This window comes from Cytobacillus sp. FSL K6-0265 (genome assembly GCF_038003465.1).
GTDB lineage: Bacteria > Bacillota > Bacilli > Bacillales > Cytobacillaceae > Cytobacillus > Cytobacillus stercorigallinarum.
The window spans coordinates 979,839-1,210,524 of sequence record NZ_JBBOPE010000001.1; the positions used below are offsets into that span (position 1 = coordinate 979,839).

Consider the following 230,686-nt stretch of genomic DNA (forward strand, 5'->3'; position numbering starts at 1 on the left):
AGTGATACATGCATTATCACTTGCATGGGTGGATAATTCTGCATTAAGAACATATCGTCATGCGCCAAATACGGGTTCGAGAAAATCATGGGCTGCTGGAGATGCCACAAGTAGGGGTGTTCAGTTAGCTATGATGGCTGTGAAAGGTGAAATGGGCTATAACAGTGTCTTATCTGCACCTAACTGGGGTTTTGAGGACGTTCTGTTTAAAGGGCAAAAAATTACCTTACAAAGAGAGTTAAGTGCTTATGTAATGGAAAATGTGTTATTCAAAGTTTCTTATCCGGCAGAATTTCACGCGCAAACTGCAGCAGAGTGTGCCGTCTTACTTTATCAAAATGGCGATGTAAATGATTTAGATCATATTGATCGAATTACGATTACCACACATGAATCAGCGATTAGGATTATCGATAAAACAGGTCCATTACATAATCCAGCTGACCGTGATCACTGTATACAGTACATTACAGCTATTGGTTTATTAAAAGGAAATATTCGCGCAGAGGATTACGAGGATGATGTAGCAAGCGACCCACGAGTAGATAGTTTACGAGAGAAGATGCAAGTTGTTGAAGATCATCAATACTCGAAAGATTATTTAGACCCGAACAAGCGCTCAATCGCTAATGCGGTACAAATCCATTATAAAGATGGAACTTCTTCAGAGAAAATTGAATGTGAATATCCATTAGGTCACCGATTCCGCCGTGACGAAGCGATTCCAAAAGTATTGCAGAAGTTCGAGTATAATATCAAAACTCATTTTTCAAACAAGGCACAAACAAGCATTGCTAGAGCTGTTTCCAATCAAGAATGGTTAAAAGAGATGCCAGTGAATGAATTTATGAATTTATTCATTATCTAGGAGAGGTGATGCAAGATGGCATGGATTGTTCATAAACCTGTGTTGCAACAAGATTTAGCTGAGCAATTTCGTTCAAAAATGCTAGATAAGAATATATTGCAAATACCAGGGGCACATGATGCAATGGCAGGCCTAATCGCGAAACAGTCAGGCTTTCAGGCGCTATATTTATCAGGTGCTGCATATACGGCAAGTAAAGGACTGCCAGACCTTGGTATGGTTACATCTGCTGAGATGGCACAAAGAGCGAAAGAAATTATTCGAGCAACTAATTTACCATTACTTGTTGATATTGATACGGGGTTTGGTGGGGTATTAAATGCGGCAAGAACAGCTGTGGAAATGCAAGAGGCTAGAGTGGCTGCTGTACAAATAGAGGATCAGAAGTTACCGAAAAAATGTGGCCATTTAAATGGTAAACAGCTTGTAACGACAGAAGAAATGATACAAAAAATTAAGGTGATTAAGGAAGTTGCTCCACACTTAATTATTGTAGCAAGAACAGACGCACGAGCGGTGAAAGGACTTGATGAAGCGATTGAACGAGCGAAGGCATATGCAGAAGCTGGAGCGGACGCTATTTTTCCAGAAGCATTAAAAACGGAAGAAGAGTTTAGCCTATTTTCACAAGCGATTTCTATTCCTTTATTAGCAAATATGACTGAATTTGGTCAGACGCCTTATTACTCAGCGGATGAATTCTCACAAATGGGCTTTCAAATGGTTATCTATCCTGTTACTTCATTAAGAGTGGCAGCTAAAGCATATGAAAACGTTTTTAATATCATAAAAGAAACAGGTTCACAAAAAGATGCGCTTAGTAATATGCAAACTAGAAAAGAACTATATCAAACCATCAGCTATGATGAGTTTGAAGAATTAGATGATACATTAGCAAAAACGATACTGACAGAAGAATGATTGTATAGGCGTTCGGTGATACAGCCGAGCGTCAACCTTTCATAGTTATTTTACTTCATAAAAGATTAGGAGAAATGAATAGATGAAAGCAAGGAATGAAATAATTATACAGCATCTAATTGGAGAGATGGCTAGCAATAAATACTTTATTCATGTGTTATTGCATAAGCAAAAAACCCTCAATGAGAATCTTGTTTGGCTTATGATGAAGTTGAAAAAACTTGGTGATATGAAAATCACTGATATTTCTACAGATTTCTATATGTCCCCAGCAGCTGCAACGAATATGACTGATAAGTTAAAGGCACTTGGTTATGTAACGAAAAGTAGAGCACAAAATGACCGTAGAATTGTTAGTGTTCGTTTAACACAAGAGGGAGCAGCCTATATTAATGCCTTATTTCATTCGTATTCTTATGAACAATTATGTTCTCTTCAACAGCAAATATCGACCATCAATACTTCTCTTGAAAAAATAGCGAAAATTATCTAAGCTTATTTCCCGAATGAGGATAAGGTCATTTAACAGTAAGTTCTGTTTTACTCACCTTATCCGTTTTTATATAATCTTTCGGAGGTCGTTCATATAACATTTGAAAGCCATAGTTAATTAATGAATAGACGAAGGCAGAAATAAATAATGAAAATGATGTGAATTTGTACAGTTTATAATGACCAATTTTTTGAAAGAAAGCATTGAGAGGGTATGCAAATAAAAGATCAATAATTAGATTAAGCCCAGCATACCGAATAAACTTCCCGTAGGTTAAATGGAATACCCAAATATTAACGGTAAAAAATGGCCCCAATATAAAGGCAATTGAATCATAAACCATGTATTTTTTTCCGCCCTTTACCCTCCACCATTTAAAAACAAATGATAATAGTGTTTCAATTAAAAGAATGCAAGAGCAAAATAAAGTAACAGGAAGAAACCTTTTAATGGATTTACCAGGGATAAAAAACATGCTTCCCCATAAGATGATGGCATTTAATATACGAAAGATATTAGCTACATTCATACTTTCCCTCCTCTCAAACATGATTATCATTAGAATGTGAAACATCAATAAAATTATGTGTACAAGATGTATTTTTAAGAATAGATCTAGTTGGTAAAAATGAACATATAAACAGAATGATAAGCGGAGGCATCTTTATGAAGGGAATTGGAATTCATCAATATGGCGATATTTATCAATTGCGTGAAATTGAATTTGTAACACCACCAGTAGGTGATGACGAGATATTAATTCAAATAAAAGCGAGTGGCGTGTTAGAAAGTGATTGGCAATTCAGGGCGGGAAAACGATTGAGAGACAATCTTCCCTTACCGATAATTCTAGGAAGTTCCGGAGCGGGAATCATTAAAGCAATAGGAAAAGGCGTCTCCCAGTTTAAAGAGGGTGACAAGGTATTTTTTCAAACGACTATTTCTACATATGGGACATATGCAAACGAAACGATCGTACCATCATCTGATGTTTGTCTCATGCCTCATAATTTAACATTCATTGAATCGGCTTCTCTCTTAGAAAGTAGTATAGCGGCATGGCAAGCAACAGTAGAGGGGAGAGTAAGGGAAGGAAGCTATGTTCTTATTTTAGGTAGTCAAACGAATGTAGGTTTGATGCTCATACAAATCTTAAAGGCAATGGGCACAGTTATAGGCGTACTTACCGAAGATGCAAAGCAGAAAGATGTAATCTATATTAATGGAGATCGTCTGGATCCTATTCATGAGCAACGGCGGTTTGATTTACTAATTGATACAATTGGGCATAGCTCCCCAATTTTTAGTGCGTTAAGGTGGTTGAAGCCAGAAGCAAAAGTGATAAAATTTGCCAAGTCGAGATTTCAAGGCGTTGATAAGGAATGTTTATATTCAATTAATAAGGGGTTGGAACAAATAAAGCAATTAGTAGAAAAAGGTGATCTTGCCCCAGTTTTGGCGCATGTTTATCCGCTGAACATTGAAGGTATACAAAAAGCCCACATAAAAAAACAATATGGCCGTTGTCAGGGGGAAATTGTAGTCTGCCATCGAGACTAAAAGCATGAAAATTTCGTCATGCGAAATTCTCTAACTATCAATCATCTCTAGGCATGTTATAATAATCATGAAAATTCAGAATAAGGAGGTCGCTCCCTTTGACACTTTTGCAAGATATTTATCAAAAATCACTGTACACTTTAAGCGGTCATGGAGTGCGCCAAGTGGAAGTACTTAAAGAAGCCTTCCGCCATGTGCCAGAAGATGTTACAAGTGATATTTACGGCGAAGGCCAAATAATTGCAGCATTTGAAAAGAAGATGGCGACATTATTAGGCAAAGAAAAAGCAGTCTTCTTTCCAAGTGGAACAATGGCACAACAAATTGCACTTAGAATTTGGAGTGATAAAAAACAATCAAAAAAAATTGCCTATCATCCATTATGTCACCTAGAAATTCATGAACAAGATGGACCTAGGATCCTTCATCAATTTGATGTAACATTCGTCAGTGAAGCAAATAGACCTGTAGGTTATGAAGATATTTGCCATTTAGATGATTCGTTCGCTGCTTTGTTATTAGAGTTGCCGCAAAGAGAAATAGGCGGGGTGGTACCGCCACTTTCAGAACTTCAGCAAATGGTAAATCATTGCCGCAAAAATAATATTAAATTACATCTAGATGGTGCGAGATTATTAGAAGTGCTGCCTTATTATGAAAAGAGCGCCGCAGAAGTAAGTGCATTATTTGACAGTGTCTATCTTTCTTTTTATAAAGGTGTAGGTGGGATAGCTGGTGCAATCTTAGCAGGTGACGAGTCCTTTATTGAAGAAGCGAAGATTTGGAAAAGAAGGTTCGGTGGAGATCTTATTAGTCTTTATCCTTATATCATTCCAGCAGACTATTATTATGAAAAAAGAAAAAATAAAATGAAGCGATATTATGAAATATCACGATATTTCGCTGAGAGATTTAACCAAATAAATGGGTTGTATACAAAACCAAAAGTTCCTCAATCAAATATGTTCCATCTTTATTTTGAACAAGGCATAGAGGAAATAGAACAATTGTTGAAATTGGTTTATGAGGAATGTGGTGTGGGTATCACAGCTAGCATTCAAAAGAAAGATAACGATTATTTTGCAGAAATTAGTTTTGGCGATGCAGTAACGGTTATACCAGAAACAGTAATAGAAAAAATGTTTTTAACGATCAAACAGAATAGATAATTATTATTCATAGAATGAGAGAAAAAAATAAATACAGGAAAGCAAAAAGCTGCTTATACAGGCTATTAGGAAGAAATATTGATGACTCCCTTTTAGGAAAAATATAGAAATGCAAGAGGAGATAGATATGAGAAGAAAGGCAATGCTATCAATGTACTGAAAGGCGAGTTTTCTAAAAAGTAAGCTTATCAAGATCGAAAATAAAAAGATGAGAAGGATAAGTAAAACTTTAAAAGATATCAATGGACATTCCTCCTTTTATAAATTTGTAATGGACCTCTTTCAGTACCCTTTATATTAATATATGTATACATAAAGAATCTTCTCAAAAAAAGGGTGCCGTTCATAAAAAAACGGCAAATATCACAGTTTGATTATAAGGAGATGTTAACAATTAAGGTGATCATTATCGGATCAGGTATAGTTGGAGCGAGTGCTGCTTATCATCTAAGTAGAAACGGCATCGATGTTACAGTAATTGATGCGAACCATGAAGGTAGGGCATCTGCTGCTGGAGCTGGCATTGTTTGTCCATGGATTACTCATCATAAACATCCAGATTGGTATACATTGGCTCGCAGGGGGGCTTTGTATTATGGAGAGCTCATTAAGGAATTAAAAAATGATGGTGAGTCGGATATAGGATATAAACAGGTTGGTGCGTTGGCGATAAGCAAAGAAGATGAGGGGATCAATCAGTCTCAAGCGGAGGCAATGTCCAAACGGGAAGCGGGTACGCCTGAGGTAGGTGATATTAAGCGCTTATCAGGAGAGGAAGCACGGGCTTTATTCCCGCTATTGAATAAAGAATATCAAGCACTCTATGTGAGTGGGGGAGCTAGGGTGGATGCGCATTTACTTTGTCAAGCGATGCAAAGAGCAGCTTCCTTACATGGGGCTCAATTTGTAGAAGGTAAAGCAAGTCTTACTTTAAAGAATGGGCATGTAGTAGGTGCGGAGGTAAATGGGGAATTATATGCTGGTGATCAAATCATTGTAACAACTGGCGCATGGACAAATGAGTTGCTTTCACCCCTTGATCATTCTATTACGATTAAACCGCAACGTGGACAAATTATTCATTTCGGTGTAAAGGAGTACGATACTTCAGACTGGCCAGTTGTTATTCCGGATTCTAGTTATTATATGCTAGCCTTTGATGATCAAAGAATCGTGGTAGGTGCAACGAGAGAAACTGATTCGGGGTTTGATTATCGATTGACAGCAGGAGGTGTGAAAGAAGTAATTGATGCAGGATTGGAGATGGCAGCATTAGAAAATAGTTCAGTTTCCGAGATGCGAGTAGGTTTTCGACCCATGGGACCCGATACTCTTCCGTTATTAGGTAAACTGGAAGGCTATCATAATGTAACGATAGCAACAGGCTTGGGGCCGTCGGGGATAACAATGGGCCCTTACATAGGGGTGGTAGCTAGTGAAATCGCTTTGGATCATACTTTACCATTCGATCTTACTCCTTATAATCCACTCAGATAATGGATGCTAATTTGTCTTGGTCATTGATACCAAGGCAATTATTTTTGGATAATGTGGAAGTTTGTGATTTATAACAAAAGAAAAGATCAGGTTTTACGAAAAATGGCATAAGTGTATGAATAGAATTTTCGTTTGAAATACTCTCAATGTCATCGGGCTTTCTTGTAAGTGCATATTGGTTGAGTGAGAATGTTAAACGGATTTGTGCGTCACTTAAGAAGAATTGTAGCTAAAAAAGAGGAAGGAATCCGGGTAGACAAAAATTAGCGCGTCATTCGGAAAGAAAAACGCGCAAAAAAACTGAGCGAAAGACAGATACGTAAACGATATGGAGAAGAATATCCCTCAAATGATTTATTCATTTTTAATACATTATTTACTTAATATAAATTGAAAATTATCCCCGATTTGCTTAAGCTCTCCCAGAAAATGGCCAATTCCATCTATAGAAATGCCATCTATTGTCTGTTCTGGAGGGTGGTCAATGAAAAATTGTAGCTGTGTCACATCACTTAAGCCATTTTCTGTTAGGGCTAACACAGGTTTTGAAAAGTATATCGACTGTTCTTGAAGACGTATGGTCATACCGTTTTTATGTAAGAAGTTTTTATGTAATTTTATAATATTCATAGGATCAAATTGTTGGATCTTTCCTTGGCCTATCAGCGTAAAAAGCAAGCCGTTTGTTTCTTTAAAATGGCTAATTTCACGTTCTTTACTTATTTCAGCTTCATGAATAAGATTATCTAAGGAATATGCCAGATGCATTCTCTTTGGTGCTTTAGCTAATGATTCAAATTCTTGTTTTAAGACTTCATAAAGAGTTAGTTGATGGTCGAATAATTCTTCTTTCCATTTTGGAGAGAATGTCTCGAGTAATAAACAAATAGCTAAACCCGAGGGATAGCAACTATGTCTTATTTTATTTGTCATAATAGAGTAGTCTGTTAATGACTTTAAATAACGCTCAAGTACCCGTTCATCTGGTTGATTAACGATATCTTTGTATGCGTGGTATTCGATAAAAAACGCTGGCCCTTCAATTGTTTCAATAAGGTTTTCATATTGAACAAACTCATTGTACTGCTCTTCTCTTTTTTCTCTCCAATAGATGAAGGCTTGAATCGCTTCTCTTTGTTTATTGATGTCCTTCATACGTAATGCCTGGTTAAGCCACTCTCGTTCCTGGATTCTCCATTGAATATTTTCTCTTTCAAGAGGATAAGCCATTCCTGTTAACTCATTGGGAAAACGCGTTTCTTTCTTATGATATTGGTGGCAATGAAAAAGTTCATGAATAAGCGTGGCGTATACTTCTTCTTTATTAAGGATGTTTATATCGACAATGGCTGTTGCTTCATTTTCGAAAATAATCGAGGTACAGCCCGTAAATTGATTGTTCCATGGTAAAATGACTTCTTGACCGTTAAATTGTGGATGATGATATAAATAAATAGACTCATGATTATAATAGGCATAAGGTGAAGCGATAAAATGTGGCCAATAGTTTGGGAGCATTGTATGAATGGTAGTCACTTCAGTTAATTGTTGGTTGATCATAATAATCTCCTTCATCAGAAGTATTAGTAAATGATAATATATAAACCTAGTGCAATAATAGAAAGGATAATCAGGATAATATATATAAGTGAAAGATTTCTACTGTTTTTCTTTGTAGAAGATCGGTAATTGTCATCACTGCGACTTGTTAATAACAAGGTACCAACAATAGCAGCAATGAGTAAAAAGATAATAATGCCGTATAATACAGTCATAGGACTCTCCTTTTCTCATACTTACTCAATAACCAAGGGTATCTAGTCAAATGTCTTTCTTATGATTATAATGGAAGAGGTTGTATTTTTATAGCTATAGTTTGTCACTTCTTTTTGAAGATATTGTGAAAAGGTTTCCTTAAAAAGTTATAAATACTTTTTTAGTGTTACAATATAATTGAAATTTCTTATGGAAGGGAAAGTTCCTCTTGTTATGGAGAAAGGTATTAGCATGAATAATTCAATGCAGCAACTCGAAAAGCGTCAACCAATTACTAAAATTCTAGCTGCAACCATTAAAACAGGGATTATTAAATCCAATTTGTTTCCAATGTTCGCAGGGTTAACGCTCGCCTTATATACGTATGATTATGGTATTTTAGACAAGATACCAGAAATATTATTTGCCTTATTTGGTTCTATTTTTATTATCGGTTCTGCCGGTGCTTTTAATAATGTTTATGATAGAGATATTGACTCTATTATGGAGCGGACGAAGACTAGACCAACAGTTACAGGTGATATCTCTACTAAGTCAGTGTTAATTCTAGCGACAGTAATGGGGTTAGTAGGTATTGTTTTGTTATCATTAGCAACTCCGCTAGCAGGATTGCTTGGTTTTTTAGGTTGGTTTTTTTATGTTGTTCCTTATACTATGTGGACAAAAAGAAGAACCATTTATAATACGGAAGTTGGGAGTATCTCAGGAGCGATGCCGCCTTTAATTGGATGGGCTGCCATTCATCCAGATATTTTACATCCGGCAATATTAGGCTTGTTCGTTATTCAAGTTATTTGGCAAATGCCACATTTTTATGCGATTGCAATACGTAAACATGATGACTATAAAGCGGCTAATGTTCCGATGTTACCTGTTGTAAAAGGAATTCGTCGCACCTATTTACAAACAAACGTCTATCTTGTTTTGTTAATTTTAACAAGCTTTTTATTCTGGCCATTAAGCCCAGGGTTAACACTTGTATCATTGTTGCTTGGTATTGGCTGGTTAATTCTTAGTATCTATGGTTATAAGAAGATGGATCCGAAGAAATGGGCAAACGCTTTATTCGCCTATTCACTTATCCATATGACAGTCCTTTTTTCAACAGTAATCATTTATTCTTTAGTAGGAATTATTTTTAATTTGAAGTAATTAAGTATGCGATCTTAGCATCATTTGAACTCGAACAATACAGTGTTCGAGTTTTTTTTATTTGGTGAGCAAGTTGGGCAGTTGCCAGTTCGATGTTCGTTCTTGCCAGTTCGCATTAAGTGCATGTGATGATGATCAGAATAGAGGGGTAACGCATCAAAAACTCGTGGCGAGGATAAAAATTGATAGGAAAAGGCAAGAACCGCGTCAAAAATTCGTGGTGAGGATAAAATTTGATAGGAAAAGTTAAGAACCGCGTCAAAAATTGATTAAGTCCATATAATTGTGTAAAAAGAAGAGTCATTTTATTCCTTCTTGTCAACACTGTTTTCAACGACGATAAACAATGAAAGAGGAATAAGAATGACTCAAATACAGTTTAACCTAGATTTGGATGTTTTAAAAGAAGCCGTTATAAACTCAAATATTGATACTGTGGTTAGATCTGCTATTGTCCTTGTATTAAATGAATACATGGAAAAAGAAAGAGATCAATATATACAAGCTGCTGGTTACGAACGCACGACTGACCGTTTAGATTATCGTAATGGCTACTACGAACGTGATTTTACGATGAGTATTGGGAAGCTAAAACTTAAAGTACCACGCACTAGAAATGGTGAATTTTCAACTTCCGTTTTTGAAAAATATGCACGATGTGATCAAGCCTTCGTTATCTCAATGGTCGAAATGGTGATTAATGGTATATCTACTCGTAAGGTTACACATATTGTGGAACAGCTTTGTGGGGAGAACGTTTCAAAGTCTTTTGTTTCCTCTCTTACTCAAAAGCTAGATCCTATCGTTAACGACTGGGCCAAGAGACCACTTAATGTCTCCTACTATCCTTTTATCTTTGTGGACGCTATGTATATTAAGGTGCGCGAGCACCATCGAGTTGTCTCCAAAGCGATTTATATTGCGACCGCCCTGACTGATAAAAACACTCGTGAGATTCTTGGCCTTCAAGTTGATCATGTTGAGAACTATGATAGCTGGAGTCGATTTTTTCAACAGCTTAAATCCCGTGGACTTCAGTCTCCAAAGCTCGTTATTTCAGACGCTCATCAAGGTCTTCAAAAAGCAATTCTACGGGAGTTTATCGGCACTAGCTGGCAGAGATGTAATGTACATTTTAAACGTAATATTATCGAGAAACTCCCAAAGAAAGATTCTGGTGAAATTAGGACGATGGTCAAGCGGATTTTTGAAGCGGTAACTATAGAGGATATGAGGAATTTCAAAGAGGAACTTATGAACCAATTCGGTGAAAACCCTAAATTCACAAACGCCTTAAAAATCCTTGATGAAGGCTTTGAAGATACCATTCAATATATGGGACATTCACAAGCTCTTTGGCCTCATATAAGAAGTACGAATTCATTAGAACGGTTAAATCAAGAAGTTCGTAGAAGGGAAAGAGTCATACGGATTTTTCCTAACACTCAGTCCGCTTTTCGTTTAGTGGGAGCTGTCTTACTTCATTATCAACAAACGGTTTACCAAAAGAGAAAATCCTTATGCAAATAGCCTCTACATTTGAGTGAAACTTCCATTATAGATGGTTTCATAGCCAGGGTGGACTGTCAAAGTGAGGAGCCTTTGACATCCCACCCTGGCTATGAAGGAATAGAACCATGGAAGATTCCCTCAAAAAATGTAAGGGGATAAATCATATCACTAATTAATAGTTGAAAACAGTGGTTTAGAATTTTACACAATATTAAGGACTTGACTCAAAAATTCGTCTCGGGAGAAAAAATTGATAGGAAAAGGTAAGAACCGCGTCAAAAATTCGTGGCGGGAGAAAAATTTGATAGGAAAAGGCAAGAACCGCGTCAAAAATCCGTGGCGGGAGAAAAATTTGATAGGAAAAGGTAAGAACCGCGTCAAAAATTCGTGGCGGGAGAAAAATTTGATAGGAAAAGGCAAGAACCGCGTCAAAAATTCGTGGTGAGGGTAAAATTTGATAGGAAAAGTTAAGAAACGCATCAAAAATCCGTGGCGGGAGAAAAAATTGATAGGAAAAGGTAAGAAACGCATCAGAAATTCGTGGCGGGAGAAAAAATTGATAGGAAAAGGTAAGAACCGCGTCAAAAATCCATGGCGGGAGTGAAATTTGATTGGATACCTGACGAGGAGGCGACTAAAAGCAGTGTCAAGTCGCCGAGTTGTTTTCGTTTACCATTATTTGTAGATCAGATGCTACCGGATCCTTCTGGTGAGCGAATTGAATTTTATTCATCAGTACATGGTTATTGGCATAAGTAAAATAGCGTCCTGCCTTCCGAATGTTTTTAAGGTTTTCTTGCTTCCTTCTGTTTAATATTAACGATTGGTAGCTTAGAGCTGTAGTTAAGCATTTCAATCAATTGTTCGGCCATATGAGTCGGACTATATTTAAAGCCTCCTTTTACCCAGGAAATAATGAGTCCATAGAGGCCATATACATGATAGTTTGTTATTAATTTATGGTTAATGGCGTTTGGGATGTGATCAAAGCCAATTTCTTCTTGAGAAAGCTGTGTTAAAACGGAAATAATCTTATCTTGAAATCCAGAGAGTGCGTGGGAATGAATCATTACGGAATAGAAACTTTCGTATTGATATACATGTTCAAAAATCTTTACACTTGATGTGGTTAAATCTTTAATATGTAATTCTCCAATACCGATATAAGGTTCACGATAGCTCCGAATAAGATCATCTAGTATATCATTGGTTAATTCTTCTAATAATTCTTCTTTCGTCTGAAAATGTTTATAAAAGGTGCCGCGATTTAAATCCGCTTTTTGTACAAGGTCAGTCACTGTGATTTTTTTAAACTCTTTTTCAGCCATTAAAGTAATAAGAGCATCTTTTAGCCCTTTTTTTGATTTATGAATTCTTCGGTCATTTTTCATCAACAATTCACCTTCCCTTTGTTGATTAACTTTTATTAATATACAAGTGATACCCAATGTATTTATTTTTGAACAAATGCTATCTGTTTTGCATATTGTTACTTAAATTATAGAAGATTAAACTGAAAGAGTACAAACTATTTTGATAGCGCTTTAATGAAAGTGCATAAATGAAAGGGGTAAATTTTCTATGAAACTAAAAGATCAAGTAGCCATTGTAACAGGTGCAGCATCTGGTATGGGAAAAGCAATTGCGGAGTTATACGCAAAAGAAGGTGCAAAAGTGGTTGCTGTCGACTTAAATAAAGCAGGTGTAGAAGCGGTAGTTGATGCGATTAAATCTAGTGGGGGACAAGCCCTAGCTCTTGGCGTAAATATTGCTAAATTAGATGAAGTTGAAGGAATGATTGATGCTGCTGTAGCAGAATACGGTACATTAGATATTTTAGTGAATAATGCAGGTATTATGGATGCAATGGAACCTGTAGGAGATATTACAGATGAAAAATGGGATCTGATCTTTGATATCAATACAAAAGGTGTAATGCGAGCTATGCGTAAAGCCATTCCGATTTTCCTTGAAAAAGGGAAAGGTGTGATTGTGAACACAGCTTCAACAGGTGGTTTAAACGGTGCGCATGCTGGTGCAGCCTATGGAGCATCTAAACATGCAGTTGTGGGCTTAACAAAAAACACTGGTTTTATGTATGCAAAAGAAGGAATCCGTTGTAATGCTATTGCTCCTGGTGGGGTGGCTACAAATATTGCGGCTGCATTAAAACAGCCGAATGAATTTGGTATGAGCCGTACTCAATTAGCATCAGCGGTTATGCCACGTGTCGGTACACCGGAAGAAATTGCGAAAGTGGCTTTATTCTTAGCTTCTGATGAATCGAGCTTCGTGAATGGTACGGTTATTACAGCTGACGCTGGTTGGACAGCAGCATTTTAATCTACGCTTTAAACTTGCTGTGCTATATGTAAATGAAACCCAAACTCAACTTGTTTGGGTTTTTTATTGTTCACTTTTCCCATTCTAACGTTTCTATTTCTTGTGTGATTGTTTATTGAGTGACCTTCTTTAAATGGTGCTGTGTACTCAAACAACTGCATACTTTTTCAAATCATATGTGTATATGAACAATAATCTGTATGTTTTATGGCTTTGTTTCACCGCTTTTAGGAGAAGGAGTATATAAGGTGGCTAAGTTTCTACCTGAAATGCAATAATTACAAATTTATCACAGTGTATCCCAATGCTTACATTGCTTGTGATAAACTAAAAATAATCAAATTGGAGAGAAGTGTTCGAGATGAAACAGAAAATAATCATTGAATATAACAATGTACAGATGATAAAAAAATAGAGGTACGGGGGAATGTGAATTGGTATTAAATCATAGAGGGTTCGATGAATGGGCAAAAGATTATGATCAATCCGTAAAACGATCTGAGGAAAAAGAGGCTTATCCTTTTGCTGGTTATCAGGATGTAATCAATCTTGTCTATCATATGGCAGGACATCATCCAACATCAACCATTTTAGATGTAGGCTTTGGCACGGGGACGTTAACAAAACGATTGTACGATGACGGCCATATCATCTATGGCATTGATTTTTCAAAAGAAATGATAGCCATTGCACAGGAAAAAATGCCAAACGCTTATCTTTTTCAAAGAAATATTGAAGAGGGTCTTCCACCCGAATATAAGAAGCAAAAATTTCATGCCATTATCTCTACCTATGCACTTCATCATATAACAGATAAGAAAAAAGTTGAATGGATTCAACAACTATCCTTTTCGTTGCATGAAGGAGGGGCAATTATTATTGGAGATATTGCCTTTGAAACAAGAAGTGCGCATGATCAATGTAAGAACAGAAGTGAAAAAGATTGGGATCATAGTGAATTTTATACCGTCTATGAGGAACTAAAGGAAGAATTAGTAGCATTAAAGTTTAAAGTAGATTATAAGCAAATCTCTCATTGTGGAGGCGTATTATTAATTCGACCATAACTAGATGTCCCCCTTAAGTGAGAAAGGAATGAACCATGAATAAAAAGCAGAAGAGAATTGAGCAAATCACACGTTTGCAATCACCATTACGTTGTCCTATTTGTAAGGAAGTTTTGCAGGTGGAAGACAATAGTCGACTAATTTGTAGCCATCGCCATAGTTTTGATATTACAAAGCAAGGCTATATTAATCTCCTGACTCATAAAGTAAACAGTCATTATGATAAGGAGCTATTTGAAGCAAGAAAACAAATCATTACAAAAACAAAACTATACAATCCGTTACAACAGTTAATAATTGCGCATATACAGGAGCTTAGTCAAGGAAAGACGATTGCTGATGCTGGTTGCGGTGAAGGCTCGCATTTACATATGATCGTAGAAAAGCTAAATTTAACTAAGCAAAAGTATGTAGGTGTCGGATTAGATATTGCAAAAGAAGCAGTTAAAATGGCAGCGGGCAATGATGATGAGTGGATATGGCTTGTTGGGGATTTGGCGAATCTACCAGTCACCGATCACTCCATCGATGTGCTATTAAATATTCTATCGCCTTCTAATTATCAGGAGTTTAAAAGGGTGTTACGAAAGGATGGCATCGTAATTAAGGTTGTGCCTCGTCCTTATTATTTATTTGAGTTAAGAAGTGTATTATCCAAAAATAATCACTATGATAATCAAGAGATACTACAATTGTTTAAAGAACATTTTCATGTGATAAGTCAAAACAGTTTGCATTACACTGTAGAACTTAGTAGTGAAGAGAAGAAACAACTTGTGAAAATGACACCCCTCACTTGGAGTGGACAAGAAAATACGAAGAAGTTGTTTATTGAAGGGGATCATAATGAAATTACGGTTGACCTTGAAGTAATCGTCGGTAGATTAAAATAAATGAAGCTGGGGGAAATGGCTATAAACCCCTGGATTTGTTTAATATTCTGAATAGTGTTGTAATAAATAGGGGTGGCAAATATGCAAGAAGAGATAATGGAAGCGCTAAGGTTAAGAAAACAAGGTGAATTGTTGCTATCTAATCAGCGATTTTTAAAAATGTTGGAATCTTTCCCCGATGATGCAAATCTTTTATACCAAAGTGCTTGGAGTTATGACTTGCTCGGTGAAGAAAGAAAGGCTGTGTCCCTTTATGAAAAAGCCATTCAAAAGGGACTAAAAGAGGGATTGGATGGGGCTTATATTGGTTTAGGAAGTACACTTAGAACGTTAGGGGAATATGAAAAATCTAAAGCGGTATTAGTGGAAGGAATTAATTTATTTCCCGATAACGGTGCACTAGTGGCATTTTTAGCAATGACTTTATATAACTTAGAGGAACATGAATTAGCGATGAACCATTTGTTGAGATTATTGGCTAATACTTCAAGGGATGAGTCAGTTACTGCTTATCAAGGTGCGATTCATTTTTATCGCGAGCAATTGAATAAAACATGGGAGTAGGTATGCGTCAGATGAGTAATATAGCAGAGTTACAAAAAGAGGTTGGGCAATTTAGTAAGGAAAAAGGCTTTGATAAAAACACCGTAGAGGCTCGTGCCCTCTTTCTCGTGACGGAGGTAGGTGAAGTGGCAAAGGAAGTTCTATCACTTTCATGGGAAGAGGATAAGGAAGTGGTGAAAGAACGCCTAGGTTTAGAACTATATGATGTTGTATGGAATGTGTGCGAGCTTGCGAATAAATTAGATATAGATTTAGAGAAAGCCTTTGCACAAAAGAGTGAAATGAATCGCAACAGAACTTGGGAATAAAAAAAGTGGTTGAATGATTCGATATCAACCCCTTTAAATAATTAGTAATGCTCTTGAATCGTGAAACGAATGTAAAAGGTTGTCCCAGATGAGTCTGTAGTAAATTCAATAGTAGCATTGTTTCTTTTGGCAATGGTGAACGAGATGGCTAGCCCGAGACCCGTTCCCTTTTCTTTTGTTGTAAAAAAGGGGGTAGAGATCTTATTCATTACTTCAGGGGCAATTCCTGTACCTTCGTCTGTTATAGATAATACGACTTGACCACGATCTAAGTATGTACGAATATGTATAGATGCTTTCGCTTTCATTGCATCTAAAGAATTATTTACCATATTTATGATTAACTGTCGCATTTCGTTTTGATCTAAATTTAATAGTGGTAAAGGGTGTAAATGAAGATGGATTTTTTTATTTTCTTTAAGTGCTCTCGTCTCTAGCAATGGATAGATCGATTGAATGATTTCGTTGAGGTGCTCCTTCTCTTTTCGCCTAGGCTTATTCTTAGCCATATCGAGAAATTCACTAATAATAGTATTTATGCGATCAATCTCATTAATCATTAATAGGAAAATTTCTTGATATTTTAGTAAGTCTTCATTTTTTTCTACTAACTGAAGAAAGCCTTTCACAGTGGTTAGTGGATTACGCACTTCATGGGCGACACCAGCTGCCATTTCCCCAATCAACCGTAATTTTTCATAGTAAGCTTTTCTATCATCTTCTTTCGTCGTCTCTGTTATATCCTGCATAATAACTAGAAGGCCTGTTGTATCGGGTATTGTTTTCACTTTAAAATATTTTTCATTTGTGTATGAGAGATTAAAGTTAATGCCTTTTTGCTTTTTGTATGATTGATATAACTGTTTACGAACTTTATTACATAAATCTGGGATAGCCTCACAAATATTTCGGCCTAGTATTTCATCTTTTACTATATTTAACATATTTTCTGCCGAACGATTAATAAATAATAGTTGCATATCTTGGTTTAAATAATAGCAGCCATCAGAGATGTTTAGGAGTATCTGGTGGAGGTGAAGATTATTTAATCGATTCTCTTCGGGAAAGATAGAAAAGTTCTTTGTCGTAGTCATCTGATGTAAAATCACTCCTCTTCATTATTGTGAGTTAAATGAAAGAGGCTATGAGGTGTACACAAAGCCTCTTTATTAAATCAATACTTCTCTATTATTCTAATGTGATGGTGTAAAGTCCAAATCCATTATTACTTGGTCCAATATATTGAATCGGACTATTTTCAATAAGTAAATCTTTAGCCGCTATTGCCGACTCAAATTGAATGTTTGGTGTATTTAAAACAGACGTGAATGTCCAGTTATTATCTGCAGTAGGATCGATGGTGCCTTGCTCAAGAATGTAATCAATGATTACTTGTCTGTTTTCATCTGGATACATAGTAACTGATTGTTGGTTTCTTACACCTGGGAACTGCCCACTTGCGCGATAATTATTAGTCGCAACAATAAAATTTTGCTCAAGATCAATTGGTGCACCATTATAGCTTAAATCTTTGATTCTATTCGCATTTGCATTAACTAACTTTCCTTCAGTATCATATTTGGCAGGCTCTGTTACATCAATTTCATAAGTGACTCCGTCTATCACATCAAAGTTATATGTTGGGAATTGATCATTTATTAAAGGTTGTGTTTGTTCCTCGCCAAGTAAGATTTGATTAAACTGACCAGCCGACATTTCTAACCATTCTTTTATATCAGCACCAGTTACTTTAATAGCTGCAACCGTATTTGGATACAAATATAAATCAGCGACATTCTTAATCGCTATAGTTCCTTCAGGTATATAAGTATAATAATTTGCTCCGTTACGTCCACCAGCTTTAAAAGGGGCTCCAGCAGATAAAATCGGAGTACCTTCTTCTGGTGTACCAGCTAGTTGTTTTTCTAAATACCATTTCTGTGCATTGGTAACAATTTGAATGGAAGGATCATCTTTTACTAATGCAAAGTAACTATGAATATTGGCAGTCGTATTGCCAACAGGTTGTCTCACATATTCTAAAGTTTGTTCATGAGCATCTTGGATAGCTTCTAGTATGTCTGGATCGGCAACTACATTGGTTTCGTCATCTGCATCATAAACGCTCCGCAATTCTGACTGTGCTTTGTTTACATTCCATTGCCCAAAGGAGGTGGTAAGCGATAAATCAATGACGCCTAAATGATTCCCCCAGTTTCCAGGCATCACAACGGGTACACCATTAATTGTCCCTCCCTCTTCATTTATTCCCGGTAAGTCTGAAAAATCTCCTGGAAAGAGCTTATGGTTATGACCAGAGATAATAGCATCGATTCCTTTTACTTTTGTTAGCGCATATGTAGCATCTTCATCCATCTCTGTATAATTTTCCGTCCCCATGCCAGAATGTGCGAGGACAATCACTAGATCAGCACCCGCTCTTTTCATTTTAGGAATGGTTTCTTTAACAGATTGGACAATATCTTTCGTATAAACTTTTCCTTCTAAATTCGCTCTATCCCATTCAGTTATTTGTGGTGTCACGACACCAGTTACCCCGATATTTAATAAGTGAGGAAATCCTCTCTCATCTCTAACTATTTTTCTAATGATTTTGTATGGCTGGAAATATTGCTTTTCTTTCCCTTTTCCTTTTTTTACGTGATAGACATTGCTATTAACATAAGGGAAGGGGGCATCATTTAATACCTCATTTAGAAATGATAATCCGTAATTAAATTCATGATTCCCTACAGTGGCAGCATCATAATCTAGAAGCTTCATAGCTTGGAATACTGGGTGTAATTCTCCGGGTTTGATTGGATTGATCTTTGCTTTATAATCCCCTAGTGGATTCCCTTGAATCAGATCACCATTGTCGAAAAGAAAGCTATTTCTCTCTTCCGCCCTTGCTTCTTTGATTAAAGTGGCTGTTTTGGCTAATCCGAAATCCGCCACTTCTTTGTCTTGATAATAATCATAGTTGGCAAGGTGGGTGTGGATATCAGTCGTCCCCAATAAGCGAATATTTACTTTGCTTTTAAAAGGATTTGGAAAATGATTCGTTTCTGCTGACTCTGCATAAGAAATTCCTGGTAAAGAAGAAATCACAAGGATAAAAGCAAGACATAAAAAAGTAATTTTCCTTATCAAAATCATCGCAACTCCTCTGTATTGATTTTTTAATCTTTACTTCACACCTCAATAAACAATCTATTTTTCAACATAATAGTAACTATTTTCTATTTTTTTTGATAGAGGAGAAAAGAAGGGTTTTTGTCGAAGATTTTCCTTAGAGAAACTAGGAAGAGCAAGGATGATGAATAATGGGGGACTTTTATCATGAGTATTTCCAAAAAAATAGTTCAAATGTTTTCTTCGTTTTCTTTTATCACCTCATCATGATTACTTAGATTTTTTTTTGAGGGAATGAAGTTTATTTATTATATTAACGATGTTCGATTGAAAATAGGATTCTAAGTAAAAGGAGAGGATATTTTAAAATGCCATTGCATAGGATGGTAAAGTAGCTTTTACTCAACGATATACAAGGGGGTTGGACGAGCATGTTGTATGATTGTATCATTATCGGCGGTGGGCCTGCGGGGTTAAGTGCCGCTTTAGTATTAGGTCGAGCAAATAGAACGGTACTGTTACTTGACCATCATCGTCCGAGGAATCGATTTACCACTTATTCACATGGCTTTTTGACACGTGATGGCATAGAAGCAGAACAGTTTAGACAGTTAGCTTATGAGGAAATCATCCATTACCCTTCTGTTACAATAAAAAATCATGAAGTCATCCATGCAAGAAAAAATGACCAATCTTTCGTTATTGTAACGTTAGATAAAGAAGTATACGAAGGAAGAAAAATCGTAGTTTCAACAGGGATTAGAGAAAGACTACCTCAGATTAATGGGTTGGCACCTTTGTATGGAAAAAGTGTGCATAATTGTTTTTATTGTGATGGTTGGGAGCAGAGAGGTAAAAAAATTGCAGTTTTATATGATCATCTTGGGTCATTTCATTTAATCAAACTTATTCATCAAATAACAAAACAAATATTAGTATGTACAAATGGTTTCTCAATAGACAGGAGGATAAGAGACCAGTTACTAAGTAAAGATATCCTTGTCATAGATTATCCGATTAAGGAATTAGTTGGAGAAACGGGGAGTCTTTCCACCATTATTTTCACAAATGGTAGAACAGAAAAAGTTGATTCGCTTTTTGTCAGTCCAAGATGGGAACATAATGGGACCATTTTATATGGATTAGGCTGCAAGAAAGATGTAAATGGTAGAGTGGTTCGTGATATACATAATCGGACGACTATATTTGGTGTGTATGCGACTGGTGACGCTGCATTTATTTCTCCTTCTCAAGTAGCGATTGCTGTTGGAGATGGTTCGCGTACTGCTATAACAGTTTCAGGTGATTTGGCAAATGAGGATTTTTAGTAGTGTTATATAATTTGACTAGTTCGCTAATATAAGTAAGTTCATGTTCCCCTACTTATATCTCCCCCCACAAGTGCTTCATAAAGAAACAATGATCTTTCCCCTCCGACAAATCATTTACTAATTTTTTTACTAAAGTACGAATTATTGGGACATATGTCCTTTTCAAAAAATGTTTGTTATCTTTAAATAAGAAAAGAAATGAAGAGGAAATAGGTGTTGTGCATGAGTAGAGTGAACATTCAGTTTTATATGGATAAATATAATCTGCATGAGGTGTTACCCGAAAGACTGTATCCTCATTTGAGTTTGCATACTGTAGAAAAGGGTGAGCAGCTTTGTAGACAAGGGGAACCGGCGAAGGCTTTGTACATCGTAGTGAAAGGAAAAGCAAAGGTATTTACGACATCTGTAGAAGGAAAAACACTTGTCCTTTCATTTCAAACACCGATTGAGTTGATTGGTGATATTGAATATATCCAAAACATTGATATTATCAATACAGTTGAAGCGGTATCTTCAGTAACAGTGATAAAAATCCCTTACAAATTTATCCGTAAACATTGCGAACAATATTCCCCGTTTCTCATGTTTATGCTTAAGGTTATTACGGATAAATTTAATGCAAAATCAAATTTTTTAAAATTAAATGTGCTCTATCCAGTAGAAGTCAGACTAGCTAGCTATTTATTATCGCATTCATTTGATGAGGAACACTCATTAGTGACAGGTGTGCATAGTACAAAAAATTTAAAAGATACTGCTAATCTCATTGGAACGAGCTATCGCCACTTAAATCGAGTGATTCAACAATTTAATGAACTTGGTTTAGTTGAAAGAAAAGATAAATGGATTCAGATTAAAGATTGGGAGGGCCTGAGGGAAATGGCTGGTTCGTCCCTATATGAATGACACAACAGGAGAGGCTATATATGAAAAAGTATCAATATTTATTTTTTGATGTGGACGACACATTATTAGATTTTAGGCATACGGAAAAAAGGGCATTAGAGCGTTTGTTTGCGCAAGAAAATATCATGTTAACTGATGAGTTAAGAGGGGATTATCATCGCTATAATAAAGGGTTATGGCATGCGCATGAACGGGGAGAGATTGGCAAAGAGGAACTTTTAAATACAAGATTTACCGAGTTCTTCCGACTTTATGGAAAGCAAGTAGACGGCTTAAAAATGGAGCGGAGTTACCGCAATTTTTTATCTGAAGGGCATGAACAATTAGATGGTGCGCTTTCTCTTATTCAAGAACTTTCCACGCAATATGAACTTTATATTATGACGAATGGTGTAGCACAAACGCAAAATCGCAGGTTACGTGATTCCGGTTTGTTTCCTTATTTTAAAAATATTTTTATCTCAGAAGAAACTGGTTTTCATAAGCCGATGAAGTCATACTTCGATTATTGTTTCCAGCGCATAGATCAGTTTAATTGTGGAAAAGCACTCATCATTGGTGATTCGTTAGTAGCTGATATAAAAGGCGGTCTTGCTGCGGGAATGGATGCTTGTTGGATGAATGTTGCAAAAGTAGCTAATGACACAGACATTACACCAACTTATGAAATTAATAAATTAGTTGAGCTCTTACCTATATTAGAAGGGAGGGAGTGTATTGACGCATAATCCAAAAGGTAAAGAACGAATGATACTAGCATTACTTTTAGGGATGCTAGCGACATTAGGACCGTTGAATATTGATATGTATTTACCAAGCTTTCCGAGCATTGCTTCGGACTTAGAGACATCGGCTTCTATGGTTCAATTGAGTTTAACAGCTTGTTTAATTGGATTGGCTTTTGGACAATTGGTGATTGGTCCGATTAGTGACGCAAAAGGAAGGAGGAAACCACTTTTAATTTCTATTCTTCTTTTTGCTGGTGCCTCTTTTTTATGTGCAGTTTCCCCTAATATTACAACCCTTATTATTGCAAGATTTTTGCAAGGAGCTACTGCCTCGGCGGGAGTTGTCTTATCGCGAGCGGTTGTAAGAGATACATTTAGTGGAAGAGAATTAACGAAGTTTTTTGCGCTATTGATGGTCATTAATGCGGTTGCTCCGTTAGTCGCTCCAATTGCTGGGGGAGGCATTTTGCTTTTTCCTTCTGCCAGTTGGCATTGGATATTTATAAGCTTAGGAATCATTGGATTCATTATTTTTCTAATTGTATTTTTAAAACTTAAGGAATCCTTACCGGTAGAGAAGCGTAGGCCAAGTTCCTTAAAATCCACGTTTCAGACAATGGCAGATTTGAGTACAGACCGTTCTTTTATTAGTTATGCTTTAATCGTTGGCTTCGTTCATGGAGGGAGTTTTGCTTATGTCTCAGGTACGCCGTTTGTTTATCAAGGGATATATGGAGTTTCCCCGCAAGTATTTAGTATTCTATTTGGCATAAATGGTCTTGCAATTATATCAGGAAGTTCCATCGTAGGTCGTTTAGGTGGAAAAGTGCCAGAGAAAAAGTTGTTGAAAATCGCGGTAACAGTCGCTGCATCGTCGACATTATTCTTACTTTTGATGACGATTATAAAAGGACCGCTAGCATTAATCGTCATTCCAATCTTTATTTATATGCTCTCAATGGGAATGGTTTTGACAAGCTCATTTACATTAGCAATGGAATTTCAAGGGCATCGGGCAGGCAGTGCAAGTGCCATTTTAGGAATGCTTCCACTTGTGGTAGGAGCGATGGTTTCTCCATTAGTAGGGTTGAATGAATCAACAGCGATACCGATGGGCGCCATTTTGTTCGTTACATCTTTTATTGGTTTTACTCTCTTTTACACTGTTGCCAATCGTAATGAAAAGCAACCAAATAATGTGTAGAAGCATAGGATGAATCATTCATCCGAACTATTAATCTGCATCTCTATTGTTGGAGTAGTAATCTAACAAATGGAGGTGCAGTTTCTTTATGGACAAATGAAATGAAGAACAAGGAAGGGAAGTCTTTTACTAAGAATAGATGATGTAGCAAAGTATAAAACCTAAAGCATCTATGTGAATAAAGGGAAATAGTGGGCAGGTAATGGGGAGTTAAAGACATTAGTAAATTAGGAGTTTTCCGACTAATGGAAACATCTATGGGTCTTATGATAGTTTCGTCAAACAATCAAAGGACAATATTTAAAAAGACTATGGATTCTAGTTAACTTGGTAACGACTATATTTAATCGACCACTTGATCAGTATTGATCACTTCTTGCAATAGAGAGATATGTTCATCGATAATATGATTTCTAGGATCTTGTGGGTTAGTAATATGTTTTTTCATTCTTTGTAAAAAATGTAATTCTCTTTCCATTAATCGTCTTTCAATTGAATCAAGCATATATGAAAACTCCTTTTTAATAAAAATGAATAGAGGTTGTCCCTTCTTTCTATTATTATATGCACGGCAGTCTATTATATACGTCACATTATTGTCACCTTTATTATTATACCTATATTTTTTTCCTAGATACAGTGCAAATTTCCTGATTGCTAGGGAAGAAGGAGAGTCTAATCGAATTCGTTTATTTTTTTAGTAAAGAAGGAGTAATTCAATAAGACCAGGAATGAGTATAGTTGAGGCAAAAATAGAGAGGAAGATGTAGAAGTGAATCAAGTGTTATTAGTAATTGATGCACAAGAAGCATTAATTGAGGGGGAAAACGGACAAACGCCAGTTTATCAAAAAGAGCAACTGATTACTACAATAAATTTACTCATTGTTCAAGCAGAAAAAAATGATATTGACGTTATATTTGTAAGGGATCTAGATGTTGGCGGAGGATGTGGAGATGGCTTTCAAGTACATCATTTAATTAGAGTACCCGAAAAATCTTCTAAAATCATGTTTAATAAACGTGCCACAAATGCTTTTTACGAAACCGGTTTGTTAAATTACTTAAAAGAAAGAAATGTCCAACATCTAGTTATTGCAGGATGTCAAACGGAATATTGTATCGATACAGCTGTCCGATATGCTACTGTTAATGGATTTGATGTTACTTTAATTGAAGATGGCCACTCGACAACTGATTCAACAATTTTATCTGCAGAGAAAATAATTGCTCACCATAATCAAATCCTCCATGGTCACTATAATGTTGATCATTTTTCAGTAGTAAGAAATAGTCATGAAGCGGTCTTTATCCCACCTCACAATGAATACAGGAAAGAGTGGGCAGTTGAGTTAGAGCAACCAAAGTAAGAAACTTATCCATACTGAAGTTGACAAGAGAGTCTGCCCTACTAAATATATGTAGAGCAGACTCTCCTAGTCAAACATCACCGACTAACATTGTCAAATGTTGAGGTAAGATAGAAATTGTAGAGGGTGTTTCGTCAATTAATTCTCCGTCACAATCAATTTTTTGAATGGGTTGTGCTTCTATCTTTAATGAATTTGTTCGAAAATAGACGATTTCTTCATTTTTTTTATCTGGATAATCGTCATTTACTTGTGATTGTAACCACGTCCAAAAATTTTGCATACTCGCTTGTTTAATAATTAACACATCAAGTAAGCCATCTTGGATATTCGCTTGAGGAAAGAAGGATTGCACACCGCCTAAAAAAGAACCATTCCCTATTACGACCATGACAGCATCATCATCATAGGTAGAATCATCACTTTCGATTTTTAAGTGAAAGACTTCGTTTTGAAAAATAAGTTTAGATGCTTGAATATAGTAAGACATTTTACCGAGTTTTTTACTATTCTTATCCATTTGCTCTGATACTTTTGAAATTAAGCCAATTCCCCAGAAGTTCAAAAAGTATTGATGATTAAAAGTACCGATATCTATCTGTTTTATCTTTTTTTCCTTAATCTGTTTGGCGGCTAATAATGGTTCTTGGTTTATACCAATTGTTCTTGAAAAGTCATTACATGTCCCCCCAGGTAAGATGGCAAATGCTGGTCTCTCTTGTAATGGTGCTAATGCGTTGACTAATTCAAAGATTGTTCCATCTCCGCCAGCCCCGATAATTAAATCCACTGAAGATGCAAGTTTTTCCACGTATTTAGCGCCATCACCCTCCTGTTTTGTTTGATATATTTTCACATTGGAAAAGGTTTCCTTTAATTCTGTTTCAATTTCTTCCATTTGATTCATTAATTTTTTGTTGCCTGCATTAGGATTTAAAATAATTGCTACAGTATTCATGGTTCATTTCCCCTTTCGTTATGGACATATTTCCCGTTTTATTTCAAAATGTAGCATGAATTTGAAATAAAAATACTATAAATTCGAGATATTTTACTTGAAGATAAATCACTTGAGTGGTAAAGTGATAAATATAACGAGGTGACTTTAAAATGAAAAAGCATACTTTAGGGTCTTTATTATGGATGAGGATAGCTCGATTTACCCATCAAAGTAACTTATTATCTAATGAGTTTTTAAAAAAATATCAATTAACTGCTTCCCAATTTGATGTTCTTACACAGATAGCAGCGTACGAACCTATTACGCAACAAGAGCTAGCTGATAAATTAACTGTGAGCCAAGGTGGGGTATCTAGAATGCTTTCAAAACTAGAAAAAGAGGGATTGATTATAAAAGCAGTAAAATGGAAAACAAAAAAAATTTCTCTCACAGAAAAAGGGAAGACTAAATTAGCTGCTGCATATGAGGGTCAACTACATTTTCAAACTTCTTTTTTTGATGAATCGCTATCACATGATGAGCAGAAGATTCTTTATCAGTTATTATCAAAATTACAAAAAAATAGTGATCAGAAGAAAAAATCCATTATGTAGGAGAGGGTTTAAATGACGTACATTGCAGGTCATCATCATACATCGATGATTACAAAGGATGCGAATAAAAATAATCACTTTTATAAAAATATACTAGGTTTAAGACGGGTTAAGATGACTGTAAATCAGGATGATCCCTCTATGTATCATCTGTTTTTCGGAGATGAAATCGGAAGTCCTGGTACAGAATTAACATTTTTTGAAATACCGATGGCAGGTAGAACACATAAAGGAACAAATAGTATTACCCGTATTGGATTACTTGTCCCATCCTATGAAAGTTTATTGTTTTGGTCCGAACGTTTTAAGCAATTAAAAGTAAAACATGGAGAAATTTCTGAATATACGAAACGCCCCAGCCTATCATTTGAAGATCCCGATGGCTTGCAATTAGTTCTTATAGTCTCTGAACAAAGCCTGTCATTTTGGAGAGGTTGGTCTCAATCACATATCCCTAAGGAACATCAAATTATGGGCATGGGCCCAGTTGAAATGACAGTGAGGAGACCTGAGAAGTTGCAGGATACGCTGGTGAATCTGTTTGGCTACTCTATTTCTTATCGAGAAGAAAAATTAACGGTTTATCAATCAGTAGCAGGCGAACCGTTCGGTGAAATTGTAGTGATTAAAAAAGATGGACCAGATGAAAGACCGGGACGAGGCAGTGTTCATCATTTAGCAATCCGTGTAAAAGATGAAGAGGAACTGAAATATTGGGAAAGTAGAGTAAGAGAAAAAGGGTATTTAACAAATGGTATAATCGATCGCTATTATTTTAAAAGCCTATACTTTAGAGAATCTAATGGTATCCTTTTTGAAATGGCGACAGATGGTCCAGGATTCACAATTGATACCGACCTCGTGCATTTAGGAGAAACTTTAGATCTTCCGCCATTCCTCGAAGAACGCCGAGAAGAAATAGAAAAAATGCTTAAGTCTATAGAGGAGAATGAATAATGGAAAAATACCGGATAAATAAAGAAAATGGTTTGGAATTCGGCTTGTACTCATTGGGTGATCACATTCCAGATGCTAAAACAGGCAATCGAATATCCGCGCAAAAGAGGCTAAATGAAATCATCGAGGCTAGTCAATTAGCTGAAGAAGCAGGTATTGATGTGTTTGGCCTAGGTGAGAGCCATCAAACTTATTTTACAACTCAAGCACATACCGTTGTACTTGGTGCGATTGCCCAGGCAACGAAGAAAATAAAATTAGCCAGTTCAGCAACAGTATTAAGTGTATCTGATCCTGTTAGGGTATATGAGGATTTTGCTACAATCGACTTGCTTTCAGGTGGCCGTGCTGAAATTGTCGCTGGTCGTGGTTCTAGAGTAGGAGCTTATCAATTATTGGGTATAGACTTAGCTCATTATGAAGAGATCTTTGAGGAAAAGTTGGCTTTATTAAAGCAACTGAACGAGGAAGAAAGGGTGACATGGTCGGGAAGATTCCGTGCGTCATTAGATAATGCTGAAGTGCTTCCACGGTCTCTGAATGGTTCACTTCCTATTTGGAGAGGTGTTGGCGGTCCACCAGCTAGCGCCATTAAAGCAGGGAAAATGGGCATTCCAATGGTATTAACAACATTAGGTGGTCCAGCAGATCATTTCAAAATATCAGTAGATGCTTATCGCCAGACGTTAGAGGAGAATGGATTCCAAGCCAATCAATATCCAATTGCAACTACGAGTTTGTTTTATGTTGCAGATACAACTAGAGAAGCGCTTGAAGGAATGTATCCATATCTAAATGGTGGTTTTCAAGCGATAAGAGGTGGAGGGGGTTACCCTATTCAGCAATTTACACAAGCCCCAGATGTAAGGGATGCTTTAATGGTTGGGAGTAAGCAGCAAATTATTGAGAAAATCCTCTATCAATATGAATTATTTGGGATGCAAAGGTTTTTAGCACAAATCGATTTTGGTGGTGTACCTTTCGCCGATGTAATGAAAAATATAGAGATCATTGGGAATGACATAATTCCAGCAGTTAAGAAGTATACAAGAGTAGAAAAATCGTCTGAAAATTAATAGAAGCAAAGAAGCCACCTTATTGAAAGTGGCTTCTCTTTATATCTTATCAGTATCTATTATATTCATTTCTTCTATATGATTTTTCGCCTCTTGATCACCTAATTGATAGATCATCTCATAAAGACGCATCAAAATTTGATCATATTCGGGGTTAGGCGATTTTTTATGATACTCAAGAAAAGGAACTTGAGCTCTAGCAAAGGTTTTTAACTCAGCATGATAGTTCTCATCTAAAAAGCGGTTGAGCTCAGCAATTTCAGCACCTGTTGCATATACTCTAAACTGCCAATCATGACCATCCATTGTGTCAAGTATTGTACCGTTTTCAAGGTTGATAAAGTAAGCTTCTCTATTACCATCCATATAAACCTCTCCTTATCCTTGGATAGTCATGTTATTCCCTGTTGGATAGGTAGGTAAACAAGAGATTCAACTGACTTTCGAGAAACAAACGATGAAATGCTCATTTCACTTGCCTTAATTCAAGCTAGTATGAGATTGAATCATTTGTTTTTAACTTAATTGTTCTAAGTATCGGTATAATGTCGATTTACTGATCCCTGTCTGTTCTTTGATTTCTAATAAAGTGAAATTATTTGTTTGATACATCTCAATCGCTTTTTTAACATTTTCATCAGGCTTTTTGGGTCTTCCACTCGATTTTCCTTGTTCTTTTGCTTTTATTAATCCCCTTCTCGTATTTTCACTGATTACGTCACTTTGAAAGGAAATAAGCTTATTTAACATAGGTAAGAAATGCTTACCCGATTCATTACTTGTATCGATTTCTTCATGTATGGCTTGGAAATAGATCTCTCGCTCATCTAACTCATTTAATAATTCTGCGAGATGATTAGTAGAATCAGCCAATACGTTCAGTCTTGCGACAATCACTTTATCTCCTTCTTGCAAATGGTTTAATAAATCCTTTAATTTCACTCTTCTTTTTGGTGAGGTATGTGCTTCTTGAAAGTATATATCGCAATCTTTTAAGTGGGTGTATTGCTCATCTATATCTAAATTATGTAAAGGTCGTAAATATCCCGCGAACATAATCATTGCTCCTTTTCTGCTTGAGATGAATTAAGACTAATGGTTGCAAACGTAATTAAAGATATCATATCACAACACCTGAAAATTTCTTTCTTTGACATAATCAATCCCAAAAACGTTCCTTTATGAAACCATCTGTGTTAAAATCTTTTCATTGTCTAAAAAAAGAGTTGAATGAGGTGTTTGAGATTGATCACATTGAAAGAACAATGGTTTTCAAATATTAGAGGAGATATTTTATCAGGCATTGTCGTTGCACTTGCACTTATCCCAGAGGCGATCGCCTTTTCTATTATTGCTGGTGTAGATCCAATGGTAGGGTTATATGCATCTGTTTGTATTGCTATTATCATCTCTTTTACAGGTGGAAGGCCCGGAATGATATCTGCAGCTACTGGAGCAATGGCACTCTTAATGGTTCCTTTGGTAAAAGAATATGGTTTGAATTATTTATTAGCTGCAACTATTTTAACTGGAGTGATTCAGTTTTTATTCGGTGTATTTAAAATAGCTAAAGTAATGAAATTTATCCCGCGAGCTGTCATGATGGGATTTGTTAATGCACTTGCTATTCTCATCTTTATGGCGCAGGTGCCTCATATTTTAGGAGAGTCATATATGACTTTCATCTTTTTAGCTATTACTCTTTTAATCATTTATATTGTACCAAGATATATCAAGATTATACCCGCTCCACTCATTGCGATTGTTTCCCTTTCAGCAGCCTCGATCTTTTTTCAAGTCGAAATGAAAACAGTCGGGGATTTAGGGGCGATTTCACAATCATTACCAAGCTTCCTTATACCCAATGTACCATTTAATCTAGAAACGTTGATGATTATACTTCCCTTTTCTGTTGCTTTGGCAATTGTTGGGTTGCTTGAGTCGTTATTAACGACTCAAATTGTAGACGATATGACTGATACTGTAGGAGATAAGAATAAAGAAGCAAGAGGGCAAGGAATTGCTAACTTTATCACGGGTTTCTTTGGGGGAATGGCAGGTTGTGCAATGATTGGTCAATCGGTTATCAATGTGAAGTCGGGTGGCCGAGGACGTCTATCAACACTTGTAGCTGGTCTTGTATTAATGTTTTTGATCCTTGTGTTAGGAGGAATAGTTGTCCAGATTCCAATGCCTGTGTTAGTAGGTATTATGGTTATGGTCTCTATTGGTACCTTTGATTGGTCTTCTTTTACTTATTTGAAAAAGGCACCATTATCTGATTCGTTAGTGATGTTAGTTACAGTTGGCATCGTTGTATATACACATGACTTATCTAAAGGTGTTATTGCTGGTGTCATATTAAGTGCAGTCTGCTTCGCGGCGAAAATATCAAAGGTGAAACTAACGAAGTCCATCGACCACTCAAAGTGTGTAACCAATTATCAGGTTCAAGGTCAAATATTCTTTGTCTCTGTTGATGCTTTTTTAGAGAAAATAGATTTTGACGTAAAAGAAGAGACGATTGTATTTGATTTCACTCAAGCTCATATTTGGGATGATTCAGGTGTTGGTGCGTTAGATAAAGCTATAATGAAGCTCAAAGAAAACGGAAATTCCGTTAAAGTTCAGGGTTTAAACGATGAAAGTGAACAAATAGTGAAGCGATTAGCTGTCTTTCAACATGAGATACAAAAGAGTTAGGTAAACGCTATCTTCCTATCATTTATATAAAAAAGTTGCGAGATGCCGGCCATCTCGCAACTTTTTAATTATAGAAGGTAATGAGGTTGAAGAAGGACCTGTTATCTATATTTTATAGTTTTTTTATTGTTGGTAATTTTGGCTAATATTTGGTAAAGTCCGATTGAGGTGCTCTATACAACTAGTATAATGACGAATGTAAGGGAGGAGCTACGAGGAAGAGTTGTTGCTTCAGTTATATCTTTGTTAAGAATTGCTTATATAATGGAGATTATACTTGTTGGTATATAGGAGATATGCTCGCTGTTTCAACAATCGCAGTGGGTGTTGGAATATTTATAATTTTTTAGCAGGGATTTTGAATAGGATATTATTTTTGAGACCAAAGGAAAAAGTTGTAGAAACAGTATCAATAGATTCATAAGTAAAACAAATAAGGGGGAAGAATTATAGTGAAGCTCCAAAACTTAAAATCAGATGAGATTTTAATCTTATTAAAAAGAAATTTTTCTAAGATAGAAGAGTTTGTAACACAATTTGATGACTCAATATTGTCTAGAACAAGGCAAAACGGAAAATGGACTGTAAAACAAATAATAGGTCATTTATTTGATACACAAGAGGTGTGGGGCGAAAGAATTAAACAATGTTGTCAATCTTCATTAATCATTTTTGAATCGTATGATCCAGAAAAGCTTGTAGAAGAAAGAGAGTATAATAAAGCAAATTTAAAAAGGATGTTAGAACAGTATAGAAAAAGCAGAATAGAGATGTATGAGTTATTAACAAAGGAAAATTTTAAAAAAGAAGGTATACATATAGAAGATGGAACAATGACCGTTAAAGATTTAGCCGAGACCATTATGGCTCATGAACTGCATCATATTGCACAAATTGAGGATATCAAAAAGAATATAGGGGTGTGAAAATATGAAGCACGTTGAGTATATGCTCGGTAATTTAGTGTCTGTAGATTACGAAAAATACATCAGAGAATTAAAACATAGGAAAAAAATCTCAAAGTAATACAAACCGGCACCCCAGTGTTAATATTTCACCCTCAATATTTATATCAAAAGCAGTCCTAGTAGAAAAAGTCCCTTTTGAATTTTAAATTTTTAAGGGTCTTTTTCTTTTACCTATAAATTAAAAGATAATTCATAATTATGTTTTAATGAATGATTTTCATTCATTATTTCTAAAACCTATTGTCGTCACTATTCATCGCATGATAAAATGCAGTGGTGCCTCGAATGGCGAGCGAATTTAATGATGGAGGATAGAAGCCATGAAAAAATATATTTGGGATAGTATTGTCATTGTCTTTGGTGCATTTCTTTTTGCATTAGCTATTAATCTGTTTGTCATCCCGAGTGAACTAAGTGAAGGCGGAGTTACTGGATTGACAATTATATTCTATTATCTTTTTGAATGGTCTCCAGGATTAGTGAGTTTCATATTAAATACCATTTTATTGATTGCAGGATATAAATTTTTAACGAAACAAACCGTTATATATACGATTATTGCTGTCGTTTCGCTTTCTCTTTCCTTACATTTAACTGAAGGATGGAGAATTGATTCGAATGAGATATTAGTTAATGCGATCTTTGGAGGAATATTTTCTGGTGTAGGTATTGGCTTAATTATTCGTGTTGGTGGTACTACAGCAGGAACAACGATTCTTGCGAAGATGACAAATAAGTTCTTAGGATGGAGTATTAGTTATAGCTTATTATTTTTTGATATTCTTGTTGTTTTAAGTTCTTATTTTATTATTGGCGCAGAGAAAGTAATGATTACACTCATTATGTTATATGTTGGTACAAAAGTGATGGAGCTCATTATTGAAGGGTTAAATCCTAAAAAGGCTGTCACAATTATATCAAAAGAGTCAGACACGATTGCCCAACTAATTAATCAAAAACTCGACCGTGGAGTGACAGTAATGAACGGAAGAGGATATTATACGAAGCAAGCAAAGGAAGTACTATATATTGTTATTAGTAAACAAGAAATTATGAAATTGAAAAAAATAGTCTTAGCAACAGATCACACAGCCTTCGTTGCCATACATGATGTACGCGATGTGTTTGGTGAGGGATTTGGAGATATGTCAAAAGGATGAGAAGCCAGCGATGAGCTGGTTTTTTTGTTCCTTATCATTTAAACATTCGCAAAAAAGAATGCACTTTTGTAAGATTCACTATATCTGAAAGCAATGTGATAAGAAAAAATCACCAGATTCTAAAAGGAGAAATCCATCTTTTTACAAGTGTAAGTATTAAAAAATGATCCTATTAATTAATGAGTACAATTTAGATATTTTTTTGATATCCTTGAATCGATAATATCCTACATATCTTTTCATGGTCATAAATAAAAAATACATAGGCAATTTCACCCGAGTTATTGTAGAATGAAAGGTATGGCGTTTAGCCTAGAGCATGAATAGAAGGAGAAAGAAAATGACAGAGAAGATAAATGATTTACAACAAGTCGAGATCAAGCCTTTGCCGATTACCATTGTGTTAATGATTGCTGCTTTTATTGGCTTGTTTAGTGAAACGGCACTTAATATGGCTTTTACGGATATTATGGTTGATTTTCAGATTGAACCACATGCGGTTCAGTGGCTGACAACAGGGTTTTTATTAGTGCTTGGTGTGTTAGTACCAGTTTCAGGTTTACTTATTCAATGGTTTAGTACAAGGCAATTATTCGCTGCTTCCCTTATATTCTCAATTGTTGGGACATTGATTGGAGCGTTATCAATTAGTTTTCCTATGTTATTAATATGTCGTGTGATACAAGCGATAGGGACAGCATTGTTATTACCATTAATGACGAACGTCATCTTGCTTATTTTCCCTGCGAATAAGCGTGGAAGTGTGATGGGACTTATGGGCTTAGTTATTATGTGCGCCCCTGCTATTGGTCCGACGATTTCAGGATTATTGATTGATCAATGGGGATGGCATTCTATATTTTGGTTATCACTACCTATTTTAATCCTTACTTTAGTCATTGGAATGGCGTTTATGCAAAATGTTTCTACCATTACAAAGCCTCGAATTGATTTTGTCTCATTGTTATTATCGACTATTGGTTTTGGTGGTGTTGTATATGGATTTAGTAGTGCAGGAGAAGGAAATGGCTCGTGGGTTAGTCCAATGGTACTTTTACCAATTGTGATTGGTTTAATTAGTTTATTACTATTCTCTATTCGCCAGTTACGTAGTTCAGAGCCAATGCTTGATTTACGTGTTTTCGCACATCCAATGTTTTCTTTAGGAACGATTATGGTTTTTGTATGTATGATGATTATTTTATCATCTGCTATTTTACTGCCACTGTATTTAAAAGGTGGACTATTACTAACTGCACTAGCAGCTGGTCTTGTTTTACTTCCAGGTGGATTAATCAACGGTTTGATGTCTCCAATTACAGGGCGACTATTTGATCGGTTTGGTCCAAGATATTTAATTATACCTGGTTTTGTTTTAACAACGATTATGTCATTTTTATTTACTAGAATAACGACGGAAACAAGTTCAGTTTTCATCATTTTCATTCATTCTGTGATGTTAATCGGTGTAGCGATGATTATGATGCCGGCTCAAACGAATGGATTAAATCAGCTGTCAAAAAGGCATTATCCAGATGGCTCAGCTATTATGAATACACTATCGCAAATTGCTGGGGCCATTGGTACGGCAGTTGCTATTAGCCTAATGGCAGCAGGTCAATCCAGCTATATACCAAAAGAGGGTATGGAAAATACAGCGATCGCAGCTGAAGCCTTAACAAACGGAGTCCAGACAGCGTTTTATCTTGGGTTAATTGCTTCTATCATCGGACTGATTTTATCTTTCTTTGTAAAAAGGGTCTATGTTGAGAATGAAACAAAATAACGCTTGCCATTAAGTGAGCCCAAAAGTTAGATAATTTATCTTAAGCAGCTTAGAGGACTTGAGTCCTGTCATTATACAGTACTCAGGTCCTTTAATTTTGCTTTCAATCATAGTATATATAATCTTTATTGTCTTGTAATACAAAACTCTGTATAAAGAGGAGTTCTGTTTTAAGGCTGCCTAAGAAGTTTTTAATAACAGCCCGCCCATAATTTATCCTCATTTAGACATATAAAAATACTGCACCGCCATTGTTCGTTTTGTGTCTAACAATGGCGGTGCAGTTCATTTACATGTATTATTAACTTTGATTTACTACAATTGTTCTACTACCTGTGGCTCTAAGGTCACTTCGATGTTATTGCGTACAGCTTTAGAATAAGGACAAGTTTCATGCGCTTGATGAACGAGTTTTTCTAATGTCTCCTGATCGGTTCCTTTTGCTTTAATAATTAAATTCACTTGTAAACGATATCCTTCTTCTTCATCTTTATAGAGACTGACATTGCCAATTACTTCAGTATCTATCGGTGTCCGTTCCATTTTAGATACACCTTGTAGGGCACTTTCAAAACAAGCCGCATATCCGGCTGCGAATAATTGTTCTGGATTCGTCGCTTCGGGCATTTCTTTTGCTCTAGGGGTTCCTGGCATTGCTATTGCGACATTAAAGTTACCATCCTCTGATACTGCTGTACCTTCTCGACCACCACTTACTGTAACAGTAGCTGTTAATAATTTCTTAGCCATTTGGATCGTCTCCTTTTTAGAAATAGATTGTACTATATATATAACCTTTTTTTGACGAGTTACACATTATTTTAAAATCTATTCAAAAAAACGAGGCTTTACGTTTGGCTCCTTTTAAGAAATGTTTTGACCTCAGGAGGTGTATAAGTATAAAATTGCTGAATTAATTCAGCCGGGCTCTCACTAACTAGTGCCATTTTTAGAAATTTGTCCTGTAAAAATTGTTGTTCATTCATATGTGTAATTAAAGAAATTAAGAGGTCAAAGTAGTGATCAATATTGAGGATACCAATAGGCTTCTGATGTAAACCTAACTGCCCCCAAGTAAACACTTCAAAGAATTCTTCTAATGTTCCGCAACCACCTGGAAGCATAATAAATCCATCGGCAAGTTCTTCCATTTTATGTTTTCTCTCATGCATAGAATCTACGATGACAAGGTCACTTAAGTTTGGATGGGCAATTTCTTTATCTTGAAGAAATTTAGGAATGACACCAATTACTTTCCCTCCATTGGCTAATGTACTATCTGCTACTGCGCCCATTAAACCAATGCTTGAACCACCATATATGAGTGTAATGTTTCTTTTGGCTAATTGCTCTCCTAAAACTTGTGCCCCTTTCATATAGGAGGGATGTGCCCCTTGGCTTGAACCACAAAAGACTGCGAGTGCTTGCAAATTTTTTTACCCCCTTTTTATTTAAATGAAGTATACTTATCTAAGTATAGCAAATATTCTTATAAAATTTGAAGCGGCAGGTGGACCTATGAATGGTGTCGACATCATTACAGATTGTATGGCGACAAATTTCGAAATACAAAAGATACAAACAATACATCGGTTGAAATTGGCAGAATTTTGGGGCATTAAAGAAGGGGATCGTGTCTTAGAAATAGGTAGTGGACAAGGTGACACCACAGCAGTATTAGCTTATTTAGTCGGGGAGGAAGGGTTCGTTCACGGTATTGATATTGCGTCTCCTACTTATGGAACACCTATTACACTCGGTGAATCCATCTCCTATTTGTTAAATTCTAAAATAGGCAAACAAATTCATATTGATTTCCATATGGATTTATTAGCTGACCAAATTGAGTTTTTAGAAAAATCTTTTGATCACATCGTTTTTTCGCATTGTGCATGGTATATGAAATCAATTGAGGAGTTTGCCGCATTAATGAAAAAAGTGAAAAAATGGGGAAAAAACTTATGCTTCGCCGAGTGGGATACGAGAATAAGTGTAGTGGAACAGTATCCACATTTATTATCCGTTCTTATTCAGGCCCAATATGAGTCTTTCAAAAAAGAGAGTGACGCTAATATTCGTACATTGTTTACCCCATTTGATATACAAAAAGTGGTGAGGGAGGCAGGCTGGGATATAGAGAAAGAACATATTATTTTCTCTCCAGAGTTGCAAGATGCAAAATGGGAAGTGACTAAATTAGTAAAGGACTTACATAATGAGTTAGAACAGTTAGAAGAAATACCTGAGAAGCTGAAGTCGCTTATCTTTTCACAAATGTCCATGTTAGAAGATTTCCGTGTGACGAATGAAATCACGCCATTATCTGTTTATGCGTTTACAGCTAAATAGAAATTGGACCGAATGAAATTTCTGTACTTAATATAGGTGTTTGTATTAGACAACTTATCACATTCCAACATACCTTATTAAGGAATAAAACAGAATGGAGGTCTTAGCGTGAGCTATAAACAATGGAATAACCCAAATCAGGTGGCAGGTGCGCAATCGGGTGCACAATTGCCCCACCAAGTAGCAGGTGCACAATTGCCTCACCAAGTAGCGGGTGCTCAAACTGGTCCATGGGGTGGCCAACCGCAATTCTTATCCCCATCTTATTCACCAGCACAACAAGGTCCGACTCAAGTTTCTCCGACTCAGCAATATGTTAAGCCGAATTTTTCAAATACGAATATCAATCATGTACACCCTAGTCACACTACAAATGTTAATAAACATTGTATTACACACAAACATTATTTTCCACACACTGAATCCGTTGTAAATGAGTGTAAAGAACAACATATCATGTGTGGTCAGCCTTACAACCCTTGTCAAACAGGTGGTTGGGGTCCTAAAAGACCTTGGTAATTATTTAAGAACTGTCATTAATGGCAGTTCTTTTTTTGTTTTCTTATATTTTTTGATTGATCTCAAAAGGTTTCTACAAAAAGTGTTCACATCGACTTTACAAGATACATAATATGATGTATAGTTGGTTACATGAGTAATCAACCTATCAACTAGGTAGGAAGGAGTCAAAAGTGAAATCAGTTTTTGATGATTCTAAGCCAATATTTCAACAATTGGCAGAAACGATAGCAGATGATATTGTTGATGGTCACTTAAAAGAGGGAGATCAAGTACCTTCGACGACAGAACTTTCTCAGTTTTATCAAATCAATCGAGCGACAGCACAAAAAGGGTTAGGTCTTCTTGTAGATAAAGAGCTGGTTTATAAACAGCGAGGTGTTGGCATGTTTGTAGCGAAAGGAGCGAAGGCACTGTTATTAAAAGAAAGGCAAGCAGATTTCTATAAACAATATGTGCTACCTATGTTAGATGAAGCGAGACGCATCCATTTAAATGAAGAAGATATTCTTCGACTTATAAGGGGGGAAAATCATGATTAAGATTCAAGGACTAGATTTTAAGTACGGATCCACTCTTGCATTGAAAAATGTAAACTTAGTGGAAGAAGAGCCGATTATTATGGGACTTTGGGGTAGAAATGGCGCAGGTAAAACGACGTTAATGAAGCTGTTAGCAGGGTTGGAAAAACCAAATAATGGCCTAATTGATATTCACGGAATCTCGCCATACAATCAATCAGAAGGGATGAAGTATATTGCCTACATGCAAGAAAATCATCCGTTTTCTGAGTTTTGGAATGTGAAAGATGCACTAAGGTTTGGGGCGTATTTCAACCCAAATTGGGATCAGCAATATGCTGAAGAGCTGGTCGAATTATTTGAACTGCCAAAGAAGAAACTGATAAAGAAGTTTTCTAAAGGGATGCAAACGATGATAAAAATCGTCATTGGTTTAGCAAGTAAAGCGCCAGTAACGATTATGGATGAACCGACAAATGGGTTAGATGCATTTAGAAGAAAGCAATTCTATGATGTATTGTTAGAGACATATGAAGACCACCCACGTTTGTTTATACTATCTTCTCATCATATAGAAGAAATTGAACCACTTTGTGAGAAAATAGCTGTAATTCATAACAAAACATTAGCGAGTTATACCGATACCGAAGAATTAAAGCAAAGAGGTCTTATGTTAACGGGGCCTATAGAAGAAGTGCAAAAACTAGTGCAAGGTCATCACCAAATATTACAACAGAAGAAGTTACGTAACCAAATGCAAGTAATGATTGATGATGCAATAACTGATGAATGGCAGACAATCGCGAATGAATATAAGGTTCATCTAGAAAATGTCTCACTGCAAGACTATCTGGTGCAAAAAACAATGACGCAGGAAAGGAGAGATTAACAATGTTTTCTACATTTAATGGGCCGTTTAAATTAATGTTCGAGGATTTGAAGAAACAGACAATTGTTATTCTCTCTATTACTCTGGGCGTGGTCATTCTATTTTCTATTAGTGGACATTTATTTGGTGATTTCACTGGATCGATTTTTGGTCCTATATATGGATTTTTCTTAATTTATCCGTTTTTACTCTATAATAAAACATATAAGTGTGTTCTTTCTCTAGGAGGAACGAGACGGCAGTATCTTTTAAGTACAATTATTAATACCGTTTTATTTATCTGTATCAATACAGCTTTTCTTAATGTGATTTATCAGTTAAATTTATATTTTTCAGAGAATAATCTGAATCCAGTTCATCTGCAACATGTTGGATTATTATTTCAAAGTGATAATCCAGTTCTTTATTGGTGGGTTGATGTTGTACTGTGTGTGTTTTTGTTTGGTGTCTTTTTATTAGTCAATAGCTTATGGTTTTATTTAGGTACAATTAGAATATTAATTGGTTTAACGATGATTGGTGGCTTATTTGTTGTTTGGTTTACAAATGAAGGAATGGGTAAAATAATTGATTTATTTGTTAATCATTTATTATCATTCATTAATATATTAGGGTTCATTGGTTTATGCGGCATGGCTTTATCTTACTTGATTATGCGAAACGGTCCATTGGAAAGAGGGGGCCATTTAGTAGGGATTAGGTCTAAAGAATAAATTAACTAAAAAGGTACTGCATTGTTGCAGTGCTTTTTTGTTCTAGGCGATACAGTGAACACCGAACAACAATGAGGAAGCAGGGCTAGATAAGAAAGGGGAGAGGAGACAAATCAGACAAGAAGAAGATCAAGAATAGTTATGGTAATTGGGATGCGCAGTGAAAGAATGGGGAAAGTAATAACAATGTAATATGTTCCATGCGGGCATTGTGGTACGGAAAAAAGCTAATCACCTGAAAAAATCGATTTTTGCCATTTGGAAAAATAAAAAAGCTGAAAAAACTGTATGATATGTTAAAATAAACTCAAGAATTGAAAATGTTAAGGTAAGTGAGGACAAAAAGTTGAATAAACAATTAACAAAGGATTACTCACCCTATTTAACTTTTAATCGAAGTGAATGGTCAGCATTGAGTAGGAGATCGACCATTCCTTTAGAGGATTTGGATTTGCAGTCATTACAAGGGGTAAATGACCGATTATCATTGTCAGAAGTAACAGAAGTATATCAGCCTATATCGCAGCTTTTGAATTTGTATTATTTAAATGCAAAAAACATGCATAAAGATAGCAATCATTTTTTACAGATGGAAACGAAGAAGGTTCCTTATATTATTGGTATTGCAGGAAGTGTAGCAGTAGGTAAAAGTACAACGGCTAGAATGATTCAATATTTGATTTCGGAGTGGCCTGAACGGCCTAAGGTAGATCTAGTAACGACGGACGGATTTCTCTACCCAAATGAAATATTAGAATCAAAGGGGCTTATGAAGAAAAAAGGCTTCCCAGAAAGTTATAATATTAGCAAGCTCTTCAAATTTCTTTCTGAATTAAAATCGGGTCAATCCGTTGTGCAGGCACCTGTCTATTCACATTTAACGTATAATATTGTTCGTGATCAGATGCAAACGCTTACGGAGCCTGATATTGTCATTGTAGAAGGGATCAATGTCTTACAACCACCTAAAAATGTGAGGGGTAAAGATAAGCCCTTTGTCTCAGACTTCTTTGACTTCTCTATTTATATCGACGCCGAAGAAGCGAATGTAGAGAAATGGTACAAAGAAAGATTCCAACTACTTAGGAGCACCGCTTTTAAAAATCCGAAATCTTATTTTAATAAGTTTGCCAAAATGAGTGAAGGGGAAGCTTTAGCAATTGCTGACCGTATTTGGAAGGAAACGAATCATACAAATTTAAAGAAGAATATATTACCTACGAAGAACCGCGCTGATTTAATTATCGAAAAAGGCGAAGGTCATCGTGTGACAGAAGTAAAGGTTAGAAAGCTATAAAGGAATCGCGACCAAGAGTTGTACTATTAAAAAAAACTGAGTGATCATCACTCAGTTTTTTTCTCTATTTAACAATAGCTAATACAAATCCGTCGTAACCTTTTTGACCAACTGTTTGTATAGCTGTAGATTCTATTCGGGGATGATTCTCAAGCATGTCGAAGAAGGAGCGTACACCTTGAATGCGGGTATCCGTACTATGTTCTTCAATGATTTCCCCATTTCTAACGATATTGTCAGCAATAATGACTGCTCCCTTATTGGCTAATTTCAAAGCCCAATTTAAGTATGCAGGATTATTCTCTTTATCAGCATCAATAAATATTAAATCAAATTGTACATCTCTTTTCGCAAGGATAGGTAATGTTTCTAACGCTTTGCCTTCAATGATCTCAATTTGATCTGTAAATGGCGTTTGTTCAATGTTTTTACGAGCAACATTGGCATACTCTGAATTAGCTTCTAATGTATAAATTTTAGCCCCTTTATGAAGTGCTTTTGCAAACCAAAGACTACTATAGCCTCCAAGTGTGCCAATTTCTAAAATATTTTTAGGAGAACGTAACTTTGTAATTAAGTAAAGAAGCTTTCCTTGAGTCGGTGATACATCAATGGCAGGTAAGTCTGCCTCCTCATTTGTCCGTAGTATATCTTCGAGCTCATTATCAATTGTAATCAATTTGTCGATTAAGTAATCATCCACATCAGACCATACCATTTTATCCTCCACTACTATCTCCCCTTCTAAAAAATGTATGTTTCTTTATTTTAAGTATATGTTATGATTTATAATAAAAAAAATATATTATTTTTATAGATTTATAAATAATAATTATAATTAGGGTGATTGAATGAATACACATGGGTTAAGACTATTTTATCAAGTTGCCAAAATTGGCAGTTTCACTAAAGCGGCTGAGCAATTAAATATTAGCCAACCTGCTGTTTCTAGCCAAATTAAAAAATTCGAACATGAAATTGGTGTGCCATTATTTCAACAAAATGGAAGGAAAGCCGTTCTAACTGAATTTGGTACAGCTTTAGCTGGTAAAGCAGAGCACTTGTTTTCATTGGAAAAGCAAATTGAAGCATTTATAGATGATTATCGAAATGGTGAGGAAGGCACGATAAGGATTGCTACGACCTACTTACCTGCAAATTTATTATTACCTAAATTAACAGCCAGTTTTAAGCGTGAACATGAAAAGGTCAATTTGGTTATTTCTACAAGTAATACGAAAGATGCTTTTGATCAACTTCAACATTATAAAGCTGATATTGCTATATATGGTGGAATTGGTGAGCGGCCGGATAATGTTGATTGGTACGAATTATTAGAAGATGAGCTATGGTTTGTTGTAGGAGCAAATCATCGCTTAGCCAATCAAACGATTAAACTTGAAGAAATGGTCAAAGAGCCATTCATTATGCGAGAAGAAGGGAGTTCCATGCGTGAGCATTTGTTCTCGCTTTGTTATGCTAATCAACTAAATCCGCCGAAGGTTGCTCTTCAATTCGATGGACTAAGTGAAACAATCTCTACGGTCATTTCTGGATATGGGGCAAATTTTATTTCCTCACTCGTTGTCAAAGACCATATTAAGAATGGGCAACTAGCAAGAGTTAACGTAGAAGGCGTTTCTGTAAAGCATAGAATTGCCATTTGTACACGTAAAAACGAAGAACAATCCATCCTTGTGAAACAATTTATTGAGAAGTGTAAACAAAACATTAGAAAAAATTATTGAAAAACATAATAAATATTGAATTTACTTATGGCTTGTTGTTGCTTAAGCTAAGAAAAGAAGGTTTATATATGGAAAGGTGTTTTTCTATATGACATTTTTTATTGAGATATTCATGCAAATTATTTTTCCTATTCTTCTTTTATTGGCATTAGGTGCTTTTTTACAAAGGAAGTTTTCTTTCCAATTGAAGCAACTATCTACTTTAGTAACCAATTGTTTTATGCCAGCAGCTATCTTTTTGCATATTTACCACTCATCTTTTGATGTGAGTTTATTAGGCCAACTGCTGAGCTATTTGTTAATTTTTACGGTGGCCTTAATGATTATCGGGCAAGTAATGGCGAAGTGTTTATCTTTAAATAAGGGAGAGGCAGCTACTTTAAAAAATAGTATTTCCTTAATGAATTCGAATAATTATGGATTGCCTGTGAGTCAACTTGTCTTTACTGTTAATCCATTAGGTGTATCCGTACAAATTATTATCATTGTTGTGCAAAATATTTTAACCTTTACATACGGTATGTATAACCTTCTTTCAACTAGTCGATCGATAGGTTCTCTCATATTGTCGCTCGTAAAACTGCCTGTAATCCATGCCCTTTTATTAGGATATCTCTTCTTATTATTCAACATTCCTCTTCCCACTTTTATAGAGATTCCTTTAGAACAATTGGCAGCTGGTTTTATTGGCTTAGCTTTATTATTGTTAGGTGCGCAATTATCACAAATACAATTAAAAATGTTTCATCGCGTGATTACATGGAGCTTAATTGGACGTTTATTATTAGGGCCAGCTCTTTCATTCCTTATAATTACGCTTCTTGGAATTGAAGGGGTTTTAGCACAATCTTTATTTATTGCCAGTGCTTTTCCTACTTCAAGAAATACCGCTACAATTGCTCTTGAATATAACGTGGAACCACAGTTGACTGCTCAAATTGTACTGTATTCTACATTATTAAGCAGCCTAACTGTATCTTTAGTCATTTATTTGTCATTTGTTATTTATACATAGTTCGAATTTAAAATCAGGTTACTTGTTTTAAAAACCTTCCAACAATGTTTAATTTTATCACTGTGGGTTTTTTATACAAACCTGCCTCTACTAAACACCGTAACTATAATTGTGGACTAATCGGTTCACAATCGATATACTACAAATGAAGGAGGGAGAACATTTGGCTCGTCCATTAAATTTTAATCCGCAATTAAAATTAAAAGATGTCATGATCTTATTTTGGAAAAAGGGATATCATGCAACTTCTCTCTCGGATTTACAAGAAGTCACCGGTTTAAGTAAAAGTAGTATTTATCAAGTATACGGCAATAAATATGATCTATTTATAGCCGCTTTCCGTATGTATCATGAAAATCAGCTCAAACTACTTCAAGACATATTACAAAGCGGACATAACGGTTATGAGGCGATTGAATCTTTCTTATTAAAAATAGTGGATGCTGAGGACGGTTTACCATGTGGATGCATGACAAGTAATGAAGCAATTGAAATGGGGCCGCATGATCAAGCGTTTTGTCAGCTTATTAATGAGCAATTTCAAGAGATAGAAGAAGTATTTATTCGTGCTATTGAAAGAGGAAAGGCAGATCAATCCATTACTTCGCAAACAGACAGCTTGTTGTTGGCACGTTTTTTTATGGTGATGATTCAAGGCATAAATGTAATGAGCAGTGCGAAAACAAATAGTGATCGTGTTATGGATGCATTAACAGTAACAAAACAAATCTTAAAAAGTTAATAGAAAGTAGGGAATAGAATGAAAGTAGAAATTTGGTCAGACATTGCTTGCCCTTTTTGTTATATTGGCAAAAGAAAGTTTGAACATGCACTTGTTGGCTTCGAACAAAAAGATGAGGTAGAAGTGGTATATAAAAGCTTTCAATTGGATCCAAATGCTCCACAAAATACAACAGAAACGATGAATCAAATGCTGGCAAAGAAATACGGCCAGTCTATTGAGCAAGTTGAACAAATGCAAAAACAAGTTACGGCTCAAGCAAATGAAGTAGGCTTAGATTATCATTTAAACGATGCTAAAATGACAAATACTTTAGATGCTCATCGCTTAATCCACCTAGCAAAAGAAAAAGGTAAAATGAGCGAAATGAAAGAACAATTACTTAAAAGTTATTTTGTCGAAGGAAAACATGTAGGGGAAATAGAATCATTAATTGATATTGCAGCAACTGTAGGATTAGATAAAGAAGAGGTTACATCTGTTCTAGCTTCTAATCAATATAAAAAAGAAGTAGAGCAAGATATGCAAGAGGGCGTGCATTTAGGTGTACAAGGTGTTCCATTCTTTGTTTTTAATCGTAAATATGCCGTTTCTGGTGCGCAATCTTCAAATGTTTTTTCTGAAGTATTAACAAAAGTAATCGAAGAGGAAAAGCAAAGCCAACCATTGAATGTAGTGAAACAAGGCGATGCTTGCACAGATGGCAGCTGTTAAAAATTTTAATTTAAGGAGTGTTTTACAAATGAGTGAAGCAATCAAGTATCAACTAGAATTAACAAGAAACAATCTATTAAGAGAAGTAAAAAACATCCCGCAAGATTTATTAGATGTTCAACCTGTAGGCTTCAATAATACGATCCATTGGCATATTGGACATGTCCTAACAGTGACTGAGCAATTCATATTGAATTATCCAAATAACACAGACCATCTTTCTGATAAATATATGAAGTTATTTGGTTACGGCTCAAAGCCAAGTGATTGGACAGGGGAAGTTCCGGCTGCAGATTTGTTAATTGATCAACTTCAAGATCAAATCGTTCGAATAAATAAGATTCCCAATGATGTGTTTGCGCAAGAATTACCTGAAGCAATATTAGGGCAAAAGACAGTAGGCCAACTAGCAATGTTGTCTGCTTATCATGAAGCAAATCATCTAGGACAAATTCATGCAATGAAGCGCATGGTTGAAAAATAATATACGAGTTGCAGATAGCTTTATTCGCTATCTGTACTTTTAATTTGAATTTTCCCTTTTTTCTCATAATAATATTGAATAAAAATCCGTTTTGTTGTATTTTTATTATATTACGTTTAAAAGGGGTTCAACAGCAATGGAAATTTTTAATGCAGTTAGCACGGATGTGAAACAAATTCATCAATTAATCAAAGTGTACGCTGATAAGGGCATTGTACTACCTAGGTCATATTTATCACTCTATCAACATTTACAATGTTTATATGTAATGAAAGAAGAGGGAAAGATTGTCGGTGTTGCAGGTTTACATGTATTGGGAGAAGACCTAGCTGAAATTCGCTCCCTTGTTGTAGATGATCAATATGCTGGAAATGGAATCGGGCGCTTGCTGGTCAATAAAGTGGCAGAAGAAGCTGTGAAACTAGGGATACAAAGGCTTATCTCATTAACCTATGAGCAAGAATTCTTTGCTAAATGTGATTTTACTGTAGTGTCTCGTCATTCACTACCAGAGAAAGTTTGGGTAGATTGTATGTCATGCCCTAAAAATGATGCTTGTGACGAGATTGCCATGATTCGTTTTATCGCTTAAATTTAATGTAAATGCTGCAGTCACTAGCTACTGTAGTAGTTTTTTTGGACTGCTAGTCGGGTTTACACATAATAGGATGTGCGGAATGCACAATTTTCTATTGAAACCCGTTACGGGTGCGGTATGAATTATGATCGCAATCTTAATTGCTGAGCTAAAGCCATCCCTCAATAAAAACCAATCTGCTAAAAAAATTCATAATTAATTGTACTAAGCGACTCATAAGGAACTCTTTAATTTAAACATTACATGAGCACATTGTGAAACATTGTACTTAAGTTAACGGGTGCGGGTTTGTTTTAGAAGGGGAAAAATTATTAGATTGATCTAAGGAATGTCTACAAAAGTTAGACATTCCTTAGAGTACAAAATAACTAAAACGAAGAACATCAGGTTTAAGGGCCTAATTATTGACATAGGTATACAATAATTACATTTCAATTTTCAATCATTTCTTTGAATTAGAGAGATACCTCGTTTCTTCCTCAGCCAGTTACTTCTTTTTAACTTTTGGCCATAAAGGTCTTTGAACATAATTAATCATCGTATTGAACACAATCCCCCATTGCGTATTTGTTAAAGAACCAATGGGTGTTCCATTTGAAATACCTAAGCTTTTTTTTATATGTTTTAACTGTGGGAGTGTAAATATTCCTCGCAAAGCAATATCTAAAGGGGCATTAGATTGCTTTAGAGCATATTGTGCCAGTCCAAGGAAAGCTAAATAATATTTTTTCTGGACAATGGGTTCTTTCCTTCGAGTTATTAGAACCATTGCAGAATCTACTTTGGGTGGGGGAGAGAAATTATTTCTTGAGATGTCTTTGATATAGTGTATATCAAACCACATTCTCCAAGCTAACACATAAGAATCTTTGACTGACTTTGAGGTAAAGCGTTTTGCAGCCCCTTTCTCCATTACAATGATCCCTTTTTGAAATCCACTTGATGGATTATTTAAAAGCATCTTCATGATTGGAGTTGTAATGGAGTAGGGTATATTCGAGACAACGATAAAATGCTCATCGGGTAAAAAAACCTTCATAATGTCCTTATGGATAATTTTCGTGTTAATATTCTGTGCCGTTTTTTTCTTTAGAATTTCGACAAACTTCATATCATATTCTACTGCAAGGACCTTTCCTGCACTTTTCGCTAATAATGTGGTTAAAGCTCCTTTCCCAGCTCCTAATTCTAAAACTATATCACTACTATTTATATTTGCTCGTTCAATAATTTCATTTAGTAATTTCTTATTACTCATCAGATGCTGCCCAGAAAAATTGGGGAACTTCATACTTTTTAATTTTTTTTCACAGTATTTATGGGTCTTCTTACTCTTCTTCGTCATACTATCTCTTCCCTTCGAAAATTAATAAATCAAAGGGATCTGACTGTGATTCAGAGTAGAGGGAAGAAAGCCTATCTTCATAAGATAAGGGTAAATCCTAGATAGTCGCAACCAAATAAACCTACTTTTTGCTAAAAAAAGAAAGGTAATCATACGTAAAAAAAGAAAAGCATAACTCAGCCTTTCTTCACCTTACATATTTTTTGTAGGAAATGAAGATTATTTAAAAAGGGCAGACTAATCCCGTTTACTCTGTATACACAAAACAGAGCCTTTGAACGTATTAAATTTATGAGTTCAAAGTTGAGATACGAAGTCTGACATATGAATGACCCATTTTAAATAATCCTCCTAATAACAATTTAATGATACATTCTTTATTATAACTCGTTCATCGAAATAAATCAAAATATTTAGAAATTTTTTGCCGTGCAAAGTTTTTTGGAAGTTGTATTTTTCCTTTAACTATCAATATATTTCTTAACAGAGCCATAGAGTAAAAAAAGCCAAACTGACAAAGTAAGTTTTCTGCAAAAATGATGACTTATTTTCAAATTTAACCGATAATAGAGGGAGAAGTATACCGGTTAATATCATCCTATATTGTGAATACCTATCCTATTATCATTTTCTAAAGGAAATCTTCAGTCAACGAAAGCAGTGATATCATGTTTTTACTTCCACAACCAACATCTCGAATCGAAAAAGACAGATTCATCGATATTGTGAAGGAACGTTTATTAAAAGTATATGATGAGAAAATCATGGCTATCGGTGTCTATGGCTCATTTGCCCTTGATGAGGATGGTCCTTATTCCGATATAAATTTTCAAGTGATTGTTTTTGATGGACAACGAATCGATGATTTTCAGTTTATTTATCCGCCGTTTAAGGTGACCATTGAGGCACTGCAAAAACAGCAATACATAACTTCTGCAAAAGAAATAAATGCAGATTGGTCCTTAAACGTTGCACGTTTCATACATACGATGCCTATCTATGATCCGATTATGTTTTTCTCAAAAATGAAAAGCATCCCCCTGCAAATATCTAGCTACGAGATAAAAGATGTAATGAAAGAGTGTATGATTGAAGAGTTGTACGTGAAGATGGCTAAAATAAGAAACTTAAGGCTCATTCAGGAAGAAACCTCATTGTTGTTGAATGCAGTGGAGTTTTGTGAACAAAGTGCTAAGTTAATTGGTTTAGCTAATCGTTATTATTTTCGATCAAAAACAAGGATGCTTGAAGAATCATTAGGAATTGCGACAAAACCTCATGGCTATGAACAGTTAGTGAAACTTATTCTTCAAAGAGATTGGGATAATAGTGAAAATATATATAAAGCTTGTGAGCATCTTTGGACTGGAATCAATCAGTGGTTCAATGAACTTGGAATTAATTATCGCTCACATTCTTTTCCATTTTAAAAGTCATCTTCCAAAACGAGAGAAGATGACTTTTTTTGTCATTATTAAATATCTATACAATAGCCATTGGATTAATCAGATATTATTAGTATCTAAATAAAGGGATTAGTTCTTATTTTTTTTATTCTTCCTGATGACAAAAATGATACCACTAATCCAAAGTACGAAAATAACGACGTAGATTAGATAAATCCAAATATCAGGCGTTTGGAAGGTTAATAAGATGGTCCTGGCGTTAGTAAGGACAATAAAACCACCAACGAGTACGCCTAATAGATAAGGTGGCAGTACTTTAACTAACCATGCTGCAATTGGAGCAGCAATAATGCCACCGATCATTAAAGCAATGACCCAAGTCCAATTCAGTTCTTCCCAGCCTAAAGCAATGAAGAAACCAATGCTAGCAGATAGCGCAATGGCGAATTCACTAGTATCTACTGTGCCAATGACTTTTCTAGCAGATATCCCTTTTTTAGAAAGTAAAACAGGTGTGGCAATTGGTCCCCAGCCACCACCACCTGTTGCATCTGCAAAGCCGGCAATGAGTCCGAGTGGAATGGCTTGTTTGCGCGATAAATGTAAAGTTTGATTTTGTCTTTTCACTTCGTATTGGAAAAGAAACCGAAAAAAAACAAATAAACCTAAAAGTAGGAGAAATCCAGCAATATAAGGTTTAACCACATCTCCAGGTAGTTGACTTAAGAAGCAAGCCCCTATAAATGCACCGATTGACCCTGGAATAATTAAACGAAAAACCGCTTGTTTGTCAACATTGCCAAACTTTATGTGTGATGCCCCTGAGGCAGCAGTCGTTACAACTTCAGCTAAATGGACAGACGCTGAGGCGACAGCAGGAGCAATACCAAAAGTGAGTAAAAGCGTTGATGAAGTTACGCCATATGCCATGCCAAGGGAGCCATCAATTAACTGTGCAAAAAATCCAATAAAGGCAAAAATAATTAGTTTCCTCATAGTCCTTCCCCTTTAAAAGTAATCTAATTTAACATATGAATTTTTTGTACAAGGGTGCATAGAAAGTGAGTGGTGTTTCTCAAATTAAATAGTTAAAAAAGGTATGGTTTTTCCTGAAGATGGCTCTTATTACTGGCATCATCTATGCTTGGCTCATATTGTGAGATGGGTACTATGAAGTGTGATGGTATTTATTGTTTAAAATCAGCAAGTAAACGTAGCATTTAAAAATCATTTTCGAGCTGATTCCAGGCTGATTTCTATAGTAAAAGGAGCAGGAGCGGTTGGCATAATGAATGTATTTGGAGGTTTTAGAAATGGTATAAGTTTCTTACGAGTACCTAACGAATTTTATTCATTCCTTCTCATATCATCCATTAATATTTCAATAACCTCTGGTCTACTAAACTGTTTCGGTAGAATGGCTCCTTGTTTTAACATTTCCCTAACCTTTGTTCCAGAAAGATGAAGGTGTAAAGAAGAATCATGTGGACATGTTTTATGTGAGGCCATGCCATCACATTTAATGCAATAAAAGGTGTGTTCAAAAGGTAATATAGTAATGCCTAGTTCTTCCTTAGGAAAGGTTAAAAATAACTTCTGGGCATCATATGTGCCATAATAATCACCAACACCAGCATGGTCTCTGCCAACAATAAAATGTGTACATCCATAATTTTTACGTGCAATTGCATGATGAAGTGCTTCTCTTGGGCCAGCGTATCTCATCGCCTGTGGGTAAGATGACAATAAAACTCTTTCTTGCGGATAATAATTTGCTAATAAAACTTGATAGCTTTTCATTCTTGTTTCTGCTGGAATATCATCTTTTTTTGTTTCACCAACTAGGGGATGAAGTAGTAAGCCATCAACTAATTCTAATGCTAGTTTTTGAATATATTCATGTGCGCGATGAACAGGGTTTCTTGTTTGAAATCCAACAACCGTCTCCCACCCTTGGGTAGCAATATATTTTCTTACTTCTGCTGGATCTAATTGTAACCCTTCAAGAAAAGCTGGTTTTTGGATTTCTTTTGTTAATGTGACGGGACCGCCGATATACACTTCACCACGATTAAAAAGCTTGTGGACTCCTGGGTGATTGCGGTCGTTTGTTTGATAAATCATACTAGCTTCTTTTTGTTTATCTGGCAGAAAGATATCGCTAATTTCAATATATCCATAAACACAACCATCATAGATTAAATTCGCTTTGTCATTGATTTTTAGCAAATCAGCTTCTTTTTTTGATAGAGGTAAAGTAATTGGAATGCTCCAGATAAGATTATTGGTCAGTCTCGTTTCATGAAGAACTGAATAGTAGTCAGCTGAAGTTAGAAAACCTTCTAAAGGGCTATAAGCACCATTACTAATTAGTTCAAGGTCAGATAAAGAGGTACGATCAAGTATGATCTGCTTAGTAATATGACTCGTGTCTGCATTAAGATTTTTTCTATTAATTAATTTTCCACCATGCGGAATAGAGTTTGTCATGTCCATTATTCCTCCTTCACTTCAGTCGCTCAATTAAATAGTTTACGAGTTCATTTGCACATTCTTCAGGTGATTTTGAGATAGTCGAAATAACGAGTTCTGGAGACTGGGGAGGTTCATATATTTGATCAATGCCTGTGAAATTTTTAATTTCTCCTAAACGGGCTTTCTTGTAAAGCCCTTTTGGATCTCGCAACTCACATTCTTCTAAAGAACATTCCACATATATTTCAATAAACTCATCTTCGTTAAAAAGAAAGCGGGCTAGCTTTCGATCTTCTTCGAACGGTGAAATCAGTGCTGCCAAAACAACAATGCCTGCATCTACGAATAATTTGCCTATTTCAGCTGTGCGGCGAATATTTTCTTTTCTATCTTCATTACTAAATCCTAAGTTTTTATTGATACCGTGCCGTAAGTTATCACCATCTAATAGATAAGTACTCATATTTAATTCGTATAATTTAGTTTGTACAATGTTTGCTATCGTTGATTTACCAGAACCTGATAAACCAGTTAACCACACCATACAACTTTTATGATTGTGCAATTTTTGCCGATTTTCTTTTGAGACTTGTGATTGAGACCAAGTGATGTGTTTTCTACTCTCCATTTAAAAATAACCCCCAATCTAATATTTGTCTCATTTGTTATTATGCATATGTATTTTCAGGTAAGCTTGTACAGGTCATGTGCCTGTTAATAACAAAATTCGTAACCGCTTTTTTGCTTTCTCATATTCTATATAGTAGGAGAAAGGAGTTCGAAGAACCGTGACAAAAAGAATGTCTGAAATAGTAGTGAAAAACTTGATGATGCCTTATTATATCCCGCTATTTTCTAGCAATTTTCCATACATTCTCTTATGGGTGCCGAAAAACGGGTGCACCATTGTGAATAAGTGGTTTATGTATCATATTGGCGTGGCTGGGGATGTGTCTCAGTTGAATGTTGAAATGGCGCATAACTATCGTGACTTTGTCCTTCGGAAGCGTACAGGGTACGTGGGTGAATTAAAAGAGGAATTAATAAATGGTGAAAAAACGATTGTGAAAGTCGTGAGAAACCCTTATAGAAGAGCGGTTAGTTCCTTTTATCATACATTGAGCGGGGAGTGGCTTATCACACAATTAGGAAGTACCGTTACGGAAGGTATGTCTTTTAAAGACTATCTCTTAAAATTGAAATCATTCGGCGAAAGCATATATGAATTAGATAAACATATTGCGCCTCAATATACAATTGGGGAAGAACAGGCACCTATTTGTTACGTGAAATTAGAGAATTTACAACAAGAATTAATAAAGTTAGAAAGGCTTGCAGGACTAAAAGCTTCACCAATAAATGAGATTGCAAAATCCTCTCATCATTTTTCATCAAGAATGAGGCTAGAGGGTGATTATGCAAACAGAGTGATCAATTTTGCCGATGATGAGGAGGGGGATTTGCAGGATTTACCTACAGTCAATAGTTTATATAATGAAGAAACGAAGGCGTTAGTAGAGGAAATTTTTGCTGTTGATATACACCTTTACCGATATAATCTAGGGGAATATTGATTTTTTTGCTATCAAATGAAGAAACCCTCAGTTATGGAGAAAGTGCATCTGAGGATTCCTTTGTATTTAAGAAAACATTTTACCGAATGGACCCTCATCATTAATAATATCTTGCAAGGAATAAAGGGATAATGGGAAATAAATCGTCCCATAAACATATGGAAGTAAGCTATACACATCAAAGATAATGACCAATGTGAGGTCAGCAATATAAAAGGATTGTGCATCTGTGATTCCTGAATAGGGTACAAGAAGATCGTTGGTTAAACCTCTTTCCTGCAACTGTTGTTTTATAAGGATGTTAATCCTTTCTTTGTAATTGCTATTCTTTTTAAAGAGATCTCCAAGTATATATTGCTTGCCAGTTAAACTGTTAAATGTTAACCCGCGTGTAAAAGTAAGGCCATGTGCACCTCCTGAGTAAGAATAAACGGTAAGAGTTAAACTTAATACACCTTGTTGATTGTTTTTTAAGTCAAAACCACCAGTTAATTCAGTTTGAGGATGTCCATAACCTTGATCTTTCATTAATTTATTTAAGCTATCTGAAATGGCTCGATTCATTTTTTGTTTGGCAGCTGGTGGTGTGTAGGAAGTTACTTGCGGTTGAAATATATCTACACGATCATGTTTTATATGAATCGGTTGAATACCAACTGGTAATTTAAATGTATTCATCACATACACCTCCTAGAAACTAACATATGATGGGGAACTAATCGTTATGTGGCCATGACAAGTTTTATATATAATAAAATGATGACAACTATTTAGGATGATAACTGTGTATGAAAATGAAAAAATAAAACAAAGATTAAATACATTTATCAATGTATCAAGAAATATTACATCGAATACAAGTTTAACAAAATTAGTACAAGAAATTATAGAAGCCGTTATTGAATCAATAGATAAGGCTGATGCAGGCTTCTTTCTTCTATGGAATGAAGAGAAGGAATATTTAGAGATAGAAGGAGCTTACAACTTTAAAGAGGAGATGTATTTACAAAATAAGCTTTTAGCAGGGGAAGGGATTAGTGGCTCTGTTTTTGAAGATGGTTGTAGCAAAATGATTCATACGGCAGAGAAGATTAAAGAGGCAATGGGCAATATGCGTAATCAAACATTGCATTATTATTTAGAGTCAACGGTACATGCAGCTATTCCTGTAAGTTGTATGTCTGTGCCTTTGATTCATCAAAATAAAAAAATCGGCGTTTTAACGATTGACAATTTTAAAAACAACGGTTTTTTTAGCGATGAAGACTTAGCGTTCTTAGAAGCCATCGGTCACCAAATTGCGATTTCTATAGTAAATGCTAGAGCTTTTCAAGAAAAAGAAAAACAAACAAAAGAACTAGAAACGATTTTGTCTTTACATAATGAATTGAATCATGTGGCTTTAAAAGGTGACGGTACATTTTCTTTAGTCAAAAAGCTAGCGGAAAAGTTCAGCGGATCGATTCTTTATTTTGATTCACTTTACCGCTTGAAAACATCTTACCCTCCTTCTGAAGATCATCATTTCTATATAAAAGAATGGTTAAAGAAAAATGCCAAGAAATTAAGTATTCCAAGATTGCTTGATGTCTATAAAAAAGATGAATGGGTAGGTCAAGCTATTGGGGTGATGTCTTCTTTCGGGACAATTGGTTTTTTGGTGGTAACTGAACAAAAGAAGGAGTTAAATTTAATTGGTGAATTGGCTTTTAAGCATGCAGCGTCTATTATGGCCATTGAACAAATGAAACAGCAAGAACAAATGAAGCATCAACTCATGGAAAAAGAAGAATTATTAAAAGATATATTGAAAAATAACTTTACTTTAGAAGTACAGAGAGCTTTGAAGAGATATGGCGTTAGTATCGAAGACAAATGTGTCTTTATTGGGATGGAACGGTTGAGGAATGATGAAGCATTAGAAAGCTTTAGTTCAATAGAAAATCAGGTGAAGAGCGTATTTCAAGATCGCTTTCTAACTATTTGTTTTCCTGGTAGGGATATGATTTATGTGATGCTCGCTTCTAAAGATTCTCTATTGAATAGGGAAGAAGAATTAAAAACGAGGTCAGAGAGACTTCAACAATATTATCATCCGAATTTAATATATATAGGCCGATCTGTCGGTTCATTAAGACAAGCCGATATTTCTTTTAAAGATGTACAAATCATGCCTGATTTTTTGCTTGAGCAAGCAAAAAAGACCAGTAAAGTCATAGGATTTAGAGAAATAGGGTATAGAAGATACTTAAACGATGTATCAGATGATGATGCTACTGCTTTTATCAAGATATTCTTAGAAGGGATATTACAAGCAAATAAAAATGATTTGCTTAAAACACTTACAACATACTTACAAACGGACAAAAACGCAGTGAAAACAGCAGAAGAGATGCATTTACACCCTAATACGGTTTATTACCGAATTCAGCAAATTGAAGAGAAGCTTAATATTAACCTTGATTCAATGGAGGATTGTATGAATGTGAAAATAGCACTCGATCTTTATCAACTAAAGCACTCGTAGGATAAAAATGAATGGAATGCTCTAAAAGCGAAGATTTACGTTAACAATGACAAGAAGATGAAAATTTGCTGTAGAAGAGTGATGGTGGGAATAAGATGAAAAATAAACACGAATGTCATTCTATATTAGGTATGCAATGTCATGCTACCTTTAAATAGAATCCATTCGTGTTTGATTTTAGGTGAAGAAATTATATGTCTCATTTATATCATTAATGAGGTCCTATAGCCCAAGAGGTCAAGGCCCTGATGGCCCTGCTTGGGAAATATGAGTGGCGATTTGTTTGACTATTGGTATCACCTCATTAATTCATATGAGAGAATAACCAATCGTTAAACGCCGCGTTTGTTACCCCATATATATGTGTGTAATTGGGGGAGAACTCTTATACTTTTAAATTCACTATCATGCATTGTTTTCTCTAATAACCATTCATATTTAGCTAGTAGGTTACTTCTTAGCACATCGTTATTGTCAGTAATGCTGTCATCGTTGCCAACTTGTAAACAGAAGGAAAGTTTAGGGTAGCGTAAGTGAACTTTTTTTGCATAAGCTAGATCTTCTTCATTAAAGACAACAACTTTTATATTAGGTTGCTTTTCTTCAAGTTTAGCAATAATGTCATCTAGTTTATTAAAATCGGTTTTCATTTGTGAGCTTGGTGGTTTCGGGGATAATGTCAGAAAATCGATATCTTTAAACCAATCTTGCCACTTGCTTCCTTGTGTTTCCAAAGCTGTTTGCACCTTATTGTTTTTAAGAAGCGTCACTAATTCGCCTAAGTTTTTTAGTAATGCAGGATTGCCTCCAGAAATAGTCACAAAATCAAAGTGATCTCCACCGATGTTTTTGAGCTCATGCCAAATTTCTGTCGCTGTCATTTGTTTAATTAAATGTTTACTAGAACCATCCCAAGTAAATGAAGAGTCGCACCAAGTACAAGCGTAATCACATCCTGCAGTCCGAACGAACATCGTTTTCTGACCAATAACAATGCCCTCTCCTTGAATGGTTGGTCCGAAGATTTCCATTACAGGTATTTTACTCATCTTCCATCCACTCCCTTCTTACTTCAGCAAAGCTTGTAGGAGTTTCATAGAGTTTGACATATTCCACTCTAAGTTGTTGTGGACTGTCTACTAGTGCTTCTTTCATTTTTTCATAAACCCATACTACGATGTTTTCAGCTGTTGTATTCATCGGTGGTAGGGTTTCATTAATATACTTGTGATCGAGGTATATTTCGATTTCTTCTTTCCAAAGTTGCTTGATATTTGCGAAATCAACTACGATGCCACGTTCATCAGTATAGCCACTAATACCGAATATTACTTCATAGGTATGGCCATGTAGATTTTTACATTTCCCTTCATATGCGTGAAGGTGATGGGCCGCATCAAATGTAAAGGATTTACTAACGAGTACTCTTTTGTGATGAAATTTTAATTGGTCTTTTTGAATATCCTTATTTATTTTCTGGAGTTCCTCAACAATACGAAAGCCATATAAATCCTTCATGACATTTTCTCCTGCAAATAATGATTTAAGCCTTGCATTCGAAGCTCACATGCAGGACATTCGCCACAACCATCTGCGATGACGCCATTGTAACAAGTTAGTGTTTTATTTCTAACATAATCAAGTTTGCCAAAATCATCAGCCATCGCCCATGTTTCCGCTTTGTTTAGCCACATTAGGGGTGTATGTATGACAAATGGTCTTTCCATAGACAAGTTTAATGTGACATTTAATGATTTAATAAATTGATCACGACAATCCGGATAGCCACTAAAATCTGTTTCGCATACACCTGTAATGATATGCCTTGCCCCTATTTGGTAAGCGAGAATGCCAGCGAATGAGAGAAATAATAAATTTCTACCTGGTACGAAGGTTGAAGGTAATGCCCCATCTTCACCGTTCTTGACAGCAATATTTGATCGGGTCAACGCATTAGGCGCTAATTGATTGAGCAGTGTCATATCTAAAATATGATGTTCAATTTGTAAATCATCTGTAATTGCCTTAGCACATTCAATCTCAATGGCATGCCTTTGATTATAATCAAACGTTACAGCGACTACTTCAGTGAAATGTTCCAAAGCCCAGAATAAACAAGTAGTACTGTCTTGTCCGCCACTAAATACGACAATGGCTTTTTCATTCTTCTTCATAATTAATCTCCTTTTAAACAGAAAAACAGCACCACTAAGAAAATGGCGCTGTTTTTCCTTAGTTTTTTTGAGAGGGTTTAGCTAGAACCTCTACCGCTAAGCGGAATTTGACTTAAGTTGTCGCTAGTCATTATAACATAAATAATGAGCAGTATTCGTCTTTTTAGGCTCTTTTTCGCATAGATTGTTGTTGTCCAGCAAAAATTCACTTAGTAATACTGGAAATTTCCTATTGTAAGGTATAAAAAAACAATCATTTCTTTATGGAGTGATTGTATGTGTTATTCTGTTAAAGCCCCCGTTTATACCGTTAAAAACGGCTACAAAGTAATGTGATAATGTATAACTCGTAAAGCTAAGATCCCTATTTCTATTAAAATGGGGATCTTATATAGTAATAACTTACTTGACTTTCACCTAAATGAATCATAAATAGGTTGAAACAAGGCTTTTTTCTATAACCGTATTAATATCTTTAATAAGTATTTCTTTATTATAAAAAAGGACCTGTTTCTTGATTACCTTCAATTATTTCATGTTGAACATCAATAACCTACTTTTTGTTCCATAAGAAAAAAGAGCAACCCATCATTTCCCCAAGGTCCGTCCCATATAAAACTCTATGTTTACACTTTTTTGAAAGTCGAGAATAGATTACTATATTTATAAGATGGATAATTTGGCAAAAGAGGTGAAGTCCCGATGAAGTTAAGGGAGCACAAAAGCTTTGTTCGTTTTTGGATTGCATCGACAACTTCAAGCTTTGGCACATATATTACAACGCTGGCTCTTCAGGTATTAGTGGTTGGTAATATGGAAGGCAGTGCTGTTGATGTTGGCTGGGTTTCAGCATCTAGATGGCTTCCGTATGTACTATTGGGATTAATAGCGGGGGTTATGGTTGATCGTTTTCACCGAAAGACTTTATTGGTGGTAACAGATATAGGACGCGGCATGATTCTTACCTTCATTTGCTTTACGTCTATTACAGGAGTAATCAGTATTGGCTTACTTATGTTCCTGCTGGTGCTCTTTGGTACTTTGTCTCTTTTTAATGATTCTGCCCACCAGTCCTTTGTGCCACAATTAGTCCCTCGTCCTTTATTAACACGTGCAAATGCACGGTTGGAACAAAGCTCAGCGGTTGCTGAAATGAGCGGTCCAGCCATTGGGGGCGGACTTGTCTCATTGATTGGTGCACCATTTGCCCTTCTTTTTGATGCCTTATCGTATTTGTTTTCGGGTGTATTAATGGCATCGATTAAACACCAGCCCTCAAAAAAAGTGAAGACTGGATCACTTGGTCAGCAAATCAAGGAAGGTTTGCGATGGGTCTATCAACACCAATACCTTCGTCCCCTCGCTTTAAACACGCACGCCTGGTTTCTCTTTCATAGCATGACGATGACGATCCTAGTATCCATTTTTTTAATTGAACTTGGCTTCGATGCCTTACTCCTTGGGTATGTCCTCGCCGCTGCAGGTGTTGGTGCTGTCGCAGGAACCTCACTATCTTCTCGAGCCGGGGTGCGCTTTGGTGTCGGGCGTGCAATGGCTTTTTCTCGAATTCTCTATGGCCCAGCAGTAATCTTGATGGCTCTAGCTCCAGCAGCTAACAACTCCGATTCGCAGTACATAGCTCTCATTTTTGTGATTATAGGCCAGCTCTTTTATGGCTTTGCTATGGGAATCGAAGGTCCTCTTGAAATGGGATATCGACAATATGTCACACCATCCCATTTCCAAGGCCGAATGAATGCCACACTACGATCCATCAACCGTAGTGCAGTCGTTATCGGCGCTCCACTAGGAGGTACCCTCGCTGACGGACTAGGTTTCAAAACAGCTTTATGGATTTCGATAGCTGGCTTCATTTTATGCGGATTATGGTTTAGTCTTTCATCAATGCGAAAAGCTCGAATAGAAGACGCTGAAATCTAAAAGCTGCCGCGATAGATCTATAAATAATGCAAATACTACCTTAAAGTACCGTGTTTAAAAATTTCTATAATTTAAAACCATAAGGCTTCTTTTTTTACTTGCTTATTTCATTTGTCATTTTAACAATTTCCTGTTGGTACCAAAGTATTTCTACATAAAAGCAACAATCTTTACGATTTAAAAAAGCAGAAGGGGATAAAAAGGTCAAATCTATTCTGAGGTGTTGTATGAATAAAAGGAAGGAGTTTTTAAGGAGAGAAGAGAAGTAAAGGGTAAAGTCGACTAAAAAGAGAAGGAAATGGCTTTAAGATTGTTTTTTGAAAGAAGGTGTAAGGGAATGAGGTAGAAACTTAGAATACCTTTAATCCTATTGACTATGGGGCTAACGTCTAAACTCTTTCAACTATTCATAGGTAATGGCTCCTTTTTCAATCGTTTACTCTATATCTTCTTAACAGGTGGGGTCATTTTTTTATTAGAAAGAACAGGCTTGAACAATCAGAAGGTTCATTTTTCGTTTGGTGTGCTGATTATATTTGTTGAGCTATCGGTAGATTATTTCTCAATATAAGAAATGATTGTTTAGCTCGAACTAAGATGGAGGTGTTTCTAATCAGTTTAAAGATTGATAGTAAGATAAATAATGTTTTTATTCATGTCTCAAACTTAAAGTACTCAGCCACATGGTATGCAACTCTAATGGGATTGACGATTGATGAGGAAAAAATTCAATCTCCCGTTTTTAATCTTCCTGTCACAGGCGAAACAGGATTGAGCCTTGATGATCATACAAAAGATCCTAGCTTTGTTTTTAAACCAGCTTCTCATGCTATGTTTAATTTGTATACGAATGATATTGATAAGGCTTATCAATTTGTCATCTCGAACGATATAAAAATAGTAAAAGAAATGGAATGGGTAGGTGAATTGGCTTATTTCCTCATTGCTGACCCTGATGAAAATGTATTAATGCTATGTAATATGTAAAAAATAAACCCAGTTCGCAAAAAAGAAGCGGACTGGGTTCATCTTTTTATTTTGTCAATGAATCTGCAATTGTTGCTGTTGTTGCTCCTTCAAGAAATTTCAAAGCAGCTGTTCCTAGAGTTTTAGCTGCGATAAGAAGGGAGCGCTCATCAATATTAAATCGTGGGTGATGGTGGGGGTAGGTCATTTGCCAATTAGGATCCTGTGCCCCTGTAAAGAAGAAAGCTCCTTTTACATGTTGGAGATAATAAGCGAAATCTTCTCCACCCATAAGCGGATCACATTCTACTACTTCTGTTACTTCTTCAATCTCCTTAGAGATATTTGCAATAAATGCTGCCTCTTCTGCATGGTTAACAACAGCGGGGTAGCCCCGTTTGTATTGGAAATCATAGGTGGCCCCAAATAGCTGGCATGTTGAACTTAAATAGTTATCAAGCTCTTTTTCTATTAAATCACGTGTATCATCATCAAAGGTTCTTACAGTACCGATTAGTTTAGCTGTATCAGCAATGACATTAAAAGGGTTTAATGCCTCAAAATGACCAACTGAGACGACAGCTGGATGAAGAGGGTTCGCTCGGCGAGAAACAATTTGCTGTGCACTTGCGACAAATTGGGAGCCAACCATCACTGCATCTTTTGTTAAATGAGGTTCAGACCCATGGCCACCTTGCCCTTGGATGAGAATGTCGAATTGGTCAGCTGCTGCCATAATAGGTCCTGGTTTGACTTGTATCGTGCCTAGAGGGAAAGTTGACCAAAGATGTGTGCCAAATATGGCGTCAACCCCATCTAAGCAACCATCTTCAATCATAGAAATAGCACCACCAGGGGCAATTTCTTCAGCGAATTGGTGAATAAAAACGATTGTTCCTTCAATATCTTCCTGGATTTTATTAAGTGCTTTAGCTAAAACGAGTAAAGTTGCTGTATGTCCGTCATGACCACAAGCATGCATCGCACCATCGATTTTTGATTTATATGGAAGGTCATTTTCTTCTTGAATGGCTAATGCGTCGAAATCAGCTCGAAGCGCAACTGTTTTACCGGGTTTTCCACCACGAAGAGTAGCGACAACACCCCTGCCGCCAACACCGGTACGAACGTCATGACCGAGCTTTTCATGATAATCAGCTATATAAGCAGGTGTTTTCACTTCTTGATACGAGATTTCGGGATATTCATGAAGAAATCGGCGGATAGAAATCATTTCTTCTTCGTACTCTTTTAACAAAGCAAATAATTTTTCCATTACTTGAACGCCTCTTTTCAAAAAGATTTAAATGATTGAATAGTATAATTATAGGAAAATTGAGTCTCCAGGTCCAACTGGTAATCCAAGAAGGTACCAAATAGAGAACAAAATAATCCATCCGATGGCAAAACAAATTGAGTAAGGTAGTAAGGCAGAGATTAATGTTCCGATTCCAATGGATTTATCATGCTTTCTAGCGAAAGATAATAAAATTGCAAAGTAGGCAAGCATCGGTGTAATCGGATTCGTTATCGAGTCACCAATACGGTAAGCCATTTGAGTAAAGGCTGGACTATAACCTAAATACATAAACATTGGTACAAAAATCGTTGCTAAAAGTGCCCATTTGGCTGATGCACTCGCAATAAGTAAATTAATCAGAGCACAGATGATAATAAAACCAATTAGCATTGGTAAACCTGTGAAATTCATTGCTTGTAAGAGTTCTGCGCCTTTAATAGCAAGAATAGGACCAATATTACTCCAATTAAAGAAAGCAATCATTTGCGCTGCGACAAATGCCAGTACAATAAAAGGAGCTAAATCAGCAATAGATTTGAACATTTTATCTGCGACATCTTTATCAGATTTAATGGTTTTTGCACCTATTCCAAAAGCGATAGCTGGTAGTAAGAATAGGAAAAGCATAATAGGAACAATGCCTGCCATAAATGGACTATTAATGAAAGAGCCTGTTTCTGCATCACGTAACCATCCGTTTTCAGGAATGACAGCAATAAGTAAAATAGCGATATAAGCAAAAATTGTGATGCCGGCCCATTTTAAGCCCCGTTTTTCGTCGTTTGAAATTTCGGCAATGGCTTCAACTTTACCATCGTATTTTTTGAATCGCGGTTCAACAAACTTAACGGTTACCCAAGTAGCTAGTCCAACGAGTAGAAAGGTTGATACAATCAAGAAATAATAGTTCATTGTTGGATTGCCGACATAATTAGGGTCTACCATCCTTGCAGCTTGTTCTGTAATACCAGCTAATAATACATCTAGTGAATTTAGTAGAATATTAGCTGAGAAGCCACCACCAACTGCAGCATACGTAGCTATTAAACCTACTAGCGGGCTTCTTCCGACACTCATAAAGATAAGAGCAGCAATAGGTGGGAATACAATAAATGCTGCATCTGCGGCTACTCCACCGACAATTGCTGTAAAAAGTACGACTGGAAGGATGAGCTTCTTAGGTGCACTTAAAACTGATTTTTTCATGACAAGTTGTATAAGACCAGTGGCTTCTGCAACGCCTACTCCAAGCATGGTGACAAGTACTAGTCCGAGTGGTGCGAAGGAGGTAAAATTGCTAACCATATTGGTGAGAATCTGTTCAATCCCTGCTCGGTTAAGGAGATTAATCACTTCTATCGGTTCTCCAGAACTAGGATCAGTAGCAGAAACACCAATCTTAGCAAGTAAAAAAGATAAAATAAGTATCATACCTGACATGATTACAAATAGTGTAATAGGGTCAGGTAATTTGTTTCCTGCCCGTTCAATACTATCGAGGAAACGATCGGTTAATTTCTTTTTAGCAGGTAAAGGTGCTTGCTGTTTTGGTATTGCGCTCATATAAACCCTCCTTGTTGATTCACTTTTTTGAAAATTATAAGGGTATTACGAGAAAAAAACTATGTGATGAATTCTAAAAAAAATATATTTTTTTAGATGAATGTACAAAAATATATCTTTTTGATGAATGAATGAGATGGACAAACGTACATATACCAAAGGAAATATAAAATTTCTAATACTTTAACTCACTAATGAATTTAAGTGATGAAAAATATAAGACTAGGATAAATTAATAAGGCTTTTTGTTCTAAAATACAATAAATGGTTAAAAGTTGAAACTTTTTCTTGTGTGGGTTCGTAAAGATTTATGATGGGAGAGTGTTTTATAATGGGGTTTATCAAAAAAAAGAAAAGTAAAAAGAAGAAAGAATCCATTTGGGATGTTTTAGTTGAAATCGTCTTGTGGATCCCTGAGGTTCTATTGTGGCCATTAAGAGCTCTGTTTTTTCTTACAAGGAAAACCTATCATTTCTTTATTTCTAATTAAGGAATAGGGTTCTTACTTCCCTTTCCTTCTTTTTTCTTATAATATGGTATTGATGAAAAGAATAGAAGGTTGTTAACAGCAGGATAAACAGTTTAAATAAAAGGTAGGTTTAGGATGGAACAATTGATATTAGATCTTGTAAATTGGTTTAAAGATTTATCATATATAGGTATTTTTCTTGCTCTTTGTATCGAATTTATTCCGGCTGAGGTTGTTTTGCCATTGGCTGGTTTTTGGGTGTCTGAAGGAGACATGTTGTTCTGGGGTGTCGTCATTGCCGGGTCTTTAGGTGGTGTTGTTGGCCCGCTTACTTTATATGCAGTTGGTCGTTACGGGGGTAGACCTATATTAGAAAAGTACGGCAAGTATTTTTTTATGTCTCCAGAGAATTTAGAGAAGGCGGATGCGTTTTTCGCTAAACACGGGGCATTTGTGGCCTTTTCTGCTCGTTTTCTACCAGGGGTGAGAACAGTGATTTCTGTTCCTTGTGGGATGGCAAAAATGAATCCTTGGATTTTTTCACTATACACATTATTAGCGATGACCCCGATTACATTCTTTTATGTTTACTTAGGCGTACAATTAGGCGCAAATTGGTCAGATGTAAAACCAATACTTAATCAATATCTTGTGCCAATTGGTATCGTACTCGTTATTTTATTTGTCATTTATTTACTTATTAAGAGAAGGAAAAATAAAAAAGCTGAATCACTTTCAGATTTCTTAGGGAAAAAATAAAAATGAAAAGTAATGTAATCACTGCTTGTGAAGTGAGGGCATTGCTTTTTATTTTAATAGAAAAAATTTTTGAATTAGCATGTGATCAGTAATTGGCAGAATGTTATCAATCAGATTGGTAGCCACATAAGGGTATTTATCTAGTCATACGTGCACAAGTCAGTAGGCGAGAGAAGTGTACATTCTCAAATAATCATAATGTTCATCGATTGCTTGACGTTTTTCAAGGAACTAGGTTTCACATAAGAATTATGGAAATTCAGTTAGCTTGTTTCCTTCTTGCTAAAAGAATCACATCTCTCCATCCATCTTCATGCTTGGCGATTTCCCCAATCTTCGACTACTCATGATTCGATTTTCATAGCTATTCTCTCCTCTATATCTCCTATTTTTCAAAAAATGTCTTGTTATCAAAGGAGATAATTGTAAATAGTATAATATTACTTATTAGAAAAGAGACAATCATTTCTAAGGAGGCGTATAAATGAGGAGTTATGTATCGAAAAGTAAGCATGGCATTAATCGTGAATCTCTCCCGTTTAAATTGTACGAAAAGGCAAAGAAATTTGGCGTGTGGGACCCTCGTGACATCGACTTTAGTCAAGACAAGAAGGATTGGCATACTTTATCAAAAGAACAGCAGGATTCGATCCTCAGACTAGTTGCCTTGTTCTATAGCGCTGAAGAGGCTGTAACAAAAGATATTCTGCCACTGATTTATGCGATATCAAAGCAAGGTCAATTTGAAGAAGAAATGTATTTAACGACCTTCCTTTTCGAGGAAGCGAAACATACAGATTTCTTTCATTTGTTTTTAAAAGAAGTAGGTATAGAAAGAGATCTAAATAGTTATCATTCTGAAGCATATTTAAATGTGTTTGATAATATCCTTCCGCAAACGATGGAGAAGCTATTGGTAGATCAAACACCACAGACAATAGCGGATGCGGCAGTTGTATACAATATGTTTGCTGAAGGGATATTGGCGGAAACGGGGTATTGGAATTTCTATGAGAACCTACAAGACTTAAAAAAATTACCAGGCTTACTTGAAGGGATTTCTTATATTAAAAGAGATGAGTCGAGACATATTGGCTTCGGGACTTTTTTGCTACAACGTCTTATTACGGAAGATGAAGCTATGTTTGATTATATTATGAATAAACTCCATCAACTCATGCCAATTGCCGAGGCAATTAATCAAATGCCGGAAGAAGTTAACCCATTTGGGGTAAAATTGGCAGATAGCCGAGCTTTTATGATGAAGCAGTTACATGCGAGAATAGAGGTTTTACGTAGAGCGAAAGGTAAAAGTTTAGAAGAAATTTATAAAATGGAGCCTGTTGTAGAGTAGATTGTTTGATCTTTTAAGCCGTTCATCAAGAATGGCTTTTTATTTCGAGAAAAAGTAAATACTCTTTTCCATTTCTTTTATAGCTTGCCTTCTATAAATAGAGGTTGGATATGAATGGAAATCGATGGTTGAGCAGTGTTAAAATAAAGAATGAATCAATATCGTGAGGTCATTATGGATATATCTTACTTAGGATTAGCACTAGTAGAGTCATGGTGTATTGAAACGAGCACGAAATGGACGGTGGAGAATCCTGCTGCAGGACAATGTGGTGTTACCGCATTAGTCGTTCAAGCATATTTAGGTGGAGAAATTGTGAAAACATTTATGGGCGAGGGGTGGCATTTCTATAATAAAATTCAAGACGCCTATCTAGATTTTACAGCTAGTCAATTCGATATGGTAATTGATTATAAGCCTGTTGTTTCCAACAGAGAGGAAGCATTTGAGGATACGAATCTTAATCAGTATCGTTATTTAACAAAGGAAATGAATAATCGACTAATATCGCTACTTGGAGAGGTAGGAAGGAATTATGGTAGATAGCCTTATTTTTGATTTAGATGGTACATTATGGGATTCTAGAAAAACCGTTGCTGATTCATGGAATATCGTTATTCGAAAAGATGCAGAAGTGCAAAAAGAATTAACAGTAGCAGATTTAAAAGCAACAATGGGGTTAAGAATGCATGAAATTATGGAAAAACTGTTCCCTTATTTAACTAAGGAGAAAAGAGAATCATTATTGGAAGCACTAAGCAAAGAGGAACTGGAACATATCCGGAACTATGGTGGGACATTATACCCGCAAGTAGAGGAAACATTGTCAGAGTTGGCTAAGACCTATCAATTGTTCATCGTAAGTAATTGCCAAGAAGGTTATATTGAAGCGTTCTACGAAGCACATGGATTGGGAAAATATTTTCAGGACTTTGAAAACCCAGGAAGAACTGGTTTATCTAAAGGGGAGAATATACAACTCATTATGAAGAGAAACAACCTACAGTCTTCCATTTATATTGGCGATACAGATGGAGATAGAGAAGCTGCAAAATATGCCGGGATTCCTTTTGTGTATGCGAGTTATGGTTTTGGAGAAGTGATAGACAAAGATCAAATAATTGAACAATTTCAAGACCTACTACATATGAGGCTAGAGAGGGGATAGCTTCATGAAATCATTGGTCATCTTATTCCACGCATACGCTGATTTTGAAATTAGTCATAGTTTATTTTTACTTCGAAAAGTCGCAAAAATGGAGATTGTTACTGCATCGGTTGATGGCTTGCCAGTAACAAGTATTGGTGGCTTAAAAACGACAATTGACGTTTCATTAGAAAATCTGAATATAAAAGATTACCAACTTATTTTAATCCCCGGTGGTGATGGAATTGATAACGAGCTACTGAATAATAAATGGTTAATTCAGCAAATTCAATCAGCATTCCAATCACGTATTCCAATTGCATCCATTTGTGCATCAGCCTTAATGCTAGGAAAAGCAGGTATATTGTCTGGTGAGCGTTTCACTTGTTTACCACATACTTATAATAAGTATCAATCGCTCTTCGAATCAAGCGATTATACAGGACAACCAATTGAAGTAAATAATCGCATAATTACGGCTAAAGGAACAGCATTTGCCGCTTTTGCTATTGCCGCCCTTAAACTAACTGGTGTGGATCTCACTGACCAAGAGTGGGAAAAATGGCGCCAGTTTTGTATGGTAACATAGTACATCAGAAGAATCTAGTCATCATTGTATAAAAGAAAATATTCACTTATTCACTTGTATTGAAAGAAAAACACAAGGGGTGTGTTATTTTTGGATGAACGTAATGATTTAATTGGTGATATGTTAAAAAGTAAAAAAACTACGCCGCTGCCAGGACAAGGTAAACCACTTCCTAAAGGCTATCTACAGAGAGATATTTTTCAAAACTTCCAAAAAATCGCCAAAGATGCGGGTTACTTACCTCCATGGTTAAAACTTCAAAAGGAAATTGCAGCGCTTGTACATCAAGCACAAAGTAAACAAGATATTGCCACGATTAATGAAAAAATTAAAGAATACAATTCGATTTGTCCACCACAAATGCAGCGCTACCCGATTAGTCTTGAGGGGCTAGAAAAAGCAAAAACATTATGGTGAAAAGAGTCCACTCGAACAGATTCTTATTCGTTTGATAGTCAGCCTGTTATACTTGCAAAAAGGAGGCGATCATTTTGAGTAAAATTATATTATTCGATGGCGAATGCAATTTTTGCGATCAAAGTGTGCAATTTATATTGAAAAGGGATCATCAGGGTGAGTTTTATTTTGCCTCCTTACAAGGTGAAAACGGGCAATCACTTTTAAGAAAACACGAAATTGATCCGGCAACTGATAGTTTTATATATATAGAAAACGATCGTGCCTATGATCAATCAACTGCAACTATTAAAGTATTGCAACAATTAAGGGGAATGTGGAAACTATTCGCTGTCTTTCGTATCATTCCAAAACCGATGAGAGATAAGGTGTATCAATTTATTGCTAAACGGAGATATAAGTGGTTCGGTAAAAAAGAAAGTTGCCGTTTACCCTCACCGGAAATTCGAAAAAGGTTTCTTGATTAATCTAATTAATTGGTAATCAAATCAATATTATTAACATATAATGTGGTTTAATTGTTAAAAAACACGCTCAATCGAACAAAAAAACAGAAGATGATCTTCTGTTTTTTTTAAGCAGTTGGTTTATTAAAATACTTTGTTGTAAAGGAAGTTAATATCGCAAGAATTGTGTACAATACTGTCCAAATCATAAAGGTTTCATTATAGATCGTAAAGGAGAGTATAGTAAAGATAATTGCTGTTAATAAAGGAACAAGATACATATTCCGCTTTTTCCAAGCCACAAGAATAGATGCGGCTATTACAATAGTTGGATAGATAAGTATTGTTAATACGAGTGTCATTTTAAATCGCCTCCATTATCTCTATACCCGAAAAATAAAAAAAGAACCATTTTCGGTTCTTTAAAATTCTTTTTGAGAGATAGGAAGGAATAACTTAATGCCTCTACGATTAAAAGGAAGGAGTTTGGAGTCAAGCGCAAGATGACTGATATATCCCGTCATACAAGCAATATAAGCGCCATTTATGCCTATCGCTAATTGAAAAAAATCAGCAATAAAGTGAAAGAATATTACACCTAAAATAGAATGAGTATAACTTCTATGCGGGACGAATGATGCTATAAGAATATAGCAGCCCATGAGCATAAGCCAAATTTCTTGTAATAATATTCCGCACACAATGACTCCTACACCCGTAATGATAAGCATATGTCTCTGCTTTATGTAGGAAGATAAAAGAAACATCGCCAGTCCAATGCCCATGCTTATCCATTGATCTGCGGCTGTAGCTTCATAAAAACTATAAAAAATAATTAACAATCCAATGATTTGTGCAGTTGCTTTAATAAATTTGTGAGAAAGGGTGATTCTATTTCTCAGTTTACCGTCGATATCTAAATCTGGTAAAAGTGCAGAAATTGTTCCAATACCAATAAGCGCTAATGTGGCCGATGGCGTTGCTTGAAGCGTATTTGCGGTCACAAAACCTGCAACAGCACCAATACTCGCATGAGCGGTACCATTCACTTTCATTCCACCTTTTTCTAAGTTGTCTTTTTCTATTCTACAATAAAACATCTGTTCTGTTTATCCTTTTTGCAGGAAAATTGTCAAATGAACAAGAATTTATGTTAAATACTTTGATTAATGGGAATCAATCTCTCTTTTTAAACTATATTGCCATAAAGAAGGTTAGGTACGACCCCTTTTATGGGTAAATACATTGAAATAAGGGCAATTAAAAAATAGTTTTTATGATTAAGATACAAAAAGAGAGGAGAATGACAATGAACTGGATACATCCATTTGCACTGGCAGTATTAGCTTTCTGGGCTTCTTATTTTATGAATGATTCATTAAGCATCTCCTTATTAGTGGCGTTGGGTGGATTCATCATCGGTTTGATTTTCTCATTATTAATCTTTAAGAAGGCAAAAAGGAAACATATATGACGAGGAACTATGGATTTATATTCCTACTAAGAGGGTGATGACGATACAAGCGGTTTTATTTGATTTTGACGGGACATTAGCTAATACATTGCCATTGTGCATCTATTCATTGCAAGAAGTTTTCCGTACATTTGATCAGCGAGAATTGGCTGTGAAAGAAGCGAAAGAGTGGTTAGGAAATCCAGAAAGTAAGATTATAGAGGAGCATTTATTAAGCAATCAGAAATTTGAAGCAATAGAATATTATTATAAAGTTTATAAGAACAATCATTCAAGATTAGTAGAGAATAATAGAGAGATTGACCATTTACTGTCTTATTTGAAAGAGGAAGCAATTAAGTTAGCAATTGTTACAGGGAAAGGGAGAAGAAGTTTGCAGATTTCGTTAGAATGTCTGCAAATGACATCCATTTTTGACTGTATAGTTACGGGAGATGATGTACTGCAAGCAGAACCTGATCCAGAAGGTATAAATCTTGCCTTATCAATGCTAGAAGTACCGTCATCGGAGGTTATTTTTTTGGGGGATAGCAATTGTGATATCGAAGCAGGGTTAAAGGCGAATATTTATACAGCGGGTGTTCATTGGTTACCTGATGGAAAGACAACTGAATTTGAGGTGATACCAGATTCAGCTTTTTTAACGGTGGATGAATTTTTGGATTTTTTAAAATTGGGTGCTTTACACGAGAGTTAACCAAATAAATATTCGAAGAGGGGACAAAGAAGCATGAGTATTCAATATCCAATTGGCGAATTTTCTGTATGTGAAGAGGAAATTAATGAAAACAAGATAAAAACTTGGATAATAGAAATAGAGAAATTTCCACGCCTGCTCCGAAAAGTTGTAGAAGAGTTTACTGAAGATGAACTAAACATACCCTATAGAAAAGGGGGATGGACGGTGCGTCAGCTCATTCACCATTTAGCAGATAGCCATTTAAATGCCTATTTAAGGGTGAAGTTAGCGTTAACAGAAGAAAATCCGATGATTAAAGATTATCAACAAGATCAATGGGCACGCTTGCAAGACTATCATTTACCAATTGAAGTGTCTTTAAGTATGATAGAAACTGTTCATTTGCGTTGGACTGTTGTGCTAAAAAGTTTGTCTATTCATGAGTGGCAGCGGACGTTTGTTCATCCTGAATCGGGTCAACTTTCCATTGGGAAGGCAACTGGAATGTATGCATGGCATGGCCGTCATCACCTCGCTCATATTACGGCTAAGCATAAAGGTGAGAAATGAATGAGGGATAAAAAATGGGGAGAATTTATTATTTCTATTAATCAATCATATTTAGATAGAGAGTTAATTTATCAGTTTTTACATAATGAAGCGTATTGGTCAATCAATATTCCTAGAGAAGTCGTGATGAAATCGATCGATGAAAGTAGGCTAGTTTTTGGGCTGTATAGAGGAAGGTTCGATGGTGATTTTGAGCAAGTAGGGTTTGCTAGAGTGGTCACAGATTTATCCACATTTGCTTATCTTTGTGATGTCTTTATTTTACCTCAATACAGAGGAAAAGGCCTATCGAAATGGTTGGTCGAAACAATCATTTGGCATCCAGATTTACATGATATTCGTAAATTTATGTTGGCAACAAAGGATGCACATTCATTATACGAAAGGTTCGGTTTTGAAACAGTTGAATCACCTGAACTGTTATTGCAAAGGGTAAGGAAAGTACCTTATTAATCGTTCTTTAGAAAGATGTAATGGGTCTTAAAAAGGTTACTATTTACATGTTAGGATGCTTTTCTATACATTAACTAGTTCTATTAGCATGGTAAATTTCCATTATTATTAAAACAATATTCTAAAATTATTGAATTATAAAGATGGAATCGATAAAATGTTTAATTATAGAAATAGCTAAGGGGTGTCACATGAAAATGGAACTGATTAGACATACCATTCGTGCAAGAGAAACATATGAAGTGAAGATAGAGTCATCGTTATTATGGGAGTGTGCCCTCGGAATCGCAGCCGTAACAAATACGCGTTTAATATCACATTTGGAAAAGCCGATAGAAGAATGGAATGATATTAAAAAAAAATTATCAAACGAGCTCCTAAAAGAATTAGAAATCGTTCAAAAGAACAACACATGGAAGGCATTGCTACAATTATTACATCAAAAGGAATTTGATAGTTTACATATGTTTGTTGATTATATCAATCGTTTATCAGAAAGGACATTACGTTTTATATGCTTACCGTATATTGGATCGGATTTCCAACAATTAAGATGTGATGCTTCAACCACGGATAAAACAGCGATAAAAGATATGCAGGGAGTAACGGAAAACAATTCTTTCTTTCCGAAATATGTTGAATATATTAGCTCTTCAGATGCAGAGTTTTTGAAAAAACATTTGGTTACAGTAATGACAGGCTGGTATGAAGCAATTATCAAACCTGAAGAGAAGCAGCTACAAAACATTCTCAATAAAGATAAAAAACAAAAAGAATCTATGTATAAAAAGATGACAGCTGAAGAATTAGTTGAATGGGCGACAGGAGGCATCATTTATCATCCCGAACCAAGTGTAAAGTATGTGATGCTCATTCCACAATATACATACAGGCCATGGAATATTGAAGCTGATATAGAAGAAACAAAAGTATTCTATTACTCAGTATCGGATGAGAGTATAAGAGATACGAAGCCCTATGCAGTTAATCCATCATTAGTTCTTAAATACAAGGCACTAGGCGATGAAACAAGAATGAGAATGGTGAAGTTACTTTCTGAGGGAGAATGTAGTTTACAAGAAATAACGGAGCGATTAGCACTTGGAAAAACAACAGCTCACCACCATTTAAAAATTTTAAAAACAGCAAAACTTGTCGATACTGAAACATCTAAATATAAATTAAAACAACAAGCACTCCATTGGATGAATGAGGAAATGGGCATCTATCTTTCACAATAATGTTGAAACCGGGTGAGGAAAGACAATGATAAGGTTGAAGATTAATAATGAGTTAGAGCTGAAGGGTTTTAAGGTAGAAGAGGCGGATGAACTATTTGCCCTTATTAATGAGAATCGTATATACTTACGCGAATGGCTTCCATGGGTAGATGGAACAAAATCTGTTAAAGATTCAAAAGCATTTATTGACCATACAGTTGAACAAATGGATCAAAATACTGGTCTAACTGTTGGTATAAGGGAAAAAGGAAAGTTAATTGGCATCATTGGCTATAATAAGTTGAACCATGCCAATCGGATAGGTACAATTGGTTATTGGCTTTCACAGCATGCAGAAGGTAAAGGTGTGATGACAAAAGCTGTGCAAGCGATGATTTCCTACGGTTTTACTCAGCTAAATTTAAATAAAGTAGAAATTCATGCTGCTGTTAAAAACAGTAAAAGTCGACGTATACCTGAAAAGCTTGGTTTTGTATATGAAGGAACGATTAGAGATGGAGAATGGCTTTATGATTATTATGTTGACACAGTTATTTATGGTTTGTTGAAAAGAGAATATAAGTGATTATGGATGCAAGAACAAATTCTATTTAAGAATTTGTTCTTTTCTATTTGAATAGAGTAGGAAAAAAGATTTACTTCTAGAATCTAATTAAAGATAGAAAGTGGGTGGAAGATAAGAGATGGAAATTCAAACAGAGGCAAAGAAAAAAGTAAGATGGAAGCGCTTGCTACTATGGATGGGAGGGAGTCTTTTCGGGCTTTTTCTCCTTGGCATCATTGGCGCTTATTATTTCTTGAATCGACCGTTACCTCAGGTTGATGGTGATATTCAACTGAAAGGGTTACAACAAACGGTTGAGGTGGTCCGAGATGAGATGGGTGTTCCTCATATAAAGGCAACGAATGAGTATGACCTTTATTATTCCCAAGGATATGTACAGGCGCAAGACCGTCTATTTCAAATGGATCTAAGTAGGCGGCAGGCATCTGGGAGATTAAGTGAAGTAATCGGTGAATCGACGGTAGATACAGATAAGTATTTCCGTACATTGGGCTTAAGAAGAGCAGCGGAAGAATCAGTAGCTGAATATTCAGATGAGGGGATGCGGGTATTAAATGCATTTGCAGACGGAGTAAACGCCTATATAGAGGAGTTACATTCCACTGGAAAGTGGCCAATAGAATTTACGTTACTTGGCTATAAACCTGAAGCATGGAAGCCAGTTGACTCATTAACAATTGGTAAGTATATGGCCTTTGATTTGGGTGGGCATTGGAAAGATCAAGCTTTTAGACAGTATCTGTTGCAAACATTTCCTGAAGAAAAAGCGTATGATTTATTTCCGACCTACCCAGAAGAGGCACCAACTGTTATTAGTAAAGAACAATTAGATTTTTCAACGGCTTTTGCTCAAGCTATTATCCCACATGAATTCAATGGGAGTAATAATTGGGTGGTAAGCGGGGATAAAACAGCAACTGGCAAAAGCCTTTTAGCAGATGATCCTCATTTAGGGTTGGCGACTCCTTCTGTATGGTATCAAATGCACTTACAGTCTGATGAAGTGAATGTTGGTGGAGTGATATTTGCCGGAGTACCGGGAATTATTTTAGGGCATAACGAACACATCGCATGGGGTGTAACTAATACTGGTCCTGATGTGCAAGATCTTTATATCGAAAAAAGAAATCCAGAAGATCCTTACTTATTTCTTTATAACGACAAATGGGAAGAGGCTCGTGTGATAGCTGAGCCCATAAAGGTAAAGGATAGTGAAACGATTGATTATGAAGTCATAGAAACGAGGCATGGACCGATAATTTCAGAGTTTGCCGCCGATGCTGCTACTAGCGAAACGGCACTTTCATTACAGTGGACAGCCTTAGAGCCAACGACAGAATTAGAGGCGATTTTAAATATGAATCACGCTGAAAATTGGAAAGAATTCGAAGAGGCATTAACAGCTTTTGAAGCACCAGCACAAAATTTTGTTTTTACAGATATAGAAGGAAATATTGCCTATAAAGCGAATGGAAAAATTCCTATTAGAAAAAAAGGAAATGGCCTATTACCTGTACCGGGATGGACAGATGAGTATGCTTGGGAAGGTGCGATTCCTTATGACGAGTTACCAACTATCGTCAATCCAGAAGAAGGATTTATTTCTACAGCCAATAATAAGGTGGTAGGGGATGATTACCCTTATCATATCAGTCATAATTGGGCGCAACCATATAGACAAATGCGCATTGAAGAAGTATTAAGTGAAAATAATCAATTAACTGCAGAAAATATGATGGATCTACAAATGGATGAAAAGAACCTTCAGGCAGAAGAATTTGTGCCCTTGATGGTTAAGCAATTAGCGAACGAAAAAGATGAGAACATCCAATCGGCCCTTGACATCTTATCGAAATGGGACTATCAAGATCATCAAAATCTTGCTGCTCCTTATATTTTTAATCGCTGGATGGTTGAAATAGGAGAAGCATTATTTGAAGAGCAGATTCCAAAAGAAACGTTAGAATTATTTGGTGGTAAAAGATCGGCGGTTGATCAGCTCCTACGTAATGCGTTTGCAGGTAACCCAGGGCCATGGGTGAAGAATAAAGGGGGCATTAATGAATTATTAGTTGCATCGTTAACGGAAACACTTTCACAAATACAGGAAGATGAAGGCGACGATATGGCAAATTGGAAATGGGGAGATTATCACCAAGTTTCCTTTACACACCCGCTATCTAGCGTAGCTCCTTTAAATTATTTATTTAATTATCAAGGTAGTATGTCAACAGGAGGCAGTGCTGTCACTGTTAAGGCAGCTGCATTTAAAAATGATGGGACGGTGAATCACGGAGCATCATGGCGATTTGTTATGGATATGAACAACCCAATGCAGGCTTATCATATCGTCGGACCAGGTCAATCAGGGCATGTAGCGAGCGACTGGTATCAAAATCAAATGGCGGATTGGGTAGAGGGAGATTATCATAAAACTACTTTAGGGGAGCCTGAAGGGAAGCGTTTTATCTTAACACCAGAAGAGTGATTAACTATGCATTATTAAGTTTGAGAGAAGTAGTAGATTAATAAGTATGGATTAGAGACAGGTAAATGAGAAGAAAAATAGCCAGCTAAAATAACTTTTTAGCTGGCTTAAGTATGTAATGATTACAAAAGAAAGCTCGCTATCCACGAAATCAAAGGTATGGTTAAAATAGAAATTAACGTGCTATATACCGTTACCATAATGGCTTCGTTTTCTTCTTGTGTGTAGCGGGAAAATAATACTGAAGCCAGCATGAAGGTGGGCATACTTGTTAAAATAACTAATAAGAATGTTATATCTGTTTGTATTGACGTAAAACGTAAACAAAGGATTGCGAAAAGTGGTAATATCAACAATTTCATTAATAAAGGAAACCATAAACCTTGAAAGTAAAACCGCCGTCCAACTTGAAAGAAAGTTGGCAGCAGAAAGCCTATATATAGCATGGCTAATGGCGCAGCTAAGCTAGATAGCATTGAAGCCAATTGTTTAAATATAATCGGTGCTTCCCAACCACTGATTACATATAACAACCCCAAACTAATGGCTAGTAATGGTAAGTTTAATAAAGCTTTTAATTGTTTAAATTGGAACTTTTGATTGCTTTGTAATAAGTAGATACCTAATGAAAAAAGAACGACATCTAACCCTGCATCAAATACAGCGGCTAATAATCCACCGAGCGGTCCAAATAATGTAGCACTAAGAGGGATGCCGATGAAACCTGTATTACCTAGAGCTGCGAGTAAAGCCAATTGTTTAGGCTGATTAAGGCGTAGAAGTCGGCCAAGTACTAATGTAAGGAGAATTGCTCCCGCATTAAATACGACGGAAATCCCAAAGACGAGAAAGACTTGCTGGAAAATGACGTCGGTGATCGTAGTATTGAAGACACCATTTAATATAATAAAGGGCACAGCAAGATTTAAAATAATCATCATTAATATATTTTTCATTTCTGCTGTAATTGCTATCTTTAAGGCGATTAGTACTCCGAAAACAATGATTATACCCATTGTTGAAATTGCAAGAATAACAGAGGTGACTTCCATATGACACTCCTTTCTGTATAAATTATACTGAAAATTCTTATATTTTTACAGTTCATAAAAGCAGAAAACTATAAAAATACCATTGGACCATTTATACTTAACGACAATAAGAAAGGTGTGGGTAGCAGGTGGATGCTAAAGTAGCGATAGTAACGTGTGGGTAGCAGGTGGATGCTAAAGTAGCGATAGTAACAGGAGCGAATTCAGGAATGGGCTTAGAAACGACAATTGGCCTTGTAAATAAAAATGTAAAAGTAATCATGCTCTGTAGAAGTAAAATAAGAGGAGAAGAAGCGCTACAAAAAGTGAAAGACATTACAGGAAAAGAAAATGTAGATTTAATGCTCTGTGATCTCGGTTCCCTTAAAAGCATCGATAATTTTGTGACAACCTTTTCTAGTAAATATCATCATTTGGATCTTTTAATCAATAATGCAGGCGTAGTGACAATAAAAAGGCAAGAAACAGTTGATGGATTTGAGATGATGTTAGGGGTAAATCATCTCGGTCATTTCCATTTAACCAACCAATTATTAGAAGCTTTGAAGGCTTCGGCTGCTGCAAGAATTGTCATTGTATCTTCTGGTGCCCATAAATGGGGGAAAATTGATTTTTCAGATCCGTTTTTTAAAAAGAGTTTTAATGTAGCAAAAGGTTATGGAAGATCGAAGCTAGCCAATTTATTATTTATGAAAGGTTTACATGAAAGAGTAGCGCATACAAATGTGACAGTGAATGCACTTCATCCAGGAGCTGTTGCCACAAACATAGGTGTGGATAGAGAAACAGGGTTTGGTGGCAAAGTGGTTAAATTGCTGGTGCCTTTTTTTAAAACGGCAGAGCAAGGAGCAGAAACGGCCATCTATTTAGCAACGAGTGCAGATGTAGAAGGGATATCCGGTGAGTATTTTATTGACAAGAAAAAAGCCCCTGTCTCTAAAAGGGCGAGTGATCCCCAACTAATCGAACACTTTTGGAGGTGGAGCATAGATCAGACGACGCTTTAGCTAATAATATCTAATAGCTAATTAAGATAATTCTATGGAAAGAAAAGATTAAACAAGTGAATAAAAGTTTATTCGAATTGTTTCATGCTTAAATGAAAGGAAATGAGAGTAGAAGAATGACAAGAGTTTATTAAGATAATAGACAAAGGGGATGAGACAAGTCTGAAAAAGTAGATTTCCTGATGGCACATAAACAAAAGTAGAGGAACAAATTTACGTTGATAAAGCATTTAGAAGTAGTAGAAATGAATAAAGGACAATGAAATCAATATAAGAAGATTAAAAGAAAGGATGGAGGCAGAAATGAGTTTTAAAGCATTAGTTGTAGATAAAAATGATAATGATTTTTCTATCCAATTGCGTCAACTTGAGGTAAAGGATCTACCTGCTGGAGAAGTACTCATTAAAGTAAAATACTCCGGAGTAAATTATAAGGACAGTCTAGCTAGTATACCTAATGGAAATATCGTTAGGGAATATCCTATGGTACCGGGTATTGACTTAGCAGGCATCGTTGTTTCATCTCAACATCCTGATTTTTCAGAAGGAGATGAAGTCATCGCTACGAGTTATGAAATTGGAGTATCTAGATACGGAGGTTATAGTGAATATGCGCAAGTACCTGCACAATGGGTACTCCCACTTCCTAAAGGACTTACATTAAAAAAAGCAATGACGATTGGTACAGCTGGATTAACAGCGGCTCTTTCCATATTAAAATTAGAACAGAATGACCTAACTGCAAATAATGGGAAGGTGCTAGTTACAGGGGCTACAGGTGGCGTTGGGAGTTTTGCTGTTGCCTTGTTAGCTAACCGTGGGTATGAAGTTGTCGCAAGCACTGGAAAAAAGAATGAGCGTGATTACTTAGTGAACTTAGGAGCTTCTTCAGTGATTACAAGGGAAGAAGTATATGATGGGAAGTTAAGCGCATTAAGCAAGCAAAAATGGATAGCAGCGATTGATCCTGTCGGTGGAGAGCCATTAGCATCCTTGTTAAGCCAAATACAATATGGGGGTGCTGTAGCGGTCAGTGGTTTAACAGCTGGAACGAATCTACCTACGACTGTTTTTCCATTTATTTTACGTGGTGTTAGTCTCCTTGGGGTTGATTCCGTTTTCTGTCCAATGGAAACGAGGGAAGAAGCCTGGGCACTATTAGCAGAAGAAAGTGATAAACTTCCGTTTGATCAGTTTATTTTTCAAGAAGTTTCATTGAATGAAGTGGAGCATGCCTTGCCGTTGCTTTTAAAAGGAGAAACGAGAGGCAGAGTGCTTGTACATATATAGTCTCCGCTCATAATAACTGATAAAAAGACGGCCTAATTTCCGAAAAGAATGGAGCGAAAGACATGCAGTTGAAAAGTAATCGTCTCGTCATTCGTTCATATATGTATGAAGATTATGAAGCTTGGATAGCGGGATTAAAGAACCGTCTAGTATCGCAATCACGTCATGATGAAGGCCGCCCGCATGATTTATCTGCTTATACCAAAGATAAATTCAAGAAGAAAATCGAGCAATGGAACAAGCAAGAGGATGATTGGCAATTATTTGAGCTGGGTATATTCAGAGAAAATGATGGTGCACATATAGGAAAAATAGAAATGTATCGAACACAGAGGAATGGCAAGGAGTTAGTACTACTTGGATATGCGATTCACAATCAATATTGGCGAAAAGGATATGGAAAAGAAAGTGTAATAACGATTATTCCTTTTATTTTTCAATATTTACAACCTGAAAGAATAGAATTACATATTGATAGTGATAACCTCGCTTCCATTCATTTAGCAGAATCTATTGGTTTTAATTATGAAGAAAAACAGTCTCAATTCTCATTTGATAGTGGAGAATGGAGCGAATTTTTTATCTATTATTTAGAGAAATAAGAAGAGGCTCCGCTTATTAAGGGGAGCCTTTCTAATATTAAGCGTTCAATTTTTCTTTCTCGTAAACAGGTACCCAACCTTCTGGTGTAACAAAGAGGCGAATAGCAACAACTTTTCGATCATCAGCTAAGGTGAAATAGTGACGTGTGTTTACGGGTACAGAAATTAAATCACCTGGATCTAAATGGACTTCAAAAAACGATTCATCTTTTCCTTGGATAATAAAGACCCCATGCCCACTTACGATAAAGCGGACTTCATCATCTGTATGGTGATGCTCTCTTTGAAAGTTAATTAATAATTCATCCAAATTTGGCGTACTGTCTGAAAGTGAAATTACATCTGCAGCTTTGTAGCCGCGGTTTTCAGAAATGGTTTTGATTTCAGTTGAAAATGCATCTAGTATGGCTTGCTTTTCATCATCAGACAAGTCGTATTTTTCGTGTAATGTCACTTCTAATTGTTCGATGTTCCAATTTTCATAGATGACTTCTTGTGCAGTTAAAAATGTAGCTACCTCTTGTTGATCAGTAATCACTTTTTCTTCGTTTTTAAATTTAATAATTGCCATGTAAAACGCCTCCTTTTAATTGAATAAGAGATAATTTATATTGAAATAAAAATTCGCAAGCTTCTAATAATTTTTTTGCTTCGAATCCATTGACTCCCCAAACAGTAATCCCATGGTTATGAATTAAGACTGCCCCTTTCTCTTTACTGACGTAAGCAGAAAAGTGGGCCGCTAATGTAGGAATATCCGCATCATTGCGAATGATCGGGATGGTGAGTATATCATCTTCTCCCCATAATCCAAATGCTTTAATTAACTCTTGATGCTGAAAGGTTACTGCCCCTTCCTGATAGAAAAGCTCAGAAATAACATTATTAGCGACTGTATGCACATGTAGACTTGCGCCTGCAGGTGTTTTCTTATAGATTTCACAATGTAATAAAGTTTCGGCTGAAGGTTTAGCTGACGTGCTTTCTAGAGGCCTTCCTTCTAAGTCTACTAATAAAAAATCATTGGCTGTTCGCTTTCTTTTATCAAGTCCGCTTGAAGTGACTAAAAAGCTGTTTTCATCTACGCGAATGGATAAATTACCACTAGTACCCATAAACCAATCTCTAGCTGCTAATTCATCTTTAATATCAGCTAATGTATCCCACTTTGTTTCATACGTTGTCATGATTTCGCACCAACTAGTTCATCGAGGTATTCAATACAATCATGGAAGGTTTCAAAAGGTGTATAAGAAATACCAGTGTCTTCACATTTTTGAATTAAGAAATCTCTAGCAAGGACGGCATCAGCTATTTTGGCTGCTTCAAAGTCTGTAATCGAATCACCAATAAGAATATTAAAGTGTTCAGGAGATGAGTGTTGTCTAATAATGGTTGGTTTACAACAGCCACAACCTTTGGAAGAACATAATTCGTCACACTGATGTGGATAGTGAATATCTATCGTTTCTAAAGCAAAGCTTGCATGATTGCAAAATACTTTCGTAAACGGCCCATAAGGCTCAAGTACTGGTTCTAAAAAAAAGTCAATCCCACCACTGACAATATAAAGAGGGATATCGTTTTCATGTGTATATCTAACAAAAGCGGAAAATCCTTCACGAATTTCAGCGCTATTTAATACAAAATTGATAATCTCTTCTTTTTTACTTGTTGGTAAAAGAGAAAAGAGGTTTTTTACACCTTCTTGGATAGAAATATTTTGAGCTAAAATATCTTCCTTGATCTGTTTTGCTTCAATAGGACCGAAATGCTCCATAATCTTTACAATGTTATCGTTATTAGTAATTGTTCCATCAAAATCACAAAAAATCATTGGTTTTGTCATCTTTACGACGTACCTCCCCATTTTGCTAATGCTGCTTCCAATTCTTTCGTTTTTGTTGCACGATGAGTATTTTGTTGTATAGCGTGATCAATGGCCTGCCTAAATGCTCTCACGCCCGCAGCTGCTCCTTCAGGATGACCATGAACTCCTCCGCCCGCATTAATAATGCAATCATTGCCAAAGTCTTGATAAAGCAATGGAACTAAACCTGGATGAATGCCTGCTGAAGGTACCGGGAATGCCTGATTCAAGCCATTTTCTTCGGTTAACTGTCTAGCGATGGCTAAAGTTTTTTCTTTTTCCATGGCAACAGAACCATATGGAGAAGGAAATAAAGAAAAATCTGCACCTGCTAGGCGAGTAAGTTTACCGAGTAATAAGTCAGGAGCGACACCATAGAAGTTTGAAGAAATATAGGCTCCACTATAAGCAGGATGTGCCATGATAGGTAACTGCACTTCACTGTTTTCAGCTAATGATTGGAGCATATCTAGTCCGTAAGTGTGGACATTGAATAATAATGCATCCGCCCCTAATTCGGTCGCCTTTTTTGCTTTATCTAGTAAATCAATTGTTCTCCCAGATAAATTGACTGCATATTGTGTTCTTTTTCCAGTCTTTTCATAGACTTCATCTAGTATTTCTTTACCTGCGATAATTCTATCTTCTAAAGAGATGTTGACATCAAAAAGAATTTCATCATCTTTTACAATATCAACGCCTCCCATGGCCTGGTCTCTTAACTGTTCTCTTAAAAAGTGAATATCCCTGCCGATGATGCCTTTAAATATACTCATAAGTAATGGGCGATCTTGTATATTTAGTTTCGATCTTATATTTTTTATACCGAATTTTGGTCCTGAAAAACGGGAAAGATCTTTCTTATCAAATTCCAGGTTTAATAATTTTACTTCACCATCTAGAGATAATTTACCAAAAACGGTTGTTAGGATAGCTGGAATATCAAATGTGAAATTATATGTAGGATAGGCGATACTCATTTCGCACCTTACTTCACCGAAACGATTGGGATGTTCATCGTTATAAAATTCTTGTAGTGCAGTGACTCTGCCTTTATGTTTTAGTAATTGTTTTTGCTCAAGTAATGGTAACGCTGTCCAAGATCCTATCGTTAAGCCTAAAGCGATATCCTCTGCTTTCTTCTCTAATGAACCGGGTCTTGCGTATACTTGATAAGTTGCAATGACATCTCCCATATGAGAACCCTCCCTGATGATTTCGAATGGATATTGACAATAAAAAACCCTCTTCTTAATTAATAAGAAGAGGGTTAGTTCGCAGTTGATAGAACCTTCTCCTTATCTGTCAGCATGATTGCTGCAAGAATTAGCACCGTGTTCATTTAGAATCGGTTGCCGGGCTTCATCGGGCTCGTCCCTCCGCCTGCTCTTGATAAGAAAATTTATGTTTATCGTTTTAAATTTTTGCACAATTGTATTATGTCACCAGGTGTTTTATCTGTCAACAGAGAATTTTTTACGTAATATGACAAAATTCTTTTATGCTTAAAAAGATGAAAAATTTTAAAAAAAGATTGACACTTTTTTATAATCGGTGCTAGTATGTGCTCAAGATATTTCAAAAAAATGAATCTTTTATACTCTTATCAAGAGCAGGTGGAGGGAAATATGGCCCGATGAAACCCAGCAACCGACCGTAATATCGTTGTGAAACGAGGCGCAGCTAGAGATGTCTGCGCCCAATGTAAGGCACGGTGCTAATTCCATTCAGAATTTATTCTGGAAAGATGAGAGGCAAAATCGTAATGACGAATGCCTCTTTCTGTACTGGAAAGGGGCATTTTTGTTTCTGTAGTGACAAAGCAGGTCCGACTACATCTCTTTATGTAGTCACCCCTGTTTTGTGCAGCAGAGTACTAATGAAATAAGGGGGAAGAGAGATGGCTGTTTTAGAGAATATAGGGTATCGCGCTTTAACAGAGGAATCTGCATGTGAATACGTAAAGAGTTTAAATCTGTTCTTACCGGATGAAAAAATGACGGTGGAAGAGATTGGTGATGGTAATTTGAATTATGTTTTCCGTATTGCTTCTAATCGTAAAAGTGTAATTATTAAGCAAGCACTCCCCTATGCAAAAGTAGTGGGAGAAAGCTGGCCGCTAACACTTAAACGAGCAAAACTGGAGGCAGAAGTGCTTAAGAAGCATGGTGAAGCAGTTCCTCACCTTGTCCCAGCAGTACTAGCAACAGATGAAGAACTTGCATTAACTGTAATGGAGGACCTTTCGCATTTGACAATTGTAAGAGAGGGATTGATTCAAGGGAATCATTATCCGAAGTTATCAGCTGATATTGGTGAGTACTTAGCAAAGACATTGTTTTTAACTTCAGATTTTGCTCTTCATCCGTTTGAGAAAAAGAAATTGGTTGCTAAATTTTCAAATCCTGAACTATGTAAAATCACTGAGGATTTAGTATTCACCGATCCATTTTTTGATGTGGAAACGAATGATTTTGAAGCTGGGTTGGCTGAAAGTGTTCAGCAATTATGGGCTAATGACAAGTTGAAACTCGAAGTAGCAAAAATAAAATATGCTTTTCTCACTGAAGCAGAGAGCTTACTACATGGTGACCTACATACGGGAAGTATTTTTGCGAGTAAGTACGAGACGAAAGTCATTGATCCTGAGTTCGGCTTTTATGGTCCGATTGGATTTGATGTCGGTCAATATATTGCCCATCTAATTTTCCAAGTACTTGTACGAAACGAAAACGATAGAATGGTTATTCGCCAACAGATTGAAGAGGTATGGGATGTGTTTTCTTATCATTTTTCAGAAGCTTGGCAAAATTCTGTTGTTCATCCTTTTACTAAAGTACCAGGCGCGCTAGAATCTTTTCTAGCTAAAGTATTTAAAGATGCAATCGGAGTAGTGGGATGTGAATTAATACGAAGAACAATCGGACTGTCGCATGTGAAGGATCTTGATGGGATAGAAGATAGTTCAATTAGATTAGATGTGAAGCAGGCAACAATACAATTAGGCTCATCCTTGATAATTAATCGCGAAAACATAGTAACAATCTCGCAACTTCTTAAGGAACTTGAGGTGTATACACCATGAGTATACCAACACCCATTGAATGGCAAGAAGGTAGATTGAAAATTCTAGATCAAACGTTATTACCGCATCAAACAAGTTGGATAGAACTCGAAACCATTGAAGATGTCTTTGAGGCGATTATTCAGTTGAAAGTGCGAGGAGCGCCAGCTATTGGAATCACTGCTGCTTATGGTTTAGCGATTGCTGCAAAAAAATACGAAGGTGTCGACATCGAAACTTTCCATCTTAGAATTCATGAAGATTATCTTTATCTTGCGGGTTCTAGGCCGACAGCCGTTAATTTGTTCTGGGCTTTGGATCGAATGATGAAAGGAATAGAAACTCTTTATTCAACAGAAGAGGCGATTCTCAGTTTAGAGCAAGAAGCAAAGCGAATCCATCAAGAAGACGAAGAGATTTGTCGGCAAATTGGCGAAAATGCACTCAGTCTCTTGAATGGAAAGAAAAAAGTATTAACGATTTGCAATGCGGGGACGATTGCTACAGGGAAATACGGTACAGCGCTGGCACCGTTTCATTTAGGTAATGAAAGAGGCGTTGACTTTCAAGTATACGCTTGTGAAACGAGACCGGTTCTACAGGGGGCGCGCCTAACGGCATGGGAACTTCAACAGTCCAATGTGGACGTGACGGTCATAACTGATAATATGGCTGCTCATACGATAGCAACAAAGGGGATTGAAGCGATTATAGTCGGGGCCGATCGCATTGCCAGGAATGGAGATACAGCAAATAAAATCGGGACATGGCAACTAGCTATTTTAGCAAACTATTTTCAGATTCCTTTCTATGTAGCTGCACCATTGTCAACATTTGACTTCTCTATTGCATCAGGGGCAGATATTCCGATTGAGGAGAGGTTGGCGGAAGAGGTGACTCATATCGGTCCATACCAGGTTACACCAGAAGGAACGAAAGTATTTAATCCGGCGTTTGATGTGACAACTGCTAATTTAATTACTGCAATCATTACAGAAAAAGGCATTTTTGCAGCAGATCAAAGCAAACTGGCACTATTGAATAAAACAGAAGAGGGAGTTAAGGTATGAAGAACAATCGAATAGGATTAGCGTTTTTTATTATTTTTATTTTAATTTTGGCAGGCTGTCAGCCAAAAGGAAGCAGCTCAAATAGTGAAGCAACTGCATCAACTAAAGAACATCCCTTGGCTAATAAAAAAATCGCACTGATTATGCAAATTAATTTAGGGACATTTTCCGCCCAATATATTGAAGGGGTAAAAGAGCAGGTAGAAAAGTTTGGTGGAACCGTTCAAGTATTTACTTCGGAAGGTGACTTAGCAAAAATGGCTTCTAATTTAGATGCAGCGATTAATCAAAAATTTGATGGGATATTAATCGATCATGGAACGAAGGAAGCGTTAACACAAGGGGTAGAAAAAGCGGTTGCGCAAGATATACCTGTAGTCGTCTTTGATGCTGACATTGCTGTGAAAGATGTCACTGTACTTCAACAAGGCGATGAAGAAATGGCGAAGTTGACATTAACCAAGCTTGCAGAAGATGCAGGAGGGAAAGCGAATATTGTTAAGATTTGGGTAGCTGGATTTGCACCGATGGAAAGAAGACAAATAGCGTATGAACAATTTTTAAAAGAGAATGCAGATATTAAGGAAGTAGCCGCATTTGGTGCTGCGACCGACAATACAGCATTAGATACGCAAGCACAAATGGAAGCAATTTTAAAACAATATCCAAATGAAGGTGAAATTACATCCGTTTGGGCAGCATGGGACGAGTTTGCTAAAGGAGCTGTCAGAGCGCTAGAGCAAGCAGGTAGAGAAGATATTAAAGTCTACGGAATTGATATGAGTGACGAAGATCTGCAACTGATACAAAAAGAAAACAGTTCATGGGAAGCCACAGCTGCCGTTGATCCAAAAGATATTGGTCGTATTCAAGTTCGATATTTATACCAAAAATTAAACGGTGATTCGCCAAACGAAAAAGTTATCCTTGATCCTGTTTTTGTAGAGAAGAGTCAATTACCTGATGAGGCAATTACAACAAATGAACTGCATGAATATATAGATGGTTGGGGAGAAAGTGAACAAGGTTATACGGAAGAACTAAAAGCACTTGAAGACAAGTGAATGAAATGGTTTGTAGCTAGTCAACCGACTTCTAGAGAGTCGGTTGACTAGCTATGAAGGGAGGGCTCCTTTAAATGAGTGAAGTTGTTTTGGAAATGAAAAAAATTAGTAAAAGTTTCGGACAAGTTATGGCACTAAGGGACGGGGAATTAGTGGTTCATAAAGGAGAAATACATGCTTTGCTCGGAGCAAATGGAGCTGGGAAGAGTACATTAATGAAAATTCTTTCTGGAGTATATAGACAAGACCAAGGAGAAATCCTGGTTAACAACGAAAAAGCTCTTTTTCTACACCCTCGTGACGCGAAAGAAAAAGGAATATTTTGCGTTTATCAGGAGGTTGATACAGCCATTGTTCCCCAGCTTACTGTAGCAGAAAATATTATGCTTGATCGCTTTTCACAAGAGAAAGGGTGGTTCTTCTCTCGTAAGGAATTACATCGCCAGGCACAGGAAGCATTAACATTACTAGATGTGAATGATATGGATCTAAACCAAGTAGCTTCTAATCTAAGTCTTGCGAAAAAGCAATTGGTTCTTATCGCTAGGGCGTTAGTGCAAACGACTAAAGTGATTATTTTTGACGAGCCAACTGCGCCGTTATCACATAGAGAGGCAGAAAAATTATTTCATGTCATCAGGCAACTAAGAGGAAAAGGAATTGGTTGTATTTTTATTACACATCGTTTACCTGAAGTATTTGCCATTGCTGATGTGGTGACCGTTATGAGAGATGGGCGTCGAATTTCAACCGTACCAATTGATCAGATAACGCAGGAAATGGTGATTGAACAAATGCTTGGAGAAGTGTGGCATGAGGAAAGTAAGATTATGCACAGTTATAAACGAGGGGAAGAGGTCTTAGCTCTTAAGAATATCAATCTTGGAAAGTTACAAAATATTAGTTTAAATGTATATGAAGGTGAAGTTGTAGGCATTGCGGGTTTGGTAGGTGCTGGTAAAACGGAACTAGCAAAAACGATATTTGGAAACACACCAGCCAAATCAGGAGAAATCATGGTCTCTGGTAAGAAGGTACAATTGAAGCATCCCAAAGCAGCTATTGCTTGTGGTATCACTCATATTCCTGAAGAACGCCGGAAAGAAGGGCTATTCATTAATGAAACGATATCGAAGAATGTAACATTCCCACAGCTAAAAAAGTATGTAAAAGCGGGATTTATGAACAGAAAGGCTGAGAGAAAAGCTACTGAAGAAGTGATTTCAACTTTGCAGGTAAAAACAAAAGATGCAGAGGTCGAAGTGAATCATTTAAGTGGAGGAAATCAGCAGAAGATCGTTATCGGTAAGTGGTTATCAGATGAAGCAAAGGTTTATTTATTTGATGAGCCTACTAAAGGTGTGGATATCGGTGCGAAAAGAGAGATTCTTAAACTAATTCAACAGCTTGCAAAAGAAGGCAAGGCCATTTTGTATTTTAGTAGTGAAATACAAGAATTATTAACTGTTTGTCATAGAGTATTAGTGATGTATGATGGCAAATTCGTAAAAGAGTTTACGCAAGAAAAGGCAACGCAAGAAAAGATTCTGCTATATGCAAGTGGTGGAAAGGAAGTCAATCATGAAGGACAAATTGATCGCATTTCTATTTAAATACGGGGCAATTACGTTACTTATTCTTATTATTTGCTATTTTACAAGTGTGAGCTCATTCTTTTTAACCTATGATAATTTTTCGGATATATTACGTTCCATTTCGATTGTCACTGTGCTGGCGCTCGGTGTCACATTTACATTAGTAGTTGACGGCTTTGATTTATCTGTTGGCTCGACAATGTCACTCGCAACTGTTTTTACTGCTTCACTGATGGTATGGTACGATTTACCGCTATGGTTAGTTCTCCTATTACCGATTATCGTTGGAGTGGCTGTGGGACTATTTAATTCGTTTTTAATTGTTGTAATTGGCATTCCTGATTTATTAGCCACATTGAGCAGTATGTATATCGTAGCGGGATTACATCGGACTTATACAGAAGGATACTCTATCTATAACCATATGCCACTAACATCTGGTGGGACAGCAATTGGTGCGTTTTCTAATGCCTTTCTATGGATTGGTCAAGGGCATTTATTAGGTATTCCCGTACCCGTATGGATCATGATGATTTTAGTGTTAGCTTCCTACTGCTTTTTAAACTATACAAGATGGGGAAGAATCTTCTATATGACAGGAGGGAATGCCGAAGCTGCGACCTTATCTGGTGTAAAAGTGAAGAAAATTAAATGCATGGCTTATGTGATTTCTGGAATTTTTGCTAGCATAGCAGGGATTTTATTTACTGCTAGGGTAGGATCAGGGCAAATCGATGCAGGTGCACCACTACTGATGGAAGCAGTTGCAGCTGTATTTGTTGGCTACTCGGTACTAGGGGCTGGAAAACCCAATGCGCTAGGTACATTCTTTGGTGCAGCAGTCATCGGCGTATTATTAAATGGTTTAACAATTATGAATCTACCTTATTATGCTTTTGACATTATTAAAGGGACCGTACTCGTGTTAGCATTGGCTGTGACTTATATGTATGCGAAAAATAAGTTTTCAACAAATAGCTTATAAAGAAGTAGTGGGTGAGGCAAAACAGATAGAAGCCAAACATAGAGGAGTTCGCGCCGGGGGTGTATTTGTTAGTTTTCATTTTTAACTGGCGTAATTTTTTTGGGGTTTCCTCTCTATATAGATGCAGTTGTTTACTTATCTACTATATGAATAAGCAAACTGGTTTACATAGCTCACCATGCAGATGAGGCAGCCGAAGCATGCATAGCTTTACTCTATCTTTTTTCACTGAAATGCACTCTCCAGCATGGTTCAATAACAAGCACACAGCTGATAAAAAGACCGCTGAACATTTAAGGTTCAGCGGCTATTTAGTTGATTATTTTTCTTTTATGGATGCTTCAATATAATTATTCATTTCTTTTTCAATTAGTTCAGCCAGTGATTCTGCCCCGGTTTTTCCTACATGGACGCCATCACCACCGAAGTATTCCGGATGATTTTCTCCAAGTTCGTGCCAATCGACTAGTGTGACATGGTCTTCACCTTCCGCCTTTTTCAATAAAGCGTCATTTACATCTTCTTCCCATGAACGTGGTACTTTTGTATTTACAAGATAGATATCTGCTTCACTAAATAAATCAATTAGTTGATCTAAATGCTTCTCACGGAAAAAGCCGTTTGTACCTAACATGAAAATGATCGCATTTTCTTTTTGGTTAAAGGAAATGTATTGCTGACTTACATCGACTGCTTGATGAACTTGACGCCCCACCTTCGCATCAATTGTAATAGCAGGAAAGCGTAGCTGTAAACTTGGTGCAACATCAAGCATTAATGAATCACCAATGGCCAGAATTTGGTTATAATGCTCAGCGGCAGGGAGTGGCTCTGCCTGTATTTCTACTTCATCCTCTACTTCTTCCGTACCTTCTGTCTTCTCCTTTGGCGCTTCTTTTGAGGAGTCATTTTTCTCTGGCACATTCGAGGCTTCTTCTTTCGTTTCTTCTTTCGGTTGATCTGTACTGTTTTCTTGGGAAATAACTAATTCCGTTGGTTTCTCTTCCTGCTCTTCTCCTTTGACAACACCGGTCATACCGGCAATAAAGATAATAGCTGCTAATGGAACAAAAGCTGCACCCATTCTATACTTTCCATTTAAACTTTTCCATTTAAGAGGATTTATTTTCTTGAAATTTTTAAAGAATGCTCTAAAACCATATTTTCTAATCGGTTGCTCTAAGAATCGGTAGGATACTTCTGCTATTGCAAAAATAGCGATGAGCTGTAATAGCACTCTCCATAGTTGCGGTGATGCTATTTGGTCGACAGGCGTTGTTAAAATAATAATCGGATAATGCCATAAATAAATACCATATGAGCGTGTGCCAATCCACCTAAGTGGCTTCCATGATAGCCATTTGCTTAATATACTTGATGGGTGACAGACACAAGCAATGACAACCGCTGATAGGAGTGCAATTAGAAACATGCCTCCAATATATAGAAACGGATTATATTCATTAATGGTAAACATACATAGTAACAAAATCACTAGAGCACCGATACTTGTGACATTAAGTGTTTGTTTTAGTTGTGGTGAGAGTTTCTTAGCTGATAGTCTTTTCATTGGCCAAACAAGGGCTAACCAACAGCCAATTAATAATTCAAATGAACGTGTATCAGTCCCATAATAAACTCTGCTCGGATCACCATTGGGGTCATATTGTAATGACATCCATAAACAAGATAATAAAGCGCTTAAAAAGATAATTCTTGAAACGGTTGCTCGATTCTTGAAAATATAAATTAGAACCGTTAGAACAAGTGGCCATAATAGATAGAATTGTTCTTCAATCGCCAGTGACCATAGGTTTTTTATTGGGGATGGCGCAGCGAAACTATCAAAATAGGAAACCTCGTGGAAAATAAACCACCAGTTACTTACATAGAATAGAGAAGCTAGCGCATCACCACGCATAACGGATAACAAGTTTTGATGAAAAAGAACGACCCACACAAAGGTAATAAAAATCATTGCATAAGAAGCGGGTAATAAGCGGCGAGCACGACCAACCCAAAACTTCTTCAAATCTAATTTCATGCTTTTGTTTTGATCCGGTAAAAGAGTGGAAGTAATCAGGTAGCCAGATAGAACAAAGAATAAGCTAACGCCTAAAAACCCGCCTTCTGCCCAATCAAAGCGAAAGTGATAGGCAATCACGGCTAAAACAGCAATCGCTCTCAGTCCGTCGAGCCCGGTAATATAATGTGTGTGTGTCTTTTTTTTCATATGTACGTCCTCCATTTTTGATGCAATTAAACTCTAGCTGCCGGATGGAATCATCATCCGTTTAAAAGTGAACCACTAACTGATTTATGTATTATTTTCTAATAAACTTCATTTATATAAACATATAAAATAGACGATGAATCTATCGTATTTAGTTTCAAAAAGCTTGTAAAAAAATTTGCAGAATAGCGATAAAAAAGCACTACAATTATTCATTTTACTCTTATTATGTAATGATTTGGATAGGTGGAAAGAATGATATATTATAAGGGGGAAAAGTCCTGTTAAATAGGGAAAAATAAGCAGTTAACAGGGCAAAAGAATCTTTGGGTGGTCAATAACCTTATAGAAAAGGTCATTTGAAAAAGTTATTTAAAATGCAAGGCTCCAATTATGGCTTCTTCCCAAAAAGTAAGACCCCTCTTTTAAAATTTAAGAGAGGTCTCAATTATTTTTTATTCAAATCATATTTAATGGATATAACGATCACTCACTAGTAATTCATCGATCATTTCAGTTGGAATTTCAAACTGAACAACGCTCATATAACCAGGTGCCACTTCATATTCATCAAATGAGATGATAAGGTGATTTTCTTCGTTGATAAAGAATGATTGCTCTCGGTTAATAGTTGTAAATGATTCCACATCATCTAGCCAATAAATGAGATTTTCATCATTAGCCATATTCTGCTTCATTTGCTTTTTAACTTCTTCACTTATTACCTCTACATATGCTTCTGAAGTAAATAAACTTGGTAAAGTGAGAACCGTTTGTAACTCTTTATCGATGGTGAGGTAATCTTTTTGTTCATATCCAGATGCTTCGGCTTTAAACGTATGAAGTTCGATGGACAATATCTGATTATTTTCATTTACAATGCTGTAATCACTTTGAATAGCTAGATGACCGCTACTATCCGTATATTCTTGATATAATTGCTTTCCTTTTTCAAGAAAAGCTTGATTTAAATGAGTTTCTAGTTGGTGGTTTTCTAGACCAGAAATTTCTGGTATCTCTACATCAATTGATTTACTTTCTTCATTCTCGTGTATTTGATCAATGGTAATAACCTCAATAATTTGTTTTAAAATAGGTACTTCTGACATTGCTTTTGCCGCCTGAGGGCTAAAGTTTACCGTTGCTGTAAAAATACTCGCAGCAGACACAATACTAGTTGGCCATAACCACCGCTTTTTCGAATGCTTTTGTTGGGTGTGACTAGTTAATGCGCTTTCGATGATATCATCTAATTCTGCTGGTATAGGTATATCATTATATTGTCTACGCCATTCTTTCAGTCGATTACTCATCCATTTCATCTCCTTCTGTCAGTTCAAGCTTTAATAATTTTAAGCCGCGATATAATCGTGTCTTGACTGTATTGACATTTTCATCTATAACAGTGGCAATTTCTTGAATCTTTAAGTCTTCAAAATAGCGCAGTAAAATGACCGTTTTATATTGTAAGGGCAATTGTGCTAATGCATCATGTAAGTCAAAATGCATATAAACATCCTGTTCTCCTCTTTGCAAATAGGTGATTGTGTCATGATCTGATACAGTCATGCGTTTATGCTTTTTTAAGAAGTCGAGCGATGTACGTACGATAATCTTATAAAACCAACTTCTTAATGCATCGACATTTTCTAATTTATTGATTGAGAGCAATCCTTTTTTAATGGATTCACTAACAATATCTAAAGCATCTGCTTGGTTTCTAACATAACTATAAGCAAGCCGGTAGTAATCTTGTTTATGTTCTTCAACCATTTGTACAAACATATTTTGCTTATTCATCTTTCAAGGAGCTCCTTTTAAAAAACTTTGTACAATGGATAGACGATTGATCTCATAGAAAAAGTTTGTGCGGAAATGAACTTTTTATTTATTCATTATGCTAATGTTTGTTTAAGAATAGAATTCGAAGATAAAAGAAAAGGTGGAGAAACTGGAGGAGTGTTTATGGATCAACATTTATTCTTATTTGGTGGAAGTCCGCCTTTTGGAAGAAGTCATGGAAAGCAGTTTGCCAGTCTTTGCAATCAAAGAGACGGACATGTAGCGATATTTTGTTTGAATCGTAAAGGCTGGCAATCTTATATGTCTAAATATCAGCATATTTTAGAAGAAGAAGGTGTAACAGATTTTCGCTATTATTTATTAGAAGAGACTACGTCGATCAACAAAGAAAAAATAACTGGCATGATTATATGTGGCGGTGACACACTTTCCTATCATCACTATATCGTAACTAAAAGGGTAGGGGAGGAAATAAAGCAACTCTTTCAAGAAGGAGTGCCAATCGCAGGCTTTTCTGCCGGTGCTTTAATATGTCCAGCATATTGCATGGTTTCCCCGAGCGATTATAATGGAGAACAACGGATGATTTTAAATGGCTTAGGTATCTTACAAGGTTATATTATCGCTGCTCATTATACAAAATGGAACGAAAAGCAGAACCTAATTGCTGTAATGACTGAAACGAAGACAGAAAAAGGATTGGGCTTGGATGACGAAGCAAGTGTTTATTTGAAAAATGGACAGATTGAATCGTTAGAAGGGAAGAATGTACATATTTTTGAATAATTAGATCGAGAAGGGATGGAGTTCTGAATGGTAATCAAAGAGCTTTCCGTAGATGATGGGAAACAACTTGCACAATTGATGATGGATGTAGAGGCAAGCAGTCCTTATATGTTGATGGAAGCAGGGGAAAGAACATTAACGGTTGAAGGGGCAGAGGCTTTACTTAATAGAGATCATATAACGGTTATTGGTGCCGAAGATGGAGAACAATTGATTGGGTATACACTTGTGATAAGAGAAACGGTGCGAAAGAAAAAACATTGTACGAGTATTGTTGTCGGTATTCATAAAGATTACAGAGGAATGGGAGTTGGAGGGCAATTATTACAGGCGGTACTGGCATGGGCCAATCAGGAAAAGATCATGCGGATTGAATTGACAGTAGTATCAGAAAATGAAGCAGCACTAGCGCTATATAAAAAGATTGGTTTTGAAGTAGAAGGTGTGAAACGAAGGTCGTTATTAATGGACGGAGAATATTATGATGAGTATTATATGGGAAAATTATTTTGAACAATCTGATATCTAATCAAATAAAGATAGCCTATAGAAATCAAACGAATATAAGGTAAGACACGTTAAAGTATGTCACCTATCATTATTAAAATAGAAGATATCCGCAAAAGTGGGATACAACACAAAAGAATGAGCAAGTCCACATAACTCTTGGCGATAGCTAAAAGGTATGTGGACAAGATATCATGCTATGATTCAAATGGGATGATACGAGAGCCGCCGATGCCCATCCTTATCTTTCTAGTTCAGCTTCTGTCACCCATTTATGGTTCGTGACTTTTTCAGTGCCAGTGGTTGGCGTATAGTCAATCATATAAACGGTTGTGTCTTCACTTGAGACGATTTCCACTTCTGCGCCCTTCATACCCTCCATATGATCAGCGGTAGTCACAGTGGTATCTCCCTCTTGTAATGGTGCATTACCTGGCTCTTCTAGCTCTTCATGAATAATCCATTTGTGATTTTTCACAGGCTCTCCACCTGAAGTAGGGGTATAGTTTACAGCATAAGCCGTTGTATTATAAGCACCAACAATCTTTGCCTCCGCACCTTCCATGCCTTCCATATGTCCCGTTTTTATTGTCGCTGTGGAGCCAACAGCGTATGTGGGTTCATCAGCATCTTCTAAGCCTTCCGGGATTTCACCATCACTAGAATGATCCATTCCCTCATGGTCCATTTCTTCATGATTCATTTCCTCATTTCCATTCGGCTCATCATTACCTGGTGATGCATCATTGTCGTTATTACAAGCAGCTAAAAATACCATTGCCAACAAGGCAATCATTCCAACGGTTAGTTGCTTTTTCATATAGGTCATCTCCTTTAATGGTTTGCAATTATTATAGATTGTAAATTTGCAGATTATATGAAGGAATAATTGTCATCTTCATTCTGAACAAAAGAACAAATTATGATACCCATTTATACCCAATTCCCCATACGGTTTGTAAATGCTGATCAATAGGGAAATCAACTTCACGTAGCTTTTCTCTTATATTTCGTATATGTGAATCAACTGTTCGGTCTTCGATATATACCCCGTATCCCCAAATTTTCGTAATGAGATGTTCGCGTGAAAAAACATGATTTTGATGAGTTAAAAAAAGCTCAAGTAACACAAATTCTTTTTGTGTGACAGGGATTTTTTTCTTTTGATAGTAAAAATCATAGGATTCCTTATTTAACTGTAGTTCTTTAAATATAATTTCACTGCCAGTTGCTTTTGTTCTTCTTAAGACAGCTTCGATTCTAGCGATCAGTTCTTCTTCATCAAATGGTTTAGCAATATAATCGTCGGCACCAATGGTTAGCCCCTTAACTACATCTGGTTTACTTCCTTTCGCTGTTAACATAATGATGGGCACATCACTTTGCTGTTTGATCAATTGACATAGTTCCCACCCGTCCATATCAGGCATCATTACATCAATGATGACTAGTTCAATAGCATGATCTTCCATATAGTCCAGCGCACATGCACCGGAAGTTTTTTTTATACAAGAAAACCCGTTTTGTGATAAATACAGGTCTAATAAATCAAGCATCCGCATTTCGTCATCTACTAAAAGTATCTTTCTCATTTAATACTGCTCCTTTTAACATGATCGTAAAAGTTGTCCCGGTTTTTGCGTTGCTTTTGACAGTAATGTCACCATTATGGGCGTTGACTAATTCTTTCACAATCGAAAGACCGAGACCCGAACCTACATTACTTGAATGGTTGCTATATGTCCCACGATAGAAGCGTTTAAAGATATGTGGAAGGTCTTTTTCTTGAATGCCACTTCCGTTATCAACAATGCTTATATATAAATCGTTTGTATTCGTCCATATCTTTAATGTCGTTTCCGTAGCCGTTTGACTATATTTCAATGAATTATCCAATAGGTTATAAAGAATCTGTTCTACTCGAGCTGAATCGATATTTACAATAATATTTTCTTTTGGCATTTCCACATGTAATCTCATGGATTGATGGTGGAAAGCTGGTTCGAATTTATGATGTAAATGGGCTAGAAAGTCGCTTAAATGAATGGGTTGCTTCTTCATTTTAAAGCCGTATTGATCTATTTTTGCTAATTCAAATAAGTCTTCTACTAGTGTATTTATTCTTTTCGCTTCTTCCTGAATGATGGACAAATATTTTTCACGTTCTTCAATTGGAAGCTCCTTTCTTTGAACGATGTCAGCGTATCCTTTTAGGTAAGTGAGCGGTGTTTTTAATTCATGAGAAATATTGGCTAAAAATTGACTGCGCTCTTGCTTTAAATGTTTTAACTCACTGGCAAGTAGATTGATGGTTTTGGCTAGTTTGCCGAGTTCATCATTACCAATATCAGGTAGAGATATGGAGAAATCGCCACTTTTTATTTGGATCGTGGCTTCTTTCATCTTATTAAGCGGTCGGACTAAAGCGATAGAAAGCAATATTATAATCACAATCGTTAGAAAAGCTGTGATTAATCCTGTAATAAAAAAATGATTATTTAAGCGATCAATCAGTGTTTGAATAGAATCAGTGTTTTGAAACATGAAAACGTATCCTTGATTAGGAATAGAGCTTACAGTTACAATATAGGGTTGATTTTCCCAATCATTTTCTACGACACCGTTTTGTAGCTTCATTCCTGATGAAATAATTTTTTTCATATCCAATGAAAGTGAGGAAGCAAGTACACTTCCCTTTAAGTTTGTAACAATCACATCAGTACTGGCTTCTTTTTCCATAAGAGCTACATGCTGAATCGTATCTGCTTCAAAACTAGTTCTTAACGTGTCTTTATGAGCATCTCCTCTAGATTGTAAGGAAAAAAGTTCCTCTTCCACTCTCGACTCAACTAAGGAAGAGTGAAGAAAGAAAAAAAGAAAGAGTTCTAAAGTGAAAATAATCAAGAAAAATAGAAGTCCTAGTTTAACGGATAAATTCTTCATAGCATCACCTATCGCTAATTATAGAGAATACATGTGGAGAATGTGTGCAGAGTGACTTGTCATATCATAGCTTGTTTCGTACATAAGTATAGAGCAGGTCTTAAGGATAGTCACTTTCAGTTGTGAAAGGGTGTGGAATGATGTATCGTGGTAAAAATAAATTCACATCGATTATTATCGTGCTTGCTTTGACGCTAATAATATATTTGATTATTAATGTATTTAAGCATACGGATGTCTATATCGTCTATCGAGCAGGAATGGGGACATTTGTATTCGCTGGGCTTATCATTACTACAATTGTCGTTCTATATATAAAGGGAAGCTCTTTTAGTAAAAGACGATAGGAAGAGAGTGAATTCATTAAAAATAATGGTTTGGGAATATTCTGTTGTCTAATCATTGAGTTTGTTTCCCAACTTAAAAGAGGAAAAATCCGCAAGTATTTAGCATTTAGAATACAAGTAAAGAAATGTACCCAACCAATTATTGATCGTGCGGTTTTTCATTATACGTGTTGTACACGTACATATTTAATCTATTTCAAAGCAAGATTTTGACTTGCAATACTTAGGGGCTTCCAAATTAAGTTGGCAGCCTTTTTTGTGTAGATAGAAGTAAATCGCCCACCAATAGCAAAGGGTCTTAATCTCATGTATGAAAGGTGTGATTCTGGAGACATTATGTGAATACGGTGAAGGGGCTAGGGGGATTGTACATGTTTGGATTACCGATAAAATGTTTGCCTCTTTCAACAATTTTTTATTATCCCTATTTAAATTCAATGAGCCAAAAAGGTTGCTATAGACCCACTCGACTAGTGATTGCTATGATAAATATAGCGATTGAAGGGTGTGTTTTTAGTGGATGAACAAAAATATAAGAATTTAAAAATTGGTGAAAAAGGTGCAAAGTTAAGTATTATTGTTTACATCATACTATCGGTTTTTAAGTTGACCGTTGCCTATATGACAAACTCAGCTGCTCTAAAAGCAGATGGATTAAATAATGTGACAGACATCATTGCGAGTATTGCTGTTCTGGTGGGCTTACGAATTTCACAACGACCTCCAGATAAAGACCATAAATACGGACATTGGAAAAGTGAAGCAATTGCCTCCTTGATTGCTGCTTTTATTATGTTTGCTGTCGGTGCAGAAGTAATTATTGGAGCGTTTTCCTCTTTAGTGAATCAAACTTCCGAAGTGCCTAATGCGATTGCTGGATATGTGGCTTTATTGGCTGCTGCAATTATGTTTGTTGTGTCTATTTACAACCAAAAGTTGGCTAATAGTATTGATAGTAAATCATTGTATGCAGTGGCTATGGATAACCGCTCTGATGCACTAGTTAGTATCGGTGCAGCAATTGGTATATTTGGATCACAACTTGGATTACCTTGGTTAGATACAGTAACAGCTGTAATAGTTGGCTGTTTGATTGTTAAAACAGCATGGGAGATCTTCAGAGACTCAACACATCAACTAACAGACGGCTTTGATGAAGATAAGATTGAGGAATATGAAAATGCCATTCATGCGATTGAAGGCGTGAAAGAAATAAAGGAAATCAAAGGGCGTTTGTATGGAAATAATATCGTTGTCGATGTGATTATTTGTGTAGAAGGAACGATGGATATTAACCTTGCCCATGATCTCGCTACAGTAGTTGAAAAAGAATTAATCGAGAATCATCATGTTTATGATGTTCATGTTCACGTTGAGCCTCATGAAACTTGTGAAGATAGGGCCTAATAGTAAGTAAAGAAGCTCATCTGATTAAATTCAGGTGAGCTTCTTTACTATTGGGAGAACAAAACATTTACAAAAGGGGAAAATCTATTTGACCAAATTGAGTAAGTAAGCGTTAAAATAAATAAGTTAGAAAAAGAAATAGAGGAGAGACTGGATGCGTTCATTTGGAAGACTATTAAATTACATAAAGCCATATTGGTTTTTGGCTTGTTTAGGACCATTTTTAATGTTTATCGAAGTAAGTATGGATTTACTTCAGCCCACAATTATGCAACATATGATTGATGATGCGATCGCTAATAATAACACGGAGCTGACAATTCAGCTTGGTATTTCTATGATTATTGTCGCCATCATCGGATTAATAGGTGGGGTTGGTTGTTCTATTTTTAGCACAAAAGCTGCGGTTCATTTTTCAACAGACATAAGAAAGGATGTATTTAATCGTATTGTGCAATTTTCTAGTAGGGACGTGGATCGTTATGGTTCGGGCAAGCTCATTACGATTGTAAGTAATGATATTAGTGTATTACAGCGCGCGGTATTAATGACGTTAAAAGTTTTTGTAAGGGGGCCGTTATTGTTCATTGGCAGTGTCCTAATCGTCTTTTTTACTGCAAGAGAACTTTTTCCAATTGTTATGATTGCTGTGCCGATTTTATTTATTATTATTATTTATTTCACCAAAAAATCAGCGGCTTTATTTGAAAAAGTGCAAGTAGCAATCGATGGCATCAATACCCGCTTACAAGAAAATTTAGCCGGTATTCGCGTCGTTAAAGCATTCGGAAGAGAAAACTTTGAAATGAAGCGATTTGCCGAAAAAAACAATATGTTAACGAAGGTCAATATTTCTGCAGAACAATTGATTGCTCTTATGATGCCCTTATTGCTTTTTATCGTGAATTTAGGCATTGTGGCTGCTTTATGGCTTGGTGTCATAAAGGTGGATGGAGGAACAATTGAAGTCGGAGCAATCCTTGCTTTTATTAACTATATGACGATTATTATGAATGGCTTGATGTCCAGTAGCCATGTGTTGATGTTAATAACAAGAGCTTTCCCTTCGGCTAATCGAATTCAAGAAGTATTAACGGTTGAAAAAGATATGGTAGACGGTGAACATACCATTGCTCAACAGAAAGAGGAGCATTTATTATTTAAAGATGTTGCTTTTAGTTATAGCAAAAATGGTGAATATGTGCTAAAAAATATAAACTTCACTATTCAACGAGGAAAGACGTTAGGAATTATTGGTCCAACTGGTAGTGGAAAGACAACAATAGCCAAACTCATTCCTCGATTGTATGATGTCGATCATGGTCAAATCCTTTTGAACGGTGTGGATATTAAAAGTTACACGAAGGAAACATTACGGAAACAAATCGGTTTTGTTAGCCAACGTGCGCTATTATTTTCAGGTACTATTGCAGACAATCTAAAAGATGGGAGAACCGATGCATCACTAGAAGAAATGAAGCAAGCGGCAAATGATGCCTGTGCAGTTGAATTTATTGAGAAATTGGATGAAGGTTATGAGTATGAAGTGGCGCAAGGAGGGAAGAATTTTTCCGGTGGGCAAAGGCAAAGACTTTCCATTGCTAGAGCATTTATTAGGGAGCCAGACTTGCTCATTCTTGATGACTCAACCTCAGCCGTTGATGCCCTATCTGAAAAGGAAATTCAACATGCATTAAACCAACGTCATTCGACGAAAGTGATTATTTCATCAAAAATATCCTCAATAAGAGAAGCGGATGAGATCATTGTTCTTCATGAGGGTGAGATTGTCGCTAAAGGTAATCATGAGACGTTGTTAGAAGAAAGTGAAGTATATAAGGAGATTTATCAAACACAAGGGGGAGCCGGCCATGAGTAATCAACCAAAAGAACAAAAAACACTAGATTTTGGCCGAGGTCCTAGCCGTATGAATGGTAAAGGGGCGACACCGAAAAAATTTATAGGGACATTGCTACGTATATGGCAGTATATGAAACAACAAAAGATAAGAATGATACTTGTTGTTTTTATGGTGTTATTATCAACTTTATTTACATTAGCTGGTCCTTATTTAATCGGTGTCATCATTGATGATTTTATTTTAAAAGGTGAAATTACAGGTACCATTGTCATGTCCGCCTTACTAGCATGTATATATATTCTTATATCTATTACTACATGGGCACAAACGCTCATCATGGTAAATGTGTCGTTATTAACAATAAAAAAAATCCGTCAGGAATTATTTGATCAGCTCCAAAGTTTATCGTTGAAATTTTTCGATAAGCGTTCTTATGGCGAATTAATAAGTCGAGTAACAAATGATATCGATAATTTACATGCAGCGCTTAGTCAAAGTGTGATTCAAATCGTTTCATCCGTTTTAACAATTACCGGAGTAGCGATTGCGATGATTGCATTAAATGGTGTGATGGCCATCGTGGCATTCTTGGTGATTCCACTTATGTTTTTAGCAACGAAAGCGATTGTCTCTTATAGTAGTCATTATTTTTCTGCGAGACAGCGAGATCTCGGCGAAGTGAATGGGCAGGTAGAGGAGTCAATCTCTGGATTGGAGATTATTGCATTATATGGCAAAGAGGATGACGTTCTTACTTCTTTTGAGCATAAAAATGAAATGTTAAGAACTTCTTCTATTCGTGCTGAAATATCATCAGGTTTTCTTGGCCCTGTGAATAACTTTATGAATAACTTGGGATTAGCCTTTATTATTTTTACAGGCGCATTACTCGCGATTGTAAATATGGCTTCGATAGGGATGATTGCATCATTTGTGACGTATTCCCGTAATTTTTACCGTCCAATTAATCAGTTGTCTAATTTGATTACCACTTTTCAATCGGCCATAGCTGGTGCAGAACGTGTTTTTGAAATTTTAGATGAAAAAACAGATATAGTTGAAAGTCCGTCAGCTCTAAAGGTATCGGCATTGGTAGGAAATGTTGAATTTAGGAATGTTTCTTTTGCTTATGAGCAGAGAGAGGTTTTATCATCGCTTAGTTTTAGTGTGAAAGCTGGAGAGACTATTGCCATCGTTGGTCCAACTGGTTCAGGTAAAACAACCATCATTCAATTACTCGCTCGTTTTTATGATGTTACAAAAGGGGCAATCTATATTGATGGTGAAGACATAAGAGACTATGAAATACGTCTACTTCGTAAAAATATCGGAATCGTTTTACAAGATTCTTATTTATTTTCTGGAACGGTTATGGAGAATATTCGTTATGGGAAGCTTAAAGCAAAAGATACAGATGTAATAGAGGCAGCCAAGCTTGCGTCAGCTCATGCCTTTATAAAGCATCTCCCGAAAGGATATGATACGTTTATCGAAAGTGGCGGCAGCAATTTAAGTCAAGGACAAAAACAGCTTCTTTCTATCGCAAGAGCAATGCTTGCGAATCCCAATATTCTAATATTAGATGAAGCCACATCCAGTATTGATACACAAACTGAAATTCAAATTCAAAAGGGATTGGCACAATTAACAAAAGGGAAAACGACATTTGTCATTGCCCATCGCCTCAAAACAATTGAGCAAGCCAATCATATTATGGTCATAAAGGATGGAGAAATTGTTGAACAAGGCAGTCATCAGCGGTTATATAATAAGCAAGGGGTTTATGCAGATATGTATAAACAGCAGTTTTTAAATTAACAAAAGTTAAGGCAGAAAGCAACTCGAAGTGAGTTTTGAAGGGATGAAACGGATTAGCATTCACATTGAAATTAAAATAGGAGATGATTGTGCGAGGGCTTGAGCTTGCCCTGCACAATCATCAACAGATTAGTGTTTTTTGTGTATGTTATTGTAAATGGTGTTTTTTAATCCTATATTGCAAATTCTGTCTGCTCATACCAAGTTCCTTTGCTGTCTTGGTAATATGGTGCTGATTTCTTATAAGAGCTTGTTGAATAAATTCGCGCTCGGCTTTTGTTAAATAGTCATTTAAAGTTTGCCCAATGTGCTCAAACTTATGGCTGTCGGTTGAGTGTTCGAATACTTTCTCTTTTCTCAAGAATGGTTGGGATTGTAATCGATGACGATAATGAAAAGGTAAGTGATGATAGGTAATCGTTTGTTCGTATTCGATTAAGTTCATTGCGCCTTCAATAAGATGTTCTAGCTCTCTGACATTACCTGGCCATTCATAATGAAAAAGGTTTGATAAAAGGAGAGGATCAATATCTTTTACTCCCATTGCAAACTTTTCATTATATTTATGAATGAAATGGTAGGCAAGTTCCTCTATGTCTTCTCTACGCTCTTTTAACGGAGGGATAGCTAAAGAAACGACACCTAACCGATAATATAAATCTTTTCTTAAATGTCCATGTGTAATTGCATCAATCGGATCCTCATTAATTGTAGCAATAATACGGACATTAAATGACCGGTCTCTCGTATCCCCTACTCGTCTTACTTTTTTCTCTTGTAGAACTCTCAATAATTTTGCTTGTAAGTGTATATTTAAAGAATTAATTTCATCCAGTAGAAGTGTACCACCTTCTGCTTCTTCAAATAATCCCGGTCTTTCGATTGCACCGGTGAATGCCCCTTTTTTCGTACCAAAAAGCAAACCTTCAATTAAGTTGTCCGGGATGGCAGCACAGTTTTGCGAAATAAATGGTTTATGTGCCCGCTCACTTGCGTTGTGAATGCTTTGAGCAAATAGTTCTTTTCCTGTACCTGTGTCCCCGATAATTAAAATAGAAGAATCCGTTCGCGTCGCTCTTTTACTTGCCTCGATCACATCAGTTATGGCAGGACTATGACCAATGATACTTTGAAAAGTAAAGCGGGTTTCTTCTCTTTGTTGTCTATTCTCCCTGATTAACTTTTCTAATTTTGTAATATCGCGGGCAATCTCCATTGCGCCAATACGCTCGTTTTCATAGAAAATGGGGAGAGTATGATTAACCGTAGTAATTTCTAGTCCTTGATTATTGTAATAACTTTGCTTTGCGTTCTCGATTTTAATGCCTTTTTCAACCGCTTCAAGTAACCGACTTTCTTCATTATGTTCAAATGAAAAGACATCATATAAGTTTTTATAGAGTACCTCGGATTTAGCCATCCCTTCAATTTCAGCCATTTTTCGGTTATAAATAACCGTATTTCCGCCTTCATCAACGACATGGACACCAGCGTCAATTTCATCTAAGACTTTGTCATAATAGTAATTCATTCGTTTTAGAAAATTGTTCATGAATGTCCCCCCTGTAATTCCTTATTATACACATGCGCAAAAAAAATTTGCGGGAGGGGTGAAAAAAATTTTTGCATAACGAAAATTTTTTTTGCGTTTAATAAGAGAAATATATTATTTATTCGCATTTTTAGTAATTGGCACGTTATTTGCAATAATAATGGGGAACGTTAAAAATAGAATAAGAGAATCAAAATATAGAGTAGGAGGAATTTCGAATGGTACAGCCATATAAACATGAACCATTTACTGATTTTAGCGTAGAAAGTAATCAAGCGGATTATTTAAAAGGACTTGAAACGGTTAAATCCTATTTAGGTCAAGATTATGATTTATTAATTGATGGTGAAAGAATCTCTACAAAAGAGAAAATCGTATCTATCAATCCAGCAAATAAAGAAGAAGTCATTGGTCGTGTGTCAAAAGCAGATCAAGCATTAGCAGAAAAAGCAATGCAATCGGCTGTAAACGCATTCCAATCTTGGCGTAAAGTGAAGCCAGAAACGCGTGCGGATGTTTTGTTTAAAGCCGCTGCAATTATTAGAAGACGTAAACATGAGTTTTCCGCTCTAATGACAAAAGAAGCGGGTAAGCCTTGGAATGAGGCAGATGCTGATACAGCAGAGGCTATCGATTTCTTAGAATATTATGCCCGACAAATGCTAGCGATTAAAGATGGCGTACCTGTCAATAGCCGACCGAATGAATACAATCGTTATGACTATATTCCACTTGGAGTGGGAGTTATTATTTCTCCTTGGAACTTCCCGTTTGCCATCATGGCTGGTACAACAGTTGCTGCGATTGTGGCAGGTAATACGGTGCTTTTAAAGCCAGCTTCAACGACACCAATCGTTGCGGCTAAATTTGTAGAGGTATTAGAAGAAGCTGGATTACCGAAAGGCGTACTTAACTTTGTACCAGGAAGTGGAGCAGAGGTCGGTGACTATTTAGTTGACCATAAGGATACTCGGTTTATTTCATTTACAGGCTCAAGAGATGTTGGTCTTCGAATTAACGAACGTGCATCTAAACTAAATGATGGTCAAATTTGGATTAAACGTGTGATTGCTGAAATGGGAGGGAAAGATACGATTGTTGTTGATAAAGATGCTGATTTAGAGCTTGCTGCACAATCAATCGTCGCTTCTGCTTTCGGATTTTCTGGACAAAAATGCTCAGCCTGTTCTCGTGCAGTCATTGTAGAAGAGGTTTATGATCAAGTACTAGCAAGAGCAGTAGAAATTGCTAAAGAGAAAAAGGCAGGTAATCCTGAAGATCGAAGTAACTATACAGGCCCAGTCATTGATCAATCAGCATTTAATAAGATTATGAGTTATATTGAAATTGGAAAAGAAGAAGGAAAGCTTATGCTTGGTGGTGAAGGCGATGATTCTAAAGGTTATTTCATTCAGCCAACGATATTTGCGGACCTAGACCCACAAGCGCGCATTATGCAAGAAGAGATTTTCGGACCAGTCGTTGGTTTTACAAAGGCAAAAGACTTTAATCATGCAATCGAGATCGCGAACAATACAGAATATGGCTTAACTGGAGCTGTTCTCACGAATAATCGTGAACATATCCAACAAGCAAGAGAAGATTTCCATGTCGGTAATCTCTATTTTAATCGTGGTTGTACGGGTGCCATTGTTGGTTATCAGCCATTTGGTGGTTTTAATATGTCAGGTACAGATTCAAAAGCAGGCGGACCAGATTATATTATGCTTCATATGCAAGCAAAAACTACGTCTGAAATGTATTAAATTCAATCAAGGCAGAAAGGGATGATTATCCCTTTCTAGCGACCTATTAATCAAAACAGGAAGGATGTCGATAAAGATGAAAAATACAGTACAAACAAAACACCTGATCGAACAATCTGAAAAATTTGGTGCGAATAACTATCATCCACTGCCAATTGTTATTAGTGAGGCAGAAGGTGTTTGGGTGAAGGATCCTGAGGGTAACAAATACATGGATATGTTAAGTGCGTATTCAGCAGTTAACCAAGGACATCGCCATCCAAAGATTATTCAAGCGTTGAAAGACCAGGCAGACCGCGTGACATTAACTTCAAGAGCTTTCCATAATGACCAATTGGGTCCTTGGTATGAAATGATTTGTGAGCTGACAGGTATGGAAATGGCTTTGCCAATGAACACAGGTGCAGAAGCGGTGGAAACAGCTGTAAAAGCAGCTCGTCGATGGGCTTATGATGTAAAAGGTGTAGCCGAGAATCAAGCAGAAATCATTGCTTGTATTGGAAACTTCCACGGCAGAACGATGACAGCTGTCTCCCTTTCTTCAGAAGAAGAATACCAAAAAGGTTTTGGTCCGATGCTTCCGGGGATTAAGCTAGTTCCTTATGGAGATATAGCTGCATTAAAAGCTGCTATTACAGAAAATACGGCTGCCTTTTTAATTGAACCGATTCAAGGAGAAGCTGGAATTGTTATTCCACCAGAAGGGTTCTTAAAAGAAGCGCGTGATTTATGTAAAGAGAAGAATGTCCTGTTCATTGCTGATGAGATTCAAGCTGGGCTAGCACGCTCTGGAAAAATGTTTGCTTGTGAATGGGAAGGCGTAAGTCCTGATATGTACATTCTAGGTAAAGCTTTAGGTGGAGGGGTTTTCCCAATTTCTTGTGTTGTTTCAAGCAAGGAAGTTTTAGGTGTCTTCAATCCGGGCTCACATGGTTCAACATTTGGTGGGAACCCAATGGCATGCGCGGTTTCTATGGCTTCCATTGAAGTAATTAAAGAAGAGAAGCTTGTAGAGCGATCTTTAGAGCTAGGTAACTATTTTGTTGATCAATTGAAAGAAATAAACAATCCCATGATTAAAGAAGTCCGTGGACGTGGGTTGTTTATCGGAGTGGAGCTTACTAAACCCGCACGTAAATATTGTGAAGCATTGAAAGAAGAAGGGCTTCTTTGTAAAGAAACACATGATACGGTTATTCGCTTTGCCCCGCCACTTATTATTTCTAAAGAAGACCTTGATTGGGCAATTGAAAAAATAGTAAAAGTTTTAGGATAAGACAGTTTTTAATAAATTATTAGAATAATTCTTCTATATATGATATTATCATAATAATCACTTTAATACTGTAAGAGGAGAAAGATACAATCGATCACATTTATCTTTCTCCTAATCCTTTATTTCATGGAAGTTATCAAACTTTAAAAAAACGTAAACGCTTTCTTTTTTAGATAGATCTTGTTCTCATTTGTTTCTTGGTAAAGAGTATTGCTTAATAAAACATGATAGTAATATAACTTAGTGCAAACAAATTCAGCTAGAGATTTCTCACCAAAGAAGAACTGGCCATACTGTTCATTAGTGAGAAGTCCTTGTACATTCGTACAAGGCTTTTTGTGTATCCAAAGATTAGTCAAAAATGAATTTTTGAAAAATTTTCTAAAGTCTAAAAGGAATGATTTTATGGTCTATAAAGATCAAATTCAAGAATGGTTTAATGAATTTCATAACCATCCAGAACCTAGTTTTAAAGAGTATGAGACAACCAAAAAAATTACGTCTATTTTGAGTGGTTTAAAAGTTGATTATCAAACTTTTGGGGATTTAACAGGTGTAATTGCAGAGGTGGGAAATGGAGAGGAAGTGATTGCTGTAAGAGCCGATATGGATGCACTCTGGCAGCAAGTGGATGGTACATATCGTGCAAATCACTCCTGTGGGCATGATGCGCATATGGCTATTGTTTTAGGTAGTATTCTTTATTTGGATAAGCAAGCTTTAAGTAAGCGAATCCGTTTTATTTTTCAGCCAGCTGAAGAAAAAGGGAATGGATCTCTAGAAATGATTAAGCATGGCGCGATGGAAGGTGTTACACATTTGTTTGGCATCCATCTCAGACCACATGAAGAATTATCTTTAGGACAAGTATCACCATCCATCCATCACGGTGCATGTGTCACATTAGAAGGAAAAATTAGTGGTGAAGATGCCCATGGCGCCAGGCCTCATCAAGGAATAAGCGCAATTGATGTAATTGCTGCGATTTATCAATTATTAAAAAATATCTATTTGTCCCCGTTTGCTGCGTATTCTGTCAAATTAACTAACATTCAAACAGGTGGAGAAAGCTTAAATATCATTCCGGGCCATGCCACCTTTGGTATTGATATAAGAGCGCAAAAAAATGAACAATTAGCAGAACTACAAACAAAAGTGAGTAAAGGGTTAGGCGATATTGCTGCAATGTTTGATGTCGATATTTCATTTGATTGGAAAGATTATACACCAGGTGCAGTCGTCTCTGAACAAGCAGAAGCGAAGGCAATACGGGCAATTACAGAGGTTTTAGGGTCAGAAAGTGTGGCTCCCCCGCTCATTACCCCGGGAAGTGATGACTTTCATTTTTATACAATCAAACATCCAAATGTCCATGCAACAATGATTGGTTTAGGTGCTGACTTAAAGCCTGGATTGCACCACCCGCAAATGAGCTTTAATCATACAGTATTGGACCAGGGTGCTCGAATAGTAGCAGCAACACTAATGAAAGCGTAATTAAAGTGAAAAAATGAATTGGGAGGATTTCTATGAAAAAGGATCAAAAGATGACATTTGGTATGGCGCTAATTCCTTTAGTTGTCATGATAATAACAATGATGATTGCGGTTATTTATTTAGATCAAGGACCTCATATTCCATTAATTATTGGCACAATTGTAGCGGCATTAGTTGCTTGGAAAGCAGGATATAATTGGAAACATATTGAGGAATCGATGTATAAGGGGATTAAACTGGCATTACCGGCTGTCATTATTATTATGTTAGTTGGTTTAGTCATCGGCTCTTGGCTAGGTGGCGGTATTGTCGCGACAATGATTTACTATGGATTGAAAATAATTACACCGTCTTTATTCCTTGTAACGATAACCATTATTTGTATGGTTGTCTCTTTATCAATCGGTAGTTCTTGGTCAACAATGGGTACAATTGGTGTTGCAGGTATGGGAATCGGTTTGAGTATGGGCATTCCTGCACCAATGGTTGCCGGAGCAATTATTTCAGGATCTTATTTTGGAGATAAGATGTCGCCACTTTCTGACACGACAAATTTAGCAGCCGGTTTAACAGGTACGGATTTATTTGATCATATTAAGCATATGTTGTATACAACAATTCCAGGAATTCTCATTGCTTTAGGTGTTTATTGGTTCTTAGGGAAGGATTTTGGTAAAGGTGGAGCAAATCCAGGGGAAATCGAACAAACGATTCTTGTCTTACAAGACACCTTTGTTATTTCCCCATGGTTATTACTTGTGCCACTCATTGTCATTGTGATGGTTGCAAAAAAAGTTCCCGCAGTACCAGCATTAGTCGTTGGTATTCTTTTAGGGGTGCTGTGTCAAATATTTGTACAAGGTGGATCGCTCTCTGAAGCAGTCAATGCCTTACAAGCAGGTTATGTGCTTAATACCGGAAATGAAATGGTAGACGGCCTCTTTAATGGTGGTGGGCTCGATTCGATGATGTTCACCGTCTCCATGACAATTGTAGCGATGACGTTTGGGGGGATACTGGAAAACACCGGTATGCTACAAGCGATTGTCAATCAGATCCTAAAGTTAGCTAAATCTGCGGGGAGTCTTGTGGCAACGACGATTGTATCTGCATTTGCAACAAATGCTACTGCTTCTGAACAATATATTTCAATTGTTGTCCCAGCAAGGATGTTTTCCAAAGCATATCGTGATAAAAATCTCCACTCTAAAAATCTGTCAAGGTCACTTGAAGATGGTGGAACGTTAACGTCAGTATTTATTCCTTGGAATACATGTGGAGTGTTTATTCTTGGCACATTAGGAATAGGTGCATTAGAATATGCACCATATGCGATTTTTAACTTTATTGTTCCGATTCTTTCAATTATTTACGCATTCATAGGCTTTACAATTGTTAAAATCTCAGATGAAGAGAAAAGGATGTTGGAGAAAGAAGAGGATGCATCATTAAATGCATAATGATAAAGAAAGCCGAGGAATGACTTCGGCTTTCTTTCCATTAAGAAGGAGAGACTTAAATGAAGATTTCAGCCATTACTATTTATGCCATTCGACTACCTTTAAAGCAGCCATTTGTTATCAGTTATCACACATATAAAGATATGCCATCTATTATCGTAAAAGTGGAAACAGATGAAGGGCTGATAGGCTATGGAGAAGCAGTACCTGATGAGCATGTGACAGGAGAAACATGGGAAGGCACTTATCAAGTAATTAAACATACGCTTGGACCAGCCATATTAGGAATCAATCCAATGGAAATTGAAAAGGTACATGAAATCATGGACAAGCTCATCTATCAAGCACCTGCTGCTAAAGCAGCGATCGATATTGCTTGTTACGACTTAATCGGTAAAAAACTACAAGTGCCCGTGTATCAACTCATCGGTGGACGTTACCATGAGCAATTTCCCATCACACATGTGTTAAGTATTGGTGAGCCAGAAAAGATGGCGACAGAAGCACTGGAACAAGTCTCAAAAGGTTACACATCTTTTAAAATCAAAGTAGGAAGGGATGTGGATGGGGATGTAGCAAGAATTAAGGCAGTTGCTGATAGCGTTAAAGACCAAGCAGTGATACGAGTGGATGTTAACCAAGGTTGGCAAACAGCGGCTGCTACTTTAAAAGGAATAAAGGCATTAGAAACGGTAGATATAGATTGGTTAGAGCAACCGGTAAGGGCAGATGATATTGATGGTATGGCATTTATTAGGTCTCATTCATCCGTTTCCCTTATGATTGATGAAGGATTAAAGGGAGCAAGAGAGTTGAAAGAGATTATTCAGAAAAATGCATGTGATCGGATAAACATTAAGTTGATGAAGTGTGGTGGTATTTTGCCAGCAGTTAAGCTTGCATATCAGGCAGAACTAGCGGGGATTGAGTGCCAGGTCGGATCAATGGTAGAATCATCAATTGCTTCAAGTGCAGGTTTTCATGTGTCTTTTTCTAAAAAGAATATTACTAGTGTAGAATTAACTGGACCACTGAAGTTCTCTAAGGATATCGGTGACTTACATTATGATATTCCTTATATTTCTTTAAAAGACCAACCTGGTTTAGGCGTAAATATTGATGAAGAGATGCTAAAAGAACTGACTGTATTTGAAGATGTATTAAAGGAGAGTTGAAGAGTTTGAATGTAATCATGAGAGACATAACCAAACAAGGCCCATCTTATGATGTTATAAATCTAGAAGAACAGCATATTGAACAAATTCTGCAATTGCAACAAAAGGTTATCCATGCCCTACCTGATAAAAAAGTATTACAGCCATTATCGAAAGAGGAGTTCCTCTATATTTTAAAGGGAAATGGAAAAATGGTTGGTGCTTGGGTCAAAGAGCAATTAATTGCCTTTCGCGCATTACTCATTCCGCCTGAGAATGACCCCGAGCATCTGGGCCTAGATGCTGGTGTAAAGGATTTGTCTACGGTTATCTATCAAGAAATATCTAATGTAGATCCAATGTATAGAGGGAATAAACTACAGCAAAAACTTGCTCAAATTTTAATGGAACAATTGAAAGAAGAAGCACATCATTATAGATATGTTTGTTGTACAGTCGCTCCTTTTAATTACCCTTCCCTTAAGGATAAGTTTGTCCAAGATATGCAAATCATTGGACTTAAGGAGAAATATGGGGGTAGCCTTCGCTATGTTTTTATGAAAGATTTGCAAGCTGCTAAAGTTGCCCAACAAGGAGAAGTGATTGAAATAAAGATGGATGATATCAGCAAACAACAGCAATATTTGCAGTCTGGTTGGCGTGGTGTGAAAATGATCATAGCAGAACAGGGGACAAAGGTGGTTTACGCTCGTTTTTAATATGTGAGATATAATACGAAATAGTTTGACATTTAGAGTGAAGCGATGTATCTTAAATAATAATATTTGAGAGCGTTGAGTTGGAGGAGTAGTTTGACACCCTTATCTATAAGAGAGCTACTTATTTGAGCTGAAAGAGTGGCGATAAGGAGTTAGATGAAAGACACCAATGAGTTCCATCTGAAAGGTATTACTGAGTAGGCATGGACGGTGGCCACCGTTAACGGGCGTATAAGAGATTACATTGTATGATGTAATAATTAGGGTGGTACCGCGAGAACCGAGCCTCGTCCCTTCTGGGATGAAGCTCGGTTTTTTGTGTGATTAGAAAGGGGTGATTCACATGGATAGTGATGATGACGATAACGACGATGCAAACAAAATAATAAGGAGTGTGAATGATGATGGGCAAAATCAATGAAGGAATAAGCCGTGTGAATTGCTCCGCTGTAATGGAATATGTGAAAAGAAAGGTTACACTATGTGGGTGGGTTCATCGTGTTAGACATTTAGGGAAAATTACTTTCTTACAGTTACGGGATCGTAGCGGCATTATTCAATGTGTATTAGAGAATGAATTTGCTGAAATGAAACTTTCATTAGAATCTGTCATTTCTGTACAGGGTCTTGTTGTAAAGACAATGAAAACCGATAGGGGTGTAGAGGTAATTGTAGATAAGCTTCAGTTATTAAACGCTGCTAATGCACCCTTACCAATTGAACTGAATCAAAAAGAATTAGATGTCCACATGGACACATTATTGAATCATCGTGTTTTATCACTACGGAACCATAAAGAGCATCTAATGTTTAATATGAAGTCAGCAATTGTTGACGCCTTTACCTCTTTTTTACGAAATGAGGATTTTATCCAGATATTCACGCCGAAAATTGTAGCAGCAGGGGCTGAAGGAGGGGCGAACCTCTTCTCAATAGACTATTTTAATCAACCTGCTTATTTAGGGCAATCACCACAATTTTATAAGCAAATGATGGTAGCAGCAGGATATGAACGTGTATTTGAAGTGGCTCCTGTTTACCGAGCGGAAGAACATGCGACATCTAGACATTTAAATGAATACATTTCACTTGATTTAGAGATGGGGTTTGTATCTTCGAGCAAAGAGTTGATGGAATTAGAGGAGAATCTTTTACGTTTTATTTTTAACACCATTCGGGACCGCTATCAAAAAGAGTTGCAAGAGGTCGGTGTAACCATTCCTTTAATAGAAAGAATACCCTGTATATCCCTTCATGAAGCAAAGCAAATTTTAGCTCATGAATATCATAAATCGACTAGTGAGTTGGAAGATTTGGATCCGGAGGGAGAACGCTTAATTTGTCAGTATTTTTCTGAAAAGGAAAACAGTGAATTCGTTTTTATCACACATTATCCAAAGACAGTTAGACCAATGTATGCCAAGCCATTAGAAAATCACTCATTATACACAGATTCTTTTGATCTATTGTATAAAGGGATAGAGATTACAACTGGTGGCTTAAGGATTCATGATTATCAAGAATTAATTTCTTCAATAGAAGAAAATCACTTAAAAGTTGCAGATTTTGAAAGTTATACGAATGTTTTTAAATACGGTATGCCTCCACATGGGGGTCTTGCAATAGGCTTAGAGCGATTGACAGCTAAAATAATGAATCGGCCTAATGTCCGCTTTGCATCGGCATTCCCACGAGATCGACATCGATTAACCCCATAAGTCATGCACGAACAAATGCTAATGATATAAGTATTTGTTCGTGCTTCTTTATGGAAGGCAAGCTATGATAAGGCAGAAAGGATATTAATCGCTTTCTACCGTCGTATCAGCCATCTCCACTAAATGTTGTGCGTTGCGACTAATTTCTTGAATCGTCGCTGAAAACTCCTGAATGGAGGCTGCTTGGGTATCTGTTAATTGATGAATTTGTGAGAAAGATTGATTAAGCTCAGTGAGTAACCCCGCGATACTTTTCGTAATTTGATCGATTTGCGAAACATGGTCTTTACTATTACTTGCAAGTTTACGAATTTCTTCTGCTACTACAGAGAATCCTCTTCCAGCGTCCCCAGCTCGTGCTGCCTCAATCGCTGCATTTAAACCTAAAAGGTTACTTTGATCAGAAATACTCTTTACTGCAGTGGATATTTTTCCGATTTCATCTGCACTATGGCTTACAGTCCCCATTTGTGAAGACATGTCAGTCACTTTATCTGCAAGGATCGTCACTGATTTGCTTATCTCTTCAATGGCTGCAGCTGTTTGTTCTGATACTGCTGAAAGACTTTCTGCTACATCGAACAACTGATTGGACTTTTCTAAACTAATTCCAATACCTACTCCACCGATTACTTCACCCTTCTCATTATGAAGGGGGATGGCTTTTGCAATAAGGGGAAAACCGAATAATTCTTTTGGTACCATCGATGTTTTCGTGCAATTTGTACGTATGGATTCTGTAATAATATCACCGTCTATTAGAGGGTCCCCGGGAGAGACATTTAATGAAAATGTCTTTCCTGGATAATTAATGATTAATTTCTCTGTATCATATATACCAATAGTAATATCATCTTGAATTAATGTATTTAAGTAAGGCGCTACTTTTAGAAAAGCGTCCATTATGTTTATTGATTGCTGTTCTGTTTCAATCATCTTTTTATCTCCCTAATTATTAATATGGCAACTGCCGTTGACTATAATTAACAGAAATCCACTTCATTGTAGTAAACTCATCTAAGCTCCATTCCCCATTTAAACGACCAAGGCCGGATTGCTTTTCACCACCAAAAGCAACAATAGGTTCATCGTTAATCGTGACATCATTTACATGAATCATACCTGTGTGAATTCTTTTTGCCATTTCAACACCGCGTTCTACATTGGCAGTATGAAGCGCCCCGCTTAATCCGAGTTGTGTATGATTAGCGATAGCAACAGCATCTTCTTCCGTATCAAAAGTCATAATACATACAACAGGACCAAAGAGTTCTTTTTGTGCTACTGTCATTTCAGGTGTCACATTTGTTAAAATCGTTGGTGCAACTAAATTTCCGCTAATTTCTCCTAATAGGATAGGTTCTGCCCCTTCTTGAATGCCCGTATGAATTAAATCTTCTAATGTTGCTGCTTGTCGTTTGTTAATAACAGGACCGATCACGGTTTCAGGGTCGCTAGGATCACCGACTTTAAGTGCTGCTACCTTTTCTTTAAACTTGTTCATAAACGTTGGGTAAATTGATTTTTGAACGAGAATCCGATTCGCAGACATGCAAATCTGTCCTTGGTGTGTAAAACGGCTAAATGTTGCTGCGTTCACGGCATAATCAATATCTGCATCTTCCATAACGATAAAAGCACTATTACCACCTAACTCTAGTAAAGGCTTTTTAAAGTTTTTCACTGCTACTTGGCCGATGTAGCTACCTACTGTAGTAGATCCGGTAAAAGAAATGATTCTTGGAATAGGGTGTTCTACAAAGCCATCGCCTATTTCCTTAATATCACATAATACAACATTTAGTAATCCTTTAGGTACACCGGCTTCTTCAAATATCTTTCCTATTAATGTACCACCAGTTACCATTGAATCTTCATGAGGTTTGAGGACTACTCCACATCCCGCGCCAAGTGCAGGAGCAACTGATTTCATAGAAAGGAAGAAAGGGAAGTTAAATGGACTAATGACGCCAACCACACCAGCTGGAACTCGATATAATCTATTTTCTTTATGGTCTTCTGTAGACGGCAGAATTTTACCTTCCATACGTAGTGGATAAGTGGCTGCCTCTTTAATCATATTTTTTACAAGGCCAATTTCAAATGCCGCTTTTAATCGAGTACCTCCAAGTTCAGCAATAATTAACTGGACAATCTCTTCTTCATGTAAGTCGATAATGGCTACCGCTTTTTCTAATATGTCTCGTTTTTTATAAGGGTTGACACGATCCCACTCTAGCTTAGCCTTAGCACTCGCCTGATAGGCTTCATCAATATCTTCTAATGTAGCACCATTTACTTCTGCAAGGATGTCTTCATTAAATGGATTAATATTTTGTAAGAGAGTTTGGCTTTTTCCTTGACGCCATTCTCCATTTATAAACTGCTTATTTAATACTGATAATTGAAAACTCATGGAAAAACCTCCTTAGAATATATGAATCTAAGTTGTTTATCGACCATAGGAGTCGAATATGATAGTTAGTAAATGTAAAATATATAGGTAATTATATCTAATATTGTTCATGTTTCGTTGAATTGTCACAAACGATAGTTTTGTAAATATCGCATGAAATCAATTTGTTGGTTGGTTTCTGTTCTCATCCAAGCGTATGTATGCGTTTGGGGTAATGAAATTTTTGATTGAGGGACTTCTAATAACCATCCTTCCATTAATTCTCTTCTTACAGTGGACAGCGGTAAATAGGAAACTCCCAATCCTTCAATAATGAACCGTTTAGAAATATGAATTTGCGATACTTTCATTGTTTTGATAAAGGAATACTGATAGTGGAGATCATTTTTTAGCTTTGACCAGTATATAGGGTGATTGTCGGTAATTAAAAGATTATGATTTAAAATCTCTTCCTCATCTAATGGTGGTGCACTTTCAGCATCTTTTCCATCATGCGCAATAATTAATTTAACATCTTCAGAGTATAGTATTTGAAATTGCACCTCTCTTGAAATAGGGAGATTACAGCTCAAGCCGATATCAATATCCTCTTCGAAGAGTGCTTTTTCCATTTCCTCGGGTTCTAGTACAGAAACAGCTACTTCAACAAATGGATGTTTACGCATATAATTTTTTAAGGCAAAAGGTAGAATCGTATCAGCGATAATCGGAGAAATTCCTATGCTTAGTGAGGCAGTATATCCTTGAGTATAATGACTAAGTTCTTTTTTACCCTCTTCAAAACTTGATAAAATTTGTTTAGCATACGGAAGAAATTGTTTCCCGGCTTTTGTTAAGCGCATGGATCGTCCCTCTTTCTTGAAAAGAGTGGTTTCTAATGCTTTTTCTAGATGACGTATATGGACAGTAACTGACGGTTGCGAAATATAAAGAGCTTCTGCCGTTTGTCTAAAGTTTAAATAGTTTGCTGCTGTAATAAAGGTTTTTAACCATTGGAAATCCAATTTTCTCCCCGTCCTTTCAATTAATATTTTTAAATAAATTGATAAAAAATATTTAATTTTCTTAATTATATAGCACGCGTATACTAAAAAAAAGAAGAGAGGAGAATGAACATGATCAGTAAAGGCTTAAAGGGTATCGTTGCGGTTGAAACAAAAGTGGCTCTTGTAGATGGAGAAAAAGGCAGATTAACTTATCGAGGGTATGATGTTAGAAAATTGACAAAAACATTAACATTTGAAGAAGTAGCCTACCTACTATGGTATGGTGAATTGTCGAAGGGTAGGGAAGTGGAGGAGTTCATTCAAAAGATAAAAGATCATAGAGCTATAAGCCCTTTGCAATGGGAAGTGCTGCAGGCATTACCTAGAGATATGAGTTTAATGGATGTTATCCGAACACTTATTTCATTAGAAGGTGATCAAGCTTACAGCTTTCCCCCTACTGTGGAACAAGCAATCAAGCTAACAGCGGTGGTTCCTACGATTATTGCTTACCGTACGAGACTATTAGACAACAAAGAAGTGGTCCATCCAGAACTGCAGTTGTCACATGTTGAAAACTATTTATACATGCTTACTGGAAAAAAACCGTTAATGGCTCATGTTCAAGCATTAGAGACGTATATGATTTTAACGATGGAACACGGTATGAACGCATCAACATTTGCCGCTCGTGTGACCGCTTCGACTGAATCAGATATCGTTTCTAGTATTGTCACAGCAATTGGTACAATGAAAGGTCCATTACATGGTGGTGCACCTACAGGGGTTATCGCATTATTAGAAGAATTGAAGGTTAGTAACGATAGAGAGAAAACGATTAAACATAAAATACGAAGTGGTGAAAAATTAATGGGGTTTGGTCATCGCGTATATAAAACGGTTGATCCGAGAGCCGAGGCATTAAAAGAAAAGTTACTAGCGATGCAAGTAGAGGATTCTTGGCTTCATTTTGCGATTGAAGTCGAAAAGGAAGTGGTTACAATACTTGCGGAGTTAAAACCTGATAGAAAACTATATACCAATGTTGAATTTTACGCAACGGCAATTATGAGAGCGCTCTCAATGGATCCTACTCTTTTTACGCCCACCTTCACTGCTGCTAGAATGGTAGGCTGGACTGCACATATTCTTGAACAAGCTGAAGATAATGTCATTTTCAGACCACAATCGACGTATGTCGGATCGGAAAAATAATCTCTGTATGTAAATGACAAAATGGTTGCCCAAACAAATGGGCAATTATTTTGTTTATAGTGTAATTTTACACCAAAGCAGATGTTATTACCTATATATTTATAATTTGAAATAAAATATATGAAGCGTATGTGGGAGGGCGGTTATGAAGTATATTTACTCTTTTAGTATGTTTGTCTTGTTTTTGTTGATGTGTGTTTATTTAGTTGCTACATTGGCGATGAGTTGTATATGAATCATCTTATTTTTCCACCTGCACCAGATGGAACACCTACTGTGGTGGATCAAGCGTTGTATGCCTATAAAGTTTCAGGCTATCCATATTATGCCGTTCTCTGCTTTTTAGGAATGGTTGTACTTAATATATTTTATAGAAAAAAGGGGAAAAGTAAGTAGTTTCGATTTATTCAAAATACTTCTCAATAAAAGCTGCTTCTTCTTCTGGGGATAAGATTCCAGTTGCCTTACCAATTGTGCCATTTTGCAATGACCAGAAATAATTGTGATCATTATCTACATTAGAGAAATCCCCTTTGCTCCATTTATCTAATATAGCTAAAAGCTCTTCTTCATGTTCAAATTGATTGTTTTCGATCGTCTTTCGCACTTCTTCAATTGCTTGTTCTGTCATTCGCACGGAACCCCATTTTTCACTTGCCTTGACTTTTTGGTGCGTCATTTTATGCATCACATCAATTACTTTACTTTGAGTCGATTCTGGACTTAATCCAGTATTTTCCGTATAGGCAGCCGTATCCACATCTAAACTAGCTTCTTTTGATGTTTTATTTGAAGTATCATCCCGATGATTAAATGCAGAAAGAGAATCATCACTTAAATAACTTGCTGTAAACCATCCTCCACTAATAATCACAAAGCCACTTATTATAATTATGAGCCATTTTTTCATATGAATTTGAATCACCTTTCTTAGAGTATCAATTTAATACAGATTATTGCGAATATTTTACCATAATTTAAAATCATTTGTATATTTATCGTATTATACGATATAATCTTATTATAAGATAAAAAAGAATGAGGTTGATGATTTGAAAGCAACTGAAATAAATAAATACTGGACAGACATCTATTTTTACTTGCGTTATCAAAATCAAAATGAGGATAAGATATCCCATCAAGGTGTAAGGATTTTGCAGCTTTTAGATAAATGTGAACATATTGGAATAAAAGAAGTAGCGAGAAATCTTGACGTCTCACACAATACTGCCTCTGAGCATGTGAAGAGGTTAATTAACAAGTCATGGATACATAAAGAAAGGTCAACAGTAGATGAGAGAATGGTTATATTAAGGTTAACTGAACAGGGGAGACAAGTGCTAAAAAGAAATGCAAATCTTGACGAGGGAAAATTAGAGCATATTTTAGCTAGTTTGACGACCGAGGAGCAACAATTGATTGATACAGCCTTACACTTATTAAGTGAGCGAGCGAAAAATGCAACTAATAGTTAAAATACTATTTTCAGCAATCATCATTGGCGTTGTCACAGAAATGGCTAAACGTTTCCCAACATATGGCGGTATCATTGCTGCATTGCCGCTTGTTAGTTTATTAAGCCTAATGTGGCTCTGGATAGAAAAGAATGATACAGAAGTGATGAGTGAATTTACACTTGGTGTTCTTTTAGGGTTACCAAGTACGATTGTGCTTTTGGCTATTATCTTTTTTTCGCTAAAGTCTGCTTTTTCTTTTTCTGTTTCTATTCTTTTTGGTGTGTTTGGTTGGGCTGTTTTTCTCGGAGTGCAATTTGTCTTACTTAACCTATGGAAAAACATTAATTAATCATCGAGCTTTTTTCTCTTAGCGGTTTGCGTTATAATAATCAATGGATATTTAGTGCATCTAAAAGAATGACGATTAGATAAAAGTTGAAAGAGAGTGGGACATATGGGCCGTAAATGGAATAATATTAAAGATAAGAAAGCGGCAAAGGACGCCAATAATAGCCGTATTTATACGAAATTTGCCCTTGAAATCTATGTTGTTGCAAGACAAGGGGAACCTGATCCAGAATCGAATCAGGCATTAAAACAAGTATTGGAACGTGCAAAAACATATAATGTGCCGAGAAATATTATTGACCGCGCGATTGATAAAGCGAAGGGTGGCGGGGAAGAAAAGTATGATGAACTTCGCTATGAAGGATTTGGTCCTGGAGGTAGTATGATTATTGTTGATGCCCTTACCAATAATGTCAATCGCACAGCATCAAATGTACGCGCTGCATTTGGTAAGAACGGTGGAAATATGGGCGTAAGTGGCTCGGTTTCTTATATGTTTGATGCAACAGCTGTCTTTGGATTAGAAGGGAAAACAGCGGATGAAGTATTAGAAATATTAATGGAAGCGGATATTGATGTGCGTGATCTTCTTGAAGAAGAAGAATCTGTGATTGTTTATGCAGAACCTGACCAATTCCATGCTGTGCAAGAGGCGTTAAAAGGTGCTGGCATTGAAGAGTTTACGGTTGCAGAACAAACAATGTTACCACAAACAGAAGTGAACTTAGAGGGAGAACAACTTGCACAATTTGACAAATTAATTGATGCCCTAGAAGATTTAGATGACGTACAACGTGTTTACCATAATGTAGACATGAGTGAATAATATAAATGATGGATGCGTTTTTTAAATTCGCATCCATTTTATTCTATTTAAGGAGGTGGTCACAATATGCAAATCACCTTTTTGCTAAATAATGAATCAGCTCACGCAAAGCCTATAGAGAAGGCGATACTTTGTGTGAGGTAGAATAAAAGCAATCGCCATGTATCTTCACTAGGCTTTGCGTCCTTATTTTATAGAATCAATAAGGAGCGAGCGGAAGATGAGATATCAAAAAGCAAAGAATGTGTTGCCACCTGAATTATTAAAAGAGATACAAAAATATATTCAAGGTGAATCGATTTATATCCCTAAACCTCTTCATAAAAAGGCTGGTTGGGGAATGAAATCAGGAGCGAGACACAAACTTAGTCAAAGAAATGAAGAGATTAGAGCTTCCTATAGTATGGGAAAAACAATAGATGAGCTCAGTGAAGAATATTTTTTAGCTCACGAGACAATCAGGAAAATTATTTATACAAAATGAGTGATGGATGCCGAGTTTAATTTTATTTAAAATCGGCATTTTTTTATGTGTACATATAGGTTAAATTATAAAGGAAGAAATTAAGGCAGGAGTGAAAATAATGATAGCCTTTATGACAAACGAACAGTATAATGTTGTGAAAAAACAAGTGAATAAAATAATAAACGCCAAGGCCTCTGTCAATGATCCAGCAATATTAAAAACAGTAAAAACATTGGCATGGGAAGAAGTTCAGCAATCATTGTCTGATATGACTGAGGAGCAGGCTTCCTTACTTGAACAAATGCAATCTGTTGACGATCGGTTGGCTGCAGATAAATTCTTTTATGAATTAAAGCGCTATGTAATCCCCTTCCCAGCTTTGTCAGAATCGAAATTAAAGAAGTTATTTCCAAAGGTGAAAAAGTTGAAGTTCCCATTAATTGATGCAGAAGATTATCAAACAATGACTTATCTATCTTGGGATGAAAAGGGTAGTCAGTACCGGATGATTGTGGCCCCATTCGAGCAACGCTATATTGGTTTAAGGGGAACTTTCCAACCTTCTCAACAAAAAGCGCTTTGTCATATTTGTCATCGATTTACAGATACAGGCATGTTCATGGTTGAGACAAAAGGTGAAATCGTTGGTACATTTACCAAAAGAGGCAACACAGTGTGTAAAGATATGAAAGATTGTAATCATCATGTAGAAACTTTGCTGCATTTGTCTAAATTTATTCGACATATAAAAGGAAATTAGAGAATCTTAGCGAAATACTTAAGTGGATATTGATTTGATTTTTTAACGGCACTTCAGCCAAGAAGTTGTCGTTTTTTTTTGTGGAGATGTTAAATGTGATCATTTGTCTAGTAATAAGCACACATGCGGAAGGCTTGTACAAGCTAACAGTATGTGTTTTTTTACTTAGAAGTATAAGAAGATTCAATTTTTTCTCTTTTTATCTTGTCAATTAGGAAATGTTTTATTATAGTAAATGATAACGATTATCATTTTCGCTAGGGTTTTAGGTGGCTTTTTTACATAAAAACAAAGACGGTAATATCTTAACTATTTCTATCCATTTTAATAGAAAAATAAATAAAAAGAGTTGTGGGGATTGTGAAGAATAAAACAAGATTAGCAAAAATGATTATATTGATCTCACCTTTACTTATTATAATAACAACTATTCTATCTGTTATTTATGGAACTAAAGGGATATCTTTATCAACGATTTGGGAAGCTTTTACTGCATACGATGAAGGGAATACGGATCATGCGATTATTATTACCTCAAGGTTGCCAAGAGTATTAACGGCCATGTTAGTTGGTGCATTTTTAGCTGTATCAGGTGCGATTATGCAAGGGATGACAAGAAATTATTTAGCTTCTCCATCTATTATGGGTGTAACAGATGGATCCGCATTTGTTATTACTATTTGCATGATTGTTTTGCCGAATATGGCTTCAATTGAAATGATACTGTTTTCAATGGTCGGCTCTGCCTTAGGTGCAGGGATTGTCTATGGATTCGGCTCCTTAATTCCAAAAGGTTTAACACCGGTCCGATTAGCGATTATTGGGACGGTCATAGGAACTTTCTTATCAAGTACTTCTGCTGCTTTAGCATCGTATTTTCAAATTTCACAAGATGTTAGTTTTTGGTATAACGCCAAACTTCATCAAGTAGATTTAGATACATTTTTATTGGCCATTCCATTTGGTGTCATTGGCTTGATTATCGCTCTCATTACTTCTGGCCATATTACCATTCTTTCTCTAGGAGAAGAAATTGCCGTTACTTTGGGGCAAAAGACGAAATGGGTGAAAGCACTTGCTTTATTGGCTGTCATTTGTCTGACTGGGACAGCAGTGGCCCTCGTTGGTAAGGTTGGTTTTGTAGGGTTAATTATTCCTCATATGGCGAGATTTTTAGTGGGTGTGGATTATAGGTGGCTCATCCCCTCTTCCGCAGTAATTGGTGCGATATTTTTGGCAGTATGTGATATCATTAGCCGGTTTGTCAATCATCCGTTCGAAACACCCATTGGCGTTGTGACAGCACTCATAGGTGTGCCATTCTTCCTCTACCTAATTTATAAGAGAGGGGGCGGAAAGCATGCGTAAAACCGTTCTTATTGCGATTGTTTTATCTATTCTTATTTTAGTGAGTGCTTATGTAAGTTTAGTTTATGGGGTTATAAATGTAAATTTTACTGATGTCATCAATACTTTATTCCGGATTGATCCGTCTGATCAGCTTGATTTAGTTATTTTTGATTTTCGCTTGCCTCGAATTGTCATTGGGGCACTTGTTGGATTTGGCTTAGGTATAGCAGGTACGGTCATTCAAGGTGTAACAAGAAATGGATTGGCTGATTCCGGTATACTGGGGATCAATGCTGGAGCAGGGGCTGCGATTGTTATCTTTATGTTGTTTTTCCAAGGCCAAATGGATTTAACTGGTTGGCTATCTATCATGATTATGCCGATTTTTGGATTGATTGGTGGAATTCTCGCAGCGTTTATTATCTTTTTCTTTTCTTGGCAAAAGGGGACATTTGATACAGGTCGATTAATTTTAACTGGTATTGCCATTAGTTCTGGTTTTGGTGCCCTTTCTATGTATATATCATTAAAAATGAATTCATCTGATTATGAGATGGCCGCTGTCTGGGTATCTGGGAGTATTTATAATGCGAATTGGATCTATATTATTTCAATGATTCCTTGGCTAGTCATTCTTATTCCATTAATTTTAAGGAAAAGTTATTTATTAGATCTTTTTCGACTATCTGACATAAGTTCGAAAGGTGTAGGAGTACCTGTTGAGCGTGAAAAGATTAAACTTATTATTTTAAGCATTGGGTTAATTAGTGCTTGTGTATCTGTTTCGGGAAATATTAGTTTTATTGGTTTAATGGCACCACATATTGCACGACAATTGGTAGGAATGAAGCATCAATTTATTTTACCGATTTCAGGCTTAATTGGTATGTTCCTTGTGGTCATTGCTGATTTTGTTGCCAAAAATGTGTTCACACCAGTCGAGCTACCGGTAGGGATTGTCATATCAATGATCGGTGTACCATATTTCTTATATTTATTAGTCAAACAAAAACAATAATAATGGGGGATGGGAAAGTGTTACATACAGAAATACCACAATGGACATTACAATCGAAAACAAAGCAAGACTATGTCATATCAATTCATATGCCAGAGAGCCCACCCCCATCTGCAGGCTATGGTGTTCTTTATGTACTTGATGGTGATGCCTATTTTCAATTGATAAAGGAAGTTATTCGGTTGCAGGCGAAACGGTCTGCTAAAACAGGTGTATCTGAAGTAATCATTGTAGGTATAGGGTATGGAGCAAAAGATTTTCATTCAAGGAGAGTATTTGATTTTACCCCGCCTGCAGTAAGTGACCATTTACCCCTACGGCCAGATGGTAGTGCTTGGCCAGATACTGGTGGAGCCGAACAGTTTAATGATTTTATAGAAAATGAGTTAAAACCAGCCATTTATAAGGAGTTTCCGGTTAATCGTGATAATCAAACGTTATTTGGACATTCTTTAGGTGGGTTATTCACATTAATGACGATGATGAACAATCCATCTTCTTATCAAGCGTATTTCGCTTGTAGTCCGTCAATTTGGTGGAATGGTGAAGCTTTAATGCAAGAAGTGCCTGCTTTTACGGAACGGTTTGAACAAAGGCAAAAGAATAGTGATACCCGTCTTTTTCTTGCCGCAGGTGGGGATGAAAAGGAACATTTATTGGTTGCTGTTAGAAAGTATTATGAAAAAATCAAGGAAATGAAACAACTATCAGTTATCTATAAGGAAATAGAAGGAGAAAATCATGCCTCTATCATACCAACTGTATTGAGTAATGGTTTGCGATTTTTACAATAATCATTTTAGAAAAACGACTTTGTGATGTCACAAAGTCGTTTTTCTATTTCAAAGGTTCGTAACCTCTAATTATATTTTGGAATAAAAACCAACTTCTTCCCTCATATTAAGAAAAAAGGGAGGTAAGAGATAGTGGTCAAAAGTATTACGGCTTTAAACTCGTTTCCTGTATTAGGCCTTGCCATTGGTTTGATGACTCATGTGATTGTATTACCCTCTGTATTAACCGTGGCCGGGCGAAGCGCTTGGATTAGTTTAATTATAGCAGGAAGTCTCTATATCATATGGATTCCTCTCATTTACATCATTATAAAAAAAACAGGGCAACAAAATTTGATCAATTGGCTTAAATCTAACAGTCCTCCATTTGTATATCATGCCATTCGATCATTGATTTTTTTTCTTTTAATAATCAATGTATTTGTCACTTTATATACGACTTTTTCGTGGGTGAATACCAATTATATGATACAAACACCTAAGTATGTGTTATTTACTATTTTAATCATTCTTTGTTTATTAGCTGCACTCTCAGGTATAAAAGCTATTACGATTGCTAGTGGGGTTTTATTTCCAATCGTTTGTTTCCTTGGCTTTTTTATAATGATTGCGAACTTTAAGTTTAAGGATTATTCGTTACTCTTTCCCGTTTTTGAAGAGGGATGGGCACCTATTCTTTTTGGTGTTGTTATTTTATCAGGAGGACTTTTGGAGGTTTTTCTCTTAGTTTTATTACAGCATCATATTCGAGATAATATATCTTTAAAATTTTTCATTCCGGTATGTTTGTTCTTCGTCTTTGTTAATTTTGGCCCTTTAATTGGTGCAATTACCGAATTTGGCCCGGAACAAGCATCAGAATTAACGAATCCTGCTTATGCACAATGGCGCTTGATTACTTTAGGAAAATTTTTAAATAAGTTGGATTTTTTTTCTATTTATCAATGGCTTTCTGGTGCGTTTATTCGTATTAGCTTGTCTATCTTTATTATTGGGGATTTATTTCATTTTAAGACGCAGAAAAGGAAAATGACTTTATTAATTAGTGTATGTCTTTTTTTAATCGTCGGTCTATCTTTACCCATTGATGGACCGACTTATAGACTCATGATTGATCATTACTTTTTTTCTATTACTGTAATAGGGATTCTACTTGTGATGCTCTGTATTCATCTAATCCTATTAATTAAAGGAAGAGTGGCAAAAAATGAAAACGCGATTAAACAATAAAAAAAGACAGCCGAAAACTGATAAATTGGATGAGCAGTACTTAAGGGAGCAATTCGCAATCAATGGGGACGTGCAATTTGTTAATTATTCGTTTCAGCATTATCCACAACCAGGGAAAGTTGTTGTTCTCTTTTCTGAAGTAATGATCGATAAAGGTAAATTGAGTGAGGCTTTAGGTAGGTTAGAAGAAAGTTTTATAGCAGACCGGCGCCTAGTTGAAAGGAGGGAAGAAAATGAGCAATTACTTATGTATCAAGTGAATGTTGAGGAAGAAGATAAAGAATCAATAGCAGAAGATATTTTTTCTGGGATGGTTTTTGTTCTAGTGGAAGAATTAGACGAAATTTTTAAATTTGATCTCCCTCAAATTCCTAACCGTTCACCAGAAGAGTCCAATTCGGAATTATCTTTTCGCGGACCAAGAGATGGATTTGTGGAAGACCTGAGTATTAACCTTGCCTTAATAAGAAAACGGTATAAAACCTCAACGTTAGTAAATGAAGTTATTGAGTTAGGGGTTCGAGGGAAGACAAAAATAAGTTTATTATATGTGAAAGATATAATAAAGGATCAATATGTCATTGATATAAAAAGACAGTTAGCAAAAATTGAAACAGATGTGATCATTAGTACGACAGATTTAGAAGAAGTATTGTCAGGTAAGTACTATACTCTTTTTCCTTTGTTTAATTATACCGGACGTCCTGATAACGTAGTTGCTAATTTAGATTTAGGTAGATTTGTCATTATTGTTGATGGTTGTCCTACTGTAATGGTTGGTCCATCTACATTATTTTCAGAATTAAAAACACCGGAAGATCGCTTCACAGAATATTATTATACGAATATGCAAATGTTTTTCAGGCTAACTGGTCTTGTCATATCAAGTATTTTGCCAGGATTTTATGTTGCTATGATTTCCTTTCATATGGATCAATTGCCTTTCCCATTTTTGGCGACTATTACGGTTTCGCGAATGGGGCTACCATTATCACCACCGTTAGAGGCATTTTTAGTCTTAGCTTTATTTGAGTTATTTAAGGAAGCAGGTAATACCCTTCCAAGGGCAATCGGACAAACATTAACGGTCGTAGGGGGGCTAATTATTGGTGATGCAGCAATAAGGGGTGGTTTAACAGCTCCTACCATGCTTGTTATTGCTGGTGTCACATCTGTTGCTGCGTATACCCTCGTTAACCAGTCACTTGGTGCCTCCATAAGCCTAGTGCGATTCTATATCCTGCTTTTTTCATCAATGCTCGGATTATTTGGCTTTTTTATCAGTATTTTTTCAGTGATATTGTATTTATCTAGGCTAGAGCTGTTTGGTTTGCCTTATTTAGCGCCACTTTCTCCTTTGTCATTTAAAGATACATTTGCAAGTATTTTAGAAAAACCTTATCTTTTACGAAAAAAAAGGTCAAGTACTATGCGACCTAAGGATGATACGAAGGGTAGGATAAAATGAAAAAAATCCTCATACCTATTATCGTATGTGCTCTTTTATTAAGTGGTTGTTGGGATGCAAAGGATATTGTAGAAATGCAATATATTACTGCTATTGGCATTGATTATAATAAGGAAAAAGAGGAATATATATTGTACGCGCAGGTCGTGTCTTTTGCAGGTGTAGCAAAGTCGGAACAAGCAGCAACAGTGCCATCGAAGGTATGGGTGGCTAAAGGGCAAGGAAAATCAATGGAAGCTGCTATGAATGAGATCTACGATAAATCCAATCAAATCATATACTGGGCACATATAGGAATTATTATTTTTCATGAACGATTACTGCAACATGGGATTGATCAAATAAGTGATAGTTTGGCTCGTTTTCAACAGATAAGAGAAACGAACTGGATGTATGGCACGAAAGATTCAATTGAGGATATTTTACTTGTAACAAGTCTTTTTAGCTCCGCGGTTCAAACAACACTTTTTAATCCAGAGGAAGTCTATCATGTACACTCTATCATTTCACCTATCAGAATGCACCGGTTCTATTCAGACTTTACTGAAAAAGCTACCACCACAAAACTACCGATGATATCAGTAAAAGAGGATGTTTGGACAACTAAGGGAGCAACAAATGATTCAGCTAAAAACGCTGGAGTGTTCCTATTAAAAGGAAAAAAATATTTAGGGAACCTACCTATAAGTGACTTTAGAGGCTTACGTTGGGTGACAAAGACTACAAAAAGGTCTCCATTAAGAATCAAAACGGAAGATAATGATGAAGTAAACATCATTATTACCAAATTAGACCCACATTTGAAAATAAATAAATTAGACAAAGATAAATTTGATGTCGATGTTAGTGCAAATGGTGGGATTATTGAAGTTCATAAAGAAATTTCGTTACCTATTTTGAAGGAAAAAATTACGGAAAAAATGGAGAAGGAAATTAGAGAGTCCTATGAGAATGCTTTAAAAATAAAGGCGGATTTATATAATCTTGAGGAACTTGTTTATAGAAAAGATTATGACCGTTGGAAGAATGATTATAAAGGAAGATTTACACTAACAGAAGATTCTCTTGCGAATATAAATATAGATATTACGATTACAAAAACAGGAGAGTACGATTATCAATTCTCTAATTAGATTGAGGCTAGGGGAGAGGATGAAACTTGATATGGAATATTATAAAAAGATAAGAAAGTATGTAGGTAAGGAGCCATTACTATTACCAGGGGCAGTTGTTATTATCATCAATAAGCAAAATGAGATTTTGCTACAACAAAGGCCGGAGTCTCGTTGGGGATTACCGGGAGGATTAATGGACTTAGGTGAGAGTATGGAAGAAACAGCGAAAAGGGAAGTAAGAGAGGAAACAGGGCTTGTTGTCGAGAACCTTTCGTTTGTTCAGTTGTTTTCAGGCAAGGAATTCTTTGTACGTACAAAAAACGGCGATCAGTTTTATGCCATCACTGCGGTTTATATGACAAATGATTATAGTGGGAAAATAACGACAAATAGTGAGGAAACCTTGTCTGCACAATTCTTTCCTATTGAACAGCTGCCGAGTGAATTAATCGAGAATTATCAAAAGTATATAGAACCAGTTAAACAATTATTAAAGCAGACATAAAAAAACAAGGCTCTTATTATGTACATGAAGAGCCTTGTTTTTTAATCTCTTATTTAAAATGCAACAGTGATTGTTTGTTTCTAATTTCTGTTATTAGTGACTCAGCTGCCTTTCTACTAAGTACAATTTTTCCGTCAGCAAGGATTAAGTTATCATTTTCGATTTCACCAGTAATTTGACAAGCTTTACTGGCATTATACTTTTGTAATATAATTCGATCGTTTTCAACGAATATTTCAAGTGGATCCTTCTCATAAATTTCTAAAGTATTTCTTAGTTCCTTTGGAATGACTATTCTCCCTAATTCATCAACTTTACGAACAATGCCTGTGCTTTTCAAAATGACGACCTCCTATTAATGGTTGTGGATTCCACTTCATTTTTTTTTAGATAGTTAAATATTATACAATTTTAGCGAAAATCCTTTATTAAACTGGTTACATTTATATTACTGTTTTTATCGTTTTTGTCATAAAAGTTTTTTTCTGTAAAATGGGTTTAGAGCAATAATCTGAATAAGTTGACAGAAAATCGAATACGTGATAAATTTATCTCAAGTTAAAGATATTTTAATTCGAGATATATAAATACTTCTATTTTATTATGGAAATATTAATTTGAGAAGGGAATGATTCTATGTTTGGTATAAAAGGCGTTCATCATGTAACTGCGATTACTAGTAGTGCAGAAAAGAATTATCAATTTTTCACCTATACTTTAGGTATGAGATTAGTCAAAAAGACTGTCAATCAAGATGATATTCAAACCTATCATTTATTTTTCGCAGATGATAAGGGAAGTCCTGGAACAGATATGACTTTCTTCGATTTCCCTAATATACCAAAAGGTCTTCATGGTACAAATGAAATTTATCAAACATCTTTTCGCGTACCTAGTGATGCGGCATTGGATTATTGGGTAAAAAGGTTTGATCGCTTAAATGTTGTCCATAGCGGTATTCAAGAACAATTTGGCAAAAGAGTTTTGCCGTTTGTTGACTTCGATGATCAGCAGTATCAGCTTATTTCTGATGAAAATAATAAAGGTGTCGAAGCAGGAACACCGTGGCAAAAAGGTCCCATTCCTTTAGAGTATGCGATTACTGGCCTAGGTCCAGTGTTTGTACGTGTATCTAATATTGATTATTTTAAAGAAATGCTGATGAATGTATTAGAGTTTAGAGAAATTGCACAAGAAGGTGACTTGTACTTATTTGAAGTTGGCGAAGGTGGTAATGGAGCACAAGTCATTGTTGAGTATAATACCGTTTTACCGATGGCACGACAAGGTTACGGTACCGTTCATCATGCTGCTTTTCGAGTGGAAGATAGGGAAGCGATTGATCACTGGACTGAAAGAATGGCGCAATTTGGCTATCAATCATCAGGGTTTATTGACCGTTTCTTCTTCGGCTCATTGTATACGAGAGTTGCACCGCAAATTCTATTTGAGCTTGCAACAGACGGTCCAGGTTTTATGGGAGATGAACCATATGAGACATTAGGTGAATCGTTATCACTGCCACCATTCTTTGAATCAAAAAGAGAACAAATTGAAGGACTAGTCAGACCCATCGATACGGTACGAAGCAACATTGATTTCAAAAAAGAATGAGGCACCTTATGAGTTTTATCTTGGATTCAAAACGCGATCTAATTTGATCGCGTTTTTTTATGAGAAAGGATGGGGCGTCGTTAACATTCATTTTGTTTAAAACAATTATCCACCTCTTTAGTTGATTATCCTTTTAGATGATAGGGATACTATTCATATGTATGATCTAAGTTGTAAGTATACAATTTCTATAACAGCGGGGAGTAAGAGAGTAATATGGAGAAGGATTTTCCAAAGAAATAAGAGAAATCAATTTTCATTTTGCACTTTCTAGTTTAGTATGGTTATATGTATAAAAAAGTACGGCTAGGTTAGATGAAGGGGAAGATCGTTGCATGTCAGAAGAAAATATCACAAGAATACATATGTATGATAAAGAATTTATCCTTATTGGTACAGCACATATATCAAAAAATAGTGCGGAGCAAGTAAAGGAAGTGATCGAAAGAGAGCAGCCTGACTCCGTATGTATTGAGTTAGATAAAGGTAGATATGAGTCTATTACAGAAGGAAATAAATGGAAAGATACAGATATTTTTAAAGTAATTAAAGAAAAGAAAGCAACACTTTTATTAATGAACCTTGCTATCTCCTCTTTTCAAAATCGTATGGCTAAACAATTCGGAATTAAAGCAGGTCAAGAGATGATTCAAGGTATTGAATCGGCTAAAGAAACCGGAGCGAAACTTGTGTTAGCTGATAGAAATATCCAGATTACGTTTTCTCGTATTTGGAGAGGGCTGGGTTTCAAGGGAAAAGCAATGTTACTTTCACAAGTATTTGCCGGTATTTTTAGCAATGAAACGATTACTGAAGAAGAGTTAGAAAAAATGAAAAATCAAGATTCAATTGATTCCATTTTAAATGATTTTACTGAGGTATTCCCACAATTAAAAGTACCTTTAATTGATGAACGTGATCAATATTTGGCGGAAAAAATAAAGAATGCGCCAGGTGAAAAGATTGTTGCTGTATTAGGAGCAGCTCATGTTCCAGGTATCAAACGGGAAATCGAAAAAAAGCACGATCTTAAGAAATTAACGGAAGTACCTCCAAAATCAAAAGCGCCAAAAGTGATAGGCTGGATGATACCTATTCTTATCTTAGCGGTGATTGCTGTAACCTTCTTCCTTAATCCAACTGCTGGAATGCAGCAGACAATTAGTTGGGCATTGTGGACGGGTACCTTAGCTGCAATTGGTGCTGCGCTTGCATTTGGTCATCCGCTTGCTATCGTTACAGCTTTTGTTGCTGCACCTTTTACTTCTCTTCACCCATTGCTCGCTGTTGGTTGGTTCGCTGGTTTTGTCCAAGCTTATTTTAAAAGGCCCAATGTACGTGATTTTGAAAACTTATCAGAAGATGTGTTTACACTAAAAGGCTTTTGGCATAATAAGGTGACAAGAATATTGCTGATTATAGTCCTTTCCAACTTAGGTGGGTCATTAGGAACTTTTATAGGCGGAGCAGATGTCATTCGTTTATTTATTGATCATTTATAAGTTATACTAGAGTTAGTTATGTTCATCGAAAGGAAGTATGACGTTTGAAGAAATTCCCAACAATTATTATTGTTGCAATTATAGTTGCGATAATAGCGTTTAATATGCTGGAATCAGATTCAGCAGAATTAGTATTACGTGATCGAACGTTGATTTCAGCTGGTGCAGGTGTTTTATCTGGCACCATTATGTGGTTACTTTTAATACTTGATAAAAAAGATAAAAAGTAATGGAAGAGCGCCTTTTCTTAAGAAGGCGTTTTTTTATGTGGGTTTTCACTGTGATGTTCTCTTTTTGTCATATCAGTTGAGGTTGTTCAATACAATGAAATAACCACGAATGAAAGAGGGGACAGCATGAATACGAATAGGGTGATTACCAATGAAGTACTTGTACGCTATGCGGAGCTCAGCAGATTAAAAAAACAAATTGATGAAGAGTTAGGTGCGATGAAAAAAGTATTCAATGAATACTTTGATCAATCAGTAGGGAGAAACGAAAAAGGTGAACTCATCCTCTCCCAATATAAATTACAGCGTCAAATTAGAGTGAAAGAGCAGTACGATAGAGAGAAAACGATAAACAAATTAGAATCTATTAATCAACATCAACTGATTCAAAAAATACCAGATGAAAAGAAAATTCAGTCTGCATTAGATTTGGAGATTATTGATGAAAAAGATTTATCTGGCTGTAAAACAACACAATATACGAAGGTGATTGTCGTTAAAGCAAATGAATGAAGAGAAAAATTAGATGGGACTTTAGCGAAGTTTAAAGTATGAATTTCACACGAACAAATCCAGTTTTTCGAATTTGATATGCTCCCCCATAGCTAGACAGGTTTAAAAAAAATCTGGATACTGATAGGGGAGCATTAGTTTATATCATTATTTGAAGATTGTAGAAATTTGCTCTATTTCTTCTCCGGATAGTTGCACTTCTAATGTTTTTAAATTATTCAACACTTGCTCTGCTCTTTTAGCACCCGGGATAATGGCGTCGATGCTGTCTTTTGTTAAATACCAGGCTAAAACAATATGGGCGACGTCCACATTTTTCGCTTGGGCAATACCTCTTAATTGATCAACTTTTGCTAAGTTTTCTTCAAAAACCTCTTTTTGAAAATGTGGGGAGTCCGCACGTAAGTCACTGAATGTAGTATTTTTATCGTATTTCCCTGCTAATAAGCCAGATGCTAGCGGAAAATAGGGTATGAATGAAATATTGTTTTCTTTTGTATAAGGAAGTAGGTCTGACTCAGCGTTTCTCTGCAATAAATTGTATTCCCCTTGGTATACATCTACATAACCATCTTTATTTGCTTCTTTTAATTGTTCAATAGAGAAATTAGATACGCCAATAGCTCTTATTTTTCCCGCGTCTTTCAGTTCTTTCAACGCTCCAACTGCTTCATCTTTTGGTGTTGATTCATCTGGGAAATGGATGTAATAAAGATCAATATAGTCGGTTTGTAGTCTACGTAAGCTATCGTCTACAGATTGTTTTAAGAAAGCAGGACTATTATCCATCACAATATCTTCTTTAACGAATCTATGTGCGCCCTTTGTCGCAATCACTGCTTCTTCGCGTTTGCCTCTTTCTTGTAAAACTTCCCCAATGAGTTCCTCTGACCGTTCAGGCCCGTAAATAAAGGCTGTGTCTAAAAGGTTTACACCATTATTTAAGGCTTCATGAACTAGTTCTTTTCCTTGTGCTTCATCAAGGTTGGAGTATAAATTATGCCCACCAACTGCATTTGTTCCAAGACCAATAGGATTAACAAAAAGTCCAGATTTACCTAATTCTTGTTTCGTCTTCATTTACTTCACTCCTTCTTTTAAGTTAATCTGATCATACCAAATAATGTTAAGATAACAAAGAAATTCGATTTGCATTCATTCTTTTAAGTTGACATTTACTTGACATGAAACAGAACGATAATGAATAGTAAAACATACATGAGGAGAGTAGGGTGAGTGAAATGAGAACGGTTTTAATAGTGGAAGATGAATTACCAATTAGCCAAGTGTTAAAAGTTTATTTACAAAAGGCAAACTTTCAAACTGCCCAAGCATTTAATGGAGCAGAAGCAATCCAAAAATTAAATGACTATCATCCATCACTCGTTCTATTGGATGTGATGTTGCCTGATCGTGATGGATGGTCAATTTTAAAAGAAATCAGAGCGCAATGGAGTACGCCTGTGATTATGTTAACCGCTTTAGGAGATGTCCAATATCGCTTAAATGGATTAAATGAAGGAGCAGATGATTATATTGCTAAACCATTTAATGCGGAAGAAGTGGTAGCTAGAGTGCAAGCGGTCTTAAGAAGGACGGGTAAAAGTGAAGAAAAAATCAAGAAGTACGGTGGTTTGATGATTGATATTAAGTCTCATAAAATTACATTAAATAATGTTGTCATTGAATTAACGCCTAGAGACCTTGCTCTGCTCATTTTTTTAGCAGAGCATCCGAATCAAACATTTACTAGGGCACAATTAATTGAACATGTTTGGGGTTGGGAATATGAGGGAAGTGATCGAGCGGTCGACTTAGCGATTAAACGAATTAGAAAAGCTTTGCATTCATGGTCTACTGAAGAAGGCGAAATCAAGACTTTACGTGGATTGGGGTATCAATTAAGTGTCTCATCAACAAAGTAAACCTAGAGATTCTCTACTTCGTTATTGGACGACTCGCTATTTACTGGCACTTTGTATTGGGCTTGCGATTATCGCTTTTTTTTCTGTCTTATGGATTAGGCATACGACTGTTGAAAACCGACTCAATATTATGGAGTTAATGGCGGAAGAAATTGCTGACCGATTTGTGGAAATGAGTGAAGGACAGCCAATTCCCAAAGGAGATGTCCCAGGGTATTTAAATGATAGAGGCCGTTTTATAGATTTGGAAAGTGATCCCCTTATTTCAATTGTTGATACGTATGGAAATACGTTAACAACAAATCGATCACAAGATCGAATGTTACAATTCTCCGAAGTTCTTTTGAATGAGGATAAGACAGTTCAAGAATTAAATCATGATGCAACGAACGAGGCTTTTTATGTTGTAAAAGTACCGATTACATATCAAGATACGACTGTAGGCTGGGTAGTGATGCTAGAATCAAAAGCAAATTTAGCAGAAGTAAACCAGGAATATCGATTATTAGCCATTATGATTATTGGTTTAGCATTAATTGGCTGGGCAGCGATTTACTTCTTATCGAAAAGATTGTCTAAACCTATTCAAGAAGTAGCAGATGCAGCTAGGGAAATTCAAGCGGGAAATTATCAAGTTGATTTAAAGGATTCATACCAAGAACAGGAATTATATGAGCTTGTTCATTCTTTTAAAGAAATGTCCAATCGGTTAGAGAAATTAGAAACACTACGTACTGAGCTGTTAGCAGGTGTGACTCATGAATTAAAAACGCCGGTTACGTCAATTGATGGATTGTTGCAGGCTGTTCATGAAGGAGTTGTTGAAGGTGAAGAGGCAAAAGAGTTTATCAAACTGTCCATATTAGAAACTGAAAAAATGAAGAAAATGGTGGAGGATTTATTAGCCTTTAACACATATGCGACGAATGTGATGCCAGTTCAACTACAAGAATATGAAATCAATCAATTAATTAAGGAATCAGTCTACCAATGGGAAATTACGCATGAAGGAAGCCAGGATTTTCAACTTATTGTACACCAAGCGAGCACGCCTTTATTTGTGCAAATTGATCAGATAAGATTACAACAAATTCTCATTAATTTACTTAATAATGCCTTTCAAGCAATGGATGGAAGAGGAAAAATTGAAATTAAAATAGAAGAGGAACCGAAGAATATTTATATAAAAGTAACTGATAGTGGAAAGGGTATACCGGACGAAGAAGTACCTTACATTTTCGAGCGTTTCTTTCGTGGTCAAGAAAAGAAGCTTCGTGTCAGAGGATTAGGTCTTGGCTTGCCATTTAGTAAATTGATGGCACAATCAATGAATGGTGATTTAATTTTAGTTAAGACATCCCCGCAGGGTACTGAATTTATGATTGAATTACCTTATCAAAAGGGCAGTCTAGAAAGAATGAACCAAAGTGAAAGAGCCTGATCATACAGCTGTAAGAGTGTCTTTATGGCGAGGCTTACATTTAATTGTCGATGAAAAACCTAATATATTTCATGATAATATCGGTTAAAAACTGATTTCTCCAAACAATGCTTGGCAGAAACGTCCGGATATGGATGTAGCAAACACAAGTGCTATTAGAGCATCAATTGTTGCGCGCGCTCGTTTTGTTGATGACTTAGTTGTTGAACAATTTGAAAAAGGGATAGATCAATATGTGATACTTGGTGCAGGGCTTGATACTTTCGCCCAAAGACACCAAGAAGTATTCCCGCAAATGACCATTTATGAGATGGATCAAGTTGATACACAGTTATGGAAGAAAAAAAGACTGGAGGAAACAGGGTACTTTATCCCCGATTATTTAAAATTTGTACCCGTAGATTTTGAAGAGAATCAAGGGTGGTTAGATCAATTAAAGAAGAATGGTTTTGATGATGCGAAGCCTGCTGTTGTTGTTTCAACGATAGATTTAAAAGAGATGTATTTTCGCGAGCGCAAAGATCAATTGATGCTACAAAGTGGTGAAGATTTTATTGTAGCAACGATTTAGACATGACTCCTACTATATAAGAAAGCTATTCACATTTAACCCGCAAACCGTGATTTTATCTCATAGTAGTGCGTTTTTTGTTATGAGTTGTAAATGAAGCTTTACGTCAATGGAGTGAGAAGTAGACGAAACCTGAGAAAAAATGATTTGCCCATCACTCAGAAGAAAAGCAATCTGCAATTCATCACTCCCGTCGAATTTCAATAAAGTCACACGACTTTAATCTTCAAAAAACTGTTCTTTTTCCTAACCGCTAATAAATTGGTGCACTAGTTGGAACAGTGGGGATAAAAGAAATAACAGCCTAATGGAATAAACATACAATTATGTTTCATACTAAAAAAAAGGAGTATGGGAGGTGGCGAAATGTATCAGTTAACGACGAAAGAATTGTCGGCAATTGAAGATGAAATTCGGGCGGAGGAAATAACAGCGAAGACGTTTAACTGGTGTGCTTCTCTTTGTGAGGATGAAGAAGTAAGGATGTCATTGGAAAAACTAGCAGAGGAACATCAGTTAAGGATTGCTGAGTTATCAACCTATTTCAACCGATCGAGGAGATTACATTAATTTTATAGGAGGTGGTTTCATTGCCTAATAACATCAATGGTCGTGGTTTAACGGAACGAGAAATGCTGCAATTATGTTTAGAATTAGCAAAAGGAAGAGTTCCCGCTATTAGCCACACATTAATGGAAACAACTCATGATGAATTGAGAGATATTTATGAGGGATGTTTAAAAACAAGTGCAGAAGCCCAAAAGGAAATCTATCAATTAATGGAAAAGAAGGGGTGGTATGAAACGCAACTCGCTACAGTAGAAGAAATCGAAAATGTACAAAACTTCATGCGAAATAATTTAAACCCATCTCCCTCCGAATAATATTCGGAGGTTTTTATTTCGTTTTTACATAAAAAATTCTTTTGACATATGCCTGACACATTCACTGATTAAATTATAAACAGAGGCAAGCAATTCAAATGAAAGAAGGGATTTTTAATGAATGAATTCAATCATTTTGAAGATAATCAAGCGAAGCGAAAAAATACTTGGTTTAAAAGTGTAACAATGACAGTAGCAAGTGGAGTAATGGGCTCAGTCCTAACTTTAGGAGCGATTAATTATTTTCCAAATGAAACAAAGCAGCATACGGAGGTTGTACAGGAGCAAGCAGAAACGAATGTTTCCAAAGTTAATGCTGAAACGGTTTCAACGACGAGTGATGGATCGATTGCAGATATAGTAGAAAAAGCCTCTAAAGCAATAGTAGGTGTTGTCAACATGCAAGAGCAACAAGCGAACCCTTTTAGTCGCTCCACAGGCAACACACAAAGTGGAGAAGAAGTTGAAAGTGGTACTGGCTCTGGTGTTATTTTCAAGCAAACAGACAAGGAAACGTACATTGTGACAAACAATCACGTCATTGAAGGAGCGGCTAAAATTCAAGTTTCCCTTCATAATGGGGAAAAGCTTCAAGCTGAACTTGTTGGAACAGACTCATTAACAGATATTGCTGTGTTAAAAATAAATGAAAAAGTAGACGCTGAAGTTCTTTCTTTTACTGATTCTTCCAAGCTTCGTGCCGGCGATCAAGTGTTAGCGATAGGCAATCCACTAGGATTAGATTTATCAAGAACAGTCACTCAAGGCATTGTAAGTGCAGTGGATCGGTCAATTGCAGTCTCTACTTCAGCCGGAGAATGGGATTTAAATGTCATTCAAACAGATGCAGCAATAAACCCTGGAAATAGTGGTGGAGCACTTATTGACTCAAAAGGAAATTTGGTTGGTATTAATAGTTTGAAGATAGCTAATAGTGGCGTAGAAGGGTTAGGCTTTGCCATTCCAAGTAATGATGTCGAGAGTATCATTGATCAGTTAATGGAGGATGGTAAAATCATTCGACCTTATCTAGGTGTTGGTTTGATGGACTTAAATCAAGTACCGCAGTTTTATCAAGAACAGTTACCGAAAAATGTAGAAGAAGGTGCTATTATTACCCAAGTTGAGAAAGGTTCCACAGCAGAAAAGGCGGGATTGCAGGCTGAGGATATTTTAGTTTCAATTGGTGATCAAACGATTACAAACGCTAATGACTTAAGAGCATCTCTTTATAAAGACCTTTCAATTGGCGATAAAGTTGAAATAGGTTTTTATCGTGATGGTGAAAAGAAAACAGTGGAAGTAACGTTACAAGGAAATGGGGAAAAGCAAGTTGAAACAGAATAAATTATTGATTGCCACCGGTTGTATGTTTGTTGCAGCTGTTGTCATTGCTGTTGTTTTATACAATAGCCATTCAAAAGCAGCGACAGTCAATGGAGAAAACATAAGCAAAGATGATTTGAATGAAGCGTTAATGTCTCAATATGGCAATTCTGTTCTAGATACATTAATATCTGATCAAATTGTTCTTCAGGAAATGGATAAAGAGAAGGTAACTGTAACTGAAGAAGAAGTGGCTGAAGAAATGGATGCCTATATGGAGCAATATGGGGGAGAAGAGGCATTTAAAGAAGTAATAGATGAAAACGGGGTATCCTATGACTCTATAGAACATAATATTGAAATCTATGTAGGTTCAAAGAAATTGATCACACCAAGAATTGAAATTACTGATGATGAGATGGAAACATACTTTGAAGAGAATAAAGACAGTTTGGCCCAGGCAGAAGAGATAGAAGCTAGTCATATCCTAGTGGAAGATGAGGATACTGCCAAAGAAGTAAAACAGAAACTCGATGATGGTGACGATTTCGCTGAATTAGCAGCATCTTATTCAACCGATGAGGCGAATAAAGATAATGGTGGAAAATTGGGGTATTTTGGTGAAGGTGAAATGGTAGAAGCCTTTGAAAAAGTGGCTTTTGCTATGAAAGTGGAAGAAGTGAGTGATCCAGTAAAAACAGAATATGGTTATCACATTATTAAAGTAACAGATCATAAAGAATCGAAAGCAGCCAATTACGAAGATGCGAAAGCAGAAATAAAAGAGACTTTAATAGAGTCTAAGCTTTCAACTGAATATACGGAATGGCTAAATGAGAAGTACGAAGAATATGAGATTAAAACGTATATTTAAAGGATGTGATCGATATTGAAAAGATTGAAAGAATGTAACATGAAATCTCAATAAGTTACTTTATGCATGCCGATCCTCATGCAAATGAGAGATTGCTAATGAATATATAACGAAACAACGCAAACAAGTGCCTGGATATTTCCTTATGTAGAACAAAATCCTACAACAGAAGAATATCTACAATGGATACAGGGTGATGATAGTTTACCAGCATTTGCTGAGACTAAGTCAGAATCGATACTTGCTCAAAGCTTTTTAGTGAAACTTCTGAAGCTAATCACATGTTTCCTAGGAGAGAAGGGTTCCAACTGCTAAATGGCAATGAAGGAACACAGATGTTGACATGCCTAAATGGAGATTTTGAACCACTGCAAGGGTTTGCAGATATGCTTGGTGGTGAGGGACGTAACCTAGTAAAGAGAAATTCTCAACGTCAGCCATCATCTTGTATGTGGACCTAAACATTGTTTTATTAGGAACAACTTTATTTATCTTTCTGTTTAAACGAAGAGGAAAATAAGTAAATGTATTAATAATCAAAATACTATTGACAATTAAATCAATACCCGATAAAATTTCCTTTATCAAAGCAATACAATAAATTGAATATGATTCTTATCGAGAGAGACTGAGGGACCAGGCCCGAAGATGTCCGGCAACCTCCTTTTAAAGGGAAGGTGCTAAATCCTGCAGAATGATTTCATTCTGAAAGATAAGGTTTAATAACAATCATTTGTTGAGCCTCTTTCAAAGTGAAAGAGGCTCATTTTATGTTGTAGAGGACCTGAGGGAGGGTGAGGTAAATGATTGAAGTCAATCATTTAGTGAAAATTTATAAAAGCAAAAAAAAGCAAGTAATAGGCGTTGACAATGTATCTCTTTCCATTAAAGAAGGGGAAATATACGGGATTATTGGTTATAGTGGAGCTGGGAAAAGCTCTTTATTACGTTGTCTTAATTTATTGGAGAGACCAACATCTGGTGAAGTGAAAATTGATGGCGTTGATTTAACGGCCTTAACAAGTAAAGAATTACGAAAAGCAAGGCAGAAGATAGGTATGATTTTTCAACATTTTTATTTAGCAAGTTCGAAGACGGTATATGAGAATATTGCCTTTGCTTTAAAAGCGGCAGGGAAAAGCCCGAAAGAAATAGATAAGAGGGTGAAAGAACTATTAGAATTAGTCGGTTTAGCAGATAAAATTCATCAGTATCCCGCACAATTAAGTGGTGGTCAAAAGCAAAGGGTAGGAATTGCCAGAGCACTTGCTAATGATCCAAAGGTTTTACTTTGCGATGAAGCCACTTCAGCCTTAGATCCAAAAACAACAAAGTCGATCTTAAACCTATTAAAATCGATTAATAAGAAACTAGGCTTAACCATCGTACTTATCACTCATGAGATGGAAGTAGTCAAAGAGATTTGCCATAGATTAGCTGTTATGCAAGATGGAAAGGTCATAGAAGAAGGACCGGTGTATGATATATTTGCGAACCCAGTTGAACCACTTACAAGAGACTTTATTCAAAGTGTTCTTCAATTTGACTTACCACAGCAATTGATTGAAAACAGGAAGGGGACGATCATCAAGATTCAGTTTAAAGGTGCAATAGCAGAAGAATCTGTTGTTTCTGAACTGTTCCAAACATTCAAAGTAAAAGGGAATATTCTTCACGGCAAGATTGAATATATTCAAGAAGTGCCACTAGGTATTTTTATTATGGAGTTGACTGGCGAAATACCTGAAATAGAAAGAGCTATACAATATATTCAAGATAGAACACAGAATATGGAGGTAGTTGAACATGTTGCTTGAGTCCATTCAGGCGTTACTTCCTGAACTAAATACAGCTGTATTACAAACAATTTATATGGTCGCCATCTCTTTAGTTGCGGCACTTATACTAGGTCTTCCACTAGGGATCTTATTATTCGTTACCGACGAAGGATTGTTCTTAAAAAATAGATTTGTAAATGCGGTTACTGGTTGGATTGTCAATTTGATCCGCTCGATTCCTTATATTATTTTGTTAGTAGCTCTATTGCCGTTAACAAAATTAATTGCAGGTTCAACGATTGGTCCTACAGCTGCTTCTGTCTCATTATCCGTGGCAGCGATTCCCTTTTTTGCAAGATTGGTAGAAACATCTTTAAGAGAAATAGATAAAGGGGTCATTGAATCCGCAGTAGCAGTAGGCGCTTCCCCTTGGATGATTATTAAAGAAATCCTTGTCCCAGAAGCGAAACCTGGAATTGTTCAAGGATTAACGATTACGACTATTAGTTTAATTGGTTATTCCGCAATGGCAGGTATTATTGGCGGCGGTGGTATTGGTGATTTAGCGATACGTTTCGGTTACTATCGCTATGATAATGTCATTATGATCACCACAGTAGTTGTTCTCGTTGTATTGGTGCAAATCATTCAAATTGGTGGCGATAAATTAACTAAATATGTAGATAAGAGATAATAAATTGTAACAATAAATATAGTAAAGGAGGATGGAGCCTTTACTATATTTATTTATCCTATAAATCTTATCTAAAGATAGAGAGGACTGATTCTATGAGCACAATAACAGCTTCATCTAAAGAAGCGTATTTAGCTGAACAACTCGCTCGACCATTTATTAAGACGGCTCAACAAGAAGAATTATTTCATAAAGCTGCGATATTAGCAGAAGGATTTAGTAAGAGGGCGCAAAAGATTGATGAAAATGCAGAATTCCCCTTCAATAATTTTGAAGAATTGAAACAATCAAATTATTTAAGTCTGACGATTCCGAAAGAGTATGGTGGTAAAGAGATTTCCTTATATGAATATTTATTAATACAAGAAAGGATTGCTCAAGGTGATGCGTCTACGGCATTATGTATTGGTTGGCACTTAGGTGTTATCTATGATTTAAGGGTAAAACGGAAATGGAAGGAAGAACAGTTTGCCAAGTTATGCGAAACGGTTATTAAAGATAAGAAATTGATTAACCGCTGTGCAACAGAGACAGCAACCGGCAGTCCAACCCGTGGTGGACGACCAGCGACGACTGCGGTAAAAAAAGGAACGCAATGGATTTTAAATGGAAGAAAGTCTTTTGCTTCGATGGCACCTGGATTAGATTTTTCTCTTATTACAGCAACGATTGACGATTCGGGCGAAATTGGCATATTCCTTGTACCACATGAGAATCCTGGTTTGATAGTGGAACCAACTTGGAGTATGTTAGGGATGCGAGGTACACGCAGTGATGATCTCGTATTAGAGAATGTAATTGTAGAAGAAGAGGCATTAGTAGAAATAGAAGATGCTAATTTTTATGCGATACCTAATGCGTGGTTACTACATTCAGCTGCCTGTTTTATTGGCGTTGCTATTGCTGCTCGGAACTATGCTATTATTTTCGCTTCTGAATATCAACCTAATAGTCTACCAGGTCCAATTAGTGAAGTACCAGAAGTGCAACGTAAAATTGGAGAAATGGAACTCGAGCTACTAAAAGCGCGTACAGCTCTCTATTCTATAGCCGATCGCTGGGATAATGAACCGAATAAACGAGGAGAATTAGGAGCTGAACTTGGAGCAATCAAACATCTTGTCTCTAACAGTGCCAATAAAGTGGTCGATTGGGCAATGAGAATAGTTGGTGCACAAAGCTTGCAACAAAAAAATCCTCTGCAACGTTATTTCCGTGATGTGCGAGCTGGGCTGCACAATCCTCCTATGGATGATGTAGTTATAACCAATTTAGCGAAAAAAGCATTATCATTTAAAAGATAAAAATAATCACTAAAACATGCCCCTCTTCATATATGGAGAGGGTTATTATTTGTATGAATACGTATATGTTAGAATGGCTTCAACCTATTTCGTTTTCCATAATTCTTTTTTTGAAGGCTTTTTTTCTTTTAAAATGAATTATACTAGTAGATGTGAAAATGAATAACGTAGAAAGTGGTGTACAGATTGAAAAAGTTTATTTCATCAATGACAATGGTTTCTTCCGTTCAATGGGTCTTTTTTATCTTTGCTAATACTGTTGTCATTCCGATTTCCATTGCCAATGCATTTGAGCTATCTAGTGAAACGATGGCAATGATGATTAGAGCATCACTCATACTTACAGGTATTACTTGTATACTTCAAGGATGGAAAGGCCATCGTTTCCCGATTATGGAAGGGCATTCAGGGTTGCTATGGGGAATTATCCTAAATCTTGGGCTTTCAGCACAAGCGCTTAATATTGGATTAGAACGTATTGGTGGTGGAATTGTTACTGGTATTATTTTAGCTAGTCTAGTGACCATTTTGCTGATCGCTTGTGGTGGTTTTTCATTATTGCAAGCCATCTTTAGTCCGATGGTAATGACTGTATATTTATTTTTGCTTACCTTTCAATTAATGTTTATCTTCTTTGAAGGTATGTTAAAGATGACTTCAACTGGCGTCATTGACATAGGAATAAGTCTTTATTCTGTAGTATTAGCGCTGATTGTCGCTACATTAAAAATGAAAGGTAATCAACTTATTAGCAATTTTTCTATCTTAATTGGCCTTTTAGGAGGCTGGCTCGGTTATGTCTTATTGTTTGGTAATGATGGCGCTGGGATGACAACATCGGCACCTTTTCAACTTTTTCCGTTAGGAGCTCCTAATCTTGAAATAGGAATTGTCGTTGTCACGTTTGTTGCTGTGTTATTAAATTTAAGTAATACATTTGCATCTATTAACGCTGCTGAAAAGCTTCTACAAAGAAGAGCAGCCAAAAAAGAGTTTAAAGGCTCAATGATGATTACTTCAATTTCCACCATTATTGGCTCTGGTTTTGGACTTGTTCCTTATACACCGTTTACATCAACGATTGGTTTCTTACAAAGTACGAGAATTTATGAACGAAAACCATTCTTTATTGGTGGTGCCTTGCTTACGATCATTGGCATTGTTCCCATTTTAGGGTCGTTTCTTTCAATGTTACCTGTTACTGTCGGAAACGCAGTCTTGTTTGTTGCGTATATGCAATTATTTGGTACCGCATTCAGTAGTTTAAATGGACAGACGTTTAATTCCAATACGATATTTAGATTAGCAGCACCTATCTTAATTGGTATTAGTATTATGAACATTTCACCTGCTATCTTTTCGGAATTACCTGTACTCGTTCAACCCTTTTTAGCAAATGGGCTAATTATGGGTGTGATTATTTCAATTATTTTAGAAAAAACAGTGAACTGGGGTAAATATGAAGATCATCCTATTAAAAGAGGAAAAGCAAGTTGATGTTTTTTCTTTGGTACGAGACATACTCTTGCACGTTTCTTGACTAGGCAAATGAAAATAAAACACGTAAGATAGAATAGTAGCGAATCAAAAAAGGGGATTTTTGCGATGGAAGGAATTACACTGAGTTCATTGCTAGATGTAATTGGGGAATTATTTTCAGATGAAGTGTCAATTGTAGTTTCAAATACAACAGAGTATATTTACTATCGTCCAAGTAAACGTGTGGACTTGAAAATTCGGCCAGGGGACCTTGTAAAAGAAGGAAGTATTGCTGATAAAGCGCTTAAGGCTGAACAAAAGGTATCAGAGTTTATTAATAGGGATGTATTTGGCGTACCTTATCACGGGATGGCTGTTCCATTTAAAAATAATGGGAAAATTGAAGGTTGTGTGACAGCTATTTTTCCAACATTGACAGAGGGGAAATCTGTCGTTACATTAAAGACAAGTGATGGCTGGGTACCGGTTCCATTTAATGAAGTATATTTCTTGGAAGCCAAGGATCGTAAAACACATGTTCATTCTATTTACTCTTCTGGTACGCATAAAAATACGCTACAGGAGTTTGAGTATATTTTACCAAAGGAAAACTTTATTCGCTGTCACAGGTCATTCTTGGTGAATGTTAATCAAATACAAGAGATATTTCCTGACTCACATTCTACTTTCTTATTATTAATGAGAAATGGTGCAAAAGTGCCTGTTAGTCAATCTTATTCTAGCTATTTTCGTAAGTTGCTCGGTTTTTAAACTTAAAGCATATTAGATGAATAGCCATTCAACTCAATATTTTCTGATTATCTGAAAAAATCTGCTGGCTTATCGGCAGATTTTGCTGTTTTATCAAAATTTTTCATTAATTATACTAAAAAAATAACCCCATTCTGATTTATTAGTAAAATAGTTATTAAGTATTCTTTACAGAAAGAGGGATGGGAATATGGATAATAAACTTGGGAGAATTAAAATTCAGACACTTCAGAACAATATCATGACTGCAGAAGGGGCTGCAGAAATGATTAAAGATGGAATGACATTGGGGTTAAGTGGATTTACTCGTGCGGGAGATGTGAAAGCGGTTCCTGTAGCATTAGCAGAAAGAGCAAAAACAGAAGATTTTAAAGTGAATGTGTATACAGGTGCATCTCTTGGTTCGGATGTGGATAAGTTGTTTGCCGAAGCTGGTATTTTAAATAAGAGATTACCATTTCAAGCGGACTCAACAATGAGAAAAGGCATTAATAAAGGGGACTTCTTATTTGTTGATCAACATTTATCTCACACAGCAGAACTCATCCGTTCCGGAGTATTACAAGTGGATGTAGCTATTTTGGAAGCGGTTTCGATTGAAGAAGATGGGACAATTATACCTACAACATCAGTTGGTAACTCACTTTCTTTTGCTGAACATGCCCATAGTGTAATTGTTGAAATTAATATGGCCCAATTAGCATCGTTAAAAGGGTTACATGATATTTATAGTCCGGATAAACAAGGCGAGCGTGGCCCAATTCCTATTACAAACGTAGCTGATCGTGTTGGAGAGATAGGGATTAAAGTAAATCCGGAGAAAATTAAAGCGATTGTATTTACTGAACAAGGTGATTCACCATCAACTATAGTTCAGCCAGATGAGGAAACAGTTATTATGGCGCAACATTTAACCAACTTTCTTCGCAATGAAATTGCAGAAGGTAGATTAGATGAAAAACTTGCCCCATTACAATCAGGCATTGGTTCCGTAGCAAATGCTGTTTTACATGGCATGATTGACTCAGAATTCACAGACTTAGAGGTGTATTCAGAAGTACTTCAAGATGCAGTGTTTGATTTAATTGATGCAGGGAAAGTAAAGTTTGCTTCAGGCTGTTCCATTACACTTTCAGAAGAAAAGATGCAAGAAGTGTTTGCTCATTTCGATCAATATCGCGATAAGTTATTGTTAAGGCCACAAGAGATCACGAACCATCCGGAATTAATTCGTCGATTAGGATTAATTTCTATCAATACAGCATTGGAACTAGATATCTATGGTAATGTAAATTCTACTCATGTTCAAGGAACTAAGATGATGAATGGTATTGGTGGATCAGGAGATTTTGCCAGAAATGCAAGATTAGCTATATTCGTGACAAAATCAATTGCTAAAGATGGAAAAGTTTCAAGTATTGTACCTTTTGCTTCGCATATTGATCATACAGAACATGATGTTGACGTAATTGTCACAGAACAAGGCTACGCAGATTTAAGAGGGTTGGCTCCACGTGAACGAGTTGAGCTCATCATTGAAAATTGTGCGCATCCATTATACAAAGATCAACTGAGAGATTATTATTATGAAGCATTATCAGCAGGTGGCCAAACTCCACATATCCTAGCAAAAGCTTTTTCTTGGCACATTAACTATGTGGAAAATGGCACAATGTTAACTTCAGAGAAAGTGGATGTATAAAAGAAACGGCAAAATTATTAAATACGTGTTAGTAAAAGTAACCTAAGTCAATGCTCAGGTTACTTTTTGTCGTGGTTCCCCATTGGTTTTGTCCTATATATATACTGGAAAGGAAAGAGACTGAGTCGGAAACGAGTCAAAAAAGGTGTGGCTGGGCAAAAATTTGATTGGGTTCAAGTGGAAACGAGTCAAAAAAGGTGTGGCTGGGCAAAAATTTGATTGGGTTCAAGTGGAAACGAGTCAAAAAAGGGAACCCGGGTAAAAATTTGATTGGATTCAAGCAGAAACGAGTCAAAAAAGTGAGCCCGAGTAAAAATTTGATTGGATTCAAGCAGAAACGAGTCAAAAAAGTGAGCCCGAGTAAAAATTTGGTTAGATACAAGCAGAAACGAGTCAAAAAAGGGAACCCGGGCAAAAATTTGATTGGATTCAAACGGAAACGAGTCAAAAAAGGGAGCCCTCGGAAAAATTTGGTTAGATACAAGCAGAAACGAGTCAAAAAAGGGAACCCGAGTAAGAATTTGATTGGATACAAGCAGAAACGAGTCAAAAAAGGAAACCCGGGCAAAAATTTGATTGGATTCAAGCAGAAACGAGTCAAAAAAGTGAACCCGGGTAAAAATTTGATTGGATTCAAGTGGAAACGAGTCAAAAAAAGGGAACCCGGGTAAGAATTTGATTGGATTCAAGCAGAAACGAGTCAAAAAAGTGAGCCCGAGCAAAAATTTGATTGGATTCAAGCGGAAACGAGTCAAAAAATCAAGCTCGGTCAAAAGTTTAGTTGGATTCAAGTTGCCTCACTCAGTCCCTTTCATCAGTTGTTTCGTTTTCGTATTTATCTCTGAGCTTTAATGCTTTGTCGATCAAAGTACTGCCAATTTCATTTTTAAATTGAGTGTAGACGGGGTCAAGGACTTTTTTCCAACTGATTTTCTCTTCATTGGTTAGTTCATGAATGTCGATTGAACTCACTTTTTTTATTTCTTCGAGTTGATTTTCATTCATTTGCGCAGCTTGTTTGCGATTCCATTGCGTGACTTCAGCCATAGCTTCAGTTAAGATTCGCTTTGTTTCTCTTGATTGCTTATTCCAAACATTTTCATTCATTAAGACGGCATAACCGAGATAGCCATGATTACTTATTGTCATATACTTTTGTAAGTTAAAAAACTTTTTAGAATAAATATTAGAGATGGTGTTCTCTTCGCCGTCTACTTTCCCACTGTCTAATAAGTCATATGTAGAATTAAAAGATTCTTTCACTGAATTAGCGTTCAATGTAAGAAATTGTGATGAGAGGACATCACTTTGCATGATTCTGAATGTTTGTCCAGCTATATCTTTCGGATAAATAATTGGACCATCATTTGATGTGAATTGTTTAAATCCATTACTCCAATGAGCTAAGCCGATGAGTCCATCCCCCTTAACACTAGATAATAATGTTTGCCCGATAAACCCATCTAATCCTTCGTTAATGGCTTCATAGGAAGGGAAGATAAACGGCAAATCGAGTACGCCCCATGCAGGGTTTAACATGCCAAGTTTAGACGTTGAGGGGGCAATAATATCAACATTTCCTTCTTGAACAGCACGTATTTCTTCTATATCAGAGTAGAGAGAGCCGTTAGAGAAGACGACAATTTTAATATTTCCATCCGATTTTTCCGCAACAATCTCAGCAAATTTATCAGCGGCCATTCCCTTTGGTGTATTATTGGAGACAACATGACTAAAAGTTAAAACGATTTGATCGTTGAGCCCTTCTTGTTCATCATCATAAGGAAGGTCTTCTGAAAGTATATATTGTTTGAAACTAAAAAAAAGCGTAAGCGTTATAATAATGGTTAATAGTATGATGCTATATTTACTTTTCATCACCTTCACCTCATACTAAATAGTATCTTTATTTTCAGATTAAAGGTCAAGTCTAGATGGCAATGAAAGGAAGATTTGTTTGAAGGAAATACCTATTCGTTGGAAAATAACATTGCTATCATACGGGGTTGTTATCTTTTTACTGCTTATTTGTGGACTTGTTGTTATCGCAAATATGCAACAGCAAGAAGAACTAGACTTAAGAGGCGAATCAATGAGTACAGCTAGGACTGTAGCAGAACTTGCAGATATAAAAGATGGACTTGAGGAAGATGAGGGTTGGAAGATAATTAACCCCATCGTGGAAGAAATAAGGGTCATAAATAATACGGATTATATTGTAGTCATGAATATGGATAGGGTCCGTTTTTCACACCCAGTTAAAAGTATGATAGGTAATGTGTCAACTGGTAGTGATGAAGATCCTGCATTTGCAGAACATATTTATTTTTCTAAAGCCAAGGGAGAAGATGGTACATATTTAAGAGCGTTTATTCCAGTATTAAAAGATGAACAACTAAACCAAATAGGTGTGGTGATGGTTGGTAATAAGATCCCAACCTTCAAGGAAATCGTCTCTGGCTTTTCTAAAGAGATCCTATTGATCGTTTTCCTAACTCTTATTGTGGGGTTTATTGCCTCATATATATTAGCCAATCATATTAAGAAGCAAATGTTTGATTTAGAACCGTTTGAAATTAAACGTATGTTTGAAGAGAGAACAGCGACCTTTCATTCCATCAATGAAGGGGTAATTGCAATTGATTATCATGAGAAGATTACAATTTTTAATGAAAAAGCCAAAAAGATATTTAATGTGAGCGGAGAAGTAACGGGGTTATCGATTCGTTCTGTTTTAGAAGATACCCGTTTACCAGAAATCGTTGAGAGAAATGAACCAGTTTATAATGAACAAATTATGGTGAGTGGAAAAAGCATCTTGAGTACGAGAATTCCTATTAATAAAGATGGTCAATTAATTGGCGCTGTGGCTATTTTCCAAGATAGGACAGAGGTAGCAAAATTAGCAGAGGAACTGACTGGTGTAAGGAGTTTTGTTGAGGCCCTGCGTGTGCAAAATCATGAGCATATGAATAAATTGCATACAATTGCTGGGCTTATCCAATTAGGAAAGCCAGAAAAGGCCTTTCAACTTGCATTTGCTGCTTCAGAAGAACAAGAAAGTATTTCTTTATTTCTTCATGAAGTGATCAAGGACGATGCGGTAGCTGGACTTCTAATTAGCAAAATCAGAAGAGGGAAGGAACTAGATATTATCGTGACAGTTGATACTAATAGTAATTTGGATCACTTTCCTCCTCATTTAGATCATCATGATTTTGTTTTATTATTAGGTAATTTGGTTGAGAATGCTTTCGGTGCCTTTGAACAACTAGATAGAGAAGAAAAAATAATTGATATTAGTATCGAACAAGATGATCACATTTGTTCCATTCTAGTAGAAGATAATGGGATAGGTATAGAAGAATCTAATTTAGAAAAAATTTTTACAAAAGGTTTCACAAAAGGAAAAGAAAATGGGACTGGTTACGGATTATATTTAGTCAAACAAATTGTGGATAAAGGGGAAGGGCAAATAACTGTCACTTCTAATGTAAATGAAGGTACTTCTTTTCTAATTACCTTTGGGGAGGTCTAACTAATGAATGATATTCAAGTACTATTAATTGAAGATGATCCAATGGTTCAAGAAGTTAATAAAGGGTTTATTTCTAAGGTAAAGGGATTTCATGTGAAAGCCATTGCCAATAACGGAGAAGAAGGCATTAGGCTAGCTAAAGATTTATTACCAGATTTAATATTACTTGATGTGTTTATGCCGAAAAAAGATGGATTAAAAGTTATATATGAATTAAGGAAACAAAAACTCAATGCAGAAGTGATCGTGATCTCAGCAGCAAAAGATAAGGATACGATTAAAATCATGCTACAAAATGGGGCAATCGATTATATAATGAAGCCGTTTAAATTTGATAGAATGGAGCAGGCACTTGAGAAGTTTCGGCAATATCGTGACAGTTTAAAAAATGAAGGAACAATGTCACAAGAGCAACTTGACCAATTGCTTTATACAGAACAAGTAACGAAAATAGAGGCAGATTTACCTAAGGGCCTGAATGAATTTACATTGAAAGAGGTCATTACTTATTTAAAAGTTCAACAACAACCGCAAGCAGCTGGAGAAGTGGCTAGCGGTATTGGGATTGCAAGGGTGACAGCTCGGAGATATCTTGATTATTTAGAGAAAAAAGGGGTAATTGTACTTGATATACAATATGGTGGAGTGGGGAGGCCTGTGAATCGGTATATGATTAAAGCGTAGTGTGGAGAAGAGGAATAATAATCATGAACTAAAAGAACTGTTGAGGCTATTCAACGGTTCTTTTTAGTTCATTTGCCCCTATAGTAAAACTACTACTTTCCATGCATTGACGATGAAAGGGAGAAAAATTACGATAGATTATATACTTTAATTAAAGTATATAATCTATCTCCATATGATCAAAGAGGAGGAAATGTTAAATGAAAGAGATTATCTCATTAGAAGACATAAAACATTTTGATTCAAGATCAGAACAATTCCAACCGTTAGAATGGTACAAATCGATGCTTGAAAGTGGGTCTATTCGTTATAATGAGAATTCAGACACTTGGAATGCATTCAAGTATGATGCCGTAAAGACCGTTTTAAGCGACTATGAACATTTCTCCAGTGAAGGAGACCGTACAACGATTTCAGTAAAGTTTAGTGAAGATGATAAGCAAATGAATAGTAAAGTAAACTTCTTGAAAATGGATCCTCCGAATAACAGAAAAGGAAGATCTCTATTAGCATCAGCATTTACACCAAGAAGTTTAGAAAATTGGAAACCGCGAATAAATCAAATTGCTGAAAACTTAATTACACAAATAGAAAAGGGTAAAACGGAAGATATCGTAGCGGCATTAGCTAATCCAATGCCTGCAATGGTGATGTCAGACTTATTAGGGATTCCGAAGCCCGATGTGATTAAATTTAAGAAATGGGTCGATATATTATTTCTACCATATGATAAGAGCAAAAAGGATGTAATCGACAACCAAAAAAATCAGGCAATTAAAGAGTTCTTTACTTATTTACAACCAGTCATCATTGAAAAGCGCCAGCAGTTACAAGATGATATCATTTCTGATCTCATTAGGGCTGAAGTAGATGGGGAAAGACTAACAGACTTTGAAATTATTGAAATGACAATGGCTATTTTAGGTGCAGGTGTAGAAACAACGAGTCATATGATCTCAACAAGTTTTTATGCCCTTTTATATGATGACAAAGAGTTATTTTCAGAATTAAAAGCTCACCCTGAATATATCGATCGGACAGTCGAAGAGATGTTGCGATATCGTTTCCATATGAGTCGAAGAGATCGCACGGTGAAGAAGGATAATAATCTTTTAGGGGTAGATTTGAAAAAGGGCGATGTCGTTGTTGCCTGGATGAGTGCGGCTAATATGGATGAGGAAATGTTTGAAGAGCCATTTCAATTAAATATTCATAGGAAGAATAATAAGAAACATCTTACATTCGGAAATGGGCCACATTTTTGTTTAGGTGCACCATTAGCAAGACTTGAGCTAAAGCTTATTTTGGAAAACTTAGTTAAGCATTTTACAAAAATCGAATCTGTCGAATCATTTGAATTAGAATCCAACTTAACAGATTCTGCGACCGGTCAAACGTTAACCGCATTGCCCCTTAAACTTTATTAAATTTAAATAAAATGATGCAAGCTGAAATTAAACGAATGATTGGTTAGCGTAAATAAATGAATAGTTTTCTTGGAAAATACGAACAAATTCTAATGAATATGTTCGTATTTTTATTATAAGTCTATCGATTTTACCGCTAATCAACGAGCGCACCCTTATTATTTGAAACCATAATGAAAGAATCAGATGCGTTTACTTCCCAGTATAAGTTAAGATAGCTATATACGTTTTTGGAGGTGAACGGGTGAATGATCAGAATATATATTTTAGGTATGTTAGCACATTCAGTAGACTATCCTTATAATATTCGCAAAAAACTATTGAATGCACAGCCTTTCATAAAGATTAGTGAGGGGAAGTTCTATTATGATTTTGAAGCATTGCATAAGAAGAATTGGATAGAACCTGTACAAAAGCTACAAGAAGGAAGTCGTCCAGAAAAAACACTTTATCGAATAACAAGTGAGGGGCGTCGTCATCTAGTAGAAGAGCTCTATCTTTGTTTTCAAAAGTATACGGAAGTGGCAGATTTGTATATTGCCATTCATTTCTTAAATTATATTAATAAATCAGAAGCCGCTTCTATTTTGAAACAAACCATTCTCAAAGAAAAAGAAAGATGGCATACATTAAAAACGAAAAAAGCAGAAAAGGAAAGACATGATACAGTCTCTGACTCAAGCCAATTAATTGCTGCTCACGCATTTGAAAAAGCAGAATTTAATATTAAATGGTTAGAGAGGGTACTAGAATTCTTAAAATAATAACTAGACAAAAGAGAGCTAAAATAAATTGAGGCTCTCTTTCGTCTCTTCTATTCCAAATGGGACCTTAAGTTTCCCTTAGATGCTTAAAGTTTGAGTGATTAGAAATAACCTCGAAAGTACACTCTCCTCCTATAATGAATAGTATGATGTAACTTGATATTCCAATCGTTTTTCTTTCTCAACTAATAAGACCAAAATGAACAAAATGTTCACTATGACCATAAACTTCTTTTCATTTTCTGAAAACGCTATCATTCTAATTACAAAGAATAGTCAGATAGATAGTGGGACAGGAGATGATAAACATGGGATTTTTAAGAATTTTTAAGAACTTAACCGTTCAGGTGTTAACAGCGATTGCACTTGGTGTGTTAGTTGGTTTAATTTGGCCAGATATAGGTAAAGAATTAAAGCCTTTAGGAACGACTTTTATTAATGCCGTGAAGATGGTTATTGCCCCAATTATTTTCTTAACCATTGTATTAGGTATCGCAAAAATGGGAGATATGAAAAAAGTAGGTAAAGTTGGTGGGAAAGCTTTTATCTATTTTGAAGTGGTTACGACGCTTGCTCTAGTCATTGGGTTAATAGTTGTTAATATTGTTAAACCAGGTGACGGGTTAAATTTTAATGAGCTTGAACAAGGGGATGTATCTGAATATACAACCAATGCTGAGGAAGGCATTGATTGGATGGAATTCGTTACACATATCGTGCCATCAAATATGGTGAACGCTTTTGCGGAGGGAGATATTCTTCAAGTTCTATTCTTCTCCATTCTATTTGGGGTTGCACTTGCTTCTTTAGGTAAACGGGGAGAAGTTATTACTGATTTTCTTGACCGGTTATCCCATGTGTTTTTTAAGATCATTGGTTATGTAATGAAAGCTGCGCCAATTGGTGCATTTGGTGCAATGGCATATACAATTGGACATTTCGGTTTAGGTTCTTTAGCACCGCTCGCAAAGTTGATGATGAGTGTGTATATTACAATGTTTTTATTCATCTTTATCGTTTTAAACTTAATATGTAAATATTATGGCTTTAGTCTATTTAAATATTTACGATTTATTAAAGATGAGTTACTTATCGTATTAGGAACGAGTTCTTCGGAATCCGTTCTACCAAGAATGATGGATAAAATGGAAAGATTCGGCGCGTCCAAATCAGTCGTTGGTTTGGTCATTCCAACAGGATATTCCTTTAACCTTGATGGTACTTCAATCTATCTTTCTATGGCTACCGTATTCTTAGCTCAAGTATTTGGTGTCGATTTATCTATCGGACAACAAATAACGATTATCTTAATTCTTATGCTTACTTCTAAGGGAGCTGCTGGGGTAACGGGAAGTGGATTTATCGTACTAGCTTCGACATTAGCAGCCATTCAAGTAATCCCGTTAGAAGGTTTAGCCCTCTTACTCGGTGTTGACCGCTTTATGAGTGAAGGGCGTGCCATTACGAATATGATTGGTAACGGTATTGCGACAATCGCAGTTGCGAAAAGCGAGAAAGAATTTGATGAAGAAAAATATCAACATGCGATTTCAAATATGAAAGAGATCTCACATGAAGTGAATAAAGCAAGTTAACGGTTAAGCCCTCTCAAGATAAACTTGAGAGGGCTTTGTCTGTCAGTTGCTATTTGTGGTACGATAAATAAATCATTGATTAATAAGGTGGAGCGTATATGAAGTTAACAGTAAGACCGTCATACATAAAGAAGTATAAGGAAGGTTTTCCATTAATAAATGAACAATCTGTTGAACGAATTCCTCAAATGGATGAAGGTACGATTGTTGAGTTAGTGAATGAAAAAGGACAGTTTCTCTGTAAAGGTTATTATGGAATTCAAAATAAAGGCAGAGGCTGGGTATTAACGACAAACCAGCATGAACAAATAGATCAAGCTTTTTTTATGGAAAAGCTGAAGACAGCAGTAAATCATAGACAAAAACTATTTAACGATCCAGAAACGACTGCTTTTAGAATTTTTAATGGAGAAGGCGATGGTGTTGGAGGCGTTACAATAGATTATTATGATACGTATTATTGCATTAGTTGGTATAGTGAAGGGATCTATCAATTTAAACAGGAGATTATTACAGCATTAGAACAATGTTTGCCAGTGAAGGCTATTTATGAGAAGAAAAGGTTTAATCATAAAGGGCAGTATGTAGAAGATGACGATTTTGTTTGTGGTGAAAAGCCGACATTTCCTATTATCGTTAAAGAAAACGGGATAAACTATCCAATCTATCTTAATGATGGTGCAATGGTTGGGGTTTTCCTAGATCAAAGGGAAGTAAGGAAAAAAATAAGGGATCAATATGCCAATGGTAAAACGATCTTGAATACCTTCTCATACACGGGAGCCTTCTCGGCAGCAGCTGCATTAGGCGGTGCAGTGAAAACAACAAGTGTTGATTTGGCTAATCGAAGTAAAGCGAAGACAATCGAAATGTTTAGTGTAAATGGTATTGATTATGAAGAACAGGACATCATTGTTGAAGATGTATTCAAATACTTTAAATATGCAGTGAGAAAAAAGGTAACATTCGATCTTGTCATTTTAGACCCACCTAGTTTTGCTCGCTCAAAAAAACATACTTTTAGTGTGGCAAAAGATTATGCTTCTTTATTAGTAGAAGCCATCTCAATTACCAATCAAGGAGGGGTCATTGTCGCTTCATCTAATGCGAGTAATGTTTCAATGAAAAAATTTAAGACATTTGTGGCAAAAGCTTTCTCTTCAGCAAATGAGAAGTATAAAATCATTGAAGAATTTACTTTACCACATGATTTCAAAACGAATTCTTCCTACCAAGAAAGCAATTATCTTAAGGTGTTATTTATAAGAAAAAATACTTAATAAAAAGCTAAAGGATACAGTGAAGTGTCTCCTTTAGCTTTTTTTATTATTAAAGTTTTTAGAATTATTATTGTATTTTTAATATTTCGTTGTATACTTGTAATACAAGTGAAGGTTTTCATTGATTTTTTAAATATAATGATTGTCTCCACTATTGGATGGGGCCCTCCAAATGGTGTGATCATTTTATTTATGTTCAGAGACTGATAGATTGAAAGCTTTAAAGGGATTAAATAAAGGAGATTAGTAGCAAATGAAAATTGAACGGAAGAAGATATCGGCGCAAGTATTAGAGCAATTAAATGAAAAAATTAAAAGCAAAGAGTTTCCGCCCAATCAACCATTACCTTCTGAGAATGAATTGGCGAAATTATTTGGCGTAAGCCGCGCTCCAGTTAGGGAGGCACTCAGTGTCTTATCAGCAAGTGGCATCATTGAATCAAGGCAAGGTGGCAGAAGTTATGTGAAAGAATTACATCTTGTCGATATGATGGACCGTTTAACGTTGCAATATATTTCATTAGAAGAGGTTTTTGAGTTATTGGAATTAAGGATAATTATGGAAACAGAGGCCGCTGCTCTAGCTGCTAATCGTCGTGATTCTTCCGACTTAGAGAAAATCAAGAAAGCGTTAAAAGGGCTAGAGGAGACACTTACTAACCCTGATGAAGTGGGCCTTCAAGCCGATTTGGATTTTCATAAGTATATGATTGAAGCAACAAAGAATAGCTTTATGGTCGGGGTCATGGATAATATCGGTGACCTTTACCGTAAGGCTGTCGCTTTTTCATTAAAGAAGAACTTAGGATTACAACGAAAAAGGGAAAGCGTCTATCTTGAGCATGAAGCGATATATAAAGCGATAGAAAGTCAAGATGAAGAAAATGCAAGAAAAGCAATGAAGAGTCATTTGCAAAATGTAAGGAAGAAATTAAAAGAAGAAAAGTAAAGGAAGAAGGTGCCATCATGTTAACAGATGAGATGGTCGAACAATTTAAAAAAGCCATAAAATCACCAACGAGAATGTTAAAAGAGAAAGCAGATTTAGTCTCTTATTCATATGATGGGTCGTTCGGTGCTTATTTACCAGAATTAGTCATACAGCCAATGTCCACACAAGAAGTTGTGTCTATAGTAAAGGTGGCCAATCAATATAAAGTCCCTTTGTACCCAAGAGGTCGAGGAACCAGTCTAAGTGGTGGGCCATTGCCTGTTCATGGTGGAGTGGTCCTGGACTTTTCTCAATGGAATCAAAAATTAGACATAGATAGTGATGATACAATTGCTGTTGTCTCACCAGGAGTATTGACAGCTGAAATAGACAAAGCTGCGAAAAAATATGGGCTGATGTATCCCCCTGATCCAAGTAGTGCGCATGTGTCAACAATTGGTGGTAATTTAGCGGAAAATGCTGGTGGACCAAGAGGTTTAAAGTATGGGGTAACAAAAGATTATGTGTTGGGGTTAGAAGTCGTTACACCTGAGGGAGAAGTCATTAAAACAGGTGGTCGTACAATTAAAAATGTTACTGGTTATGATTTAACTAAGCTGATAGTCGGATCTGAAGGTACATTAGGTATTATTACCGAAGCAACCCTACAACTAGTCCCACGGCCAAAAGCAACCGGTACGATGATGGTTATTTTCGATGATATTGTCGATGCAGGAAGAGCCATATCGAAAGTGCTCACTTCTGGAATATTACCATCTAAAATGGAGATTATGGATCAAGCTTCCATTGTAGCTGTTGAAGAATATGAATCAATCGGACTTCCGACCGATGTTGATGCTATTATCCTTATAGAATTAGATGGTCATCCAGTGGCAATTGCTGATGAGTGTAAACAAGTAGAACAAGTTTGCCTAATGGTAGGAGCACGGGAAGTTCAGATAGCAGCGAATGAGATAGCAGCAGAGAAACTCTGGAAAGCGAGAAAACTTGTCTCCCCAGCGATTGTAAGAAAAAAACCAACGAAAATTTCTGAAGATGCGACAATTCCAAGAAGTAAAATCCCAGAAATGTTTAAACGACTAAAACAAATTAAAGAAAAATACAATATTGATCTAGTTGTATTCGGGCATGCAGGCGATGGTAATCTCCATCCCAATATTATTACTGATAAAAGGGATAAAGAAGAAATGAAGAGAGTCGAACTTGCTGTAGCTGAGATATTCGAAACAGCTATACAACTAGGTGGGACTTTATCAGGCGAACATGGCATTGGCACAATGAAGACACCGTTTATGAAAATGGAGCTAGGGGAGGCTGGATTAAATATGATGAAAAGAATGAAGATCGCATGGGATCCCAAAAATATCATGAATCCTGGTAAGGTTTTTCCTGAAAATGAAAATCAAAGGCTCGTATTAGTCGATGAATAATCAATTAGCTTATGAAGAAACATTTGATTGTGTCCAATGTGGTTACTGTCTTCCTGCCTGTCCAACATATACGACAATGGGAAAAGAAAGACATTCGCCAAGAGGAAGAATTAACTTAGTACAGATGGCTTCTGAAGGGAAAATCTCACTAAAAGAAATTGAAGATTCTATGGAACTATGCCTTGGCTGCCGCGCTTGTGAAACAGCTTGTCCTACTAATGTACAATATGGAAAAATTTTGTCTTCATATAAAGAAGTAAGGATGCAGCAAGAAGGAAGTCCATTTTTTAATCAATTGGCTATGAAAAAAGGACTTTCTAATAAAGGAATGTTAAATACGATGAATCATTCTCTTAGGTTCTATCAACATTCTGGTATAGAAAAATTAGCTAAAGTAACGAAGGGAATACAGATCCTGCCTGAAAAATTACGTGCATTTGAAGCGATTTTACCTAACATCACAAAGCCCGATAAAGCACTTAGAAAAGGGACACTCATACCTCATAAAGAAACAAAAATGAAGGTCGCCTTTTTTACTGGCTGTATTATGGATGTGTTTTTTGCACGAATTAATGATTTAAGCATAAAGTTGCTTAAGCATGCCGGTTGTGAAGTAACAGTGATAAAAAATCAGACATGTTGTGGTGCTCTTCAGCATCATGAAGGAGATAGCGAAACGACGATACAATTAGCCAAAGAAAACATCCGTGCCTTTGAAAAAGATCACTATGATTATATTGTTAATAGTATTGGTGGTTGTGGCGCAATGTTAGTTGAATATGATCAGCTGCTACAGTTCGATCCAGATTGGTCTGAACGAGCAAAAGTATTTGCTGAAAAAAGCAAAGACATTAGTGTGATTTTAGCAGAGTTGGATATTCAGTTTACAAAAAAGGTCGAAAAAAAGATTACGTATCAACCGTCATGCCACTTAACAAATGTGCAAAAAGTGAAAAAATCACCGTTAGACCTTATTCAGCGTATTCCAGCCGCTACGTATATTCCTCTTCCAGAAATGGATATGTGTTGTGGGTCAGCGGGAACGTATAATATTTTCCATTATAAAGAGTCAATGGAAATCTTAGATGAAAAAATGGATTATGTAAAAGAAAGAGTACCAGAAGTGATTGTCACCTCTAATCCAGGTTGTCATCTACAAATGTGCATGGGTGTGAAGCGTGAAGGGTTAGAGATGAGCGTAGAAGTCGTTCATATTGTCGAAATATTAGCTGAAGCATGTGGTTTATAGAAATGATAGAAGGTGAAGAGAATGTATGATTATATAATCATTGGTGGGGGAATTGTTGGTTTATCTGTAGGGTTTGAACTACTAGAACGGAAACCATCGTTGAAAATTGCAATTGTTGAAAAAGAAAGCCATGTAGCGGCACATCAGACAGGGCATAATAGTGGTGTTATTCATTCTGGTATCTATTATAAGCCAGGTAGTGAGAAAGCGAGATTAGCTAAAATCGGCGGACAATCCATGAAGGATTTTTGTGAAAGTAATGATATCGAATATGATATTTGCGGTAAAGTAATTGTCGCTAGTGAAGAAGAAGAGTTGCCACTATTAGATAATCTATATAAAAGAGGGCGACAGAACGGACTTGATATTCATTTAATGGAAAAAGAAGAACTATTGGAAAGAGAACCACATGTAAATGGGAAAAGAGCCATTCATGTACCAATGGCAGGAATTGTTAACTATCGACAAGTGTCCGAAAAAATGGCGGATTTCATTCGTCATAAAGGTGGAGATATTCTACTTAATCATGAAGTTGTGGCCATTCAAGAAGATAATAATGAAGTAGTTGTTATCACTGATCAAGGAGATATAAAAGGTCAATTTTATATCAACTGTGGTGGTCTACACTCCGATCGGATTGCGAAAAAAGCAAAATTATTAACTGATATGAAAATTGTTCCCTTCCGTGGTGAATACTATCAACTGGTTGAGGAAAAACGTCATTTAGTAAAGCATTTAATTTATCCTGTTCCCAATCCTAAATTCCCATTCCTTGGTGTTCATTTTACGAGAATGATTGGCGGTGCGATCGATGTCGGTCCAAATGCAGTATTAGGTTTCAAACGTGAAGGTTACCGAAAGACAGATATTTATTTACCGGATTTATTTGAGGTGTTAGCATATAAGGGATTTTGGAAGCTAGCAAGTGGTTATATGAAGGAAGGGATCGAGGAAATGATTCGTTCAGCCTCTAAACAACTTTTCTTAAAGAATGTTCAAAAACTTATGCCAGAAATACAAGCAACAGATTTAAAAACAGGACCGGCAGGAGTTAGAGCACAGGCCTTGAAGGATGATGGCTCATTAGTTGATGATTTTTACATATTGCCGAGCAAACGTGCCATTCATGTATTAAATGCACCCTCCCCTGCTGCAACGGCGTCTATTGATATTGGCAAGGAGATAGTAAGAAAGCTAATATAAAAACTGAATTTTTGGTAAATAAACAAATTTTTTTAGGATTTAAGATGTTGGGACATAAGTATATTAGCTAATGAATCATCCGAATGATTAGGAGTATCTAACATCTAATCATTCGTTTTTTTTTTGTGATTTGAACCTTTATATGAAAAGAATAGTGAAATGGAGCGGAAGACACTCGACTCCTGCGGGAAATAGAGGGAAAGCTGAGACCCCACAGGCAATGCCTTTAGGTGGCTTAGCCCCTCCCCGCGGAAAGCGAGTGACTGTAGCGCAATGGAACGGACTTTTTTTGTAAATGATGTTTAAAGATCATCATTTGTTATTGTTCTTTTTTGAGGTTAGCTCATTTAGTTGAGTCCTAGCCTTTTTTCTTTTACTTAGAATTTAGTTCATATGTCAAACAGAACTAAGGGAAATATACATTAATCGCCTTTTTTCTCTTTTATTTTTAAAAATTTCCCGGAAAATAAGTAGTCAAAGGAGATTGATGTCAAACAGTAATAGGAAGAAATTACAGCCGTTACTTATAAGTATGCGGGAGATGATAAAGATAAAGGAGTGTGTTTACACATGAAGAAGATCGTGACGTTATTATTGCTTATTTTCATTCTTTTTCCAAATGGTATAGTAGCTAGTGAAGATTCTTCTGTCGTATCCGATGCACTTTTAACATCTCTAGCACCTATACTTACTGAAAAAATTCATCAATATTATGGGTATGAAAAACAATACAATCTGTATGATACGGAGATAAAGAAACTTAAATGGAATCGAAAAGGGTATCATATGATTCTCAAACTTGAAATAACTACGTATGAAGAAGGGTACTTACCTCCGTACGGGCAAGATTCTCTTGTTTTAGATTTGACACCTCTAGGTCCAGAGGTCATCACTTATAAACATAAAGGAGACGAAGAAGAGAAAAAGGTTAATCACTTTTATCGAAAGGTGGCTAATGACATGGAACATAGTTTCAAAAAAAGGTGGCGCAGATATCATCAAACCCGTTTTAATCAGTTTCAATTTCTAGCAAGCAAAAATGGTTGGACTGATCGTCTCATACCAGTAATGCAAGTAGTGAAAGATATCAATGATGAAACAACATCAAAGTATAAAAATACCATTCAACCACTCATCTACTTCAATAAAGAGGAAATCTTAATTCTCTATAAAAATAAAAGTGGAATGAACGAAATGATTACTTTAAGACATTTTGGCAATGGGTGGAAGGTAGATAAAAGAGAACAAAAACAAGGAAAGAAAATGACAGAGCAAATACTATCTCATATGTGATAAAGGATTGTGTCTTAAAAACCCTGGTGCTAAAATTTAATTACTATTTAATAGGGCTGGGGGGGTACATATGCCAACACATCATTTTCATGATCAATACATATCTGCGGATAAAATAGTGGCTGTTGTTAAAGAGCTTGTAACTGATAATGCGTATCATAATATTACTTTAGAAGAAATTGCTATGAAAATGAGATGCCAAGTGAAGGCGCTAACGGTTCATTTTAATCATATGGATGCTTTATTATATCGGATCATTGAGGAAGACTTCAATGTTCTGACACAAATGATCGTCACCATTCAATATGGTGACGATAATAAAATAGATAAGCTTAATCAACTCTTAGTTTCTTTCATGGAATTTGGTATTAACCTTCATCACCGTTACGATCTATTATTTGCTTTTTATACGAGTAACGACAAGCATTCGATTACAGAAATAGCCCAAAAAACATACTATCGGTTTGAATATGCTGTTCTACAACTAAAAGAACAACAAACTGAGGAATCACTTGTTTATTCTGCTTTCATTGCCCTACATGGTTTTATACAACACCATAAAGGTTATGTGAAAGACTTTGAAGAGATTCGATCCTATGCAGAGGCACATGCTTGGTTCGTTTTAAAGGGCTTATCATAATTACAAAAAGAAAGTATTATTGAAGTGATAAGAGCAGGGAATTTTATGATTCCCTGCTCTTATTATTTTTATAGCGTGGTTAGGAGGAATGGGGGTGGACGGACGGAAATGTAAAGATGAATACAGTTCCTTCATTAATTTTACTTTGCACTTTTATTGTTCCTTTCATTGCTCTGGCGATACTAAAAACAACCATCATTCCTAACCCAGTCCCTTTTGCCCCTTTGGTGGAATAATAAGGCTCTCCTAGACGACGAATTTGGTCTTCAGTCATACCAAGCCCTGTATCTTGAACCTCGATTCTAATATGCGTAGAAGAATAATTAGAGCTTATATACAGTTGGCCACCTCTTGGCATCGATTCAATGGCGTTTTTAATAACATTTAAGAAGCATTGCTGAAACTTTTGTCTATCGCCTTCGATGTCACCTATGATAGAGAAATTGGTTGTTATTTCGACCGAATTTTGATTAGCTATCGGCCGTAGTATACTAATGACATGGCCTAGTTCTTTCTTGACATTCATTGTTTCAATTTTATCTAATCCAGGTTTAGAAAAAGTAAGATAGTTCTGAATGACGCGTTCTGCTGATGCCAGTTCATGTTGGACGATTTCTAAGTATTCATTTCTTTTTGAAGGAGAAAGTGTTTGTTCTTTTAATAATTGTACAAATCCCGCAGCAGCTGTGAGTGGATTCCTAATTTCATGTGAAATTGCTGCCCCCATTTGCTCAACGGCTTCTAGTTTTTCCGCGATGATAAGCTTTTTCTGCATATCGATCGTTTTGAAGACAAATTCAATAATATAAACGGCCATTCCTACACCAAGAGCTGGAATGGTAAGAAAGGCAAACCATAAATCAAGTGAGTTTAATTGTGGTACATATAACTCATATAAAATGAGTGAAACGATACTAGAGATAAAAGTAATAAGAACAGCTAGCATAATTCTCTTATTAGCAGAAATCTGCTTAAATCTTGGGTATAAATATAAAAATAAGCATCCTAGCAAAAGATATTCAAACATAGTTACATAGAATCCTAAATTAATTCCATAAAAACATCTTACAGCAATAACGACAATTACGAGTAACGGACCGACACCAACATACAATCCACCTAATATTACAGGTATAATCCTTAAGTCCATCATTAATCCAGGTTCTGGTTCAAATGAAAAAATATAACAAATGCCGATCATCAGGGACAGAGTAATAGTTGCTGATGTTTTTGAAAAATGAAAACCAAGGTTCTTTTCAATCCATACGAGCAGAAAAAATAGGATGACAATTAACAGTGATAGATTAAGGAAAAAATGAGTGGTAATGACCATTTTTTCACATCCCTTTTAGTGTATAGGAAAATTTTATATGTTTTCCTTTCATCTGACAATAAAAATGCGGAAAATTAAGAAAAATATAATGGGTGATGCCTAATAATTTCAAAATACTCTAATGAATATGAATCAGATTCAAGCAATAAAATTTCCTTTCTTTTCTGCTGGCAATTCTTATTTTTCTATTATATGCTAAACAAAAAAAGAGAGCGGAGGGTTTGTGTGCATATAAATGAAGGGTTAGGACTTGTTCTCGACGTAGAGACAACGGGCTTGTCGCCAGTTAATGATGAGGTAATTGAAATCGCCTTGAAATTATTTTCGTTTGATCAACAGACAGGGGATATTCTTTCAATAAAAGATGAACGAAGCTATTTAAGAGAACCGGAATCGACTAGTGCATTAAGAAATTATAATCAAGCTTATAAAATTCACGGCATCCCTTTTGAAGATGTGGTGGGGAAAAGCTTTGATGATCGTGAAATAAAGAAGATGTTCGCGTATACGGATATTGTTCTTGCTCATAATGCATCATTTGATAGAAGTTTTCTCTATCAAATGTATCCTAATGATGTAAATGAACTGAAATGGTATTGTACGATGAGGGGAGTCCCGTGGAAAGAATATGGCTTTTATAACAGTAAATTATTGACCCTTTTAAAAGGCCACCGAATTACAAACTATCAAAATCATAGAGCAATGGATGATATTACATATTTACTAGAATTATTGAAAAACAAAAATCCAAATGGAGAATCGTATTTAAAGGATATACTCAAGAAAGGCCCGATGCGTAAGTATCAACCTAAAGTAAAAAAGTATATTTGATTCCCTCATAAATATTGGAAAATTATCGTATAAAAGGTGTTTTCACTGTAAATGAATGATAAGTGAAAGCACCTTTTTAGTAAAAGCTTATGTTTATTTGAACGTGTCATATGATAGGTTAATTATAACCTAAGTTCTATAACTGACATTTTTCTACTATTTTCTATCGTTACAAAATATAGAGTCTCTGATTGATCATCAGAGACTCATATACAGATATGAAACATTAAGCTACACTATTATTCCAATTAGATATATCTTCTTCCAATGGTATTTTGTTCGCTCTTGCTTTACGTGCAGCAATAAAGAATATTGTTATTAGAACGATCGCACCAATAGCTCCGCCTATCCAAGAAGTAGTCATAGAGAGACCAAATCCGATTTGAGCATTTAAGATATAAGTAATAACCATTACTAACATAAAGCTACCTGGTATTAATGCGATAAAGTAATTTTTCTTAGCAATATACAAATACATGGCGCCGACAAACAATGCGATTACAGCGGTTGATTGGTTCGCCCAGTTGAAATACCTCCATAACACATTGAAATCTATTTGTGTAAGTACCATGGAAATCGCAAATAATGGAGCAGCAATCCATAAACGACTAGAAAATTTAATTTGAGGGAATTTAATATAATCGGCAATAATCATTCTCGCACTTCTAAATGCTGTATCCCCTGAAGTAATAGGAAGTACAACTACTCCTAAAACAGCTAATGTACCACCAATAGCTCCAAGTAGGGTTGTAGATACTTCACTTACTACTGCGCCAGGACCACCGGCAGCAAGCATTTCATTTAAACCACCATAACCATTAAATAAGCTCATAGCAGCTGCGGCCCAAATCATGGCAATAATACCTTCTGCAATCATCATTCCATAGAAAATCTTTCTGCCTTGCGTCTCATTTTGAGTCGTTCTAGAGATAATTGGTGTTTGGGTAGCATGAAATCCAGATAGCGCCCCACATGAAATTGTAAAGAATAATAAAGGTAGCAAAGGAGCATTATCAGGGTGAAAATTCTGAAAAGAAAGTTCAGGAATAGGTGCACCTGTGACTAAAAGACCGATACCAACACCTAATGCACTAATTACTAATAACGCACCAAAATAAGGATAAAGACGACCAATGATTTTATCAACAGGTAGGAGTGTTGCTAAAATATAGTAAAGAAAAATAAATCCGACAATAAGACCTAGTGCGACTTTTCCGTCCATTAATAGATGTAATAAACTAGCAGGAGTAGAAACAAAGACTGTACCTACTAATAATAGTAATAGAATGGCAAAAGCATTTACGACATGCTTCATAACTTTCCCTAAAAATTTACTCGCTAACTCAGGTAAGTGAGCTCCCCTGTTTCTTATAGAAATCATACCTGTTAAGTAATCATGCACAGCACCTGCAAAGATACAACCAATAACAATCCAAACAAACGCGACTGGGCCATATAACGCACCTAAAATCGGGCCGAAAATTGGACCTGTACCAGCAATATTAAGTAATTGAATCAGTGAGTTTTTTTTTGTGCTCATAGGTAGGTAGTCAACATTATCTTTATGTGTGAATGCAGGTGTCGCTCTATTTCCTTTCACCCCAAAAACTTTCTCAACATACTTACCATATGTGAAATAACCAACAATTAATAAGATAATACAAGAAATAAATGTAATCATAGCATTGCCTCCTTTGTTAATGTATACGTTTTCATTTATTATAAATGACTATGATTCAAGGTTGAGTATTTTGAGCATAACATGTATAAATCCGTGAGTAAGAGGTCCTTTTATTAAATTAAGATGCATTTTTTAGTGTAAATAGTCTGATAATTAATTGAGTGTCATGACCTATATTTCTAGTTTTGTTCTTAAATCCTTTACGTAATTTCTGCTGACAGAAAGTTTTTCATTCGATCCTTTTAGCTCTAACTGAAATGCACCATTGAACCAAGGAGAAAGTTTATTAATATATCTTAAATTAACAAAATAGCTTTTATGTATTCTACAGAAAGAATACGTAGATAGTCGATTTTCTAACTCTTTTAATGATGCTTTTGTCTCATAAGCATTATCTATAGTGATAATTCGTGAAAATTTATCTTCCTTGTAAACATACATAATATCTTTAGGTTCAATGTAAATTATTTCTCCATTCTCTTCGATTGCCAGCTTTCCAGCTAATTTACCTTGTTTGGGCAGATCTATTGGCTTTAAATATTTGATTATACGGCTGACCGTCTCAGAAAGTTGTTCTTCATCATATGGTTTTAGTAAGTAATCGATCGCTTCATAGCGAAAAGCTTCTACAGCGAACTGAGGGTAAGCTGTTGCGAATATGATTTTAGGTGGATTTTTGAATTCCATTAAACTTTTAGCTGTTTGCATGCCATCCATTTTGGGCATTTCGATATCAAGAAAAACGATATCTGGCTGTAATTGAATCGATTGTATGATGGCACCTTCTCCTGAATCAGCTTCGCCAACAATTTGAATAGAATCAAATATTGATAACAAATGCTTTAATTCTTCCCGGCTGTATGGCTCGTCATCTACAACGAGCACTTTAATCTTTGTCTTCATTTTCTTCCTCCACAGGTATATTAAAGGTTATTTCCGTTCCATTGTTTTCTTCACTTTTGATGTGTAATCTGGCATTCTTGCCAAATGTCATAATTAATCTTCTATTTACATTGTATAATCCGAGACCAGTACCTGTTTTTGATGTGATTGGTTCTTCCCCAATATGCTTTAATCTATCATGCTTAATGCCCATACCATTGTCTTTAATCGAAATAGCAACTCGATTGTTCATTTGTTTAATTTGTACTTTAATCATACAATTTTTGTTCATTTGCTTAAATGCATGTATAATGGCATTTTCTACAATTGGCTGCAAGGTGAGCGGTGGAATCTTACTATCAAGAACTTCATTCTCAATATAATATTCGACTTGTATTCTGTTTTCAAATCTCGTTTGTTCTATCATTAAATAGGCTTTCATATGAAGAATATCTTGTTCCAATGTGATACGGTTTGCTGTCGTTGCATTTAAGTTTTGCCTTAGAAATTGGGACAAAGTAATAAGCAGTTTTCTTGCTTTATCGGCATCAATTCTTACAAGAGAGACAATGGTATTTAATGTGTTAAAAAGAAAATGGGGACTAATTTGTGCTTGCAAAGCCTTAATTTCTGCTTCTTTAGCCAATTGAAATGCTTTATCTGCTTCGGCTATTTCTAGCTGATTACTTAGTAACACACTTAACCCTGAGATCAACTCAATTTCTAAATTAGTCACTTCCTTCTCCGAGGTAAAATATACTTTTAAAGTACCGATGATTTGTCCACGTTGCTTAAGTGGAGCAATAACAGCGGCACCAAGTGGACAATGGTCATTTTGACATTGTATTTCTTCATTACCTACAACAATTAATTTACCATTATTAATTACTTCTTTTGTAATTTCTGTTTGGATGGGGTGGTCTACTCGGTGATGATCATCACCTGAACCAACATGGGCAAGAATCACATGTTTATTTGTAATGGCCACTGCATTAGCATGGATTTCCCTTAATAAAATGGTACAGACTGCCTTAGTGGAGACCTGTGTCATTCCCTTTCTAAGATGTGATAAAGTTTGATCAGCGATTCGTAATGACTTTTGCGCTTGTAGTGCTCCTGCCTTTTCTTCTTCATTCACTACATTTTTAATGATTAGGAGGAATAAAGCTGATCCTACACCGTTTGCAATAATCATTGGCACACCGATTACTTCAACTAAAGAGACAGCTTTTTCGAACGGTCTCGACAGAAGGAGAATGAGAAGCATTTGAACGGCTTCTGCAGTAGCTCCTATAAAAAAGGCAGAAGAAAGCTTTACATGGTCTTTCTTCTTATGAAAGTAGCCTGCAATTAGTCCGGACATGATGGTTGCTAACCCACATGAGAAGGCAGTAAAGCCACCTAGTGTAAAACGATGGATTCCTGCAATTAGTCCAGCTCCTAAACCTACTTTATAACCACCGAACAGTCCAGCTAAAACGACACCTATTACGCGTGAGTTAGCAATGGCTTCTTCACTTGTTAAATTAGATGCCCATCTGTTTATATTTAATGTTTCAGCATTTAAAGATAAACCTGTATATGTCCCGATTATTCCGAAAAAACCAAAAAATAAAATTGCTTTTAATTGAAGATCTTTTTTTACATTTTCCTTATAAATCATATCTCGAAAAAATTGGAACCGTGTTAGAATAAAGGCTATGGTAACAATAATACCAAGCCTCTCTAACATAGTAATGAACAATTCAAACATAAAAAAACTCCTTCATTATATATATTTCTATCATACATTAAAAGGCTAAAATATCTAAGTATCATAAAAATTTTCAAAAAATTCCCGCTTTTACCTTTGCAATCTTTTCCACTTTCTGCTATTATGAAAGAAATTATTTTTGTTCGGAATGTAAGAAAGATGCGAGTGTATATACGTTTGCTTCATGTATGTTCCACAAGAATAGTCATAATTTATGTGTTATACATAAGGAGGATTTATTCATGGCAGAAGGAAAAGTGAAATGGTTTAATGCAGAAAAAGGTTTTGGTTTCATTGAAACACAAGAAGGACAAGATGTATTCGTACATTATTCAGCTATCCAAACTGAAGGTTTCAAGACGCTTGATGAAGGACAAAGCGTAACATTTGAAGTAGAAGAAGGTCAACGTGGACCACAAGCTTCTAATGTAGTTAAACTATAATATAGTTGAAATACAAGCCTGATGAAGGGCTTGTATTTTTTTTGCCGAAACAAGGTACTGTTTTCTAAAAAGTAGTATAATTACAAACTTACTGGAATCCTTTTTTTCTTTATGATAAATAGACTATAATATAAATAGAGACTAAATAAAGGTAGGAATCGTTATGATTGTAAAAACTGAAGAAGATTTAGCGGGTTTAAAGGAAATCGGGAAAATTGTTGCTTTAATTAGGGATGAAATGATTGCTCAAACAAAGCCTGGCGTCACAACAAAAGAATTGGATGATATAGCTGGGAAAATGTTTGAAGAGCATGGAGCATTATCTGGTCCAAAGGGTGAGTATGACTTCCCAGGATATACTTGTATTAGTGTAAATGAGGAAGTAGCACACGGTATCCCTGGAAATAGAGTGATTCAAGATGGAGATTTAGTTAATATTGATGTATCTGGATCAAAGAATGGTTATTTCGCTGATACAGGTTTATCAATCGTTGTAGGTAATGGGAATGAGAAACTACAGACTTTATGTGAAACTGCACAAAAAGCTTTCGATGAGGGACTAAAAAAAATAAAACCAGGTGCGAAACTGAATCGAATCGGGAAATCTGTCTATCAAACAGCAAAAAATAATGGTTTTAATGTGATTATGAATTTAACTGGCCATGGAATTGGTCGTTCTTTACATGAAAAGCCAGATCATATTCTTAATTATTATGATAACTGGGATAATCAATTATTGCGAGAAGGGATGGTTATTGCTTTCGAACCCTTTATCTCCACTGGAGATGAAGAAGTTCGTGAACAAAGTGATGGCTGGACTTTCATTACACCTAATAAAAGTTTTGTTGCTCAATGTGAACATACAGTTATTGTGTCTAAAGAAGGCCCAATGATTATTACGAAGTAAATGAAATGAAGAGCGGTAGCGATATCTAATCGTGTCGTTCTTTTTTTTATGTAGGAAAGTATCTTTCATTCATGTGGTTATGCTGAACAGACAAACAGGAAAGGATGTTAATCTCCCGTGTGATGAAGATGCCTGAATGTGAAATACAATTCTCTTAAGGTTTATTACTTTTCACAACAATAGATTACCCTTATGATAGATATAAAAAAGGGAGTGTGGGAACGTATGAAGGCAGTGATACATAAAGGTGAAGCAGGAATAAATGGAACGGATTATCAGGAAGTAAATGATTTTCCTGTTGGTGATAAAGAAGTAAAAGTTCAATTAAAGGCGGCGGGATTAAACCATAGAGATTTATTTATTCTCCATCGACATCAATCAACTGACCCAGCACTTGTATTAGGTTCTGATGGTGCAGGTGTTGTGGTGGAAATTGGTGCAGAGGTGACAAATATTAAAGTCGGAGATGAGGTCGTTATTAATCCAGGATTAGGCTGGGAAAAAAACAGTGACGCCCCCCCAGAGGGATTTGAGATTGTTGGCTTTCCGTATCACGGTACTTTTGCCGATCATATTGTTATTCCTGCCATTAATGCCTTCCCTAAACCTCCACATATGTCATGGGAAGAGGCAGGGGTGTTTTCGTTAGCAGGTTTAACTGCTTATCGTGCCTTATTTACAAGAGGGCAAGTAAAGCCAGGGATGAAAGTATTTATCCCTGGTATTGGCGGGGGAGTGGCTACTTCTCTTTTACAATTTGCCGTAGCCGCTGGTGCGGAAGTATACGTGAGTTCTCGCTCGGAAGAAAAGAGAGAAAAAGCTTTATCATTAGGTGCGAAAGAAGCTCTTGATAGTGGGGCAGATTGGCAAGCACAAATTGGCGGCAAAATGGACCTAGTAATCGAATCAGTCGGAGCTGCAACATTCAACCAATCCCTAGCCGTTCTTCGTAAAGGAGGCACACTCGTGATTTTCGGTTCATCCACAGGAGATGAGGTGACTGTAAATCTTCGTCAATTCTTTTACGCACAACAAAATATTCTTGGTAGCACAATGGGAAGTGCAGAAGAATACAAACAAATGCTTACATTTATAAACGATCATCAAATCAAGCCGGTAATGGATCAAGTTTATCAGTTAGCAGATTATCAAAAAGCATTTGCAAGATTAGAACAAGCAAAACAGCTAGGAAAAATCGTCTTTCAAATAGGGAAATGAGTAATGGGAGTGAACGAAGAAATTAAAAACTTCGTTCACTCTTTCTTTTATCATCATAAGAAATCGCGGTGGAAAGAAATAAATGGCACTCAAAAACACTTTTTCCTTCAAATTCACGGGGAGGAAGGGTGTGATATTACACTTTTATACCTTTCTAGAGACCTAAATTTACTTTTAATTCCTAGTAATAAAAAGGGTTATTATCATAAATATTGATTTAATGGAAAAAAATACCTGATTTATTTTTAAAAAAAATGTCTGAAGGCCTGCTACTTGGAAAGAAATATGTCAAATTTACTGTTTTTTACAAATGAATAAATGCTGAATTTTACACATTGTTGCCGTCTGAATATTTGAAATATAATATCCCTTAAGTAAGACATTAAAATTTGGGGAGGAACTAGTAAATGACGAAGAAGAAAACAGTAGCAGCTGCACTACTTAGTCTTACATTAGGGATGTCCGTCTTTGCATCAGGTATTTCTGCACAAGTTTCAGATGAGGCAAAGGGAAGTGAAACATATCGCGTATTGATACAAGCCCCTAGCAATTCTGTTAATGCATTAGAAACAAAGTATGAAAAACGATGGGACTTTGGTAAAGAAGGTTTCACTGCAGATGTGAATGCTAAGGAGTTACAGACATTACAAGCGACAAAAAATGTCGAAGTACAAAAGGTAAATGAAATGAGCATAGCAACGGTAACAGGAGAAGTGTCGAAAGCAGAAGTAACAGCTGTGCCAAGTTCACAAACACCATGGGGAATTAAATCAATCTATAATAATCAATCTTTAACTGAAACATCAGGCGGTAATGGCATTAAAGTTGCTGTGCTTGATACAGGAGTTTATACCAATCATATTGACTTAGCAGGATCAGCAGAACAGTGTAAAGACTTTACACAATCCAGTCCACTTGTAAATGGCTCTTGTACGGATCGCCAAGGTCATGGTACACATGTGGCAGGAACTGTTTTAGCACATGGTGGTAGTGATGGGCAAGGTGTTTACGGTGTAGCTCCTGATGCGAAACTTTGGGCATACAAGGTGTTAGGTGACAACGGTTCTGGTTATTCAGATGATATTGCTGCAGCAATTAGACATGTAGCAGATCAAGCAACTAGCACAGGTTCCAAAGTAGTTATTAATATGTCTCTTGGTTCTTCTGGTAAAGATTCACTTATCTCGAGTGCAGTAGACTATGCATACAATAAAGGTGTATTAGTTGTTGCGGCGGCAGGAAATAGTGGTTCAGGTAGTAATACAATTGGTTACCCAGGAGCATTGGTTAATGCAGTTGCAGTTGCAGCTTTAGAGAATGTACAACAAAATGGGACTTATCGCGTAGCGAATTTCTCATCAAGAGGTAACCCAGCTACTGATGGTGATTATGTCATTCAAGAGCGTGATATTGAAGTATCTGCTCCAGGTGCAGCAGTAGAATCTACTTGGTATAATGGCGGTTATAACACAATTAGTGGTACATCTATGGCTACACCACATGTAGCTGGTTTAGCAGCAAAAATTTGGGCTGCGAATCCTTCATGGAGTAAATCTACTTTAAGAACAGAATTACAAAATCGTGCCAAAGTTTATGATATTAAAGGTGGAATTGGTGCCTCAACAGGTGACGACTATGCATCAGGATTTGGTTACCCTAGAGTAAGATAATTAAAAAAGAGGTTGCTATATTCAGGTAGCAACCTCTTTTGTTTATGATGACGTGCTAGAATTCTTTAAATATCTAGGGTTTTTCATAACTGAAAAGAGAAGGATAAACCCGCTTGCAATTAGTAATAGACTTGTAGTTATAAAAACGGCAGTAAATCCAAAGGCCCCAGCAACCATTCCTCCCATAACAGGTCCGATCACATTTCCTAAAAATCTTAAACTGGTATTATATCCTAACACTTCTCCTTGCATGGCTATAGGTGCAGCCTGTCTAATATAGGCAATGCGCACAGGGATAATTCCTCCAATGGTTACTCCTAGAGCAAACCGAATAATAATAAGCTGCCACATCTCAGTGACAAATCCGCCTGGAAGATAGACGATACCAGCTAAAAACAATAAGGCCATTAATATTTTTATATAACCATAGTTGTCTCCTAGCTTTCCCCATGTTTTTGACATCATCAAGTTGCCTACACCAGCTGCGGAAAAAGCGATACCTGCATAAAGAGCTAAATTTTCTGGGCCATGTATTTCGCTGACATAAAGGGACAGAATCGGTTGAATACTAAAATGAGCCACTTGAATCAACATCGATAAGATTAAAACAGTTACAAGAACAGGGTTTGTAAGTATATGTTTTAATACTTCTTTACTCGTATAATTCTGCTTCTCTGACTTCTTCACTTCATTAATTTGAAATTCTTTCGTGAAGATAACGAGAATCGCAGAGATAAAAATGGCTAATGATGTCCAATTGAAAGTAGAAGAAAAACCGACTATGTCAGCTAGAGCCCCACCGATTAAAGGTCCCATAAGTGAGCCTGTGATACTACCTGTTTGTAAGGTGCCAAGCACTTGTCCTGCCATTCTTTTTGGTGTTTGTGTAGAAATAAAAGCTTGTGAAAGGGGAATAAAACCTGTGAAGATACCCATAAATAGTCTTAAATAAAACAAATGCCATACGCTTGTCGCAAAACCTAATAGGAAAATACAAAGGGCCATTCCTGAAGCCGAAATGATTAACACCTTTTTCTTTCCATACAAATCACCAATTCTCCCCCAAATTGGAGCTACAATAAAGGCAGTAACGAATGTAATGGCAAAAATCCACCCCGACCATCTTTGAATATAGGCGTCAGAAAACTGACCAAATGATTCAATATATAATGATATAAATGGCAAGACCATCGTCATACTAGCTGAAACAAAGAAGTTGGCAAACCACATAATTTTAATATTTGTCTTTACTTGTGGATGGATCATGAACGAACACTTCTTTCTCATTTAAACATTTCGTAACACTAAATTTATCATAAACGAACTTAACTAAAATAAAAAGGAAAAGGTTTTTAACTCGACTTACCGAGGATGTTTTTACATGAGCCATTGTTATTTGGACAGGATACCTTTATATTATGTATTATAAACGTATTTCATCTGCGTGAAGTCGTTTAAACTGTTTATTGTTAAATAAAGGAGTTATATCATCTATGGAAGTTATTGGCGAACTAAAGCCGTTTATTAAAAAAGTATGGGAACAATCGCAATTTAAACAACCAACAAATATACAGCAAGAGGCGATTCCTAAAGTATTAGAGGGAAAAGATCTTATTGCTCAATCCCCAACAGGTACAGGAAAAACGTTAGCGTATTTATTACCTGTTTTAGAAAAAATTCAACCAGACAGCAAAGAGGTACAGGTAGTTATTCTCGCCTCATCACAAGAGTTAATTATGCAAATCTTAAGTGAGGCACAAAAGTGGGGAAAAGAAAGTAATATCCGAAGTGCTTCATTTATCGGTGGTGCGAATGTAAAGCGTCAGCTAGAAAAATTAAAACAACGCCCACATATCGTTTTAGGAACCCCAGGCAGAATTCTTGAATTAATTAAGCAAAAGAAATTGAAAATGCATGCGGTAAAAACAGTTGTCCTTGATGAAGGAGATCAACTTCTCATTCCCGAACATCTTGAGCATGTAAAAAATATAATAAAAGCTACTTTAAAGGAAAGGCAAGTGGTGCTGTTTTCTGCTACTTTACCTAAAACAATAGAAGTGGAAGCTAAAAGTTGGATGAAATCACCAGAGGTTATCACTATTGAAAAAGATGAGACGATCACTGCGGGTGATGTGAAGCATCTTTATTTTAAGGTGGAACAACGGGAAAAAGTTAAATTATTGGAAAAGCTTTCTCGAATAGATGATTTGAAGGCGCTTGTATTTGTTAAGGATATCCCCAATATCATGATTATGAAAGAAAAGCTAGAGTATAACCATATTAACGTAAATGTACTCCACAGTGATTTAAATAAATTTGAAAGATCTAAAAATTTAAATGGCTTTAGGAAAAAGGATGCGTGCTTACTTTTATCAACAGATGTAGCAGCGAGAGGGTTAGATATTAAGGGAATTACTCATGTCATCCACTTTGACTTACCGCGTGAGAAAACGCAGTATATCCATCGCTCAGGGAGAACAGGTCGTTTTGGTGCAGATGGAACAGTGGTATCACTTGTTACGATAAATGAAGAAAGAGATTTAAAACGTTTTGCTAAAGATTTAAATCTTCAATTAGAAGAGAAAATAATGCATGGTGGAAAAATCGTCAATCCAGAACGCCAGTCAAACGAAAAAAGACGCTAAGGTTGTCATAGTGTCAAAGGCTACAATAAGAAATGATAAGAAATCCCGCAAGTTTGTGAAGTAACATGGTTATTTCATTAGGCCACTCGGGTAAAATGAGTTCGGTATTGCACCGGACTCATTTTATATTTCGCCTTCCTGCTTTCTTGTTATAGTATTCCACATTTTGAAAGTGTGGATCATTTCCAGCTCTATTGACAGCTTCCTTGGCCATAGAAAAACTGCAACCCAATTGGGGTGCAGTTCATTTTTTTTCTATAGGGGAAGGTTCCAGTGAGCTTTAGAAAACGCCACTTTTAAGATGGAAAGGAACTCAAGAAATCAATGCCCGTTTTTGATTATTTAAGAATGGTCAAAAACACGACTTACGCGCTTCTCTACCTATTCCGCTTGAATGTTGTACATAACATAACATTTCCTATTTGCCCACACATCTTCAATATTTTATCAAACTTATATGTTGCAATATCAATCTTGGAAATCGCTTGGCGTTCATTTTATTTTTTCAATCTGATAGCCGCACAATCCAAAGATCATATGCGTTAATCCAGCTTTGTCAAAGGTTCAGTTGCTGGACCTTCAACGACCTCGCCATCATATGAAAAACGTGATCCATGACAGGGACAATCCCAAGTACGATCACCGGCATTCCACTCTGTTTCACACCCTAGATGAGTACAAGTCGTGTCAACAATATGAAGCTGACCATCGTCATCGCGGTAACAGCCTCGGCGTTTTCCATCCACTTTCACCAGGCCGCCTTCATTATTTGCTAGATCTTCAGGGTGCTTAAATTCTGGTTCAAGTTTCCCTTTAATTAATTGTCCTGCAACATCAGCATTATAAGTAATAAAATTCTTAATACTAGGGTTTGCATGGAATCTTGATGGGGTGAAAAGTTCCTGATAAGGTGTATGCTGTTCAGTGATCAAATCTTTTAATAAAATTCCAGCAGCTGTACCATTTGTCATACCCCATTTGCGATAACCGGTAGCCACGAAGATATTATTTTCATCAGACGTGATAGGACCAATATAAGGTATTTTATCTAATGTAGTTAAATCTTGTGCAGACCAGCGAAAGGTGATTGGTTTCTTCCCGAAGACCTCATTAGAGAAAGCTTGCAATGCCTCGTAATGCTGATAAGTGTTAATGCCTTTTCCTGTTTTATGACCCTCTCCGCCAATAAGAATAAGTTTCTTACCTGTCTCCTCTGAAGTTGTAGCACGGATTGATCGAACAGGGTTATTGGCACAATAGTACATGTTTCCTTTAAAATCGTCATCACCTTCGATAGCAATTACATATGACCGTTCAGGTAAGAGCCTGGAAAAGTATAACCCTTTCCATTTTAAAAATGGGCTATGTGATGCCATCACAACGTATTTACATAAAATACGATGCCCTTCGTTCGTTATGACAACAGGTTGTTTCCCTTCCTCGATATCAACGACCGTTGTATGTTCAAATACCGTGCCCCCTAGATCGATGAAACGTTTAAGTATGCCTTCTAAATATTTAACTGGATGAAATTGTGCTTGATTATTCATTTCAAGCACGCCGGTAGTTGGAATGGAGAATGGGATACTATCTCTTAATTGCCCAGTGATCCCCAACCTTTTATAGGCGTCATATTCAAAAGTTAATTTTTCACTGTATTGATCATTGGTTGCATAGATAAAAGAGCTTTCATTACTAAAATCGCAATTTATATTTGCTGCTTCTTTTTCAATCATTTTGGCTGCATCAGCTTGGGCTTCATAATATAGTCTTGCTTGCTCTATACCGAAATGTTCAATCAACTCGTCATATATTAAGCCATGCTGTGCCGTCACTTTTGCAGTTGTATGCCCAGTCGTTCCTGCTAAAACTTCCCCGGCGTCTAATAAAATCACTTTCAAACCTTCTTTAGCCAATAAGTAGGCAGAAGTGATCCCTGTTATACCAGCGCCAATGATAACTACATCTGTTTTTGTGTTACCTTCTAATGATTGATATTGATGTTGTTTTTCTTTCAACCAATACGATTGAGGGTATTTCGGCATGTCATTTTTTTCATTATTCATACAATCACCTCTAAAATATATATCTCCGTTTAATATAGCCTTATGGGTGCTTCTTATACTTCTTTCCTCAATTGACGTAAAAAAGTACTGTGAGCTATAATGATAGAATTAAGAAATTTATGAAAAATAAACAAGGCGATTTATACTTTTAGTGTATTAAAAGGAGAAACAGTCAAATGAAATTTGAGACGGCATTATTGCATGGAGACAAAAAAGAAAAGCGTACCATTCAAAGTAAAACAACACCGATTTACCAAACTTCTGCATTTACTTTTAAAAGCTTAGAAGAACTAGAGGGTTTTTATAGTGGAAACGGCAACTACTTGTATACGAGATCAGGCAATCCAAACACCGATGAACTAGGAGAAGTGGTTGCAAGATTAGAAGGCGCGGAAGCAGGAGTTGCAGCTGCATCAGGTTTAGGTGCCATTATGGTAGGAATATTAGCAGTAGCTAAGAATGGCGATCATATTATTGCTACTGATGATGTATACGGCGGAAGTTTTCACCTTATTGTAGAAGAGCTCACACAATTCGGTATTGACGTAACGATTGTTCCTTTTAGCGATATGACGCAAGTCGAGGCGGCAATTAAAGAGAATACGAAGCTTTTATATACAGAATCAATTACTAATCCATTATTAAGAGTAGAAGACCTTAAAGCTGTTGTATCATTGGCGAAAAAATACAATTTGAAGACATTGATTGATAATACCTTTGCTTCTCCGTTTCATTGTCAGCCGATTGAACTAGGAGTAGATATGGTTGTTCATAGTGCGACGAAATATATTGGTGGGCATAGTGATGTCACTGCTGGTGTAATCGTTGGAAGTAAAGAGTTAATCGAAATTGCCTCCGCAAAAGTCGTAAATCTTGGCGTGAACTTAAGTCCTTTTGAGGCGTGGTTAACAGCAAGGGGAGCAAAGACATTAGCATTAAGGATGAGGGAACAATCTTATAATGCGAAAAAAGTAGCAGAAGCTCTACTTAAACATAAGGGGATAGAAAAAGTTTATTATCCTTTCGAACAAAATGGCGCACATGGATATGGGGCAATGGTTACGATCGAACTAAAACAACTAGCTGATGTATCAACATTTTTCCGTTCACTAGGGTGGATAAAAATTGTTCCTACTTTAGCTGGTGTTGAATCCTCTGTTTCACATCCAATGACAACTTCTCATCGAGCGGTACCGGAAGAAACATGTAAGGCGTTAGGCATTAATGAGCATTTGATTAGAATCTCTATTGGTATTGAACATTACGAAGATATTATTGCACAGATTTCTCTGGCAATTAAACAAGCAATGAATAAGTAAAAAGAGAGGCTGTGACCGAGTGGTCACAGCCTAAAACATTTAATTTAAAAGGTTATCTATGTCTTCTTTTTTTTCATCTATCTGGGTAGAATCTTTTGAATGGAGCGCGTACCTTAACGTGTAAACAAAAACACCTGCACCCAAACCAACGATGAGTAAATAAGCGCATGTTACTATCCATAAATAAGCGATAATGATCCACCCCTTTCATTACACTTATATGCAAGTCATCACTTTTACTTTCCATTAGAAAAAGGAAACTTTTCATCGGATGACGAAGTTAATGAGTAGAGTGAGGAGGGATATCATGTCTTTTAAAACAGCAGATTTATGTGATGGTCATCATGAATTGGTAAAGGTAAATCAAGAAGTCTTCTATTCATATGGTAAGAAAAAGAAATTTCATGGTAAAGTTTCAACAGTTAAGGTTTTTGAAGATAATGTACTTGTACTTGAAGCACTAGAAAGTATCCCAGAAGGTCATGTGCTTGTTGTTGATGGTGGCGGGTCGAGGAGATGTGCACTTATGGGCGATCGGTTAGCAAAAATTGCAGAAACGCGCGGGCTAGCGGGTGTCATTATCTATGGTTGTGTGCGAGATACAGCCGATATAGCAGCAATGGATATTGGTGTATTAGCAATAGGTAGCAGTCCTTTAAAAAGTAGAAAAGCGGGCAAAGGAGATAGGAATACGATCGTGACATTTGGCGGGCTCGATTGGTTGCCAGACGAATATGTATACGCTGATGAAGATGGGGTCATTGTTTCAGAAAAGCCATTGTTATAAAAATGGGGGCTTGTCCTCGAATAGTTTACCATAAAAAGCTAAGCAGTAAGCGCGTGTCGATATTGAATTTTCGGGGCGCGTTTCTTTCGTTCTTTTTGTCTAGAAGAGCTATGACCATGCCGTTCGCTCTTCTTTCGGCTGACATTAACAACCGTCCCATTTTACAGGATTACTTTGCCATAGAAAAAAATAAACCCCCTCAAAGTAGAATTCATTTCTTCATTCTTACTTGAAGGGGACATGAACATTCTTTATTTTAGAGTTAGGCGTCACTTTTAATTTCAAAACAGGTGATAAAAATAAGGTCGGATAACGATTCTTCTTTTTAAGTATCCCCATTTGCACTTATTTCTTTTGGTAATATCTTTGATGCGTTGGGAACATGGCGTGGTGAAGTCTCAATTTCGTCTGAAGATTTGATTACAACAATCATTTGACCACCATAAATGTGTGCGCTTATAAGTAATGGAAATTCATATGGGTTTGTAAAGGTAAAGTCTGGACCATACCAACTTACCGTTGCGTCTCTTCCTTTTGGTACATAAGGGACTCTTTTGCTATGTGAGAATCTCTCACCAATTTCTACGCCGGCACGATCGACGGCATTAAATAGTGTGGAAGACACCTGACAGATCCCACCACCAATATCTTCTGATAGTTCCCCTCTAACAATTACCGGCGCACGTAAGTAGCCTTTACCCTTCGTTCTTTTCCCAACAACATCATTAAAAGAAAATGTCTCTCCAGGAAAAATGACATAGTTATTAATAGCCTCAGTAGCCAATGAAATATTATGCGAGCGATTTTTATTATTGCTATTAAAGTAAGTGACGTACTGTCCAATTGTTTTTACATTGATTTGACTGATTAAATCCCTATCCACTCTGGCTGGTACAGATATAAGGGGAAGCTGGATAGTTGAGACTCCTTTGGAGAAATAATAGCGAAAAAATTGATTTTTAAATTCTTTCCGGTATAAACGCTTTCCTTCAATTTCCGGGATAATCGTATTTCCTTTTATATAAGCGTCTTTAGGGGCAATAAATGTTTTTTTATCGAGATCTTCCATAAATGACTCGAATTTTTTCATTTCGATAAATGGTAAATTGGACTGTGGAATAGCAAAGTCTTCTCTCTGTATTTGTGTGATCACTTGCTCTTCTTTTTTAATCGTGAATATCGAATCATCATTGATAGGTGAAATCATTAACAAAAATGAAAGCAACCAGTATTGAGACATTGTCACACCTCCCAATTGTAGTATGAACTTAAATTCGTTTTACATGTATAGAATTAAATGGGGGCTCAGTTCTCGTTCAGACTTAAGTCTTAGAGCAAAATCAAGCTGTGGCACGTTATGTACAATTTTAAAAATAGGTAAGATAAATAGTGAAAGGAGGCAGAGAAATGAAAAATTTTCTTTTAATCATAGCAGGTGGAATTGCAGCAATTGTGGTACTGGCAAATTTAGGTTCACTTATCGGATTAGCGATTACAGCTGCATTACTTTATTTAGTATTTAAACAATTTATCAAATCAGATGGTTGGGAAAAAGTAGCGTGGGGTACTGTAGGTGTCGTATTACTATTGTTCTCTATTAGTAATATCCCGGCAATTTTAGCTGTCCTAGCTCTTTACGTCATTTACCTGATTTATAAAAATTGGAATAAAGAACAGCCAAAAACAAGACAAAGTGATGATCCATTTGTGAACTTTGAGAAGCAATGGTCCGATCTTCATAAATAATCATGGAAACAATAGGAGGAGACAATATGGTAAATCTATTAACAAGAATCAAAAACACGATTGTAACAGATATCAATGAGGTGCTCGACAAAAAGGAAAGTAAAAATCCTATTGCGCTATTAAACCAGTATTTGAGGCAAAGTGAACAAGAAACAGAAAAAGTGAAAAAGTATATCGAAAGACAATATAAACTGAGAGAAGAATTCCGTAAAGAACTTGCCCATGCCATGGATATGGCAACTAAAAGAAAAGGACAAGCGGAAGTTGCAGAACGTGCAGGTGAAGAGGAGCTAGCGACATTTGCGAAGACGGAATCACAGTACTTTTCTGAAAGGGCAGAAAAATTACAAACGATGGTGGCAGAAGCTTCAGAGGAGCTTGGAAAGTTAGAAAGACAGTATGAAGAAATGAAGCATAAACTAAAGGATATGCAAATTCGCCGCATGCAATTAATGGGCAGAGAAAATGTAACCCGTGCACAAGTAAAAATGAATAAAGTATTGGGCGAGGAACAATCTTACCAAACAGCTTATGATAAGTTTAATGATATGGAGAAATATATTTCAGAGTTAGAACAAAAAGTACAAAACCAATACTTCCATAATCATATTGATAAAAAAATTGCTGATTTAGAATTGAAAATGAAAAAGGATGATTCCTTGCAGTCATAAAAACATGGTATGCTAGAGATAATTGACCGAGAAACAAGCATTGAAAGGCGTAAGGCCGACTTGCGCCTTTTTAAACAACATGATTAGGAGGGATGTCACATGTTTGAAAAATGGAATGAGGACTATAAAATGTGGATATTCATTGCCTTAGCAATGATTATTTTAGAAATTTTCTTTTTTAATCATGGGCTGATCTTCTCAATTATCATTGAAATTGGTATGATCTATATTGGTCGTAAATGGATGCCGAAGACAAGGGGAAAGGTCCTTTTTTGGCTAGGAATTTTACTTTTTGCGATTACAATATTTAATATGATGGCATTCAGGTTGTTAATTCTTGCACTTATTGTTCATTTTGGTTATCAATTTTACTTAACGAAAAAAAAACCAAAGAAAGTTCAGCCGAGAGCAGAACAGCGGAAAACAGATGAGCGAAAAGAGGCTGTAGTTCAGAAGAAGAATTTATTAACGAATAAAATCAATGGGCACCAAAATACTTCTGAAGAAGTATATGAATGGGGAGATATAAATATCCAATGTGGCTTAGGGGATACTGAAATTGATTTGAGCTATACGGTATTACCTAATCAAGAGAATATTATCTTTATCAAAAACCTTATTGGAAATGTACGCATATATATTCCTTATGATGTTGAGGTGTCAATCAATCATTCTGTTATTGTTGGCTCTAGTCAGATTTTCGATTTGGTAGAAAAAAGAGCTTTTAACCGCAATTATATTTTTGAGACGGAAAATTATAACCAAACTGAACAAAAGGTGAAAATCGTCACCTCTTTAATTGTGGGTGATTTAGAGGTGAAGCGCTCATGAATATGGCTCAACGTCAGATCTTATATGGGGTGCTTCTTTCACTACTATTACTTATTAGCATGATGCTGTCGTTTTATTTTGTTTTCCCTATTCGCCTGATTGATTTCTGGCATTTTAAAGTAGTAGATATTCCCTTTGCATTGTTTGCCCCAATGATAAGCATCTTATTAGGTGTTTTTTATGGGCTATTATCTGGTTATAGATGGCAGAAGCAACTGAAAGAAATGGAAGGCTGGCTTCATGAGGTAGAAGAAGGCAGAGTACTCACGGTTAATCATGAAGAAGTAAGTGCCGATGTGCAAAACATATATCAAAGAATAATTAAAATACAGAAGCAAATATCAGAACAGGCAAAGTATACGCAACGGCTTGCAAATGAAAAAGCGATAGATATTGATAATCGCATGCAAGAAATTATTTATGAAGAAAGAAATCGTTTGGCAAGAGAATTACATGATTCAGTAAGTCAACAGTTATTTGCTGCCTCTATGTTAATGTCAGCGATTATGGAACAAACGGAGGAAAAATCGGCCAATGATCTCAAGCAATTGCAGTTAGTAGAAGGGATGATCCATCAATCCCAGCTAGAAATGCGTGCTTTATTGCTTCATCTTCGCCCTGTTGCCTTAAAAGGAAAAAAGTTAACGGAAGGAATCGAGGAACTGCTGCTTGAGTTAAAACAAAAAGTCACAATGAATATCAAATGGAGAGCAGAGGACTTTTATTTAGATAAAGGTATTGAGGATCATCTTTTTCGCATTTTACAAGAATCGGTTTCCAATACTTTGCGTCATGCGAAAGCAGATACATTAGATGTATTACTTATTCAACGTGATGGGTTTGCCATTCTACGTATTATTGATGATGGTATCGGTTTTAATGTAGACAAGGCAAAAGCGGGTTCATACGGTATTCAAAATATGTATGAAAGAGCGCTAGAGATTGGTGGCACATTAAAAATGATCAGTCTTCCTAATAAGGGAACAAGGTTAGAAGTAAAAGTACCAATTATTGAAGGTGGAGGGGGCGAAGAAAAATGATACGCGTATTATTTGTAGATGACCATGAAATGGTGCGGATTGGTGTGACCGCTTATTTATCCGCTCAACCTGATATTGAAGTAATCGGTGAGGCGGATAACGGCAAACAAGCGATAGAGCTGGCGATGGAATTACGACCAGATATTATTCTAATGGATCTAGTGATGAAAGAAATGGACGGGATTGAAGCGACAAAGCATATTATCGAGAAATGGCCAGAAGCAAAAATAATAATTGTAACGAGCTTCTTAGATGATGAAAAAGTGTATCCAGCACTTGAAGCGGGAGCTACGAGCTATATGTTAAAAACATCAAAAGCAAGTGAAATTGCACACGCGATTCGCAGAACACATCAAGGAGAATCTGTTTTAGAACCTGAGGTCACTGGAAAAATGATGTTAAAGATGAGAGGGAATAAAGAACAACCTCTCCACGAAGAATTAACCAGTCGAGAAATGGAAATTCTACTTCATATGACGCAAGGAAAAACTAACCAAGAAATCGCTGATGAATTATACATTGCTTTAAAAACCGTCAAAACACATGTAAGTAATATTTTAAGTAAATTGGATGTCCAAGATCGTACCCAAGCCGTCATCTATGCATTTAAGAATCATATAGTAAAAGAATAGTTTGAGGAGAGCTTTGTGATGAAGCTCTCTTTTTTTTGTCCTTAACCTGATATATTTACCAGTGAACTGATTTTCTAAATGAGTAAATGTAGATCATGCCTTCATATTAACTTCAAATAAATCCCCCAGACGGGTTATTATCAGCTAATGTGTTTTCCCACAGCACAGAAATGATACCCATAAGAAAATCTAATAATAGTTTTAAAAATGATTGTTATTTTAGAATATTTCATTTAAACTAATAGTAATTGATTGGAAAAGGAGGTGTAGAAGAGATGAGTGGAACTGTTGTAACGCGTGGAAAATGGCTTGAACATTTAACTGTTTTCTGTGCAATTTTTGGCGCAATGACTTTTAACGGGATACGTCTGTCCTTTTTTAACAATTGCATAGCCAAAATAAGCAGTCAAACATCTCTTCACACCCAACAAAGAGCATAATAATGAATATTTTCTTGTATGGATACAGGTGAGTATTTACATTTAAATGAGAAAGGGTCACAGGAGAAGTTTATTCTCTGTGGCCCTTTTTATCATCTAATCAAATTTCTGTCTAGCTCATGTTGCTAGCGGTGGTCGGTAAAAAATTGCTTTGATCTGCTGACAAGTGACGAATGGAGCTATTCTTATATGGAGGAAAATGAAATGATAACGAGCGGACAAAATATAACGAAATTGTACGGTGGTGATACAGTTTTCACTAATATTAGTTTTGACATACGTAACCACTCGCGAGTAGGTATTGTAGGAAGAAATGGTAGTGGAAAGTCTACATTATTAAAAATCATGGCTGGGGTAGAACAACCTGACCAAGGTCAAATACATTGGCGTAAACATATTGTGATTGGCTATTTACATCAAATACCAGAATATAATGAATCGGTTATTGCTTTGGATGTAGTGGAGGAAGCTTTTTCTCATTTACTTGATATGAAAAGAAAACTAACAGATATGGAACAAAAATTAGCTCAATCACAAACATCGAATGGGGTAGAACAACTACTTAATGAATATGGAAAATTACAAGATTATTTTATGAATAACGATGGTTATGAAATAGAAGGGAAAATAAAAACAGTCATTAATGGACTTGGTATAGAAACATTAATGGAGAAAAAGTTCCAAATGCTGAGTGGTGGAGAGAAAACAAAAGTTTGCTTAGCAAAAGAGCTACTTAAGAAACCAGATCTATTATTATTGGATGAACCGACAAATCATCTTGATCTTCAAGCTGTTGATTGGTTAACAAGCTTTATTAAAGACTATGAAGGAACGATTGTTATGGTCTCACATGATCGGTACTTTCTCGATCAAACCGTTTCGATGATTATGGATTTAGAAGATGAAGAGTTAACGAACTATCATACCAATTATACTGATTATGTAAAAGAAAAAGAAAGGCGGCTATTACAGGAATTTCAAAAGTATGAAGATCAACAGAAGAAAATAAAAAAGATGAAAGAATCGATAAAAAGGTTAAGAGAGTGGGCGAATCAAGCCAACCCACCTAATGCCGGCCTTCATAAAAAAGCAAGTAGTATGGAAAAGGCACTAAATCGGATGGAAAAGGTAAAAAAACCAGTTTTTCATCGCAAAATACATTTGAATTTGGCAGCAGAAGAAAGAAGTGGGAAAGACACGTTAGTTATTGAAAATATGACTAAATCTTTTAGTGGGAAGATGGTATTAGAAAGTATTGACATGCATTTACGATTTCAGGATCGTGCAGTGCTTGTTGGAGAAAACGGAAGTGGTAAAACTACTTTGATAAAATTAATTTTACAACGTTTGCTTCCAGATGAAGGAAAATTGCAAGTGGGCAGTAATTGTCATATCGGTTACTTAGCTCAACAAGTATTTACAGAGAGCGAAAACCAAGAAAAAACCGTACTACAAATGTTCAGGGACATACATGCCGTAGCGGAGGGAGAAGCGAGAGGGATTCTAGCAAATTTTCTTTTCTATGGTTATGCCGTTCATAAAAAAGTGAAACAGTTAAGCGGTGGTGAGCGCATGCGACTACGTTTAGCACAACTTATGTATCAAAATGTGAATTTTCTTATTCTTGATGAACCGACAAACCATTTAGATATTGAATCGAGAGAAGTGCTTGAACAGACACTACAGGAATTTCAAGGAACCATCTTAGCTGTTTCTCATGATCGATATTTTATCGAACAATTATTTAACCAAACGTATATATTGAATCAAAGAAAGCTCTCCTATTTTAATGGATCATTCGCATATGCATGGGAAAAGTGGAGCAACCAAATGCAACAGGTGGCACTTCCAAGTAAGAAAGCGATAAAAAAGGATGAAAGGGAAAGTACAATAAAGCAAAATAATCATCAACCAAAAGGTATAGAAGAGGAAATGGAAAAGTTAGAAGAAAGATTACAAATCATAGAAAGAAAGATGATGGACGGGGAAGCCTTAAGCATCCTCCAAGATTTGCAATACGAGAAGGAACAATGTCAAATGGAACTAGATCACTTATATAAGGAGTGGTCAGTCTCTTTATTGGAAGAATAGATAAAAAGCAGATTGCAAAAATACATGGTTAGCAATTAGGCTATATTAGCAAACAGAATATTACATCTAAAAGGGTTGTTCAAAAAGTCACTTCTTCGACTTTTGGGCAACCCTTCTACATGTTACAAAACCTTGGTATATGAAAGGCTCCGCAAAAATAAAAATTCCGCGATTTCCTACTAATCCCGTGATCCTCTGTAGTGTACCGACTTTATCTATATTATTTGTCCCCTACATAGGCCCTTTTACGTTAGGCAATATACAAATAGGTGAAGTGATCAATAAACAAATATTCAACTAGGTTAATAATTGTTAGGGTTGTCTCATAGGATAGTAAGAGATTATTTATTTGTGGGGACAAAAAGGAGAGGCGAAATGAACAAGTTCTTCAAGGGATTGCTCTTATTAATTCTTGCGGCTTTTGCGGGTGAATGTATTGAATTTCTGATTAATATGGTGCTTGCAAGGCAATTGGGTGAACATGGTTTAGGGCTATATATGTCTATTCTACCAACCATTTTTTTGATTGTGTTATTAGCGAGCTTTGAAATGCCTGTTTCTATCTCTAAATTTATTGCGGAAAAGGATAGAAAATATCATTATAGTATGCTCAATCACGTGATTAGAATGACGGTTATCTTTTCACTTATATTAATCCCGTTAGCATCAGCGATTCTTCCATTTATCACTGTTTTTGATGATTATCATCCACTTTTAAGATGGATGGCTATTATTCTCATACCGATCATTTCATTTTCTTCTATTGCTAGAGGTTATTTTATGGGCAACGAACAAATGGGGAAGATTGCTTCTGCTAATTTTTTGAGAAAATTCATCCAGCTTTCATTGCTTGTTCTACTTTTTCATTTATTTCGCTTTGAAACGGAAACGGCAGTTTTTATAGCAATTTGTACATTTGTTGGCAGTGAAATTGCGATTTTTGCTTACTTCATTCATTTATTTGTCATCCAATATCAAAGGATGAAGAAATTGCCGTTTGAGCCGATGTCTGGAATGAGTGTTTGGAAAAACTTGATGGGGGTGTCTATCCCTACAACAGGTTTACGAATATTTCATGCTTTAACCCATGCTATACAGCCATTTTTAATAAAAGCGGCACTGCTAAAGTCAGGAATAAGTACGGATATTGCCACAGAACATTTTGGGATGGTTGCTGGTGTAGCGATGACGATAGGAATGTTTCCTGCTTTTATTGCCCATTCCTTTATGGTTATGCTCATTCCGACTGTTTCAAGAGCATATGCTGAAGAGAAGCTTAATTACTTACGGCGGTTGCTTCAACAAGTATTTTTTATCACCTTCTTGTATGGTGTTCCATCTGTTACCATTTTTTATTTCTTTGCCGAACCTTTAACAAGTACATTTTTCCATTCAACAGCAGCAAGTATTTACGTGCAATTACTATGGCCATTCTTTTTGTTACACTTTTTTATTTTCCCTATGCAAGCATTTCTTATCGGTTTGGGGCTTATGAAAGATGCCTTTTATCATGCTGTGTGGTCCACACTTATATCTTTTGTTGGGATGTATGTATTTGGATCAATGGAAAGTCTGCAAATGCATGGCGTAATTTTAGGGATAAATATGGGAGCCATTTTATTAATGTTCATGCATTATATGACGATATGTAAGAAGATTGGTGTCACTTGGTTTCTTACAAAACAAACAAGTTTTTCTTAAAAAAAATAAAAAAAGCTGTAGGGGAAGCAGGCCGATTCTTCGTCTATTAGGGTGAGAAAAGAAATAAAGGAGGAAAGGGTAATAGACCCAGATGAAGTATGGAAGCAACAATTAATTATACATTCGAAAATTATGTGAGCGAGTATGCTCAATCATTATACAGATACATTTATTCTTTAATTAAACATCCCCAAAGAGCAGAGGATTTACTACAGGAAGCCTTAATTTCAGCTTATTTAGCTTTTCCTTCTTTAAAAGAGGAAACGAATATTAAAAATTGGTTATATAAAATTGCATTAAACAAATGTAGGGATCAATGGAGAAAACAACAAAGTGAACGACAATTTTTAGAAGAGAAGCTGCCAGCTTTATATGAAGAAGCCAAGTCCCCAGGGGCAGATGAATTGTTTGTTAAAAAAAGTAATCGAGAAGAAGTAGAAAAGATTATCTTTTGTCTACCTGAAAAATATAAACAGCCACTATATCTTTATTATTTCGAACAGATGTCATTAAAAGAAATAAGTGAAGAAACAAAGCTACCCCTCTCTACGATAAAGACAAGGTTGAGGAGAGGGAAAGCTAAGCTTCTTCCAATGATGGTAGAAGAAAAATAACCTAAGGAGAAATCCCTAGGTTATTTTTCTTCTTGTTGATTATTATAATAATTAACCGAAGTCATGGCACCTTCACTGACCATTTCATTATCGCGAGTATCTTGTGGGTCAGGATGGCCTGCTTTTAAATCATATTGATTCTCTTCATTAGTAGGTAGATAACTTTTCATTTTATGCGTAAATGTCTGTAGCTTTTCACGATTTTCTTTCTTAGCAAGTAATAGTAAACTTGTTACGCCGACTCCTGCTAGAATAAAGTTCTTTGGACGAGATTTCATATTAACTCCTCCTTCGTGTTTATTTTGAAAATTTATTTCTTGCATGTATGATAAATACCCGTTTCTTTTAAAAGTAAACATATGGTTTTGTTATATTCATTTTCAGGGAATGTTAAAGTAGGAGGGTGAGAAGGAATGAAGATAAAAGAGCTTAATAATTGGCAATGGTTTAATGATTTTAAGCCGGAAGCAAACAACTATCAGGAATTTCCCTTATATTATAAAGAAGAGATTGAATTATGGGTTAAGAATATTTCTTCTCAAGAATCTAATCATCTCCATTTACAGTCAACGGAAGGGAAAGCCTTCATTTGTGGATCGCTCATCTACGAACAGAAGCTTAATCAACAAAGTGAATATAAGCTTCTCCATTATTTCCTAACAGAGCATTTATTAATAACGAGTGAATTTGAACAAGAAAGCCATATAAATGATATGAAAGAAGCGGAAAATGCAGTAGCTGTTTTTTCTATTCTGTTAGCGGAAATCTTAAAAAATAGCATTAAAAGAATTGATGATTTCGAGTTGAAGTTAAACAAAGTGCTTTGGGAAATTAAACAAAAAAACAGCATCGCTCGTTTGGAAGAGATTTTTCAGTTAAGACATGAAGTATTAGTTTGGAAAAATTTTATGATTCCAATAACAGAATTATCGTTAGGATTAGAAGAGACGTTTTCAAGCGATATAGTTGAGACAAAACATTTTAAAAATATGAGAAAAAGATTAGAGAGAGGAAGTATGTTAACAAGAGAGTATATTGAAGAAATTGATCACCTTGTCCATTTTGAAGAAATGGTATCCTCTCATCGTGGAAATGAAGTCATAAAAACTTTAACCGTTATTACGACTTTATTTACACCAATTAGTGCATGGGGAGCACTCTGGGGTATGAATTTTAAATTTATGCCGGAATTAGATGAGAAATGGGGATACACAGGTGCATTAATCATTATTATTCTATCTACTGTAGCTGTCTATTTATTATTGGTTAAAAGGGGCTGGACAGGTGATACACTTAGATCAAGAAAGAAGAATTCATTCTTTAAGTAACGGAAATATAAGGTATGATGTATATAGAGGTATCTATTGATACTTTTATGAAGGGAGAAAATAGTGTGAGTGAATCAAAATTTTGTAAAGAATCATATGTTGTTAAAACAAGTATTGTTCAACCACCAGATACAAATGGACATGGAACGTTGTTTGGTGGGAAGTTAATGGCTTATATAGATGATATTGCCGGGATTGCTGCTATGAGGCATTCAAGAAAAGCGGTTGTAACAGCGTCAACTGATTCCGTTGATTTCTTACATCCCATTTACGCGGGTAATGCGGTTTGTTTAGAAGCATTTGTTACATATACAGGCAGGTCTTCTATGGAGATATTTGTAAAGGTTATCTCGGAGGACCTTTTAACAGGCGATAGAAATATATGTGCCCTATCTTTTCTTACAATGGTAGCGCTTGGTGAAGATGGGAAACCAGCGCCGATTCCTAAAATTGTACCAGTGACTGATGAAGAAATGAGCTTATATGAAAGTGGAAAAGAGAGGGCAGAACATAGGAAGCGCAGAAGGAAGGATAGCGAAAAAAGGGCACAGAGCTTTGGCACAGAACTCCCTTGGAGAGAATAGGTTACTTCTTACATGTAAACATGGGTTATAAAAATAGCTTGCCAATTGGCGAGTTATTTTTATTTAAAAAGAACCTTCTCGTATAGAGGGGAAATGAATAATTATTCATTTAGGCAGGAAGATGTATTTACCGCATAGAATATAAATAAAGTTACTGCGATGAATGAAATAATACGAGGCCATTTTATGGCTATACTTTATTGCTACTCTGTGATTACATTGTTGAAAGTCTTTGGAAATTGAGTTTTTTAAAGTAACGAAATTATTCATATTTATTATGTTTACATTTCAATGTCCTTGCAACATCTTAAAGTGTGTTATTAATAAGAGGAGGCTTAACATGACATGTCGGTATTACTTGAACTTGAAGAAATGACGGATAAAATGAATAATCAACCAGAGTATATTGCAAATGAAAAAGATAGAGTATTTCAACTGGATTTAAAAGAAAGTGGCTCTATACAAATTGTGTTATGCGATGGAAAGGTAAGTGTAATTGAAGGGGAAGCTGACGATCCTGCGGTTAAATTAAGAATGAGTGATAGCCACTTTTCTAGTTTATTAAAAGGTGATTTAAACACAACCGTAGCGTTTATGACAGGTGGTTTAAAGGTTGAAGGTAATGTTGGGTTAGCATTGAAGCTTCAGGAAATATTAAAAAAATATCAATCTTTATAATTGGTATTGTGCTGAGGCAGGGCGTTTTATGTAAACTCCTGCCTCAAACTCATTTTAATGGTAAGACCATATGAATCTCATCATAATAATGTCCTGCCACTTTTAAAGCACGTGGTTCATGAGCATATGAGCGGAACCCTAGTTTTTTGTATAGTTTTAGTGCAGGTTGATTATCAGCCATGACAGTTAAATGTAATTGCTCAACAGTCTCAACTACCCGTGCATTATCAATGACTGTGTTCATTAACTGCTTCGCCATTCCGAGTCCTCTAAATTCCTCTTGTACAAATAAACCAACGATATATGCTTTATGGTGCATTTTTAATTTACTTTCAAATAACAAAGTGATGATGCCGCCCAACCTTCCTTCATGAAAAGCACCGTAAGTGATTGCTTGGCTAGAGAGCAATTTCTTTTCGATATCTTGTATCGACTGCTCTGCTTCTTCTTCAAAACTAGATGCAAAACTTTCTGGATGTTGTTTAAGTCCAATTAGGCGTATTTGTTTGAAACTTTCGGCATGTTCTTTATGTAAAGGGATGATTTTCATTTTTTTCTCCTTAACGTTTATAAAAAAATAATGAAATGAGCTCGTTTCTTTCAATGAAAATTAGGGTACTAATAATAACAGCAACTTACGGGATGGGGCATGGTAATGAAAGGGAGAAGAAGAGTAGAATTTTTATTCGTATTTATTCTGATGGTTACATTATATATCGGTCTTTTTCTGGCAACAAGTATATTAACTACGATCATATGCCTTGTATTTTATAGCTTGGCAATATTACTCATATGTTATTCCATTATGCTGGAAGATCGAACCCCACAGCATACATTATTATGGATGTATGTAATCGTATTCTTTCCGGTGTTTGGTTATTTGTTTTATTTATTTTCAGGGCAATTATATATGAAAGGGTATTTATTCAAAAGTAAGCGTAGCAGAGATAGAGATGAATGGAAACGCTTAATGCATAGGGAAGAGGAACAAGATATATCATTCCTTCAAGATGGCCAGCTTCGGTTTGCGGAATTTGCAAATCATACATCATTAACTCCGATTAGTACGAAATCTAAAGCAACCATATTAAAAAATGGTGATGCAACCTTTTTTGAAATTAAGAGAAGGTTGTTACAGGCAAAAAAATTCATTCATATGGAATATTACATCTTTCGTTCTGATCGCTTAGGAAAAGAAATAATGAAGATATTAATGGATAAAGCCAAGCAAGGGGTAGAAGTGTTATTTATTTACGATGCAGCAGGGAGCTTAACGCTTCATACGGAAGATATCAATCAGATGTTGGATGCGGGCATCCGAGTCAAACCATTCTCACCTTTGAAGTATGGTTTTTTTAACCAGAAATTTAATTTTAGAAATCACCGTAAGATTATCATCATTGATGGAGAGATCGGCTTTACAGGCGGATTGAATGTTGGAAATGAATATTTGGGAGAAGATAAGCAAATTGGGTTTTGGCGAGATACTCATCTTTTATTAAAAGGTGAAGCTGTCTATATACTGCACACGATATTTTTATTAGATTGGGAATACGTTGCTGACGAAGAAGTGTTGGACAAATATCGTAATGATAGGAAACCTGTACATAAGAAAGATGATGTGGTGGACGGGGCGCTTCAAGTCGTTGCTAGTGGACCAGATACACAACAGGGAATTATGGGGGATTTTTATTATTCGATGATTTCGTCTGCTGATTATTCTGTATGGATTGCTACCCCTTACTTTGTACCAGATGAATCCATTCGGACGGCTTTAAGAGTGGCTGCGGCAAAAGGGATTGAAGTAAGAATTCTCGTTCCGGAAACGAATGATAGTTTTTTCACGCAATATGCTAGCCGTTCTTATTTTTCTGAACTTCTTCGCTATGGAGTAGAGATCTATTCATATAAAAAAGGCTTCCTTCATCAAAAAATAATTATTATTGATGGGAATTTAGCCAGTATTGGGACTGCTAATATGGATATGAGAAGTTTTCATTTGAACTTCGAGGTGAATGTTTTTCTATATGGGACAAGTTCTATAAGAGATTTAGTTGCTCATTATGAAGATGATATGAAAGATAGTTTTAAAATAAGTCCGGTACAGTTTTATAAAAGAGGCTTAATTGAAAGAACAAAAGAGTCATTTGCGAGGTTATTCTCTGGTGTACTTTAAAGAATTCGCAATATGGTTTTGAACTGTTCGTAACCGTATGAAAGAATCGGAAGCTGGTTCTTAAAGGCAAAAAGCATCCATTCTTTCTTCGTTTTTTTCTGAACTGTTAGTAATATTTAAGATGTTAAATAGGGGAATAGAAATTTGTCTAACCGCATCAATAATGCTAAAGTTTTCTCAAATGGTTTCTTTACTTTTAAGCAAATGATTGTCGTTTTCGCTAACAATCCAATAGAATGAAGATATTAAATATTGGGGGTTCGCCATTGGAACTTATTGCTAGTCTTACTTATATAAAAGTTGTGCGCAAAATTGATTGGAATGTCCAGAAGTATGAGGAAATAGAAAGTGAAATCAAACTTTTCGATAAGAAAATTAAATGGAGTGAAGACGAAATTGACATTCATGCCGTTTTTGATATTTCATTTAGAGAATCGAAAAAAAAGCTAGGTACATTGTATTTACATACGAATCGTGGTGTATATCCTTTTTATATGAGAGATGTACCTAAGCATTTTATCGAGCAATATCGCAATTTAATTAAAAAATGACTAAAACTAAATACCTCATTATCCTTTTCCTTGTCACTATAAGAGATTGTATTGCTTCTTACACCTATTTTAAAGTTGCCCATAAGAAATGCCATCGTTTATAACGATCAATAAATTACCCTTTATTCAACTCTGCTTCCATGACCAATCGTTTTCTATAGCTGATTTTTGACAGAAATAGTCCGAGTTCGTATAGTCCAATTAAAGGAAAGAGTACGAGTATTTGTGAGAAAAAGTCTGGTGGCGTAATGAGTGCAGAAACGATAGCGAGCACCACATAGGCATATTTTCTAACAGACTTTAGCATTTCAGGGGATACGACTCCGATATTCGTGAGAAAGACTAATAATAAAGGAACTTCAAACAGAAACCCGAACGGAATAGTAGAAATCAATAAAAATGAGAAATATTCCCGAGCAGTAATCATCATAGAAAAATTACTTTCGCCAAGATGCATGAGAAAGCCATAAATGGTTGGGAATACAACGAATAAGCCAAATGATAAGCCAATGGCAAAGCTACAAATAATTCCTGGAATGAACATTATTGAGATTTTTGCTTCTTTATCATTTAAAGCAGGTCTAATAAATAGCCATGCTTGAAAAGCAATGAAGGGAAGGGAAATACCGAGGCTAATGCTACCGGCAATCCCTGTGTAAAGTCTAATTACATCTAATGGCCCTAGCATGACGAGATCATAATCATTAGCTAGAATGGGAATAAGGTGGTTAATAAACACTAAGCAAAGGATAAAACAAAAGGCAAAGAAGACAATCGATCGAATGAGCACTTTTCTTAAATCAGTTAAATGCTCTACTAGTGTTTGGTCATTATTCTCCATTTTTCAAGCCTCCATCTCAGATGTTATTTAGATTCCTCTTCATTTTTTGCAGCTACTGTTAATGTTTCCTTCTCACTATCGTCCATAATTTCTTTTGTCGATTTTTTAAATTCAGCTAATGTCTTTCCGAAAGCTGAGCCAATTTCAGGTAGTTTTTTAGGTCCAAAGATAATTAAGGTGATGACAAGGATAATGATTAAACCTGGTATACCGATATTTGTTAACCCCATTGCAATTCAACCCCTTTCCTACTAGTTAGGCGAGCATGCCACCTTCTTTGCTATATTTGAGGATGCCTTCTGCCGCTCTGAATGCGAGTGCACCAACTGTTGCTGTTGGATTATAGCCCCCATTATGTGCAAAGGCAGATGCACCTACTACAAATACATTCTCAGCATCCCACATTTGCAGATAATTATTAACAGCAGATGTTTCTGGTTCAGCCCCCATAATGACACCACCAGTATTATGAGTTGTTTGATATGGCACAATATCATAACTTTCAAGATTCGAACGTTCGTTTACTTTATCTGCGCCCATCTCAAGCATAATTTGATCTGCAATTTTGCCGATATAGTTATAAAGCTCTCGATCTTGTTTGGTAAAGTCGTAAGTTAGGCGAAGCAATGGTAGACCATAAGCATCTTTATACGTCGGATCAAGATCCATAAAATTATGCTGTACAGGCATAGAAGCACCTTGAGTTCCAATATTGAGTGATCTTGTAAAATATTTAATTGATTGTGCCTTAAATTCAGCTCCCCAATTTGGTGTACCAGATGGAACGGTATTTGAGCCAATCGGTCGGTTACCTGATTGATTAATGGAGATAGAGCCGCCATGGATAAAGTTTAAATCCGAGTGATCAAAGTTATCCCCATTATAATCATCAATTGTTGCACCTAGTGCTCCTGCCCCCATAAAAGTGTTAAAGCGTTCTTCTTCAAAAAAGCCTGTAGAACCAGGGAGAATTTGATAACAATAGTTTTTGCCAATCACACCAGACCCGTTTTCAGGGTTATAGGCTTTGCCTATTTTTGAATGTAGAAGTAGTTTCGTATTATTCATGACATAGCTCGTAAGCACAACTGTATCAGCCGGTTGAATGAATTCTTCTTTCGTTAATACATCTACGAATTTCACACCGGTTGCTTTTCCACCTTCATGGATGATTTCAGTTACATTAGCAAAATTACGTATATCTACATTGCCTGTTTCCTTAGCAAAAGGAATGACAGCAACAGTTGGATCTGCCTTTGCACCGTATTCACAACCAAAGCGTTCACAAAATGCACAATATTGACAGTTAGCAATTTTCGCACCGTACATGTTCTCATATGGTTCACTTAAATTAGCTGAAGGCATATGATACGGATGCATACCTAATGAAGTTGTTGCATCTTTAAAGCGTTTGGTTAATGGTGTCTCTTTCATCGGTGGTGTCGGATATGGATTGGAACGTTCCGGTCCAAAGTGAGCTTCTTCACCACTAATCCCAGCGACTTTCTCATATTTATCAAAGTATGGTTCTAATTCGTCGTATGTAATGCCCCAATCCTGAATTTGTAATCCTTTGATTTTACTTTCACCGTATTTTTCAATTGTTTTTGATCGTATTTCAAAATCATAGGGCAAAAAGCGGAAGGATTGGCCGTTCCAGTGAACACCAGAACCACCAGAGCCTTCACCTAATAGGAAAGAACCAAGTTGACGCATCGGAAGGGCTCTTTCCTTTTGATTATTACGGAAAGTCAAACTTTCTTTTGATAAATCTTGCATTAATTCATAACGAATAGCATAACGAAGCTCATCGTGTACGACATAATAATCTTTCAAGCCTCTTTCTTTACCTCGTTCTAATCCAACAACCTTTAATCCTTCCTTACCAAGCTCGGCAGCAATAATGCTACCAGCCCAGCCCATACCGACGATGACGACATCGGTTTTAGGTAATTTTTCAGCCATTGTATATCCTCCTGTTTCATCCACTTATTTTGTATAAGAATGTAGGGCTTGTGGTTTAATTTCCATAAATTCTTCTGATTCAATTTTGTCGTAATAACTCATTTGATGGCCTGGATAGTTTTTCATTTTCCAGCCTTCCATATTGATATTTCCACCATAAGCAGGGTCAGCATATACGCCTTCAATCGTTGCTGCTCGAAGAATATTAAAGAAAGTTTTGGATGTTACTCCTTTGAGCTCAACTTCATCATTTTGGAAGGAAGTTAAGATAGCATCTTGTTCTTCTCCTTCTAAGTCAGGGAAATTCTTCTCGTGTTTTTCATTGGCTACTTTTTGCAGTGCCTTTATCCCGGTATCGAACACTTCATGCCTCTTAAGAGGGGATTGATAACCTTGGAAATTAGATCCTGGAAAGAAAGGTCCCTGCATATATTCACGAGCGTTGTTCCCCCAAGAACCAGCGAGCGAGTGATCAATATAATAGGCAACGCCCAATTCATCAGCACCTGGACCGTTATCATCGCTTGGGAAAATTCTTTCAGAAGCAGCCACTAGAACGGCAAACATTTCAGGGTTTGTAAAATAAAGAGGTGCTTGTAGATAGCTGGTTCCTTGATGTTCCCCTTGGGTATTTGTACTTTCTTGCTCATCATTCATATTGGCCCCAATGAGCCCACCGATAATTCCTCCACCGACAAGTCCACCTGCTACGTATCCAGAATTTCTAATAAAGCGCCTTCTTGACATTTTCTTTTCAGAGTGTTGTTCAGCCATTCGTAAAAAACCTCCTTTTTTTCGTATTATGTTTATAAAGTGTTCCAATTATCCAGATTTATTCATTTTTGGATATAAAAAAATGACAGAAAGTAATCTGTCATTGTGGTTTGTTATTTTCTATCTTTCAGTAAACCAATTAATCTAAGTAAGTTAAGGAAGAGATTAATAAAATCTAAATACAAATTTAAAGTATAAGTAGGGATTTGGCTTTTTTTGATACCATATTTTTTTAAACGATTAAAATCATATAGAATATAGCCACTGAATATAAGGACACCTATAAAAGAATAAATGAGTAATGAAGTGTCATCTAATGGCCAAAAGATTCGTAGGATGGCTATGATAATAAAGGCAAGTAATGCCACTGATAATATACCGCCTAAAAAACTAAAATCCTTCTTTGTAATAGTGGCATAACTGGCAATGAAAATAAAAATGATGGTTGTTGCTATGAGCGTCATTAGTATGGTTTGCATACCAATTGAAGACACATATTGATGTATAATTGGATAAATAGACAAACCAGATATGAAAGTAAATAAGAATAAGAAAAAGTAAGAAATGCCCTTTTTTCGTCTGAGAAAAAAAGCAATGATTAACATAATTACTTCAATAATTTTGATTGGGAGAAAATACTGGCTTGGAACAACTGTACCAAGGAAGACCCCAATAGTAGCAATAGCAAGAGAGACCATAAAAATAAAAATAACACGACGGAAATATTGTTTTTGAATAGATGATAGCATAGGATCACTTCTTTCTATATGGGCTGACTGTGTCTGATTGGTTATCTTTTTAAACTTGTTTCAGTTTTTGCTCTAATCTTATCATATTGTTTGCCTTAGGTAATTTTATTGACCCGTTTCAGCTTGAAACGAATCAAATATTTGTCTCTGGCGGTATTAATGCCTCGTTTCAGTTTGAAACGAATCAAATATTTGTCTATGGGGGTATTAATGCCTCGTTTCTACTTGAATCGAATCAAATATTTGTCTATGGGGGTATTAATGCCTCGTTTCAGCTTGAATCGAATCAAATATTTGTCCATGAGGGTATTAATGCCTCGTTTCAGCTTGAATTGAATCAAACTTTTGTCCATGGCGGTATTAATGCCTCGTTTCAGTTTGAAACGAATCAAATATTTGTCTATGGGGGTATTAATGCCTCGTTTCTACTTGAATCGAATCAAATATTTGTCTATGGGGGTATTAATGCCTCGTTTCAGCTTGAATCGAATCAAATATTTGTCCATGAGGGTATTAATGCCTCGTTTCAGCTTGAATTGAATCAAACTTTTGTCCATGGCGGTATTAATGCCTCGTTTCAGTTTGAAACGAATCAAACTTTTGTCCATGGCGGTATTAATGACTCATTTCAGCTTAAAACAAATCAAATTTTTGTCTCATGGCAGTATTAATGCCTCGTTTCGGTTTCACCCATGATTCAAACTCAACTAAAAACACAAAAAACACAGCAGCAAAAGCTCACTGTGTTTTAGATTTACCTATTATTCACCTGAAACGAATGGAAGTAAAGCGATATCGATTTGACCGTTATTACAAGTTTTGCCGTGGTTGCTACGGTTATGATCATATGTTGTTTAATCTGATTATTGTTGCCACCATATTGAATCGATTTACCTTGTGGGTCTCGGGCATGTCTTTATGCCCACTCATATAAATACATTCTAGTTTTTATTTAGGACTCATGATTTCTTTTGGTTATATCAAGTGAATTCTGCTGTTGTTTTTGCAACAAGTCACGAATTTCGATTAGTAATTCTTCTTTTGCATCTTTTTCTGGCGGTTCAGGTGTAGTTTCCTCTTCTTCTTTCTTCCGAATTCTTTTATTCATAAATTGGACAAAAAGGAAAATGGAAAAAGCGACAATTAAAAAGTCGAAAACGGTTTGAATAAATTGTCCATATAGGATAACGGATTCCCCAAATGGAGGGGAATAGGAGAGATTTGTGAAATCAACTCCACCGATAAAGATTCCAAGGATTGGCATAATTAGATCGTTCACTAGAGAAGTAACGATTTTTCCAAAAGCAGTCCCTATGATGACCCCGATTGCTAGATCTAACACATTTCCTTTCATAGCAAATTTCTTAAATTCTTGTAACATAGCAAAAATCCCTCCAAATCTTATGTTGAATTCGTTAAGAAACATTGTATATAAATATTTAAACATAGTAAACGGGAGAAATCAGGACATTAAGTTTACTTTACGATTATTTATTCTGTTTGTAGTATTGTTTCAGATTTGTTACAATTTAGAATGTCAATAATGAACTTTATGATAGCTTAAATAAAATTGACGACTAGTCTTTTATAAAAAATGACTTTACTTAGAATATAAGCACTTGGCAAGAGCCAAGTGATTTTTGTTGATAGGGAGATTTAAATGAAGAAATATTTATATATATTAATGTTAACTACCCTCATGTCTGGTTGCATGAATGAGTCAAAGGTGAATAAACAAGAAATGGAGCCAAGTTCAACTGTTGCTCATGAAGTGGATGAAGTAGAAAAACAACAGGTGGCAGTGCTTAAAGAAAATGCAATTTACGAAACAACAATGATGGATGGGGAAAAAAGCTATGAAGTATATATTTCCTCAAATCAAAATGATAGTAGTCAATATTCATTTTTTGTTGCGGAAGAGAATGGTAAAATGGCATATAGCCAAGAGCTTTCCTATGAAAAATTCAATAAAAATAATATCTATTCACTGAATACAAATAAACAATCTCTTATTATATTATCACTTGAAAAAAGTGAGGAAGTTTCGTCACTTCGTGTTATTTCAATCGACCAAGGAATATTGAAAGAGGTACCGATTGAAGGGGGAGAATTGCTTAACTTAACAGATAGAAAACTTAAATCCTTAAGTCAAAATATCCTCCAATCAGCCTATCCGGTTAATCAAAATGAGTCAATTTTTCTCAGCTGGGAATTACAAACAGATCCATTAGTCCTTTCACTTCATGATGAAGCAACAGTAACTGAAGATTCTGGTGCTTATCAAACATTATTAGATTTGTCTTGGATAGATATTTGGAGCGAGACAGAAGAAGTGTTTTATCCTTATGAAAATATTGAGTTGACTAAAGAAGTGATTGAAAGAGCGAAAATGGGCATACCTATGGGTGGCCCTTATCCGATTGGTACGAACATCGAAGACATTAAAAAATCTAATCCTTATTTTATTCAAGAGGGAATCCTTCATGGACAACAGTATTTAATGTATCCAGAAACAATCTATTTCTATAACCGAGAAGATGGAGCTGTATCTACTGTTGGCATCCCTGGGGAAAGATTACAATCTTCATTAGAAGATCTCAAGAAGTTATTAGGAAATCCAGTTAGACAAGAAGAGGAGAACGGGGTAATCTATTCTGAGTTTCTTGCAGATAAATATGTCATTAAAACTTATTCGAATGAATCAGGGGATATTAAGCAACTCTCTTTAAGCAAGCAGTAAAAACGCTATATTTCGATCAATAGGTAGGCTGTGAAAATTTTAAAAATAAGATAGTAGCAGCCTATTTGTGCTGCCTAAATCCAAAAGGTCAAAGAGTGATGAGCGCTTCACCATAGTCTGAATCACAAACAGCAGTGTCCCATCAGAAGGAAAGAAAAGCCATAAAGTATGATTCGCAAAAACCCAGAATGCAAAGCGTGTAATCAAAATCTAAAAGATAATGCCCCAAAAAAATTCACGAAAGTAGACCCAAACGATATCGTTCGGGTCCGATTGTTAATTCATTATTAAAATGCCCAGTCGCCTTTACGGAATACAGGCTCAGTTACACCATTTTCAAGGATACCGTCAATATCCATTTCAGCGGATCCGACCATAAAGTCAACATGGGTGATACTCTCGTTTAATCCGTTTGTTTCTAGCTCTTCACTATTCATTTTTTTGCCACCTTCTACACAGAAGGCATAGGCGCTGCCGATAGCGAGGTGATTCGATGCATTTTCATCAAATAATGTATTATAGAAAAGCAGGTTTGACTGAGAAATCGGTGATTGAAATGGTACAAGCGCAACTTCACCAAGATAATGAGAACCTTCATCTGTCTCAACTAGTTGTTTTAGTATAGCTTCGCCTTCCTCCGCTTTACAATCAACTATTCTTCCATCTTTAAAGGTAATCGAGAAGCGGTCAATAATGTTACCACCATAACTAAGTGGCTTGGTGCTTCGGACAGTGCCATTTACACCATATTTATGTGGCACTGTGAACACTTCCTCTGTTGGCATGTTTGCCATGAATTCATGACCGTTTTCATTCACGCTTCCAGCACCAACCCATAAATGTTTTTCAGGTAATTCAATGGTCAAATCTGTTCCTGGTGCGGTGTAATGTAATTTTTTATAACGTTTTGCGTTTAAGTATTCTACTTTTTCATGCAATGTTTGATCATGATCTTTCCATGCTTGGATCGGATCATCTAAATCAGTTCGTGTTGCTTTAAAAATAGCATCCCATAGTAAGTTGACGCGTTCCTCTTCTTTTGCGTCAGGGAACACCATATTGGCCCAAGCTTGAGAAGGTGCGGAAATTACTGTCCAGCTTACTTTATCTGTTTGCACAGCTTTACGATATTTTGCTAAAGCTTGACCTGATGCTTTTTGGAATGTGCTGATTTTCTCAGGATCAATTCCTTTCAGCAAGTCAGGGCTAGAAGAGACAATCGCGATAAAAGCTGCCCCATTTTCTGCTAATTCCTCCGTTTCACGCGCACGCCATTTCGGATACTCTTTAAAGGAATCAATCGGTGCTAATTCATACTTAGTACGAGAAACAATATCATCATTCCAGTTCACAATAACTTGATCGGCACCCGCTTCATAAGCATTTTTTACAATTTTTCGAACCAGTTGGGCAGAATCAATAGAAGTATTGATGACTAATGATTGGCCTTTTTGAATATTGACCCCCACTTTAACGGCTAATTCTGCATATTTCTCGAGCTTTTCTTCAAAAGTACTCATACTATGTACACTCCCTTTGTCAAAAACTTCTTACTTATTGTAACTTTTCTATAGGAAAAAAGAAACTTTTTATCTTCATGACAAAATAGAGGGAAGAACTGCACGATTTAAGCGTTTAAAACATAAGCAAGAGGTTGTTCAATATAAACAAAAAAACTGCCAAAACAGCAAGATGCTTACTGAATTGACAGTGTGGTGGTTATTCTTTATCTTCCATTGCTTGTTTTAATAAATCACCAAGGCTCGTACCGAATTGATCATTGTTGGCAGAGTATTTCTGAACAAGCTTTCTTTCTTCCCGTTTATTGACTTTTTGTTTCTTATCAGTCGCTTTTTCAACCACATTACATTTACGACATTGGAAGTAGGTGCCGGCTTTTCCGTTGTGAATTTCCATCTTCTTATGGCATTGAGGACAACGACGATTAGATAGCTTCGGATCTTTTCTTTTCCTGAAATTACAATCAAGACTCGAACAAACGAGGACTTTCCCCTCTTTCGTATTCCGTTCTTTCAAGAAGGAGCCACATTCAGGACATTTCGATCCGGTTAAGTTATGGGCGCGGTAAGATTTATCACTTTTCTTTACTTCGGATACAATTTGCTTCGTTTGTTGTCTAATTTTCTTTAAAAAGTCATCGCGCTTTGCTTTACCATGTGCGATTGCTTCAAGCTCTTTTTCCCATTTAGCTGTTAATGCTGGAGATGTTAATTCGTCATTTACAAGCTCCATTAACTGCTTTCCTTTTTGAGTGGAATGGAAGCGCCCGTTTTGTCTTTCCACTACTTCTGAGGAGATAAGTCTTTCGATAATTTCGGCACGTGTTGCAGGTGTGCCTAAACCGAATTTCTCCATCCCTTGTAATAAATCGGCTTCACTTAAGCGAGCGGGGGGTTCAGTTAATTTTTTATCCATTTCAACTGCATGAACTTGCAGTTGTTTACCTTGTTGTAATTGATTCAACGCTGTCTTTGAACTTTGTTCATTCGTAGATGAATGAAGCGTTTTAAACCCTAAGTCAATGATATGGGTTTCTTTAGCTACGAACGTCTCACCAGCTATATCTAATTTAAATTGTACACTCTCATATTGATATGGCGGATAAAATAAAGCAAGGAATCGCTTCGTAATGAGATCAAATAATTTTTTCTCATCTGTTGATAAATCACTAAGATGTACTCTTTGTTCTGTTGGTATGATGGCGTGATGATCCGTCACTTTACTATTATTAAATACCTTTTTGGCTAGTACCTTACCCTTTTTCGCTAGCAAAGGTTTTACTTCTGTACTATAAGCACCTGCAATTGCCTCTAATCTTTCTACCATTGTACTTTCCATATCGCTTGTTAAATAACGAGAGTCTGTCCGTGGGTACGTTACGATTTTATGTTGCTCGTATAATTTTTGCAGCACAGATGATGTTTTTTTAGCTGAGAAGCCAAATTTTTTATTGGCATCACGTTGTAGCTCAGTTAAATCATATGGAAGTGGTTGTGATTCACTTCTTTCTTTACGCGTAATCGATTGTACTGTTGCTTTGACTTTTGCTGTTTGTTTCTTAATCGATTCTGCTTTATCACTATTAAAGATTCGCTTCTCACCATTGTTTTCCCATTCTGTTTGTAATCCACCCACTTTTGCATGAATCAACCAATATTCTTGTGGGATGAATTTCTGGATTTGTTTCTCGCGATCCATTATAAGAGAAAGCGTGGGGGTTTGGACTCTACCAGCAGAAAGTGGTTCTTGATATTTCGTTGTTAATGCACGTGAAATATTTAATCCAATGAGCCAATCGGCTTCAGCTCTGCAAACAGCAGAATCATATAAATTTAAAAAGTCTTTCCCCGGTTTAAGGTTCTTAAATCCTTGTTGTATTGCTCGATCAGTGACAGATGAGATCCAGAGGCGGTGGATTGGCTTTTTCCATTTAATCTTCTCTAAAATCCATCTAGCAACTAACTCGCCTTCGCGTCCAGCATCGGTGGCGATAATAAAGTCTCCTACATCATTTCGCTTGGAAAGATGCTCGACCGTTTTAAATTGATGACTTGTTTGCTTCATTACCTTAATGCCCATTTTTTCAGGAATAATAGGCAGGTCTTCTAGTTTCCATTGTTTGTATTTGCTATCGTAATGTTCGGGCATCTTGAGTTCTATTAAATGGCCAAGCGCCCAAGTAACAATATAATGCTTACCTTCAATATAGTTTTTATGTGACTGATTACACCCTAATACTCTGGCTATTTCTCTGCCGACACTTGGTTTTTCGGCTAATACTAATGATTTCATAATTGCTCCCTTCCTAAAAAAACAATCTCCTAAACTAAAGGGTCGTAATTATTATAGCGGAAAATGAAATGAATTTATATGGGGGTCTAGTGCTTTATCTTGATAACATGGTAACTAGGTAAAATATGGTAAAAAATCAATTGACATGATAAGTACTGCTTTATAATATAGATGTAAGACAGATTAAATAGGTGAAGTATCATGCGCGTAAATAATAATGAAATCATTTCAATAAAGACCCGAGTATCATTTCAGTGATACTCGGGTCTTTTCTTTATTTTGCTACAGTGATAAGGAGGTAATAAGATGATTGAATTAACAGGGGAACAACTTACGATAGAGCAAGTGAGGGCGGTAGTCTTTCAAGGTGAAGAAGTTAAGATAGCCCGTATTAGTATAGATAATATAGAAAGAAGTCATATGGCTGTAAAGAGAATGGTTGCGGAAGGAAAAACGGTATATGGCATTACGACCGGTTTCGGGAAGTTTAGTGATGTCCATATTGATCGCAAACATGTAGAGGAGTTGCAGATCCATTTAATACGCTCTCATGCCTGTGGCGTGGGTGAGGAATTCCCAGAGGAAGTTTCTCGGGCAATGTTATTGTTAAGGGCAAATGCGCTCATAAAAGGCTATTCAGGTGTTCGTCTATCATTAATCAATCGATTGGTGACTTATCTAAACCGTGGTATTCATCCCGTGGTTCCTCAGCAAGGGTCCTTAGGGGCAAGTGGTGATTTAGCTCCGCTATCCCATTTAGCATTAACACTAGTTGGAGAAGGTGAAGTATTTTTCAAAGGACAAAAACGAAAGAGTGCAGAAGTGCTACAGACATGTGATATCACTCCGCTGACTTTAGAAGCAAAAGAAGGTCTAGCGCTAATTAACGGGACACAAGCTATGACCGCCCAAGGAGTAATCGCCTATATTGAAGCGGAAAACTTAGCTTATGAAAGTGAAAAGGTCGCGGCAATCTCGGTAGAAGCTTTAAATGGAATTATCGATGCATTTGATCATAAAGTGCATGAAGCCCGTGGCTATCCTGAGCAAATCGCAACAGCAAAAAGGATGAGGTCATACTTAAATGGTAGTAAGTTAACTACTGTTCAAGGAGAGATAAGAGTCCAGGATGCCTACTCTATAAGATGTATACCGCAAGTTCACGGCGCTACTTGGCAAGCCCTTAACTATGTGAAAGAAAAGCTCGAAATTGAAATAAATGCTGCAACAGATAATCCTTTAATCTTTAATGATGGAGAAAAGGTAATTTCAGGCGGGAACTTTCATGGTCAACCAATTGCGTTAGCTATGGATTTTTTGAAAATTGCCGTGGCAGAGTTAGCGAATATATCTGAAAGAAGAATAGAAAGGTTAGTTAATCCACAACTCAATCAATTGCCCGCTTTTCTTAGCCCAGAACCAGGGTTGCAATCAGGTGCTATGATTATGCAATATTGTGCAGCTTCACTCGTGTCCGAAAACAAGACACTGGCTCATCCTGCTAGTGTTGATTCAATTCCTTCTTCAGCTAATCAAGAGGATCATGTAAGTATGGGAACGATTGCTGCAAGGCATGCTTATCAAATCATAAAAAATGTAAATAAAGTGATTGCAATTGAATTGATTTGTGCGATGCAAGCGGTAGAATTTAAAGGAATAGATAAGATGGCTAATCATACCCGCTCACTATATGAACAAGGTCGAACAATTGTACCAACGATAAAACAGGATCGTATTTTTTCTACCGATATCGAAAAGTGCACGGAGTGGCTTAAAAATAAAGCTTATGCTTAACGTTGTTCAATAAAAAAGGCTGTAAGCCAGTTTGAAGGTTACAGCCTCATGCCTATATTAACGGTTTTCTCTTTGTTCAATGCGATTTTTAAAAGCTTCTTGAACGACTAAAAACTCCTCGTCTTCTTGCGCTTCAGTTGATTTTTCTTTTTGATATTGTTCAGTAAAAGCCCCTGGATGCTGTTTGTTCTTATGGTTAAAATGTTTACCTCTTGACATTTAGTGAATCGCTCCTTTCCATTTTATATTTCCCTTCATTCGCTAGGGATATGTAAAAGCATGCAGTATAATAAGTTAAGATGAGGTGTTCATAATGGATTTATTTTCAATTTTAGCGGAAGAGAAAATTAAACAAGCACAAAGACAGGGAGAATTTGCTCATTTAAAAGGTCGTGGTAAGCCGTTACCGAAAGACGAACTAAATGGAGTACCAGAATCTCTAAGAATGTCTTATAAAATAATGAAAAATGCAGGGTACACAACAAAGGAAATCGATCTTAAGAAAGAGATGCTAACAATCGAACAATTAATTGCTAGTTGTGAGAATGAAGAAAAAGAAGGAGAGTTAAAAAAAGAGCTAAATGAAAAGAGATTAAAGTTTCAAGCGTTATTGTCAGAAAGAAAAGTGGAAACAAACGCGCAAATCTTCAAAAATTATGAGCAGAAAATCGAGAACAAGCTTTTTAGATAACCATACAGAAATGATGTTTTTCAATCATTTTTGTGTGGTTTTTTTGTGTATATATTTACAAAAAAACAAAAAGGAAAAAATACCTTGTTAAGATACTTCATTTACGTAGAAATATGTCGAAATAAAACAAAGAAACCAGTATTTGATAAAAAAGTAATGAGTAAAAAGTTTTAAGTAAGTATTTTTTGAAGTAGGTGTGATAAGGATGGATAAAACAACTTGGATAGGTGTCATATTAGGAATTATTGCTGTTGTGCTAGGTATGATTTTAAAAGGAGTAGGAATAGGGGTATTAGTTAACCCAGCTGCCGTTATGATCATTATCGTTGGGACAGTAGCGTCTGTTTTAATCGCTTTCCCAGTCTCTGAAGTAAAAAGAATACCTAAAATATTAAGCGTAATATTCAAAGAAAGAGAGACGTTACAGATGTCTCAAATCATTAATCAATTTGCTGATTGGGCTCAGCTAGCGCGTAAAGAGGGGTTGTTATCATTAGAAGTAAGAATAAATGAAATCAATGATCCCTTTTTGAAGAATGGTTTATCACTTGCGGTGGATGGACAGAGCGCTGATTATATTAGAGATGTATTAAATGAAGAAATTGATGCAATGGAAGAGCGCCATCAATCAGCAGCGCAAATATTTTCACAAGCTGGCACATATGCCCCCTCTCTAGGTGTATTAGGGGCCGTCATTGGATTAATTGCCGCATTAGGAAATATGAGCGATATTAACGCATTAGGTGAAGCAATAAGCGCCGCATTTGTGGCAACGATGTTAGGGATCTTTACAGGATATGTATTATGGCATCCTTTCGCAAATAAGCTAAAGAGGAAGTCTAAAATAGAGGCAAAACATAAGAGGATGATGATAGAGGGAATTTTATCTATTTTGGAGGGAGAATCCCCACGTGTAATTGAGCAAAAATTATCTTCCTACTTACCAGGAAAAGAAAGAAAAGAATTTTTAGAAGAAGGAAGCATGGAATCATGACTAGAAGGAAGAAGAAGAGTCACGAAGATGAGCATGTGGATGAATCCTGGTTACTGCCTTATGCGGATTTACTTACATTATTAGTTGCTTTATTTATCGTCTTATTTGCTTCTAGTGCAATCGATGTTCAAAAGTTTCAAAAAATGTCCACTGCGTTTAATGAGGTTTTTTCAGGGGGGAATGGTGTTATTGATTTTCCAAGTCCAATGCCAGAAGGAAGCACGGCCCCTATAAAAAAAGAAAGTGTGTCAGCTAGTCAACTGTCTGGTCTTTCTGATGAGGAACAAGACACAGAAGAACTTAAAAAGTTAAAGGCCAAAGTTGATCACTTTATTATTAGTAATGATATTACTGATAAATTTGAAACAGAGCTTACGACTGAAGGACTTCTTGTAACGATTCGAGATAATGTATTATTCTCTTCAGGTAGTGCAGAAGTTAGAGAAAGAGATATAAACACAGCAGAAGAAATCTCTGATCTACTTATTATGAATCCTCCAAGGAATATTATTATTAGTGGGCATACGGATAATATACCGATACGGAACGCTCATTTTGAATCAAACTGGGAACTTAGTGTAATGAGAGCTGTCAATTTTATGAAAGTCCTTTTACGTAATCCGGAACTTAATCCTGAATGGTTTAGTGCCAAAGGATTTGGTGAATATAAACCTAAAGAATCGAATGACACGGCAAAGGGAAGAGAAAGAAATCGTAGAGTAGAAATTTTAATACTTCCTAGGGAATTGACACAAAACAGATAAACTTCAAAAAAGTTTATCTGTTTTTTTTATGAAAAATACATGAGACTTATTATAATTTGCAGAAATATCAAACTATTGTTTATAATATAGACAAATGTTTGAGGAGGGGAGTCAGTGAATGAAAAAGAGCAACAGATTTTAGATTTTATAAAAGAAAATCCGTATATTTCACAGTCTGAGTTAGCAGAGAGCTTAAATATTTCTCGTTCTACCGTAGCAGGTTATATTTCCTCTCTCTCAAAAAATGGTTATATCTCAGGTAGGGCTTATATTTTGCCAAAGCAAGATCCTATTTTATGTGTAGGAGCTGCCAATATTGATAGAAAATTGCATGCAGACGATCGATTGGATGAAGGAACATCCAATCCTGTAAAGACTGAACAAACAGGAGGTGGAGTGGCAAGGAATATTGCGGAGAATTTGGCTAGACTTGAAATGTCCGTTTCATTACTGGCTGCTATTGGTGAAGATCATGAAGGCATGTGGTTGTTAGATCGTCTTAAGCCATTAGTAGATACAACACCGTCGATTATTATACCTACTTGCCGAACAGGAACGTATACAGCAGTTTTAGATAAAGAGGGGGAAATGAAAATAGCATTATCCGATATGGGAATTAACGATATCCTCGATGTGGAAATAATTGAATCACGATGGAGGTATTTCACTTCGGCTAGTATGGTTGTTCTAGATACGAATTTCCCAAATGTTATTTTGACAAGAGTAATTGAAAAATGTAAACAATTCAATACACCGTTAAGTATAACAACAGTATCTACATCGAAAATTAAAAGACTTCCTGATCAACTACTAGGCGTCAGCTTCCTTATTGCGAATAAAGATGAGGCAAGTTTGCTCTCGGGAGTGAAACTTACAAGTGAAGGAGATTACTTTAAAGCATGTGAAATGATTTTAGCAAAAGGTGTACAAAGAGTGGTGATAACGAGAGGAGAAAATGGGCTTGTTTTTGCAACACAAGATGGAGAGGCAGGAGCTATTATGCCCCCTTATGTTCATGTCGTTGATGTTACAGGTGCTGGAGATGCATTAGCAGCAGGAATTATTTATGCACATCAAAAAGGGATGCATATAGAAGATGCATGTAAAATAGGAATGATCTGTGCGAGTGTAACGCTTACAAGTAAAGAAACAGTTCATCCACAATTAAATCCAAAGAGACTACAACAAGCCTTTAAAGAATATTTTTAAAAGGAGTTGTTACAAATGAGAAAAGATTGGTTAGATTACTCTGATGAGGTGATAGAAGCAAAGAAACAGTTAAAGCCAATTGTCGCACTCGAATCAACGATTATCTCACACGGTATGCCGTACCCTCAAAATGTACATACTGCCAAAGAAGTTGAAATGATCATCAGACAGAATGGGGCAATACCAGCAACTATTGCTATTATAAACGGAAGAATTAAGATTGGCTTATCAGACGAAGAACTTGAACTGCTTGCAACGAACGAATCAATAATGAAAGTTAGTAGAAGAGATCTCCCCTATGTTATTGCATCGAAAAAGCATGGAGCGACGACTGTTGCTGCCACGATGATTTGTGCAGAATTAGCAGGTATTGAAGTATTTGTAACAGGAGGGATCGGGGGTGTGCACAGAGGGGCGTGTGAAACAATGGATATTTCGGCCGATTTGCAAGAATTAGCAAAGACAAATGTTGCTGTCGTTTGTGCCGGTGCTAAATCGATTCTAGATATTAAATTAACAGCCGAATATTTAGAAACACATGGTGTCCCAATCATCGGTTACCGTACAGAAAAGATACCTGCTTTTTATACGAGAAAGAGCCCATATGATGTCAATATTCGTGTTGATGAGATAAAAGAGATTGCTGAAATAATGAAAGTAAAATGGGGTTTAGGTCTAAATGGGGGGCTAGTTATTGCCAATCCCATACCAGAAGCGCATGCTATGAAAGAACAGGAAATGAATGAGCTGATTGATCAAGCTCTTGTTCATGCAGAAGAACAAGGTATCACAGGAAAAGAAATCACACCATTTCTCCTATGTATGATTAAAGAATTAACAGGTGGTAAAAGTTTGGCTGCCAATATTGCATTAGTTAAGCATAATGCAGAGATTGGGGCAAAGCTTGCAATGCAATTATAATTTATATACTAACCGAACATCAATAAGCTTCTATTTTAACGAAGACTTGAATGTTGCCTCAGGTAATCAATAGTTTGAACTAAAATCCCAATTTATCCCTATATCTTACAATTTTCGTAATACGCTTGTCGTTTTTTGGTTGAAAATGAAGAAAAAAATTAGCAGATTTTAGAATGAACAAGTAGTAAAATGTAAATATCTACAATAATCTGAAAATAATTTAAAATTATTTTCACAAAATAGATATAAATGAAACGATGCTTCAAGTCTAAAGGGGGATTAATTTGGAAAGGTCTTTAGTGATAGAAATATTAGATGAAGAATGGCTTGCCCTTATTAAAGAAGCAAAACAATTAGGTTTAAATAAAGATGAGGTGAGAGTTTTTCTTCAAGCTAAAGAAGAGGACTAACATTATTTCTGACCAAATTTCTACCATTGTTCATTAAACGACTAAAGGTAAGATATTTATGAAGAATAAAAAAACCTTCGATAATCACCAAGATTATCGAAGGATGATTAATAACTCGTATTTTTCTTTACACATTAATGCGTATGCTTGTCCTATTTATTCCTAGTTTTCCACTTATTAAAGTCGAGAAACTCCCGAAATTCTTCTTTTGAAACCCCAGATTCCATCGCTTCTTTAACTATATTTATCCAATCAGTATCTAATTCTTCTTTATTAATTTGATCATGGATAAGGTGATCAACAGGTACATTGAGTACAGCTGCGATTTTTTCGAGGAATTGAATGGAAGGGTTCGTTTGTAAATTTCTCTCCAATGAGCTTAAGTAGGATTTTGCTACTCCTGCTTGATCCGCAAGCTCTGATAAAGACATTTTTTTCTCTTGTCTTAATGCTTTGACTCGATTTCCAATCATTTACGTTCACCCTATCTATCTTTGTTGTTAACAGTATCATAACAAAAAAAGAGAATTCAACCGCTTATGTCCGTAAATTGTAATCGCTTAGTCTTTTAATTGTAATAAAAAATTTTAAATCATTACATAACGAAGCTTTTGATAAGGAGACTGTATAAACTGAATAGATTGAATTCTTAACTTTCTAAAAGAATTTTAACAGAAAATAATTATCAAGTATAGTTGTAGAAATTGTTTTCCTTGTAGATTTATTAACATACATAGATGTTTTAAGGGAAGACTTTCAGGGAACGGACATAATATAACCAACAATATAAATCATAAAGGAGAGATAGTAAATGAGTAAAAAAATTGCTTGTCTAATTACCGATATGTTTGAGGACTCTGAATATACAGAGCCAGCAAAAAGTTATAAAGAAGCAGGACACGAAATGATAACAATTGAATCAGAAGCAGGGAAAGTGGTTAAAGGAAAACAAGGAAATGATCAAGTGACAATTGATAAAAGTATTGATGAGGTAAATCCGAATGAGTTTGATGCTCTCTTTATTCCTGGTGGATTTTCTCCAGATATATTAAGAGCAGATGATCGTTTTGTTGAATTCACGAAAAAAATGATGGATGCGAAAAAGCCTGTTTTTGCAATTTGTCATGGACCACAATTATTAATTTCTGCTAAAACATTAGAAGGTAGAGGCGCAACAGGCTATAAATCGATTCATGTAGATATGGAATATGCAGGAGCTAAACTTCAGGATAAAGAAGTAGTTGTCTGTCAGGATCAACTTGTGACGAGTCGCACACCAGATGATATTCCTGCCTTTACAAGAGAGTCTTTAAAATTACTCGGATAACTTCTGAGAAGCAAACGTTGCATGATTTTTGTAAAACTTTTCATTCAGCGCTAATATTAATAAGTAGAGTATAATAACTTTTAATATAACAGTGACTGAAAGAAGGTTTTGCTATTGATCGTGTTGAAATCACCTAGAGAGATTGAAAAGATGCATGAAGCAGGTAAGGTACTTGCTGAATGTCATAAAGAGATTGCCATGAGAATTAAACCGGGTATAACCACATGGGAAATTGAAGAATTTGTCGATGCCTATCTGAAGAAAAGAGGAGCTACACCTGAGCAAAAGGGCTATCGAGGATATGAATATGCTACCTGTGCTAGCATTAATGATGAAATTTGTCATGGTTTCCCTAGAAAAGAACCGTTAAAATCAGGTGACATTGTTACGATTGATATGGTAGTCAATTATAATGGTGCCCTTGCAGATTCAGCTTGGACGTATGGTGTTGGAGAAGTGGATGAAAAGGTGTCTACCTTATTAGATGTCACGAAGGAATCATTATATAAAGGAATAGAGCAAGTGAAGATAGGCAATCGCATTGGTGATATTGGTTATGCGATTCAACAATTTGTTGAAGAGAAAGGATTCTCAGTAGTAAGAGAATTTATTGGCCATGGTATAGGGGCGAGCATTCATGAAAAGCCAGATGTCCCTCATTTTGGCCTTCCACATAAAGGGCCAAGAATAAAGGAAGGTATGGTTTTTACTATTGAACCAATGGTCAATACTGGGATGCATCATATGAAGATGGATCAAAATGGCTGGACTGCGCGGACTGTTGATGGTGGTCTATCAGCTCAATATGAACATACAATTGCTGTCGGTAAAGATGGTATTAAGATTTTAACTGAACAATAAAACTAAAAGCAGCTGCATGATTTGCAGCTGCTTATAATAAGCAATTATTTATTCTTGCGCAAGTTTCCTAATTCTTCAGCGATTGCTTGCATTTCATTTGGACTGAAATGATTCTTTTTCATAACTAAATCGTAAATATCTTTTAGTTCTTCGTACATTTCTTCGTCAAAATGAGAAGATTTAATGGCGCCGATGTTTAATACTTTTAGTTTTTCTTTAATTTTTTCGATCATAAAATCGACATTCTCAGTTGATTTCTGTGATAAATTCACTTAAGTTCCTCCCCCATATACATCAGTAGTATAATCTTTCCATGGTTAAAGTGAAAAGTCAACCATGGATAGATGTAAAACTTGCATGTTTTTATAGAAAAAAAGAAAATAAAGTGTAGGTAGATTAAAAATAAGTAAAGGAGCGAAATAAATGGGAAAATCATTGTTTTGGAAAGGTGTTGTCCTTGGAGCGCTAGCGGGCGGTGCGCTTACGATGCTAGACCGTGATACAAGAGAAAACGCAAAATCAAAATGCAGAGAAACGACAGAAAGTGCAAAATATTACATAAAAAATCCAGATGAAGCCGTTCAACAAGTGAAGGGTGTTTCTTTAAAAGTTAGAACAGCAGCCCAGCAGATCGGTGAAGATGTGGCTTTCTTAACGGCCACAATAGAGGATATTAAAACTAAAGCAATAGAAACAAGAGAAGCCATAAATGATCCTAAAAGCGAAGTAGAGGTTTCAGAAGCGACGTTAGAAGGGAATGTAAAGAGTAATTAACAAGGTTTGGGGGATCGCTGATGAAACAAGTCACTACTTTTGGAAAGGAGTTATGGGAGCAAATAGATAAGGATGATGTTTTTGGCGTAGCTGCACAATTGGCCTACTTCTTTCTTCTATCACTTTTTCCATTATTAATTGTTTTAATATCATTGCTGCCATATTTTCCAATTACTCAAGAGGATATTTTTGCTATCGTTAGGGATTTCGCACCTAAAGAAATTATGTCATTATTAGAAGACAATTTGAGTGCTGTCTCAACGAAAAATGGCACCCTGTTATCAATTGGTATTATCGGTACATTGTGGTCCGCTTCCGCCGCGATTAATGGCATTATGAGGGCTTTTAATAAGGCATATGATGTTGTTGAAAGTCGATCATTTATTGTTGCAAGAGGTGTTGCAATACTTTTGACTATTTCTATGATTTTCGTATTCTTAGTTGCCTTATTATTGCCTGTGTTTGGTAAACAAATTGGGCTATTTATCTTTGATGTATTTGGATTGACTGAACAATTTTTGAGCATTTGGAATGCGCTTAGGTGGCTGGTGAGCCCGCTTGTAATCTTTATTATCTTTAGTGGATTGTACTGGTTTGCCCCTAATAAGAGGTTAACCAATGTGACAGTTATACCAGGATCACTTTTTGCTACAATTGGCTGGATTCTTTCTTCCTATGCGTTTTCATATTATGTTAGTAATTTTGGAAATTACTCAGCAACATATGGCAGTATTGGCGGCATCATTATTTTAATGATTTGGTTTTATTTAACTGGCATTATTATTATGATTGGTGGAGAAATCAACGCATTGTTAAATAAATACAGTAAAGCTAAGAACACTTAGTAAAAGTTACCTGATTGTATGGTGCATGAAAATGGACAACCTAAGGTTAAGGAGGGTGAGTACATTGACTGCAAATAAAGATGGTAACACAAAACAAAAAGGTAAAAATAAACCTAAACAAAAAACATCTGGTTCTGCTAATAAGCAAAACGGCTATCATTAAAGTAAAGAAGCAGCTATCCATTCAAACATTGAATAGCTGCTTCTTTTAGTCCTTCAACAGTCTTAAGCTATTTAATATCACTAAAATGGTTGATCCTTCATGACCGATTACACCATAAGGAAGATCTAATATCTGTAGAAAATTGGAGCAAATTAACAGCATAATAACGGATATTGAGAAAACAATATTTTGTTTAATAATCGTGTTCATACGTTTGGAAAGGGAAATTGCATGAGCGATTTTAGGAAGGTCGTTTTTCATTAAAACAATATCAGCTGTTTCTAATGCAACATCTGTTCCTTCTCCCATAGCAATTCCGACATTTGCAGTTGCAAGTGCAGGCGCATCGTTAATTCCATCCCCAACCATTGCTACTTGTTGATACTGATTTCTTAATTCCTTTACATGATCGACTTTCTTTTCTGGCAAACATTCTGCAATAAAGTCTTCTACATTTGCTTCAGTAGAAATGGCTTGTGCGGTTGATTGGCTATCTCCTGTTAACATAATAGTATAAATCCCTTGATCATTTAATTGTTTAACCGCAGTCTTTGTTTCTTGCCGAACTTGATCCTTTAATGCAATTAATCCACAAACCTCATGATCGCGTTCAAATAATACAATCGTTTTACCATTAGATGCTAATGTTTCTTGTTGTTCTTTTAATTCTGGCGCAAGTTCGTTATTGTTCAAAATAAATGATGGTTTACCAATTTTCCAAGTGACACCGTTCATCACAGCTTTAATGCCCCATCCTGGTACATCTTCGATTGATTCGGGCTCTAGAAGGGGAGAGCTTTGTTCTTCTTTTGTATACGTGACGATGGCAGTTGCAAGTGGATGGTTGGCATGGTTTTCAATTGATCCAACGATGCGCAAATAGTCATCACGATGCTGAGTGTGTAGTGTAATAAAATCTGTTACTTCTGGACGTCCTTTAGTTAAAGTACCTGTTTTATCAAAGGCAATGGCTTTAATATGGCCTAAATTCTCTAAGTGCACCCCACCTTTAAATAAAATTCCTTGTCTTGCGCCATTTGAAATCGCAGACAATGTAGCCGGCATAATAGAGGCGACCAGGGCACAAGGTGAGGCCACTACTAGGAGAATCATGGCACGATAAAATGTTTCGTTCCAACTCCATCCCAGTAAGAAGTGTGGGAGAAATAGCATAAGTGCCACGGTCAGTAGTACAATTTTTACATATTTCCCTTCGAAATTCTCTATAAATAACTGACTAGGGGATTTTTCACTTTGCGCTGATTGGACAAGCTGAATGATCTTTTGAAAAAGAGTTTCATCAGCTTTCTTAGTAATTTCTACCTTAATGGCTCCATTCATATTGACTGTGCCGGCATACACTTCTGCAGATAACCCTTTTGTTACAGGAATCGATTCGCCAGTAATTGTTGCTTCATCTATCGTTGTTTGTCCGTAAACGATGATTCCATCAGATGGAACGCGTTCTCCTGGTTTAACTAGAATCTTATCACCAATTTCTAATGTAGAAACGTGAACAACTTCTTCTCTATCCTCATGAATTAATAAAGCTTCTTCAGGTTGCAATTCCATTAGGCTAGATATTTCTTTTTTACTTTTATTCATCGTATATGTTTCTAGTGCGCCACTCATAGCAAAGATAAAAATAAGTATGGCACCTTCAATCCAATAACCAATAATTGCAGAGCCGATTGCGGCAAAAATCATTAGCATCTCTACATTTAATTCTTTATTAGCAATTGTTTCTTCAATACCTTCTTTCGCCTTAGCAAATCCTCCGATAATAAAAGATAAGATAAAGATGGTAATAGAAGTAGTTTCATACCCGCCTTTACTCAGTAACCAACCGATAAGAATAAAAACACCTGACGTTATCGCGGCTATAAGCTCGATATGTGGCAGTAATTTTTCGAATAATTGACTAGATGATTGCGGGTGTTTTTGCACAAGGACATTTTCTTCCATATTTCATTTCCTCCATTCTATTGAGAAGAATAATCAACATCATTACCCTTAAAAACGACGAAAGCTGCCACCATATAGGTGACAGCAGAAAAATTGCCTTAATTGAAATATTTAATTGTTTTAATTTTACATTATATTGTCATTTTTGAAAAGGGATATCGTCTATATTATAGTGTTTTTTTTAGCAAAAATTAACTGTGAATGGAAGGCTTACTCATCTTATGGCGACCAAAATAAGCAATAATTGTAAAATTGATGAGCATCATCACACTAATAACAGCAAAAAAGCTAAGTGATTGAGTATATTGAATAAATAAACCACCTATGTATGGTCCAATAAGACTTCCTAAGCTAAAGGCAACACCACAAAGAAGATTCCCAGTAGGTAAAAGCTGAGTGGGGGTGAGATCTGTCATATAACTAATCCCCAATGAAAAAGTACTTCCAACTGCCATACCTGCTAAAAACAGTAGCAACATAAGTATGTTTACATTCTGTTCGAATATCGCAGCAGAAGAGAAAAGAATAAAACCACTCAATAAAATAATCATTAAAATATTTCTTCTCCCAAAGCGATCACTTAACATCCCTAAAGGCAACTGAAAAATAATTGCTCCCACTGCAAATGAAGTAAGCAATAACGAAACCGATGAGACTTCAATTCCCATGCGCACGGCATAAACGGGAAAGCTACCATTTATTGACGATTCTAAGAACCCGTAACTAAATGGTGGAATAAAGGCAATCCAAGCATAAGTAGATACATCGTAAAAGCGATGGAAAGTACTTTTTAGTGATTGAACAGCAATGGTTTGCTGTGGTTGCTCATTATCGAGAAAGAACACAAACCCCCAAGCAATAAAACACAAGAGAGAAGAAATTATAAATGGAAGAGATTCGCTTATATGAACGAATGGTGTCATAAGTGGTCCGACAGCAAACCCTATACCAAAGAATAATCCATAGATTGAAATATTTCTCCCCCTATTGCGTTCAGGAGAAAATGAAGTAATCCAAGTTTGCGTTGAAAAATGGAGGGCGTGGTCGCCAATTCCAATCAATAATCTTAAAATAAACCAAAACCAAAAACTTTTCCATAATGGAAATAATAAGAGGGAAGTAGCTACAAGAAGTCCCCCGATAATAATGACTGGTTTATAACCATATTTTCTTAGCGGATACTCCATGAAAGGAGAAATAAGTAAAATACCAATATATAAACCTGCTGCATTTAAGCCATTTAAACTTGAAGATACACCATCACCTTCAAAAATAATAGCGATTAGCGGTAATAGCATCCCTTGACTAAACCCTGATATCGCAACAATGAATACTAATATCCAAAACCTTACTCTTAGTTTTTTGTCCATAAAATAGCTCCAATAATTGAAAATAATAAATCTTCTACCACAATAGATATTATATGTGGAAGAAGAAATTGACAAGAGAATAATCATAATCTTTTCATAACAATCCATAAAAATGTTTATCTTAAGAAAAGTAAAGCGATTTTTTTGGAGGAGGATGGGATGAATAAGGTTTTTGCTATACTCGTATTTATTGGTGTACCGTTATCCATTATAGGAAGCCTCCTACATTGGTCCAGTACATTGATGTTTATTATTTATTGTGTTTCTATTATTGCCTTGGCTAGTTTTATGGGGCGATCGACGGAAAGTTTAAGTATTATTGCTGGTCCTAGAATAGGTGGGTTATTAAATGCGACCTTCGGCAATGCGGTTGAATTAATTATTGCGATTTTTGCATTAAAAGAGGGATTAATTGGTGTTGTTTTGGCATCGTTAACAGGAAGTGTACTAGGTAACTTATTATTAGTAGCGGGTCTTTCCTTTTTTATCGGTGGTATAAAGTTTAAGAGGCAAAGCTTCAATATCCATGATGCCCGGCATAATGCAGGCTTGCTTATTTTTGCAGTCATTGTTGCTTTCGTTATTCCAGAGATATTTTCAATGTCAATGAATGAAGAAAAAACGATGATCTTTAGTATTGGAATTAGCATCATCCTGATGGCTTTATATTTAGCTGCATTATTCTTTAAATTAGTTACACATAGAGGGGTGTATAATAACGGGGATGAAGATAGAAAAGAGAGAGTGGAGGAGGTACCAGAATGGAGCAAAGGAAAATCAATGCTAGTATTAGCCCTTGCTACATTAGCTGTAGCCTATATTTCTGAAAATCTAGTCCACACATTTGAAGAAGTAGGGGAGACTTTTGGGTGGTCGGAATTGTTTATCGGCGTCATTATCGTTGCAATTGTAGGGAATGCCGCAGAGCATGCTTCCGCCATTATTATGGCAGCGAAAAATAAAATGGATATTGCCGTAGAGATTGCCGTTGGTTCTACTTTACAAGTAGCTATGTTTGTCGCGCCCATACTTGTCCTTATCTCACTATTTTTCCCTGTATCTATGCCGCTCGTATTTACAGTACCAGAATTAATCACTATGGTATCAGCTGTTTTTCTTATGGTTGTGATCTCCAACGATGGTGAGTCCAATTGGTTTGAGGGTGGCACCCTTCTAGCAGCTTATTTCATTATCGGCATAGGATTTTATTTACTCTAATAATAAAAAAACGACTCCGAGGTTAGCAGGAGTCGTTTTGAAATATTTTGAACAAAAAAGGAAACGCTTGCATTTTGTTTAAACTCATTAAGTATTTAATCGAGGACTGCTAGTATTTATTCGCTTGAATTCATTAACCACTCCTTTATGGTGTTTGTTCATAAATAAAGCGAATCGTAATGAAGCTGCCCCCCTTTCGAGTGAGTGTATACATAGTATAAAATATATAATAACTTTTGTAAATATTCTAAATATTACAAAAGTGTTACTTTTTTATTTTCCTTTATGGATAATATTCACATCATACGAAAAAACTAATGCATATGAAGTTTGAAAGGAGTAAGAAAAATGAAGAAATGGCTATATGCTTTAGTAGTGATGACCATTGGGGTAACATCCTTTCAATCAGCGACATCTGCTGAAGGAAAAATAGAGACAAAAGAGGCAACGATAGAAATACCAAGTTCTGTATTAAATGTTGAAAAGGATAATACGTATCCAAATCCAGCTCAAGATTTACCAACATTACAGCCGAGTGAATTAACGCAAGAATTAATGGAGACATCAAGAGTAAAGATAGACAACCCTGAATTAATACGTATGTTAAATGAAACAACAGTAAATAGTACACCTTTTGCCATCGGTTACCGTGCGATAGTTTATTTAGGTCAATGGCCTCTCAATTATCAATCACAAGAAACATCTCCTAATTGGGAGTTTCAAAAGATAAATACGAACTATTTTGATAATCGCGGGGGAGATGCGGTTTTTCAAATGAATTATGTTCAAGAAATGCAAAAGATTGTGAAAGGTGGACTTACTTCCAAGGTTCCACATTCGCAAGATGTAAAAAAGATGATGTTGTTGAAGGCGACAGAAAAAAGTGGATTACCTTTATCCTTTGAAACGATTGTAGGAGCAGGAACGAAAAAAGATCATAAATATCATGTTGCGATCAATCGCCTTGGCTACCTATATGCATACGCACCTGCTATAAATGAAAAAGGAAAAGTCACTTATGGTGAAGTGTATATAATGTTGAAAGGAAACAAAAAAACCTTAGTCGTGAAAAATATAACTTCTCAAGGCATTGGCGCATGGATCCCAATACAGGATCATGTCTCATTTGGATTTATTGTTTCGGAACGACCTCGATAAATAGAAAAGTGCGCCATTCCTATTGGCGCACTTTTCTATTTCTTAACTGATATATTTGCTTTTTTAGTTTGAAAATCGATTTCAGGGTAATAACTGTCTTTTACTAACACATTTGGCCCTAAGCATCTTGCTTCACTACAATGGCAATTTAAAGACTTAGCAAGCTTCGTATCCATCCACTTATCGAAAACAGATGGAAGGGAGTCAGTTTGTATATTCCCTAATGCAGGCGTATCACCAAAGTCCGTTACAATCACATCACCAGTAAAAATGTTGACATTTAGTCTCGAACGTCCATCAGGGTCATTTCTGACAGTGACATTCTGCTCATTATGAAGACGTTGCAATAAAGCTAAATCTTCTTCATTATTACTGCATGGATAAAACGGCAATGTGCCAAAAAGCATCCAAGTATCGTGGTCACGAATATCCAATAGATGATGGATTGCTTGGCGCATTTCTTTTAATGATAACGTTTCAAGAGTAGATGCAAAATCTGAAGGGTACATTGGGTGAACTTCATGACGTTGACAATGCATTTCTTCCGTTATTTGCTTATGGATTTTCTCTAAATACGGTAATGTTCTTTTATTTAACATTGTCTCAGCAGAGACCATTACACCAGCTTGTACGAGTTCTTTACTATTCTCTATCATACGATCAAAGAGTGCCTGTCGTTGCTGTATAGATGGTTTTCTTTCCATCATAGCAAAACCGCCCTCAATAAATTCTTCTTCTGTACCCCAGTTATGAGAAATATGTAAAACATCTAAATAAGGGATAATGCTATCATACTTACCTCTATCTAATGTGAGGTTAGAATTAATTTGTGTTCGAATACCGCGTTCATGAGCATACTTAAAAAGAGGGATCACATAGTTATTCACTGACTTCTTCGAAAGCATCGGTTCGCCTCCCGTTATGGAGAGTGAACGCAAGTGGGGGATTTCCTCTAAACGTTTGATTAATAAATCAACTGGAAGTCCATCAGGATCTTTTGGTTGCAGCGTATAACCAACAGCACAATGCTCACAACGCATATTGCAAAGGACTGTAGTTGTAAATTCAATATTGGATAAGGTTAATTTTCCATAATCATCGATATCCATATAAGCTTCCCAAGGGTCATAACTTGGTGAAATTGGTAATGTTTGAGATATCATTCAAAAAAACTCCTTTAAGTAAATCTGTAGTCATTATTCATCTAACGTAAGCTTCTGTCAACCTTTAAAGAAAAATAAAGCTTTATTGCAGCTCTATTGCATTTCATGTAGGATTAAAGTTGTGTAGAGAAAGGAGCGAATACAGTGGGCAAGTCAATTACTGATAAAGAGAATCAAGTTGCTTTCTTAAAGCAACGTCTTCATATGTTTATGGACGTATTAGATGCGATAGAACCTGAAAACACTGAGTTAGAGGATGTTGATCGCCTCATCGAAATGATTGACGACCTTGAATCCAAGGTGAGGGAATTTAATCATAGAGATTAAAAAGAAGTGGTGAAGCCCAGGAAAGAAAATTGGGTTTCACCATTTTTTTGTTTCTACTGTTGGTCTTTTCTTGACTAAAGAATGAGTATATAATGGTATACGAAAATGATTTCTAATTTTTCGCAAAAGAAATGGATCGTTCGCAAAGGGAAAGGGGAACTTTGAGAAATGAATATGGAGCAATTCCAAAAAAGTATGTACGACTTAATTGTAGAAACATCGACAAATTTACCGAAGGATGTTCGTCGGGCAATTAAGGCAGCAAAAGAAAGAGAAAGTGCTGGTACGAGATCAGCGATGAGTTTGGCAACCATTACAAATAATATCTCTATGGCAGATGATAACGTATCGCCAATCTGTCAAGATACAGGTTTACCGACATTTAAGATTAAAACACCAGTTGGCGTCAATCAACTTAAATTGAAAGAAGCCATTAAAAATGCGATTGCAGAGGCTACAAAAGATAGTAAATTGAGACCGAACTCTGTTGATTCCTTAACAGGTACGAATAGTGGAGATAATTTAGGTGGCGGGACCCCAGTTATTAAATTTGATCAGTGGGAAGAAGATTATATAGACGTTCGCTTAATTCTTAAAGGCGGCGGTTGTGAAAATAAAAATATTCAATATAGCTTGCCTGCAGAACTTGATGGTTTAGGTAGAGCTGGACGTGATTTAGATGGTATACGTAAATGTATTATGCATTCGGTTTATCAAGCACAAGGACAAGGGTGCAGTGCGGGATTCATAGGCGTAGGTATCGGAGGAGATCGTTCATCTGGCTATGACCTAGCAAAGGAACAACTATTCCGTTCTGTAGATGATGTAAACCCCAATGAAGATTTAAGAAAACTTGAAGAATATATTCTTGAAAATGCGAACGAGCTTGGCATTGGGACAATGGGATTCGGCGGAGAAACAACTTTATTAGGATGTAAAGTTGGTGTGATGAATCGTATTCCTGCTAGCTTTTTCGTATCTGTAGCCTATAACTGTTGGGCGTATCGTAGACTTGGGGTAAAAGTAAATCCTGACACAGGTGAAATTAACGAATGGCATTACCAAGATGGTGAAAAAATTAATTTTGCTGACGAAGCGGCACAAGAAACAGCTGCAACAACAGAAGCTGAACAGGAAACAAAAGTGGTAACGCTTCAAGCACCAATTACAGAAGAACAAATCCGTGAACTTAAAGTTGGCGATGTTGTCCAAATCAATGGTCGAATGTATACAGGTCGTGACGCGATCCACCATCATTTAATGGAAAACGATGCCCCTGTTGATTTAAATGGACAAGTTATTTATCATTGTGGACCAGTAATGATGAAAGATGACCAAGAGAAATGGCATGTAAAAGCAGCAGGCCCAACGACAAGTATTCGTGAAGAACCTTACCAAGGGGATATCATGAAAAAATTCGGTATTCGCGCCGTGATTGGAAAAGGCGGTATGGGACCGAAAACATTAAAGGCGCTAGAAGAGCACGGTGGCGTATACTTAAACGCAATTGGTGGAGCAGCGCAATATTATGCTGATTGTATTAAAGAAGTAGAAGGTGTAGATTTAATGAACTTCGGTATTCCAGAAGCAATGTGGCACCTGCGCGTAGAAGGCTTCACAGCAGTGGTTACAATGGATTCTCATGGAAATAGTCTTCATAGAGATGTAGACAAATCCTCATTAGAGAAGCTAGCGAAATTTAAAGAACGTGTATTTTAACTTCTTTCCTCAGACACCCGCATTGCGTGGTGTCTCTTTTTTTAGTAAATGAAAACCCTGGGCTCGGCCTAGGGTTCCAAAAAGCTTATAGCGTTGTATTAAAAAAACTCTTCCGAGATGCTAAGATAATCATGGTTCGCCAACCAAAATCAAAGCAACGGAGGAGTTTTTAATGTCAAAAGACACTAATAGTTTAGCACATACAACGTGGAATTGTAAGTATCATATAGTGTTTGCCCCAAAGTATAGAAGGCAAGTGATATACGGAAAAATAAAGAAAGATATTGGAGAAATTTTAAGGCTGTTATGTGAAAGGAAAGGAGTTGAAATAATCGAAGCAACGGCATGTAAAGATCATGTACATATGTTAGTGAGTATCCCACCAAAAATAAGTGTATCGTCATTTGTAGGGTATCTAAAAGGTAAAAGTAGTTTAATGATCTTTGATCGTCATGCAAATCTAAAATATAAGTATGGGAATAGAAAATTCTGGTGTACAGGCTATTATGTAGATACAGTTGGGAGAAACAAGAAGGTAATAGAAGAATACATTCGTAATCAAATACAAGATGATGTAGTGGCGGAGCAATTAAGTATGATGGAGTATCTAGATCCATTTACAGGAGAAGAAGTAAATCGAAAAAAGAAGAAAAGATAAAAAGAAGGAGACCTTTGAGGTCTGGCCAGAAGAAGTAGTACAATTGGCGAACCCTTCAGTAGCCCTTTAGGGTCTGGTCAGTAACAAAGGCTTTCAGCCGCAGAACAAACCACCCGTTATCACGGGTGGTTTTGACTTTATGTGACTTGGAAACTTTTAGCGCTCGTAATTTATTGTTGTTAGCAAACAATAAGAAAAAAGGAGAAGCGCGATGAAAAAATTGATGATATTAGTAAGTACTTTTCTGTTTATCTGCTCAATACCTGTCTCAGCAAGCGAATTCAGCCAAGCTCCTATCAATTGGGGAATTAAAAAAGCACAGAATGAATCACCGGCAGAAGCGGGAAAAATGCTTGATAATCTTCTTTTAAAGCATCAATCTGTCTATAAGGGAGATCCGACTAAAAAAGAGATTTATCTTACTTTTGATAATGGGTATGAAAATGGTTATACGGATCAAATTCTTGATGTGCTTAAAGAAGAACGAGTTCCGGCGACATTCTTCATTACGGGTCATTATATACGCACGGCTCCAGATTTAGTAAAAAGGATGGCAAAAGAAGGGCATATTATTGGAAACCATTCTTGGACACATCCAGATATGACAAGGATCAGTCGCGATAAATATAAAAAAGAATTAGAAAAAGTAAGAGCGGAGACTGAAAAGTTAACAGGTGTGAAAAATATGTCCTATTTAAGGCCACCTCGTGGCATCTTTAACGAACAAGGATTGGCTTACGCAAACGAATTAGGCTATACGCATATCTTTTGGTCTCTAGCGTTTGTTGATTGGAAAACAGATCAACAAAAAGGATGGAAATACTCCTATGACAACATTATGAAGCAGATTCATCCAGGAAGTATATTATTATTACACACAGTATCCAAAGATAATGCAGACGCATTGCAACAAGCAATTGTGGACTTGAAAAAACGAGGATATGAATTCAAATCATTAGATGATCTCATGTGGAGCCAAACATTGGATAGCCCTTACTTATATTAACAGTCAACACCTACAATGAAGTCTAATTGTAGGTGTTTTCGATTTGTAATAGCAAATATAGCGTGCCTTGGAGTATAAGCCATGAAAAAGGGAGAAACGAAGCAAACAGGGAACGCCTTGGTTTTATTAGCCATGCAAGAGAGAGGAACGAAGCAAACAGAGAGTGCTTTGATTTTATTAGCCATGCAAAAGGGAGAAACGAAGCAAACAGAGAATGCCTTGGTTTTATTAGCCATGCAAAAGGTAGAAACAAAGCAAACAGAGAGCGCCC

230 protein-coding genes, 4 riboswitches and 1 other annotated feature (2 of these 235 only partly in view) are annotated in these 230,686 nt (G+C 36.2%); of the genes, 163 read left to right on the forward strand and 67 right to left on the reverse strand.

Going from position 1 to position 230,686, the window contains the following annotated elements; genetic code table 11:
• The 3 genes from prpD to MHH73_RS05065 form a co-directional block, all read left to right on the forward strand.
• Positions 1-868, forward strand: partial view of a 2-methylcitrate dehydratase gene (gene prpD, locus MHH73_RS05055; RefSeq protein ID WP_191815199.1) — the 3' portion only. Its footprint begins 572 nt before the window's first position; the window shows 868 of its 1,440 coding nt (coding positions 573-1,440); its start codon lies beyond the left edge, outside the window; its stop codon occupies positions 866-868.
• 15 nt (positions 869-883) lie between these two features.
• Positions 884-1,789 (forward strand): methylisocitrate lyase, encoded by a 906-nt coding sequence (gene prpB, locus MHH73_RS05060; protein ID WP_341065212.1) that lies wholly within the window; start codon positions 884-886, stop codon positions 1,787-1,789.
• Between the two features lie 82 nt (positions 1,790-1,871).
• A complete protein-coding gene (locus tag MHH73_RS05065) occupies positions 1,872-2,282 on the forward strand; it encodes a MarR family transcriptional regulator (protein ID WP_191815195.1) in 411 nt (136 codons plus the stop codon).
• 25 nt (positions 2,283-2,307) lie between these two features.
• Here the strand turns inward: MHH73_RS05065 and MHH73_RS05070 are convergent, their stop codons facing one another.
• A complete protein-coding gene (locus tag MHH73_RS05070; protein ID WP_191815193.1) occupies positions 2,308-2,811 on the reverse strand; it encodes a hypothetical protein in 504 nt (167 codons plus the stop codon).
• A 137-nt stretch (positions 2,812-2,948) separates the two neighbouring features.
• Here MHH73_RS05070 and MHH73_RS05075 point away from each other — a divergent pair, with 137 nt between their 5' ends.
• The 3 genes from MHH73_RS05075 (at position 2,949) to MHH73_RS05085 (ending at position 6,508) form a co-directional block, all read left to right on the forward strand.
• Positions 2,949-3,842, forward strand: a complete 894-nt coding sequence (locus MHH73_RS05075) for an NADP-dependent oxidoreductase (RefSeq protein WP_341065220.1) — start codon at positions 2,949-2,951, stop codon at positions 3,840-3,842.
• A 98-nt stretch (positions 3,843-3,940) separates the two neighbouring features.
• A complete protein-coding gene (locus MHH73_RS05080; RefSeq protein WP_191815189.1) occupies positions 3,941-5,011 on the forward strand; it encodes a threonine aldolase family protein in 1,071 nt (356 codons plus the stop codon).
• Between the two features lie 384 nt (positions 5,012-5,395).
• Entirely contained in the window at positions 5,396-6,508 is a 1,113-nt protein-coding gene (locus tag MHH73_RS05085) for an NAD(P)/FAD-dependent oxidoreductase (RefSeq protein WP_341065226.1), read from the forward strand.
• 372 nt (positions 6,509-6,880) lie between these two features.
• Here MHH73_RS05085 and MHH73_RS05090 read toward each other — a convergent pair whose 3' ends face one another.
• Together MHH73_RS05090 and MHH73_RS05095 are read right to left on the reverse strand one after the other, a co-directional pair.
• Positions 6,881-8,068, reverse strand: a complete 1,188-nt coding sequence (locus tag MHH73_RS05090) for a hypothetical protein (RefSeq protein ID WP_341065228.1) — start codon at positions 8,066-8,068, stop codon at positions 6,881-6,883.
• A 23-nt stretch (positions 8,069-8,091) separates the two neighbouring features.
• On the reverse strand, positions 8,092-8,283 hold the full coding sequence (locus MHH73_RS05095) for a hypothetical protein (protein WP_191815185.1): 192 nt from the start codon (positions 8,281-8,283) through the stop codon (positions 8,092-8,094).
• A gap of 232 nt (positions 8,284-8,515) precedes the next feature.
• On the opposite strand from MHH73_RS05095, the gene cyoE reads away from it, so the two are divergent.
• The 3 genes from cyoE (at position 8,516) to MHH73_RS05110 (ending at position 11,393) form a co-directional block, all read left to right on the forward strand.
• Positions 8,516-9,436, forward strand: coding sequence for a heme o synthase (cyoE, locus tag MHH73_RS05100; RefSeq protein WP_225230653.1), 921 nt, complete (start codon positions 8,516-8,518; stop codon positions 9,434-9,436).
• Positions 9,437-9,799: 363 nt separating this feature from the next.
• Positions 9,800-10,966, forward strand: coding sequence for an IS256 family transposase (locus MHH73_RS05105; protein ID WP_341065002.1), 1,167 nt, complete (start codon positions 9,800-9,802; stop codon positions 10,964-10,966).
• A 232-nt stretch (positions 10,967-11,198) separates the two neighbouring features.
• The gene (locus MHH73_RS05110; RefSeq protein ID WP_341065233.1) at positions 11,199-11,393 is read left to right on the forward strand and encodes a hypothetical protein; all 195 of its coding nucleotides are present in this window, start codon (positions 11,199-11,201) and stop codon (positions 11,391-11,393) included.
• 340 nt (positions 11,394-11,733) lie between these two features.
• On the opposite strand, the gene MHH73_RS05115 is transcribed toward MHH73_RS05110, so the two are convergent.
• A complete protein-coding gene (locus MHH73_RS05115) occupies positions 11,734-12,339 on the reverse strand; it encodes a TetR/AcrR family transcriptional regulator (protein ID WP_225230651.1) in 606 nt (201 codons plus the stop codon).
• Positions 12,340-12,529: 190 nt separating this feature from the next.
• On the opposite strand from MHH73_RS05115, the gene MHH73_RS05120 reads away from it, so the two are divergent.
• The 5 genes from MHH73_RS05120 to MHH73_RS05140 all read left to right on the forward strand — a co-directional run bounded on the left by MHH73_RS05120 (position 12,530) and on the right by MHH73_RS05140 (position 16,123).
• Positions 12,530-13,291 carry an SDR family oxidoreductase gene (locus tag MHH73_RS05120; protein ID WP_191815182.1) on the forward strand — a complete coding sequence of 254 codons (762 nt, stop codon included), beginning with the start codon at positions 12,530-12,532 and terminating at the stop codon, positions 13,289-13,291.
• Between the two features lie 434 nt (positions 13,292-13,725).
• Positions 13,726-14,358, forward strand: a complete 633-nt coding sequence (locus MHH73_RS05125) for a class I SAM-dependent methyltransferase (RefSeq protein WP_191815181.1) — start codon at positions 13,726-13,728, stop codon at positions 14,356-14,358.
• A gap of 35 nt (positions 14,359-14,393) precedes the next feature.
• The gene (locus MHH73_RS05130; protein ID WP_341065240.1) at positions 14,394-15,251 is read left to right on the forward strand and encodes a putative RNA methyltransferase; all 858 of its coding nucleotides are present in this window, start codon (positions 14,394-14,396) and stop codon (positions 15,249-15,251) included.
• A gap of 81 nt (positions 15,252-15,332) precedes the next feature.
• Positions 15,333-15,815 carry a tetratricopeptide repeat protein gene (locus tag MHH73_RS05135; protein WP_191815179.1) on the forward strand — a complete coding sequence of 161 codons (483 nt, stop codon included), beginning with the start codon at positions 15,333-15,335 and terminating at the stop codon, positions 15,813-15,815.
• A gap of 2 nt (positions 15,816-15,817) precedes the next feature.
• The gene (locus tag MHH73_RS05140) at positions 15,818-16,123 is read left to right on the forward strand and encodes a MazG-like family protein (protein ID WP_341065243.1); all 306 of its coding nucleotides are present in this window, start codon (positions 15,818-15,820) and stop codon (positions 16,121-16,123) included.
• Between the two features lie 41 nt (positions 16,124-16,164).
• Here the strand turns inward: MHH73_RS05140 and MHH73_RS05145 are convergent, their stop codons facing one another.
• Together MHH73_RS05145 and MHH73_RS05150 are read right to left on the reverse strand one after the other, a co-directional pair.
• The gene (locus tag MHH73_RS05145) at positions 16,165-17,217 is read right to left on the reverse strand and encodes an ATP-binding protein (RefSeq protein WP_191815177.1); all 1,053 of its coding nucleotides are present in this window, start codon (positions 17,215-17,217) and stop codon (positions 16,165-16,167) included.
• A gap of 94 nt (positions 17,218-17,311) precedes the next feature.
• Positions 17,312-19,276 (reverse strand): bifunctional 2',3'-cyclic-nucleotide 2'-phosphodiesterase/3'-nucleotidase, encoded by a 1,965-nt coding sequence (locus tag MHH73_RS05150; RefSeq protein ID WP_341065246.1) that lies wholly within the window; start codon positions 19,274-19,276, stop codon positions 17,312-17,314.
• 413 nt (positions 19,277-19,689) lie between these two features.
• Here MHH73_RS05150 and MHH73_RS05155 point away from each other — a divergent pair, with 413 nt between their 5' ends.
• The 4 genes from MHH73_RS05155 to MHH73_RS05170 all read left to right on the forward strand — a co-directional run bounded on the left by MHH73_RS05155 (position 19,690) and on the right by MHH73_RS05170 (position 23,430).
• On the forward strand, positions 19,690-20,586 hold the full coding sequence (locus MHH73_RS05155; protein WP_341065248.1) for an NAD(P)/FAD-dependent oxidoreductase: 897 nt from the start codon (positions 19,690-19,692) through the stop codon (positions 20,584-20,586).
• Between the two features lie 225 nt (positions 20,587-20,811).
• A complete protein-coding gene (locus MHH73_RS05160) occupies positions 20,812-21,498 on the forward strand; it encodes a Crp/Fnr family transcriptional regulator (RefSeq protein ID WP_341065250.1) in 687 nt (228 codons plus the stop codon).
• A gap of 20 nt (positions 21,499-21,518) precedes the next feature.
• Complete coding sequence (locus MHH73_RS05165) at positions 21,519-22,226, forward strand: YjjG family noncanonical pyrimidine nucleotidase (RefSeq protein ID WP_341065252.1); 708 nt, start codon at positions 21,519-21,521, stop codon at positions 22,224-22,226.
• The gene (locus MHH73_RS05170) at positions 22,216-23,430 is read left to right on the forward strand and encodes a Bcr/CflA family efflux MFS transporter (RefSeq protein ID WP_191815172.1); all 1,215 of its coding nucleotides are present in this window, start codon (positions 22,216-22,218) and stop codon (positions 23,428-23,430) included. The genes MHH73_RS05165 and MHH73_RS05170 overlap by 11 nt, the downstream gene beginning before the upstream one ends.
• Before the next feature lie 343 nt (positions 23,431-23,773).
• Here the strand turns inward: MHH73_RS05170 and MHH73_RS05175 are convergent, their stop codons facing one another.
• Entirely contained in the window at positions 23,774-23,935 is a 162-nt protein-coding gene (locus MHH73_RS05175) for a hypothetical protein (protein WP_341065255.1), read from the reverse strand.
• A gap of 267 nt (positions 23,936-24,202) precedes the next feature.
• On the opposite strand from MHH73_RS05175, the gene MHH73_RS05180 reads away from it, so the two are divergent.
• Complete coding sequence (locus MHH73_RS05180; RefSeq protein ID WP_341065258.1) at positions 24,203-24,799, forward strand: isochorismatase family protein; 597 nt, start codon at positions 24,203-24,205, stop codon at positions 24,797-24,799.
• A 70-nt stretch (positions 24,800-24,869) separates the two neighbouring features.
• Here MHH73_RS05180 and MHH73_RS05185 read toward each other — a convergent pair whose 3' ends face one another.
• Entirely contained in the window at positions 24,870-25,757 is an 888-nt protein-coding gene (locus tag MHH73_RS05185; RefSeq protein WP_191815167.1) for a diacylglycerol/lipid kinase family protein, read from the reverse strand.
• 152 nt (positions 25,758-25,909) lie between these two features.
• On the opposite strand from MHH73_RS05185, the gene MHH73_RS05190 reads away from it, so the two are divergent.
• The 3 genes from MHH73_RS05190 to MHH73_RS05200 are packed head-to-tail and all read left to right on the forward strand — an operon-like array spanning position 25,910 to position 28,386.
• Entirely contained in the window at positions 25,910-26,353 is a 444-nt protein-coding gene (locus MHH73_RS05190; protein WP_341065260.1) for a MarR family winged helix-turn-helix transcriptional regulator, read from the forward strand.
• A gap of 12 nt (positions 26,354-26,365) precedes the next feature.
• Positions 26,366-27,310: a ring-cleaving dioxygenase gene (locus MHH73_RS05195; protein ID WP_341065264.1), complete on the forward strand. Its 945-nt coding sequence runs from the start codon at positions 26,366-26,368 to the stop codon at positions 27,308-27,310.
• A complete protein-coding gene (locus MHH73_RS05200) occupies positions 27,310-28,386 on the forward strand; it encodes an LLM class flavin-dependent oxidoreductase (RefSeq protein WP_341065265.1) in 1,077 nt (358 codons plus the stop codon). Before MHH73_RS05195 ends, MHH73_RS05200 begins: the two co-directional genes overlap by 1 nt.
• Positions 28,387-28,425: 39 nt before the next feature.
• On the opposite strand, the gene MHH73_RS05205 is transcribed toward MHH73_RS05200, so the two are convergent.
• Both MHH73_RS05205 and MHH73_RS05210 read right to left on the reverse strand, forming a co-directional pair.
• Positions 28,426-28,752, reverse strand: coding sequence for a hydrolase (locus MHH73_RS05205; RefSeq protein WP_191815159.1), 327 nt, complete (start codon positions 28,750-28,752; stop codon positions 28,426-28,428).
• A 150-nt stretch (positions 28,753-28,902) separates the two neighbouring features.
• Positions 28,903-29,442, reverse strand: a complete 540-nt coding sequence (locus tag MHH73_RS05210) for a recombinase family protein (protein ID WP_191815157.1) — start codon at positions 29,440-29,442, stop codon at positions 28,903-28,905.
• Between the two features lie 189 nt (positions 29,443-29,631).
• Here MHH73_RS05210 and MHH73_RS05215 point away from each other — a divergent pair, with 189 nt between their 5' ends.
• The 4 genes from MHH73_RS05215 (at position 29,632) to MHH73_RS05230 (ending at position 35,003) form a co-directional block, all read left to right on the forward strand.
• Positions 29,632-31,089, forward strand: a complete 1,458-nt coding sequence (locus MHH73_RS05215) for a SulP family inorganic anion transporter (protein ID WP_341065269.1) — start codon at positions 29,632-29,634, stop codon at positions 31,087-31,089.
• A 452-nt stretch (positions 31,090-31,541) separates the two neighbouring features.
• Positions 31,542-32,015, forward strand: a complete 474-nt coding sequence (locus tag MHH73_RS05220) for a DinB family protein (protein WP_341065270.1) — start codon at positions 31,542-31,544, stop codon at positions 32,013-32,015.
• Positions 32,016-32,377: 362 nt separating this feature from the next.
• The gene (locus MHH73_RS05225; protein ID WP_191815151.1) at positions 32,378-33,217 is read left to right on the forward strand and encodes a YitT family protein; all 840 of its coding nucleotides are present in this window, start codon (positions 32,378-32,380) and stop codon (positions 33,215-33,217) included.
• 340 nt (positions 33,218-33,557) lie between these two features.
• Complete coding sequence (locus MHH73_RS05230; RefSeq protein WP_191815149.1) at positions 33,558-35,003, forward strand: MDR family MFS transporter; 1,446 nt, start codon at positions 33,558-33,560, stop codon at positions 35,001-35,003.
• Between the two features lie 315 nt (positions 35,004-35,318).
• Here MHH73_RS05230 and MHH73_RS05235 read toward each other — a convergent pair whose 3' ends face one another.
• Positions 35,319-35,753 (reverse strand): organic hydroperoxide resistance protein, encoded by a 435-nt coding sequence (locus tag MHH73_RS05235; RefSeq protein ID WP_341065273.1) that lies wholly within the window; start codon positions 35,751-35,753, stop codon positions 35,319-35,321.
• Positions 35,754-35,851: 98 nt separating this feature from the next.
• Positions 35,852-36,433 carry an LOG family protein gene (locus MHH73_RS05240; protein ID WP_191815144.1) on the reverse strand — a complete coding sequence of 194 codons (582 nt, stop codon included), beginning with the start codon at positions 36,431-36,433 and terminating at the stop codon, positions 35,852-35,854.
• Positions 36,434-36,521: 88 nt separating this feature from the next.
• On the opposite strand from MHH73_RS05240, the gene MHH73_RS05245 reads away from it, so the two are divergent.
• From MHH73_RS05245 to coaA, 6 genes are all read left to right on the forward strand, one after another.
• Positions 36,522-37,352 (forward strand): class I SAM-dependent methyltransferase, encoded by an 831-nt coding sequence (locus tag MHH73_RS05245; RefSeq protein ID WP_341065276.1) that lies wholly within the window; start codon positions 36,522-36,524, stop codon positions 37,350-37,352.
• A gap of 108 nt (positions 37,353-37,460) precedes the next feature.
• Positions 37,461-37,871: a CotD family spore coat protein gene (locus tag MHH73_RS22455; RefSeq protein WP_445662512.1), complete on the forward strand. Its 411-nt coding sequence runs from the start codon at positions 37,461-37,463 to the stop codon at positions 37,869-37,871.
• Between the two features lie 173 nt (positions 37,872-38,044).
• The gene (locus tag MHH73_RS05255) at positions 38,045-38,413 is read left to right on the forward strand and encodes a GntR family transcriptional regulator (protein WP_191815139.1); all 369 of its coding nucleotides are present in this window, start codon (positions 38,045-38,047) and stop codon (positions 38,411-38,413) included.
• Positions 38,406-39,281, forward strand: a complete 876-nt coding sequence (locus MHH73_RS05260) for an ABC transporter ATP-binding protein (protein WP_341065277.1) — start codon at positions 38,406-38,408, stop codon at positions 39,279-39,281. The genes MHH73_RS05255 and MHH73_RS05260 overlap by 8 nt, the downstream gene beginning before the upstream one ends.
• Positions 39,282-39,283: 2 nt before the next feature.
• Positions 39,284-39,994, forward strand: a complete 711-nt coding sequence (locus MHH73_RS05265; protein ID WP_341065280.1) for a hypothetical protein — start codon at positions 39,284-39,286, stop codon at positions 39,992-39,994.
• A gap of 346 nt (positions 39,995-40,340) precedes the next feature.
• Positions 40,341-41,291, forward strand: a complete 951-nt coding sequence (coaA, locus tag MHH73_RS05270) for a type I pantothenate kinase (RefSeq protein WP_191815132.1) — start codon at positions 40,341-40,343, stop codon at positions 41,289-41,291.
• 64 nt (positions 41,292-41,355) lie between these two features.
• Here coaA and MHH73_RS05275 read toward each other — a convergent pair whose 3' ends face one another.
• Positions 41,356-42,009: an O-methyltransferase gene (locus MHH73_RS05275; protein ID WP_191815539.1), complete on the reverse strand. Its 654-nt coding sequence runs from the start codon at positions 42,007-42,009 to the stop codon at positions 41,356-41,358.
• A gap of 133 nt (positions 42,010-42,142) precedes the next feature.
• Here MHH73_RS05275 and MHH73_RS05280 point away from each other — a divergent pair, with 133 nt between their 5' ends.
• The 6 genes from MHH73_RS05280 to MHH73_RS05305 all read left to right on the forward strand — a co-directional run bounded on the left by MHH73_RS05280 (position 42,143) and on the right by MHH73_RS05305 (position 46,586).
• On the forward strand, positions 42,143-43,039 hold the full coding sequence (locus MHH73_RS05280) for a LysR family transcriptional regulator (protein ID WP_341065282.1): 897 nt from the start codon (positions 42,143-42,145) through the stop codon (positions 43,037-43,039).
• Between the two features lie 88 nt (positions 43,040-43,127).
• Complete coding sequence (locus MHH73_RS05285; RefSeq protein ID WP_191815128.1) at positions 43,128-44,054, forward strand: AEC family transporter; 927 nt, start codon at positions 43,128-43,130, stop codon at positions 44,052-44,054.
• A gap of 163 nt (positions 44,055-44,217) precedes the next feature.
• Positions 44,218-44,796 (forward strand): TetR/AcrR family transcriptional regulator, encoded by a 579-nt coding sequence (locus MHH73_RS05290; RefSeq protein WP_341065283.1) that lies wholly within the window; start codon positions 44,218-44,220, stop codon positions 44,794-44,796.
• Between the two features lie 18 nt (positions 44,797-44,814).
• Complete coding sequence (locus MHH73_RS05295) at positions 44,815-45,510, forward strand: DsbA family oxidoreductase (protein WP_341065285.1); 696 nt, start codon at positions 44,815-44,817, stop codon at positions 45,508-45,510.
• A 28-nt stretch (positions 45,511-45,538) separates the two neighbouring features.
• Positions 45,539-45,994 carry a DinB family protein gene (locus tag MHH73_RS05300; RefSeq protein ID WP_341065292.1) on the forward strand — a complete coding sequence of 152 codons (456 nt, stop codon included), beginning with the start codon at positions 45,539-45,541 and terminating at the stop codon, positions 45,992-45,994.
• A 136-nt stretch (positions 45,995-46,130) separates the two neighbouring features.
• Positions 46,131-46,586 (forward strand): N-acetyltransferase, encoded by a 456-nt coding sequence (locus MHH73_RS05305; protein WP_191815120.1) that lies wholly within the window; start codon positions 46,131-46,133, stop codon positions 46,584-46,586.
• Between the two features lie 493 nt (positions 46,587-47,079).
• On the opposite strand, the gene erm is transcribed toward MHH73_RS05305, so the two are convergent.
• Positions 47,080-47,937, reverse strand: coding sequence for a 23S ribosomal RNA methyltransferase Erm (gene erm, locus MHH73_RS05310; RefSeq protein ID WP_191815118.1), 858 nt, complete (start codon positions 47,935-47,937; stop codon positions 47,080-47,082).
• Positions 47,938-48,605: 668 nt separating this feature from the next.
• On the opposite strand from erm, the gene MHH73_RS05315 reads away from it, so the two are divergent.
• The gene (locus MHH73_RS05315) at positions 48,606-49,367 is read left to right on the forward strand and encodes a kanamycin nucleotidyltransferase C-terminal domain-containing protein (protein ID WP_191815116.1); all 762 of its coding nucleotides are present in this window, start codon (positions 48,606-48,608) and stop codon (positions 49,365-49,367) included.
• A gap of 105 nt (positions 49,368-49,472) precedes the next feature.
• Here MHH73_RS05315 and MHH73_RS05320 read toward each other — a convergent pair whose 3' ends face one another.
• The 3 genes from MHH73_RS05320 to cysC all read right to left on the reverse strand — a co-directional run bounded on the left by MHH73_RS05320 (position 49,473) and on the right by cysC (position 52,446).
• Positions 49,473-50,339, reverse strand: a complete 867-nt coding sequence (locus tag MHH73_RS05320) for a sulfite exporter TauE/SafE family protein (protein ID WP_191815114.1) — start codon at positions 50,337-50,339, stop codon at positions 49,473-49,475.
• 351 nt (positions 50,340-50,690) lie between these two features.
• Positions 50,691-51,833: a sulfate adenylyltransferase gene (sat, locus tag MHH73_RS05325; RefSeq protein ID WP_191815112.1), complete on the reverse strand. Its 1,143-nt coding sequence runs from the start codon at positions 51,831-51,833 to the stop codon at positions 50,691-50,693.
• Positions 51,834-51,849: 16 nt separating this feature from the next.
• On the reverse strand, positions 51,850-52,446 hold the full coding sequence (gene cysC, locus MHH73_RS05330) for an adenylyl-sulfate kinase (protein ID WP_191815110.1): 597 nt from the start codon (positions 52,444-52,446) through the stop codon (positions 51,850-51,852).
• Positions 52,447-52,606: 160 nt separating this feature from the next.
• Here cysC and MHH73_RS05335 point away from each other — a divergent pair, with 160 nt between their 5' ends.
• Complete coding sequence (locus MHH73_RS05335) at positions 52,607-53,392, forward strand: sulfotransferase family 2 domain-containing protein (protein ID WP_191815108.1); 786 nt, start codon at positions 52,607-52,609, stop codon at positions 53,390-53,392.
• A 66-nt stretch (positions 53,393-53,458) separates the two neighbouring features.
• Here MHH73_RS05335 and MHH73_RS05340 read toward each other — a convergent pair whose 3' ends face one another.
• A complete protein-coding gene (locus MHH73_RS05340) occupies positions 53,459-54,070 on the reverse strand; it encodes a DUF3298 and DUF4163 domain-containing protein (protein ID WP_191815106.1) in 612 nt (203 codons plus the stop codon).
• Between the two features lie 106 nt (positions 54,071-54,176).
• On the opposite strand from MHH73_RS05340, the gene MHH73_RS05345 reads away from it, so the two are divergent.
• Positions 54,177-55,919 (forward strand): helix-turn-helix domain-containing protein, encoded by a 1,743-nt coding sequence (locus MHH73_RS05345; RefSeq protein ID WP_191815104.1) that lies wholly within the window; start codon positions 54,177-54,179, stop codon positions 55,917-55,919.
• Between the two features lie 332 nt (positions 55,920-56,251).
• On the opposite strand, the gene queE is transcribed toward MHH73_RS05345, so the two are convergent.
• From queE to queC, 3 genes are read right to left on the reverse strand one after another with little or no spacing between them, the layout of a single operon-like run.
• Positions 56,252-56,968: a 7-carboxy-7-deazaguanine synthase QueE gene (gene queE, locus MHH73_RS05350; RefSeq protein ID WP_191815102.1), complete on the reverse strand. Its 717-nt coding sequence runs from the start codon at positions 56,966-56,968 to the stop codon at positions 56,252-56,254.
• Positions 56,961-57,437, reverse strand: coding sequence for a 6-carboxytetrahydropterin synthase QueD (gene queD, locus MHH73_RS05355; protein WP_191815100.1), 477 nt, complete (start codon positions 57,435-57,437; stop codon positions 56,961-56,963). The genes queE and queD overlap by 8 nt, the downstream gene beginning before the upstream one ends.
• Complete coding sequence (queC, locus tag MHH73_RS05360; protein ID WP_341065309.1) at positions 57,434-58,093, reverse strand: 7-cyano-7-deazaguanine synthase QueC; 660 nt, start codon at positions 58,091-58,093, stop codon at positions 57,434-57,436. Before queC ends, queD begins: the two co-directional genes overlap by 4 nt.
• A gap of 52 nt (positions 58,094-58,145) precedes the next feature.
• Positions 58,146-58,190: riboswitch (PreQ1 riboswitch) on the reverse strand.
• Positions 58,191-58,795: 605 nt separating this feature from the next.
• On the opposite strand from queC, the gene MHH73_RS05365 reads away from it, so the two are divergent.
• Both MHH73_RS05365 and MHH73_RS05370 read left to right on the forward strand, forming a co-directional pair.
• Entirely contained in the window at positions 58,796-60,034 is a 1,239-nt protein-coding gene (locus MHH73_RS05365; RefSeq protein ID WP_341065312.1) for an MFS transporter, read from the forward strand.
• Positions 60,035-60,631: 597 nt separating this feature from the next.
• Entirely contained in the window at positions 60,632-61,021 is a 390-nt protein-coding gene (locus tag MHH73_RS05370; protein WP_191815093.1) for a VOC family protein, read from the forward strand.
• A 46-nt stretch (positions 61,022-61,067) separates the two neighbouring features.
• Here the strand turns inward: MHH73_RS05370 and MHH73_RS05375 are convergent, their stop codons facing one another.
• The gene (locus MHH73_RS05375; RefSeq protein WP_191815091.1) at positions 61,068-62,276 is read right to left on the reverse strand and encodes a M20 family metallopeptidase; all 1,209 of its coding nucleotides are present in this window, start codon (positions 62,274-62,276) and stop codon (positions 61,068-61,070) included.
• A 48-nt stretch (positions 62,277-62,324) separates the two neighbouring features.
• A complete protein-coding gene (locus MHH73_RS05380; RefSeq protein WP_341065319.1) occupies positions 62,325-63,863 on the reverse strand; it encodes an AbgT family transporter in 1,539 nt (512 codons plus the stop codon).
• A gap of 604 nt (positions 63,864-64,467) precedes the next feature.
• Between MHH73_RS05380 and MHH73_RS05385 the strand changes: the two genes are divergently transcribed.
• The 7 genes from MHH73_RS05385 (at position 64,468) to MHH73_RS05415 (ending at position 69,065) form a co-directional block, all read left to right on the forward strand.
• Positions 64,468-65,091 (forward strand): DedA family protein, encoded by a 624-nt coding sequence (locus MHH73_RS05385; RefSeq protein ID WP_191815087.1) that lies wholly within the window; start codon positions 64,468-64,470, stop codon positions 65,089-65,091.
• A 484-nt stretch (positions 65,092-65,575) separates the two neighbouring features.
• The gene (locus tag MHH73_RS05390) at positions 65,576-66,445 is read left to right on the forward strand and encodes a R2-like ligand-binding oxidase (RefSeq protein WP_341065324.1); all 870 of its coding nucleotides are present in this window, start codon (positions 65,576-65,578) and stop codon (positions 66,443-66,445) included.
• Positions 66,446-66,619: 174 nt separating this feature from the next.
• Positions 66,620-66,991, forward strand: a complete 372-nt coding sequence (locus tag MHH73_RS05395) for a YunG family protein (protein ID WP_191815536.1) — start codon at positions 66,620-66,622, stop codon at positions 66,989-66,991.
• Positions 66,981-67,613 (forward strand): HAD family hydrolase, encoded by a 633-nt coding sequence (locus MHH73_RS05400; RefSeq protein ID WP_191815083.1) that lies wholly within the window; start codon positions 66,981-66,983, stop codon positions 67,611-67,613. The genes MHH73_RS05395 and MHH73_RS05400 overlap by 11 nt, the downstream gene beginning before the upstream one ends.
• A 4-nt stretch (positions 67,614-67,617) precedes the next feature.
• Positions 67,618-68,181: a DJ-1/PfpI family protein gene (locus MHH73_RS05405; protein ID WP_341065329.1), complete on the forward strand. Its 564-nt coding sequence runs from the start codon at positions 67,618-67,620 to the stop codon at positions 68,179-68,181.
• A gap of 90 nt (positions 68,182-68,271) precedes the next feature.
• Positions 68,272-68,598: a DnaJ family domain-containing protein gene (locus tag MHH73_RS05410; RefSeq protein ID WP_445662513.1), complete on the forward strand. Its 327-nt coding sequence runs from the start codon at positions 68,272-68,274 to the stop codon at positions 68,596-68,598.
• A gap of 74 nt (positions 68,599-68,672) precedes the next feature.
• A complete protein-coding gene (locus MHH73_RS05415) occupies positions 68,673-69,065 on the forward strand; it encodes a thiol-disulfide oxidoreductase DCC family protein (protein ID WP_341065332.1) in 393 nt (130 codons plus the stop codon).
• A gap of 107 nt (positions 69,066-69,172) precedes the next feature.
• Here MHH73_RS05415 and MHH73_RS05420 read toward each other — a convergent pair whose 3' ends face one another.
• The gene (locus tag MHH73_RS05420; protein ID WP_191815074.1) at positions 69,173-69,406 is read right to left on the reverse strand and encodes a DUF2651 family protein; all 234 of its coding nucleotides are present in this window, start codon (positions 69,404-69,406) and stop codon (positions 69,173-69,175) included.
• A gap of 60 nt (positions 69,407-69,466) precedes the next feature.
• Positions 69,467-70,093, reverse strand: a complete 627-nt coding sequence (locus tag MHH73_RS05425) for a metal-dependent hydrolase (protein WP_341065338.1) — start codon at positions 70,091-70,093, stop codon at positions 69,467-69,469.
• Positions 70,094-70,353: 260 nt separating this feature from the next.
• Here MHH73_RS05425 and MHH73_RS05430 point away from each other — a divergent pair, with 260 nt between their 5' ends.
• The 7 genes from MHH73_RS05430 (at position 70,354) to MHH73_RS05460 (ending at position 76,514) form a co-directional block, all read left to right on the forward strand.
• Positions 70,354-70,518, forward strand: a complete 165-nt coding sequence (locus tag MHH73_RS05430; protein ID WP_191815070.1) for a hypothetical protein — start codon at positions 70,354-70,356, stop codon at positions 70,516-70,518.
• A gap of 37 nt (positions 70,519-70,555) precedes the next feature.
• Positions 70,556-71,215: an HAD family hydrolase gene (locus tag MHH73_RS05435; RefSeq protein WP_191815068.1), complete on the forward strand. Its 660-nt coding sequence runs from the start codon at positions 70,556-70,558 to the stop codon at positions 71,213-71,215.
• A 33-nt stretch (positions 71,216-71,248) separates the two neighbouring features.
• On the forward strand, positions 71,249-71,767 hold the full coding sequence (locus tag MHH73_RS05440; protein ID WP_191815066.1) for a YfiT family bacillithiol transferase: 519 nt from the start codon (positions 71,249-71,251) through the stop codon (positions 71,765-71,767).
• Positions 71,768-72,220, forward strand: coding sequence for a GNAT family N-acetyltransferase (locus MHH73_RS05445; protein WP_191815064.1), 453 nt, complete (start codon positions 71,768-71,770; stop codon positions 72,218-72,220).
• A 197-nt stretch (positions 72,221-72,417) separates the two neighbouring features.
• Positions 72,418-73,461 (forward strand): ArsR/SmtB family transcription factor, encoded by a 1,044-nt coding sequence (locus MHH73_RS05450; RefSeq protein WP_341069680.1) that lies wholly within the window; start codon positions 72,418-72,420, stop codon positions 73,459-73,461.
• A gap of 25 nt (positions 73,462-73,486) precedes the next feature.
• Complete coding sequence (locus tag MHH73_RS05455; RefSeq protein WP_341065345.1) at positions 73,487-74,026, forward strand: GNAT family N-acetyltransferase; 540 nt, start codon at positions 73,487-73,489, stop codon at positions 74,024-74,026.
• A gap of 118 nt (positions 74,027-74,144) precedes the next feature.
• Positions 74,145-76,514, forward strand: coding sequence for a penicillin acylase family protein (locus tag MHH73_RS05460; protein ID WP_341065348.1), 2,370 nt, complete (start codon positions 74,145-74,147; stop codon positions 76,512-76,514).
• A 122-nt stretch (positions 76,515-76,636) separates the two neighbouring features.
• Here MHH73_RS05460 and MHH73_RS05465 read toward each other — a convergent pair whose 3' ends face one another.
• Complete coding sequence (locus MHH73_RS05465) at positions 76,637-77,566, reverse strand: AEC family transporter (protein ID WP_341065351.1); 930 nt, start codon at positions 77,564-77,566, stop codon at positions 76,637-76,639.
• Positions 77,567-77,733: 167 nt separating this feature from the next.
• On the opposite strand from MHH73_RS05465, the gene MHH73_RS05470 reads away from it, so the two are divergent.
• From MHH73_RS05470 to MHH73_RS05480, 3 genes are all read left to right on the forward strand, one after another.
• The gene (locus MHH73_RS05470; protein WP_341065354.1) at positions 77,734-78,573 is read left to right on the forward strand and encodes an SDR family oxidoreductase; all 840 of its coding nucleotides are present in this window, start codon (positions 77,734-77,736) and stop codon (positions 78,571-78,573) included.
• Positions 78,574-78,876: 303 nt separating this feature from the next.
• Positions 78,877-79,863: an acrylyl-CoA reductase family protein gene (locus MHH73_RS05475; RefSeq protein ID WP_445662514.1), complete on the forward strand. Its 987-nt coding sequence runs from the start codon at positions 78,877-78,879 to the stop codon at positions 79,861-79,863.
• Positions 79,864-79,925: 62 nt separating this feature from the next.
• Positions 79,926-80,465, forward strand: a complete 540-nt coding sequence (locus MHH73_RS05480; RefSeq protein WP_341065360.1) for a GNAT family N-acetyltransferase — start codon at positions 79,926-79,928, stop codon at positions 80,463-80,465.
• A 37-nt stretch (positions 80,466-80,502) separates the two neighbouring features.
• Here MHH73_RS05480 and MHH73_RS05485 read toward each other — a convergent pair whose 3' ends face one another.
• The 4 genes from MHH73_RS05485 to MHH73_RS05500 are packed head-to-tail and all read right to left on the reverse strand — an operon-like array spanning position 80,503 to position 83,531.
• Positions 80,503-81,036: a 1,2-dihydroxy-3-keto-5-methylthiopentene dioxygenase gene (locus tag MHH73_RS05485; protein ID WP_341065363.1), complete on the reverse strand. Its 534-nt coding sequence runs from the start codon at positions 81,034-81,036 to the stop codon at positions 80,503-80,505.
• A complete protein-coding gene (locus MHH73_RS05490) occupies positions 81,023-81,652 on the reverse strand; it encodes a methylthioribulose 1-phosphate dehydratase (protein ID WP_191815600.1) in 630 nt (209 codons plus the stop codon). Before MHH73_RS05490 ends, MHH73_RS05485 begins: the two co-directional genes overlap by 14 nt.
• The gene (locus tag MHH73_RS05495; protein WP_191815601.1) at positions 81,649-82,314 is read right to left on the reverse strand and encodes a 2-hydroxy-3-keto-5-methylthiopentenyl-1-phosphate phosphatase; all 666 of its coding nucleotides are present in this window, start codon (positions 82,312-82,314) and stop codon (positions 81,649-81,651) included. The genes MHH73_RS05490 and MHH73_RS05495 overlap by 4 nt, the downstream gene beginning before the upstream one ends.
• 2 nt (positions 82,315-82,316) lie before the next feature.
• Positions 82,317-83,531, reverse strand: coding sequence for a 2,3-diketo-5-methylthiopentyl-1-phosphate enolase (locus MHH73_RS05500; protein WP_341065368.1), 1,215 nt, complete (start codon positions 83,529-83,531; stop codon positions 82,317-82,319).
• 99 nt (positions 83,532-83,630) lie between these two features.
• Positions 83,631-83,734, reverse strand: a riboswitch (SAM riboswitch).
• 201 nt (positions 83,735-83,935) lie between these two features.
• Positions 83,936-84,089: riboswitch (SAM riboswitch) on the forward strand.
• Positions 84,090-84,235: 146 nt separating this feature from the next.
• Here MHH73_RS05500 and mtnK point away from each other — a divergent pair.
• The 5 genes from mtnK to MHH73_RS05525 all read left to right on the forward strand — a co-directional run bounded on the left by mtnK (position 84,236) and on the right by MHH73_RS05525 (position 90,113).
• Positions 84,236-85,420, forward strand: a complete 1,185-nt coding sequence (gene mtnK, locus MHH73_RS05505) for an S-methyl-5-thioribose kinase (protein ID WP_341065371.1) — start codon at positions 84,236-84,238, stop codon at positions 85,418-85,420.
• Complete coding sequence (gene mtnA, locus MHH73_RS05510) at positions 85,417-86,469, forward strand: S-methyl-5-thioribose-1-phosphate isomerase (RefSeq protein WP_341065373.1); 1,053 nt, start codon at positions 85,417-85,419, stop codon at positions 86,467-86,469. The genes mtnK and mtnA overlap by 4 nt, the downstream gene beginning before the upstream one ends.
• Positions 86,466-87,533 carry a sugar ABC transporter substrate-binding protein gene (locus MHH73_RS05515; protein WP_341065375.1) on the forward strand — a complete coding sequence of 356 codons (1,068 nt, stop codon included), beginning with the start codon at positions 86,466-86,468 and terminating at the stop codon, positions 87,531-87,533. Before mtnA ends, MHH73_RS05515 begins: the two co-directional genes overlap by 4 nt.
• Positions 87,534-87,607: 74 nt before the next feature.
• A complete protein-coding gene (locus tag MHH73_RS05520) occupies positions 87,608-89,146 on the forward strand; it encodes a sugar ABC transporter ATP-binding protein (RefSeq protein ID WP_341065378.1) in 1,539 nt (512 codons plus the stop codon).
• A complete protein-coding gene (locus tag MHH73_RS05525) occupies positions 89,115-90,113 on the forward strand; it encodes an ABC transporter permease (protein ID WP_341065380.1) in 999 nt (332 codons plus the stop codon). The genes MHH73_RS05520 and MHH73_RS05525 overlap by 32 nt, the downstream gene beginning before the upstream one ends.
• Before the next feature lie 319 nt (positions 90,114-90,432).
• Here MHH73_RS05525 and MHH73_RS05530 read toward each other — a convergent pair whose 3' ends face one another.
• The 3 genes from MHH73_RS05530 to MHH73_RS05540 all read right to left on the reverse strand — a co-directional run bounded on the left by MHH73_RS05530 (position 90,433) and on the right by MHH73_RS05540 (position 94,146).
• The gene (locus tag MHH73_RS05530) at positions 90,433-92,346 is read right to left on the reverse strand and encodes an acyltransferase family protein (protein ID WP_341065382.1); all 1,914 of its coding nucleotides are present in this window, start codon (positions 92,344-92,346) and stop codon (positions 90,433-90,435) included.
• A 470-nt stretch (positions 92,347-92,816) separates the two neighbouring features.
• Complete coding sequence (locus MHH73_RS05535; protein WP_341065384.1) at positions 92,817-93,659, reverse strand: DUF3298 and DUF4163 domain-containing protein; 843 nt, start codon at positions 93,657-93,659, stop codon at positions 92,817-92,819.
• Positions 93,652-94,146 (reverse strand): sigma-70 family RNA polymerase sigma factor, encoded by a 495-nt coding sequence (locus MHH73_RS05540; protein WP_191815619.1) that lies wholly within the window; start codon positions 94,144-94,146, stop codon positions 93,652-93,654. The genes MHH73_RS05535 and MHH73_RS05540 overlap by 8 nt, the downstream gene beginning before the upstream one ends.
• A 165-nt stretch (positions 94,147-94,311) precedes the next feature.
• Between MHH73_RS05540 and MHH73_RS05545 the strand changes: the two genes are divergently transcribed.
• Positions 94,312-94,935 (forward strand): Type 1 glutamine amidotransferase-like domain-containing protein, encoded by a 624-nt coding sequence (locus tag MHH73_RS05545; protein ID WP_341065387.1) that lies wholly within the window; start codon positions 94,312-94,314, stop codon positions 94,933-94,935.
• A gap of 27 nt (positions 94,936-94,962) precedes the next feature.
• Positions 94,963-95,448, forward strand: coding sequence for a GNAT family N-acetyltransferase (locus MHH73_RS05550; RefSeq protein ID WP_341065390.1), 486 nt, complete (start codon positions 94,963-94,965; stop codon positions 95,446-95,448).
• Positions 95,449-95,683: 235 nt separating this feature from the next.
• On the opposite strand, the gene MHH73_RS05555 is transcribed toward MHH73_RS05550, so the two are convergent.
• The 3 genes from MHH73_RS05555 to MHH73_RS05565 all read right to left on the reverse strand — a co-directional run bounded on the left by MHH73_RS05555 (position 95,684) and on the right by MHH73_RS05565 (position 98,385).
• Entirely contained in the window at positions 95,684-96,262 is a 579-nt protein-coding gene (locus tag MHH73_RS05555) for a YdhK family protein (RefSeq protein WP_341065393.1), read from the reverse strand.
• Between the two features lie 100 nt (positions 96,263-96,362).
• A complete protein-coding gene (locus MHH73_RS05560) occupies positions 96,363-97,034 on the reverse strand; it encodes a response regulator transcription factor (protein WP_341065395.1) in 672 nt (223 codons plus the stop codon).
• Complete coding sequence (locus tag MHH73_RS05565) at positions 97,009-98,385, reverse strand: sensor histidine kinase (RefSeq protein WP_341065397.1); 1,377 nt, start codon at positions 98,383-98,385, stop codon at positions 97,009-97,011. Before MHH73_RS05565 ends, MHH73_RS05560 begins: the two co-directional genes overlap by 26 nt.
• Positions 98,386-98,525: 140 nt before the next feature.
• Between MHH73_RS05565 and MHH73_RS05570 the strand changes: the two genes are divergently transcribed.
• The 4 genes from MHH73_RS05570 to MHH73_RS05585 all read left to right on the forward strand — a co-directional run bounded on the left by MHH73_RS05570 (position 98,526) and on the right by MHH73_RS05585 (position 103,819).
• Positions 98,526-98,732 carry a hypothetical protein gene (locus MHH73_RS05570; RefSeq protein WP_191815631.1) on the forward strand — a complete coding sequence of 69 codons (207 nt, stop codon included), beginning with the start codon at positions 98,526-98,528 and terminating at the stop codon, positions 98,730-98,732.
• Positions 98,733-99,248: 516 nt separating this feature from the next.
• On the forward strand, positions 99,249-100,139 hold the full coding sequence (locus MHH73_RS05575; RefSeq protein ID WP_191815633.1) for a cation diffusion facilitator family transporter: 891 nt from the start codon (positions 99,249-99,251) through the stop codon (positions 100,137-100,139).
• 154 nt (positions 100,140-100,293) lie between these two features.
• Positions 100,294-102,018 carry an ABC transporter ATP-binding protein gene (locus MHH73_RS05580; protein ID WP_341065401.1) on the forward strand — a complete coding sequence of 575 codons (1,725 nt, stop codon included), beginning with the start codon at positions 100,294-100,296 and terminating at the stop codon, positions 102,016-102,018.
• Positions 102,011-103,819, forward strand: coding sequence for an ABC transporter ATP-binding protein (locus MHH73_RS05585; RefSeq protein WP_341065404.1), 1,809 nt, complete (start codon positions 102,011-102,013; stop codon positions 103,817-103,819). Before MHH73_RS05580 ends, MHH73_RS05585 begins: the two co-directional genes overlap by 8 nt.
• Positions 103,820-103,967: 148 nt before the next feature.
• Here MHH73_RS05585 and MHH73_RS05590 read toward each other — a convergent pair whose 3' ends face one another.
• Positions 103,968-105,371 carry a sigma-54 interaction domain-containing protein gene (locus MHH73_RS05590; protein WP_191815640.1) on the reverse strand — a complete coding sequence of 468 codons (1,404 nt, stop codon included), beginning with the start codon at positions 105,369-105,371 and terminating at the stop codon, positions 103,968-103,970.
• Positions 105,372-105,589: 218 nt separating this feature from the next.
• On the opposite strand from MHH73_RS05590, the gene pruA reads away from it, so the two are divergent.
• The 7 genes from pruA (at position 105,590) to aspS (ending at position 114,961) form a co-directional block, all read left to right on the forward strand.
• Positions 105,590-107,137 carry an L-glutamate gamma-semialdehyde dehydrogenase gene (pruA, locus tag MHH73_RS05595; protein WP_341065408.1) on the forward strand — a complete coding sequence of 516 codons (1,548 nt, stop codon included), beginning with the start codon at positions 105,590-105,592 and terminating at the stop codon, positions 107,135-107,137.
• 76 nt (positions 107,138-107,213) lie between these two features.
• Positions 107,214-108,413: an ornithine--oxo-acid transaminase gene (locus tag MHH73_RS05600; RefSeq protein ID WP_341065411.1), complete on the forward strand. Its 1,200-nt coding sequence runs from the start codon at positions 107,214-107,216 to the stop codon at positions 108,411-108,413.
• A 405-nt stretch (positions 108,414-108,818) separates the two neighbouring features.
• Positions 108,819-109,910, forward strand: coding sequence for an amidohydrolase (locus MHH73_RS05605; RefSeq protein ID WP_341065414.1), 1,092 nt, complete (start codon positions 108,819-108,821; stop codon positions 109,908-109,910).
• Between the two features lie 32 nt (positions 109,911-109,942).
• Positions 109,943-111,370 (forward strand): Na+/H+ antiporter NhaC, encoded by a 1,428-nt coding sequence (nhaC, locus tag MHH73_RS05610; RefSeq protein WP_341065417.1) that lies wholly within the window; start codon positions 109,943-109,945, stop codon positions 111,368-111,370.
• Positions 111,371-111,429: 59 nt separating this feature from the next.
• Positions 111,430-112,545, forward strand: a complete 1,116-nt coding sequence (locus MHH73_RS05615; RefSeq protein WP_191815650.1) for a mandelate racemase/muconate lactonizing enzyme family protein — start codon at positions 111,430-111,432, stop codon at positions 112,543-112,545.
• 5 nt (positions 112,546-112,550) lie between these two features.
• The gene (locus MHH73_RS05620) at positions 112,551-113,243 is read left to right on the forward strand and encodes a GNAT family N-acetyltransferase (protein ID WP_445662515.1); all 693 of its coding nucleotides are present in this window, start codon (positions 112,551-112,553) and stop codon (positions 113,241-113,243) included.
• A gap of 66 nt (positions 113,244-113,309) precedes the next feature.
• Positions 113,310-113,541, forward strand: a binding site (T-box leader).
• Between the two features lie 106 nt (positions 113,542-113,647).
• Entirely contained in the window at positions 113,648-114,961 is a 1,314-nt protein-coding gene (gene aspS, locus MHH73_RS05625) for an aspartate--tRNA(Asn) ligase (protein ID WP_445662540.1), read from the forward strand.
• 84 nt (positions 114,962-115,045) lie between these two features.
• On the opposite strand, the gene MHH73_RS05630 is transcribed toward aspS, so the two are convergent.
• From MHH73_RS05630 to MHH73_RS05640, 3 genes are all read right to left on the reverse strand, one after another.
• Positions 115,046-115,897: a methyl-accepting chemotaxis protein gene (locus MHH73_RS05630; protein ID WP_341065422.1), complete on the reverse strand. Its 852-nt coding sequence runs from the start codon at positions 115,895-115,897 to the stop codon at positions 115,046-115,048.
• A 19-nt stretch (positions 115,898-115,916) separates the two neighbouring features.
• Positions 115,917-117,377, reverse strand: coding sequence for an aldehyde dehydrogenase family protein (locus MHH73_RS05635; protein ID WP_191815654.1), 1,461 nt, complete (start codon positions 117,375-117,377; stop codon positions 115,917-115,919).
• 125 nt (positions 117,378-117,502) lie between these two features.
• Entirely contained in the window at positions 117,503-118,381 is an 879-nt protein-coding gene (locus tag MHH73_RS05640; RefSeq protein WP_341065425.1) for a LysR family transcriptional regulator, read from the reverse strand.
• Between the two features lie 111 nt (positions 118,382-118,492).
• On the opposite strand from MHH73_RS05640, the gene MHH73_RS05645 reads away from it, so the two are divergent.
• On the forward strand, positions 118,493-119,578 hold the full coding sequence (locus MHH73_RS05645) for a citrate synthase/methylcitrate synthase (RefSeq protein WP_341065428.1): 1,086 nt from the start codon (positions 118,493-118,495) through the stop codon (positions 119,576-119,578).
• A 403-nt stretch (positions 119,579-119,981) separates the two neighbouring features.
• On the opposite strand, the gene MHH73_RS05650 is transcribed toward MHH73_RS05645, so the two are convergent.
• Complete coding sequence (locus MHH73_RS05650) at positions 119,982-120,488, reverse strand: DUF6241 domain-containing protein (protein ID WP_341065430.1); 507 nt, start codon at positions 120,486-120,488, stop codon at positions 119,982-119,984.
• A 142-nt stretch (positions 120,489-120,630) separates the two neighbouring features.
• Between MHH73_RS05650 and MHH73_RS05655 the strand changes: the two genes are divergently transcribed.
• From MHH73_RS05655 to MHH73_RS05710, 12 genes are all read left to right on the forward strand, one after another.
• The gene (locus MHH73_RS05655) at positions 120,631-121,053 is read left to right on the forward strand and encodes a MarR family winged helix-turn-helix transcriptional regulator (protein ID WP_341065432.1); all 423 of its coding nucleotides are present in this window, start codon (positions 120,631-120,633) and stop codon (positions 121,051-121,053) included.
• Positions 121,037-121,384 carry a DUF3147 family protein gene (locus MHH73_RS05660; protein WP_191815666.1) on the forward strand — a complete coding sequence of 116 codons (348 nt, stop codon included), beginning with the start codon at positions 121,037-121,039 and terminating at the stop codon, positions 121,382-121,384. Before MHH73_RS05655 ends, MHH73_RS05660 begins: the two co-directional genes overlap by 17 nt.
• 105 nt (positions 121,385-121,489) lie before the next feature.
• On the forward strand, positions 121,490-122,209 hold the full coding sequence (locus MHH73_RS05665; protein WP_191815668.1) for a YebC/PmpR family DNA-binding transcriptional regulator: 720 nt from the start codon (positions 121,490-121,492) through the stop codon (positions 122,207-122,209).
• A gap of 220 nt (positions 122,210-122,429) precedes the next feature.
• Entirely contained in the window at positions 122,430-122,693 is a 264-nt protein-coding gene (locus MHH73_RS05670; RefSeq protein WP_191815670.1) for a CD3324 family protein, read from the forward strand.
• 100 nt (positions 122,694-122,793) lie between these two features.
• Positions 122,794-123,435, forward strand: a complete 642-nt coding sequence (locus tag MHH73_RS05675) for a FusB/FusC family EF-G-binding protein (RefSeq protein ID WP_341065437.1) — start codon at positions 122,794-122,796, stop codon at positions 123,433-123,435.
• Positions 123,436-123,822: 387 nt separating this feature from the next.
• Positions 123,823-124,803 (forward strand): FecCD family ABC transporter permease, encoded by a 981-nt coding sequence (locus MHH73_RS05680; protein ID WP_191815958.1) that lies wholly within the window; start codon positions 123,823-123,825, stop codon positions 124,801-124,803.
• Positions 124,796-125,803 carry a FecCD family ABC transporter permease gene (locus tag MHH73_RS05685; protein ID WP_191815674.1) on the forward strand — a complete coding sequence of 336 codons (1,008 nt, stop codon included), beginning with the start codon at positions 124,796-124,798 and terminating at the stop codon, positions 125,801-125,803. Before MHH73_RS05680 ends, MHH73_RS05685 begins: the two co-directional genes overlap by 8 nt.
• A gap of 17 nt (positions 125,804-125,820) precedes the next feature.
• Positions 125,821-126,597: an alpha/beta hydrolase gene (locus MHH73_RS05690; RefSeq protein ID WP_341065440.1), complete on the forward strand. Its 777-nt coding sequence runs from the start codon at positions 125,821-125,823 to the stop codon at positions 126,595-126,597.
• A gap of 132 nt (positions 126,598-126,729) precedes the next feature.
• Entirely contained in the window at positions 126,730-127,827 is a 1,098-nt protein-coding gene (locus MHH73_RS05695) for an endospore germination permease (RefSeq protein ID WP_191815678.1), read from the forward strand.
• Positions 127,805-129,295 carry a spore germination protein gene (locus MHH73_RS05700; protein ID WP_191815680.1) on the forward strand — a complete coding sequence of 497 codons (1,491 nt, stop codon included), beginning with the start codon at positions 127,805-127,807 and terminating at the stop codon, positions 129,293-129,295. Before MHH73_RS05695 ends, MHH73_RS05700 begins: the two co-directional genes overlap by 23 nt.
• Positions 129,292-130,428, forward strand: coding sequence for a Ger(x)C family spore germination protein (locus MHH73_RS05705; protein ID WP_191815682.1), 1,137 nt, complete (start codon positions 129,292-129,294; stop codon positions 130,426-130,428). The genes MHH73_RS05700 and MHH73_RS05705 overlap by 4 nt, the downstream gene beginning before the upstream one ends.
• 31 nt (positions 130,429-130,459) lie before the next feature.
• Positions 130,460-130,915, forward strand: coding sequence for an NUDIX hydrolase (locus MHH73_RS05710; RefSeq protein ID WP_341065447.1), 456 nt, complete (start codon positions 130,460-130,462; stop codon positions 130,913-130,915).
• A 49-nt stretch (positions 130,916-130,964) separates the two neighbouring features.
• Here the strand turns inward: MHH73_RS05710 and MHH73_RS05715 are convergent, their stop codons facing one another.
• Positions 130,965-131,255 (reverse strand): AbrB/MazE/SpoVT family DNA-binding domain-containing protein, encoded by a 291-nt coding sequence (locus MHH73_RS05715; RefSeq protein WP_191815686.1) that lies wholly within the window; start codon positions 131,253-131,255, stop codon positions 130,965-130,967.
• A 296-nt stretch (positions 131,256-131,551) separates the two neighbouring features.
• Between MHH73_RS05715 and MHH73_RS05720 the strand changes: the two genes are divergently transcribed.
• The 4 genes from MHH73_RS05720 (at position 131,552) to MHH73_RS05735 (ending at position 134,774) form a co-directional block, all read left to right on the forward strand.
• A complete protein-coding gene (locus MHH73_RS05720; RefSeq protein WP_191815688.1) occupies positions 131,552-132,529 on the forward strand; it encodes a ring-cleaving dioxygenase in 978 nt (325 codons plus the stop codon).
• Between the two features lie 335 nt (positions 132,530-132,864).
• Positions 132,865-134,031, forward strand: a complete 1,167-nt coding sequence (locus MHH73_RS05725; RefSeq protein WP_191815690.1) for a TraB/GumN family protein — start codon at positions 132,865-132,867, stop codon at positions 134,029-134,031.
• A gap of 44 nt (positions 134,032-134,075) precedes the next feature.
• Complete coding sequence (locus MHH73_RS05730; protein ID WP_191815692.1) at positions 134,076-134,261, forward strand: hypothetical protein; 186 nt, start codon at positions 134,076-134,078, stop codon at positions 134,259-134,261.
• Positions 134,262-134,387: 126 nt separating this feature from the next.
• Complete coding sequence (locus MHH73_RS05735; protein WP_225230677.1) at positions 134,388-134,774, forward strand: hypothetical protein; 387 nt, start codon at positions 134,388-134,390, stop codon at positions 134,772-134,774.
• A gap of 147 nt (positions 134,775-134,921) precedes the next feature.
• Here MHH73_RS05735 and MHH73_RS05740 read toward each other — a convergent pair whose 3' ends face one another.
• Positions 134,922-135,854 (reverse strand): aldo/keto reductase, encoded by a 933-nt coding sequence (locus MHH73_RS05740; protein ID WP_191815695.1) that lies wholly within the window; start codon positions 135,852-135,854, stop codon positions 134,922-134,924.
• A 161-nt stretch (positions 135,855-136,015) separates the two neighbouring features.
• Here MHH73_RS05740 and MHH73_RS05745 point away from each other — a divergent pair, with 161 nt between their 5' ends.
• From MHH73_RS05745 to MHH73_RS05810, 14 genes are all read left to right on the forward strand, one after another.
• A complete protein-coding gene (locus tag MHH73_RS05745; protein WP_341069687.1) occupies positions 136,016-136,699 on the forward strand; it encodes a response regulator transcription factor in 684 nt (227 codons plus the stop codon).
• Positions 136,680-138,140, forward strand: a complete 1,461-nt coding sequence (locus MHH73_RS05750) for a HAMP domain-containing sensor histidine kinase (RefSeq protein WP_341065453.1) — start codon at positions 136,680-136,682, stop codon at positions 138,138-138,140. Before MHH73_RS05745 ends, MHH73_RS05750 begins: the two co-directional genes overlap by 20 nt.
• 130 nt (positions 138,141-138,270) lie before the next feature.
• Positions 138,271-138,711: a class I SAM-dependent methyltransferase gene (locus MHH73_RS05755; RefSeq protein ID WP_341065454.1), complete on the forward strand. Its 441-nt coding sequence runs from the start codon at positions 138,271-138,273 to the stop codon at positions 138,709-138,711.
• 366 nt (positions 138,712-139,077) lie between these two features.
• Positions 139,078-139,281, forward strand: a complete 204-nt coding sequence (locus tag MHH73_RS05760; RefSeq protein WP_191815701.1) for a hypothetical protein — start codon at positions 139,078-139,080, stop codon at positions 139,279-139,281.
• Between the two features lie 20 nt (positions 139,282-139,301).
• Positions 139,302-139,595 carry a spore coat protein gene (locus tag MHH73_RS05765; RefSeq protein ID WP_191815703.1) on the forward strand — a complete coding sequence of 98 codons (294 nt, stop codon included), beginning with the start codon at positions 139,302-139,304 and terminating at the stop codon, positions 139,593-139,595.
• A gap of 117 nt (positions 139,596-139,712) precedes the next feature.
• Complete coding sequence (locus tag MHH73_RS05770; protein ID WP_341065458.1) at positions 139,713-140,942, forward strand: S1C family serine protease; 1,230 nt, start codon at positions 139,713-139,715, stop codon at positions 140,940-140,942.
• Positions 140,929-141,795, forward strand: a complete 867-nt coding sequence (locus MHH73_RS05775; protein WP_341065462.1) for a peptidylprolyl isomerase — start codon at positions 140,929-140,931, stop codon at positions 141,793-141,795. The genes MHH73_RS05770 and MHH73_RS05775 overlap by 14 nt, the downstream gene beginning before the upstream one ends.
• 335 nt (positions 141,796-142,130) lie before the next feature.
• Entirely contained in the window at positions 142,131-142,256 is a 126-nt protein-coding gene (locus tag MHH73_RS05780; RefSeq protein WP_263600758.1) for a hypothetical protein, read from the forward strand.
• A 151-nt stretch (positions 142,257-142,407) separates the two neighbouring features.
• A riboswitch (SAM riboswitch) is annotated at positions 142,408-142,514 on the forward strand.
• 84 nt (positions 142,515-142,598) lie between these two features.
• Positions 142,599-143,612: a methionine ABC transporter ATP-binding protein gene (locus MHH73_RS05785; RefSeq protein WP_191815709.1), complete on the forward strand. Its 1,014-nt coding sequence runs from the start codon at positions 142,599-142,601 to the stop codon at positions 143,610-143,612.
• The gene (locus MHH73_RS05790; protein WP_191815711.1) at positions 143,602-144,267 is read left to right on the forward strand and encodes a methionine ABC transporter permease; all 666 of its coding nucleotides are present in this window, start codon (positions 143,602-143,604) and stop codon (positions 144,265-144,267) included. Before MHH73_RS05785 ends, MHH73_RS05790 begins: the two co-directional genes overlap by 11 nt.
• A 95-nt stretch (positions 144,268-144,362) precedes the next feature.
• Positions 144,363-145,571 carry an acyl-CoA dehydrogenase family protein gene (locus MHH73_RS05795; RefSeq protein WP_341065469.1) on the forward strand — a complete coding sequence of 403 codons (1,209 nt, stop codon included), beginning with the start codon at positions 144,363-144,365 and terminating at the stop codon, positions 145,569-145,571.
• Between the two features lie 186 nt (positions 145,572-145,757).
• Complete coding sequence (locus tag MHH73_RS05800; protein ID WP_341065471.1) at positions 145,758-147,068, forward strand: uracil/xanthine transporter; 1,311 nt, start codon at positions 145,758-145,760, stop codon at positions 147,066-147,068.
• Between the two features lie 108 nt (positions 147,069-147,176).
• The gene (locus MHH73_RS05805; RefSeq protein WP_341065473.1) at positions 147,177-147,821 is read left to right on the forward strand and encodes a LytTR family DNA-binding domain-containing protein; all 645 of its coding nucleotides are present in this window, start codon (positions 147,177-147,179) and stop codon (positions 147,819-147,821) included.
• A 190-nt stretch (positions 147,822-148,011) separates the two neighbouring features.
• Complete coding sequence (locus MHH73_RS05810; protein WP_191815717.1) at positions 148,012-149,523, forward strand: succinate CoA transferase; 1,512 nt, start codon at positions 148,012-148,014, stop codon at positions 149,521-149,523.
• Positions 149,524-150,324: 801 nt separating this feature from the next.
• Here MHH73_RS05810 and MHH73_RS05815 read toward each other — a convergent pair.
• Positions 150,325-151,401, reverse strand: coding sequence for a DctP family TRAP transporter solute-binding subunit (locus tag MHH73_RS05815; RefSeq protein ID WP_191815719.1), 1,077 nt, complete (start codon positions 151,399-151,401; stop codon positions 150,325-150,327).
• A 73-nt stretch (positions 151,402-151,474) separates the two neighbouring features.
• On the opposite strand from MHH73_RS05815, the gene MHH73_RS05820 reads away from it, so the two are divergent.
• The 12 genes from MHH73_RS05820 to MHH73_RS05875 all read left to right on the forward strand — a co-directional run bounded on the left by MHH73_RS05820 (position 151,475) and on the right by MHH73_RS05875 (position 165,578).
• On the forward strand, positions 151,475-153,061 hold the full coding sequence (locus MHH73_RS05820; protein WP_341069691.1) for a sensor histidine kinase: 1,587 nt from the start codon (positions 151,475-151,477) through the stop codon (positions 153,059-153,061).
• A gap of 3 nt (positions 153,062-153,064) precedes the next feature.
• A complete protein-coding gene (locus MHH73_RS05825; protein WP_191815721.1) occupies positions 153,065-153,745 on the forward strand; it encodes a response regulator in 681 nt (226 codons plus the stop codon).
• Between the two features lie 200 nt (positions 153,746-153,945).
• Positions 153,946-155,172, forward strand: a complete 1,227-nt coding sequence (locus MHH73_RS05830; RefSeq protein WP_341065479.1) for a cytochrome P450 — start codon at positions 153,946-153,948, stop codon at positions 155,170-155,172.
• Positions 155,173-155,420: 248 nt separating this feature from the next.
• Complete coding sequence (locus tag MHH73_RS05835; RefSeq protein ID WP_191815726.1) at positions 155,421-155,936, forward strand: PadR family transcriptional regulator; 516 nt, start codon at positions 155,421-155,423, stop codon at positions 155,934-155,936.
• Between the two features lie 308 nt (positions 155,937-156,244).
• On the forward strand, positions 156,245-157,531 hold the full coding sequence (dctP, locus tag MHH73_RS05840) for a C4-dicarboxylate transporter DctP (protein WP_191815728.1): 1,287 nt from the start codon (positions 156,245-156,247) through the stop codon (positions 157,529-157,531).
• Between the two features lie 98 nt (positions 157,532-157,629).
• Positions 157,630-158,811, forward strand: a complete 1,182-nt coding sequence (locus MHH73_RS05845) for a class I SAM-dependent rRNA methyltransferase (protein ID WP_341065482.1) — start codon at positions 157,630-157,632, stop codon at positions 158,809-158,811.
• Between the two features lie 253 nt (positions 158,812-159,064).
• A complete protein-coding gene (locus MHH73_RS05850) occupies positions 159,065-159,760 on the forward strand; it encodes a FadR/GntR family transcriptional regulator (protein ID WP_191815733.1) in 696 nt (231 codons plus the stop codon).
• A gap of 17 nt (positions 159,761-159,777) precedes the next feature.
• Entirely contained in the window at positions 159,778-161,193 is a 1,416-nt protein-coding gene (locus MHH73_RS05855) for an FAD-binding oxidoreductase (protein WP_341065485.1), read from the forward strand.
• Positions 161,186-162,442, forward strand: coding sequence for a (Fe-S)-binding protein (locus tag MHH73_RS05860; protein WP_341065488.1), 1,257 nt, complete (start codon positions 161,186-161,188; stop codon positions 162,440-162,442). Before MHH73_RS05855 ends, MHH73_RS05860 begins: the two co-directional genes overlap by 8 nt.
• 21 nt (positions 162,443-162,463) lie before the next feature.
• Positions 162,464-163,645 (forward strand): L-2-hydroxyglutarate oxidase, encoded by a 1,182-nt coding sequence (gene lhgO / locus MHH73_RS05865; RefSeq protein ID WP_341065492.1) that lies wholly within the window; start codon positions 162,464-162,466, stop codon positions 163,643-163,645.
• A 570-nt stretch (positions 163,646-164,215) separates the two neighbouring features.
• Positions 164,216-164,938, forward strand: a complete 723-nt coding sequence (locus MHH73_RS05870) for a DUF3888 domain-containing protein (RefSeq protein WP_341065494.1) — start codon at positions 164,216-164,218, stop codon at positions 164,936-164,938.
• A gap of 70 nt (positions 164,939-165,008) precedes the next feature.
• Positions 165,009-165,578 carry a TetR/AcrR family transcriptional regulator gene (locus tag MHH73_RS05875; RefSeq protein ID WP_191815743.1) on the forward strand — a complete coding sequence of 190 codons (570 nt, stop codon included), beginning with the start codon at positions 165,009-165,011 and terminating at the stop codon, positions 165,576-165,578.
• Positions 165,579-165,657: 79 nt separating this feature from the next.
• Here MHH73_RS05875 and MHH73_RS05880 read toward each other — a convergent pair whose 3' ends face one another.
• Positions 165,658-166,911, reverse strand: a complete 1,254-nt coding sequence (locus MHH73_RS05880) for a HAMP domain-containing sensor histidine kinase (protein ID WP_341065498.1) — start codon at positions 166,909-166,911, stop codon at positions 165,658-165,660.
• A 225-nt stretch (positions 166,912-167,136) separates the two neighbouring features.
• Between MHH73_RS05880 and MHH73_RS05885 the strand changes: the two genes are divergently transcribed.
• Positions 167,137-167,742: an exonuclease domain-containing protein gene (locus MHH73_RS05885; protein ID WP_191815748.1), complete on the forward strand. Its 606-nt coding sequence runs from the start codon at positions 167,137-167,139 to the stop codon at positions 167,740-167,742.
• A gap of 226 nt (positions 167,743-167,968) precedes the next feature.
• On the opposite strand, the gene MHH73_RS05890 is transcribed toward MHH73_RS05885, so the two are convergent.
• The 3 genes from MHH73_RS05890 to MHH73_RS05900 form a co-directional block, all read right to left on the reverse strand.
• Positions 167,969-169,423, reverse strand: a complete 1,455-nt coding sequence (locus MHH73_RS05890) for a carbon starvation CstA family protein (RefSeq protein ID WP_191815750.1) — start codon at positions 169,421-169,423, stop codon at positions 167,969-167,971.
• A 171-nt stretch (positions 169,424-169,594) separates the two neighbouring features.
• Positions 169,595-170,326 (reverse strand): LytR/AlgR family response regulator transcription factor, encoded by a 732-nt coding sequence (locus MHH73_RS05895; RefSeq protein WP_191815753.1) that lies wholly within the window; start codon positions 170,324-170,326, stop codon positions 169,595-169,597.
• Positions 170,310-172,058 carry a sensor histidine kinase gene (locus tag MHH73_RS05900; protein ID WP_191815755.1) on the reverse strand — a complete coding sequence of 583 codons (1,749 nt, stop codon included), beginning with the start codon at positions 172,056-172,058 and terminating at the stop codon, positions 170,310-170,312. Before MHH73_RS05900 ends, MHH73_RS05895 begins: the two co-directional genes overlap by 17 nt.
• A 242-nt stretch (positions 172,059-172,300) precedes the next feature.
• Here MHH73_RS05900 and MHH73_RS05905 point away from each other — a divergent pair, with 242 nt between their 5' ends.
• The 4 genes from MHH73_RS05905 (at position 172,301) to MHH73_RS05920 (ending at position 176,296) form a co-directional block, all read left to right on the forward strand.
• Positions 172,301-172,501: a cold-shock protein gene (locus MHH73_RS05905; RefSeq protein ID WP_095370123.1), complete on the forward strand. Its 201-nt coding sequence runs from the start codon at positions 172,301-172,303 to the stop codon at positions 172,499-172,501.
• Between the two features lie 163 nt (positions 172,502-172,664).
• Positions 172,665-173,408: a type I methionyl aminopeptidase gene (map, locus tag MHH73_RS05910; RefSeq protein ID WP_191815757.1), complete on the forward strand. Its 744-nt coding sequence runs from the start codon at positions 172,665-172,667 to the stop codon at positions 173,406-173,408.
• Positions 173,409-173,633: 225 nt separating this feature from the next.
• Entirely contained in the window at positions 173,634-174,626 is a 993-nt protein-coding gene (locus MHH73_RS05915) for a zinc-binding dehydrogenase (RefSeq protein WP_341065505.1), read from the forward strand.
• A gap of 407 nt (positions 174,627-175,033) precedes the next feature.
• Positions 175,034-176,296, forward strand: coding sequence for a S8 family peptidase (locus MHH73_RS05920; protein WP_191815761.1), 1,263 nt, complete (start codon positions 175,034-175,036; stop codon positions 176,294-176,296).
• Between the two features lie 42 nt (positions 176,297-176,338).
• Here MHH73_RS05920 and MHH73_RS05925 read toward each other — a convergent pair whose 3' ends face one another.
• Positions 176,339-177,562 (reverse strand): MFS transporter, encoded by a 1,224-nt coding sequence (locus tag MHH73_RS05925; RefSeq protein WP_341065509.1) that lies wholly within the window; start codon positions 177,560-177,562, stop codon positions 176,339-176,341.
• Positions 177,563-177,789: 227 nt separating this feature from the next.
• Between MHH73_RS05925 and MHH73_RS05930 the strand changes: the two genes are divergently transcribed.
• A complete protein-coding gene (locus tag MHH73_RS05930; protein ID WP_341065512.1) occupies positions 177,790-178,941 on the forward strand; it encodes a DEAD/DEAH box helicase in 1,152 nt (383 codons plus the stop codon).
• 542 nt (positions 178,942-179,483) lie between these two features.
• Here the strand turns inward: MHH73_RS05930 and MHH73_RS05935 are convergent.
• The gene (locus MHH73_RS05935) at positions 179,484-181,007 is read right to left on the reverse strand and encodes an FAD-dependent oxidoreductase (protein WP_191815767.1); all 1,524 of its coding nucleotides are present in this window, start codon (positions 181,005-181,007) and stop codon (positions 179,484-179,486) included.
• Between the two features lie 176 nt (positions 181,008-181,183).
• Between MHH73_RS05935 and MHH73_RS05940 the strand changes: the two genes are divergently transcribed.
• Both MHH73_RS05940 and rraA read left to right on the forward strand, forming a co-directional pair.
• Positions 181,184-182,326: a trans-sulfuration enzyme family protein gene (locus MHH73_RS05940; RefSeq protein WP_191815769.1), complete on the forward strand. Its 1,143-nt coding sequence runs from the start codon at positions 181,184-181,186 to the stop codon at positions 182,324-182,326.
• Between the two features lie 307 nt (positions 182,327-182,633).
• On the forward strand, positions 182,634-183,113 hold the full coding sequence (rraA, locus tag MHH73_RS05945) for a ribonuclease E activity regulator RraA (protein ID WP_191815771.1): 480 nt from the start codon (positions 182,634-182,636) through the stop codon (positions 183,111-183,113).
• 325 nt (positions 183,114-183,438) lie between these two features.
• On the opposite strand, the gene MHH73_RS05950 is transcribed toward rraA, so the two are convergent.
• A complete protein-coding gene (locus MHH73_RS05950) occupies positions 183,439-184,353 on the reverse strand; it encodes a VanW family protein (RefSeq protein WP_341065520.1) in 915 nt (304 codons plus the stop codon).
• 167 nt (positions 184,354-184,520) lie between these two features.
• Here MHH73_RS05950 and MHH73_RS05955 point away from each other — a divergent pair, with 167 nt between their 5' ends.
• From MHH73_RS05955 to MHH73_RS05995, 9 genes are all read left to right on the forward strand, one after another.
• Positions 184,521-184,859 (forward strand): lmo0954 family membrane protein, encoded by a 339-nt coding sequence (locus MHH73_RS05955; RefSeq protein ID WP_191815775.1) that lies wholly within the window; start codon positions 184,521-184,523, stop codon positions 184,857-184,859.
• 26 nt (positions 184,860-184,885) lie between these two features.
• Complete coding sequence (locus MHH73_RS05960) at positions 184,886-185,530, forward strand: PspA/IM30 family protein (protein ID WP_341065522.1); 645 nt, start codon at positions 184,886-184,888, stop codon at positions 185,528-185,530.
• Between the two features lie 99 nt (positions 185,531-185,629).
• Entirely contained in the window at positions 185,630-186,361 is a 732-nt protein-coding gene (gene liaF / locus MHH73_RS05965; protein ID WP_191815779.1) for a cell wall-active antibiotics response protein LiaF, read from the forward strand.
• Positions 186,358-187,401 carry a sensor histidine kinase gene (locus tag MHH73_RS05970; protein WP_191815781.1) on the forward strand — a complete coding sequence of 348 codons (1,044 nt, stop codon included), beginning with the start codon at positions 186,358-186,360 and terminating at the stop codon, positions 187,399-187,401. The genes liaF and MHH73_RS05970 overlap by 4 nt, the downstream gene beginning before the upstream one ends.
• Positions 187,398-188,033: a response regulator transcription factor gene (locus MHH73_RS05975; protein ID WP_191815784.1), complete on the forward strand. Its 636-nt coding sequence runs from the start codon at positions 187,398-187,400 to the stop codon at positions 188,031-188,033. The genes MHH73_RS05970 and MHH73_RS05975 overlap by 4 nt, the downstream gene beginning before the upstream one ends.
• A gap of 275 nt (positions 188,034-188,308) precedes the next feature.
• Positions 188,309-188,473: an RAxF-45 family protein gene (locus MHH73_RS05980; protein WP_341065530.1), complete on the forward strand. Its 165-nt coding sequence runs from the start codon at positions 188,309-188,311 to the stop codon at positions 188,471-188,473.
• Positions 188,474-188,677: 204 nt separating this feature from the next.
• Positions 188,678-190,564, forward strand: coding sequence for a ribosomal protection-like ABC-F family protein (abc-f, locus tag MHH73_RS05985; protein ID WP_341065532.1), 1,887 nt, complete (start codon positions 188,678-188,680; stop codon positions 190,562-190,564).
• Between the two features lie 375 nt (positions 190,565-190,939).
• Positions 190,940-192,265: an oligosaccharide flippase family protein gene (locus tag MHH73_RS05990; protein ID WP_341065535.1), complete on the forward strand. Its 1,326-nt coding sequence runs from the start codon at positions 190,940-190,942 to the stop codon at positions 192,263-192,265.
• Between the two features lie 98 nt (positions 192,266-192,363).
• Entirely contained in the window at positions 192,364-192,879 is a 516-nt protein-coding gene (locus MHH73_RS05995) for an RNA polymerase sigma factor (protein ID WP_191815793.1), read from the forward strand.
• Positions 192,880-192,899: 20 nt separating this feature from the next.
• Here MHH73_RS05995 and MHH73_RS06000 read toward each other — a convergent pair whose 3' ends face one another.
• On the reverse strand, positions 192,900-193,157 hold the full coding sequence (locus MHH73_RS06000) for a hypothetical protein (protein ID WP_191815795.1): 258 nt from the start codon (positions 193,155-193,157) through the stop codon (positions 192,900-192,902).
• Between the two features lie 135 nt (positions 193,158-193,292).
• Here MHH73_RS06000 and MHH73_RS06005 point away from each other — a divergent pair, with 135 nt between their 5' ends.
• From MHH73_RS06005 to MHH73_RS06015, 3 genes are all read left to right on the forward strand, one after another.
• Positions 193,293-194,207: a magnesium transporter CorA family protein gene (locus tag MHH73_RS06005; RefSeq protein WP_191815797.1), complete on the forward strand. Its 915-nt coding sequence runs from the start codon at positions 193,293-193,295 to the stop codon at positions 194,205-194,207.
• Positions 194,208-194,272: 65 nt separating this feature from the next.
• Entirely contained in the window at positions 194,273-194,791 is a 519-nt protein-coding gene (locus MHH73_RS06010) for an acyl-CoA thioesterase (RefSeq protein ID WP_191815799.1), read from the forward strand.
• A 345-nt stretch (positions 194,792-195,136) separates the two neighbouring features.
• Positions 195,137-195,469, forward strand: coding sequence for an SCP2 sterol-binding domain-containing protein (locus MHH73_RS06015; RefSeq protein WP_191815801.1), 333 nt, complete (start codon positions 195,137-195,139; stop codon positions 195,467-195,469).
• Between the two features lie 49 nt (positions 195,470-195,518).
• Here the strand turns inward: MHH73_RS06015 and MHH73_RS06020 are convergent, their stop codons facing one another.
• Positions 195,519-196,019, reverse strand: coding sequence for a GNAT family N-acetyltransferase (locus MHH73_RS06020; RefSeq protein WP_191815803.1), 501 nt, complete (start codon positions 196,017-196,019; stop codon positions 195,519-195,521).
• Between the two features lie 105 nt (positions 196,020-196,124).
• Here MHH73_RS06020 and cls point away from each other — a divergent pair, with 105 nt between their 5' ends.
• Both cls and MHH73_RS06030 read left to right on the forward strand, forming a co-directional pair.
• Positions 196,125-197,645 carry a cardiolipin synthase gene (cls, locus tag MHH73_RS06025; protein ID WP_341065543.1) on the forward strand — a complete coding sequence of 507 codons (1,521 nt, stop codon included), beginning with the start codon at positions 196,125-196,127 and terminating at the stop codon, positions 197,643-197,645.
• A gap of 266 nt (positions 197,646-197,911) precedes the next feature.
• Positions 197,912-198,196, forward strand: coding sequence for a hypothetical protein (locus MHH73_RS06030; protein WP_191815807.1), 285 nt, complete (start codon positions 197,912-197,914; stop codon positions 198,194-198,196).
• A gap of 115 nt (positions 198,197-198,311) precedes the next feature.
• Here MHH73_RS06030 and tatC read toward each other — a convergent pair whose 3' ends face one another.
• The 5 genes from tatC to MHH73_RS06055 form a co-directional block, all read right to left on the reverse strand.
• Positions 198,312-199,037, reverse strand: a complete 726-nt coding sequence (tatC, locus tag MHH73_RS06035; protein WP_191815810.1) for a twin-arginine translocase subunit TatC — start codon at positions 199,035-199,037, stop codon at positions 198,312-198,314.
• Positions 199,038-199,060: 23 nt separating this feature from the next.
• A complete protein-coding gene (gene tatA, locus MHH73_RS06040) occupies positions 199,061-199,267 on the reverse strand; it encodes a twin-arginine translocase TatA/TatE family subunit (protein WP_191815812.1) in 207 nt (68 codons plus the stop codon).
• Positions 199,268-199,292: 25 nt separating this feature from the next.
• On the reverse strand, positions 199,293-201,002 hold the full coding sequence (locus MHH73_RS06045; RefSeq protein ID WP_191815814.1) for a GMC family oxidoreductase: 1,710 nt from the start codon (positions 201,000-201,002) through the stop codon (positions 199,293-199,295).
• Between the two features lie 24 nt (positions 201,003-201,026).
• Positions 201,027-201,776, reverse strand: coding sequence for a gluconate 2-dehydrogenase subunit 3 family protein (locus tag MHH73_RS06050; protein WP_191815816.1), 750 nt, complete (start codon positions 201,774-201,776; stop codon positions 201,027-201,029).
• Positions 201,777-201,889: 113 nt separating this feature from the next.
• Positions 201,890-202,525: a Bax inhibitor-1/YccA family protein gene (locus MHH73_RS06055; RefSeq protein ID WP_191815818.1), complete on the reverse strand. Its 636-nt coding sequence runs from the start codon at positions 202,523-202,525 to the stop codon at positions 201,890-201,892.
• A gap of 86 nt (positions 202,526-202,611) precedes the next feature.
• Here MHH73_RS06055 and MHH73_RS06060 point away from each other — a divergent pair, with 86 nt between their 5' ends.
• Entirely contained in the window at positions 202,612-203,196 is a 585-nt protein-coding gene (locus MHH73_RS06060; RefSeq protein WP_341065553.1) for a hypothetical protein, read from the forward strand.
• 281 nt (positions 203,197-203,477) lie between these two features.
• On the opposite strand, the gene mscL is transcribed toward MHH73_RS06060, so the two are convergent.
• Positions 203,478-203,906, reverse strand: a complete 429-nt coding sequence (gene mscL / locus MHH73_RS06065) for a large conductance mechanosensitive channel protein MscL (RefSeq protein WP_191815822.1) — start codon at positions 203,904-203,906, stop codon at positions 203,478-203,480.
• A gap of 279 nt (positions 203,907-204,185) precedes the next feature.
• On the opposite strand from mscL, the gene MHH73_RS06070 reads away from it, so the two are divergent.
• A complete protein-coding gene (locus MHH73_RS06070; protein WP_341065554.1) occupies positions 204,186-205,265 on the forward strand; it encodes a hypothetical protein in 1,080 nt (359 codons plus the stop codon).
• A 287-nt stretch (positions 205,266-205,552) separates the two neighbouring features.
• Here the strand turns inward: MHH73_RS06070 and MHH73_RS06075 are convergent, their stop codons facing one another.
• The gene (locus tag MHH73_RS06075) at positions 205,553-206,785 is read right to left on the reverse strand and encodes an aminopeptidase (RefSeq protein ID WP_191815826.1); all 1,233 of its coding nucleotides are present in this window, start codon (positions 206,783-206,785) and stop codon (positions 205,553-205,555) included.
• Between the two features lie 199 nt (positions 206,786-206,984).
• Positions 206,985-209,078, reverse strand: a complete 2,094-nt coding sequence (locus MHH73_RS06080; protein WP_341065557.1) for a DNA topoisomerase III — start codon at positions 209,076-209,078, stop codon at positions 206,985-206,987.
• Positions 209,079-209,384: 306 nt separating this feature from the next.
• On the opposite strand from MHH73_RS06080, the gene hutH reads away from it, so the two are divergent.
• The gene (hutH, locus tag MHH73_RS06085) at positions 209,385-210,872 is read left to right on the forward strand and encodes a histidine ammonia-lyase (RefSeq protein ID WP_341065560.1); all 1,488 of its coding nucleotides are present in this window, start codon (positions 209,385-209,387) and stop codon (positions 210,870-210,872) included.
• 57 nt (positions 210,873-210,929) lie between these two features.
• Here hutH and MHH73_RS06090 read toward each other — a convergent pair whose 3' ends face one another.
• Positions 210,930-211,091: a hypothetical protein gene (locus tag MHH73_RS06090; RefSeq protein WP_191815850.1), complete on the reverse strand. Its 162-nt coding sequence runs from the start codon at positions 211,089-211,091 to the stop codon at positions 210,930-210,932.
• A gap of 94 nt (positions 211,092-211,185) precedes the next feature.
• Between MHH73_RS06090 and MHH73_RS06095 the strand changes: the two genes are divergently transcribed.
• The 6 genes from MHH73_RS06095 to MHH73_RS06120 all read left to right on the forward strand — a co-directional run bounded on the left by MHH73_RS06095 (position 211,186) and on the right by MHH73_RS06120 (position 215,861).
• A complete protein-coding gene (locus tag MHH73_RS06095) occupies positions 211,186-211,563 on the forward strand; it encodes a DnaJ family domain-containing protein (RefSeq protein ID WP_191815851.1) in 378 nt (125 codons plus the stop codon).
• Between the two features lie 205 nt (positions 211,564-211,768).
• Positions 211,769-212,557 carry a flagellar motor stator protein MotA gene (gene motA / locus MHH73_RS06100; protein WP_191815852.1) on the forward strand — a complete coding sequence of 263 codons (789 nt, stop codon included), beginning with the start codon at positions 211,769-211,771 and terminating at the stop codon, positions 212,555-212,557.
• Positions 212,554-213,321 carry a flagellar motor protein MotB gene (gene motB, locus MHH73_RS06105; RefSeq protein ID WP_191815853.1) on the forward strand — a complete coding sequence of 256 codons (768 nt, stop codon included), beginning with the start codon at positions 212,554-212,556 and terminating at the stop codon, positions 213,319-213,321. The genes motA and motB overlap by 4 nt, the downstream gene beginning before the upstream one ends.
• A 114-nt stretch (positions 213,322-213,435) precedes the next feature.
• Entirely contained in the window at positions 213,436-214,530 is a 1,095-nt protein-coding gene (locus tag MHH73_RS06110; protein WP_191815854.1) for a carbohydrate kinase, read from the forward strand.
• Positions 214,531-214,545: 15 nt separating this feature from the next.
• The gene (locus MHH73_RS06115) at positions 214,546-215,451 is read left to right on the forward strand and encodes a pseudouridine-5'-phosphate glycosidase (RefSeq protein ID WP_341065564.1); all 906 of its coding nucleotides are present in this window, start codon (positions 214,546-214,548) and stop codon (positions 215,449-215,451) included.
• 284 nt (positions 215,452-215,735) lie between these two features.
• A complete protein-coding gene (locus MHH73_RS06120) occupies positions 215,736-215,861 on the forward strand; it encodes an anti-repressor SinI family protein (protein ID WP_225230685.1) in 126 nt (41 codons plus the stop codon).
• Positions 215,862-216,013: 152 nt separating this feature from the next.
• On the opposite strand, the gene MHH73_RS06125 is transcribed toward MHH73_RS06120, so the two are convergent.
• A complete protein-coding gene (locus tag MHH73_RS06125) occupies positions 216,014-216,334 on the reverse strand; it encodes a helix-turn-helix domain-containing protein (protein ID WP_095370084.1) in 321 nt (106 codons plus the stop codon).
• Between the two features lie 338 nt (positions 216,335-216,672).
• On the opposite strand from MHH73_RS06125, the gene MHH73_RS06130 reads away from it, so the two are divergent.
• Positions 216,673-217,188, forward strand: a complete 516-nt coding sequence (locus tag MHH73_RS06130) for a type 1 glutamine amidotransferase domain-containing protein (protein WP_191815856.1) — start codon at positions 216,673-216,675, stop codon at positions 217,186-217,188.
• A gap of 114 nt (positions 217,189-217,302) precedes the next feature.
• A complete protein-coding gene (gene map, locus MHH73_RS06135) occupies positions 217,303-218,049 on the forward strand; it encodes a type I methionyl aminopeptidase (protein ID WP_191815857.1) in 747 nt (248 codons plus the stop codon).
• A 44-nt stretch (positions 218,050-218,093) separates the two neighbouring features.
• Here the strand turns inward: map (MHH73_RS06135) and MHH73_RS06140 are convergent, their stop codons facing one another.
• Positions 218,094-218,321, reverse strand: coding sequence for a DUF1128 domain-containing protein (locus MHH73_RS06140; RefSeq protein ID WP_191815858.1), 228 nt, complete (start codon positions 218,319-218,321; stop codon positions 218,094-218,096).
• A gap of 151 nt (positions 218,322-218,472) precedes the next feature.
• Between MHH73_RS06140 and MHH73_RS06145 the strand changes: the two genes are divergently transcribed.
• Together MHH73_RS06145 and MHH73_RS06150 are read left to right on the forward strand one after the other, a co-directional pair.
• Complete coding sequence (locus tag MHH73_RS06145; RefSeq protein WP_191815859.1) at positions 218,473-218,823, forward strand: YtxH domain-containing protein; 351 nt, start codon at positions 218,473-218,475, stop codon at positions 218,821-218,823.
• A gap of 20 nt (positions 218,824-218,843) precedes the next feature.
• Positions 218,844-219,668: a YihY/virulence factor BrkB family protein gene (locus MHH73_RS06150; RefSeq protein ID WP_341065567.1), complete on the forward strand. Its 825-nt coding sequence runs from the start codon at positions 218,844-218,846 to the stop codon at positions 219,666-219,668.
• A 208-nt stretch (positions 219,669-219,876) separates the two neighbouring features.
• On the opposite strand, the gene MHH73_RS06155 is transcribed toward MHH73_RS06150, so the two are convergent.
• Both MHH73_RS06155 and MHH73_RS06160 read right to left on the reverse strand, forming a co-directional pair.
• The gene (locus tag MHH73_RS06155; RefSeq protein WP_341065569.1) at positions 219,877-221,796 is read right to left on the reverse strand and encodes a heavy metal translocating P-type ATPase; all 1,920 of its coding nucleotides are present in this window, start codon (positions 221,794-221,796) and stop codon (positions 219,877-219,879) included.
• A gap of 191 nt (positions 221,797-221,987) precedes the next feature.
• Positions 221,988-223,166 carry an MFS transporter gene (locus MHH73_RS06160; RefSeq protein ID WP_341065571.1) on the reverse strand — a complete coding sequence of 393 codons (1,179 nt, stop codon included), beginning with the start codon at positions 223,164-223,166 and terminating at the stop codon, positions 221,988-221,990.
• 159 nt (positions 223,167-223,325) lie between these two features.
• On the opposite strand from MHH73_RS06160, the gene cax reads away from it, so the two are divergent.
• Both cax and MHH73_RS06170 read left to right on the forward strand, forming a co-directional pair.
• Positions 223,326-224,384 (forward strand): calcium/proton exchanger, encoded by a 1,059-nt coding sequence (cax, locus tag MHH73_RS06165; RefSeq protein ID WP_341065573.1) that lies wholly within the window; start codon positions 223,326-223,328, stop codon positions 224,382-224,384.
• Between the two features lie 348 nt (positions 224,385-224,732).
• On the forward strand, positions 224,733-225,542 hold the full coding sequence (locus MHH73_RS06170; RefSeq protein WP_341065575.1) for a YfkD famly protein: 810 nt from the start codon (positions 224,733-224,735) through the stop codon (positions 225,540-225,542).
• Between the two features lie 35 nt (positions 225,543-225,577).
• Here MHH73_RS06170 and yfkAB read toward each other — a convergent pair whose 3' ends face one another.
• Positions 225,578-226,705: a radical SAM/CxCxxxxC motif protein YfkAB gene (gene yfkAB / locus MHH73_RS06175; RefSeq protein ID WP_191815868.1), complete on the reverse strand. Its 1,128-nt coding sequence runs from the start codon at positions 226,703-226,705 to the stop codon at positions 225,578-225,580.
• Between the two features lie 144 nt (positions 226,706-226,849).
• Here yfkAB and MHH73_RS06180 point away from each other — a divergent pair, with 144 nt between their 5' ends.
• The 5 genes from MHH73_RS06180 to MHH73_RS06200 all read left to right on the forward strand — a co-directional run.
• The gene (locus MHH73_RS06180; RefSeq protein ID WP_191815870.1) at positions 226,850-227,032 is read left to right on the forward strand and encodes an SE1561 family protein; all 183 of its coding nucleotides are present in this window, start codon (positions 226,850-226,852) and stop codon (positions 227,030-227,032) included.
• A 168-nt stretch (positions 227,033-227,200) separates the two neighbouring features.
• Complete coding sequence (locus MHH73_RS06185) at positions 227,201-228,751, forward strand: fumarate hydratase (protein ID WP_341065579.1); 1,551 nt, start codon at positions 227,201-227,203, stop codon at positions 228,749-228,751.
• 172 nt (positions 228,752-228,923) lie between these two features.
• The gene (gene tnpA, locus MHH73_RS06190) at positions 228,924-229,409 is read left to right on the forward strand and encodes an IS200/IS605 family transposase (protein WP_191817419.1); all 486 of its coding nucleotides are present in this window, start codon (positions 228,924-228,926) and stop codon (positions 229,407-229,409) included.
• Positions 229,410-229,620: 211 nt separating this feature from the next.
• Entirely contained in the window at positions 229,621-230,415 is a 795-nt protein-coding gene (gene pdaA / locus MHH73_RS06195) for a delta-lactam-biosynthetic de-N-acetylase (protein WP_341065582.1), read from the forward strand.
• 81 nt (positions 230,416-230,496) lie between these two features.
• On the forward strand, positions 230,497-230,686 hold the start of the coding sequence (locus tag MHH73_RS06200; protein ID WP_341065585.1) for a hypothetical protein. Its footprint extends 227 nt past the window's final position; 190 of the gene's 417 nt are visible here — the first part of the coding sequence; the start codon lies at positions 230,497-230,499; its stop codon lies beyond the right edge, outside the window.

Coding starts and splice junctions, on each gene's coding strand:
- prpB (WP_341065212.1), top strand. CDS start 884: ATGGCATGGATTGTTCATAAACCTGTGTTGCAACAAGATTTAGCTGAG.
- MHH73_RS05065 (WP_191815195.1), top strand. CDS start 1,872: ATGAAAGCAAGGAATGAAATAATTATACAGCATCTAATTGGAGAGATG.
- MHH73_RS05070 (WP_191815193.1), bottom strand. CDS start 2,811: ATGAATGTAGCTAATATCTTTCGTATATTAAATGCCATCATCTTATGG.
- MHH73_RS05075 (WP_341065220.1), top strand. CDS start 2,949: ATGAAGGGAATTGGAATTCATCAATATGGCGATATTTATCAATTGCGT.
- MHH73_RS05085 (WP_341065226.1), top strand. CDS start 5,396: ATGTTAACAATTAAGGTGATCATTATCGGATCAGGTATAGTTGGAGCG.
- MHH73_RS05090 (WP_341065228.1), bottom strand. CDS start 8,068: ATGATCAACCAACAATTAACTGAAGTGACTACCATTCATACAATGCTC.
- MHH73_RS05095 (WP_191815185.1), bottom strand. CDS start 8,283: ATGACTGTATTATACGGCATTATTATCTTTTTACTCATTGCTGCTATT.
- cyoE (WP_225230653.1), top strand. CDS start 8,516: ATGAATAATTCAATGCAGCAACTCGAAAAGCGTCAACCAATTACTAAA.
- MHH73_RS05105 (WP_341065002.1), top strand. CDS start 9,800: ATGACTCAAATACAGTTTAACCTAGATTTGGATGTTTTAAAAGAAGCC.
- MHH73_RS05115 (WP_225230651.1), bottom strand. CDS start 12,339: ATGAAAAATGACCGAAGAATTCATAAATCAAAAAAAGGGCTAAAAGAT.
- MHH73_RS05120 (WP_191815182.1), top strand. CDS start 12,530: ATGAAACTAAAAGATCAAGTAGCCATTGTAACAGGTGCAGCATCTGGT.
- MHH73_RS05130 (WP_341065240.1), top strand. CDS start 14,394: ATGAATAAAAAGCAGAAGAGAATTGAGCAAATCACACGTTTGCAATCA.
- MHH73_RS05135 (WP_191815179.1), top strand. CDS start 15,333: ATGCAAGAAGAGATAATGGAAGCGCTAAGGTTAAGAAAACAAGGTGAA.
- MHH73_RS05140 (WP_341065243.1), top strand. CDS start 15,818: ATGCGTCAGATGAGTAATATAGCAGAGTTACAAAAAGAGGTTGGGCAA.
- MHH73_RS05145 (WP_191815177.1), bottom strand. CDS start 17,217: ATGACTACGACAAAGAACTTTTCTATCTTTCCCGAAGAGAATCGATTA.
- MHH73_RS05155 (WP_341065248.1), top strand. CDS start 19,690: ATGTTGTATGATTGTATCATTATCGGCGGTGGGCCTGCGGGGTTAAGT.
- MHH73_RS05160 (WP_341065250.1), top strand. CDS start 20,812: ATGAGTAGAGTGAACATTCAGTTTTATATGGATAAATATAATCTGCAT.
- MHH73_RS05165 (WP_341065252.1), top strand. CDS start 21,519: ATGAAAAAGTATCAATATTTATTTTTTGATGTGGACGACACATTATTA.
- MHH73_RS05175 (WP_341065255.1), bottom strand. CDS start 23,935: ATGCTTGATTCAATTGAAAGACGATTAATGGAAAGAGAATTACATTTT.
- MHH73_RS05185 (WP_191815167.1), bottom strand. CDS start 25,757: ATGAATACTGTAGCAATTATTTTAAATCCTAATGCAGGCAACAAAAAA.
- MHH73_RS05190 (WP_341065260.1), top strand. CDS start 25,910: ATGAAAAAGCATACTTTAGGGTCTTTATTATGGATGAGGATAGCTCGA.
- MHH73_RS05195 (WP_341065264.1), top strand. CDS start 26,366: ATGACGTACATTGCAGGTCATCATCATACATCGATGATTACAAAGGAT.
- MHH73_RS05200 (WP_341065265.1), top strand. CDS start 27,310: ATGGAAAAATACCGGATAAATAAAGAAAATGGTTTGGAATTCGGCTTG.
- MHH73_RS05205 (WP_191815159.1), bottom strand. CDS start 28,752: ATGGATGGTAATAGAGAAGCTTACTTTATCAACCTTGAAAACGGTACA.
- MHH73_RS05210 (WP_191815157.1), bottom strand. CDS start 29,442: ATGTTCGCGGGATATTTACGACCTTTACATAATTTAGATATAGATGAG.
- MHH73_RS05225 (WP_191815151.1), top strand. CDS start 32,378: ATGAAAAAATATATTTGGGATAGTATTGTCATTGTCTTTGGTGCATTT.
- MHH73_RS05230 (WP_191815149.1), top strand. CDS start 33,558: ATGACAGAGAAGATAAATGATTTACAACAAGTCGAGATCAAGCCTTTG.
- MHH73_RS05235 (WP_341065273.1), bottom strand. CDS start 35,753: ATGGCTAAGAAATTATTAACAGCTACTGTTACAGTAAGTGGTGGTCGA.
- MHH73_RS05245 (WP_341065276.1), top strand. CDS start 36,522: ATGAATGGTGTCGACATCATTACAGATTGTATGGCGACAAATTTCGAA.
- MHH73_RS05260 (WP_341065277.1), top strand. CDS start 38,406: ATGATTAAGATTCAAGGACTAGATTTTAAGTACGGATCCACTCTTGCA.
- MHH73_RS05265 (WP_341065280.1), top strand. CDS start 39,284: ATGTTTTCTACATTTAATGGGCCGTTTAAATTAATGTTCGAGGATTTG.
- MHH73_RS05275 (WP_191815539.1), bottom strand. CDS start 42,009: ATGGTATGGTCTGATGTGGATGATTACTTAATCGACAAATTGATTACA.
- MHH73_RS05280 (WP_341065282.1), top strand. CDS start 42,143: ATGAATACACATGGGTTAAGACTATTTTATCAAGTTGCCAAAATTGGC.
- MHH73_RS05285 (WP_191815128.1), top strand. CDS start 43,128: ATGACATTTTTTATTGAGATATTCATGCAAATTATTTTTCCTATTCTT.
- MHH73_RS05295 (WP_341065285.1), top strand. CDS start 44,815: ATGAAAGTAGAAATTTGGTCAGACATTGCTTGCCCTTTTTGTTATATT.
- MHH73_RS05300 (WP_341065292.1), top strand. CDS start 45,539: ATGAGTGAAGCAATCAAGTATCAACTAGAATTAACAAGAAACAATCTA.
- MHH73_RS05305 (WP_191815120.1), top strand. CDS start 46,131: ATGGAAATTTTTAATGCAGTTAGCACGGATGTGAAACAAATTCATCAA.
- erm (WP_191815118.1), bottom strand. CDS start 47,937: ATGACGAAGAAGAGTAAGAAGACCCATAAATACTGTGAAAAAAAATTA.
- MHH73_RS05315 (WP_191815116.1), top strand. CDS start 48,606: ATGTTTTTACTTCCACAACCAACATCTCGAATCGAAAAAGACAGATTC.
- MHH73_RS05320 (WP_191815114.1), bottom strand. CDS start 50,339: ATGAGGAAACTAATTATTTTTGCCTTTATTGGATTTTTTGCACAGTTA.
- sat (WP_191815112.1), bottom strand. CDS start 51,833: ATGACAAACTCTATTCCGCATGGTGGAAAATTAATTAATAGAAAAAAT.
- cysC (WP_191815110.1), bottom strand. CDS start 52,446: ATGGAGAGTAGAAAACACATCACTTGGTCTCAATCACAAGTCTCAAAA.
- MHH73_RS05340 (WP_191815106.1), bottom strand. CDS start 54,070: ATGAATACATTTAAATTACCAGTTGGTATTCAACCGATTCATATAAAA.
- queE (WP_191815102.1), bottom strand. CDS start 56,968: ATGAGTAAAATACCTGTAATGGAAATCTTCGGACCAACCATTCAAGGA.
- queD (WP_191815100.1), bottom strand. CDS start 57,437: ATGAAGGATTTATATGGCTTTCGTATTGTTGAGGAACTCCAGAAAATA.
- queC (WP_341065309.1), bottom strand. CDS start 58,093: ATGAAGAAGAATGAAAAAGCCATTGTCGTATTTAGTGGCGGACAAGAC.
- MHH73_RS05365 (WP_341065312.1), top strand. CDS start 58,796: ATGAAGTTAAGGGAGCACAAAAGCTTTGTTCGTTTTTGGATTGCATCG.
- MHH73_RS05370 (WP_191815093.1), top strand. CDS start 60,632: ATGGAGGTGTTTCTAATCAGTTTAAAGATTGATAGTAAGATAAATAAT.
- MHH73_RS05375 (WP_191815091.1), bottom strand. CDS start 62,276: ATGGAAAAATTATTTGCTTTGTTAAAAGAGTACGAAGAAGAAATGATT.
- MHH73_RS05380 (WP_341065319.1), bottom strand. CDS start 63,863: ATGAGCGCAATACCAAAACAGCAAGCACCTTTACCTGCTAAAAAGAAA.
- MHH73_RS05385 (WP_191815087.1), top strand. CDS start 64,468: ATGGAACAATTGATATTAGATCTTGTAAATTGGTTTAAAGATTTATCA.
- MHH73_RS05390 (WP_341065324.1), top strand. CDS start 65,576: ATGAGGAGTTATGTATCGAAAAGTAAGCATGGCATTAATCGTGAATCT.
- MHH73_RS05395 (WP_191815536.1), top strand. CDS start 66,620: ATGGATATATCTTACTTAGGATTAGCACTAGTAGAGTCATGGTGTATT.
- MHH73_RS05400 (WP_191815083.1), top strand. CDS start 66,981: ATGGTAGATAGCCTTATTTTTGATTTAGATGGTACATTATGGGATTCT.
- MHH73_RS05405 (WP_341065329.1), top strand. CDS start 67,618: ATGAAATCATTGGTCATCTTATTCCACGCATACGCTGATTTTGAAATT.
- MHH73_RS05420 (WP_191815074.1), bottom strand. CDS start 69,406: ATGACACTCGTATTAACAATACTTATCTATCCAACTATTGTAATAGCC.
- MHH73_RS05430 (WP_191815070.1), top strand. CDS start 70,354: ATGAACTGGATACATCCATTTGCACTGGCAGTATTAGCTTTCTGGGCT.
- MHH73_RS05435 (WP_191815068.1), top strand. CDS start 70,556: ATGACGATACAAGCGGTTTTATTTGATTTTGACGGGACATTAGCTAAT.
- MHH73_RS05440 (WP_191815066.1), top strand. CDS start 71,249: ATGAGTATTCAATATCCAATTGGCGAATTTTCTGTATGTGAAGAGGAA.
- MHH73_RS05445 (WP_191815064.1), top strand. CDS start 71,768: ATGAGGGATAAAAAATGGGGAGAATTTATTATTTCTATTAATCAATCA.
- MHH73_RS05450 (WP_341069680.1), top strand. CDS start 72,418: ATGGAACTGATTAGACATACCATTCGTGCAAGAGAAACATATGAAGTG.
- MHH73_RS05455 (WP_341065345.1), top strand. CDS start 73,487: ATGATAAGGTTGAAGATTAATAATGAGTTAGAGCTGAAGGGTTTTAAG.
- MHH73_RS05460 (WP_341065348.1), top strand. CDS start 74,145: ATGGAAATTCAAACAGAGGCAAAGAAAAAAGTAAGATGGAAGCGCTTG.
- MHH73_RS05465 (WP_341065351.1), bottom strand. CDS start 77,566: ATGGAAGTCACCTCTGTTATTCTTGCAATTTCAACAATGGGTATAATC.
- MHH73_RS05475 (WP_445662514.1), top strand. CDS start 78,877: ATGAGTTTTAAAGCATTAGTTGTAGATAAAAATGATAATGATTTTTCT.
- MHH73_RS05480 (WP_341065360.1), top strand. CDS start 79,926: ATGCAGTTGAAAAGTAATCGTCTCGTCATTCGTTCATATATGTATGAA.
- MHH73_RS05485 (WP_341065363.1), bottom strand. CDS start 81,036: ATGGCAATTATTAAATTTAAAAACGAAGAAAAAGTGATTACTGATCAA.
- MHH73_RS05490 (WP_191815600.1), bottom strand. CDS start 81,652: ATGACAACGTATGAAACAAAGTGGGATACATTAGCTGATATTAAAGAT.
- MHH73_RS05495 (WP_191815601.1), bottom strand. CDS start 82,314: ATGACAAAACCAATGATTTTTTGTGATTTTGATGGAACAATTACTAAT.
- MHH73_RS05500 (WP_341065368.1), bottom strand. CDS start 83,531: ATGGGAGATGTCATTGCAACTTATCAAGTATACGCAAGACCCGGTTCA.
- mtnK (WP_341065371.1), top strand. CDS start 84,236: ATGGCTGTTTTAGAGAATATAGGGTATCGCGCTTTAACAGAGGAATCT.
- mtnA (WP_341065373.1), top strand. CDS start 85,417: ATGAGTATACCAACACCCATTGAATGGCAAGAAGGTAGATTGAAAATT.
- MHH73_RS05515 (WP_341065375.1), top strand. CDS start 86,466: ATGAAGAACAATCGAATAGGATTAGCGTTTTTTATTATTTTTATTTTA.
- MHH73_RS05520 (WP_341065378.1), top strand. CDS start 87,608: ATGAGTGAAGTTGTTTTGGAAATGAAAAAAATTAGTAAAAGTTTCGGA.
- MHH73_RS05525 (WP_341065380.1), top strand. CDS start 89,115: ATGAAGGACAAATTGATCGCATTTCTATTTAAATACGGGGCAATTACG.
- MHH73_RS05530 (WP_341065382.1), bottom strand. CDS start 92,346: ATGAAAAAAAAGACACACACACATTATATTACCGGGCTCGACGGACTG.
- MHH73_RS05535 (WP_341065384.1), bottom strand. CDS start 93,659: ATGAGTAATCGACTGAAAGAATGGCGTAGACAATATAATGATATACCT.
- MHH73_RS05540 (WP_191815619.1), bottom strand. CDS start 94,146: ATGAATAAGCAAAATATGTTTGTACAAATGGTTGAAGAACATAAACAA.
- MHH73_RS05545 (WP_341065387.1), top strand. CDS start 94,312: ATGGATCAACATTTATTCTTATTTGGTGGAAGTCCGCCTTTTGGAAGA.
- MHH73_RS05550 (WP_341065390.1), top strand. CDS start 94,963: ATGGTAATCAAAGAGCTTTCCGTAGATGATGGGAAACAACTTGCACAA.
- MHH73_RS05555 (WP_341065393.1), bottom strand. CDS start 96,262: ATGAAAAAGCAACTAACCGTTGGAATGATTGCCTTGTTGGCAATGGTA.
- MHH73_RS05560 (WP_341065395.1), bottom strand. CDS start 97,034: ATGAGAAAGATACTTTTAGTAGATGACGAAATGCGGATGCTTGATTTA.
- MHH73_RS05565 (WP_341065397.1), bottom strand. CDS start 98,385: ATGAAGAATTTATCCGTTAAACTAGGACTTCTATTTTTCTTGATTATT.
- MHH73_RS05570 (WP_191815631.1), top strand. CDS start 98,526: ATGTATCGTGGTAAAAATAAATTCACATCGATTATTATCGTGCTTGCT.
- MHH73_RS05580 (WP_341065401.1), top strand. CDS start 100,294: ATGCGTTCATTTGGAAGACTATTAAATTACATAAAGCCATATTGGTTT.
- MHH73_RS05585 (WP_341065404.1), top strand. CDS start 102,011: ATGAGTAATCAACCAAAAGAACAAAAAACACTAGATTTTGGCCGAGGT.
- MHH73_RS05590 (WP_191815640.1), bottom strand. CDS start 105,371: ATGAACAATTTTCTAAAACGAATGAATTACTATTATGACAAAGTCTTA.
- pruA (WP_341065408.1), top strand. CDS start 105,590: ATGGTACAGCCATATAAACATGAACCATTTACTGATTTTAGCGTAGAA.
- MHH73_RS05600 (WP_341065411.1), top strand. CDS start 107,214: ATGAAAAATACAGTACAAACAAAACACCTGATCGAACAATCTGAAAAA.
- MHH73_RS05605 (WP_341065414.1), top strand. CDS start 108,819: ATGGTCTATAAAGATCAAATTCAAGAATGGTTTAATGAATTTCATAAC.
- nhaC (WP_341065417.1), top strand. CDS start 109,943: ATGAAAAAGGATCAAAAGATGACATTTGGTATGGCGCTAATTCCTTTA.
- MHH73_RS05615 (WP_191815650.1), top strand. CDS start 111,430: ATGAAGATTTCAGCCATTACTATTTATGCCATTCGACTACCTTTAAAG.
- aspS (WP_445662540.1), top strand. CDS start 113,648: ATGGGCAAAATCAATGAAGGAATAAGCCGTGTGAATTGCTCCGCTGTA.
- MHH73_RS05630 (WP_341065422.1), bottom strand. CDS start 115,897: ATGATTGAAACAGAACAGCAATCAATAAACATAATGGACGCTTTTCTA.
- MHH73_RS05635 (WP_191815654.1), bottom strand. CDS start 117,377: ATGAGTTTTCAATTATCAGTATTAAATAAGCAGTTTATAAATGGAGAA.
- MHH73_RS05645 (WP_341065428.1), top strand. CDS start 118,493: ATGATCAGTAAAGGCTTAAAGGGTATCGTTGCGGTTGAAACAAAAGTG.
- MHH73_RS05650 (WP_341065430.1), bottom strand. CDS start 120,488: ATGAAAAAATGGCTCATAATTATAATAAGTGGCTTTGTGATTATTAGT.
- MHH73_RS05660 (WP_191815666.1), top strand. CDS start 121,037: ATGCAACTAATAGTTAAAATACTATTTTCAGCAATCATCATTGGCGTT.
- MHH73_RS05665 (WP_191815668.1), top strand. CDS start 121,490: ATGGGCCGTAAATGGAATAATATTAAAGATAAGAAAGCGGCAAAGGAC.
- MHH73_RS05670 (WP_191815670.1), top strand. CDS start 122,430: ATGAGATATCAAAAAGCAAAGAATGTGTTGCCACCTGAATTATTAAAA.
- MHH73_RS05675 (WP_341065437.1), top strand. CDS start 122,794: ATGATAGCCTTTATGACAAACGAACAGTATAATGTTGTGAAAAAACAA.
- MHH73_RS05680 (WP_191815958.1), top strand. CDS start 123,823: ATGATTATATTGATCTCACCTTTACTTATTATAATAACAACTATTCTA.
- MHH73_RS05685 (WP_191815674.1), top strand. CDS start 124,796: ATGCGTAAAACCGTTCTTATTGCGATTGTTTTATCTATTCTTATTTTA.
- MHH73_RS05700 (WP_191815680.1), top strand. CDS start 127,805: ATGAAAACGCGATTAAACAATAAAAAAAGACAGCCGAAAACTGATAAA.
- MHH73_RS05705 (WP_191815682.1), top strand. CDS start 129,292: ATGAAAAAAATCCTCATACCTATTATCGTATGTGCTCTTTTATTAAGT.
- MHH73_RS05710 (WP_341065447.1), top strand. CDS start 130,460: ATGGAATATTATAAAAAGATAAGAAAGTATGTAGGTAAGGAGCCATTA.
- MHH73_RS05720 (WP_191815688.1), top strand. CDS start 131,552: ATGTTTGGTATAAAAGGCGTTCATCATGTAACTGCGATTACTAGTAGT.
- MHH73_RS05725 (WP_191815690.1), top strand. CDS start 132,865: ATGTCAGAAGAAAATATCACAAGAATACATATGTATGATAAAGAATTT.
- MHH73_RS05735 (WP_225230677.1), top strand. CDS start 134,388: ATGAATACGAATAGGGTGATTACCAATGAAGTACTTGTACGCTATGCG.
- MHH73_RS05740 (WP_191815695.1), bottom strand. CDS start 135,854: ATGAAGACGAAACAAGAATTAGGTAAATCTGGACTTTTTGTTAATCCT.
- MHH73_RS05745 (WP_341069687.1), top strand. CDS start 136,016: ATGAGAACGGTTTTAATAGTGGAAGATGAATTACCAATTAGCCAAGTG.
- MHH73_RS05755 (WP_341065454.1), top strand. CDS start 138,271: ATGGATGTAGCAAACACAAGTGCTATTAGAGCATCAATTGTTGCGCGC.
- MHH73_RS05760 (WP_191815701.1), top strand. CDS start 139,078: ATGTATCAGTTAACGACGAAAGAATTGTCGGCAATTGAAGATGAAATT.
- MHH73_RS05770 (WP_341065458.1), top strand. CDS start 139,713: ATGAATGAATTCAATCATTTTGAAGATAATCAAGCGAAGCGAAAAAAT.
- MHH73_RS05780 (WP_263600758.1), top strand. CDS start 142,131: ATGTTGACATGCCTAAATGGAGATTTTGAACCACTGCAAGGGTTTGCA.
- MHH73_RS05785 (WP_191815709.1), top strand. CDS start 142,599: ATGATTGAAGTCAATCATTTAGTGAAAATTTATAAAAGCAAAAAAAAG.
- MHH73_RS05790 (WP_191815711.1), top strand. CDS start 143,602: ATGTTGCTTGAGTCCATTCAGGCGTTACTTCCTGAACTAAATACAGCT.
- MHH73_RS05795 (WP_341065469.1), top strand. CDS start 144,363: ATGAGCACAATAACAGCTTCATCTAAAGAAGCGTATTTAGCTGAACAA.
- MHH73_RS05805 (WP_341065473.1), top strand. CDS start 147,177: ATGGAAGGAATTACACTGAGTTCATTGCTAGATGTAATTGGGGAATTA.
- MHH73_RS05810 (WP_191815717.1), top strand. CDS start 148,012: ATGGATAATAAACTTGGGAGAATTAAAATTCAGACACTTCAGAACAAT.
- MHH73_RS05815 (WP_191815719.1), bottom strand. CDS start 151,401: ATGAAAAGTAAATATAGCATCATACTATTAACCATTATTATAACGCTT.
- MHH73_RS05825 (WP_191815721.1), top strand. CDS start 153,065: ATGAATGATATTCAAGTACTATTAATTGAAGATGATCCAATGGTTCAA.
- MHH73_RS05830 (WP_341065479.1), top strand. CDS start 153,946: ATGAAAGAGATTATCTCATTAGAAGACATAAAACATTTTGATTCAAGA.
- MHH73_RS05835 (WP_191815726.1), top strand. CDS start 155,421: ATGATCAGAATATATATTTTAGGTATGTTAGCACATTCAGTAGACTAT.
- dctP (WP_191815728.1), top strand. CDS start 156,245: ATGGGATTTTTAAGAATTTTTAAGAACTTAACCGTTCAGGTGTTAACA.
- MHH73_RS05845 (WP_341065482.1), top strand. CDS start 157,630: ATGAAGTTAACAGTAAGACCGTCATACATAAAGAAGTATAAGGAAGGT.
- MHH73_RS05850 (WP_191815733.1), top strand. CDS start 159,065: ATGAAAATTGAACGGAAGAAGATATCGGCGCAAGTATTAGAGCAATTA.
- MHH73_RS05855 (WP_341065485.1), top strand. CDS start 159,778: ATGTTAACAGATGAGATGGTCGAACAATTTAAAAAAGCCATAAAATCA.
- MHH73_RS05860 (WP_341065488.1), top strand. CDS start 161,186: ATGAATAATCAATTAGCTTATGAAGAAACATTTGATTGTGTCCAATGT.
- lhgO (WP_341065492.1), top strand. CDS start 162,464: ATGTATGATTATATAATCATTGGTGGGGGAATTGTTGGTTTATCTGTA.
- MHH73_RS05870 (WP_341065494.1), top strand. CDS start 164,216: ATGAAGAAGATCGTGACGTTATTATTGCTTATTTTCATTCTTTTTCCA.
- MHH73_RS05875 (WP_191815743.1), top strand. CDS start 165,009: ATGCCAACACATCATTTTCATGATCAATACATATCTGCGGATAAAATA.
- MHH73_RS05880 (WP_341065498.1), bottom strand. CDS start 166,911: ATGGTCATTACCACTCATTTTTTCCTTAATCTATCACTGTTAATTGTC.
- MHH73_RS05890 (WP_191815750.1), bottom strand. CDS start 169,423: ATGATTACATTTATTTCTTGTATTATCTTATTAATTGTTGGTTATTTC.
- MHH73_RS05895 (WP_191815753.1), bottom strand. CDS start 170,326: ATGAAGACAAAGATTAAAGTGCTCGTTGTAGATGACGAGCCATACAGC.
- MHH73_RS05900 (WP_191815755.1), bottom strand. CDS start 172,058: ATGTTTGAATTGTTCATTACTATGTTAGAGAGGCTTGGTATTATTGTT.
- MHH73_RS05905 (WP_095370123.1), top strand. CDS start 172,301: ATGGCAGAAGGAAAAGTGAAATGGTTTAATGCAGAAAAAGGTTTTGGT.
- map (WP_191815757.1), top strand. CDS start 172,665: ATGATTGTAAAAACTGAAGAAGATTTAGCGGGTTTAAAGGAAATCGGG.
- MHH73_RS05915 (WP_341065505.1), top strand. CDS start 173,634: ATGAAGGCAGTGATACATAAAGGTGAAGCAGGAATAAATGGAACGGAT.
- MHH73_RS05920 (WP_191815761.1), top strand. CDS start 175,034: ATGACGAAGAAGAAAACAGTAGCAGCTGCACTACTTAGTCTTACATTA.
- MHH73_RS05925 (WP_341065509.1), bottom strand. CDS start 177,562: ATGATCCATCCACAAGTAAAGACAAATATTAAAATTATGTGGTTTGCC.
- MHH73_RS05930 (WP_341065512.1), top strand. CDS start 177,790: ATGGAAGTTATTGGCGAACTAAAGCCGTTTATTAAAAAAGTATGGGAA.
- MHH73_RS05935 (WP_191815767.1), bottom strand. CDS start 181,007: ATGAATAATGAAAAAAATGACATGCCGAAATACCCTCAATCGTATTGG.
- MHH73_RS05940 (WP_191815769.1), top strand. CDS start 181,184: ATGAAATTTGAGACGGCATTATTGCATGGAGACAAAAAAGAAAAGCGT.
- rraA (WP_191815771.1), top strand. CDS start 182,634: ATGTCTTTTAAAACAGCAGATTTATGTGATGGTCATCATGAATTGGTA.
- MHH73_RS05950 (WP_341065520.1), bottom strand. CDS start 184,353: ATGTCTCAATACTGGTTGCTTTCATTTTTGTTAATGATTTCACCTATC.
- MHH73_RS05955 (WP_191815775.1), top strand. CDS start 184,521: ATGAAAAATTTTCTTTTAATCATAGCAGGTGGAATTGCAGCAATTGTG.
- MHH73_RS05960 (WP_341065522.1), top strand. CDS start 184,886: ATGGTAAATCTATTAACAAGAATCAAAAACACGATTGTAACAGATATC.
- liaF (WP_191815779.1), top strand. CDS start 185,630: ATGTTTGAAAAATGGAATGAGGACTATAAAATGTGGATATTCATTGCC.
- MHH73_RS05970 (WP_191815781.1), top strand. CDS start 186,358: ATGAATATGGCTCAACGTCAGATCTTATATGGGGTGCTTCTTTCACTA.
- MHH73_RS05975 (WP_191815784.1), top strand. CDS start 187,398: ATGATACGCGTATTATTTGTAGATGACCATGAAATGGTGCGGATTGGT.
- MHH73_RS05980 (WP_341065530.1), top strand. CDS start 188,309: ATGAGTGGAACTGTTGTAACGCGTGGAAAATGGCTTGAACATTTAACT.
- abc-f (WP_341065532.1), top strand. CDS start 188,678: ATGATAACGAGCGGACAAAATATAACGAAATTGTACGGTGGTGATACA.
- MHH73_RS05990 (WP_341065535.1), top strand. CDS start 190,940: ATGAACAAGTTCTTCAAGGGATTGCTCTTATTAATTCTTGCGGCTTTT.
- MHH73_RS05995 (WP_191815793.1), top strand. CDS start 192,364: ATGGAAGCAACAATTAATTATACATTCGAAAATTATGTGAGCGAGTAT.
- MHH73_RS06000 (WP_191815795.1), bottom strand. CDS start 193,157: ATGAAATCTCGTCCAAAGAACTTTATTCTAGCAGGAGTCGGCGTAACA.
- MHH73_RS06005 (WP_191815797.1), top strand. CDS start 193,293: ATGAAGATAAAAGAGCTTAATAATTGGCAATGGTTTAATGATTTTAAG.
- MHH73_RS06015 (WP_191815801.1), top strand. CDS start 195,137: ATGTCGGTATTACTTGAACTTGAAGAAATGACGGATAAAATGAATAAT.
- MHH73_RS06020 (WP_191815803.1), bottom strand. CDS start 196,019: ATGAAAATCATCCCTTTACATAAAGAACATGCCGAAAGTTTCAAACAA.
- cls (WP_341065543.1), top strand. CDS start 196,125: ATGAAAGGGAGAAGAAGAGTAGAATTTTTATTCGTATTTATTCTGATG.
- tatC (WP_191815810.1), bottom strand. CDS start 199,037: ATGGAGAATAATGACCAAACACTAGTAGAGCATTTAACTGATTTAAGA.
- tatA (WP_191815812.1), bottom strand. CDS start 199,267: ATGGGGTTAACAAATATCGGTATACCAGGTTTAATCATTATCCTTGTC.
- MHH73_RS06045 (WP_191815814.1), bottom strand. CDS start 201,002: ATGGCTGAAAAATTACCTAAAACCGATGTCGTCATCGTCGGTATGGGC.
- MHH73_RS06050 (WP_191815816.1), bottom strand. CDS start 201,776: ATGGCTGAACAACACTCTGAAAAGAAAATGTCAAGAAGGCGCTTTATT.
- MHH73_RS06055 (WP_191815818.1), bottom strand. CDS start 202,525: ATGCTATCATCTATTCAAAAACAATATTTCCGTCGTGTTATTTTTATT.
- mscL (WP_191815822.1), bottom strand. CDS start 203,906: ATGTTACAAGAATTTAAGAAATTTGCTATGAAAGGAAATGTGTTAGAT.
- MHH73_RS06070 (WP_341065554.1), top strand. CDS start 204,186: ATGAAGAAATATTTATATATATTAATGTTAACTACCCTCATGTCTGGT.
- MHH73_RS06075 (WP_191815826.1), bottom strand. CDS start 206,785: ATGAGTACTTTTGAAGAAAAGCTCGAGAAATATGCAGAATTAGCCGTT.
- MHH73_RS06080 (WP_341065557.1), bottom strand. CDS start 209,078: ATGAAATCATTAGTATTAGCCGAAAAACCAAGTGTCGGCAGAGAAATA.
- hutH (WP_341065560.1), top strand. CDS start 209,385: ATGATTGAATTAACAGGGGAACAACTTACGATAGAGCAAGTGAGGGCG.
- MHH73_RS06090 (WP_191815850.1), bottom strand. CDS start 211,091: ATGTCAAGAGGTAAACATTTTAACCATAAGAACAAACAGCATCCAGGG.
- MHH73_RS06095 (WP_191815851.1), top strand. CDS start 211,186: ATGGATTTATTTTCAATTTTAGCGGAAGAGAAAATTAAACAAGCACAA.
- motA (WP_191815852.1), top strand. CDS start 211,769: ATGGATAAAACAACTTGGATAGGTGTCATATTAGGAATTATTGCTGTT.
- motB (WP_191815853.1), top strand. CDS start 212,554: ATGACTAGAAGGAAGAAGAAGAGTCACGAAGATGAGCATGTGGATGAA.
- MHH73_RS06115 (WP_341065564.1), top strand. CDS start 214,546: ATGAGAAAAGATTGGTTAGATTACTCTGATGAGGTGATAGAAGCAAAG.
- MHH73_RS06125 (WP_095370084.1), bottom strand. CDS start 216,334: ATGATTGGAAATCGAGTCAAAGCATTAAGACAAGAGAAAAAAATGTCT.
- MHH73_RS06130 (WP_191815856.1), top strand. CDS start 216,673: ATGAGTAAAAAAATTGCTTGTCTAATTACCGATATGTTTGAGGACTCT.
- MHH73_RS06145 (WP_191815859.1), top strand. CDS start 218,473: ATGGGAAAATCATTGTTTTGGAAAGGTGTTGTCCTTGGAGCGCTAGCG.
- MHH73_RS06150 (WP_341065567.1), top strand. CDS start 218,844: ATGAAACAAGTCACTACTTTTGGAAAGGAGTTATGGGAGCAAATAGAT.
- MHH73_RS06155 (WP_341065569.1), bottom strand. CDS start 221,796: ATGGAAGAAAATGTCCTTGTGCAAAAACACCCGCAATCATCTAGTCAA.
- MHH73_RS06160 (WP_341065571.1), bottom strand. CDS start 223,166: ATGGACAAAAAACTAAGAGTAAGGTTTTGGATATTAGTATTCATTGTT.
- cax (WP_341065573.1), top strand. CDS start 223,326: ATGAATAAGGTTTTTGCTATACTCGTATTTATTGGTGTACCGTTATCC.
- MHH73_RS06170 (WP_341065575.1), top strand. CDS start 224,733: ATGAAGAAATGGCTATATGCTTTAGTAGTGATGACCATTGGGGTAACA.
- yfkAB (WP_191815868.1), bottom strand. CDS start 226,705: ATGATATCTCAAACATTACCAATTTCACCAAGTTATGACCCTTGGGAA.
- MHH73_RS06185 (WP_341065579.1), top strand. CDS start 227,201: ATGAATATGGAGCAATTCCAAAAAAGTATGTACGACTTAATTGTAGAA.
- tnpA (WP_191817419.1), top strand. CDS start 228,924: ATGTCAAAAGACACTAATAGTTTAGCACATACAACGTGGAATTGTAAG.
- pdaA (WP_341065582.1), top strand. CDS start 229,621: ATGAAAAAATTGATGATATTAGTAAGTACTTTTCTGTTTATCTGCTCA.